Annotated in this window: 192 protein-coding genes, 1 tRNA gene and 2 pseudogenes (2 of these 195 running past the window's edge); 94 read left to right on the plus strand and 101 right to left on the minus strand. The window is 60.5% G+C overall.

Features of this window, described 5'->3' with window-relative positions:
- Positions 1–955 carry the 5' portion of a hypothetical protein gene (locus HNQ65_RS11060; protein ID WP_221306127.1) on the minus strand. 386 nt of this gene lie to the left of the window's left edge, so the window shows 955 of its 1,341 coding nt (coding positions 1–955); the start codon lies at positions 953–955; its stop codon lies off the left edge, out of view.
- Between the two features lie 151 nt (positions 956–1,106).
- Between HNQ65_RS11060 and HNQ65_RS11065 the strand changes: the two genes are divergently transcribed.
- The 4 genes from HNQ65_RS11065 to HNQ65_RS11080 all read left to right on the plus strand — a co-directional run bounded on the left by HNQ65_RS11065 (position 1,107) and on the right by HNQ65_RS11080 (position 5,670).
- Positions 1,107–1,889, plus strand: coding sequence for an NIPSNAP family protein (locus tag HNQ65_RS11065; protein ID WP_184339588.1), 783 nt, complete (start codon positions 1,107–1,109; stop codon positions 1,887–1,889).
- Positions 1,890–1,930: 41 nt separating this feature from the next.
- The gene (locus HNQ65_RS11070) at positions 1,931–3,277 is read left to right on the plus strand and encodes an SBBP repeat-containing protein (RefSeq protein WP_184339589.1); all 1,347 of its coding nucleotides are present in this window, start codon (positions 1,931–1,933) and stop codon (positions 3,275–3,277) included.
- Between the two features lie 164 nt (positions 3,278–3,441).
- A complete protein-coding gene (locus HNQ65_RS11075; RefSeq protein WP_246438126.1) occupies positions 3,442–3,951 on the plus strand; it encodes a 3D domain-containing protein in 510 nt (169 codons plus the stop codon).
- 147 nt (positions 3,952–4,098) lie between these two features.
- The gene (locus HNQ65_RS11080; RefSeq protein WP_184339590.1) at positions 4,099–5,670 is read left to right on the plus strand and encodes a long-chain-fatty-acid--CoA ligase; all 1,572 of its coding nucleotides are present in this window, start codon (positions 4,099–4,101) and stop codon (positions 5,668–5,670) included.
- A 175-nt stretch (positions 5,671–5,845) separates the two neighbouring features.
- Here HNQ65_RS11080 and HNQ65_RS11085 read toward each other — a convergent pair whose 3' ends face one another.
- The 3 genes from HNQ65_RS11085 to HNQ65_RS11095 form a co-directional block, all read right to left on the minus strand.
- Positions 5,846–6,634 (minus strand): ThuA domain-containing protein, encoded by a 789-nt coding sequence (locus HNQ65_RS11085; protein WP_184339591.1) that lies wholly within the window; start codon positions 6,632–6,634, stop codon positions 5,846–5,848.
- A 355-nt stretch (positions 6,635–6,989) separates the two neighbouring features.
- Positions 6,990–7,619: a hypothetical protein gene (locus HNQ65_RS11090; RefSeq protein ID WP_184339592.1), complete on the minus strand. Its 630-nt coding sequence runs from the start codon at positions 7,617–7,619 to the stop codon at positions 6,990–6,992.
- A gap of 48 nt (positions 7,620–7,667) precedes the next feature.
- Complete coding sequence (locus tag HNQ65_RS11095; protein ID WP_184339593.1) at positions 7,668–9,308, minus strand: fumarate hydratase; 1,641 nt, start codon at positions 9,306–9,308, stop codon at positions 7,668–7,670.
- A gap of 104 nt (positions 9,309–9,412) precedes the next feature.
- Between HNQ65_RS11095 and HNQ65_RS11100 the strand changes: the two genes are divergently transcribed.
- Together HNQ65_RS11100 and HNQ65_RS11105 are read left to right on the plus strand one after the other, a co-directional pair.
- On the plus strand, positions 9,413–9,640 hold the full coding sequence (locus HNQ65_RS11100; protein WP_184339594.1) for an addiction module protein: 228 nt from the start codon (positions 9,413–9,415) through the stop codon (positions 9,638–9,640).
- Positions 9,630–9,941: a type II toxin-antitoxin system RelE/ParE family toxin gene (locus tag HNQ65_RS11105; protein WP_184339595.1), complete on the plus strand. Its 312-nt coding sequence runs from the start codon at positions 9,630–9,632 to the stop codon at positions 9,939–9,941. The genes HNQ65_RS11100 and HNQ65_RS11105 overlap by 11 nt, the downstream gene beginning before the upstream one ends.
- On the opposite strand, the gene HNQ65_RS11110 is transcribed toward HNQ65_RS11105, so the two are convergent.
- Positions 9,927–10,328 (minus strand): molybdenum cofactor biosynthesis protein MoaE, encoded by a 402-nt coding sequence (locus HNQ65_RS11110; protein ID WP_184339596.1) that lies wholly within the window; start codon positions 10,326–10,328, stop codon positions 9,927–9,929. The two genes, HNQ65_RS11105 and HNQ65_RS11110, sit on opposite strands and share 15 nt — an antisense overlap.
- A 207-nt stretch (positions 10,329–10,535) precedes the next feature.
- On the opposite strand from HNQ65_RS11110, the gene HNQ65_RS11115 reads away from it, so the two are divergent.
- The gene (locus HNQ65_RS11115) at positions 10,536–15,446 is read left to right on the plus strand and encodes a PVC-type heme-binding CxxCH protein (protein ID WP_184339597.1); all 4,911 of its coding nucleotides are present in this window, start codon (positions 10,536–10,538) and stop codon (positions 15,444–15,446) included.
- A gap of 40 nt (positions 15,447–15,486) precedes the next feature.
- Complete coding sequence (locus HNQ65_RS11120) at positions 15,487–15,870, plus strand: hypothetical protein (RefSeq protein WP_184339598.1); 384 nt, start codon at positions 15,487–15,489, stop codon at positions 15,868–15,870.
- 112 nt (positions 15,871–15,982) lie between these two features.
- Here the strand turns inward: HNQ65_RS11120 and HNQ65_RS11125 are convergent, their stop codons facing one another.
- The gene (locus HNQ65_RS11125) at positions 15,983–19,036 is read right to left on the minus strand and encodes a DUF7133 domain-containing protein (protein WP_184339599.1); all 3,054 of its coding nucleotides are present in this window, start codon (positions 19,034–19,036) and stop codon (positions 15,983–15,985) included.
- 186 nt (positions 19,037–19,222) lie between these two features.
- Between HNQ65_RS11125 and HNQ65_RS11130 the strand changes: the two genes are divergently transcribed.
- Genes HNQ65_RS11130 through HNQ65_RS11140 form a run of 3 tightly spaced genes read left to right on the plus strand, consistent with a single transcriptional unit; the run spans position 19,223 to position 22,681 of the window.
- Complete coding sequence (locus tag HNQ65_RS11130; protein ID WP_184339600.1) at positions 19,223–20,518, plus strand: protein kinase domain-containing protein; 1,296 nt, start codon at positions 19,223–19,225, stop codon at positions 20,516–20,518.
- A complete protein-coding gene (locus HNQ65_RS11135) occupies positions 20,481–22,043 on the plus strand; it encodes an AAA family ATPase (protein WP_221306128.1) in 1,563 nt (520 codons plus the stop codon). Before HNQ65_RS11130 ends, HNQ65_RS11135 begins: the two co-directional genes overlap by 38 nt.
- Positions 22,040–22,681: a hypothetical protein gene (locus HNQ65_RS11140; protein WP_184339601.1), complete on the plus strand. Its 642-nt coding sequence runs from the start codon at positions 22,040–22,042 to the stop codon at positions 22,679–22,681. The genes HNQ65_RS11135 and HNQ65_RS11140 overlap by 4 nt, the downstream gene beginning before the upstream one ends.
- Before the next feature lie 8 nt (positions 22,682–22,689).
- Here HNQ65_RS11140 and HNQ65_RS11145 read toward each other — a convergent pair whose 3' ends face one another.
- Positions 22,690–23,721: a Gfo/Idh/MocA family protein gene (locus HNQ65_RS11145; RefSeq protein ID WP_184339602.1), complete on the minus strand. Its 1,032-nt coding sequence runs from the start codon at positions 23,719–23,721 to the stop codon at positions 22,690–22,692.
- A gap of 46 nt (positions 23,722–23,767) precedes the next feature.
- On the opposite strand from HNQ65_RS11145, the gene HNQ65_RS11150 reads away from it, so the two are divergent.
- Together HNQ65_RS11150 and mobA are read left to right on the plus strand one after the other, a co-directional pair.
- Positions 23,768–24,226 carry an MOSC domain-containing protein gene (locus tag HNQ65_RS11150; protein ID WP_184339603.1) on the plus strand — a complete coding sequence of 153 codons (459 nt, stop codon included), beginning with the start codon at positions 23,768–23,770 and terminating at the stop codon, positions 24,224–24,226.
- Positions 24,223–24,816: a molybdenum cofactor guanylyltransferase gene (mobA, locus tag HNQ65_RS11155; protein ID WP_184339604.1), complete on the plus strand. Its 594-nt coding sequence runs from the start codon at positions 24,223–24,225 to the stop codon at positions 24,814–24,816. The genes HNQ65_RS11150 and mobA overlap by 4 nt, the downstream gene beginning before the upstream one ends.
- Positions 24,817–24,824: 8 nt before the next feature.
- Here the strand turns inward: mobA and HNQ65_RS11160 are convergent, their stop codons facing one another.
- From HNQ65_RS11160 to HNQ65_RS11175, 4 genes are all read right to left on the minus strand, one after another.
- Positions 24,825–25,550, minus strand: a complete 726-nt coding sequence (locus HNQ65_RS11160) for a 16S rRNA (uracil(1498)-N(3))-methyltransferase (protein ID WP_184339605.1) — start codon at positions 25,548–25,550, stop codon at positions 24,825–24,827.
- A gap of 1 nt (position 25,551) precedes the next feature.
- Positions 25,552–26,841 (minus strand): aminopeptidase P family protein, encoded by a 1,290-nt coding sequence (locus tag HNQ65_RS11165; RefSeq protein WP_184339606.1) that lies wholly within the window; start codon positions 26,839–26,841, stop codon positions 25,552–25,554.
- Positions 26,842–26,910: 69 nt separating this feature from the next.
- On the minus strand, positions 26,911–27,996 hold the full coding sequence (locus tag HNQ65_RS11170; protein ID WP_184339607.1) for a S1C family serine protease: 1,086 nt from the start codon (positions 27,994–27,996) through the stop codon (positions 26,911–26,913).
- 28 nt (positions 27,997–28,024) lie between these two features.
- Positions 28,025–29,026, minus strand: a complete 1,002-nt coding sequence (locus HNQ65_RS11175) for a S1C family serine protease (protein ID WP_184339608.1) — start codon at positions 29,024–29,026, stop codon at positions 28,025–28,027.
- 99 nt (positions 29,027–29,125) lie between these two features.
- On the opposite strand from HNQ65_RS11175, the gene lpdA reads away from it, so the two are divergent.
- Positions 29,126–30,532 (plus strand): dihydrolipoyl dehydrogenase, encoded by a 1,407-nt coding sequence (lpdA, locus tag HNQ65_RS11180; protein ID WP_246438148.1) that lies wholly within the window; start codon positions 29,126–29,128, stop codon positions 30,530–30,532.
- Between the two features lie 140 nt (positions 30,533–30,672).
- On the plus strand, positions 30,673–31,644 hold the full coding sequence (locus HNQ65_RS11185; RefSeq protein WP_184339609.1) for an amidohydrolase family protein: 972 nt from the start codon (positions 30,673–30,675) through the stop codon (positions 31,642–31,644).
- A 371-nt stretch (positions 31,645–32,015) separates the two neighbouring features.
- Here the strand turns inward: HNQ65_RS11185 and HNQ65_RS11190 are convergent, their stop codons facing one another.
- Genes HNQ65_RS11190 through HNQ65_RS11205 form a run of 4 tightly spaced genes read right to left on the minus strand, consistent with a single transcriptional unit; the run spans position 32,016 to position 37,670 of the window.
- Positions 32,016–33,152: an ABC transporter permease gene (locus HNQ65_RS11190; RefSeq protein WP_184339610.1), complete on the minus strand. Its 1,137-nt coding sequence runs from the start codon at positions 33,150–33,152 to the stop codon at positions 32,016–32,018.
- Entirely contained in the window at positions 33,149–34,075 is a 927-nt protein-coding gene (locus HNQ65_RS11195; protein WP_184339611.1) for an ATP-binding cassette domain-containing protein, read from the minus strand. Before HNQ65_RS11195 ends, HNQ65_RS11190 begins: the two co-directional genes overlap by 4 nt.
- 4 nt (positions 34,076–34,079) lie before the next feature.
- Positions 34,080–35,039, minus strand: a complete 960-nt coding sequence (locus tag HNQ65_RS11200; RefSeq protein ID WP_184339612.1) for an HlyD family secretion protein — start codon at positions 35,037–35,039, stop codon at positions 34,080–34,082.
- Positions 35,040–35,099: 60 nt separating this feature from the next.
- Positions 35,100–37,670 (minus strand): DUF7133 domain-containing protein, encoded by a 2,571-nt coding sequence (locus HNQ65_RS11205; RefSeq protein WP_184339613.1) that lies wholly within the window; start codon positions 37,668–37,670, stop codon positions 35,100–35,102.
- Between the two features lie 93 nt (positions 37,671–37,763).
- Between HNQ65_RS11205 and HNQ65_RS11210 the strand changes: the two genes are divergently transcribed.
- The gene (locus HNQ65_RS11210) at positions 37,764–38,504 is read left to right on the plus strand and encodes a helix-turn-helix transcriptional regulator (RefSeq protein WP_221306129.1); all 741 of its coding nucleotides are present in this window, start codon (positions 37,764–37,766) and stop codon (positions 38,502–38,504) included.
- A 14-nt stretch (positions 38,505–38,518) separates the two neighbouring features.
- On the opposite strand, the gene HNQ65_RS11215 is transcribed toward HNQ65_RS11210, so the two are convergent.
- The 4 genes from HNQ65_RS11215 to HNQ65_RS11230 all read right to left on the minus strand — a co-directional run bounded on the left by HNQ65_RS11215 (position 38,519) and on the right by HNQ65_RS11230 (position 45,125).
- Positions 38,519–40,807: a hybrid sensor histidine kinase/response regulator gene (locus tag HNQ65_RS11215; RefSeq protein ID WP_184339614.1), complete on the minus strand. Its 2,289-nt coding sequence runs from the start codon at positions 40,805–40,807 to the stop codon at positions 38,519–38,521.
- A gap of 10 nt (positions 40,808–40,817) precedes the next feature.
- Positions 40,818–41,258, minus strand: a complete 441-nt coding sequence (locus HNQ65_RS11220; protein ID WP_184339615.1) for a response regulator — start codon at positions 41,256–41,258, stop codon at positions 40,818–40,820.
- Positions 41,255–44,254: a PAS domain S-box protein gene (locus tag HNQ65_RS11225; protein WP_343076559.1), complete on the minus strand. Its 3,000-nt coding sequence runs from the start codon at positions 44,252–44,254 to the stop codon at positions 41,255–41,257. The genes HNQ65_RS11220 and HNQ65_RS11225 overlap by 4 nt, the downstream gene beginning before the upstream one ends.
- Positions 44,255–44,522: 268 nt before the next feature.
- Complete coding sequence (locus HNQ65_RS11230) at positions 44,523–45,125, minus strand: GNAT family N-acetyltransferase (RefSeq protein WP_184339617.1); 603 nt, start codon at positions 45,123–45,125, stop codon at positions 44,523–44,525.
- A 138-nt stretch (positions 45,126–45,263) separates the two neighbouring features.
- On the opposite strand from HNQ65_RS11230, the gene recD2 reads away from it, so the two are divergent.
- The 3 genes from recD2 to HNQ65_RS11245 all read left to right on the plus strand — a co-directional run bounded on the left by recD2 (position 45,264) and on the right by HNQ65_RS11245 (position 49,634).
- A complete protein-coding gene (gene recD2 / locus HNQ65_RS11235) occupies positions 45,264–47,426 on the plus strand; it encodes an SF1B family DNA helicase RecD2 (protein WP_184339618.1) in 2,163 nt (720 codons plus the stop codon).
- Positions 47,427–47,592: 166 nt separating this feature from the next.
- Complete coding sequence (locus tag HNQ65_RS11240; RefSeq protein WP_184339619.1) at positions 47,593–48,954, plus strand: Gfo/Idh/MocA family protein; 1,362 nt, start codon at positions 47,593–47,595, stop codon at positions 48,952–48,954.
- Positions 48,955–49,139: 185 nt separating this feature from the next.
- Entirely contained in the window at positions 49,140–49,634 is a 495-nt protein-coding gene (locus HNQ65_RS11245) for a YqgE/AlgH family protein (RefSeq protein WP_184339620.1), read from the plus strand.
- A 2-nt stretch (positions 49,635–49,636) separates the two neighbouring features.
- Here HNQ65_RS11245 and HNQ65_RS11250 read toward each other — a convergent pair whose 3' ends face one another.
- From HNQ65_RS11250 to HNQ65_RS11260, 3 genes are read right to left on the minus strand one after another with little or no spacing between them, the layout of a single operon-like run.
- The gene (locus tag HNQ65_RS11250) at positions 49,637–52,828 is read right to left on the minus strand and encodes a hypothetical protein (protein WP_184339621.1); all 3,192 of its coding nucleotides are present in this window, start codon (positions 52,826–52,828) and stop codon (positions 49,637–49,639) included.
- Positions 52,825–53,400 (minus strand): hypothetical protein, encoded by a 576-nt coding sequence (locus HNQ65_RS11255; RefSeq protein ID WP_184339622.1) that lies wholly within the window; start codon positions 53,398–53,400, stop codon positions 52,825–52,827. Before HNQ65_RS11255 ends, HNQ65_RS11250 begins: the two co-directional genes overlap by 4 nt.
- A gap of 48 nt (positions 53,401–53,448) precedes the next feature.
- On the minus strand, positions 53,449–53,769 hold the full coding sequence (locus HNQ65_RS11260; protein WP_184339623.1) for an FmdB family zinc ribbon protein: 321 nt from the start codon (positions 53,767–53,769) through the stop codon (positions 53,449–53,451).
- Positions 53,770–53,930: 161 nt separating this feature from the next.
- Here HNQ65_RS11260 and HNQ65_RS11265 point away from each other — a divergent pair, with 161 nt between their 5' ends.
- On the plus strand, positions 53,931–54,791 hold the full coding sequence (locus HNQ65_RS11265) for an AraC family transcriptional regulator (protein WP_221306130.1): 861 nt from the start codon (positions 53,931–53,933) through the stop codon (positions 54,789–54,791).
- Positions 54,792–54,797: 6 nt separating this feature from the next.
- Here the strand turns inward: HNQ65_RS11265 and HNQ65_RS11270 are convergent, their stop codons facing one another.
- Positions 54,798–55,202 (minus strand): hypothetical protein, encoded by a 405-nt coding sequence (locus HNQ65_RS11270; protein WP_184339625.1) that lies wholly within the window; start codon positions 55,200–55,202, stop codon positions 54,798–54,800.
- 63 nt (positions 55,203–55,265) lie between these two features.
- On the opposite strand from HNQ65_RS11270, the gene rlmN reads away from it, so the two are divergent.
- Positions 55,266–56,393, plus strand: a complete 1,128-nt coding sequence (gene rlmN, locus HNQ65_RS11275; RefSeq protein ID WP_184339626.1) for a 23S rRNA (adenine(2503)-C(2))-methyltransferase RlmN — start codon at positions 55,266–55,268, stop codon at positions 56,391–56,393.
- A gap of 9 nt (positions 56,394–56,402) precedes the next feature.
- Here the strand turns inward: rlmN and HNQ65_RS11280 are convergent, their stop codons facing one another.
- Complete coding sequence (locus tag HNQ65_RS11280) at positions 56,403–57,002, minus strand: cyclic nucleotide-binding domain-containing protein (RefSeq protein ID WP_184339627.1); 600 nt, start codon at positions 57,000–57,002, stop codon at positions 56,403–56,405.
- Between the two features lie 53 nt (positions 57,003–57,055).
- The gene (locus HNQ65_RS11285) at positions 57,056–57,985 is read right to left on the minus strand and encodes a leucine-rich repeat domain-containing protein (RefSeq protein ID WP_184339628.1); all 930 of its coding nucleotides are present in this window, start codon (positions 57,983–57,985) and stop codon (positions 57,056–57,058) included.
- Between the two features lie 83 nt (positions 57,986–58,068).
- Between HNQ65_RS11285 and HNQ65_RS11290 the strand changes: the two genes are divergently transcribed.
- From HNQ65_RS11290 to HNQ65_RS11310, 5 genes are read left to right on the plus strand one after another with little or no spacing between them, the layout of a single operon-like run.
- Positions 58,069–59,430: a sulfatase gene (locus HNQ65_RS11290; RefSeq protein ID WP_184339629.1), complete on the plus strand. Its 1,362-nt coding sequence runs from the start codon at positions 58,069–58,071 to the stop codon at positions 59,428–59,430.
- A gap of 37 nt (positions 59,431–59,467) precedes the next feature.
- Positions 59,468–61,714 (plus strand): exo-beta-N-acetylmuramidase NamZ domain-containing protein, encoded by a 2,247-nt coding sequence (locus tag HNQ65_RS11295; protein ID WP_184339630.1) that lies wholly within the window; start codon positions 59,468–59,470, stop codon positions 61,712–61,714.
- 50 nt (positions 61,715–61,764) lie between these two features.
- A complete protein-coding gene (locus HNQ65_RS11300) occupies positions 61,765–62,715 on the plus strand; it encodes a substrate-binding domain-containing protein (protein WP_221306132.1) in 951 nt (316 codons plus the stop codon).
- Positions 62,716–62,723: 8 nt separating this feature from the next.
- Positions 62,724–63,266: a hypothetical protein gene (locus HNQ65_RS11305; RefSeq protein WP_184339632.1), complete on the plus strand. Its 543-nt coding sequence runs from the start codon at positions 62,724–62,726 to the stop codon at positions 63,264–63,266.
- A gap of 10 nt (positions 63,267–63,276) precedes the next feature.
- Entirely contained in the window at positions 63,277–64,125 is an 849-nt protein-coding gene (locus HNQ65_RS11310) for a hypothetical protein (protein ID WP_184339633.1), read from the plus strand.
- Positions 64,126–64,204: 79 nt separating this feature from the next.
- Here the strand turns inward: HNQ65_RS11310 and HNQ65_RS11315 are convergent, their stop codons facing one another.
- Complete coding sequence (locus tag HNQ65_RS11315) at positions 64,205–64,825, minus strand: prepilin-type N-terminal cleavage/methylation domain-containing protein (RefSeq protein WP_184339634.1); 621 nt, start codon at positions 64,823–64,825, stop codon at positions 64,205–64,207.
- Positions 64,826–64,857: 32 nt separating this feature from the next.
- Positions 64,858–65,037, minus strand: a complete 180-nt coding sequence (locus tag HNQ65_RS11320; protein WP_184339635.1) for a type II secretion system protein — start codon at positions 65,035–65,037, stop codon at positions 64,858–64,860.
- Between the two features lie 53 nt (positions 65,038–65,090).
- On the opposite strand from HNQ65_RS11320, the gene HNQ65_RS11325 reads away from it, so the two are divergent.
- Positions 65,091–65,600, plus strand: coding sequence for a hypothetical protein (locus tag HNQ65_RS11325; protein ID WP_221306133.1), 510 nt, complete (start codon positions 65,091–65,093; stop codon positions 65,598–65,600).
- A 6-nt stretch (positions 65,601–65,606) separates the two neighbouring features.
- Here the strand turns inward: HNQ65_RS11325 and HNQ65_RS11330 are convergent, their stop codons facing one another.
- From HNQ65_RS11330 to HNQ65_RS11350, 5 genes are all read right to left on the minus strand, one after another.
- The gene (locus HNQ65_RS11330) at positions 65,607–66,632 is read right to left on the minus strand and encodes a DUF5685 family protein (protein WP_184339637.1); all 1,026 of its coding nucleotides are present in this window, start codon (positions 66,630–66,632) and stop codon (positions 65,607–65,609) included.
- Between the two features lie 73 nt (positions 66,633–66,705).
- A complete protein-coding gene (locus tag HNQ65_RS11335) occupies positions 66,706–67,311 on the minus strand; it encodes a fatty acid desaturase CarF family protein (RefSeq protein ID WP_184339638.1) in 606 nt (201 codons plus the stop codon).
- A 118-nt stretch (positions 67,312–67,429) separates the two neighbouring features.
- On the minus strand, positions 67,430–68,170 hold the full coding sequence (locus HNQ65_RS11340) for a putative polyvalent protein kinase domain-containing protein (protein WP_184339639.1): 741 nt from the start codon (positions 68,168–68,170) through the stop codon (positions 67,430–67,432).
- A gap of 108 nt (positions 68,171–68,278) precedes the next feature.
- A complete protein-coding gene (locus tag HNQ65_RS11345) occupies positions 68,279–71,794 on the minus strand; it encodes a pyruvate carboxylase (protein ID WP_184339640.1) in 3,516 nt (1,171 codons plus the stop codon).
- A 102-nt stretch (positions 71,795–71,896) separates the two neighbouring features.
- Positions 71,897–74,545 (minus strand): beta strand repeat-containing protein, encoded by a 2,649-nt coding sequence (locus HNQ65_RS11350; RefSeq protein ID WP_184339641.1) that lies wholly within the window; start codon positions 74,543–74,545, stop codon positions 71,897–71,899.
- A gap of 243 nt (positions 74,546–74,788) precedes the next feature.
- Between HNQ65_RS11350 and HNQ65_RS11355 the strand changes: the two genes are divergently transcribed.
- The 11 genes from HNQ65_RS11355 to hpf all read left to right on the plus strand — a co-directional run bounded on the left by HNQ65_RS11355 (position 74,789) and on the right by hpf (position 89,239).
- Positions 74,789–78,184, plus strand: a complete 3,396-nt coding sequence (locus HNQ65_RS11355; RefSeq protein ID WP_184339642.1) for a transglutaminase family protein — start codon at positions 74,789–74,791, stop codon at positions 78,182–78,184.
- Positions 78,185–78,253: 69 nt separating this feature from the next.
- A complete protein-coding gene (locus HNQ65_RS11360) occupies positions 78,254–80,845 on the plus strand; it encodes a circularly permuted type 2 ATP-grasp protein (protein WP_184339643.1) in 2,592 nt (863 codons plus the stop codon).
- Entirely contained in the window at positions 80,845–81,723 is an 879-nt protein-coding gene (locus HNQ65_RS11365; protein ID WP_184339644.1) for a transglutaminase family protein, read from the plus strand. Before HNQ65_RS11360 ends, HNQ65_RS11365 begins: the two co-directional genes overlap by 1 nt.
- A 75-nt stretch (positions 81,724–81,798) precedes the next feature.
- On the plus strand, positions 81,799–83,277 hold the full coding sequence (locus HNQ65_RS11370) for a circularly permuted type 2 ATP-grasp protein (protein WP_184339645.1): 1,479 nt from the start codon (positions 81,799–81,801) through the stop codon (positions 83,275–83,277).
- Between the two features lie 9 nt (positions 83,278–83,286).
- The gene (locus tag HNQ65_RS11375; protein WP_184339646.1) at positions 83,287–84,348 is read left to right on the plus strand and encodes an alpha-E domain-containing protein; all 1,062 of its coding nucleotides are present in this window, start codon (positions 83,287–83,289) and stop codon (positions 84,346–84,348) included.
- A 36-nt stretch (positions 84,349–84,384) separates the two neighbouring features.
- Entirely contained in the window at positions 84,385–85,236 is an 852-nt protein-coding gene (locus HNQ65_RS11380) for a transglutaminase family protein (protein ID WP_184339647.1), read from the plus strand.
- Between the two features lie 130 nt (positions 85,237–85,366).
- The gene (gene kdsA, locus HNQ65_RS11385; protein WP_184339648.1) at positions 85,367–86,203 is read left to right on the plus strand and encodes a 3-deoxy-8-phosphooctulonate synthase; all 837 of its coding nucleotides are present in this window, start codon (positions 85,367–85,369) and stop codon (positions 86,201–86,203) included.
- Positions 86,178–86,729: a hypothetical protein gene (locus HNQ65_RS11390; protein ID WP_184339649.1), complete on the plus strand. Its 552-nt coding sequence runs from the start codon at positions 86,178–86,180 to the stop codon at positions 86,727–86,729. Before kdsA ends, HNQ65_RS11390 begins: the two co-directional genes overlap by 26 nt.
- 1 nt (position 86,730) lies before the next feature.
- Positions 86,731–87,762: an LptA/OstA family protein gene (locus tag HNQ65_RS11395; protein WP_184339650.1), complete on the plus strand. Its 1,032-nt coding sequence runs from the start codon at positions 86,731–86,733 to the stop codon at positions 87,760–87,762.
- 2 nt (positions 87,763–87,764) lie between these two features.
- Positions 87,765–88,601, plus strand: coding sequence for an LPS export ABC transporter ATP-binding protein (lptB, locus tag HNQ65_RS11400; protein WP_184339651.1), 837 nt, complete (start codon positions 87,765–87,767; stop codon positions 88,599–88,601).
- Positions 88,602–88,633: 32 nt separating this feature from the next.
- Positions 88,634–89,239: a ribosome hibernation-promoting factor, HPF/YfiA family gene (gene hpf, locus HNQ65_RS11405; protein ID WP_184339652.1), complete on the plus strand. Its 606-nt coding sequence runs from the start codon at positions 88,634–88,636 to the stop codon at positions 89,237–89,239.
- 51 nt (positions 89,240–89,290) lie between these two features.
- On the opposite strand, the gene HNQ65_RS11410 is transcribed toward hpf, so the two are convergent.
- Together HNQ65_RS11410 and pyrF are read right to left on the minus strand one after the other, a co-directional pair.
- Positions 89,291–91,099: a lysophospholipid acyltransferase family protein gene (locus tag HNQ65_RS11410; RefSeq protein ID WP_184339653.1), complete on the minus strand. Its 1,809-nt coding sequence runs from the start codon at positions 91,097–91,099 to the stop codon at positions 89,291–89,293.
- A gap of 109 nt (positions 91,100–91,208) precedes the next feature.
- On the minus strand, positions 91,209–91,961 hold the full coding sequence (gene pyrF / locus HNQ65_RS11415) for an orotidine-5'-phosphate decarboxylase (protein WP_184339654.1): 753 nt from the start codon (positions 91,959–91,961) through the stop codon (positions 91,209–91,211).
- 85 nt (positions 91,962–92,046) lie between these two features.
- On the opposite strand from pyrF, the gene HNQ65_RS11420 reads away from it, so the two are divergent.
- From HNQ65_RS11420 to HNQ65_RS11435, 4 genes are all read left to right on the plus strand, one after another.
- Positions 92,047–92,808 (plus strand): hypothetical protein, encoded by a 762-nt coding sequence (locus tag HNQ65_RS11420; RefSeq protein WP_184339655.1) that lies wholly within the window; start codon positions 92,047–92,049, stop codon positions 92,806–92,808.
- A 351-nt stretch (positions 92,809–93,159) separates the two neighbouring features.
- Positions 93,160–93,681 carry a 5-(carboxyamino)imidazole ribonucleotide mutase gene (gene purE, locus HNQ65_RS11425; protein ID WP_184339656.1) on the plus strand — a complete coding sequence of 174 codons (522 nt, stop codon included), beginning with the start codon at positions 93,160–93,162 and terminating at the stop codon, positions 93,679–93,681.
- The gene (locus HNQ65_RS11430) at positions 93,678–94,820 is read left to right on the plus strand and encodes a 5-(carboxyamino)imidazole ribonucleotide synthase (protein ID WP_184339657.1); all 1,143 of its coding nucleotides are present in this window, start codon (positions 93,678–93,680) and stop codon (positions 94,818–94,820) included. Before purE ends, HNQ65_RS11430 begins: the two co-directional genes overlap by 4 nt.
- A 245-nt stretch (positions 94,821–95,065) precedes the next feature.
- Complete coding sequence (locus HNQ65_RS11435) at positions 95,066–95,635, plus strand: REP-associated tyrosine transposase (RefSeq protein ID WP_184339658.1); 570 nt, start codon at positions 95,066–95,068, stop codon at positions 95,633–95,635.
- A gap of 242 nt (positions 95,636–95,877) precedes the next feature.
- On the opposite strand, the gene HNQ65_RS11440 is transcribed toward HNQ65_RS11435, so the two are convergent.
- From HNQ65_RS11440 to HNQ65_RS11450, 3 genes are all read right to left on the minus strand, one after another.
- Positions 95,878–96,474, minus strand: a complete 597-nt coding sequence (locus HNQ65_RS11440; RefSeq protein ID WP_184339659.1) for an acyl carrier protein phosphodiesterase — start codon at positions 96,472–96,474, stop codon at positions 95,878–95,880.
- 228 nt (positions 96,475–96,702) lie between these two features.
- Complete coding sequence (locus tag HNQ65_RS11445; protein WP_184339660.1) at positions 96,703–97,194, minus strand: hypothetical protein; 492 nt, start codon at positions 97,192–97,194, stop codon at positions 96,703–96,705.
- 11 nt (positions 97,195–97,205) lie between these two features.
- Positions 97,206–98,384, minus strand: a complete 1,179-nt coding sequence (locus HNQ65_RS11450) for a Gfo/Idh/MocA family protein (protein ID WP_184339661.1) — start codon at positions 98,382–98,384, stop codon at positions 97,206–97,208.
- Between the two features lie 249 nt (positions 98,385–98,633).
- On the opposite strand from HNQ65_RS11450, the gene HNQ65_RS11455 reads away from it, so the two are divergent.
- Positions 98,634–101,249, plus strand: coding sequence for a serine/threonine-protein kinase (locus HNQ65_RS11455; RefSeq protein ID WP_184339662.1), 2,616 nt, complete (start codon positions 98,634–98,636; stop codon positions 101,247–101,249).
- 237 nt (positions 101,250–101,486) lie between these two features.
- On the opposite strand, the pseudogene HNQ65_RS26960 reads toward HNQ65_RS11455, so the two are convergent.
- The 4 genes and pseudogenes from HNQ65_RS26960 to HNQ65_RS11475 all read right to left on the minus strand — a co-directional run.
- Positions 101,487–101,795: pseudogene (locus HNQ65_RS26960) on the minus strand (HNH endonuclease); the annotation flags it as partial.
- A 268-nt stretch (positions 101,796–102,063) separates the two neighbouring features.
- Positions 102,064–102,288: a hypothetical protein gene (locus HNQ65_RS11465; RefSeq protein ID WP_184339663.1), complete on the minus strand. Its 225-nt coding sequence runs from the start codon at positions 102,286–102,288 to the stop codon at positions 102,064–102,066.
- A 1,304-nt stretch (positions 102,289–103,592) separates the two neighbouring features.
- Positions 103,593–110,189: an esterase/lipase family protein gene (locus tag HNQ65_RS11470; protein WP_184339664.1), complete on the minus strand. Its 6,597-nt coding sequence runs from the start codon at positions 110,187–110,189 to the stop codon at positions 103,593–103,595.
- 288 nt (positions 110,190–110,477) lie between these two features.
- Positions 110,478–112,040 carry a glycerol-3-phosphate dehydrogenase/oxidase gene (locus tag HNQ65_RS11475; RefSeq protein WP_184339665.1) on the minus strand — a complete coding sequence of 521 codons (1,563 nt, stop codon included), beginning with the start codon at positions 112,038–112,040 and terminating at the stop codon, positions 110,478–110,480.
- A gap of 553 nt (positions 112,041–112,593) precedes the next feature.
- Here HNQ65_RS11475 and HNQ65_RS11480 point away from each other — a divergent pair.
- The 9 genes and pseudogenes from HNQ65_RS11480 to HNQ65_RS11520 form a co-directional block, all read left to right on the plus strand.
- A pseudogene (locus HNQ65_RS11480) lies at positions 112,594–112,977 on the plus strand (FKBP-type peptidyl-prolyl cis-trans isomerase); the annotation flags it as partial.
- Positions 112,978–113,516: 539 nt separating this feature from the next.
- Positions 113,517–114,971: a sulfatase-like hydrolase/transferase gene (locus HNQ65_RS11485; RefSeq protein WP_221306134.1), complete on the plus strand. Its 1,455-nt coding sequence runs from the start codon at positions 113,517–113,519 to the stop codon at positions 114,969–114,971.
- A 133-nt stretch (positions 114,972–115,104) separates the two neighbouring features.
- A complete protein-coding gene (locus HNQ65_RS11490) occupies positions 115,105–116,220 on the plus strand; it encodes a fatty acid desaturase (protein WP_221306135.1) in 1,116 nt (371 codons plus the stop codon).
- Positions 116,221–116,229: 9 nt separating this feature from the next.
- A complete protein-coding gene (gene uvrB / locus HNQ65_RS11495) occupies positions 116,230–118,407 on the plus strand; it encodes an excinuclease ABC subunit UvrB (RefSeq protein WP_184339668.1) in 2,178 nt (725 codons plus the stop codon).
- Positions 118,408–118,473: 66 nt separating this feature from the next.
- Positions 118,474–118,836, plus strand: a complete 363-nt coding sequence (locus HNQ65_RS11500; RefSeq protein ID WP_184339669.1) for a GntR family transcriptional regulator — start codon at positions 118,474–118,476, stop codon at positions 118,834–118,836.
- Positions 118,833–119,735 carry an ABC transporter ATP-binding protein gene (locus HNQ65_RS11505; RefSeq protein WP_184339670.1) on the plus strand — a complete coding sequence of 301 codons (903 nt, stop codon included), beginning with the start codon at positions 118,833–118,835 and terminating at the stop codon, positions 119,733–119,735. Before HNQ65_RS11500 ends, HNQ65_RS11505 begins: the two co-directional genes overlap by 4 nt.
- Before the next feature lie 3 nt (positions 119,736–119,738).
- A complete protein-coding gene (locus HNQ65_RS11510) occupies positions 119,739–122,378 on the plus strand; it encodes a hypothetical protein (protein WP_184339671.1) in 2,640 nt (879 codons plus the stop codon).
- The gene (locus HNQ65_RS11515; RefSeq protein WP_184339672.1) at positions 122,375–123,967 is read left to right on the plus strand and encodes a hypothetical protein; all 1,593 of its coding nucleotides are present in this window, start codon (positions 122,375–122,377) and stop codon (positions 123,965–123,967) included. The genes HNQ65_RS11510 and HNQ65_RS11515 overlap by 4 nt, the downstream gene beginning before the upstream one ends.
- A 141-nt stretch (positions 123,968–124,108) precedes the next feature.
- Complete coding sequence (locus tag HNQ65_RS11520; protein ID WP_184339673.1) at positions 124,109–125,116, plus strand: Gfo/Idh/MocA family protein; 1,008 nt, start codon at positions 124,109–124,111, stop codon at positions 125,114–125,116.
- A 321-nt stretch (positions 125,117–125,437) separates the two neighbouring features.
- Here HNQ65_RS11520 and HNQ65_RS11525 read toward each other — a convergent pair whose 3' ends face one another.
- From HNQ65_RS11525 to HNQ65_RS11565, 9 genes are all read right to left on the minus strand, one after another.
- A complete protein-coding gene (locus HNQ65_RS11525) occupies positions 125,438–126,235 on the minus strand; it encodes an ABC transporter permease (RefSeq protein ID WP_184339674.1) in 798 nt (265 codons plus the stop codon).
- Positions 126,232–127,017: an ABC transporter ATP-binding protein gene (locus HNQ65_RS11530; RefSeq protein ID WP_184339675.1), complete on the minus strand. Its 786-nt coding sequence runs from the start codon at positions 127,015–127,017 to the stop codon at positions 126,232–126,234. Before HNQ65_RS11530 ends, HNQ65_RS11525 begins: the two co-directional genes overlap by 4 nt.
- 117 nt (positions 127,018–127,134) lie before the next feature.
- Positions 127,135–127,893, minus strand: a complete 759-nt coding sequence (locus tag HNQ65_RS11535; RefSeq protein ID WP_184339676.1) for an inositol monophosphatase family protein — start codon at positions 127,891–127,893, stop codon at positions 127,135–127,137.
- Between the two features lie 25 nt (positions 127,894–127,918).
- Positions 127,919–128,551 carry a phosphopantothenoylcysteine decarboxylase domain-containing protein gene (locus tag HNQ65_RS11540; RefSeq protein WP_184339677.1) on the minus strand — a complete coding sequence of 211 codons (633 nt, stop codon included), beginning with the start codon at positions 128,549–128,551 and terminating at the stop codon, positions 127,919–127,921.
- A 230-nt stretch (positions 128,552–128,781) separates the two neighbouring features.
- Complete coding sequence (locus HNQ65_RS11545) at positions 128,782–129,471, minus strand: SDR family oxidoreductase (RefSeq protein ID WP_184339678.1); 690 nt, start codon at positions 129,469–129,471, stop codon at positions 128,782–128,784.
- 12 nt (positions 129,472–129,483) lie between these two features.
- Positions 129,484–129,702 carry a hypothetical protein gene (locus HNQ65_RS11550; protein WP_184339679.1) on the minus strand — a complete coding sequence of 73 codons (219 nt, stop codon included), beginning with the start codon at positions 129,700–129,702 and terminating at the stop codon, positions 129,484–129,486.
- A gap of 14 nt (positions 129,703–129,716) precedes the next feature.
- Positions 129,717–130,343 carry a hypothetical protein gene (locus HNQ65_RS11555; RefSeq protein ID WP_184339680.1) on the minus strand — a complete coding sequence of 209 codons (627 nt, stop codon included), beginning with the start codon at positions 130,341–130,343 and terminating at the stop codon, positions 129,717–129,719.
- A gap of 8 nt (positions 130,344–130,351) precedes the next feature.
- A complete protein-coding gene (locus HNQ65_RS11560; protein ID WP_184339681.1) occupies positions 130,352–131,296 on the minus strand; it encodes a hypothetical protein in 945 nt (314 codons plus the stop codon).
- A gap of 53 nt (positions 131,297–131,349) precedes the next feature.
- Positions 131,350–132,960 (minus strand): peptide chain release factor 3, encoded by a 1,611-nt coding sequence (locus HNQ65_RS11565; protein WP_184339682.1) that lies wholly within the window; start codon positions 132,958–132,960, stop codon positions 131,350–131,352.
- A 173-nt stretch (positions 132,961–133,133) separates the two neighbouring features.
- Here HNQ65_RS11565 and HNQ65_RS11570 point away from each other — a divergent pair, with 173 nt between their 5' ends.
- A complete protein-coding gene (locus HNQ65_RS11570; RefSeq protein ID WP_184339683.1) occupies positions 133,134–134,576 on the plus strand; it encodes a glycoside hydrolase family protein in 1,443 nt (480 codons plus the stop codon).
- A gap of 39 nt (positions 134,577–134,615) precedes the next feature.
- Here HNQ65_RS11570 and HNQ65_RS11575 read toward each other — a convergent pair whose 3' ends face one another.
- The 6 genes from HNQ65_RS11575 to HNQ65_RS11600 form a co-directional block, all read right to left on the minus strand.
- Positions 134,616–135,731, minus strand: a complete 1,116-nt coding sequence (locus HNQ65_RS11575) for a glutathionylspermidine synthase family protein (protein WP_184339684.1) — start codon at positions 135,729–135,731, stop codon at positions 134,616–134,618.
- Between the two features lie 12 nt (positions 135,732–135,743).
- The gene (locus tag HNQ65_RS11580; protein WP_184339685.1) at positions 135,744–136,307 is read right to left on the minus strand and encodes a hypothetical protein; all 564 of its coding nucleotides are present in this window, start codon (positions 136,305–136,307) and stop codon (positions 135,744–135,746) included.
- Positions 136,308–136,321: 14 nt separating this feature from the next.
- Positions 136,322–136,564 (minus strand): DUF350 domain-containing protein, encoded by a 243-nt coding sequence (locus HNQ65_RS11585; RefSeq protein WP_184339686.1) that lies wholly within the window; start codon positions 136,562–136,564, stop codon positions 136,322–136,324.
- An 87-nt stretch (positions 136,565–136,651) separates the two neighbouring features.
- Positions 136,652–137,515: a tRNA pseudouridine(38-40) synthase TruA gene (gene truA / locus HNQ65_RS11590; protein WP_184339687.1), complete on the minus strand. Its 864-nt coding sequence runs from the start codon at positions 137,513–137,515 to the stop codon at positions 136,652–136,654.
- Positions 137,490–137,981, minus strand: a complete 492-nt coding sequence (ruvX, locus tag HNQ65_RS11595; protein ID WP_184339688.1) for a Holliday junction resolvase RuvX — start codon at positions 137,979–137,981, stop codon at positions 137,490–137,492. The genes truA and ruvX overlap by 26 nt, the downstream gene beginning before the upstream one ends.
- Before the next feature lie 30 nt (positions 137,982–138,011).
- The gene (locus HNQ65_RS11600; protein ID WP_184339689.1) at positions 138,012–139,094 is read right to left on the minus strand and encodes a mannose-1-phosphate guanylyltransferase; all 1,083 of its coding nucleotides are present in this window, start codon (positions 139,092–139,094) and stop codon (positions 138,012–138,014) included.
- Positions 139,095–139,189: 95 nt separating this feature from the next.
- Between HNQ65_RS11600 and HNQ65_RS11605 the strand changes: the two genes are divergently transcribed.
- The gene (locus tag HNQ65_RS11605) at positions 139,190–139,513 is read left to right on the plus strand and encodes a hypothetical protein (RefSeq protein WP_184339690.1); all 324 of its coding nucleotides are present in this window, start codon (positions 139,190–139,192) and stop codon (positions 139,511–139,513) included.
- A gap of 92 nt (positions 139,514–139,605) precedes the next feature.
- Here the strand turns inward: HNQ65_RS11605 and HNQ65_RS11610 are convergent, their stop codons facing one another.
- Entirely contained in the window at positions 139,606–139,902 is a 297-nt protein-coding gene (locus tag HNQ65_RS11610; RefSeq protein WP_184339691.1) for a GIY-YIG nuclease family protein, read from the minus strand.
- A gap of 124 nt (positions 139,903–140,026) precedes the next feature.
- Positions 140,027–140,116, minus strand: a tRNA-Ser gene (locus HNQ65_RS11615).
- A gap of 111 nt (positions 140,117–140,227) precedes the next feature.
- On the opposite strand from HNQ65_RS11615, the gene HNQ65_RS11620 reads away from it, so the two are divergent.
- Entirely contained in the window at positions 140,228–140,446 is a 219-nt protein-coding gene (locus tag HNQ65_RS11620; RefSeq protein ID WP_184339692.1) for a hypothetical protein, read from the plus strand.
- 276 nt (positions 140,447–140,722) lie between these two features.
- Here HNQ65_RS11620 and HNQ65_RS11625 read toward each other — a convergent pair whose 3' ends face one another.
- Genes HNQ65_RS11625 through HNQ65_RS11635 form a run of 3 tightly spaced genes read right to left on the minus strand, consistent with a single transcriptional unit; the run spans position 140,723 to position 142,856 of the window.
- Positions 140,723–141,337, minus strand: coding sequence for a DNA-3-methyladenine glycosylase (locus tag HNQ65_RS11625; protein WP_184339693.1), 615 nt, complete (start codon positions 141,335–141,337; stop codon positions 140,723–140,725).
- A gap of 7 nt (positions 141,338–141,344) precedes the next feature.
- Complete coding sequence (locus HNQ65_RS11630) at positions 141,345–142,088, minus strand: VanW family protein (RefSeq protein ID WP_184339694.1); 744 nt, start codon at positions 142,086–142,088, stop codon at positions 141,345–141,347.
- A gap of 12 nt (positions 142,089–142,100) precedes the next feature.
- Complete coding sequence (locus tag HNQ65_RS11635; protein WP_184339695.1) at positions 142,101–142,856, minus strand: Nif3-like dinuclear metal center hexameric protein; 756 nt, start codon at positions 142,854–142,856, stop codon at positions 142,101–142,103.
- 39 nt (positions 142,857–142,895) lie between these two features.
- Here HNQ65_RS11635 and HNQ65_RS11640 point away from each other — a divergent pair, with 39 nt between their 5' ends.
- Together HNQ65_RS11640 and gluQRS are read left to right on the plus strand one after the other, a co-directional pair.
- Positions 142,896–143,654, plus strand: a complete 759-nt coding sequence (locus HNQ65_RS11640) for a hypothetical protein (protein ID WP_184339696.1) — start codon at positions 142,896–142,898, stop codon at positions 143,652–143,654.
- A 2-nt stretch (positions 143,655–143,656) separates the two neighbouring features.
- Complete coding sequence (gene gluQRS, locus HNQ65_RS11645) at positions 143,657–144,502, plus strand: tRNA glutamyl-Q(34) synthetase GluQRS (RefSeq protein ID WP_184339697.1); 846 nt, start codon at positions 143,657–143,659, stop codon at positions 144,500–144,502.
- Here gluQRS and HNQ65_RS11650 read toward each other — a convergent pair whose 3' ends face one another.
- The gene (locus tag HNQ65_RS11650) at positions 144,503–145,228 is read right to left on the minus strand and encodes a hypothetical protein (protein ID WP_184339698.1); all 726 of its coding nucleotides are present in this window, start codon (positions 145,226–145,228) and stop codon (positions 144,503–144,505) included.
- 107 nt (positions 145,229–145,335) lie between these two features.
- Here HNQ65_RS11650 and hemL point away from each other — a divergent pair, with 107 nt between their 5' ends.
- The 4 genes from hemL (at position 145,336) to HNQ65_RS11670 (ending at position 148,663) form a co-directional block, all read left to right on the plus strand.
- Positions 145,336–146,622, plus strand: a complete 1,287-nt coding sequence (gene hemL / locus HNQ65_RS11655; RefSeq protein WP_184339699.1) for a glutamate-1-semialdehyde 2,1-aminomutase — start codon at positions 145,336–145,338, stop codon at positions 146,620–146,622.
- 152 nt (positions 146,623–146,774) lie between these two features.
- Positions 146,775–147,122 (plus strand): cupin domain-containing protein, encoded by a 348-nt coding sequence (locus HNQ65_RS11660; protein ID WP_184339700.1) that lies wholly within the window; start codon positions 146,775–146,777, stop codon positions 147,120–147,122.
- Between the two features lie 9 nt (positions 147,123–147,131).
- Entirely contained in the window at positions 147,132–147,452 is a 321-nt protein-coding gene (locus HNQ65_RS11665) for a putative signal transducing protein (RefSeq protein ID WP_184339701.1), read from the plus strand.
- 5 nt (positions 147,453–147,457) lie between these two features.
- Complete coding sequence (locus HNQ65_RS11670) at positions 147,458–148,663, plus strand: redoxin family protein (RefSeq protein WP_246438150.1); 1,206 nt, start codon at positions 147,458–147,460, stop codon at positions 148,661–148,663.
- Positions 148,664–148,711: 48 nt separating this feature from the next.
- Here HNQ65_RS11670 and HNQ65_RS11675 read toward each other — a convergent pair whose 3' ends face one another.
- Together HNQ65_RS11675 and HNQ65_RS11680 are read right to left on the minus strand one after the other, a co-directional pair.
- A complete protein-coding gene (locus HNQ65_RS11675) occupies positions 148,712–149,734 on the minus strand; it encodes a murein hydrolase activator EnvC family protein (RefSeq protein ID WP_184339702.1) in 1,023 nt (340 codons plus the stop codon).
- Entirely contained in the window at positions 149,731–150,405 is a 675-nt protein-coding gene (locus tag HNQ65_RS11680; protein ID WP_184339703.1) for a hypothetical protein, read from the minus strand. The genes HNQ65_RS11675 and HNQ65_RS11680 overlap by 4 nt, the downstream gene beginning before the upstream one ends.
- 139 nt (positions 150,406–150,544) lie before the next feature.
- Between HNQ65_RS11680 and pyrR the strand changes: the two genes are divergently transcribed.
- A complete protein-coding gene (pyrR, locus tag HNQ65_RS11685) occupies positions 150,545–151,093 on the plus strand; it encodes a bifunctional pyr operon transcriptional regulator/uracil phosphoribosyltransferase PyrR (protein ID WP_184339704.1) in 549 nt (182 codons plus the stop codon).
- A complete protein-coding gene (locus HNQ65_RS11690; RefSeq protein ID WP_184339705.1) occupies positions 151,090–152,016 on the plus strand; it encodes an aspartate carbamoyltransferase catalytic subunit in 927 nt (308 codons plus the stop codon). Before pyrR ends, HNQ65_RS11690 begins: the two co-directional genes overlap by 4 nt.
- Positions 152,017–152,477: 461 nt before the next feature.
- Here the strand turns inward: HNQ65_RS11690 and HNQ65_RS11695 are convergent, their stop codons facing one another.
- Complete coding sequence (locus HNQ65_RS11695; RefSeq protein ID WP_184339706.1) at positions 152,478–153,500, minus strand: NAD-dependent epimerase/dehydratase family protein; 1,023 nt, start codon at positions 153,498–153,500, stop codon at positions 152,478–152,480.
- 134 nt (positions 153,501–153,634) lie between these two features.
- Between HNQ65_RS11695 and HNQ65_RS11700 the strand changes: the two genes are divergently transcribed.
- From HNQ65_RS11700 to HNQ65_RS11730, 7 genes are all read left to right on the plus strand, one after another.
- The gene (locus tag HNQ65_RS11700) at positions 153,635–154,411 is read left to right on the plus strand and encodes a TerC family protein (protein ID WP_184339707.1); all 777 of its coding nucleotides are present in this window, start codon (positions 153,635–153,637) and stop codon (positions 154,409–154,411) included.
- 646 nt (positions 154,412–155,057) lie between these two features.
- Positions 155,058–155,495, plus strand: a complete 438-nt coding sequence (locus tag HNQ65_RS11705; RefSeq protein ID WP_184339708.1) for an Hsp20/alpha crystallin family protein — start codon at positions 155,058–155,060, stop codon at positions 155,493–155,495.
- A gap of 53 nt (positions 155,496–155,548) precedes the next feature.
- Complete coding sequence (locus HNQ65_RS11710; protein WP_184339709.1) at positions 155,549–155,929, plus strand: Hsp20/alpha crystallin family protein; 381 nt, start codon at positions 155,549–155,551, stop codon at positions 155,927–155,929.
- A gap of 115 nt (positions 155,930–156,044) precedes the next feature.
- A complete protein-coding gene (locus HNQ65_RS11715; protein WP_184339710.1) occupies positions 156,045–157,424 on the plus strand; it encodes an APC family permease in 1,380 nt (459 codons plus the stop codon).
- A 34-nt stretch (positions 157,425–157,458) separates the two neighbouring features.
- A complete protein-coding gene (locus HNQ65_RS11720; RefSeq protein ID WP_184339711.1) occupies positions 157,459–158,502 on the plus strand; it encodes a 3-deoxy-7-phosphoheptulonate synthase in 1,044 nt (347 codons plus the stop codon).
- Positions 158,503–158,562: 60 nt separating this feature from the next.
- On the plus strand, positions 158,563–159,447 hold the full coding sequence (locus HNQ65_RS11725; RefSeq protein WP_184339712.1) for an alpha/beta fold hydrolase: 885 nt from the start codon (positions 158,563–158,565) through the stop codon (positions 159,445–159,447).
- Between the two features lie 65 nt (positions 159,448–159,512).
- On the plus strand, positions 159,513–159,821 hold the full coding sequence (locus HNQ65_RS11730) for a putative quorum-sensing-regulated virulence factor (RefSeq protein ID WP_184339713.1): 309 nt from the start codon (positions 159,513–159,515) through the stop codon (positions 159,819–159,821).
- Positions 159,822–160,002: 181 nt separating this feature from the next.
- Here the strand turns inward: HNQ65_RS11730 and HNQ65_RS11735 are convergent, their stop codons facing one another.
- The 9 genes from HNQ65_RS11735 to priA form a co-directional block, all read right to left on the minus strand.
- Positions 160,003–160,437, minus strand: coding sequence for a DUF420 domain-containing protein (locus HNQ65_RS11735; RefSeq protein WP_184339714.1), 435 nt, complete (start codon positions 160,435–160,437; stop codon positions 160,003–160,005).
- Between the two features lie 8 nt (positions 160,438–160,445).
- A complete protein-coding gene (locus HNQ65_RS11740) occupies positions 160,446–161,159 on the minus strand; it encodes an SCO family protein (protein WP_184339715.1) in 714 nt (237 codons plus the stop codon).
- A 9-nt stretch (positions 161,160–161,168) separates the two neighbouring features.
- The gene (cyoE, locus tag HNQ65_RS11745) at positions 161,169–162,071 is read right to left on the minus strand and encodes a heme o synthase (RefSeq protein WP_184339716.1); all 903 of its coding nucleotides are present in this window, start codon (positions 162,069–162,071) and stop codon (positions 161,169–161,171) included.
- 5 nt (positions 162,072–162,076) lie between these two features.
- Positions 162,077–163,234 (minus strand): molecular chaperone DnaJ, encoded by a 1,158-nt coding sequence (gene dnaJ / locus HNQ65_RS11750; RefSeq protein WP_184339717.1) that lies wholly within the window; start codon positions 163,232–163,234, stop codon positions 162,077–162,079.
- A 17-nt stretch (positions 163,235–163,251) separates the two neighbouring features.
- Entirely contained in the window at positions 163,252–163,818 is a 567-nt protein-coding gene (gene grpE, locus HNQ65_RS11755; RefSeq protein WP_184339718.1) for a nucleotide exchange factor GrpE, read from the minus strand.
- Between the two features lie 32 nt (positions 163,819–163,850).
- Entirely contained in the window at positions 163,851–165,299 is a 1,449-nt protein-coding gene (locus HNQ65_RS11760) for a GAF domain-containing SpoIIE family protein phosphatase (RefSeq protein WP_184339719.1), read from the minus strand.
- 37 nt (positions 165,300–165,336) lie between these two features.
- Positions 165,337–165,873: an STAS domain-containing protein gene (locus tag HNQ65_RS11765; RefSeq protein ID WP_184339720.1), complete on the minus strand. Its 537-nt coding sequence runs from the start codon at positions 165,871–165,873 to the stop codon at positions 165,337–165,339.
- Between the two features lie 11 nt (positions 165,874–165,884).
- Positions 165,885–166,328 carry a hypothetical protein gene (locus HNQ65_RS11770; protein WP_184339721.1) on the minus strand — a complete coding sequence of 148 codons (444 nt, stop codon included), beginning with the start codon at positions 166,326–166,328 and terminating at the stop codon, positions 165,885–165,887.
- Positions 166,329–166,454: 126 nt separating this feature from the next.
- Entirely contained in the window at positions 166,455–168,791 is a 2,337-nt protein-coding gene (gene priA / locus HNQ65_RS11775; RefSeq protein ID WP_246438151.1) for a replication restart helicase PriA, read from the minus strand.
- Positions 168,792–168,864: 73 nt separating this feature from the next.
- Between priA and cdaA the strand changes: the two genes are divergently transcribed.
- The 6 genes from cdaA to HNQ65_RS11805 all read left to right on the plus strand — a co-directional run bounded on the left by cdaA (position 168,865) and on the right by HNQ65_RS11805 (position 173,507).
- The gene (cdaA, locus tag HNQ65_RS11780; protein WP_184339723.1) at positions 168,865–169,707 is read left to right on the plus strand and encodes a diadenylate cyclase CdaA; all 843 of its coding nucleotides are present in this window, start codon (positions 168,865–168,867) and stop codon (positions 169,705–169,707) included.
- Positions 169,685–169,990, plus strand: a complete 306-nt coding sequence (locus tag HNQ65_RS11785) for a hypothetical protein (protein ID WP_184339724.1) — start codon at positions 169,685–169,687, stop codon at positions 169,988–169,990. Before cdaA ends, HNQ65_RS11785 begins: the two co-directional genes overlap by 23 nt.
- Before the next feature lie 34 nt (positions 169,991–170,024).
- A complete protein-coding gene (gene glmM, locus HNQ65_RS11790; RefSeq protein WP_184339725.1) occupies positions 170,025–171,386 on the plus strand; it encodes a phosphoglucosamine mutase in 1,362 nt (453 codons plus the stop codon).
- A gap of 11 nt (positions 171,387–171,397) precedes the next feature.
- Positions 171,398–171,568, plus strand: coding sequence for a hypothetical protein (locus tag HNQ65_RS11795; RefSeq protein ID WP_184339726.1), 171 nt, complete (start codon positions 171,398–171,400; stop codon positions 171,566–171,568).
- Positions 171,565–172,194 carry a dethiobiotin synthase gene (bioD, locus tag HNQ65_RS11800; protein WP_184339727.1) on the plus strand — a complete coding sequence of 210 codons (630 nt, stop codon included), beginning with the start codon at positions 171,565–171,567 and terminating at the stop codon, positions 172,192–172,194. Before HNQ65_RS11795 ends, bioD begins: the two co-directional genes overlap by 4 nt.
- Before the next feature lie 62 nt (positions 172,195–172,256).
- A complete protein-coding gene (locus HNQ65_RS11805) occupies positions 172,257–173,507 on the plus strand; it encodes a hypothetical protein (RefSeq protein ID WP_184339728.1) in 1,251 nt (416 codons plus the stop codon).
- 26 nt (positions 173,508–173,533) lie between these two features.
- Here the strand turns inward: HNQ65_RS11805 and HNQ65_RS11810 are convergent, their stop codons facing one another.
- A complete protein-coding gene (locus HNQ65_RS11810; RefSeq protein WP_184339729.1) occupies positions 173,534–174,133 on the minus strand; it encodes a phosphatase PAP2 family protein in 600 nt (199 codons plus the stop codon).
- Positions 174,130–175,665, minus strand: a complete 1,536-nt coding sequence (locus HNQ65_RS11815) for an ArnT family glycosyltransferase (protein ID WP_184339730.1) — start codon at positions 175,663–175,665, stop codon at positions 174,130–174,132. Before HNQ65_RS11815 ends, HNQ65_RS11810 begins: the two co-directional genes overlap by 4 nt.
- 122 nt (positions 175,666–175,787) lie before the next feature.
- Here HNQ65_RS11815 and HNQ65_RS11820 point away from each other — a divergent pair, with 122 nt between their 5' ends.
- Entirely contained in the window at positions 175,788–177,011 is a 1,224-nt protein-coding gene (locus tag HNQ65_RS11820; RefSeq protein WP_184339731.1) for a bifunctional folylpolyglutamate synthase/dihydrofolate synthase, read from the plus strand.
- 22 nt (positions 177,012–177,033) lie between these two features.
- Here the strand turns inward: HNQ65_RS11820 and HNQ65_RS11825 are convergent, their stop codons facing one another.
- Entirely contained in the window at positions 177,034–177,855 is an 822-nt protein-coding gene (locus HNQ65_RS11825) for an NYN domain-containing protein (protein WP_184339732.1), read from the minus strand.
- Positions 177,856–178,010: 155 nt separating this feature from the next.
- On the opposite strand from HNQ65_RS11825, the gene HNQ65_RS11830 reads away from it, so the two are divergent.
- Positions 178,011–179,186, plus strand: coding sequence for a M48 family metalloprotease (locus HNQ65_RS11830; RefSeq protein ID WP_221306137.1), 1,176 nt, complete (start codon positions 178,011–178,013; stop codon positions 179,184–179,186).
- Here the strand turns inward: HNQ65_RS11830 and HNQ65_RS11835 are convergent.
- From HNQ65_RS11835 to HNQ65_RS11850, 4 genes are read right to left on the minus strand one after another with little or no spacing between them, the layout of a single operon-like run.
- Positions 179,177–180,373 carry a Wadjet anti-phage system protein JetD domain-containing protein gene (locus HNQ65_RS11835; protein ID WP_184339734.1) on the minus strand — a complete coding sequence of 399 codons (1,197 nt, stop codon included), beginning with the start codon at positions 180,371–180,373 and terminating at the stop codon, positions 179,177–179,179. The genes HNQ65_RS11830 and HNQ65_RS11835 overlap by 10 nt on opposite strands.
- A complete protein-coding gene (locus HNQ65_RS11840; protein ID WP_184339735.1) occupies positions 180,370–183,708 on the minus strand; it encodes an SbcC/MukB-like Walker B domain-containing protein in 3,339 nt (1,112 codons plus the stop codon). The genes HNQ65_RS11835 and HNQ65_RS11840 overlap by 4 nt, the downstream gene beginning before the upstream one ends.
- On the minus strand, positions 183,705–184,367 hold the full coding sequence (locus tag HNQ65_RS11845) for a DUF4194 domain-containing protein (RefSeq protein ID WP_184339736.1): 663 nt from the start codon (positions 184,365–184,367) through the stop codon (positions 183,705–183,707). The genes HNQ65_RS11840 and HNQ65_RS11845 overlap by 4 nt, the downstream gene beginning before the upstream one ends.
- A gap of 38 nt (positions 184,368–184,405) precedes the next feature.
- Positions 184,406–185,884 (minus strand): Wadjet anti-phage system protein JetA family protein, encoded by a 1,479-nt coding sequence (locus tag HNQ65_RS11850; RefSeq protein WP_184339737.1) that lies wholly within the window; start codon positions 185,882–185,884, stop codon positions 184,406–184,408.
- 165 nt (positions 185,885–186,049) lie between these two features.
- Here HNQ65_RS11850 and HNQ65_RS11855 point away from each other — a divergent pair, with 165 nt between their 5' ends.
- The 3 genes from HNQ65_RS11855 to HNQ65_RS11865 all read left to right on the plus strand — a co-directional run bounded on the left by HNQ65_RS11855 (position 186,050) and on the right by HNQ65_RS11865 (position 192,495).
- Positions 186,050–191,155 carry a DUF1549 domain-containing protein gene (locus HNQ65_RS11855; protein WP_184339738.1) on the plus strand — a complete coding sequence of 1,702 codons (5,106 nt, stop codon included), beginning with the start codon at positions 186,050–186,052 and terminating at the stop codon, positions 191,153–191,155.
- Between the two features lie 17 nt (positions 191,156–191,172).
- A complete protein-coding gene (locus tag HNQ65_RS11860; RefSeq protein WP_184339739.1) occupies positions 191,173–191,697 on the plus strand; it encodes a hypothetical protein in 525 nt (174 codons plus the stop codon).
- 129 nt (positions 191,698–191,826) lie between these two features.
- Positions 191,827–192,495 (plus strand): alpha/beta fold hydrolase, encoded by a 669-nt coding sequence (locus HNQ65_RS11865; RefSeq protein WP_184339740.1) that lies wholly within the window; start codon positions 191,827–191,829, stop codon positions 192,493–192,495.
- 45 nt (positions 192,496–192,540) lie between these two features.
- Here the strand turns inward: HNQ65_RS11865 and HNQ65_RS11870 are convergent, their stop codons facing one another.
- From HNQ65_RS11870 to HNQ65_RS11880, 3 genes are read right to left on the minus strand one after another with little or no spacing between them, the layout of a single operon-like run.
- Positions 192,541–194,295: a putative manganese-dependent inorganic diphosphatase gene (locus HNQ65_RS11870; RefSeq protein WP_184339741.1), complete on the minus strand. Its 1,755-nt coding sequence runs from the start codon at positions 194,293–194,295 to the stop codon at positions 192,541–192,543.
- A 30-nt stretch (positions 194,296–194,325) separates the two neighbouring features.
- A complete protein-coding gene (gene leuD, locus HNQ65_RS11875) occupies positions 194,326–194,922 on the minus strand; it encodes a 3-isopropylmalate dehydratase small subunit (RefSeq protein WP_184339742.1) in 597 nt (198 codons plus the stop codon).
- A gap of 47 nt (positions 194,923–194,969) precedes the next feature.
- Positions 194,970–196,889: an O-antigen ligase family protein gene (locus HNQ65_RS11880; protein WP_184339743.1), complete on the minus strand. Its 1,920-nt coding sequence runs from the start codon at positions 196,887–196,889 to the stop codon at positions 194,970–194,972.
- Between the two features lie 181 nt (positions 196,890–197,070).
- Between HNQ65_RS11880 and HNQ65_RS11885 the strand changes: the two genes are divergently transcribed.
- Entirely contained in the window at positions 197,071–197,772 is a 702-nt protein-coding gene (locus HNQ65_RS11885) for a hypothetical protein (protein WP_184339744.1), read from the plus strand.
- Positions 197,773–197,778: 6 nt separating this feature from the next.
- On the opposite strand, the gene murC is transcribed toward HNQ65_RS11885, so the two are convergent.
- The 6 genes from murC to HNQ65_RS11915 all read right to left on the minus strand — a co-directional run bounded on the left by murC (position 197,779) and on the right by HNQ65_RS11915 (position 204,054).
- Positions 197,779–200,085 carry a UDP-N-acetylmuramate--L-alanine ligase gene (gene murC, locus HNQ65_RS11890; RefSeq protein ID WP_184339745.1) on the minus strand — a complete coding sequence of 769 codons (2,307 nt, stop codon included), beginning with the start codon at positions 200,083–200,085 and terminating at the stop codon, positions 197,779–197,781.
- Between the two features lie 92 nt (positions 200,086–200,177).
- Positions 200,178–200,492, minus strand: coding sequence for a type II toxin-antitoxin system RelE/ParE family toxin (locus HNQ65_RS11895; protein ID WP_184339746.1), 315 nt, complete (start codon positions 200,490–200,492; stop codon positions 200,178–200,180).
- Positions 200,482–200,751, minus strand: coding sequence for a type II toxin-antitoxin system ParD family antitoxin (locus HNQ65_RS11900; RefSeq protein ID WP_184339747.1), 270 nt, complete (start codon positions 200,749–200,751; stop codon positions 200,482–200,484). The genes HNQ65_RS11895 and HNQ65_RS11900 overlap by 11 nt, the downstream gene beginning before the upstream one ends.
- A 62-nt stretch (positions 200,752–200,813) precedes the next feature.
- Entirely contained in the window at positions 200,814–201,194 is a 381-nt protein-coding gene (locus HNQ65_RS11905; protein WP_184339748.1) for a hypothetical protein, read from the minus strand.
- Between the two features lie 7 nt (positions 201,195–201,201).
- The gene (locus HNQ65_RS11910; protein ID WP_184339749.1) at positions 201,202–202,623 is read right to left on the minus strand and encodes a pectate lyase; all 1,422 of its coding nucleotides are present in this window, start codon (positions 202,621–202,623) and stop codon (positions 201,202–201,204) included.
- A 27-nt stretch (positions 202,624–202,650) separates the two neighbouring features.
- Positions 202,651–204,054, minus strand: coding sequence for a DUF2851 family protein (locus HNQ65_RS11915; protein WP_184339750.1), 1,404 nt, complete (start codon positions 204,052–204,054; stop codon positions 202,651–202,653).
- A 340-nt stretch (positions 204,055–204,394) separates the two neighbouring features.
- Between HNQ65_RS11915 and HNQ65_RS11920 the strand changes: the two genes are divergently transcribed.
- Positions 204,395–204,691, plus strand: coding sequence for a hypothetical protein (locus tag HNQ65_RS11920; RefSeq protein ID WP_184339751.1), 297 nt, complete (start codon positions 204,395–204,397; stop codon positions 204,689–204,691).
- A gap of 51 nt (positions 204,692–204,742) precedes the next feature.
- Here the strand turns inward: HNQ65_RS11920 and HNQ65_RS11925 are convergent, their stop codons facing one another.
- The 4 genes from HNQ65_RS11925 to HNQ65_RS11940 form a co-directional block, all read right to left on the minus strand.
- On the minus strand, positions 204,743–205,765 hold the full coding sequence (locus HNQ65_RS11925; RefSeq protein ID WP_184339752.1) for a non-reducing end alpha-L-arabinofuranosidase family hydrolase: 1,023 nt from the start codon (positions 205,763–205,765) through the stop codon (positions 204,743–204,745).
- On the minus strand, positions 205,762–206,424 hold the full coding sequence (locus tag HNQ65_RS11930; RefSeq protein WP_184339753.1) for an HAD family hydrolase: 663 nt from the start codon (positions 206,422–206,424) through the stop codon (positions 205,762–205,764). The genes HNQ65_RS11925 and HNQ65_RS11930 overlap by 4 nt, the downstream gene beginning before the upstream one ends.
- A gap of 236 nt (positions 206,425–206,660) precedes the next feature.
- The gene (locus HNQ65_RS11935) at positions 206,661–208,688 is read right to left on the minus strand and encodes an FAD-dependent oxidoreductase (protein ID WP_184339754.1); all 2,028 of its coding nucleotides are present in this window, start codon (positions 208,686–208,688) and stop codon (positions 206,661–206,663) included.
- 55 nt (positions 208,689–208,743) lie between these two features.
- A complete protein-coding gene (locus tag HNQ65_RS11940; RefSeq protein ID WP_184339755.1) occupies positions 208,744–209,754 on the minus strand; it encodes a potassium channel family protein in 1,011 nt (336 codons plus the stop codon).
- Positions 209,755–209,880: 126 nt separating this feature from the next.
- Between HNQ65_RS11940 and HNQ65_RS11945 the strand changes: the two genes are divergently transcribed.
- Both HNQ65_RS11945 and HNQ65_RS11950 read left to right on the plus strand, forming a co-directional pair.
- Positions 209,881–210,804: a ThuA domain-containing protein gene (locus tag HNQ65_RS11945; protein ID WP_184339756.1), complete on the plus strand. Its 924-nt coding sequence runs from the start codon at positions 209,881–209,883 to the stop codon at positions 210,802–210,804.
- Between the two features lie 17 nt (positions 210,805–210,821).
- Complete coding sequence (locus HNQ65_RS11950) at positions 210,822–212,036, plus strand: exo-alpha-sialidase (protein ID WP_184339757.1); 1,215 nt, start codon at positions 210,822–210,824, stop codon at positions 212,034–212,036.
- 75 nt (positions 212,037–212,111) lie between these two features.
- Here the strand turns inward: HNQ65_RS11950 and HNQ65_RS11955 are convergent, their stop codons facing one another.
- Positions 212,112–212,492 carry a CBS domain-containing protein gene (locus HNQ65_RS11955; RefSeq protein WP_221306138.1) on the minus strand — a complete coding sequence of 127 codons (381 nt, stop codon included), beginning with the start codon at positions 212,490–212,492 and terminating at the stop codon, positions 212,112–212,114.
- 151 nt (positions 212,493–212,643) lie between these two features.
- Between HNQ65_RS11955 and HNQ65_RS11960 the strand changes: the two genes are divergently transcribed.
- From HNQ65_RS11960 to HNQ65_RS11995, 8 genes are all read left to right on the plus strand, one after another.
- Entirely contained in the window at positions 212,644–213,987 is a 1,344-nt protein-coding gene (locus HNQ65_RS11960; protein ID WP_184339758.1) for a Gfo/Idh/MocA family protein, read from the plus strand.
- Between the two features lie 156 nt (positions 213,988–214,143).
- Positions 214,144–215,553, plus strand: coding sequence for a hypothetical protein (locus HNQ65_RS11965; RefSeq protein ID WP_221306139.1), 1,410 nt, complete (start codon positions 214,144–214,146; stop codon positions 215,551–215,553).
- A 17-nt stretch (positions 215,554–215,570) separates the two neighbouring features.
- Complete coding sequence (locus tag HNQ65_RS11970; protein WP_184339760.1) at positions 215,571–216,326, plus strand: ThuA domain-containing protein; 756 nt, start codon at positions 215,571–215,573, stop codon at positions 216,324–216,326.
- 6 nt (positions 216,327–216,332) lie between these two features.
- Positions 216,333–217,817, plus strand: a complete 1,485-nt coding sequence (locus HNQ65_RS11975; protein ID WP_246438152.1) for a hypothetical protein — start codon at positions 216,333–216,335, stop codon at positions 217,815–217,817.
- Positions 217,818–217,825: 8 nt separating this feature from the next.
- Positions 217,826–218,584, plus strand: coding sequence for a LamG domain-containing protein (locus HNQ65_RS11980; RefSeq protein WP_184339761.1), 759 nt, complete (start codon positions 217,826–217,828; stop codon positions 218,582–218,584).
- Between the two features lie 37 nt (positions 218,585–218,621).
- Positions 218,622–219,395 (plus strand): ThuA domain-containing protein, encoded by a 774-nt coding sequence (locus HNQ65_RS11985; protein ID WP_184339762.1) that lies wholly within the window; start codon positions 218,622–218,624, stop codon positions 219,393–219,395.
- Between the two features lie 88 nt (positions 219,396–219,483).
- Entirely contained in the window at positions 219,484–220,290 is an 807-nt protein-coding gene (locus HNQ65_RS11990) for an SDR family oxidoreductase (protein ID WP_184339763.1), read from the plus strand.
- A gap of 6 nt (positions 220,291–220,296) precedes the next feature.
- Positions 220,297–221,151 (plus strand): fumarylacetoacetate hydrolase family protein, encoded by an 855-nt coding sequence (locus HNQ65_RS11995; RefSeq protein WP_184339764.1) that lies wholly within the window; start codon positions 220,297–220,299, stop codon positions 221,149–221,151.
- A gap of 118 nt (positions 221,152–221,269) precedes the next feature.
- Here the strand turns inward: HNQ65_RS11995 and HNQ65_RS12000 are convergent, their stop codons facing one another.
- The 5 genes from HNQ65_RS12000 to HNQ65_RS12020 all read right to left on the minus strand — a co-directional run bounded on the left by HNQ65_RS12000 (position 221,270) and on the right by HNQ65_RS12020 (position 229,630).
- Positions 221,270–222,514: an SGNH/GDSL hydrolase family protein gene (locus tag HNQ65_RS12000; protein WP_184339765.1), complete on the minus strand. Its 1,245-nt coding sequence runs from the start codon at positions 222,512–222,514 to the stop codon at positions 221,270–221,272.
- 126 nt (positions 222,515–222,640) lie between these two features.
- Entirely contained in the window at positions 222,641–226,549 is a 3,909-nt protein-coding gene (locus HNQ65_RS12005) for a LamG-like jellyroll fold domain-containing protein (RefSeq protein ID WP_184339766.1), read from the minus strand.
- 11 nt (positions 226,550–226,560) lie between these two features.
- Complete coding sequence (locus HNQ65_RS12010; protein ID WP_184339767.1) at positions 226,561–227,541, minus strand: DUF6807 domain-containing protein; 981 nt, start codon at positions 227,539–227,541, stop codon at positions 226,561–226,563.
- Between the two features lie 22 nt (positions 227,542–227,563).
- Positions 227,564–228,841 carry a metal-dependent hydrolase family protein gene (locus HNQ65_RS12015; RefSeq protein ID WP_184339768.1) on the minus strand — a complete coding sequence of 426 codons (1,278 nt, stop codon included), beginning with the start codon at positions 228,839–228,841 and terminating at the stop codon, positions 227,564–227,566.
- A 12-nt stretch (positions 228,842–228,853) separates the two neighbouring features.
- Positions 228,854–229,630, minus strand: coding sequence for a helix-turn-helix domain-containing protein (locus HNQ65_RS12020; protein ID WP_184339769.1), 777 nt, complete (start codon positions 229,628–229,630; stop codon positions 228,854–228,856).
- Positions 229,631–229,879: 249 nt separating this feature from the next.
- On the opposite strand from HNQ65_RS12020, the gene HNQ65_RS12025 reads away from it, so the two are divergent.
- The gene (locus HNQ65_RS12025; RefSeq protein WP_184339770.1) at positions 229,880–230,248 is read left to right on the plus strand and encodes an RNA recognition motif domain-containing protein; all 369 of its coding nucleotides are present in this window, start codon (positions 229,880–229,882) and stop codon (positions 230,246–230,248) included.
- Positions 230,249–230,255: 7 nt separating this feature from the next.
- Here the strand turns inward: HNQ65_RS12025 and HNQ65_RS12030 are convergent, their stop codons facing one another.
- Positions 230,256–230,686: the 3' end of a tetratricopeptide repeat protein gene (locus HNQ65_RS12030; RefSeq protein ID WP_184339771.1), read on the minus strand. Its footprint extends 2,080 nt past the window's final position; the window shows 431 of its 2,511 coding nt (coding positions 2,081–2,511); its start codon lies off the right edge, out of view; the stop codon is at positions 230,256–230,258.

Here is a 230,686-nt window from a genome sequence, read left to right on the forward strand (position 1 = left end):
GTCCACTCACGGGCACCTCCTCCACCACCTTGCCATCACGCCGGATGACCAGCGCCTTTACCCCCAGGCCGTCACGATCCATCACGTTGATTTTCACCGGCTTCCCCTTCTGATACGGAACCCAGTCCCCGAGATCGAGCAGCAGCGTGCGGTTGATCTCCGGGCGTGTGGCATCCAGTTTGTAATTCGGGAACTGCAGCGACTCAGCGCGATTCCCGCCTCGCCACGCATCCAGATCGGTCACGCGGAAAAGCAGCTTGTTTCGGTGCTTCAGATGAGCCTCAAAAGCCTCCGGACTGCGATCCGTCGTCTTCGTCGTCATGGGGCGACTCTCCTCCACCCGTACCGAAGTCACGCGGCCCTGGGCATCCTTCGTCACCGCCGTCACCAGCTCCACATGCGACCCATCTCTCTCGGTGGTATGCGGTGTGTAAATCACATCGCCCACCTGCGCGGCCTGCGCCGTCTGCGGTTGCACCCGTTCCACGCCCTTGCTCACACCCGGCCCATGTCGGCGGCTCACCTCGGGGATCGCACATTGCAGCGCATAGCTGGTGAAGGACGAGCACACCGTCCCATAAAAGCTCGCCGCATTCGCCGTCTTGCCCGCCAGACTTTGAGTATAAAGAACACTCAGCGGGTTTTCGACCGCCGCCAGAAACGTCCGCAGATTGATGTCAAAGCCGATGTAGCGCCCATCCGCCTTCACACTGGAGTAGGGCACTCCCGTGTATTCCTTTCCCTTCTCAAAAAACCCGCCGTTCCGCTCCGGCATCGTCCCCGCCACCGGCGTCCATCTCACCTGCGAAAGAAGATGCGCATGCTCCGCCGCCGATGCCTGCCAGGAAGCTGCCGGGGCTGTCGCGGAAGGTTTCGACACGTCTTCGGCCCGCGCGGCGCAGAGAACGAGTGAAGCTGCGGCAAAAAGGCAAAGCTGAAACGGTGGCGCAAACATAAGGCGGAGCGGATGGCGATCTAGAAAACAGCGACCAAGCTTCAAACTATCGCACTCCCGTATGGAAAGACGATTTCAGAAGTCATCTCTGCGGTCTTCTAATCTCTTGCGTTGCTAAATCAGTGCTTCTCCAAGCGTTCCTCTCACCCTCATGACCCGCCTCACCTTCCTCGCCCTCGCTCTCTTCAGTCTCGTCGCCCCGCTCCTCCACGCCGCAGACTCTCCGGTGTATGAACTCCGCATCTACACCTGCAACGAAGGCAAGCTTGATGCCCTCCTCGCCCGCTTCCGCGACCACACCTGCAAGCTCTTCGAAAAGCATGGCATGAAAAACATCGGCTACTGGGTGCCGGTGGATGAGGAAAACGGCTCCAAGACCACCCTCATCTACGTGTTGGAGCACAAAAGCCGTGATGCCGCCAAGGAGAGCTTCAAAGCCTTTGGCGCAGACCCCGAATGGCAGGCGGCACGGAAGGCCAGCGAGGAAGGCGGCAAGATCCTGGCCAAGGCACCGGAGTCCATCTTCATGACCCCCACGGACTACTCCCCGCCGGTGGCCATCACCAAAGCCGGCAAGCCGCGTGTCTTTGAAATGCGCACCTACACCTGCAACGACGGCAAGCTCGACGCGCTCAATGCCCGCTTCCGCGACCATACCTGCAAGCTCTTCGAGAAGCACGGCATGACCAACCTCGCCTACTGGACGCCCACCGATGCCGACAAGGGCGCTGGCAAAAAGCTCATCTACATCCTGGCCCACGACAGCAAGGAGGCCGGCCTGGCTTCCTTCACCGCCTTCCGCGCCGACCCCGATTGGGTCAAGGCCAAGGCCGCCAGCGAAGCCGCCAACGGCGGCTCCCTGACCATCATGCCGCAGTCCGAAGGCGTGAAGAGCGTCTATATGAAGGCCACGGATTTCTCGCCGATTCAGTAAGTGCGTAATAGCTGCGCCCGTGCGCCCGTATGCTGCGGGCCATGATCTCGCTCCGCACGCTCTGCCTCGCCCTCTTTGCCACCTCCCTCCATGCCGCCACGCCCACCTTTGAATGGGTGGCCGGCGGCGGCGGGGCCAAGAGCGACAAGACCCGCGCCGTCACCTTTGACCGCGAGGGCAATGTCTTCATGGCCGGCGAGACCACGGACGACGGCACCTTCGGCGACCAGAAACGCACCGGCCTGGGCAGCACGGATTTCTTTCTGACCAAGCTGTCAAAGGACGGCAAGTTCCTCTGGGTCCGCAGCCTCGGCGGCAGCCTGGTGGACCGCGGCTACGGCGTCGCCTGTGATGCCGCCGGGAACGCCTACGTCACCGGCCACTATCAGAGCACCGACGCCCAGGCCAATGGCCAGACCCTGCCCAATGCCGGCGACTACGATGTCTTCATTGCCAAATACGACACAAAAGGAGCGCTTATTTGGATCAAAACCGCCGGCGGAAAAGGCTACGATTACGGCCACGGCATCGTCGTCGATTCCAAGGGAGACATCGTCGTGACCGGCTCAGTGGCCGGGGAGTCGAAGTTTGGAGACACTATCGTCAATGCTGGGAGCACCACCCGCCCCATCTTCTGCGCCAAGTATGACGCCGCAGGAAATCTGAAGTGGGTGAAGACCACAGGCGGCAAGTTTTCCGGCAGCGGTCATGGCCTGGGCGTCGATGGCACAGACTCTCTATATATAGGAGGCAGCGGCGGCGGCGAGGGAGCCATGGATGGCGTGACGCTGCAATCAAAGGCACAGGCTGGCATCGTACTGAAGCTCACCCCCGAGGGCACAGCCGTCTGGGCCGCCTTCCTGCCGGGAGTACCGAGTGCAGGCTTCCACGAGATCGCCGTGGACACCGCAGGCCGCACCTGGTGCGCAGGCATGTTTAAAGGCGTGCTCAACGGCGGCCCCGTACACTCCACCGGAGACAAGGACAACGACGGTGTGCTCGCCCACTTCAGCCCTGAGGGCAAACTCCTCTGGAGCCACGTCCTGCAAGGCCCTGCAACTGACTACTGCCTCGGCGTAGCCACGGACAACACCGGCCGCTGCTTCGTCACGGGCGAGTTTTCAGAGACCGCCACCTTTGTCGGGCAGACACTCAAGACCCAGGGCGCCACAGACATTTTTACCGCTGCTTTTGACGAAAAAGGCGGCCTCGAATGGCTCCTGCCGACCGGCGGAGCCAAGGGGGACAACGCCTACTGCATGGCCTGGCACCCCTCCGGAAGGCTGATTTTTTCGGGTGCCTGTGTCGCACCTGCGACATTCGGCAGCCAGACTATGACCTCTCCCGGCGGAGCGGAGGCTTACGGGGCGGTTTTGCTTTTAAAGTGACACAGTGGCGCTAAAATAGCCCCTGAAAGAGTCCAAACGGTCGTTTTCGGCCCCAGCGGGCTACAAATCCCCGCGTTGACAGGGGTGTCGAACTCGACACCCTGCGCGCCCCCCAACCCGGACCCCCATTCGGAAGGGCGCGCCCCAACAACCAACCCCACTGATTGAATCCAACCATCCTTCTGTGCTTTGCTGCCATGTGCGTTTCCGCTGCTGCGGAAGAAGTAGTTAAAAGCTCCTCCTCAACCACAACCCCAGCTGGCACTCCAGGCCAGGTCATCGCAGGCGTCAAAACCACCGCCTACACCCACGACGAAGGCGACCACATCGAATACGGCGCGCGCACTGCCGCCGGCACCCCGCTCAGGCATGGGCAGATCCGCAGCGCCGCTGCAGACTGGTCCATCTACCCGGTGGGCACGGTGTTTCAGATCAAGGGAGACCCCTCCCTCTACGTCGTGGATGACTACGGTTCCGCCCTCGTGGGCACCCGCACCATCGACCTCTACAAGCCCACCCAGGGCATGATGCACAGCTGGGGCACCCGCCACGTGACCATCCACGTGCTCAAGTGGGGTTCCTTCTCACGCAGCCTCGCCATTCTGAAGCCTCGTGCCTACAAAGCCTGGCACGTGCGCGAGATGGTGGCCCGCATCCAGAGCCGCCCGGCATAACCCAATCCCCCAAAACCTGAATCCAGGTTGAGCCACGCAGGCCGTCTGTCGGTCGCGTGGCTTTTTGTTGCTCACAGGCCGCAGGTGCGAGCCTCTTTTCTCTCGCCTTTCTCAGCAGCCTTCGGCTAGGGTTTACGTTTTCTCCCCATGGAAACCCCGCTCTCGCCCCTCGACTTCGCCCGCCGTGCCCGCCGCCTGTATGCCGACCGCGAGGCTGTGGTAGATGGAGACCGCCGCTTCACCTACCGCGAGTTCTTTGAGCGCTGCGACCGCTGGTCGGGGGCGCTGCAGAAACTGGGAGTAAAGCCCGGCGAACGTGTGGCTACCATCGCGCCGAACACGCATGCGCATCTGGAGGCATTTTACGCCATCCCGCAGATCGGAGCCGTCATTGTGCCGATCAATTTCCGCCTCACCGCCGCCGACTTTGCCTACATTCTGAATCACAGTGGTGCTCGCGTCGTCTGCGTGCATGTGGATTACCTCGATGCGGTGGATTCCATTCGTGCCCAGGTGCCTGGGGTAGAGCACTTTGTGGCGCTATCAGGGGAAAAGGCGGGCTGGACGAGCTATGAGGCGCTGCTGGCGGCCTCCGCGCCCGAATTCACCGCCGCCGAGATCAGCGAGACGGACATGATCGCGCTGAACTACACCAGCGGCACCACGGCGAATCCGAAAGGCGTGATGGTGAGCCACCGGAACACCGCCTTCAACATCATGGGCCATCTCATGCACACGCACCTCACCAGCGCGGACCGCTACCTGTGGGTGCTGCCCATGTTTCATGCCAATGGCTGGACCTTCGTCTGGACCGTCACCGCCGTGGGCGGGCGGCATGTGTGCATTCCCAAGGCGGACCCGAGGCTCATCTTTGAGGCGATACGGAAGGAGGGCTGCACCCTGCTGTGCGCGGCCCCCACCGTGCTCATCGGCATGGCCAATGCGCCGGAGGAAGTGCGCCGGGATGTGCCGCGTGGTGTCCGCGTCATCACCGCTGGCGCACCGCCCGCCGCTGCTACCATCGAGCGCATGGAGGGGGAGCTGGGCTGGGAGATCACCCACGTCTATGGCCTCACGGAAGTCTCCCCCATCGTGACCATCAGCGAATCCCGCTCGGAGCATGCGCAGCTCAGCGCACGCGAGCGCGCCATCATCAAAGCCCGGCAGGGGGTGGAATACCTGGCCAACGCCGAAGTCCGCGTGGTGGATGACGAGGGCCACGAAGTCGCCAAAGACGGCGCCTCCATGGGTGAGATCATCATCCGTGGCAATGCCGTGATGAAAGGCTACTACAATGATCCCGCCGCCACCGCGAAGGCCATCCGCAACGGCTGGTTTTACAGCGGAGACGCCGCCGTGGTGCATCCGGACGGCTACATCGAAATCCGCGACCGCTGGAAGGACATCATCATCAGCGGCGGCGAAAACATCTCCTCCGTGGAGGTGGAGGGCGTACTGCTGCGCCATCCTGCCATCCAGGAATCCGCCGTGGTAGGCCTGCCGCATGAGAAGTGGGGAGAGACCCCGCAGGCCTTCATCGTCCTGCGGCCCGGTGCGACTGCCACTGCTGAGGAATTGCGCCTTTTCTGCCGCGAGCACCTAGCGCATTTCAAGGTGCCGCATGGTTTCGAGTTCATTGCCGAGCTGCCGAAGACCGCGACTGGGAAGATCCAGAAGTATGTGCTGCGTGGCGGGCGGGCGAATATCGTGGTGCAGTAGCGGCGAAGTCGCCGCTGTGGAGCGCGGAATTTATTCCGCAGCAGGTCGCCTTTGCGTAGCGGGTTTTTGCGTGCGCTGAAGCTCGCAGACACCGTGATCTTCGGCGAGAAGAAGGTCAGGTAGTGGATGAGAGCTTTGTGAGCTGCGGAGTGCAGCGGAATAAATTCCGCGCTCCTCACTGCCCCGCCAGCTTCCCGTCCTCCACATGCACCGTGCCGCCGCGCACCTCGATCTTCTCGCGTGCCTGTTCGACGGGCACATGGCGTGGGGTGTTGGCGGCTTCGCCTTGTGGGCGGGCCCAGCGGATGCCGTTGGTAATGACGCGCTGGATCTCGGGATGGTGGTAGATGGGGTACACCTCGTGCCCGGGGCTGAAGTAAAAGATGCGTCCGCTGCCACGCGTCCACGTCGCGCCGCTGCGCATCACTTCGCCGCCTTGGAACCAGGAGACGAAAATCAGCTCGTCTGGTGTCGGAATGCCAAAGGGCTCGCCATACATCTCTGACTGCTCGATCTCGATGCAGTCGCCGATGCCTGCCGCGATGGGGTGGCCGGGGTTGATCTTCCACACACGCTCCCTCTCGCCCGCCTCGCGCCAGCACAGCGCGCAGCTGGTGCCCATGAGGCGCTTGAAGACCTTGGAGAAATGCCCCGAATGCAGCACGATCAGCCCCATACCTGCGAGCACCCGCTGCTGTACGCGTGTCACCAGTTCATCGCTCACTTGGTCATGGGCAGCGTGGCCCCACCAGAGCAGAACGTCGGTTTGATCCAGCACCACCGGAGGCAGGCCCTGCTCCGGCTCGTCCAGCGTGGCGGTGTGAACGACGAGGTCGCCGTGCTTGGACAGCGCCTCCGCCAGCGCCCCGTGGATGCCCTGCGGATAGATGGCGGCCACGGCGGGATTCTGACGCTCGTGGACAAACTCGTTCCAGATGGTGACGCGGATGGGGGGATTGTGCATGGGTGATGGGAACGCGGCTTGGGAAGAATTCAAACTCACTTTTTCGGACAACCAAACCATACGCACTCAAACCAACGTCGTCCTCGGAAAGGAAGCGAGAAGGTGTCGCTGCATTATGAGGCGCATGTCGTGGGAGGATGCGCACACTTCTCGCGCCCCTGCCGGGGCGCATCCTGCAGGTATGCGGAATGATGGGCGTAGATCCGGTGGTTCCCGGTCGCTGCGCTCCCTTCGCCACCGGCTAATTTCCTGCGAGCCTCCGGCTCAAAATCGTTTGATCAAAGCCAGTGAACAGTCTTTCAAGCAGATCGATGCGGATCACAGAAGGGTTATTAAGAGCCCATTATCATCCACTTTACATTAGTAACCCCGCGAGGACTACAAGACCGCAGATGTTTTCTAATATATTTGGATCTTTAAGCTCGTTACACTTTGCTATAAATTCACGGTAAGAATCTCTTTTGTCGATTAGCACCGCTGTATTCTTGAGATCAAAGGCCATATCACCCGGCAACCGCCATTCACGCTCATGCATCCAATCGACCATGTTTTTAGTATTTGAGAGGTCGAAGGATACTATTCTCCAATGTTCGTTTTGATCGGTGATGTACTTTTTGGCTTCTGACGGTTTGTCATAAATCACAGGCCGCCCTCCTTTAGCATGTACAAGGTATTTCGAGAAGATTAGACCGCACCCCGAATATCGGTTCCGCCCCTCATAATGCTTGTTTTCGAATGCAATATTTTCAGCGATTGAGCTTAATGGGGCATCTTGAAAACACACTGCAGAGCGGTTTCCAGTGATGAAACCTTTTCGAGGATTGCTGCCGATGAGCTTTCCTTCTTTGAGTATCTTGATCAAGACATCAACGGCAGAATGCTCTTTTCCTTCTATAGTAGCGCTGCGGGTAAGATGAACCAAAGACGAAGACAGATCTGAGCGCTGGGTGACACGCTCTTTCCACTGGTCGTAGCTATAGGACATAATGTTTGATCGGACTTGGAAGCATCATGAACAACACAGCAACCTCACTCAATGCTTCACCGAGCAGCCCGGGCCGACGGTTTGGAAGAAGTCGTTGCCTTTGTCATCGATGAGGATGAACGCAGGGAAGTCTTCGACTTCGATCTTCCAGATGGCTTCCATGCCGAGTTCGGGGAACTCGACGACTTCGACCTTCTTGATGTTTTCCTTGGCGAGGATGGCGGCGGGGCCGCCGATGCTGCCGAGGTAGAAGCCGCCGTGTTTTTTACAGGCATCCGTCACCTGCTGGCCGCGGTTGCCTTTGGCGATCATGACCATGCTGCCGCCGTGGCTCTGGAAGAGGTCCACGTAGCTGTCCATGCGGCCGGCGGTGGTGGGACCGAAGCTGCCGCTGGGCATGCCTGCGGGTGTCTTGGCGGGGCCGGCGTAGTACACGGGGTGGTTCTTGAAGTAGTCGGGCAGCGGCTTGCCGGCATCGATCATCTCCTTGAGCTTCGCATGCGCGATGTCGCGGGCCACGATAATGGGGCCGTTGATGAGGAGGCGGGTGGTGGTGGGATACTTGCTCAGTTCCGCACGGATCTCGGCCATCGGGCGATTGGTGTCGATGCGCACAGCGTTGGTGTCCTTGCGGTGGCGCAGCTCCTCGGGGATGTACTGGAGCGGGTTGGTTTCGAGCTTCTCGATGAAAACGCCATCCTTGGTGATCTTGCCCTTGGCCTGACGGTCGGCGGAGCAGGAGACGCCGATGCCAATGGGCAGGGAAGCGCCGTGGCGCGGCAGGCGGACCACGCGCACATCCAGCGCGAAGTATTTGCCACCAAACTGCGCGCCGATGCCGCACTCGCGTGCAGCCTGCAGCATCTGGGCCTCCAGCTCCACATCGCGGAAGGCGCGGCCGTGTTCGTTGCCGGTGGTGGGGAGGTTGTCGTAGTACTTGGTGGAGGCCAGCTTGACGTGCTTCATCGTCGATTCCGCGGAGGTGCCGCCGATGACGAAGGTGAGGTGGTAGGGCGGGCAGGCGGCGGTGCCGAGGCTCGTCATCTTGTCGCTGAGGAACTTCACGATGCTCTTCGGATTGAGCACGGCGCGGGTTTCCTGATACAGGAAAGCCTTGTTGGCCGAGCCACCGCCTTTGGCGATGAAGAGGAATTTGTACGCATCGCCGTCCGTGGCGTAGAGGTCGAGCTGCGCGGGCAGGTTGGTGCCGGTGTTCTTTTCGTCGAACATGTTCAGCGCCGCATTCTGGGAGTAGCGCAGGTTGTTCTCCGTGTAGGCGAGGTAGACGCCCTTGGAGAGCGCGGCCTCATCGCCACCGCCGGTCCAGACCTGCTGGCCTTTCTTGCCCATGATGATGGCGGTGCCGGTGTCCTGGCAGAAGGGCAGCAGCCCTGCGGAGGCCACGTCGGCGTTTTTGAGCATCGTCAGGGCGACCATGCGGTCGTTTTCGCTCGCCTCGGGGTCGTCAAGGATGGCAGCCACCTGTTTGAGATGCTTGGGGCGCAGGAAGAAATTGATGTCGTGGAAGGCTTGGTTGGCCAGTAGGGTGAGCGCCTCTGGATTCACCACGAGCACCTCCTTCTCGCCAAATTTCTGCACGGAGACGTGCTCCTTGGTCAGCAGACGGTATTCGGTGTCATCGGTGCCGAGTTCGAGGAGTTCCTGGTAGTGAAAGGGGGGCGTGGGCATGGGGAGGGGGCGGGCAGTTTGCAGGGAAAAGTCAGTCCGGGCAACGAGGGAAAGGGGGCATTTTGCAGGTTGTCGGACCGCAGATGGAGGATTAAATTAGAGTTATGATTCTGGAAACTTTGCCCGCAGTCAGGCTGCTCAGTCCCCGTGACAAGCGGCAGCTGGCGGAAGAGCTTTTGGACTCGGCCGATGCCGAGGATGGGGAAGTCGTGGTCGATGCCGCCATCATGGAGCTGCTGGACCGACGTCTTGCTGCTCATGCGGCCAATCCGCAGGCTGTTTCGACTTGGGAAGAAGTGCAATCTCGAGTCTTCTCAGGCCGTGGCGCATGACATTGTCTGGACGGCGGGAGCGGAGGCTGATTTGCTTCGACTTTATGAACAGGTGGGTGACCACGATCTCGCCATCAAGGTGCTGAGGGAGCCACTGAAGCGGGTCTTGAGCCTACTCGCTGAGCATCCCGTGCTGGGTGCGAAAGTGCATGGGACGCAGCGAATTCGCAGGTTGCTGACCGGGCCTGGAAAACGATTCGGTATTTTCTACGTCGTAGAAGCCCGTCGCATTATGATACATGTGCTGATCGACATGAGGCAAGACCCTGAACTGCTTCGGCTGCGGCTAACCGATCTGTGATTCATCCGCAAAAACGGGCTTCTTCCAGATCGGCACGCTGGTTTTGATCTCCTTGAGGTACCAGCGGCAGAGGTCAAAGGACTCGGCGCTGTGCTTGGTGGCCACGCGGATGACGATGCTGGGCTGCTCTGCGGCCACGAAGCCGAGGCGATGTTGGATGAAAACGCGGTGTGGGCCGTGCTCGCTCTGGCCGCGGTCGATCAGCTCCTGCAGCATCTTTTCCGCCATCGGAAGGTAGGCGCTGTAGTCGATGCCCGTGATGGCCCGTCCGTCCTCCATGCCGCGCACAACGCCGAGAAACTGCGTCTCTGCTCCCTCGCCCGGCTGGAACTCGGCGGGTGTGTTGGGGATGGGATCGTTGCTGAGGATGAAACTGGCAGGAGGCATGAAGTGAGGGGCAAAGAACTACCACAGAGTTCCTGATTTTGAACGCGAATAAACACGAATGGCGGTGGCCTGTGCTGCATTCGTGCGCATTCAGGTGGGCAATTTGGGGCTGAATCTGCCTGGCGAGATTTTCACAAATAATGGCCGATTTATCATAAAACTTGTCCGCTGGGTTCGGTCTCTGTTAGCGTTTGTTTCACTCCAACCATGAAACGTCTGCTCTTCCTCCTCCTCGCCGCCCAGCTCCATGCGGAGACCCAGATCACCTGGAAGCGCCAGCAATTGCATGGCGACTTTTATTCCGAGGGCGCGGCGATCGGTGACATCAATGGCGATGGCAAGGCGGACGTGGTGGCCGGGCCGTTTTGGTGGGAGGGGCCGGCGTTTGAGAAAAAGCACGCCTACTACGAGCCGAAGATTTTCAGCATCAATGGCTACTCGGACAACTTCTTTGCCTACGTGCATGATTTCAATGCGGACCAGAAGAATGACATCCTCATCCTCGGCTTTCCCGGCAAAGAGGCGCGGCTGTACCTGAACCCCGGCACGCACGATGACAAGCCCTGGCCCATGCACATCGTGGCGGATGTGGTGGACAATGAATCGCCGGTTTTCACCGACATCACGGGCGATGGCAAACCGGAGATCGTGTGCAGCACGGGCGGCAAATTCGGCTGGTTCGCGTCAAACTGGGAAAAGCCGACGGAGAAGTGGCCCTTTGTGGCGGTGACAGAGGATGTGAAGGTGGCCAAGTTTACCCATGGGCTCGGAGTGGGTGATGTGAATGGCGATGGCAAGATGGACCTGCTGGAGGCGCGGCGGTGGTGGGAGAACAAACCCGGCAGTGCGACTTGGGAGCAGCACAACTTCGCCGCCGGCGTGGGCGGCGGGGCGCAGATGTTTGCATATGACTTTGATGGCAACGGCACCAGCGACGTCTTCACCAGCCTGTCGGCGCATCGCTATGGGGTGGCGGTGTTCTTGCAGAACAAGCCCGCTCCGAACCAGCCCAACTGGCAGCGCATCATGCTGGCCAGCGAGCAGCCGCAGGACAACGACTACGGCATCGTCTTCTCCCAGCCGCATGCGGCGTATCTGGCGGATATGGATGGCGATGGGATCAAGGACATCGTCACTGGCAAGCGCTACTGGGCGCACAATGGGCACGACCCCGATGAAAGCGGGCATCGTGTCATTTACTGGTATCAAACGAAGCGCGATGGGAAGGGCGGCGTGGATTTTGTGCCACACCTTGTGGATGCCGAGAGTGGCGTGGGTGTGGATGTTCAGGTGGGCGATGTGAATGGCGACAAGCTGCCAGACATCGTGGTGGCCAATAAAGCGGGCGTTTTCATCCTCATGCAGGAGCGCAAAGAGACGACGGCGGACGTTACGCCGAAGAAGATGTACGGGGCGGGGCTGATGGCGCAGAAGGATTATGCGCATGGCACACGCGTCAGCGGGGAGCGCCTGCGTCCCGCAGGCAGTCTTTCGCGTCCCGCGGAAGACCGTCCCAAGGCGGACGCAAACACACCAGTAGGCGCAGGGGATAGAACGGCATCCGGCGGGACGCCAGATGCAGCACGCGAGACGCGTGCGCTCCCTCACGCGCTTGATCTCATGCAGCTTCCTGGCGGGTTTAAGGCGGAGCTGATTGCCGCAGAGCCGGATCTTGTGCAGCCCATCGCCTTCACGTTTGATGAGCGCGGCCGCATTTGGGTGGTGGAGGGAAACAGCTATCCGAAACCACGTGAAGTGGGTGCAGGGCAGGACCGCATCAAGATTCTTGAAGACAAAGATGGAGACGGTGTCTTTGAGACGAAGAAGATTTTCTGCGAAGGGCTGAATCTTGTGAGCGGGATCGAGCTGGGCTTTGGCGGGGTGTGGGTGGGGGCTGCCCCGTATTTCATATTCATCCCGCGCGATGGCGACAAGCCGCTACCGCTGGGTAGTAACCGGGCTATTCCTGGCGCGCCAGATGGGGGCAAGAATGCCCCCGCTACGCAGGTCCCAGGCCTTAACTTCACCGCCTACGCCCTGCTGGATGGCTGGGGCAGCCAGGATACGCACGAGACGCTTAACAGTTTCATCTGGGGCCCCGACGGCTGGCTTTACGGCTGCCATGGTGTCTTCACCCACAGCAAGGTCGGCAAGCCAGGCGCGCCCGATGCTGAGCGCAAGCCCATCAACGCCGGTATCTGGCGTTACCACCCGACGCGGCACGCGTTTGAAATCTTTGCCGAAGGCACAAGCAATCCGTGGGGGCTGGACTACGACCAGTACGGCGAGTTCTTCGTGACCGCCTGCGTCATCCCGCATCTCTACCACATCGTGCCAGGCGGGCGCTACCAGCGCCAGGCGGGTCAGCACTTCAATCCCTACACGTATGAAGACATCAAGACCATCGCCGACCATGCGCACTACGCGGGCAGTGCGCGCCCTGATGTGACCTTCGACAAAAACACCGGCGCCGGCATCATGAATGACGACACCAATGCGCTCGGTGGCGGGCATGCGCATTGCGGTCTGGCCATCTATCAGAGCAGCCTCTTCCCACCGACGTATCGCAATCAGCTCATCTTTGGCAATCTGCACGGGCATCGGCTGGTTACCAACTACACTGACCCGCACGCGAGCAGCTATATCGGTAAGCACGGCAGCGACTTCATGCGCGCGAATGACATGCACTTCATTCCCGTGACGCAGAAGGTGGGGCCGGATGGTGCGCTGTATGTGAGCGACTGGAGCGACCAGCAGATCTGCCACCGAGGAAGCAACGCGGTGGAAAACTGGGACCGTAGCAACGGGCGTATTTATCGCATCAGCTACGACGGCTGGAAGCCGTGGAGGGGGGATCTGGCGAAGGAGAGTGATGAAGAGCTGGCGAAGCTGGCGGTCCAGACGGAAAACGAGTGGGAGTCGCGCATGGCGAGGAGGGTGCTGATGGAGCAGCGGAAGAAGAACAATGCAATCGAGCCAGTAAGTAAACTTGCGATGGATCTACTGAAAGATGCAAAAAAACCAGTCGCATCATTGCGGGGACTTTGGTTGTTAGCCGCAGGATACGTCCCATCTCAGACACCAATCCAGTTCCGAACCCTTGATCTCTATTTCCATTCAGATGAGCGAGTCAGAATGTGGGCTTGGAGGCTGCTGTCCAACGAGGAGTGGATGTTTAATGAAACTCTCGGTTATCTTATTGAAAACGGTCGTAACGCACCGAAAGAGCGCAGCAAGCTTTATGGGCGGGAAAATGTCCCTTCCTTGTCAGATGCGCTAATGAAGGAGACATCAGTGCTTGTCCGACGTGGTGCCGCATCCTGTCTGCAACGGATTTCTTATTTGCCGGATCGAGCCCCCCTCGCCAGTTCTCTGCTATCCCACGGCGAAGACAAGGACGATCCCATGATCCCGCTGCTGATCTGGTATGGCATCGAGCCGATGGTTGGTGCTGATCCGAAGGTGGGGCTGGAGCTGGCGGCGGTGTCGAAGTTGCCGAAGGTGACGGAGTTTATTTATCGTCGTTTGTCGTCGGATGATGCGGGGCGGGCTTCGGTGCTCTCTGAGCTCACGAAAGAGCCGGATGCGGCGAAGCGCGAGGCGACGCTGGGAATGATCCTGAGTAGTGCGCGGGGTGCGGGCAAGCTGAGCATGCCAGCGGACTGGCCGGCGACTGCGGCGAAGCTCAAGACGGGTGCTTCCGGGGCCGTGGAAAAGATGGTCGCCGAACTGAGCGCGTTGTTTGGTGATGCGGGGGCGCTGGAAAGCTTCCGCGGACAGCTCGGGTCTGCTACGCTGGACACGCCTGCACGTGAGAAGGCGCTGGCTGTGCTGCTGCAGTCTCAGGACACAGCGACGGCGAAGCTCCTGCAGCATATCGTTTCTGACCAAGGCACTCCCGCCTCGCTCAGGCGCAAGGGCATCCAGGCGCTGGCCTCGCTCAAAGATGCGGGCACGCCGAAGGTGCTGGGGGCGCTGCTGCCGAAGCTCTCTGCGAATGAGCTGCCGGATGCGGTCAACACGCTGGCTTCGACGAAAGAGGGCTCCAAAGAGCTGCTCAAAGCCGTGGAGGCCAAGACAGTGCCTGCTACGGCACTTTCTCCCTTCCTTGTGCGCCAGCTCACCGCTTTTGACGACAAGGAGATCAACGGCCTCATCAAATCCGCCTGGGGCGATGTGAATGCGCCGAAGGCGAACTTGGGCGAGCGGACGAAGAAGTACCGCGAGATGCTCACGCCTGCGGCTGTTGCGAAGGGCGATCTGGAGAAAGGCAAGATGCTCTTCACCATGACCTGCGGCCAGTGCCACAAGCTCTTTGGCCAGGGGCAGAACGTGGGCCCGGACATCACGGGCAGCAATCGCGCGGATTTGAACTACCTGCTCGAAAACGTGCTGGATCCGAATGCGGTGATCGGCAAGGCCTACCAGCTCAACCTCTTCACCATGAAGGACGGGCGTGTGATGAGCGGTGTCATCAAGGAGGAAACGCCAGCCACCGTGCGCATCGCCATGATGGGTGGCGTGGAATTTACGCTGCCGCAGCCGGACATCGCCAAGCGTGAGGTGTCGAAGCTGAGCACGATGCCGGAAGGATTGTTCGATGCTCTGAAGCCGGAGCAGGTGATTGATCTGGTGAAGTATCTGCAGAGCGGGGCTTCCGGACCGGCCAAAGGCGCGACGACAATCCCCGGAGCGATTGAGGGTGAGGGGCTGAAGGTACTGAACAAAACCGGCGGCAATGCGAAACCGCAGGGGATGGGCGGCTTTGGCAGCGAGTGGAGCGGGGCTTCGCAGCTCTGGTGGACCGGTGGCAAGCCGGGGCAGAAGCTGACGCTGGCGCTGCCGGTGCCGGAGAAGGGAAAATACAATCTCAAAGCGGCGCTGACGATGGCACGCGACTACGGCATCATCGATGTCTCACTTGATGACAAACCCGTGGCCAGCGCCTGGGACGGCTACAACGGCCCCAAGGTCATTCACAGTGACGAGCTCGACTGGGGCACGCATGAACTCAGCGCGGGCGAGCATCAGCTTTCCATCACGATCACCGGCAAGCACGCCGATGCGGTGCCGGGCTACATGGTGGGGCTGGATTATGTGAGGCTGGAGAAGAAGTGAACGCTCGACATCGCGGAGTGCGGATTTACGGTTCCGCTTCATGGACGCAATTGGCGACATTTTCTCTACCTTGGCTGAAGCAGTGGTGGAACTGGTGATCCGGCTTTTGCAGCTGCTGTTCTATGTGGTGGAGAATGTCGTTTATGGTGTGCTCTGGCTTTTCCGGTGTTCGAAGTTCGCCGGGCCTAGGCGCAAGAGAAAGCTGCCCGAAGAGACACGATATCTGATTCGGAGCTGCTTGCACTCGACGCTGGCTTTGGGGCTGCTGTCACTGGGTATCTATTTTGTGTGGCCGAAAAAGCCTGTGCGGCCAGAGCCATCTGATCCTTCACCACCGTCAACGAAAGTCGAGAAGGTGGGGAAGGCGATCGAAAAAGCCCAATGGATCAAAGAAGCGCTGCTGCCGCCGAAGACTCAGCCATGAAAGACCTCCAATCCACCCGCGCCATGTGGCTCAAAGGCTGGTTGTTTTTGTTCATCGGCCTCATATCGCCGTCAGCCGGTGTTTAAAGGTTGCTCCGCTATGACATTATTCTCTACTTCTTCATCAGATAGGCAAAGAAGTCCTTCAGGTCCGCGTCACTCATGCCGGTGGTGAGGCCTTCGGGCATGAGGGAGATGGGGGAGGCTTCGAGCTTCTCGATGTCGGCCTGCTTGAAGGCGGTCTTGTTGCCGGCCATGTCCTTGAGGACGATGCCGCTGGCGTCCTGCGCGTCCATGAGTCCGGTGAGGATCTGGCCTCCTTTCGTTTTCACGATGTAGGCGCCGAAGCCTTCGCGGATTTCCATGCTGGGCATGAAGAGGTTGTCCAGCCAGAAGTCGGCGTTGGTGCGGTCGTAGCCGGTGAGGTCGGGTCCGATCTTGCCGCCTTCGCCAAAGAGGGTGTGACAGATGGCGCAGCGGCCCATGAACTGGATCTTGCCCTTGGCTGGATCTCCCAGGCCGGTCTTGACCACCGCCTTGATGCGCTCGGATTCCTTCTTCTTCTCCGGTGTGGGGCCGGTGGCCAGCAGGCCCTTCCAGTGCTTGTCGATGGCGGCGTCGATCTCGGGATCTTTGTGCAGGCTGAGCTGGCGCACGATGTCCACGGTGAACTGCTTGGCAGGAATCTTCCACTCATTCACAAAGCTGACGAGAATCTGCGCCCACTCCTTGCGGCCCGCCATCACACGCAGGGCGTCCTCGCGCAGCGCCTTGTCTCCGGCGATCTGGCCTTCCCAGCCCAGCAGCAGCGCCTCGGGGATGCGCTTGTCATCAAACTTGGCTGCTGCCTGCAGGATGCCGCGCTTGAGGCCCGGCGGGTTCGTGGCTTTCAGGATGTTCACCATCGGCATTACCGCCTCCTGCTTGCCGAGCTCTGCCAGCGTTTTGGCGATGGCGATGCGGGCCGTGTTGCTGGCCTTCTTGTCTTCGAGAAGTTTCAACGCGCTCTTCAGTGCATCTGCATTGCCGCTGCGAAGCGCCAGGGTGAGATCGCCACCGCTCTGCTTGGCTATGTAATCATTGAGCGCCTTCGTCAGCGCCTCGGGCAGCTTCGGCATCTCCGCCCCTTCAAAGGCGGAGGCGATGCCGGCGATGAACTTGCCGCGCAGCGCTTCATCATTCGTCATGGCCAGCAGGTCCGCGCAGGACTGCAGGTTTTCCTCGCCGCCGGCCAGGGCGTAGCGTTTAGCGAGCTTCTCGGCGAGGTGGTCGCGGAAGAGGGTGGTCTTGAGGAAGGCGGTGTCGCTCTTGAGGAAAGCGAAGACGGCGGCGCGTTCTTTTTCCGCTTTCGATTCAAGCGCCCACCACGCGAGGAGGGGCAGGTGGCCGCTGATGTCTTCCGCATCGCCGGCCCAGAGGAGGGGCAGGGCGGTAGATGCTTTCAATTTTTTCGCGGATGCCAGAATCTGGGCGCGGACTTCAATGTTCGTCTCGCTTTTTGCACGTGGAATCAGGCTTCCTTCGACCCATGAAGACCGGCGTTCACCGATTAGTTTGACGATCCATCTCCGCACATAAGCATCTTGATGTTCAAGCAAATTGTAAATGATGGGATCACCCTGGAAGGGTTCTCCTGTCTTATGTTGTGAGATCAAATCAATTGACCAAAGTGCCTCGAGTGCATGAGGGTTGTTATGTTCGGTGAGCATTTTCATCAGCTGCGGGTACAACTGATCTAACTCTCGCCACCCAATCTCCAATACCGCCTGCTTCCGGAACCACTCGTTCGGATGGCTCAAATAGCCGAGCAGTTCATCCGGTGTCGCCTTGCTCAGATCAAAGGGCTTCAGCTTTGGCACTCCGGCGGCAGGGCGTACGCGGTAGATACGGCCGCTCGTTTTGTGCCAGTCGTCGATGGGGCTCACGTGGCTGAGGCGGGTGTCATACCAGTCGGCCATGTAGAAGCCGCCATCGGGGCCCACGCCGGCCCACACGGGGCGGAACCAGCGGTCAGGGGTGCTGAGCAGGTTTTCCTCGTCCTTGGTGCGGAAGGTGGAGCCTTCCGGGATTCGCTCGCTCACATACACGAGGTTTTGCAACGCGTTCGGGGCGATGATCTTGCCCTCATAGGCGCTGCCCAGCAGCCCGCCCTCATACACGGTGAAGGCCTGCGGGAAGCGTTTATTATCACCTTGATGGTTCATGTGCTCAAACCAGCCGAAGGCATACGGATTGGTCAGAGGGCCGTGCTTGCCCCAGCCTTTGATGCCGTAGCTGCCCTGCTCGTAGTGCATGCCGCGGCTGGCTCCGTTGGTGCCGGAGAAGAGGCGACCCTTGCTGTCGATGTCCAGGCTGAAGGTGTTGCCGCCGCCCTCGGCGTAGATTTCAAAAGTCTTCTTGATGGGGTGGTAGCGCCAGATGCACTGCCCCTCCCATTTCACATTCTTGGTGTTGGCGCTGCTGACATTGCCGGTGGTGGTGCTGCCGTTGGCACCGTAGAGCCAGCCGTCCATGCCCCACTGCAGGTTTGTGGCCACGCTGTGGGTGTCCTCCAGGCCAAAGCCGCTCAGCTCCACCTCGGGCGTGTCAGAGTCAGGCTTGGCGTCAAAGTCAGCATCCGCATAACTGAGCAGGTAGGGTGGGTTCAGCACCCAGATGCGGCCCATGCCATGCAGCGCCGCGCTGGCGATGTTGAGGCCAGTGATGACGTCCTCATGCTTGTCAAAGAAGCCGTCGCCGTCTGTATCTTCAAAGACGGTGATCTTGTCCGCGCCCTTTTCGCCACGAGGCGGGGGGAGGGGGACTTTGTCAAACTTGGCGCGCAGGTGCTGGTCGTAGCTGATGATCTTGAGCCCGGCGGGAAACTGGTACTGGCGGTACTGTACCACCCACATGCGGCCTTTGGAGTCCCAGCTGGCATACAGCGGCTGCTCCACCACCGGCTCGGCGGCCATGAGATCGATCGCCACGTCGCTGCGCGTTTTGAATTTCTTCAGTGCCTCTTCCGGGGGCGTGGGCGGGGTGTCGTCGCGCATCACCCCGCGTCCAGCGCGGGTCTCCATGATCTTCTTCACCGCCTCATTGCCAGCCACGGCGTCCGGTTTGACGTTGGGGTCGGCGGCGAGCGCGGAACTGCCTAGCAGGAGGAGGAAAAGACGCGTGTTCATGGGCGGGGTGGATTAACAAACGGAGCGGCGGCGCATTCTTGCCACCTTATCACCGGTTCCGGTATTTTCGTGTGTCGTAGCGGTAGCCGGGGGCGGCCGCCCGCCATTTTGGGGAACAAAACCTAAATATATTCCAATGTTTATGGTTGTTGCTCCCGTAAAGAGGTGTGCCACAGTACTTCACTGATGCGTCTTACCAGCAGTTCCAGCACCGCCGCGCCTCTCGTGACGCGCTCCGCGCCGCCCACGTCGCAGGAGCTTACCGTCATGATGCCGTTTGGACGGTATTCCGTGCAGGCGCAGGTGGGCATCGGCGGCATGGGCACCGTGTACCGGGGCACCCAGCTCAGCCTGGGCAGGCCGGTGGCCATCAAGGTGCTGCGTGTGAGCGACGGCTACGACTTCGCCTTTGAAGACCGCTTCCGCAGGGAGGCACGGGCCATGGCCACGCTGAACCACCCGAATATCGTGGCCATTTACGACTACGGCCACATCGGCACCGAGTTCCTCTTCTTCGTCATGGAGTACGTCGATGGCACGGACCTCGGTGACATCATGCGCACCGGCCGCATGACGCGCGAGCTGGCGCTGCAACTGCTGCCGCAGATCTGCGCGGGGCTGGAGTACGCGCATTCCAAGGGCATCGTTCACCGCGACATCAAGCCCGCCAACATCATGCTTACCCGCCAAGGCGAGGTGAAGATCACCGACTTTGGCCTGGCGAAGGATGTGATGCGCGCCCCTTCCATGGTGACGGAGACGCACATGGTCATGGGCACGCCGGAGTACGCTGCGCCGGAGCAGTTCAATGCGCACCGGCACGTGGACCACCGGGCTGACATCTACGCCCTGGGTGTGCTGATGTACCAGATGCTGACTGGGGCGCTGCCGCGTGGCTCCTGGCAGCCGCCCTCCAGCCTGCTGCCCGGGCTGGACCCCCGGCTGGACGCCGTTGTCATCCGGGCGCTGATGACCGACCCCGGGCACCGCTTTCAAAATGTAGGCGACATGCGCCGTGCCATCGAGGCCGCCATGGTGCCAGCCGCTCAGGCTCCCAGCAGGCCCATGCCCGTGGCCCAGCCCAGCGCCGGGCGCATCCTCCTTCTGGAGGACGATCTCATGGTGCGCGATCTGATGCGGCGTGCGCTGGAAAAGGCGGGTTACGAAGTGGTCGAAACGGGAGACGGCAAGGACACACTGCGACTCTACCAAGAGGCCATGCACCAGGGGCAGCCCTACGATCTGGCCATCCTCGACCTCACCATTCCCGATGGCATGTGCGGGCGTGAGACGATGCTCTACCTCCGCCGCATGGACCCGCAGATCCTCGCCATCGTCTCCTCCGGCTACCGGGACGATCCCGTGATGAAAGACTGCGGTGCCTACGGTTTTGCCGCCGCCCTGCCCAAGCCCTACCAGGTGGAGGGCCTGCTGCAGATCGTGAATGGTGTGCTGGCTGTGGGACGAAGGAGGACGCTATAAGCACATTGCCAGCAAGGGCTTCCTGTCTTTAAATAAACGGATGCTGACCCGGCTTAGAATCAAAGGCTTCAAAAATCTCTCAGATGTGGAGGTGTTTTTTGGCCCCTTCACGTGCATTGCGGGTGCAAATGCGGTGGGGAAATCGAACCTTTTTGATGCCATTCGCTTTCTTTCCCTGCTAGCGGATATGAAGCTGGACGAAGCGGCACGTTCTATCCGGGCCGAAGACGATCGTAACGGAGACGTTCGCTCACTTTTCACTAATGACGGGTACGCCGTTGCCAAAGAGATCGAATTCGATCTGGACATGATTGTTCCTCGTGAAGCAGTGGATGAACTTGGACAGACTGGAGAAGCCTCCACTACCTGCCTCAATTACAAGCTGAGGATTGGTTACCGTGAAACTGCAGACGATCGCAGACAGCTTGGCGAACTTGAGCTGTTGTTTGAGGAATTAAACTACATCACACACACTGATGCAAGAAAACGACTGCGTTTTCATCCTTCCAGGGCTTGGCTTGAATCGGTCATAGTTGGCCGTAAAACCAGCAAGCTCATTTCCACGCTGTCTGAAAGTGGAAAAACATTCGTGGTGCTGCATCAGGACGGTGCCGCGCGCACAGGGCTTAATAAACGTGGTGTTGGCTACAAGCGTGTTGCACGGCAGCTTCCACGTACTGTGCTTTCTGCGGGTGATGCGGACAGCCCGACGGTTCTCTGCGCGCGTGTCGAATTGCGCAGCTGGGAATTGCTGCAGCTAGAGCCTTCTGCGATGCGAGAGAGTGACAGCATCAATCAATCAACTGGTGTGGATGCCAGCGGTGCTCACATGGCGGCGACGCTTTATGAATTGGGTCGCATACCACTCATTCCAGGAACCCCGGCTGATCCTGAAGCTGTTTATCAACGGGTAAGCAACCGTCTTTCAGAACTTCTGGGTGATGTTCGTGGTGTTGGGGTTGATGTGGATGAGAAGCGCGAACTTCTTTCCCTCTACTTGGTTGATCGCATGGGGGTCCGGACTCCGGCTCGTTCCCTGTCTGATGGCACCCTGAGTTTTATCGCATTGGTCATCAAACAAATGGAAAGCCGTGGCAACAGGCTGCTTTGCATGGAAGAACCTGAGAATGGTATTCATCCACGCAGGATACCAGCGATCCTGGATCTGCTTCAGGATATTGCAGTGGATGTCTCGTCAGCGGTGGATGATGCCAATCCGCTTCGGCAGATAATAGTTAATACTCATTCTCCATCAGTGGTTCAGCAGGTGCCAGATGAGTCGGTCCTTTTTGCCGAGACCGTTCCGTCATGGACTCCCGGTAGAAAGACTTTTGAGAGGCTCGTTTTTCGTATCTTGCCTGATACTTGGCGCTCCAAGGGTAACGATGACGAGATGATTGTAAAAAAAGCATCTCTGCTCGCATATTTGCGGGTGCCCGGCAAAAGGCGTGAATCAGAAGACGAGGAGCACAAGGAGCGTCGTGTCATTGACAGCGCGTATGTGCAGACAGTCCTTGAACTATGAACGACGAGCAAAGGATGACGCGACGCTTTACACTGCTTGCAGACGGACCTGGAGACGAGGCTTTAATGCCTGTATTGCACTGGCTTTGGAAGGAACATCGTCCTGACGAGTTGTGCATAGGACACTTCGCCGATCTGGAGTACAGCAACCTCAAAAGCCGTGCACTCGAAGACAGGCTTGTGCCAGCACTGGATATATATCCTTGTGATTTGCTGTTTGTGCATCGTGATGCCGAAAGGGAGGGGGCTGAAAAACGAATGAGAGAAATTCAGGCTGCGATGGCTGCTAAGTTGGCGGCAGGCAGCAGTCCTCCTGTCGTCTGCGTGGTGCCTGTGCGCATGAGCGAGGCATGGATGCTTTTCGATGAAAGAGCCATACGCAAAGCTGCTGCGAATCCCAACGGAACGATGCGCTTGCATCTGCCTCCCATATCCAAGGTGGAGCAAATGCCTGATCCAAAAGCCAAGCTTCGCGAATTGCTACAAGAAGCGTGTGGTCTTCCCACTCAGCGTCTTCGTGGGTTTAATGCCTCTCGCGCTGCAAGGCTGGTAACTGAGTTTATCGAGGATTTTTCACCACTTCGTGAGCTTACTGCTTTTGCGCGCATGGAAGCAGAGTTCAAACGAGTGAAGCTTTAACCCTCCTCTCACACCACCCTCACTGCGGCCTGGGATTCCATGGCCTGCCATACGGCGTGCACCACGCGCATGTAGTTCATGCCTTCGCCAAAGTCGGGGCGGGGACGCGGGGCTTTGGCGTCGCGCACGGCGGCGATGAAATCGCGCTCCACCGTCCAGGTGCGTTGTCGTTCCGTGGGAACTGACACGGATTCCAGTTTGCCGCCGCGTTTGCCCAGCTGCAGGTCGTCTGTGTTGAAGTCATAGCACAGCGTGCCCTCGGAGCCGAAGATCCACAGCTTGTCCGTGGGTGCGTGCGCGGCCACGCCGCTGAAAAGCATCGTGGCCTCGATGCCGCTGCGGAATTTTGCCATCACATGCACAAAGTCCGGGATGTCCACCTCCACGCCTGAGCGCTCGGGGATCACCACATTGCCGCGTGCCTCCACCTCCACGATGTGGCCCAGCCACTGCTGCAGCACCTCGGTGTAGATGCCCAGCGTGAGGATCTGGATGCCGCTCAGCTCTGACTGCTGGCGCCAGTGGACGGGCTTTGAGGCATCCAGCCAGGCGTCATTAAAGCTGTGCAGCAGCACCTGGTGCGGTTTGCCGATGGCGCCGTCTTCCAGCAGCTTTTTCACCAGCTCCCCGCCCTTCATGCCGTGGGGTGCGGGGCAGATGGCGGTGACCAGCTCGGGGTAGCGCATGGATGCCTCCCACATCTGGTTGGCTTCCGGCAGTGAGGCAGCCATGCGCGCCTGGGTAAAGACGTGCTTGCCATGCTGGAGTGCGTAGCACGTCATCTCCGCATGCATGTAGGGATGCGTGCCGATCCACACTACGTCCACATCGCGTGAGGAGGCCACCTCCTCCCAGCGCTCCACCGCCTGCGCTTCGGGGGCAAACTCCCGGCAGAAGGCCTCTGCGCTGGCCAGGCTCCGGTTGGTCACCTGCACGATTTGCACGCCGGGGATGGCGCGCAGGCCGGGCATGTGGCGGGATTTGACGATGCCACCGGCGCCGATGATGCCGATGCGGACGGGTTGCTCTGTTGCACTCATGGTCGTATGAAGTGTGGCACCTTTGGAGCCAACATCCAAGCCCCGCATGCAAATCCTGCACATCTTCATCTCCCCCGAGCACATTTATGTGGGCCACCACGGCCTGCCCCCGGGCACCACACCCATGACCGAGGTGCCCGAGGTGGAATGCGTGACCGGCAAGGGGTTGCGCGGCGACCGCTATTTCGGCTGGAAGGAGGATTTCAAAGGGCAGGTGACCTTCTTTGAGCACGAGCAGTACGAGCGCTTGTGCGAGCAGTTCAGCGTCATGGGCGTGCCGCCTTCCGCCTTCCGCCGCAATATCATTACCAAGGGCATCGACCTCAACACGCTCATCGGCACCGAGTTTGAGGTGCAGGGGGTGCGTTTTCTCGGTACACAGGAGGCCGCGCCCTGCCACTGGATGAACCAGGCCTTTGCTGAAGGCGCCGAGGCCGCGCTCAAGGGCCACGGCGGCCTGCGCGCCAAAATCCTCAGCGACGGCACCCTGCGCCCTACTTCATGACACCTCCACCCCTCCCCTTTGCCGCAGCCCTGCTGGCCGGCGGCCGCTCCACCCGCATGAAGCAGGACAAGGCCCTGCTGCACTGGCATGGGCAGGACCTGTGGCAGGCGCAGCTGCACAAGCTGCAGTCCATCGGTGCCGAGCGCGTGCTGCTCTCCTGCCGCAGCGAGCAGCCCCTTTACGTGAGTCCCAGCGAGGGTGTGGAGGTGGTGCACGATCCCGAGGATGTGGATGAAGGCCCGCTGGGAGCCATCACCCGATGCCTGGAGCTGGTGCAGATGCCGCTGCTCGTGCTGGCGGTGGACATGCCCTGGATGACCGCTGCTTTTTTGCGCGAGCACCTTGTGCCGCATGCGGAGCCGGTGACAGGCTGCTTCTTCCGCGGCCCGCATGGAGATGAAACTCTCTCTGGTCTCTACGTGCCCGCCATGCTGCCGCTGATGCAGAAGGCGCTGTGCGAAAAGCACCTCGCCCTGCAGCCGATCATCGAAGCCGCTGTACACTCAGGACTGGCCGTGACTCACCCGCTGGAAGAGGCACAGATGCCCTTCTTCCACAATGTGAACACGCCGCATGATCTGAAGCATTGAGGATGGAATTACCTCAGCTCGTGTCCCAGAATCGCCAGCGTGGCGATGCCTGCCGTCTCGGCGCGCAGTACTAGCGGCCCGAGTGTCACCGGCACAAAGCCAGCCGAGAGAGCCTGCGTTTCCTCCTCGGGCGTGAAGTCTCCTTCAGGCCCGATCAGCACGGCCACGCTGTTTGGCTTGGCCACAGACAGCGCCTGCTTGAGCGTGCGCGTGTGCTCGCTCAGCGCCGGGATGAGCTTGCATTCGGCCTCAAACTTCAGCGTCTTGGAAAAATGCACCGGTGCATGCAGCTCCGGCACAAAGGGTGTGTGGCACTGCTTGGCACTCTCGATCATATGCCGACGCCACTTGGCCAGCTTTTTCTCCGTCTGCGCTGCATCCAGATGAATCACGGTGCGCTCGGTGATGACGGGTTGGATGCTCGCAGCCCCTAGCTCCACCGCCTTCTCCAGCAGCCACTCAAAGGGCTCCGCCTTGATCAGCGCGGGCAGCAGATGGATCGAGGTGGCAAAGGGAGGCACCGCGCTCTCGCTGAGAATGCGCGCCTGCACCTCGGCTTTGGAGACGTGCGTGATCTCGCACACGGCCACGCGGCCTGCGCCGTCAAAGATCTCGATGCTGTCGCCGGGTTGCTTGCGCATCACCCGGCCGCAGTGCTGCGCCTCATCACCGGTCAGGGTGAGATGAGGCACGGTCCATTCGGAGGCAGGAAGATGAAAGCGCGGCAGGGACATGTCAGCGCTTCATGAGGGCTTCGATCTCATCCGCCTCGATGGGGATGTGCGCCATGAGGTCGATGTTTTCCTTCTCGCCGATGAAGATGTTGTTCTCCAGGCGCACACCCAGCTTCTCCTCGCGGATGTAGATGCCGGGCTCCACGGTGAAGACCATGCCGGGCTGCACGGGTTTCCACATGTGGCCCACGTCATGCACGTCGATACCCAGCGGGTGGGAGGTCCCGTGCGGGAAGTATTTTTTATATGCGGGCTTTTCGGGATCCTGCTTGGCCACGTCTTCTTTCGTGATGAGGCCCAGCCCCAGAAGCTCCTGCTCCATGAGCTTGCCCACCTGCTCCTGATAGTCGCGGATGATGATGCCCGGGCGCAGGATCTTGCAGCACTCCTTGAAGACGCGCAGCACTGCGTCATACACCTGGCGCTGGCGCGGGGTGAACTTGCCGTTCACCGGGATCGTGCGCGTCAGGTCTGCGTTGTAGTTGCCGTAGTTGGCGGCCACATCCAGCAGCAGCATCTCGCCGTCCTGGCACTGGCAGTGGTTGGTGATGTAGTGCAGCACGCAGGCATTGGCCCCGGTGGCGATGATAGGCGTGTATGCAAAGCCGCGGGCACGCTGACGGATAAACTCGTGGCAAAGCTCCGCCTCGATCTCAAACTCATGCACGCCGGGCTTCACAAACTTCAGCAGGCGGTCGAAGCCATCTCCCGTGATGCGGATGGCCTCGTTCAGCGCGGTGATTTCATGCGGGCTCTTGATGACGCGCAGCTCGTGCATCAGCTGCGCCAGGCGGTGATAGCGGTGCAGCGGGTACTCATGCTGGCAGCGCCGCGTGAAGCGCATCTCCCGCGTCTCCGTGGGGATGGTGGCGCGCGCGTGCTCGTTGGAGTTGAGGAAGACGTGGTCCGCCTGGCACATGACGGAGCGGAACTGTGTTTCAAAATCCTCCAGCCAGTGCACGCGCTTGATGCCGCTGCGCTCCATGGCCTGCGCCTTCGTCAGCTTTTCGCCCTCCCACACAGCGATGTGTTCGTTCGTTTCCCGCACAAAGAGCATCTCGCGCTGCTTTGGGTCTGCGGCATCGGGAAACAGCACGAGGATGGTCTCCTCCTGGTCAATGCCGCTCAGGTAGAACTGATCGCTGTTCTGGATGAAGCTCAGTGAGCCGTCCGCATTCGTCGGCAGCACGTCATTGGCATGCACAATCACCACCGACTGCGGCGGCAGCTTGGCGTAGAGGTGCTCACGGTTCGAGACAAACAGTTCGGCGGGCAGTGGTTGGTAGCGCATAGGAAGGTAGGGCAAGCGTCCTGCTTGCGGCAGCGCCGAAATTGCACGCGGCTTCGCAATTGCACCACCTTATTTCGCCAGCACTGCCTTCGGCGGGTGGCGATCGGCGTGGATCCATTGCTGGGTCTCAGGCCAGAAGACTTCCACGGGCAGGGCAAAGGTGGTCACGCGGTCCACGCGGGCGATGTTGATGCCCACGATCTTGCCCTCCAGCGTGGCGACCGGGCCGCCCATGTCTGTGGGCAGCAGGGGGATGTCGTGCTGCAGGACTTCGGGGAAGTTGTCGTTGCGCAGGGAGACGCCGCCGTTGGCAAAGTCCTCGCCGTTCCAGTTGTCCAGCACCTTGGTGCGGCTGGCCAGGCGCACGCGGCAGGTTTCCTCCTGCTTCTCGCGCTGAATGCGCAGCTCCAGGGTTTCGCCCGGCTGTCGCTGTTTGATGATGTCATGCACGCGCTGGAAATCAGACGCGTTTTCTCCTGCGATGCTCAGCAGCACATCCCCCTCCTTCAGGCCGGCGGCTTCGGCGGGGCTGTCGCTGGCCACGCCGACGATGCGTACTCCCTTGCCGGCTTTGGCGGGCTTTTCCTCCATGCGGATGCCCATGGCGGCGCCTTCGCCACGAATGCGGCGGGTCCGGGCGCTGACGATGCCCAGGCGTGTCTCCGTGCCGGCATGGGCCACACTGCACAGCCATTGCCCCAGCGGCAGGGTGCGCGCGGCAGCCTCGAGTGATGCCGGATGCAGGCCGGTGATGCCCACCGCCTGGGCCAGCACCAGGTCCAGGCGGGGCTCGCGGTGCACCTCACGGAGGTCGGCTTTGCGCCCGTCGCTGAACTTGATGCGCGTTTTCTCTAGATCCGGCACCTCGCTGGCCTTCATGAGGACATACCCGTCATTTCCGACAATGGTGGCGGTGCCAATCGTGCGGCCCAGCAGGCTCTCCACACGGGCGGCGCATCCGACCGTGTGAGGCTTGAGATTTTCAATGGCTGCCAGGGTGTGTTTGCCGTTTGTGCGGTCTTCAGGTGGCAGCGTGGGGCGGGAGGGGTCGGCATGCAGCAGCGGGTTGAGCAGGAGAAGAAAGAATGCCGGAAGCTCCAGCGCACAAATCAGGGCCGGTCGCTTGCTGGCAGAGCTGGTGTTCCCCTTCGTCATTCAAATGTGCTCGTTCGTCATGGCTTGCCTACTGCCCTTCATCCTGGGGCTTTTGCGCCAGCTTTACGGAGATTTCATGCTCCTTGCCCTGGGTGCGCAGCTTGAGCTTCAGCTGATCACCCGCAGCCCGGGCGCGTACGGTGGCGCTGAATTGCTGCTGGTCCGTCATGGGGTCGCCATTCACACTCAAAATTACATCTCCAGTGCGGATGCCAGCTTTCAGGGCGGGCGAGCCCTCGATCACATCTGCCACGGCCACCTCCAGGTCATCGCTCATCACGGTGGCCACTCCCAGGTAACCTCCGGCGCCGACGCCCCAGGTCTTGATCACCTGGGACTTCTGCATCGCATCCCAGGAGCGCAGAAAGGGAGCCATGGAGACGTGTACGTTCTGGTCCCGGCCTTCCCAGATCTGGCTGTGGATGCCGATGACCTCGCCGTTGAAATTGAAAAGCGGTCCGCCCGAGTCGCCACCCATCAGCACGCAGTCGCTGTGCAGGCCGTTGGCGGTCTGCTTGATGATTTTGCCCACGCGCAGAACGGGGCCTCGCGCCTTGTCAAAGCCGCCGGGATGCCCCAGCGCAAAGCACCACTCACCGGGCTGCGCCTTGGTCACCTCGCGGCTCAGATTCACAAAGGGCCAGGGCTTGCCCCGGTCTTTCAGACGGGCCAGCGCGGCGTCGGTCGTCTTGTCCAGGCCCAGAGATTTGGCTGTGGTCACGCTGCCGTCTTCCAGCACCACTTTCAGGTCCCGGCCGGGCTTGTCGGGCACATGGGCGGCAGTCAGCACCAGACCGTCGGCGGAAATGATGACCCCACTGGCCGTGCCGTTCCCCGCCTGGATGGCCACCACTGCCTGACGTACGCGGGGCAGGAGCTGCTGCACCTCCTGCTGGATGTGCTGGAGGGTGGCGATGTCCGTCAGCGTGGCAGGGGGCGCATCTGCGGCCGCCAGCGTGGAGGCAAAAAGGCCCGCCGCTACGATCATCGTAGCGGCTTTGCAGGCCGGGAAGGTGCCAAGAGGGAACATTGCGCGTCGCGGATTTTACGTTCTCCCGCCCGGCAGGTCAAACTGCGATCATATAGGGGGAATCTGCGGTTGAATACGGTGCCGGGCTGCGCTTCTCTCATGCGTCATACCCCCACACATACTGTTTACATGAACTACGACCTCATCGTCATCGGCGGCGGGCCTGCGGGCTACGTCGGAGCCATCCGTGCAGCACAGCTTGGCAAGAAAGTGGCCTGCGTCGAAAACGACCGCGCCGGGGGCACCTGCCTGAACTGGGGCTGCATTCCCACCAAGGCCCTGCTGAAAAACGCCGAACTCTACCACACCCTGACCCACCGCGCCGAGGAGTTTGGCCTCAAGATCGGCAGCGTGGAGTATGACTGGTCCAAGGTGATCGGCCGCAGCCGCGGCGTGAGCGACAAGCTCAACAAGGGCATCGAATTCCTCTTCAAAAAGAACAAGGTGGACTACCTGCGCGGTACCGCCAGCATCCCTGCCGCCGGCAAGGTGGAAGTGACCGCTGCCGACGGCAGCAAGGAGACCCACGACGCGGCGAACATCCTCATCGCCACCGGCGCCAAGAGCCGCCCGATGCCCGGATTCCCCTTCAATGGCAAGACCGTGATCGGCAGCAAGGAGGCCCTCACGCTCGCCACGCAGCCCAAGAGCGTCATCGTCATCGGCGCAGGCGCCATCGGCATTGAGTTTGCCTACTTCTTCAACGCCTACGGCACCAAGGTGACCGTGGTGGAAATGCTGCCTGACATCCTTCCCGTGGAAGACACCGAAGTCAGCAAGACCCTGGAAAAGAGCCTGACCAAAGCTGGCATCCGCATCCTGACCAACACCAAGGTCACCGGCACCTCCGAAGACGGCAAGGGTGTGAAGATCAGCGTGGAAGGCGCGGCCAATGAGACCCTCGAGGCAGACGTCTGCCTCGTCGCCATCGGCGTGGCCCCGGTGCTGCCCGGCGGCATCGAGCTCAAGCTCACCGAGCGCGGCTGGCTCCAGACGGACGACCGCTACCAGACCTCGGTCAAAGGCATCTACGGTGCCGGCGACATCATCGGGCCACCCTGGCTCGCCCACGTGGCCAGCTACGAGGCTGTGCAGGCCGTGGAAGGAATCTTCACCAAGCACAAGCCCAAGAAAGTCGGCGTCTTCCCCGGCTGCACCTACTGCCATCCGCAGGTGGCCAGCATCGGCCTCACCGAGCGCGCGGCCAAGGAGAAGGGCCTCAAGTTTAAGGTGGGCAAGTTCCCGTATGTGGCCAGCGGCAAGGCCCTCGCCGCCGCCGAGCCCGAAGGCTTCGTCAAGATCCTCTATGGCGAACCGCACGGCGAGATCATCGGCGCGCACATGATCGGCAGCGAAAGCACCGAAATGATCGCCGAGATCGGCCTCGCCATGAACCTGGAAGCCACCTGGGACGAAATCGAAGCCACCATCCACGCCCATCCGACCCTGTCGGAAATGGTCAAGGAGGCAACGGAAGTCGCCAAGGGGCATCCGATTCACGTGTGATCGGATGACGATCTGATGAGTTCGTTTTCAAACGGGCGGCCGCAAATGGCCGCCCGTTTTTATGCTCTCGGTTCGGTGAAGGCACGACTTCCTGACAAGCACGTCATTTGAATCCCGTATACGTATCTCCGTCCTCCACCATGAACCGTCGCCAGTTCCTCCACGCCGCCTCTGTGTCTGCCGCTTCCCTCGCGGTCTCATCTTGCACCACCACGACCAAGCGTGCGGACAAGCTGATCATCGACACGCATCAGCACCTCTGGGGCGGAGACTTCGTGAACCCTCCGTGGGTCAAGACTGCGCCGGAAGTGCTGCAGCACACCTTCCTCACGCCGGAGTATCAGGAGGCCACTCACGGCCTCAATATAAAGGCCATCTACATGGAGGTGGATGTGGCTCCGAAAGACCACGTCAAAGAAGCCGACGCCATCGTCGCGCAAATCCGCGCGCGCAACACCCCCACCGTCGCCGCCACCATCGGCGGGCGTCCGGCTTCCGCCGACTTCGAAAGCTACGTACAGCGCTATGCTGGCACTGGCATTGTTAAAGGTCTGCGTCAGGTGCTGCACGGCCCCAGCACACCTGCAGGCTACTGCCTGCGCCCGGAGTTTGTGCGCGGTGTGCAGACGCTCGGCAAACACGGCCTCAACTTTGAACTCACCATGCGCCCGACGGAACTGCACGATGCCGTGAAGCTCATCCAGCAGTGTCCCGAAACGCACTTCGTTCTCGACCACTGCGGCAATGGCGATCCCAAGGCCTTCAATCCCAAGCTCGGTCCCGACCTGCCGCGTACCTGCACGGCTGATGGCTGGAAGCGTGGCATCGATGCCGTAGCCGCATGTCCTGGCGTGATGTGCAAGATCAGCGGTATTGTCGCCTTCGTCCCGCCCGGCCATTGGCGTGCCGAAGACCTCGCCCCTGTGGTGAATCATTGCCTTGATGCTTTTGGCCCTGACCGCGTTTTCTTCGGTGGGGACTGGCCGGTGTGCCTGCTTGGCAGTCGCGTACGCGGCTGGGTGGAGGCCCTGGATCAGATCGTGGCAGAACGCCCCTTCAGCCACCAGCGCAAGCTGTGGTCGGGCAATGCGAGCAAGTTTTACCGTTTGTAGATGCCGTTTTATCTGACCGAATTGCGTGATCAAAGTCATTTCTAGTGGCTCCCGGAGGGAGCAGAGAAATTAGCCGGTGGTGAAGCGAGGCTTGCCGAGCGAGAACCACCGGATTGGGTCATCAAATGGGTCAAGTGCCAAGGGCGCATGCCGGAGGTATGCGAGAATCGTGCGCAAACTTATTGCGTGCGCTGGGTGAATGAAAGCTTCTCGCATACCTTCGGCATGCATCGTTGAGGCGTTGAGAGATGTTCCTAATCCGGTGGTTTTCGCTGCACCGCTTCGCGGTTTCGCTTCACCACCGGCTAATCTCTCTGGTCCCTTCAGGACTTCATGCAGCAGAGCGGTTTATGTGACGTGTGATTTTCTTCTCAATCCAGCGTCTGCCTGTACCTCAGCACGCCCACGATCAGCGCCACGATCGCAAACAGCCCGATTTGCCAGAGCTGCAGCGAGATGTCCGCAAAGGTGTTCCCCTTCAGCAGCACTCCACGCACGATGCGCAGGAAGTGCGTGAGCGGCAGCACCTCGCCGATTGCCTGTGCCCACTGCGGCATGCCGCGGAAAGGGAACATGAAGCCGGAGAGCAGCAGCGAAGGCAGGAAGAAAAAGAACGAGCCCTGCACCGCCTGAAGCTGATTGGTGGCCAGTGTGGAGAAGGTGATGCCCACCGCGAGATTGGCCGCGATGAAAACAAACGCGGCCACAAACAGCAGCCCGATGTTCCCCACAAACGGCACATGAAACAGAAAGTGCGCCGCTAGCAGGATCAGCACCACCTGGATGTAGCCCACAAACAGGTAGGGGATGATCTTGCCCAGCAGCACCTCAAACGGGCGCGTCGGCATTGATAGCAGGTTTTCCATTGTGCCGCGCTCCCGCTCTCGTGTGATCGCCAGCGCGGTGATCATGACCATCGTCATCGTCAGCACCACGCCCATGAGGCCGGGCACGATGTTGTACTGCGTGATGGCCTCGGGGTTGTACAGCGCGTGGATGCGCAGATCGATGGGCGCATCGCTTTGCGCCAGGTAGGACAGCGGCCCCTTGAAGTCATTCATCAGCGCCGTGGTCAGCAGCGGGCGCAGGATGTTGATGGCGTTGCTCGTGGCCGCTGGGTCCGTGGCATCCGCTTCGATGAGCACCGTCGGCTTGTCGCCGCGCATCAGGTCGCGTGAGAAATCCTGCGGGATGGTGATGACAAACTGCACCTCGCCATGCTCCAGCACCTCGCGCGCCTCGTCCTCGCTCTGCACCTGCCGCACAAACTCGTAGTAGCCGCTGTTGCGGATGGCGCTGAGCAGCGTGCGTGCCTGCGGGCCGTGGTCATTCACCAGCACCGCGGCGGGCAGGTGCTTGGGGTCGGAATTGATGGCGTAGCCAAACAGCGTGAGCTGCAGCAGCGGAATGCCCACCATCATGCCAAACGTCACGCGGTCCCGCCGCATCTGGATGAACTCCTTGATGATGATGGCCAGGAAGCGGGTGATGGAAAAGTAGCGCTTCATGCGGCAGCGAAGTTGTCCTTCGATTGATCCATCAGGTGGATGAACACGTCCTCAAGGCCGGAGCGGATCAGTGTCCATTCATGATCTTTGCGGAAAGGCGCAATCGCCTGGTCCAGCGCCGACGCATCTCCACCGCTGACATGCAGCGAAGTGCCAAAGGCCACCGCCTGATGCACGCCCGGCTTTCCACGGAGCGCCCAGGCAAGCTTCAGCAGATCGCCGCCCTTGACCTGCCATGTCGTCAGGTGCGCGCTATCAATCACCTGCTGCACCGTGCCATGGGTGAGCAGATCGCCATACGCGATGTAGGCCAGCCGATGGCAGCGCTCGGCCTCGTCCATGTAGTGCGTGGTGATGAGAAACGTCAGCCCCTCAGCGGCTAGCTGGTGGATTTGCTCCCAGAAATCGCGCCGCGCCTTCGGGTCCACCCCGGCGGTGGGCTCGTCCAGCAGCAGCAGCTTGGGCTCATGGATGAGACAAGCCGCCAGTGCCAGCCTCTGCTTCCAGCCACCGGACAACTGACCCGCCAGCTGGCGGTCGCGTCCGGCCAGACCCAGGCGCTCGATGGAGGCGGCCACCGCCTCTTTGCGGTTCTTCACGCCATACATGCGCGCCACAAAGTCCAGATTCTCGCGAATGCTCAGGTCCTCGTAAAAGCTGAAGCGCTGCGTCATGTAGCCCACCTGCTTTTTGATTTCCTCGCTCTGCTTGATCACATCAAAGCCCAGGCACGAGCCGCTGCCGCCATCGGCCTTCAGCAGGCCGCACAGCATGCGGATAAAGGTGGTCTTGCCACTGCCATTGGGTCCTAGAAAGCCGTAGATCTCGCCGGTGCGCACCTGCAGGTCGATCTGGTTCACGACCGTGCGCGTGCCGAATCTCTTCGTCATGCCCTTCACGTCGATGGCCAGATTTTCGCTCATCATTTTAGGGGGCGAATTCCACATCCACCGGCTGTCCTGGATGCAGCGTGGCCGCTACGGCATCGTCAAAGCGCAGCTCGATCATGAAGACCAGCTTGCTGCGGTTTTCCTGGCTGTAGATCACCGGTGGTGTGTACTCGGCCTGTGGGGCGATGAAGCTCACCTTTGCATTCAGCGCTTCTGCCGCGCCATCCAGATGCACCTTCACCGCATCGCCCACCTTCAGCTTTGCCAGCCTTGTCTGCGGCACAAAGGTGCGCACCTTGATGTTGGCCGGCGGCAGCAGGGACACCACGGGCCGGCTTGCCGCCACCATCTCTCCCTCGCGATACAGCGTATCATTCACCACGCCGGCCTGCGGGGCGCTCTGCTGCTTTTGGGAGAGATCCCACGCCGCCTTGGCCAGCGTAGCCTCGCGTGCCTTCACCTCCGCTTCCAGTGCAGCGACAGCATCGCTTCGCATGCCCAGATTAGCGGTCTTCAAATCCGCCTCCAACTGCTCCACGCGTTTGTGGTTTTGAATGTTCGCGCTGCGGGCCTGGTCCGTGCTGTCCACCGCCACCGCGCCCGACTTCGTCAGCTCCATCTGTCGCGCAAACTCGATCTCCGCCAGAGCCGAGGCCTCGCGCGCCTGCTTCAGCTGTGCCTCCAGAGATGCGATCTCGGTTGGCCGCTTGCCTTTCTTCGCATCTTCCAGCGTGTTCTTCGCCTGCTGCAGTCGTTGCGCCGCTTCATCACGCACCGCCGTCTCCGCGACATCCTCCAGCGCAAACAGCACATCCCCCAGCTTCACCTGCGCACCACGCTGAACGTTCAGCTTCGTCAGCTTGCCACCGAGTGGCGCAGACACATACACAAACTCACCTTCCACATAACCTTGCAGCACATTCGACGGTGGCTTCTCACAGCCACACAGCCCGAGGATAAAGACCAGGACGCCGAGGGAGAGAAACAGCTGCTTCATGGAAAAAGTGGAACGGGACAGCAGTTATCCCGTTCCGGCTAGGATGCAAGGAGCGGCCGGTTAAGGCTTCTTCACCACCCCCAACACCTCCAGCTCATGAATGGACCAGTAGGTGCCTTTCGCTTCGCCGGTCTGTGAGATGCGGATCGCCTTGGCTTTGGTCGGATTGGGGAAGAGGTATTCCACGGAACCTGCTTCGCCTTTGGCCTGGAGGACGGGCTTCTCCCATTCGGTGCCGTTCAGCGTGAGTTCGATCTTGTACTGGCGCGGGTAGTCGTTGTGAGATTTGCCGGTGTCGAGTACCAGGCCGGAGATGTCGGTGGCTTCGGGCAGCTCGATCTGGAGCCACATGTCTGGGCTCTGCGGCTTGTGGGTGTCCCAGCGGGAGGTGATGTCTCCATCAATGGCTTTGCCAGCTTCCTTTTCGCCATGGCTGGCGGTGAGCTTCCAGGCACTGCGGTTCTTCAGCGGCTGCGGATACAGAGCCTGCAGCTCCTCGATGGTCCAGGCCGTGGTGCGCTTGGAGAGTTCCTTGCGCAGCTTTTCCACTTCCTTCTTCTGCACCAGCTTGCCGTTGTTGCCAAAGGCCTTGCGGATGTAGCTCGTCACGTCGGCGATCCACTGGTCGTTGTTGCTGGACATCGGTACCATCTGCGCCTCGTAGGTCTTGCCGTTGATGGGTCCGGTGAGGCCGTTCATCATCACGCGCACGATGGCGTCTCCCTGCACCGCCGTCTTGGAGCCGGCAAGCGGCGGGGCCAGTGTGGCGCCTTCACGGCCTGCAATCGGCATGCCCGCGCCGTCAAAGCCATGGCAGGCAAAGCACAGCGAGCGGTAGATCTCCTGGCCGCGCTCCAGCTGCTTCTTCTCATCCTTGCTGAAGCTGCCGCTGATTTTCGGCGCTTCTACGAGAAGCTGCGCACCGATCTCCTTCACGCCGAGGCTCGGCGATGTCATGAGCAGCGTCTGCGCTTCGAGCTTCCAGCTGGGCCAGTTCAAAAGTCGGCTGGTGTAGAGCGTCTGCAGCACCACGGTCGGATCTTTGTCGGTGCGCATCGCCTTGATGTCCGCGATCAGTGCGGTGTCACCTTTCTTCAGCAGTGTCTCCGCCACGCGGATGCCGCTGGCGCGGAGCTGAGGGTGCTTATCCTTCATCGCCGTGCGGACGATTTCTGGTGTGATGGCGTCCAGCCCTTCCAGCGTCCACAGCGCATGCAGGCGGGCCAGGTGGTTCTCATGCTTCGAGGCCATCTCAATGAGCGCAGGCACCACGGACTTGTCGTTCTTCACCACCAGCATGCGCTGCGCGGTGTCGCGCCAGAAGCCGTTGGGGTGCATGAGATGCGCCACCAGCTGCGCGGGCGTTTCACCGATCATCTTCGGCTGCGGGCCGGGTTTGAAATCTTTGAACACCAGACGCCACACGCGGCCGTGGCCGATGACGTGCTGCATGCCGGTGGGCTCGATGGCTCCGCGCAGGAAGCTGCCCGGCTTGACCCAGTTGCCCTCCTGAATGATGCCACGATAGGCATCCACGATGTAGAGACAGCCATCCGGTCCGGTGGTCATGTTCAGCGGGCGGAAGTTCGGGTCGCTGCTGCGGATGAACTCGCTCATCTGCTCCTCATACGGATTCGTCACCGTGGTGATGCCGTCTTTCATCTCCACAATCGAGCGGCGGATCAGGCGGCCTACCGGCTCAGGCAGGAAGGCATTGCCATAAAGCTCCTTTGGCAGGCGGTCGCCACGATAGATCGTCTGTCCGGCGCAGCCAGTGAAGTGGTTCAGGCGCAGGTCGTCTGGTGCATGGAAGCGTCCGGGGCCGCCCTGGAAATCTCCGAGCGCCACGATGGGCCACACGGTGTCAAACTTCTCGCTCTTCTGCTGCGGCACGTTGATGGCGGCATAGAGAATCGGCGCCTGGTAGTTCCACAGGCCCTTTTCACCACCGGCATTGCTCCACCACATCTTGCCGTAGTCATCCTGCGCCAGGCCCCACTGGCCGCCATTGGGGGCGGTGTTTTCCTTCAGCGGAGCATCCGCGCCGTTCCAGCGCAGGCGGTAGCCGTTGTAGGTGGTGTAGATCCAGTTGTCCAGACCCCACACCAGGCCGCTGGGCTGATGCTCCATGTTGCCGCCGCGTGGCCCGCCCACATACCAGAGTGCTTTTTCATCCGCCACGCCGTCGCCATTCGCATCGCGGTGCAGCGTGAGGTCGTTTGTGTCCGTGATCCCCACCAGCACGCGGTCATCCAGCGGCAGCACCATGCGGGGCAGCAGCACGTTGTCCAGATAGACGCTGTGCTTGTCAAACACGCCGTCGCCTTTCGTGGATTCATGCAGGGAGATGCGGCTCTTTGGCGTCAACTCGTCCGTGCCGTCGATGTCCTGCATGTACGTGCGCATTTCCACCACGTACATCTTGCCGTTGCCATCAAAGGCGATGGCCGTCGGCTCCTTGATCAGCGGATCGCTGAGCACCAGCTCAAGAGAATAGCCATTTGGCAGTTCGATCGTTTTCAGCTCCTCCTCAGGGCTCAGCGCCTTGATGGGAAAAGTGTAGGTCGGCTTGGTCTGCGCAAACGCGGCGGCGCTGGCGAAGAGGAGGCTGGTGAGAAGACGGAGGTGCATTAGCGGACGGAGGTTGAAATATCGCCAACAACATACTCCTCAGGCTCTTCTTTCGTTTGGTGACAGCCTGCCAATCTTTGTTAAAATCCGGACATGCCGCTGCCGCGCCTCCAAGCCGAGTTCTTCGCCCGGATCGCCGACCCCCAGGGCGTCCGCGCCATCTTTGAGCACATGCCCGGCGTCTTCTTTTTTATGAAGGACGACCAGGGGCGCCACATCGCCGCCAACAGCGCCACCTTTGAGCGCTTCGGCATCAAAAGTGAGCGAGAACTGGTTGGTGCGATGGATGAGAAATTTTTCCCGTCCGAGGTCGCCAAGGCCTACCGCGAAGACGATCAAAGAGTGATCCGCAGCGGCAAGCCGCTCATCAACCGCCTCGAAGTTTGGTACGATGAACAGCGCAACCTCAGCTGGTTTCTCTGCACCAAGCTTCCTGTGCTCGACAAACGTGGCAAGGTCATCGGCGTCATGGGCATCACCCGGCGCGATGAAGACCGAATGCGCCATCATGATGTGCGTGAGGTCACCGTCGCGCTCCAGTATGCGGACCAGCACTGCCATGAAGCCATGACGACAGGAGATCTGGCTCGTGCGGTGGGCGTGTCAGAGCGCCATCTGCACCGCAAGCTCCGCGCCGCTCTCGGCCTCAGTCCTTACGAGCTCTTGCTGCGCACGCGCATTCAGTCTGCCGCTGAGGACCTTGCTAAATCCTCCACTCCCATCATCCAGATCGCGCTGGATCATGGTTTCTGTGATCAGAGCGCCTTCACCCAGCAGTTCCGCAAACGCACTGGCATGACTCCCAAGGAGTTTCGCCGCAGGCATCAGGGTTGATGCTGCGGTCTGTATCACGCCGCTTGCGCACTCAGCACTTGGTTCAGCGCATGGAGTATTTCCGGCGTGGTGAAGGGCTTGGACAGCACCTGGTTGATGCCCAGCCTTTGCAAATGCTCAATAGAACCTTCTTTGGCGACACCACTGCAGGCGATGATTTTGACCTCGGGGTTGATCCGGCGCAGCAACTGCACGGTGGTTTCTCCGCTCATCACCGGCATCATCAGGTCCGTGATCACTGCCGCCACCTCGTCCCTGTGCTCCAGGTATAGAGCCAGCGCCTGGGCCCCATCCGCTGCCACCAGCACCCGGTAGCCAAAGACCTCCAGTGTCTGCTGCGTGATGGTGCGCACAGCCTGCTCGTCATCCACCACCAGGATCAGCTCTCCCTTCCCATGCGGCGCAGGCTCCAGGCTCTCAGCCGCTTTGCCGCCTGCAGGTACAAGCTCCAGCGGCAGGTAGATGGCAAAGGTGGTGCCCATCCCCTGCACGCTGCGCACCTCCAGCATCCCACCATGGCTCTTGATGATCGAGAGCACCGTGGAAAGTCCCAGACCCGTGCCTTTGCCGATTTCCTTGGTCGTATAGAAGGGGTCAAAAATCTTCTCCACCACTTCCGGTGGCATGCCCGTGCCGGTGTCCGCCACTTCGATCAGCACATACGGTCCGGACTTCTTCCCGCCATGCTTTGCCACCAGGGCTTCGTCCGCCATGATCTCCGTCGTGGCGATGCTCAGCCGCCCGCCGGACGGCATGGCGTCACGCGCATTCACGCAGAGGTTCAGCAGCACCTGATGAATCTGTGTCTGGTTTCCCAGAACCGGGCGCGATATTTCCGCCACCTCGGCGACGCTCTGAATGTTCTTGGGGAAAGTTTCGCGGATCAGGTGCCCGATGTCGTGAATGATCTGGCGCAGGTCGATCTGCGTGTGCTGGCTTTCTGAGCCGCGCGCAAAGGAGAGAATCTGTCGCACCATGTCCGCACCGCGCCGCGCGCTCGCGTCGATGGTCGAGAGCATGCACTGCGAGCGCTCGTCCTGGCAGGCCATTTTCAGGAGGTCGATCGACATCAGGATGGGGGAGAGCACGTTGTTCAGGTCATGGGCGATGCCGCTGGCCAGTGTGCCGATGTTTTCCAGCCGCTGCGCACGGAGAAACTGCTGCTCCAGGCGCTTCTTTTCGGTGATGTCCGTGTTGATGGAGAAAATGCCGATAGGCCTGCCATCGTCGTCGCGCACCAGTGTCCAGTGGGACTCCACCAGAACAGTCTTTCCATCTTTGGTCAGATGCTGCAGTTCGCCTGCCCATTCGCCGTGCACCATCACGTTCTGCATGGCGGCCTGCAGCTGCGCCGGGCTGCGATACAGCAGGTCCATGACCAGGCGGCCCACAGCCTCCTTTGCTGTCCATCCATAGAGGCGTGTGGCACCTTCGTTCCAGTAGATCACCCGGTTCTGCAGGTCGCGCACCAGAATGGCGTCCTTGGCCTTGTCCAGCAGAGAGGCCTGCTGGCGCAGCCGGTCATGGGTCAGTTTGCTTTCCGTGATGTCCTGTGCCACCCCAACTATGCGCAGAGCCACCCCCGTTGCGTCACGCACCGGAAAGGCACGGGCCCTTATCCATCGCATGGTGCCGTCAGGGCGTATGATACGGTAAATCTCATCATACTTTCCGGCTGTTTGTTTGGAGGTCTGGGCCAGTCGCACCCGTTCACGGTCATCTTGATGAATGGAGTCCATCCATGAGAGCGGGGCCGTGTACAGGCTTTCGCGTGAGCGTCCCCAGATCACCTCGTAAGCGGAGCTGACATAGAGCACGCTGCCCAGTCGTGCATCGGCGCTCCAGAAAACTTCCTGAATGTTCTCTGCCATCTCCCGGAAGCGCTCCTCGCTCTGGCGCAGCCGCTCCTGCATGCGCGTCTGCTCCTGCCGCAGGCGGGACTGCTCCAGTGTATGTTTGATGGATGATCCCAGGCGCGTTAGACGGTCCTTCAGCAGATAGTCGGCGGCTCCGCGGCGCATGCATTCCACGGCCTGCTCTTCTCCCACAGTCCCGGAGACAATGATGAAGGGAATGTCTCTCCCGCTTTGCAACAGCAGTTCCAGCGCCTGTGGAGCGTCGAAAGTTGGCATGTTGTAGTCGGAGAGAATGATCTCAGGGTTGGTGGAAAGTGCCGCTAAAAAATTTTGTGCATCATCCGCACAGGCCCACTCAAGCTGAAAATCACGACGCAGCTCGCGGATCAAAAGTTCGACATCCGCGAGGTTGTCTTCCAGAATCAGGACTCGAAGTTTAGGATTCATCGGAGGTTGTTTAAAAGAGGGCAAGGTTTAGCTGCAGCCAGTATTTCGCGGCACTCTGCACGGTTCGGGAAAAATGGTCGGGGTCCATGGACTTCACGAGATAGCTGTTCACTCCCAGTGCATAGCACCGCGCCACATCCACATGCTCCAGGGAGGAAGTCAGCACCACCACAGGGAAGTGCCGGGTGTGTTCATCCTGCTTGAGGCGTTGCAGCACCTCCAGGCCGCTGACTTTGGGCAGCTTGAGATCCAGCAGCACCAGCCTGAGCCGTGGAGGGCTGCGCTTGGAGGAGTCTGCAGGAAACAAAAAATCCAGAGCCTCGGCTCCGTCTCGCGCGATGTGCTGCCGGCTTCCCAGCCCCGCTTTTCTCATGGCTCGGCAGATCAGCTCTGCATCCTCCAAGCTGTCCTCCACGAGGAGCACATCGGCGTTTGTTTCTTCTGTGTTCATGCCGATACATCTCCTTCCAGCGTAAAGTGGAAGGTGGCCCCCTGGTCCACCGCAGCTTCCGCCCATACCCGGCCGCCATGTCTGGCGATGACTCGCTGCACGATGGCCAGCCCCACGCCCGTCCCCTCATAGTCCTCGGCACGGTGCAGACGCTGAAACACGCCAAACAGCTTGTGGGCATAGCGCATGTCAAAACCGCTGCCGTTGTCCCGCACAAAAAAAGTATCGTGCCCGTTCTTCTGCTCACAGCCCACGCTGATGACTGCCTTGTCCTTCCGGCGGCTGTACTTGAGGGCGTTGGACAGCAGGTTGATCCACACCTGGCGCAGCAGCACCGGATCGCCGCCGCATTCAGGCAGCTGCCCCATATCAAACTCCACCACCCGTCCTGCGCGCTCAGAGGCCAGGTCTTCCCAGGTCGCTGCCACCAGCTGGTGCATGTTGATTTTCTGTTTGTTCAGGGGCATTCGGCTCAGTCGTGAGAACGAAAGAAGATCATCGATCAGGCAGCCCATTTTTTGCGCATTGCTGCGTATGATTTGGAGCTGACGCTGGCATTCCTCCGGCAGCTGCGGCCCAAAGTCCTCCATCACCGCATTGGCAAACCCATTCACCGCCCGCAGTGGCGCGCGAAGGTCGTGGGACACCGAGTAGGAAAAGGATTCCAGCTCCCTGTTGGCCGCTTCCAGCTGCTTGTTGGCCGCCTGCACGTTCAGTGCACTTTGATACATCTCCGCCTCCATCTGCTGCATACGTACCTCCAGTCCTGCATCGGCTGGTGCAGGGGCCCGGCTGCGTTTCACAAACTCCGTCACGTCTTCCGCCCTGTGGATGATGTATTTGATGTTGCCGTCTGCATCGAGAAGCGGCGAATTGACCGGCGTCCAGTGTCGCTCCTGAAATATCCCGTCAGCATCCCTCACGTCATAGCGCTGGATCGGCATCGTGTCGGCCTTGCGTTCGTGCAGCACACGTTGCAAAGAGGCCCGAAGATTGGACGAGCCGTCGGCATTGGGATCGCCGGGATTGTCGGGAAAAACCTCCAGCATGGTCCGGCCAATAATGTCCTTTCGCGTTGTCAGGGTGGACTTCAGGTAGGCGTCACTGACGGCCACGATCTTCAAGTCGGGATCCATCACCAGGTAGAGGCCCGGCAGCGACTCAAACAGGCTCTGCAGCTCGGCTCTCTTGTTAGATAGTTCTGCATTCGCGGTTTTCAGCTGCTGGGTGCGCTCCATCACGCGGGCCTCCAGCTCGGCATTTAGCTCATGCATCCGGCGCTCCACCTTTTTACGCTCGCTGATGTCCAGAGAGAGAATGAAGACACCTTCTGGCACAGACTGCAGGAAAAGCTGGAATTCCGCCACATATCCGTCCGGATAGGAAAACAAATTTTCCATCTGTTCGGCATTCGGCTGCTCCAAGCAGCGCTGCACAGAGGCAAAGACCGCTGTATTTTCGATCCCTGGAAAGCACTCCATCATCGTCCGTCCTAGCAGCTCCTCGACGGGCTTTCGCGCCTGTTTGCAGGCCTCGGTGTTCAGATAGAGGTAGCGGAAATCGCGCCCGATGATCTGGCAGCCTTCCAGCATCTGGTCCAGCGTCTGGCGGTAGCGGGCCTCTGTCTGCGCACGCTTTTCATGTTCCAGAATGCGGTCCAGCACCGCCGCTGCATGCCCGGCTACGGCGGCGAAGTACTCGCGCTCTGCCTCGGTCAGGACCCGGACTCCTTCATCACCAAAGGTGCCGCTGCCCAGAGTGCCCAGTCTTCGTCCGGCCAGGATCACAGGCATGTTGAAGATCGAGCGGTTGCCGTTCTTTTCCACCAAGGCTTTGTTGGTCCTCGCATCAGTTCGGGCGTCTTCCACCACCACGAGCTGCTGTGCTGTGGCTATCTCCTCCAGCATGCGGTCACCTCCAACGGTCAGCTCTTCGTCTTCATGCACCACTTGGCTTTCGGCCTGGTTTTTCACAGCCTTCGCCAGTCGCAGATGCTGCCGGTCTTCAGAGAAAAGATAGAACCACACGGCATTCAGCCCCAGGATCACCTGCAGCTCCCTCAGCACGGCTTTCAAAATGTCGGCAATGCCCCCTGCCTGTTCCAGGCTCTGGGCTAAATTCAGTCGGGATCGGGCATGCGCCTCCTGTGTGCGTAGCATCTGCTCGGTCTTCAGGCGAGCGCTGATATCGCGGATGATCACCGTGTAGTGCCGGCGCCCTCCCACCTCGGCATGGGAGATCGAGGCCTCGATGGGAAACTCCACATCATCCGCCCTCAGCGCGTGCAGTGTGCCTAAGGAGCCCATTGCGCGTGCTGTGGCCCCTTTCTTCCCAAATTTCTCCACATGATGTGCGTGCGCGTGGCGGTGCTTCTGCGGAATGAACCGGTCTAAAGGACTGCCGATGGCCTCCGCAGCTGAGCAGCGGAACATGTTTTCCGCCGCTTTGTTAAAGATCAGGATGTTTTGGTCCTCATCGACGCTGATGATTGCATCCATGGCGGAGGTGATGATCGCTTTCAGGCGGTCCTTGTTCTCCCGAATGGTCTTTTTAGAGAGCTGTAGGTCGGCAGTCCTCTCCATCACCTTTTTGCTCAGATCGCGTCGTGCTTCCTGCAGGCTCTCATGCAACCAAGACACGGCTGCTCCCACGGAGAAAAAAATGCCGTAGCGGGCCAGTTTATGAAAGGTGCCCATCGTGGCAGTATCTGGCGGAGCAAAGAAATACCAGGCCAGCAAGGTTGACAAAGCTGTGCCCGCCAGTCCTCCCCACAGCCCCCTAATCCAGGCGCTGCAGAATACCGCTGGGTAGAACAATAGAAACTGCAAGGGGCTGAGCCACGGCCAAAGCCAGCTCTGCAAAACGGCTGCTACCGCTGGAGGCAGCAGTGCCACGAGCACATTTCTCCAAGAGGTGGAAAAATCAGGGGGAGGATTCTGGCTTGGCTCCCCGGTCGCGTTTTGCTCCCTCGTTTTTTTCGGTGTATTAATAGTCACGACTTTTAAGATTTAAAAGCGGAGGGCGGGTAAAATAATAAAAGCGCGTCGGCTAATAATAACCATATCACTAAATGGGCTTTCAAATAAATAAGTATTTATGACTCGAGGAGCAAGTCCTTGTCTCAGAGGGTTCTATGCCTGAAAGCCTGCGGTATTCCTGCCGGGTTTTTATGCGCTGTTTCTCATCCGGATGGGTGGGGGGCCTATGGGTGGGGAGCCTATGGTTTGCAGCCTCGCCCACGAGAAAGTGTCATTCCCTACGCTTTCAGGCCGCTTTAGATGCAGCGCGTAGACCTGCCATTGTGCGCCGCAGGCTGCCAGCCGCAGAAGTGTCCGGCAGCAGGCTTTCATCCAGCCTTAGCGTCAGCTCCCATCCGCCATGGGGCTGCCTCTCATGTGCCGCTCCCAGACTGGCCCACCACGTCAGCATCACATGGTTTTCATCCAGCACGTAGGCCACAAACTGGCGTATCCCGGATTCCAGCGCTTCCACCCACAGCACCGCCAGCAGAATCGTTCCCACTCCCTGGCCCTGAAATTCATCCGCCACTGTAAACGAGACCTCGGCACTGTCTTCAGACCCGTCTGAGCGCCAGTAGGAGCCACCGCCTACGCCGGGGATCTCGTCATTGTTCTCGATCACGATCACCCACGTCCGGTGCTGGCCGTCGTCATCGGCACACAGCCGCTCGATGAATTTTGGATTGGCCCCCTGCACCCGCGTCCAAAACCTGAAGTACATGGATTCAGGCGATAGCCGCCTGAAGGCATCCGTGATCCTCTCGCGGTCGTCCGGCGTTAGAGGGCGCAGGATCACCGGGAGCTCGTCACGCAGCAGCAGGCGGTAGCGGGAAAGCAGGGAGGACATGGAAACGGAACACAATAGACGCTCATCGGTTACGTGATCAAACGTCTGCTGGTGACACATGAATAGCGGCGCATTTTCACAGCATCGCGGCCAGCAATCGTATTTGTGAGCAGCCGTATCTGTGGCTAGCCTGCCGCCATGCCGCCACCACGCTCCACCACCAAATCCGAAGTCCTGCGGGGGCTGGTGGATCGTGTGGTGTTTCACAATGAGGACAACGGCTACTGCATCCTCAAAGTGGTGCCCGAAGGCCGTCGCGATGTGGTCGGCCTTGTGGGCAAGGCACCACGTGTGGTAGCGGGCGAAGAATTCGAGGCCCGCGGCGTGTGGGAGCCCAACCGCGACTTCGGCCCCCAGTTCAAGGCGGACGCACTCAAGCTCCGGCGGCCGGATTCCCTGGCAGGGATCGAGCGCTACCTCGGCAGCGGATTGATCGAGGGCATCGGGCCCAAGTATGCCAAACGCATGGTTGAAAAGTTCGGCCCCAAGATCTTCGACATCATCGAAAACGAATCGAAGAAGCTCGAAGAGGTGGAGGGCGTGGGCACCAAGCGGCGCGCGGAGATCCGCGAGTCCTGGATGAAGCAGAAGTCCATTCACGGCATCATGCTCTTCCTGCATCAGCACGGCATCAGCTCCTCGCGCGCTCTGCGCATCTATCGGACCTACGGCGAGGATGCTCAGGCCGTGCTGAAGGAGAACCCCTACCGGCTGGCGCAGGACATTCGCGGCATCGGCTTTAAAACGGCGGACGACATCGCCTATCAGCTCGGCGTCGCTGAGGATGCGCCTGAGCGCATCAAGGCGGGCATCCTGCACGTGCTGGAGACAGCCGCTGGAAACGGCCACTGCTGCTTTCCCGAATCAGAAGTCGTCATCAAAGCCGCCGAGCTGCTCGGTGTGGAGGCTCTCATCGCTCCACAGGTCGAGGCGCTCATCTCCAGCGATCACATCGAGCGTCATGGAGCCTTCCTATACCTGCCCCACCTGCGCGCAGCGGAGCAGAGCATCGCGGCCAGCGTGAAAAAACTCACCGCTTCTCCTGCGGCCTATCCGTCCCTGGATGAAGACGCCGCTCTCGGCTGGGTCATGAAAAAGACCGGCAAGGAACTGGCCGAGAGCCAGCAGCGCGCCGTGCGCGAGGCCTTGCACCAGCGCCTGCTCATCATCACTGGCGGCCCCGGCGTGGGAAAGACCACCATCCTGCGCAGCATCCTCCTCATCCTGCAGAGCAAGCAGGTCAAGCTCGTGCTCGCCGCCCCCACGGGTCGCGCTGCCAAGCGCCTCGCGGAAAGCACCGGCATGGAGGCCAAAACCCTGCACCGCCTGCTGGAGTATCAGGGGGACGGCCGCTGGGGCCGTCATCGTGGCAAGCCACTCGCAGGCGATCTCTTCGTGGTCGATGAGGCCTCCATGATTGATGCGCCGCTCATGGCCCAGTTTCTCGCCGCGCTGCCAGACGGGGCGCACCTGCTCATCGTGGGAGATGCCGACCAGCTCCCCTCCGTGGGCCCCGGCATGGTGCTGCACGATCTCATCGCCAGCGAAAAGGTGCCCTGCGTCAAGCTCACCGAGATCTTCCGCCAGGCCGCCAGCAGCCGCATCATCACCAGTGCGCATGCCATCAATCGTGGCCAGATGCCTGACCTGAAGTCCTCACGCACCAGCGACTTCTTTTTCCTCCAGCACTCCGAGCCAGAAGAGATCAAACATACGCTGGTCGAGCTGGCTCACACGCGCCTCGCTGCCAAGTACGGCCTGGACCCCATCCGCGACATCCAGGTGCTCACGCCGATGAATCGCAATCTCCTCGGCACCATCTCCCTCAATCAATCTCTCCAGCTAGCGCTCAATCCCCCCAACGAGCTCAAATTTGAGATCGAGCGCTTCGGCATCACTTTCCGCGTGGGGGACAAGGTTATCCAGACGCACAACAACTACGACAAGGAAGTCTTCAACGGAGACATCGGCCACATCGTCACCATCGATTCCGATCCCGTGAAGGTGCACGTTCGCTACGATGCCGACCGCATCGTGGCTTACGAACCCGGAGAGCTCGATGAGCTGCAGCTCGCCTACGCTTTGAGCATCCACAAAAGCCAGGGCAGCGAGTTTCCCTGCGTCATCATCCCCGTCAGCACGCAGCATTATGTCCTGCTGGAGCGCAGCCTCATTTATACAGCCATCACCCGGGCAAAAAAACTGTGCGTCCTCGTCGGCGACGAACGCGCCCTCTCCCTGGCCGTGAGCCGCCAGGAAAGCCGCAAGCGCTGGACGGGGCTGCGGGGAATGATTGGATGAATGAGAAGTTCGCGCCTGGTAATGCTCAGATGAATGCCTGAGTGTCTTTGTTCCAGATTCTTTTCCAACGCCTCATGGTACTAAACTGCCGTTCTTTGCCTTTCGAGACAAAGAATTCGGCGTGGCAGCGTACGTTGGGAGACATTTCAACCCGCCGTCGCTCACCATGCCCACGTCCCGCCGTTCTTTCCTGAAAAACTCCACGCTTGCCTCCGCCGCAGCCGCTTTCCCGGCCTTGGTGCGCGGGCAGAATCTCAACAGCAAGCTGCAGGTGGCCTGCGTCGGGGTGAACGGCATGGGTTACAGCGACCTCCACAACGTGGGCTCTCACGCGGCCGTGAAGTTCGTCGGCTTCTGCGACGTGGACGCCAACCGCTTTGACAAGGCGGACAAGGAGTTTCCCGGCGTGAAGCATTTCTCCGACTACCGCGAGATGTTCAGCACCCTCGGAGACGGCTTTGACGCGGTCACTGTCGGCATTCCCGACCACATGCATGCTCCTGTGGCCGTGGCCGCCATGCAGCGTGGCAAGCATGTTTACTGCCAGAAGCCCCTGGCCCACACGGTATGGGAAGCACGCCAGATGCGCCTCTGGGCGGAGAAAAAGAACCTTGTCACCCAGATGGGGAATCAGATCCACTCCTCCATCGAGTACCGCATGGGCACGCGCCTGATCAAGGAAGGGGCCATCGGCAAAATCAAAGAGGTCTATTCCTGGGTGGGCGTCACCGGCAATGAGCGCACGCGCATGTTCCAGCCGCCGCCCTCCGCTCCCGTCCCCGCCAATCTGAACTGGGATCTCTGGATCGGTGCCGCGCCCATGCGCGAGTACGCCCCGGCCTACCATCCCTTCATCTGGCGCGACTGGCAGGACTTCGGCGGCGGCGGCCTCGGAGACTTCGGCTGCCACATCATGGACCCCGTCTTCACCGCGCTGGATCTCACCGCGCCGATCAGCGTTCATGCCAAAAACAGCGGCATCAACAACCAGATCTGGCCCACGCATGAGACCATCAACTACGTCTTCCCCGGCACCCAGTACACCGCCGGCAAGACCATGAAGCTCACCTGGATGGATGGTGGCCTCAAGCCCAGCCACAAGCTGGCGCAGATGCCCGGAGACATCGACCTCCCCGGCAGCGGCTCCATCTTCATCGGCGAAGGCGGCACCATGGTGCTGGCCCACGTGGCCGGTCCGCGCCTCTACCCGCTCGACAAGTTCACCGGCTTCAAATACCCGAAAGAGGAAGGCCGCAGCCACTGGCACACCTGGGTGGACGCCTGCCTCTCCGGACAGAAGACCAGTGACGGTTTCCACTACGCCGGGCCTCTGGCCGAAACCGTGCAGCTTGGCAACGTGGCCACACGCCTTGCTATTCCGAAGATCGACCCGATCACGGGCCGCATGGAAGAGGCCAACAGGGTGCTCGAATGGGATGCCGCAAATCTCAAGTTCACCAACGCTCCGGAGGCCGACAAGCTCCTCACCAAGACCTACCGTCCTGGCTTCGAAGTGCCTGCCGCATAAGCAAAGCACCGCCGCATCTTCTTGAACCACAGGCGCGCTGGACCTCACAATCCAGCGCGCATTTTTTTCGGTGCTTAATTCGAGCGTCTGGCGTAAATATTGCGTCAGACATCCATATGAATTCGGCAGATAAGAACGAATCATCGTCTTCCCTCAGTGGAAGCCTCCTGCTCGCCTCACCGGCCATGCGCGACTCGAATTTCGCCCGCTCCGTGGTCTTCATGGCGGCACACAACGCCAAGGACGGTGCCTTTGGCTACATTCTCAACCGTCCGCTGGACCAGTGTGTTTCTGATCTGCTGCCAGACCAGGATCTCGGCGCGCTGGGAGATGTGCCCGTCTTCCTCGGTGGGCCCGTTTCCACAGACAAGCTCGCTTTCGCCGCCCTGCACTGGAACAAGCGCCGCCGCACGCTGCGCTGCCAGACCCACCTCTCCGTGCCGGACGCCCTGCACGCTCTCAGCCTCGGACATGATGTGCGCGGCTTCGTCGGCTACTCCGGCTGGAGCGGCGGCCAGCTCGAAAGCGAGCTGGAGGTGCGCTCATGGATCACCACCACCGCTCGTCCGCTGGTGCTCACCGTCGAAAAGCCCACCCAGATGTGGTCCGCCATCCTCAAGGATATGGGCCCCGTCTATCAGGTGATGGCCGGCATGCCTGAAGATGTGAGCCTGAACTGAGCCTACTTCGAGAACTCCTTGTCGATCGCGTCCAGGTACTTCGAGATTGGATCTTTGCGTTCAGGGAGTTCTTTCTTGATGGTCTCGGGCAGTCCCAGGTACCCGTCAAACTTGCCGGAGAGGCGGCCGCTTTCGCTGGCCTCAAACCAGTCCACGTAGTCGCGCACTGCAACGGACTTCTGGTAGGCTACGAGGGCAAACTCGTGCAGCGTGGCCAGGCGCTTGTCCATGTCCTTGGTTTTACCTGCTTCAATGTCCATCACGGCCGCCAGGTAGGCGCGCACCACGGGGCGGAAGAGCACGCTCACACGCATCTCCAATGCACGCAGGGAGGCGATGTTATAGGACAAGATCTTGGTCTTGTCCGGATGGTTGAGGATGTGCTTGTACTCCTCGATTGGCAGGGTCACCTGTACCAGGGCTGGATCAGTGGTGGCTGGTGCAGCGGTTCCAGATGCAGCAGCGGTTTGTGCCTGCTGGGTGGTCGCTGGCCTGGCCTGCGGGTTGTTGGTTCGCGGCTTGTCTTCGGCTTTGGCAGCAGACTTGGAGGCTGGTTTGGCGTTCGGGTTGGTCGTGTGGGGCTTGCTGCTCTTCTTGGCCGCAGGCTTGTCTTCAGAATCAGCCTTTTTAGGAGAGGATTGGGTCTTTTTCTCCCCGGCATTTTCTTCCTTGGGCTCCTCTTTCTTCTCCTCGTCTGGATTCGTTTTGCGTTTACGGAAGTCAAAGAGCGGCTCCACTGTCTGGCGCGGACCTGCGGGCGCAAAAAGCTGCCAGGCGTCTGCCAGCAGCGGTGAAATCAGGCGTGCGACATCGACCTCGTCTGGCTCGGCGTAGGAGGTCTGCTTCTCTTTGGCAGGTTTCTCAGCCGGCTTTTCCTCAGGGGTCTTCTTATCGCCACGGAACCAGTTCATCGGATTGAGCTTGGTCGGCTTCTTCTCTTCTTCCTTCTTGGCTTCCTCTTGGGGCTCCACGTCTTTCTTGGCGGTTGTCTTGGGCTTCTCGATGGCCGCAGCTTTTTCCTTTTCCGCAGGGGAGAGCTTTTTGTCTTTCACGGGCGTTGCTTCGGCAGCCTTCGCCTTGCCCTCTTTGCTGGCGGTATCTCCAGCATCTTTTTTCTCTTCACTGCTGCCAAAGAGCCTGCCCATCAGCCCGGGCTTCTTGTCTTCATCGGCCTTCTTGTCCTTGCTGGTGGCGGCGGTGTCACTGGCCTTTTCGATGGGCTTCGATTTGTCCTTGGCACCGGCTTCTGTAGGAGTCTTCTTCTCCTCGCTGGCAGAGCTGCTGAAAAGCCTGTCCATGAGCCCTGTCCTGGCTCCTTCTTCGGCTTTCTTCTCCTTCTCGGTCACTGTGGTGGCAGCCTTCTCCACGGGTTTGGGTTTCGCATCCTTGGCGGCAGCTTCTGGAGCATCCTTTTTGTCCTCGCTGCCAGAGCTGCCAAACAGACGACCCATAAAGCCGGGTTTCGCATCCTCCTCAGCTTTCTTTTCCTTATCGGCTGCGGTGGCCGTAGTCTTGTCTGCGGGCTTGGTGTCCTGAGGTGCGGCATCTTTTTTCTCCTCGCCAGAGGACCCGCCAAACAGACGGCCCATAAAGCCAGGCTTTGCTTCTTCCTCGGCTTTCTTTTCCTTCTCAGCAGCAGACTTGGCTTTGCTGTCTTTGGCAGGTTCTTCCGCAGAATTTTTTTCTTCGCTGCCAGCCCCAAAGAGGCGGCTCATAAAGCCCGGTTTGTTTTCCTCTTCGGCGGTCTTGTCCTTGTCAGGCTTCTCTGCAGCTTCCTTGCTGTCAGCATCTCCCAGGAAAAGAAGGCGGCGGATCAGGCTGCGTTTCGGCTTCTCGGCGGTCTCTGCTGTTTCCTCCTTGGCTTCTTCTTTCGTTTTGGGCTTGGCGGTTTCAGCCGCAGAGGGGGCTGGCGGCGGCGCACTGGCGGAGGCCACCTGAAGCGGTGCCGGCAGGATGAAGGGGTGCTGCTGGATGTTCTTTGGCACGGCATTGGGTGCCGCCTCGTAGTGGATAAAAATGGCTTCCTCGATGGCCTTGACGCTTTCTGCAGGGCTGAGAGGCTCGCCAAAACCGGGCTTGGCCAGCGCAGCCAGCTGCAGCGACCACCATTTGTTCAGGCTGGAGGATGACACCGCCAGATTCGGAAATGCCGTGCCAATCAGCTCACGCTCGGTGCGCTGATCCACAGCCAGGGCGTTGAGAAATTTGTTCAGCCGCTGCGGTCCTTCCGGCTGCTCCACCAGCGCCAGCACGAGTGCGCAGCAGGAGGTTTCGTAGATCGTGCGCGAGAGGCCGTCCATGTCCACGGGAGAGGCTTCAATGATCTCCTCGATGCTGTAGATTTTACCGCTGCGGTAGAGAGCGGAAAACATCGCGCTCGGATTGGCGCTGGAGCGGTAGTCCATCGCCAGCAGCACGCCCGTCATCACCCAGTCCGGAAGCAGCATGCGCCCCTGCGGAGCCTCGATCCTCTGGTGGTTGCGCAGAATGCGCTCTGCCAGCAGTGCACGCACCACTTCCTTGCGAAGGTCCGCCGCATTCAGCCCTGGCTTTTCATTGATCGTCACCTGGATGTGAAAGCCGCCGAAATTCAGCTCGGAGATGGTGGTGGCCACCGGCGGGCCTTTCGCCTTGGCTGCTTCCTCTCCCGTGTTCAGCAGCACCACGATGGGCAGCACCCACGGATCTTTGTCATTCAGGGCCTTGCGCACCTCCTGGGCGATCTCATCGCACCGCGAGGACATGCCGCTGCGCGTCTCAAAGACCTTCCCGTGCACAATGAACTGCCGGCTGCTGCTTGTAGAGCTGGTCACCGGGATTTTGTCTGACGGAGTCAGGACACGCGGCGCCTCCACCACACTGGGCTTCTGAGTCACCGCTTCCAGCGCCTGCATCTTGCTGGCAGAGCTGGAGGAAGGCACCGGCGCTGCGGGCACGGGCGGCAGCGTGGGCGCGGCCGGAGGGCTGCTGGGCGCGGGGGCCTGATCTGCAGGTTTAGCAGGGGCATTGCTCTTCAGCTGGCCTGGCAGCGGCGGCGGCACCAAGGTCTTGGGTGCCTCGATGGCGGCTGCGGCCTCCTTTTGCGCCTGTGTCAGCGGCGGTACGGGCGGCGCAGGGGCCTGTCCGGCAGCGGTCAGAGCGGTACAGATGAACGAGAGCACGCCCGTCCGGGCGGATGTCAGGCGGCGTTTCATGCAGAGGGGAAACGGGGATCGAGCACGAGCTTGTCTTTGGCGATGGTGATCTTGGTCATCTGAAACAGCGCGCGGATTTCAGGATCCAGCGCATCCGTCACCACTTTCAGGGAAGGATACAGTGGCCGCATCATGCCGCGTGGCAGCCGCAGGTGGCCGTAGGCCCCGCGCAGCACCTCCACATGGAAATGGTCTTCTTCGCGCTCCACGGCCAGGTCCACACTGGCCGTGCGGGTCTGTCCCTGGATCTTCCAGATCAAAATCAGCCGTGCGTATCCCGCTTCCAGATCAACCCGTACGCCTTCAAACGCGATCCATCCTCCAGCTGCTCCATTGATTTTACCGGAGAGCGTTTGGGCCAGGTGGCGGTTGAGTTCTGCCTCGCTGATTTCGATGACGGCCGCCCGCTTGATCGCTGTCTGCCTTAGGTTGTCCAGCAGGTCTTCCGTCTTGCCATTTTTGGCAGGTGCAGCGGCCTTTGGCAGATCCGCAGGCCGTTGCGCCACCCAGGCAGCACCAGCCAGCAGGCTGATGCCGACCAGCCGCAGGATCATGAAAAGATGGCGAATCACAGCGGCTGCAGGGTGGGGGAGGGATGAGTGAGGGGCTCAGAGGCAGGCTCAGGCCGCCGTGCTGCTCTTGGCAGGTGCGGGACTGCTGGCGGCTGGCGCAGGGCTGGATGACGCCGTGGAACTCGAAGAACTCGAACTCGACGCGCTTTCAGAATCCTTCTTCGCCGCAGCCTTGTACGAGTCACTGCGGTAGTCCGTGATGTAGAAGCCGTTGCCTTTGAAGATGAAGCCTGATCCCAGGCCGATCTTGCGTTTCACCGGACCCGGGCAGCCCTCTTTCGGGCAGTCCGTCAGGTGCGGGTCTTTCATGGATTGTCTGGCCTCAAACTGATGGCCACACGTCTGGCATTCGTAGTCGTAGGTGGGCATGGTGTTTTTTTTGAAAAGGCTGCGCGGGGATTGAGAGGTTGCGCAGCGGGGGTGGAGTATGCCGCTTTGCCTCATGGGCTGCAAAAGGATTTTCCCCTCCACTTGACCCTATTTGCAATCAAAGCTCGACATCGACGTGGTGGTCGATGTATTATCCGGCCATGGCTTCGCCGTTTCAGGAAACCACATTCTTGAGGAATCTTTATGCCACTCCCGCCGACTGGCAGCGCGATTTGTTTTATTCAGTAGTGCGCGCAGGCCATCTGAAGGCAGGCTATGAGCACCGCATCGAGCGCGAGACCTACCCCGGCCACGAGCTCATTCTCTGTCTCAAAGGTCGCGGCTGGGTCCAGATCGCGGGCAAGCGCCACGAAGTCGGCCCCGGCGCGCTCCTGTGGGTCAACTGCCACCATCCTCACCTCTACGGTGCTGCAAAAAAGGATCCCTGGGAGCTCTACTGGATGCGTGTGGAAGGCCGTCCGCTGGACCGCATTGCCGAGCTCCTGCAGGTGCGCTCCCAGCCCGTGCTGGAGGGCATCAATGAGCAGCTCGTTGCCAGTGAATTTGAGTGCGCCTTTGAGCAAATGAGCGGCACCCGCCCCAGCGATGCCGCCCAGGCCAGCGCCGCCGTGGCCTCCATCATCGGCCAGGCCTTCCACGTCCGCCTTTCGGAGCCGGGCCAGGTGCAGCCCGAGCTGCCCTCCGCCGTCTCCAAGGCCCTCGAGCGCATGCGCCTCTACTTCCATCTCCCCATGCGTGTGGTGGAGCTGGCCCAGCTCAGCGGCATGAGCGAGAGCCACTTCAGCCGCCAGTTCAAAGCCGCCATCGGCACCAGCCCCATCGACTGGCTGCGTCGGGAGCGCATCAATCAGGCCAAGCGCCGCCTCATCGAATCCGACGACCCCGTCAAGGAGATCGCCCGTCAGGTGGGCTACCACGACCAGTTCTTCTTCTCCAAGGACTTCAAGAAGATGACCAAGCTCACTCCCACGCAGTTCCGCGAGCAGGAAAAGCAGTCATAATAGCCCTCAGCTCGGCAGCGACTTGTGCTGCTTCACCCGCTCCTCCAGCCACGCATGCGTGCGGCGGAAAATAAAGTCCAGCAGCAGCGCCAGCACCGCGCCTGCAAACGCCCCGCCGATCCCGCCATACACGGCGATCATCCAGCTCTCATCCACCTTCTCCAGCACCGCACGGCCCACCCAGGCAGTCACGGCTCCGGCAGGGATGCCCGCCAGAATGCCACACTGCAGCAGTAGCGCCCGCACGGCGGTGGCAGGCCGCTTGGTCAGGAAGCCCAGCGCCACAGAGCTGGAAATCACCCCCAGCATCGTCAGCCCCGCGGCGATGGCACAGGCAAAAAGGCCTGCTCCGATCCCGATGCCGATGAGAACAACCATGACAAGCAGCATGATGAGGCCGGGAAAGATCATGACATCAGCATCAAACTCAAATCTCGAATTTCAAATCCCCATTTCATCGCCACTGTCAGCACCATGAGCACCACACACGAACCCCAGGGCCTCCTCGGCATGAAGCCGGAGGAGATCGCCGCCGTGTTTGCGGAGCTGGGGCAGCCCGCTTTTCGTGCCAAGCAGCTTGTCGAATGGGTCTTTGCCAAACGCGCCGCCAGCTTGGAGGAGATGACCAATCTGCCCAAGGCCACCCGCGAGGCCCTGGCCACCCGCTTCGTCACGCGCACCATGAGCATCGCCAAGGTTACCGGCTCTCGCGATACGACTCGTAAATTCCTCCTCAAACTCCGCGACGGCCGCTATGTCGAGACCGTGCTCATCCCGGCCAATCCTGCCCTCTACGGCGGTGCCTCCGACCGCCGTACCCTCTGCGTCTCCAGCCAGGTGGGCTGCGCCTACGACTGCAAATTCTGCGCCAGCGGCCTCGCCGGCTTCACCCGTAATCTCACTGCGGCCGAGATCGTCGAGCAGATCGTGCAGGTGGAGGCCTACGCTGGAGAGCGTGTGGACAACCTTGTCTTCATGGGCATGGGAGAGCCCCTGGCCAATTTCTCCAACGTCACCAAGGCCATCGAGATCCTGAATGCAGAGTGGGGCATCGGCATCGGTGCGCGGCACATGACCGTCAGCACCAGCGGACTGGCCCCGCAGATCAAAAAGCTGGCGGATTTCCCGCTGCAGATCCGCCTGGCCATCTCCCTGCATGGCGCCACCGACGAGGTGCGCGACCAGATCATGCCGGTGAACCGCAAGCACAACCTCGCCGAACTCTTCGAGGCGCTCGACTACTGGAACCAGAAGCGGAAGCAGTTCCTTACCTTTGAGTTCATTCTCATCGCCAATGTGAATGACAGTCTGCCGCAGGCCCAGGCCCTGGCCAAACGCGCCCGCAGCGCCAATGCCAAGGTAAACCTCATCCCTTACAACACCGTCGATGGCCTCGACTGGGTGCGCCCAAGCGAGGCCAGTCAGGATGCCTTTCTCGCTGTGCTTACGAATGCGGGTGTCACCGCCACGCTGCGCCGGGAAAAAGGCCACGACATCGCTGCAGCCTGCGGTCAGCTCCGTCTCAAGCAGGAGACAGAGCTTGGCATCATCGAATCGCCCATCCCCGCCAAGCGCATCACCATCGGCGGCGGCGCTGGCTGAGATCTGGTCTTATCGTACTTTGCTTCGTGTAGGTTTCCGCACCGCTGCGGCAGGGGCGCGTTTCACGGGGCGCTTGAGCTTGGGCACCACGGGCTTGGAGACAGGGGCTGCCTGCGCTTCCTTCAGCTCACGCAGCTCTTTTTCCACCTGCGCCAGACGGCGGGAGGTGGCTTCCAGCTTGCGCACCACGAGGCGGGCCACAAACTCATAGAGGGCCGCGTGGAAATCCGGATCCTGCTCGCGCGGATGGATGTCCTGCAAAAACTTCTGGTCCACCGCCAGGCATACCGCCTTTGAAGAGGCGAGCACGGAGGCGAGACGCTTGTCATGGTTCACGAGCGCCAGCTCGCCAAAAACTTCCCCGATGCGGGTGATGGAGGCCACCTTCTTGGTGCCGACCCGCACCTCCAGCTCACCGCTGAGCAGGACGTAGATGCGGGAGTCGATGCTGCCTTCTTGGATGATGCAATCTCCTGGCTCGCACTGCAGCAGGCTGCTGGAATTGAGCACATCATCGAGCTGGTCATCGCTGAAACTGGCGAGAGCCGGAACCGCACGCAGAGGCGACGGGTTGTGCTTCTCGTCATGGATGTAAGCAAACTCTTTCATGGAACTACGGGATTGTGTCAGGAGGAAGGCGGCGTGGACAAGATAAATTTTGGTCAATTTCCGCCACTTTTCACAGCGGCATCATAGGCGGGCCAGAAGCTCGCAGGGGGCATCAGGTCCTTGCCACCATCGTCAAAACGCGTGCCGATCTCCTGCAGCGGCAGCTCTTTCGCCACATCAATGCCTGCCTTGATGCTCGCAGGGCTGAAAACCAGCCTTGTCAGCTTCATGCCCTTTAGCGGTGTCAGATCTGTCACAGGCGTTTCGCCAATGTGCAGGCGCTGCAGCGCCGTGCCGCTCAGCGGGGAGAGGTCCTTCACCTTCGTGCGGTGCAGCGTTACGCTTACCAGCGGCACCGTTTTTAGGGCACGGATGTCTTCCACTGGGCAGTCTGTCAGCCACAGCATCTGGATCGGGCAGTGCGCGATCCCCGAAATGTCTCCGATCGGGCAGCCCACCGCGTTCAGCTCCACCAGCGGCATTTTTTCCAGCGCCGCCAGGTTCTCCACGGGCGTGCGGCTCAGGTAGAGCTTCTCCAGCGGCATGCCACGCAGGGCGGAGAGATCTTTGACCTTCGTGTCCTCCAGGTACAGCTCCACCAGCTTTTTGCCCTGCAGCGGCCTCAGGTCGGTGATCGGTGTCTCGCTCAGATCCAGCGCCAGCGGCTCGATATGCTCCAGAAACTTCACATTCTCGATCTTCGCCCCGCGCAAGCTCAGCGCGATCACGTTGCCATTCTCGATGTTAAACTGCCCGTCCCCCAGGTACCCCGGGTTGTGGTACTTGATCTCCGTGTGCATCATCTCCTGCGTCCAATAGACCTTCTTTGGCTCCTCTTTGGCAGGCGCTGGGGCAGGAGCAGCAGGGGCCGCTGCCTTGTTTTCCGCTGCAGGCTTGGCCGCCTCCGCAGGCGCATTTTTCTTGGGCTCATCACCACACTGAGTCAGGAGCAGAGGCAGTACAAGGAGCAGGCTGGGCTTCATGGCACCGGCATGCCGGATTTCCCCGCTCCTTGCAAGCCGGAAGTGAAACAACAACGGCAAACGGACGTTTTCGCACCATCATCATGCGCCCGCTTCTTCTCCTTGCCTCACTGTTTCTCGTATCGTCCGCCTTCGCTGCCAAACCCAACGTCCTGCTCATCATCGCCGACGATCTGGGCTACAACGATGTCGGCTTTCAGGGTTCCAAGGAGATCACCACGCCCAATCTCGACAAGCTGGCCGCACGCAGCCTCGTCTGCACCAATGGCTATGTCTCCCACCCTTTCTGCAGCCCCACGCGCGCAGGCATCATGACCGGGCGCTACCAGCACCGCTTTGGCCATGAAAACAATCCCGCCTGGGTGCCGCAGGATACCGTGGCAGGCCTTCCGCTCACGGAGACCACCTTTCCGCAGCTCATGCGCCAGGCCGGCTACGTCACGGGTGCCGTGGGCAAGTGGCACCTCGGCGCGCATCCGCAGTTCCACCCGAATGAGCGCGGTTTTGATGAATACTTCGGCGCTCTCGGCGGCGGGCATCAGTACTTTCCCGGAGACAAAGGCGGCGTGGAGTACACCATCCCTCTCAATCGCAACGGCAAGGACGAAGCGCAGACCAAGTACCTCACTGAGCAGTTTGGCGATGAGGCTTCGTCATTCGTGGAGCGCCACGCTGGCAAGGACAAGCCCTGGATGCTCTATCTCGCCTTCAATGCCCCGCACACACCTCTCCAGGCTCCGCAGAAGTGGCTGGATAGGTACTCCCAGCTTGCCGACAAAAGCCGCCAGACCTACGCCGCCATGGTCTCGGCCATGGACGAAGCCATCGGTGCCGTGCTCGCCAAACTGGAAGCCACCAAGCAGGACGAGAACACACTCATCTATTTTGTCAGCGACAACGGAGGTCCTAATCTCCAGGCGAAAAGCGGCACCAACTTCACCAGCAACGCTCCCCTGCGTGGGGCCAAGGGCATGGTCTATGAAGGCGGCATGCGTGTGCCCTTCCTCGTCAGCTGGCCCGCAAGGATCAAGCCCGGCAAATACGAGCAGCCCGTCATCGCACTCGACTTCCTGCCCACCTCTCTGGCCGCTGCAGACTCCGCAGAGCTGACGCCGAAAAATCTGGATGGCGTGAATCTGCTGCCCTTCCTCAGTGGCGAAAAACCCGCCGCTCCTCATGACCTCCTCTTCTGGCGCACTGGCGGCCCCGGAGGCAACAACGCCGTGCGTCGTGGCAGCATGAAGCTCGTGCGTCTCGGCAAGGCGGAGCCTGAACTCTACGATCTCGCTGCAGACATCGGCGAGTCCAAAAACCTCGCCGCTGATAAGCCCGAAGTGGTCAAGGAACTCGTCTCCGCCATCGCCGATTGGGAAAAAGGCACCATCGCCCCCATCTTCGAAAGCCCCAAGCAGGGCAAACCTGCCGCGAAGAAGAAAAAGAAATAGCCTGATTCGCAGCGTTTCTGGCAGCATGAGGTTCATCATGCTGCGCCCGTTCCTTTTCCTTCTCTTCGTCTCCGTCGCCATGGCGGACGACTTTGATTCGCTGCGCGCCGTGGTGTCCAAAGCTGTCACCAAACAAAACCCTGCCGGTGCTGTGCTGTGGTTGGAGAGCGGAGATCAAAAGCTCACTCTCGTCGAAGGCCAGCGGGCACTCCTGCCGGCCAAAGAGGCCATGACTGAAGACACGGTCTTTGATGCGGCTTCTTTGACCAAGGTCGTTGCCACCCTGCCCAGCGTTTTGATCCTCATGCAGCAGGGAAAGATCGATCTGGAGGCCGAGGCACGGCGCTACATCCCCGAGATGCGTGCTTGCATCACACTGCGGCACCTGCTTACCCACACCTCCGGCTTCAAGCCGGGCATCCCCAAGGAGCCCGAATGGTCGGGCTACGCGGCGGGCATCGAGCGCGCCATCGCCACCGAGCCCGATGGCCCGCCCGGCCGCTTCTTTCGCTACTCGGACATCAATTTCATTCTGCTTGGCGAGATCGTCCAGCGCGTCAGCGGCATGAAGTTAAACGAGTTCGCCGCGCAGTACGTCTTCGAGCCCCTGCACATGGACTCCACCCGCTTCCTCCCGCCTGATGAGTGGAAGCCACGCATCGCCCCCACGGAGAAAGACGAGAGCGGCACCATGCTGCGTGGCGTGGTGCATGATCCCACCTCTCGCAAAATGGGCGGCGTCGCCGGGCACGCCGGCCTCTTCACCACCGCAGGCGATCTGGCCAAATATGCGCGCATGCTCCTCCAGGGCGGAGCCGGTGTGCTGAAACCGGAAACGGTCAAGCTCATGACCGCACCGCAGACTCCAGCCACCGTCTTTGAGCGCCGCGGCCTCGGCTGGGACATCGACTCCGCATTTAGCAGGCCACGCGGCAAGATTTTCCCCCTCGGTTCCTACGGCCACACCGGCTTCACCGGCACCAGCCTGTGGATCGATCCCGCCTCGCAGTCCTTCGTCATCTTCATGAGCTCCCGCCTGCATCCGCATGGCAAAGGCAGCGTGCGTGACTTGTATGAAGACATTGGCACCACCGCAGCTCAGTGCCTCAAGCTCGCTCCCGCAGCGGGCTCGCTCTGGCCTCGGGCAGAAAAGGAAGTGCCCACCGTGCTCAATGGCATCGACGTGCTTGCCCGCCGAAAATTTGCCGATCTCAAAGGACTTCGCATCGGCCTCATCACCAATCAGACCGGCATCGACGCCCGTCGGCAAAGCACCATCGATCTCCTCGCCAAGGCCCCCGACGTGAAGCTGAAAAAACTTTTCAGCCCCGAGCACGGCATCCGTGGCGAGCTGGACCAGGAAAAGATCAGCAACTCCACCGACAAAAAGACCGGCCTGCCCATCATCAGCCTCTACGGCACCCAGCGCGCACCCACCCAGGAGCAGCTCGCCGACGTGGACGCCCTCGTCTTCGACATCCAGGACATCGGCTGCCGCTTCTACACCTACATCGGCACCATGCGGCTCTGCATGGAGTCCGCCGCCAAGGCCAAAAAAGCCTTCTATGTGCTCGATCGCGTCAACCCCATCGGCGGCCTCCAGGTGGAAGGCCCCGCCGTCATCGATGCCGAAAAACCCACCTCCACCCACGCCATCCCCCTTCGTCACGGCATGACCGCCGGCGAACTCGCCGCCATGATGAACGCCGAGCGCGCCATGCAGTGCGATCTGAAAATCATCCCCGTCGAGGGCTGGCAGCGCTCTCTGCTCTTTGATCAGACAGGTCTCCCCTGGATCAATCCCTCGCCCAACATGCGCTCGCTCAATGCCGCGCTGCTGTATCCTGGTATCGGCCTGCTGGAGTTCAGCATCACCGTCGGTCGCGGCACAGACACCCCCTTTGAAGTCTTTGGCGCACCTTATGTGGATGACCTGCGCCTGTCCTATGAGCTGAACAAACTCGGTCTCCCTGGTGTGCAGTTCACCCCCGTCTGCTTCACCCCCACCGCCAGTATCTTCAAAGGCCAGCCCTGCGGCGGCGTGCGCATGACCATCACCGACCGCGAGGCGCTCCGCCCCGTGGAGCTCGGCGTGGCCGTGGCTTGCACCCTGCAGCGCCTGTATCCCAAAGCCTTCGACCTTCCCAAAGTGGACACCCTCATGAACCGCGCCACCAGCGTCAAAAAAATTGCTGCCGGAGATTCCTGGCGTCAGGTCTTGGCAGACTGGGCGGAGGGTACGCAGGCCTTTGAGCAGCGCCGCAGCGCATTTCTCCGCTACTGATGGACTCCGGGCTTGCCTCCAGACCGCCAGCCTGTGCTAGCATGTACACGATGAATCTACGCCGCTGTCTCCTCGCCTGCACTCTCCTGATCGCCGCCTGCGGCAAAGAAGGCAGCGGGCGCGCTGAATCGCGCGGCACCATCGCCGTCTCGCTCCTCTCTCTGCAAAATCCCTTCTTCAAAGTCATCGGCGACAACGTCGCCGCCGAGGCTGCAAAGCATGGTTACGACACCCTCGTGGTCAGTGCCGACCACGACGTCGCGCGCCAGAGCAATCAGATCAAAGACTTCGTCGTCAAAGACGTGGCCGCCATCGTGCTCAGCCCCGCCGACTCCAAGGCCATCGTTCCCGTCATCCAGGAGGCCAACAAGGCCGGCATCCCCGTCTTCACCGTGGACGTGCCCTGCAACGAGCCCGGCGTCAAAATCACCACCCAGGTGGCCACGGACAACTACGGCGGCGGCAGGATGGCGGGCGAGGCCATGATCGAGGCTCTGCAAGGGAAGGGGGGCAAGATCGGCGTGCTCGACCTCAAGGCGGTCGAATCTTGCATTCTTCGCGTGAAGGGATTCCGCGAAGTCATCGACGCCCACAACGCCACCGCCGTGAGCAAGATCGAGATCGTCAGCCAGCTCGACTGCGGCGGCGCCAATGACAAAGGCTACAAGGTCACCGAAGACATGCTCCAGGCCCAGCCGGATCTCGTGGGCATCTTTGCCATCAATGACCCCGGTGCTCTCGGCGCGCGCGGAGCCCTCGAAAAAGCCGGAAAGGCAGATCGTGTGGTGATCATCGGCTTCGACGGCCAGCCCGAAGGCAAGCAGGCCATCAAAGACGGCAAAATCTACGCCGACCCCATCCAGTTCCCCGACAAGATGGGCCAGGAAGTCGTGCGCGCCTACATGCGCTATTCCAGAGGCGAAGACCTGCCGCCTGCGCTCCTCATTCCCACAAGCCTATACCGCAAAGCCGATGGCGCGGCAGATGCTTCACTCCACTGATCTTCACCATGTCCCTTCACACACCATTCACCCTCATCGCTCTGCTGCTCCTCAGCTCAGCCACGCTCCGCGCTGACGAGCCCAAACCTGATTCCGAATTCACCACCACCGATCCCAAGAAGGTCAAAATCCTCGAAGACTCCTCGCGCGAGAAAGATACCGAGATCGACCACTTCCGGCACCTCTGCCCAGGCCTCGGTGGCTATCAGATCATCCATGAAGGCGGCGACCTCCGCAGCTGGATCAATCTCATCTACGACGGCGGAAAGACCGACCTCATGAACGACACCCTTAGCGCCTGCCCAGGTCAGTTTCCAGCCAAGGCCAATAATGTGGTGCAGTGGCGCGGCTTCCGCAAAGGCGGCTCCTTCATGCCTTACGCCGTCATCTACCGCATGATGTCCAGCGCCGATGACGCCAAACAGACTCGCTTGGAGACGCTCGTCATCATCAAGCTCGATGGTCGGAAGTCTCGCGTTGTTGGCCATGTGGATTCCAAGGAAGGAAATGAAAAAGCCGAGATCTTGGCCGACAAGCTCTGCATGCCTTGAGCACTCACGCATGAAACCACCGGCCCCACTCCGTCTTCTGCTGCTTTCAGCGTTCGTCGTCTTCGCCTGCTCACTCCGCGCAGCTGAAGAAGGCCCGCCCCATGTCCGCATCCTTTTCTTCGGCAACAGCTACACCGCCTTCAACCGCATGCCCGGCATGGTGGGGGAGCTCATGTCTTCCTCCGGAATGCTGTCTCCACACATCGGCAGCAGTGTGCATGGCAACTACACCTTGGAACAGCACGCCCACAATGAAGAAGGCCTGGCACTATTGAAAAAAGGGGCCGACGACGGCAAACCTTGGGACGTCGTCGTGGTGCAGGAGCAGAGCATCATCTCCGCCGCCGCCGCTGTGGAGGCAGATTCCAGAAGCCTGATGGAAAGCGGCTTTTCCAAGCTCGTCAAACTGGCCCGCGAAGCCAACCCCAGTGTCCTGATCGTGGATTTCCAAGTCTGGCCACGGCATGAAAAGCTCTGGAAGGAGCAGAGCAAAGAGGCCCGTCTCACAGGTGCCAGTCAAGCCGAGGCCCGTGTCAATATTCATCTCGCCAATGTGCGTGTCATGAAAGCAGCTCTGGAAAAAAATCCAGGCGCTCAGATTCTCATCAGCCCGGTGGGAGACTTCTGGTGGCTTGTGCACGATCAATATCCCGCACTTTCGCTTTACGCCGAAGACGGCACCCACGCCGACATGCTTGGCACCCTGCTCGGGGCCTACGTCATCGCAGGCAGCATCGGTGGTCGTGAAGTCATCGAGCACGCCACCTGGATGCCCCCAGACTGCCCCTCCATGCAGGTGCTCCGCCTCAAGAAAGTCGTCCTCGACCATCCCGAACTCTTCAAGAACGCAGGAAAGTAGGCGGCAGCTCTTTTCTTTGCCGGGAGCGCCGGTTTTTAACCGGCTCCGGTGAACGCTGCAGCGCCACAAAAACTCTGTCTCATTTCGGCCGCCACGACGTGATGTCATCGCTCGTGCGCGGCTGCTGATCTTTGCCGTTGCTATAAACAGCGATCTTCAGCGGCAGATGCGCCGGCTGGTTGGCCGAGATCCTGGGATCGCTGTTGCTGATGTCGGGATTCTTCACCTGGTTGTCACCGTTCGTATCCAGCAGGATGTGGTAGGGCTGGCCGTACAGGTCCGCCAGCTTGAAGGGGCGTGCCGCACCCACCAGCCCATGGCGGCCATTGTTCGCTGGCGGAAAGGTGGCGTATTGGACGCGCTTGGGGTTCATGTCCATCGTCCCGCTCGAAGAAGGTGGAATTCCCATGAGCGTGTCCACCAGGGCATTGTTTCCATCCGTGAGCAGTTCGGGCGCGTCTTCCCCATTGGCGCCACTGACGTTGGAGTCGGTGGGATAGCGCCCATAGTCAGTCTGGAAGTGGTCAATGCCGTTCCTCAGATCCATGATGGCCGCTCGCACTTTCACACGATTGGCTTGTTCGGTGATTTGGGTGACTCCCACCGCCGTCAGGCTGGCGAGAACCGCGATGATGGTGATCGTGATGAGCAGTTCGATCAGGGTGAACGCTCTCGAAGCATGCTTACGGTGCGTTTTCATGATCCGATATTACCGGAACTGCCACCGGCGGGTCAATGCTGCTTTTTCTCCGCATCATGCACACGCACAGGACTCTCTCTGAGCTGGCTCTGCCGGTGGCACCTGCTGATGAGAGTCATGGCCACGCTCGCCAGAATCGCGAGGATGGTCAGCGCCACCAGATACTCCGGATTGGAAAAGGCCCGCGAACACCGCACTTGTTGCGTATTCATGCCTCTAAAATACTCGGAATGAAGGGGCCAGGTCAATCCTGCTCTTTTCACCCTTGATCCCCCGCCTGAATCAGCGCAGGGCTGCCTGCTCCGTGAACAAAGAAACCGTCCTCGCTCAAATCGTCTCCGTCCTCAGCACCGAGCTCGCCACCCTCACCCGTGCCGCGCAGGGCTCCTTTGCCGCAGCCACAGACCCCGACAGCAAGGCGGAAAACAAATACGACACCCGTACCCTCGAGGCCTCTTACGTCGCCCGCGGTCAGGCCCAGCGCGTGGCCGAGCTTCAAGAGGCCGTGCGTGCCTTCGGCGCATTGTCAGGAAACACCCTCGAGTCAGGTGCCGCCATCACACTCGGAGCCCTCGTCACCTTGGAAACTTTCGGCGAACAAACACACTACTTCCTCGGTCCCTTCGCAGGCGGTACGGAGGTTGTGCATGCAGGCCAGGAAGTCGTCGTCATCACCCCCGCATCCGCCTTGGGTCAAAAACTCATCGCCAGGCGGGCAGGGGACACCATCGCCATGCGCCCCGGCCTTTCTGCAAAGGTGACCGCAGTGGCTTGATCACGCCTAGCAGTCACACCCGCAGCATCCACATCCGTCGCCGTCGCAGGGATTGCAGTCGATCATGGAACTCCCGCCTCTGGTCCATCCGGGGCGGCAGCAGTCACAGCAGTCACTGCAATCGCCGCAGTGGCACCCATCGCATTTGTCCCAGCACGAGCGTTTCCGCCGGGTGCCTTCAATGGGTGACTGCACATGCTTCGTGCCTTTCTTCGTGTCTCCCGCCACCTGCACCACCCGCGCTTCCGCACCAGCGATCAGCACCGTCTGCAGCAGGTCGCGATGTCGCCGCAGCGGCAGGGCATCAAACGCACACCGCAGGCTGGCCAGTGCCTGCTCAAGCTTAGGCAGTAACGCCGCCCGCCGCCCCACGAGATCAGGAAAGGCATGCAGCGGATTGAACTGTCCACGCTTCTTGTCCCGCGCCCAATCCTCCCAGGCATCCTGCGCGTAGATGAGAAAACCCAGGCTCTCACCGAGTTGATGCAGCAGCGGTTTCGCACCCGGTGCACCCGACACCTGCGCCAGGTGCCCCACGATCTCACCATACGCCGCACACGTCGGCCTGGCGCATTCATGGAGGCTGGCCGATGAATGCTCAATGTCAGCCTGTCCGGCCATCCAGCCGCGAACGTCTTGCACCGGAAAACGCATCGCATGCAGCAGACCCAGCGCGTCGCCGATGGGCCTGTCGAGCGCTCTCGATCCCACACGCGCCGCATGGCGTCGCCACCCCCGCTCATCCTGCGCATCGTCATCCAGCTTCGCGCTCAGGCCGCAGACAGTCACAGCGGCGGTGTATTGCAGCACCGGGCTGTCCGCCACGAGATCACGCGGCGTGGCAAATGCATTGCAACACGTCGTCCGGCACAGCACCGGCGGTGCTTCCGCCAGGGCGGAACCCAGCAGCGTCAGAAAAGCACTGTCCCGGTTCACCAGCCAGCGCGCCCACGCGCCATAGTGACGGTGCAGACTGGTGCCCAGACCGCAGAAGTGTGCGCGGTACAGAGAGGCTGCCTTCTGGCAGCACATGGCAGGACCTGGGAGATGGCCGAACATTCACAAACATGGCGCAAGCACCTGCTGCCACGAGCAAAAAATTCGATCACCCCGCCCGCCGCATCTCCACGATCCACGCCGGCGCTGCTCCCTGGCCGGGCACTGACGTGTCCGGCTGCCGCTTCAGCCCCACCGTGTGCTTCAGAAGCCACTCCAGACCTTCCCAGAAGCGCACCGCATCCAGCACCGGATTCAGCACATTCGTTACCGGGCAGTAATGCACATCCTTCGGGTTGGTGTGATGCACCGCATGATGCTGCGGCGTCTGAAGTATGCGCACATCCTGCAGCCATGAAATCACCCGCCCGTTCTCCTTCCGCGTGCGGTGCGCCCACTTGTGCACCTCGTTCGCATTCCCGCCCACCAGCGCAAACAGCCACACATGCCACGTCAGGCAGCCCAGCCACGCCGCCGCGATGATGAGCATCCCCATCGTCATCACCAGCTCCTTGTTGCTCTCCCACCACGTGTTGTGCGTCATGTGCCGTGGCAGGTGATGATGCACAATGTTCGGCCTGCCCAGCCACCGCCCCAGCCACGGCGTGTCCTCCCGCACATACGCGTCCTCAAACCAATGAACCAGCCCCGCCGCAAAATCCGCCGCCAGCACCACACCTGCTGCTTGTAGAGAGAGTAAGATAAGGTCTTTCATGACCCCGCACCTCTGTCTCAGCCTTCGCAAATCAGGATATTGATAGTCTTGAAGCTGCGATTGAGGGGATCAATGGAACGGCCACAGACGCCATCAAGTCATGAACGGTCCTGGTTGTTTAATACAACAGGTCGAGTTTTATCAGCGTGTTGATCCTGGCTTCGGTGTTGTCGAAATAGAAGTGAGCATCGATCGGGTTCAGCCATCCGGTGCTGTCCTGGATGACATTGTTGGGATGCAGATCAAAGACATCCACTTCTCCAACCAATGGGTCATCAAAGGTGAAATTTCCTCCAAGTGATCTTGGGTATGGGTCGCGCAGATTGTGACGAAGAAGGCCTGCTTTGAGTTCTGGCCACTCGGGGTGGATTCCGTTGATATAAGGCTGTGTAATGACCGTGTGGAAACGACTGCCCTCCGTAAAAACCCCTTCAAGCTGGATGTCATCGGCAAAGAAATGATTGGAGAGCAGCAGGTCGGTCAGATAGTCGAATAAAGACTCCGTGGCCAGCATGTGCGCATCGGCAACTTTCATGACACGGCCTGTCTCGGGAATATAAGCCACCCGATGCTCTTTTCCGCCTTTCATGGGAAAGGCACCAAGTCTTGCTCGGACGTCTGCTGAATCGAGTTGAAGGCCTGTGCTCTCAATAAAAACGCTCAAGGTACGGATTTCATCGTCAATTGATTGATCCGCACTTTCTCCATGGTCACCACGCCTTGCGTCTGCAAGGCTCTTCGCCGCGCTTCGGAGAAGCTCTTGCGAACCACGGAAAGATCCGAGGCTGTTTCCTGAGTCGGCTTTTGGGTGGGTGTACTTTTCTTGTTCAATATCCCACTTTGCCTCATTAGCATGCACCTGTCAAAAAGCCGCAGCCCACCGGGGCCCTTTGCAGTCGGCTTTGTCCGACAAAAAAGGGGCATGCAAGCCCCGCAGGGCTTGCATGCCTAAGATCATCTCGGCCCGCTACTTCACCAGCCTCACCATCAGATCCTTGCTCTCCACGCTTTCGCTGATCTTGACGCAGATCTCGCTGACGGTGCCCGCGATCGGTGACGCCACGGCGGCAAACATCTTCATGGCCTCCAGCGTCAGAAGAGTCTCCCCTTCCTTAACCTTCTGACCCACGCTCACCGCAATGCTCGCCACCATGCCTGGCATCGGCGCGCCGACTTGAGTCGGGTCTGCCGGGTCCGCCTTGGTCTTGGTCACGGCGTTCTTCGCCAGTGCCTTGTTCGTCACCGTCGTGTGGCGCGGGTAGCCATTGAGTTCAAAGATCGCCGTCTGCTGGCCGTTCTGATCGGCCTCAGTCATGTTGAGCAGGCGCACAAACAGCGTCTTGCCCTCTTCCAGGTTGATGTGGATCTCCTCCTTGTCCTGCAGGCCGTAGTAGTAGGCCGGTGTGGGCAGTGCGGAGACATCGCCGTAGGTCTTGCGGAAATCCGCAAACTTCAGGAACACATCCGGATACATGAGGTAGCTCCACACATCATCATCGGTGGGGTCCTTCTTCAGCTTGCCCTTCAGCTCGGCGCGCACTTCGGTCAGGTTCACCTTCGCCGCATGGGTGCCGGGGCGGCCCTTGATGCGCTTGCCGTCCTTGCCCACGATGGCGTCGGCCAGCTTGTTCCACTTCTTGCGTGAATCCGCCGCCTTGGCGGGCTCCATGCCGTAGAAGGGCTCTCCCAGCCAGCCTTCAAACATGCTGGTCACGTCCTTGCTCCACTTCGTGCCGGTCAGGTTGAAGACATCGCTCGGTTTCACACCGCGCGCTACGCACTCGATCGCCAGGTCGCCCACCACCTTGCTGGACGGTGTCACCTTCACGATGTCACCGCAGAGCTGGTTCACTTCCGCATAGGCGTGCGCGATCTCCGGCCAGCGTGGCCCCAGGCCCATGCCGATGGCCTGCTCCTTGAGGTTCGTGTACTGGCCGCCGGGCATCTCGTGCAGGTACACTTCCGCCGTGCCATACGGCTCCGCAGTATCAAAGGGCTTGTAGTAGGCGCGCACCGCTGCCCAGTAGTCGCTGAATTCCTGCAGGGCCTCGCTGTCCAGTCCAGTGTCACGCGGCGTGTTCTGCATTGCCGCCACGATGGAGTTCAGGTTCGGCTGCGAAGTGCCGCCGGAGAGCGATGAGATCGCCGCATCCACCACATCCACACCCGCCGTGGCGGCTTCCAGAATGCTGGAGGCATTCAGGCCGCTGGTGTCATGCGTGTGGAAATGGATCGGCAGGCCCACCTCATCCTTCAGCGCTTTGACAAGTTTCTTTGCGGCAAAGGGGCGCACCAGGCCCGCCATGTCCTTGATGCAGAGCATGTGCGCTCCCATCTTTTCCAGCTCCTTGGCCAGGCGCACGTAGTACTTCAGGTCATACTTGTCGCGCTTCGGGTCCAGGATGTCGCCGGTGTAGCACAGCGTGCCTTCGCAGATGGAGTTCGTCTCCTCGCGCACCGCATCCATCGCCGCCTTCAGGTTTGGCAGGTAGTTCAGCGAGTCAAAGATGCGGAAGATGTCCATCCCGTTCTCTGCAGAGTGCTTGATGAAGCCCTTCACCACGTTGTCCGGGTAGTTCGTATAGCCCACCGCGTTCGAGCCGCGGAACAGCATCTGCAGCAGAATGTTCGGCACCTTGGCGCGGATCGAGCGCAGGCGCTCCCACGGATCTTCACGCAGGAAGCGCATCGTCACGTCAAAGGTCGCACCGCCCCACATCTCCAGGGAGAAAAGGTTCGGCGTGCGGCGTGCCACGCTGTCCGCCACGGCCAGCATGTCATAAGTGCGCATGCGTGTCGCCAGCAGGGACTGGTGCGCGTCGCGCATCGTCGTGTCCGTCAGCAGCAGCTTCTTCTGCTTCGCCACCCAGTTCAGGCAGAATTTCTCCGGGCCCATCTCCGTCAGCAGCTGCTTGGTGCCCTTGGCAGGCTCCACGCGGTGGTCATACTTCGGAATCGGCGGCGCCGTGAAGGCCTTGGAAATCTTGTGCCCCTTCGCAAACGGATTCCCGTTCACGATCGTGTCTGCCAGATAGCTCAGCATCTTCGAGGCACGGTCCTTGCGCGCCACAAACTTCAGCAGGTCCGGGTTGTTGTCGATGAAGCGCGTCGTCGCCTGCCCGGACATGAAGTCCGGGTGGTGCACCACGTTCATGAGGAAGGGGATGTTCGTCTTCACCCCGCGGATGCGGAATTCGCGCAGGCCACGGTCCATGCGGTCCAGCGCCTGCTTGTACGTGCGGGCAAAGACCGTCATCTTCACCAGCATCGAGTCATAGTAGGGTGTGATCACCGCATTCGTCGCCCCCAGCGCACCGTCCAGGCGGATGCCAAAGCCACCCGCGCTGCGGTAGGTCAGGATCTTGCCAAAGTCCGGCGTGAAGCCGTTCTCCGGATCTTCCGTGGTGATACGGCACTGGATGGCAAAGCCGCTCTTCTCGATCTTATCCTGCGCCGGCAGCGCCAGCGGTTCATCGTGCATCTTGTGCCCCTGCGCGATCAGGATCTGGCTGCGCACGATGTCGATGCCCGTGATCTCCTCCGTCACCGTGTGTTCCACCTGGATGCGTGGATTCATTTCAATGAAGTACCACTCGCCCGACTCGTGATCCACCAGGAACTCCACCGTGCCCGCATGCGTGTAGTTCACCTCCTGCGCCAGCTTCACCGCCGCATCGCACAGGCCGTCGATGATCTCCTGCTTGATGCCGTAGCTTGGTGCCTGCTCGATCACCTTCTGGTGGCGGCGCTGCACGGAGCAGTCGCGCTCATGCAGGTGCAGCACGTTGCCGTGCTTGTCCGCCAGGATCTGCACCTCGATGTGCTTGGCCTTGCCCACAAATTTTTCCAGGAACACCGCCCCGTTGCCAAAGGCGCGTTCGGCTTCCGTCTGCGCCTCGTCCAGCAGCTTCTCCAGGTCCTTCGCCTCGCGCACCACGCGCATGCCGCGCCCACCGCCGCCAAAGGCCGCCTTGATGATCAGCGGAAAGCCGATCTTCTTCGCCGTCGCCAGCGCCTCCTTGCGGTCGCTCACCGGCTCATCCGTGCCTTCCAGGATCGGCACCCGGAGCTTGCGCGCCACATTGCGGGCCGCCGTCTTGTCTCCCATCATCTCCAGGATTTTCGAGTCCGGGCCGATGAAGATGATCCCGGCATCCGCGCAGGCCTTGGCAAACTGCGGGTTCTCAGACAGGAAGCCGTAGCCCGGATGGATGGCGTCTACGCCTTTCTCCTTGGCCAGCGTCACGATGCCCTCGATGTCCAGATAGGCTCCCAGGGGTCCCTTGTCCTTGTTCAGCTCATAGGCCTCGTCCGCCTTGAAGCGGTGCGGGCAGAAGCGGTCCTCCTGCGCATAGATCCCCACCGTTTTCAGCCCCAGCTCGGTGGCCGCCCGCATCACGCGGATGGCGATTTCAGAGCGGTTCGCCACCATCAGTTTCTTGATGGGGCGGATCGTGGAGGCGGCTGGTGCTTTCTTGGACATGGTGGGGTTGGTTGGAATGCGCGCGCACAGTCCCGCGAAATCCTTTGGTGGCAAGGAGGAGGTGCGCTCTTGTGCAGACGTTTATACGACGTCCCAGCCTGCTTACGCGCGCCGCCGCCGCAGCATGAGGCCTCCCAGGGCCAGCAAGAGCAGGCTGGCGCGGCCAGGTTCGGGGACGACGGCGATGTTCCCAGAGGTGGTGAACTGGCTCACATCCCAGATCAGACCGCTGGCGCTGATGTCCGGCAGGTCAAACTGGCTGCCGTTGTCGCCGCTCCCATCGCGGTAGTTGGTGCCCACGGAGAAATTGCTGAAATCCGTGGTCAGCAGGGCCGACCAGTCCAGTAAGTTGAAAACATCCCCCGCATGCGGGGTGTAGCCGCTGGCCAGCACGACGATGTTCCCGGCCACGGTCAGCGTGCCACTGCTGCCGTTGAAGACCAGCCTGTCATGCCCGCCCACGCCTGTCACGGAATTCAGCCAGGTGTTGTAGCCCGCGCTGCCCACCGCATTACCCCCAAAGTTTCCATCGCTGGCGGTGGCTGTGGTCAGGTCGAGAGAGATCTTGGAGCCGGCCGCCAGATTATACGAGGCCGTGGAGACAGGGGTGAAGGTCAGCGTGCCATGGCTGGCAGCCGTCGTGCCATCACCTGCGTAAAGGGTGGCGCTGGCGCTCAGTGTGAAGCTGCTGCCCCGTACCACCCCGGTGCCGGAGAGGCTGGCGTTGGCGGCCACAGTCACCGCGCCTGTTCCCGTCTGTCCCACACCTGCCTTGCCCACCTGCAGCGTGCCTGCGTTTACGCTGGTGGCGCTCGTGTAGGTGTTCGCCCCGCTGAAAACCCACGTGCCTGTCCCCGTTTTGTTGACGGCAAGCGTGTTTGACAGCACGCCCTGGACTTCCCCGGAGCCGGAGCCCGTCATCGTGAAGGTGTGGTTGGTGCTGTCCGTGGACGCGGCGTTCACATTACCCTGGATCAGAAGGCTCCCGGCCGCCGCATCCAGCGTCAGTGTAGCACCCACCGTGGCGCGCACAGAGCCTGCCCAGGTGTTGTTTCCAGACACGTTTTCCACGTAAGGCGTGATCACCGACTCTCCAGTGACGGTGATGCTGTTTCCCAGCTGCAAATGGCCGGTCGTGGAGGAAATCAGGACACCATTGCCCGTGGAGCCCAGCGCACCATTGCTCAGCACCAGCAGATTGCCCGCACTGACAGTGACCAGCCCGGAAAACGTTCCGGTGCCGCTTAGCGCCAGGGTGCCAGCCCCTGCTTTGGTGATTCCAGTGGCAGTGCTGCCATCCGCGATGCCTCCGCTCAGCGTCAGGGTGCCTGCCGTGACGGTGATGGTGCGCGTGGTCCCTGCTGCCGTGCCCAGACTGACAGCACCCGTGCCGAGATCCAGCGAGTTGGTGAGCGTGGCGGTAAAGTCTCCGTTGATCACAATGGCGTTGCTGTTCGCGATCGCCACCGCCGCTCCGCTGCTGTTGCCCAGCGTGCCTCCATTGATGGTGAAGGTGCTTGCGGTGGCACCCAGGGCGGTGCTGCTGTTTACGTTGAGCCCGCCTTGATTGAGCGTCAGGCCGCCAGTGAAGGTGTTGGTGCCGCTCAGGCTCTGCGCAAACGAGCCCGTTTTGATCACCGAAAGCGCTCCGCCGCCAGTGCCATCCGCCAGGCTGCCGGCAAACACGGCGTCCGCAGTAGAGTTGATAGTCAGAGTGGCGGCGGTGGCATTTTGATTGCGCACGGTGCCAGCCCCTGCTCCCGCTGTGGAGGCCAGCCCGCTGAGGGTGATGGAGTTGCCGTTGAGCGAGAGGCTTTTCACCAGGGTGCTGCTGGCAAAGGTCACCTTGTTGGGCGTGGTGGAGTTCAGCGCCCCTGCGCCGTCGATGCGTACGTTCGTCACATCGACCGACAGCCCGCCGGTGAAGGTGTTGTTTCCTGCCAGCGCGATTGTTCCCGTGCTGGTCCCCTGGGTGCCAAGGCTCAGCGTGCTGCCGGCGGTGGACTCACCGATATTCGAGCTGATAACTGAGGCGACGGCGCTGGTGTTTTGCGTAATCAGCGTACTGCCTGCCAGTGTGATCGCCCCGGAGAGCGTGAGGTTGTTCACATCCAGGCGGATGGCCCCGCGCCCTCCGGCACCCGAGCCGCTCAGGGTAAAGGGCACCTGCCAGTTGCCGCTGGCACCCAGCACCAGCGTGGTGTTCGTGCCCACGTTCACACTCGTCAGCGTGGCGGAAGGCAGCGAGTTCACACTATTCACCTGCACAAACAGCCCGTTGGTGTCTGCCGACGTGAGCGAAAAGGTGCCGGAGAGCGTGGAGGCGCTGCCAATGGTCACGAGCGCAAAGGCGCCAGTGGCTTTTTGCAGGGTGATGTTGCTGCCGCTGAGCGTCGAATTGATCGTCAGGCGCGAGTTGAGCGAGCTGGACCCGTCCTGAACCGTGATCGCGGAACCGGAGGCGAGTGAGATCGTGCCCCCCGTCAGGGTGTAAGCCGAAGTAACTGCCCTGAAAATCAATCCATTGGCATTCACCGTGCCAGAAACGATGATCGTGCCGCCTGCTCCGCCTGCACCTATCGCTGCCGTATTTCCCGCTGAGTTCGACCAAGTCTGGTTCTGCTGCGGCGTTGTTTCATCAAACCAGTTGCTGGCACCATCCGTCCAGTTTCCAGAGCCATCTTGGGCACCGTCTGTACCTTTGTTCAAATCCCACACAAAGGTGGCTCCTCGGGCTTGAAAAACGGACATCGCTCCGAAAAGGAGAGCGGCCAGTGTCAGATGGAGGTTTTTGAACAAGAACATTCGAAAGGAAAGGGGGGAGAGACAATGGCAGGCCCTGACCGTTGGAAAAGTACTAGAACATAAGCGCCTCCTTTATTCTGCTTGGAGGCAGGGAATGATGTTTTCCCCGTGCCTGGACCAAGATTGGCCGTGAACTTGCTAATTGATGTCTGGCAGGCACTGAGTTCCCCCGTCTGCACCAGCCCCCGCATGTCCATCCACGTCGCCCTCCACCATCGCACCAGCTACCGGTACGAACGCCCCGTCGAGCTGGGGCCCCAGATCATCAGGCTGCGTCCTGCCCCGCACTCCCGGACGCGCATTCTGAGCTATTCGCTCAAAGTCACGCCCAAAAAACATTTCCTAAACTGGCAGCAGGACCCCCAGTCCAACTACCTCGCACGCCTCGTCTTCCCGGAAAAAACCGACGAATTCACCGTCGAGGTGGACGTCGTCGCCGAAATGACGGTGTTCAACCCCTTCGACTTCTTCCTGGAGCCCGAGTGCGAGCACTTTCCTTTTAAATACGACGCCGTCCTCGACCACGAACTGGCCCCCTTCGTCAAGGCCGCTGATTTCACCCCCAAGTTTGGAGAATACTTCAAGCGCCTTGAGACCGACCTGCTGGAGATGAAACCCTGGCCGCCACGCACCATCGACGTGCTGGTCTTCATCAATCAGCGCTTATGGAAGGACATCGGCTACACCGTCCGCATGGAGCCCGGCGTCCAGACCCCTGAGGAGACGCTCACCAAGCTCACCGGCTCCTGCCGCGACACCTCCTGGCTCATGGTCCAGGTCCTGCGCCGCCTGGGCTTTGCCGCGCGCTTTGTCAGCGGTTACCTCATCCAGCTCAAGCCAGATGTGAAATCCCTCGACGGCCCCAGCGGTACCGAGGTCGATTTCACCGACCTCCACGCCTGGTGCGAGGTCTATCTCCCTGGCGCTGGCTGGGTCGGCCTCGACCCTACCTCCGGCCTCTTTGCAGGGGAGGGGCACATCCCTCTCGCGGCCACACCAGACCCCCAGAGCGCCGCCCCCATCTCCGGCTTGGTGGAGCCCGCCGAGACCAAGTTTGAGTTCGAAATGAAGGTGGACCGCGTCTTCGAGTCCCCCCGTGTCACCAAGCCCTACACCGATGAGCAGTGGGCGGAGATCGAGGCTCTCGGTCACGCTCTCGACAAGGAGTTGGAAGCATCTGACGTCCGCCTCACCATGGGTGGCGAGCCCACCTTCGTCTCCATCGACGATGCCGAAGGCGCCGAGTGGAACACCGCTGCCGTGGGTCCTATGAAGGCCCGCCTTTCGGATGAGCTCATCAAGCGCCTCAAGGCGCGCTTCGCCCCCGGTGCCTTCCTCCACTACGGCCAGGGCAAATGGTATCCCGGCGAATCCCTTCCCCGCTGGTGCTACGCCAGCTACTGGCGCAAGGACGGCGAGCCCCTCTGGGGCCACCCGCAACTCTTTGCAGACATGCAGAAGGACTACGGCGTGAATGAGACCCACTCCGCACGCTTCATCCATGCTTTGGCGGAGCGCCTCGGCTGCGGCGGCAAATGGATCATGCCCGCCTACGAAGACGCCTTCTACTACCTGTGGCGGGAGCGTCGTCTGCCCTCCAACGTGGACCCGCACAAATCCAACCTCAAAGACGAGGAGGAGCGCTCGCGGCTGGCCAAAGTCTTCGAGCAGGGGCTCGATAAGATCATCGGCCACGTCCTGCCACTCAAGCCTGCCTACAATGGCTGGGAAACCGGCCCCTGGTTCCTGCGTACCGAGCGCTGCTACCTCATCCCCGGAGACTCCGCCATGGGCCTCCGCCTTCCGCTGGATTCCCAGCCTTGGGTCAAAACCACCGACTACCCCTACCACCATGAGCAGGACCCCATGGAGGATCGCGATCCGCTCCCAGACCGTCAGCACTTCGTGCGCGGCATCGGTGGTGTCCCCGCCTCCTTCTGGAAACGGCTGGCCCTTTCTCAAAAAGGCCCCAAAGGCCTCGGAGATCTCACGGAAGAAGAGCGCAAAGCCCTCGATGAGGAGCTTCAGCAGCGCATCGACCCCGCCTTTCAGCCCCCTACCGTCGGCCAGTCTGCCGACTGGGTCGTTCGCACCGCCCTCTGCGTGGAGCCGCGCGATGGCAAGCTCCACGTCTTCATGCCCCCCACCAAGACGCTGGAGGAGTACCTCTCCGCCCTCGGTGCTGTGGAGGATGTGGCGCTCGCTTTGGATCAACCCATCGTTCTGGAAGGCTACCCGCCGCCCTACGATCCACGCGTGAACGTCCTCAAGGTCACACCCGACCCCGGCGTCATCGAGGTGAACGTCCATCCCGCCAAGAACTGGGACGAGATGGTCAATATCACCGAAACCCTCTACGAAGAGGCCCGCCAGACCCGTCTCGGCACCGAGAAATTCATGGTAGATGGACGTCACACCGGCACCGGTGGGGGCAATCACATTGTCATGGGCGCCGAATACCCCAAGGACAGCCCCTTCCTCCGTCGCCCGGACCTCCTGCGCAGCCTCGTCACCTACTGGCAGAATCACCCCGCGCTCTCCTACATGTTCAGCGGTCTCTTCATCGGCCCCATGAGCCAGAGCCCGCGTATCGACGAAGCCCGCAACGACTCCCTCTACGAGCTCGAGGTCGCCTTCAAAGCCGCCTCCGAATCCGGCCATGTGCCCCCTTGGCTGGTGGACCGCCTCTATCGTAATCTCCTCATCGACTCCTCTGGCAACACTCACCGCGCCGAGTTCTGCATCGACAAGCTCTACTCCCCGGACAGCAGCACCGGCCGCCTCGGCCTGCTGGAGATGCGTGGCTTTGAGATGCCACCGCACTCACGCATGAGCCTCGCTCAGGCCCTCATGCTCCGCACCCTCATCGCCCGTTTCTGGAAGGAGCCGTACGAGGCACCCCTCGTGCGCTGGGGCACCGACATCCATGACCGCTGGATGCTCCCTCACTTCGCCTGGAGCGACATCGAGGACGTCTGCCACGACACCCGCCAGGCCGGCTACGAGCTCAAGCCCGAATGGTTTGCTCCACACTTCGAGTTCCGCTACCCGCTCAGTGGCGACTGGTCCTCACGCAATGTGCACATCGAGATCCGCCAGGCGCTCGAGCCCTGGCACGTGCTCGGAGAAGACGCCGGCATGGGCGGCGCGGTCCGTTACGTGGACTCCTCCTTGGAGCGCATCCAGATCAAGGCTCAGGGCTTGGTCGAGGGCCGCTACGCCATCACCTGCAATGGCCGCACTGTCCCGCTGCACCCCACCGGCACCAATGGCGAGTACGTCGCCGGAGTGCGCTACCGCGCCTGGCAGCCGCCAAACTGCCTCCAGCCTACCGTTGGCGTGCACTCACCGCTCACGATTGATCTCGTGGACCAGTGGAATCAGCGCTCCCTCGGCGGCTGCACCTACCACGTCGCCCATCCCGGCGGCCTCAGCTACGAGGTCTTTCCCGTCAATGCCTACGAGGCCGAAAGCCGCCGCTACGCCCGCTTTTTCCGCCACGGCCACACGCCTGGGAAGATCAAAGTGGCCCCCGCCACGCCCAATCCGGAGTTCCCCTTCACCCTGGACCTGAGGCACGCATGAAAGTAAAGAATCGGGATGCACAAAGCATGAACGATTCTTACAGTCGCTACCCGCACCGTTGCACACGCATTGATCTTCCAATCCCAAAGCTCCACTTCCGCCGCACCTCCTGCCACACCCCGGGCTGCTCCTCCGCAGCTCGACGGCACGGCGGTTGAGGGGCATTACGATGAACTCCGCGAGGCTGGTGGCAAAGTGCGCTCCCACTACGAGCCCGTCATCGCCGACCTTCAGAAGCGGGACGTCGCCGGGGTCAAGCGCCTCGCAGACACCGCCCGCCGCCTGCTGGCGGAGCGCGGCGTCACCTTCAACATCTACGACGCCAAGGGCCTCGATACCCCCTGGCAGATGGACCCGGTGCCCTTCGTCATCTCCGCCCGTGAGTGGGAGGCCATCGAAAAGGCGCTCATCCAGCGTGCCACGCTGCTCAATGCCATTTTGACAGACAGCTACGGCCCTCAGCAGCTCATCAAGGACGGCAGCATGCCGGCGGCCATGGTGCTCGCCCAGCCCAGCTACATCCGCGCCTGCCACGGCATCAAGGTGCCCAATAACAAGCCTCTCCAGGTTTACGGCGCCGACATCGTTCGTGCCCTGGATGGCCAGTGGTGGGTCATCTCCGACCGCACTCAGATTCCCACCGGCTCCGGTTACGCGCTGGAAAACCGCCTCATCACCTCCCGTCTGCTGCCCGATGTCTTCCGCGACGCACGCGTCCGCCGTCTCGCCGGTTTCTTCCGCCAGATGCAGCAGTCCCTCGCCGCCCTGGCTCCGCGTCCGGTCGAGGAGCCCCGTGTCGTCCTGCTCACGCCCGGCCCCTACAACGAGACCTACTTCGAGCAGGCCTACCTGGCCCGCTATCTCGGTTACACGCTCGTCGAAGGCGAAGACCTCACCGTGCGCGATGACCGCGTCTATCAGAAGACGCTCAACGGCCTCGAACCCGTCGACGTCATCCTGCGCCGTGTGGACGACGATTTCTGCGATCCCCTGGAACTTCGCAACGACTCCATGCTTGGTGTCCCAGGCCTCGTGCGCGCTGTGCGTGCGGGGAATGTGGCCCTGGCCAATTCCCTCGGCTCCGGCCTTGTCGAAGCTCCGGCCATGATGGCCTTTCTCCCCAGTCTCAGCCGCAAGCTCCTCGGAGAAGAGCTCCTCATGCCCTCCGTCGCCACTTGGTGGTGCGGCCAGGAGAATCCAAAAGCCGAGGTGGAGAAAAACATCGACCATCTCGTCATCAAAAACGCCTTCAAAGTCCGCGGACGCGAGATCAACTTTGGCGAACACTTGACCGTCACTGAGCGCACTGCCCTCATCGAACGCATGCGCTTTGCCCCGGACCGCTGGGCCGCGCAGGAAAAGATCTCTTTCTCCACCGCCCCCGTCTGGGAGGACGGCCACCTCGTCCACAAACCCGTCAGCGTGCGCGTTTATCTCGTCGCGACCCAGGACGGCTACATGGTCATGCCCGGCGGCCTCACCCGCGTGGCTGCCAAGATGGACTCCTCCCTGGTCTCCATGCAGAAAGGCGGCACCACCAAGGACACTTGGGTGCTCAGCGACGGTCCGGTGGACAATGTCACCCTCCTTTCCAATACCAGCACACCCGTCGAGCTCCGCCGCACCGGGCATAATCTCGGCAGCCGTGTGGCCAATCATCTCTACTGGCTTGGACGCTATGCCGAGCGCGCAGAGTCCAGCGCCCGCCTGCTGCGCTCCACCCTTCTGCGCTGCTCGCCGGAGAGTGGCATGAGCGAGACCCCGCTGCTGCTGCCGCTGCTTGAAGCGCTCAAAAATCTTACCGTCCTCGATGACGTCAATGATGTCGCCGCACTCGCCTCCCAGCAGGAGCAGCTGGAGGCCCGTCTGCTGGAGGCCATCTTCGACCCCGATCACCCCTCCAGCGTCCGCTCCTGCGTGGCCCACATCCAGCGCATCGGCGTTCTGCTTCGTGATCGCATCTCCGTCGATACCTGGCGCGTCATCAGCCAGCTTGGAGACGCCTTGGACACTTATGAGAACACCCCCAGCGTCACGCCCATGTCGGACGCTCTCAATGTGCTCACCCGCATCATTCTGGAGCTGGCCTCCTTCCACGGCCTTGCCAAGGAGAACATGACGCGCGCCCAGGGCTGGATGTTCCTCGACATGGGCCATCGCCTTGAGCGCACTGTTTACATCTGCGAGCTGCTTCGCTCCGGACTGCGTAGCGCTGATGCGGAAAACCCCAGCCTCCTGGAGGCCATTCTTGAGGTCGGAGACAGCACCATCACTTACCGCAATCGCTACAGCCTCCTCCCTCAGCTCGCTGCCGTCTATGACCTCCTCATGCTCGATGAGCTCAACCCCCGCGGTCTCCGCTTCCAGTTCGAGCGCATTCGTCAGCAGTTTGAGCACCTCCCCCACGAGCAGAAATCCGCGCTTCTCACCCCGGCCATGCGCATCTTCCTGGAGCACAACACCCGCCTCCAGCTCTGCGATCCTACGGAACTCGCCCGCGTCGAGCACGGCACCTGGGCGCAGTCCCAGGTCGCAAAGCTTCTCACCCAGCTCATTGAGGCCATGCCCCAGCTCAATGACGCGTTGACCGCTTCTTACTTCGCACACTCCACCATCAGCAGCAGCGAGGTCGCTCCTCCGGCTGAACCTGCGTCCACGTGATGAAATACCGCATCACCCATCGCACCACATACAGCTACAGCTCCCAGGTGGCGGTGTCCCACCATGCCGCTCGCCTGCGTCCGCGAGATACCGAGACGCAGCGCTGCATGGAGTTCAGCCTCAGCTTTGATCCCGATCCCGATCTCCGCACTGAGCACATCGACTCCTTTGGCAATCAGGTCGCCTGCTTCTCCGTGCAGAAACTTCACAATCACTTTGAGGTCACCTCCCGCAGCTTCGTCTCGCTCACGCCCGTGCTGCAGCCCGACCCTCTGCAGACACCGCCTTGGGAGGAGGTGGCTGGTTTGTTCCGTGATCCCGTTTCCGCAGACCTGCTCGACCCCTGCCAGTATGTTTACGTCAGCCCGCTGCTCGTGCCGGAGATGCAGTTGCGGGACTTCGCACTGCCCAGCTTCACCAAAGGCCGGCCCCTCCTCGCAGCCACTGCGGATCTCTTCCGCCGCATCTACAAGGAGTTTGTTTTCGACTCCAAGGCCACCACCATCAGCACACCGCTCAAAGAGGTGCTGGAGAAGAAGCGCGGCGTCTGCCAGGACTTCGCCCATCTAGCCATCGCCAGCCTGCGCGCCATTGGGCTGCCGGCGCGTTATGTCAGCGGCTATCTTCGCACCCACCCCCCGGCCGGCAAGCCTCGTCTCCAGGGCGTCGATGCCTCCCATGCCTGGGCCTCCTGCTTCGTGCCAGGTTTCGGTTGGGTGGACTTTGATCCCACCAACAACTGCTTCACCTCCCTCGATCACGTCACCGTCGCCATCGGCCGCGACTTCTCAGACGTCAGCCCCGTGCGTGGCATCATCACCGGTGGCGGCAGGCACACCGTCGGCGTCGGCGTCGATGTCGAGCCCGTCGGCGACTGATCAAACTCGGGCCACACCTCCTATTTTTAAAGCGTTTGAAACTCTGGCACAGGGGCTGCTAAATAATAAGATCCCATGTCGTCACTGTTTAACGACTACCAACCAGAGAGCTTCTTCGACGAGGTGTTTTCCCAGACAAGGAAGGCGCGCACGCACTACGGAGCCATGCTTGATAGTGTAGGTTCACTCACTCCCTCCGAATATTCTGCGCGTCAAAAAGCCGTGGATGCCGCCTTCCTCCGTCAGGGCGTCACATTCACCGTCTATGGCGATGACCAGGGTACCGAACGCATCTTCCCCTTCGACCTCATGCCGCGTATCATTCCGCAGCGTGAATGGGAGACCGTGGAGGCCGGACTGATCCAGCGCATCACCGCGCTGAATCTCTTCCTCAACGATGTCTATCACGGTCAGAAGATCATCAATGACAAGGCCGTCCCCGCTGAGCTCGTGCTCTCCGCCTCTCATTACCGGCCGGAGTTCCGTGGCATCAAGGTGCCCCACGGCATCTACATCCACATCTGCGGCACCGACCTCGTCCGCGATGGCAAGGGGGACTACTACGTCCTTGAGGACAACGGCCGCTGCCCCTCCGGCGCCTCCTACATGCTGGAGAATCGCAACGCCATGAAGCGCGCCTTCCCCGGCCTGCTTCAGTCGCTCCCTGTGCGTCCTGTGGACGCCTACGGCTCCATGCTGCGGGAGACCCTCGCGCACCTCGCCCCCAGCAGCGTGCTCGATCCCGTCATCGTCGTGCTCACCCCGGGCATCTACAACAGCGCCTACTTCGAGCACTGCTACCTCGCCAAGCAGATGGGCGTGCCCATCGTCGAAGGCCGTGATCTCATCATCCGCAATGACCGCGTCTTCATGCGCACGACCAAGGGCCTGGAGCAGGTCCACGTCATCTACCGCCGAATCGACGACGATTTCCTCGACCCCCAGGTCTTCCGCAAAGACTCCCTCCTCGGCGTCCCCGGCATCATTAATGCCTACCGCAAAGGCAATGTCGCCCTCGCCAACTCCATCGGCACCGGCGTAGCCGATGACAAGGCCGTCTATGCGCTCGTGCCGAAGATGATCAAATACTACCTCGATCAGGACCCCATCCTGCCGAATGTGCCCACCCATCTCGGCGTCGAGCCCAAGGAGTGCGAGTACATCCTCGACAATCTCGACAAGCTCGTGGTCAAGGCCGTCAATGAATCCGGTGGCTACGGCATGCTTATGGGCCCGCACGCCTCCAAAAAGGAGCTCGCCGAGTTCGGCGAGCGCATCAAGAAGAACCCGCGCAACTACATCGCGCAGCCCGTTCTTCAGCTCTCCCGCCATCCCGTCTTTGTGGACGACCACTTCGAAGGCCGCCACATCGACCTCCGCCCCTACGTGCTCTGCGGCGACCGCGTGCGCGTCGTCCCCGGCGGTCTTACCCGCGTCGCGCTCAAAAAAGGCTCTCTCGTCGTGAACTCCTCCCAGGGTGGCGGCAGCAAGGATACCTGGGTCCTCTGGGACGATCCCCTGGACAAGCCTGCCGAAACCTCTCACGCCGCCTGATCACACGCCATGCTTAGCCGAGTCGCAGACAGCATTTACTGGATGGCACGCTATGTCGAGCGTGCCGAAAACCTCTCCCGCCTCCTGCTCTCCACTCAGGATCTCCTGCTGGATGCCGGAGCCGAGGGCGTGGATGAAGCGCAGTTCTGGCAGCCCCTCCTCGCCACCACCGGAGACGAGGAAGCCTACTTCGGATTGCACAAGAAGATCAAGGGCAAGGACGTCACCGACTTCCTCGCCCTTCGTGCGGACAATCCCAACTCCATGCTTAACAGCATCCGCGCCGCGCGTGAAAACGCCCGCACCGTGCGCGATCAGATCTCCGACGAGATCTGGGAGTCGTTGAACTCCCTGCGCCTCTTCGTCGAATCCGCCGAGGGCAAGGCCATGCACCGCACCCAGAGCGCCGCCTTCTACGAGCGCGTTCTCCGTGGCTCCTATGAGTTTCAGGGCGTCGCAGACTCCACCACCCCGCGTGGCGAAATTTGGTATTTCCTCCGCGTCGGCACATGTCTGGAGCGTGCGGATAAAGTCTCCCGTCTTCTCGACACCTGCTCCGGCCTCTCGCTCGAGCTTCCTCCCTCTCCCAAGGCTCGCCCCCTGCGCTGGGCCGCTCTCTTGCGCTCCTGCTCCGCCTGGCATGCCTTCCAGACCAAGTGCAGCAGGCAGGATCCGGCCAAAATCATCGAATACCTCCTGCTCGACGAGACCTTTCCCCGCTCCATTGCCTACTGCGTCGCGGAGGCAGAGGTCGCTCTCCAGGCACTGTGTGCCGGTGCCGGCATCCAGGGCATGCCCCCGCTGCTGCGGCATGTGGGGCGTCTGCGTGCCGACCTGGCTTACACCACCGTCGAGGAGGTCCTCGCCTTTGGCCTGCACGAATACATCGACAATCTGCAGACACGCCTCAACCAGATCGGCGAGGCCGTCTTCCAGACCTTCGTCCTCCACGCCGAGCTCGCCATGCCGGCCGAGGAGCCTGTGCAGGAGGTCGTCATCAGCGTCCCTGGCGCTTATCACGCCCATGTTGACGAAGATGCCCAGATTCAGCAGCAGCAACAGCAGCAGTAGTTCCGACGTATTTGCGTCTCCTGCCGTTCCACCGCCATGCGATTTCGAGTCTTCCACCGCACGCGCTACGTTTACCGTGCTGCGGTCCGCGATAGCTACAACGAGGTCAGGCTCCGGCCTGTCACCGATGACAAGTCGCGTCTCGAATTCTTCCTCCTCAACGTCAAGCCCCCCGCCCGCCTCCAGCACTTCCGGGACAACTGGCTTAACTATGTCCATTACTTCGACATTTCAGAGCCGCACTCGGACCTGACCATCGAGTCACAGTCCACCATCAACACCACCAATCCCTACAAGGACGGCAAGCCCCTCGGCGTCACCTTCGAGATGCTCAAGGACGAGATGGATGAAATGGTCCTCCCCTTCCTTGGAGACAGCCACTACATCGCCATCACCGCTGAGGTCTGGCGTCTCGGCATCGACATCCGCAACGAGAGCAACGACGTCTTTGAGACCGCCGAGGCCGTCATGAATTACATCTACCGGGAGTGGAAGTACTCCCCCAGCACCACCACCTCATCCACTCACATGGCCGAGGTTCTCCACAGCAGGCAGGGCGTCTGCCAGGACTTCGCCCACCTCATGATCGGCATCTGCCGCGCCCTCGGTATCCCCGCCCGCTACATCAGCGGCTACCTCTACAACGGCCCCGACTCCCACCTGCGCGGTGCCCAGGCCTCCCACGCTTGGTGCGAGGTCCATCTCCCCGGCAAAGGCTGGTTCGGCCTCGACCCCACCAACGCCACCCTCGCCGACGAGCGGCACATCAAGATTGCCACCGGCCGCGACTACCACGATGCCGCCCCCATCTCCGGTTACTTCGACGGCCCTCCCGGTGCCACCACCGCCCTCCAGGTCGAGCTCGAAGTCCGTCGTCTCGACGGCTGATCATCCGCTGAATCTTCCGTTGTCTTTCACCCCCTGCCCGCTACAATTCTTTCAGCGGGCCGCGCAACCGGGTTGGAAACTTCAAAACCGATTCTGAAGCAAGGCTTCCAGAATCAATTTTTTAAGTTATATGGGGTTGTTCTCTCTTCCGGTGGTGAAAATAGGATCGGTGTCCATGGATGGCACGGAGCCGGTGTTCATACTTGGCCCCTGCGTTATCGAGAGCGAGGACTTCATCTGGGGTGTCGCCGAAAAACTCGGCGCCATGGCGCAGCAGCACGGCTGGCGCTGGGTCTTCAAAGCCTCCTACGACAAGGCCAATCGCAGCGCCATCTCCTCTTACCGCGGCCTCGGTTGCGAGGCCGGGTGCAAGCTCCTCGCCCAGATCGGTGCCAAGCTCGGCGTCCCCGTCACCACCGACGTCCACACTGTTGAGGAGGCAAAGCAGGCCGCCGAGCATATCGACCTCCTCCAGATCCCCGCCTTCCTCTGCCGCCAGACCGACCTCATCGTTGCCGCAGGCGAAACCGGCCGCACCGTGAACGTCAAAAAAGGCCAGTTCATGGCCCCCTGGGATGTCAAAAACATCGCCGACAAGCTCGTCGCCTCCGGTTGTCAGAATTTCATGTTCACCGAGCGCGGCACCACTTTCGGCTACAACAACCTCGTGGCCGATATGCGCTCCCTCTACTGGATGCGGGAGCTCGGCTACCGCGCCGTCATGGACGCCACCCACAGCGTCCAGCGTCCCGGCGGTCTTGGCACCGCCACGGGCGGCGATGGCAAGCTCGCCCCCGTCCTCGCACGTGCCGCCGTGGCCACCGGCTGCGATGGCGTCTTCATGGAGACCCATCCGGACCCCGCCAAAGCCTTCTCAGACGGCCCCAATCAAATCCCCCTTTCGCAGATCGCGGAAGTGGTCGAAACCTTGCGCAAGATTCATGGCCTCGTTCGCGACATCTCTTGAGCGGCTCTACCCTCGCAGGATCGCGCTTTCCGTCACCATGGGCGTGGTGGCGGGTCTCGTCATGTTTGCCGCCGGTCAGCAGACCGCACCCACCGACCCCGGCATGGGGGCCTTCCTCCACATGGTCCCCCTCGGCACCGTCAACAAAGGTGCCGTCATCCCCTCCTTTGACTCCACCGGCCGCCGCACCTCCCTCATCACTGCAGACGTGCTTCGCCGTGTGGACGACGAGCGTATCTACGCTGAAAACCTCGTGGTGCAGATGTTCAACGCAGACCCCAAAAACGACGTCCGCATCGACCTCCGCACCGCCTTCTACCAGATGGCCGGCGAGGGCGGCATCCTCCGCAGCACTGAGCGCAGCCGCGTCACCCGTGCAGACTTCCAGATCGAGGGCGACAGCCTCATCTTCGACACCGCAAAAAATCAGGGCCGGATGACAGGAAACATCCATATGGTCATCTTTGACAGCGGCACCGACAGCAGCGAGGTACCACCCCCCGCCGATCGTCCCTCCTCCAAGTAATATGAAGACGCCCACCCTCCTGTTCATTGCCCTTCTGGCGGGCAGCGCCGGTGCGCTGGCCCAGGCCCCGGAGGATGCGCGCCCGCTTTTCGATTTCCGCAAAAAGAAGGTCGATGACGACACCGCCGCCAAGGCCCTCAATGCTGCCAAGGAAGCCGTCAAGCAGGTGCCTGACTCCGTCAAAGACAAGGCCAAGGAGCTCCTCCTCTCACCCGATGGCGTCGAGATGCGTCAGAAGGCCCTCCAGGCCGCCCAGGGTATGATTCAGGGCGGCAGCAGCAACAGCGCGGCCCCCACCCCCGTAGCGGCACCCGCCGCATCTACCCCGGCTCCGGCTGGCTCCACACCGCCTGCTGCCGACGCAGCACCCGCTCCGGCCTCTCCCAGCATTCCTGTCGTGGAGGCTCCGCCTCCTCCTCCTTCCGGTCCGCGTCCCAAGCCCCTCCAGCCGCTGAACCTCGACGAGGTGCCCAAGGCCACGAAAGGCCAGATCGACATCACCGCCCAGAAAAGCGCCTTCTTCGACGCCAATAACAACTACGGTATCTACACCGGAGACGTGAAGGCCCGCCACCCGCAGATGTACATCGAGTGCGAGGAGCTCGAGCTCTTCATGGCCAAGCAGGAGGGCGGAGTCCTCGGTGCCCCCAAGCCCAAAAAACCCGCGCCCGCCGCCAGTGATGCGGACATCGTGGCTCCCTCCAAAAAGAAAGCCGAAAACACCGCCCCTCCCATCGACAAGGCCGACGCCCGCGGCCCCATGGTCACCGTGGAAAAAGTCGCCGAAGATGGCGAGCTCCAGATCGGCCATTGCAAGCACCTCATCTACGACGGCAAAACCGGCAACACCACCCTGCTCGAATGGCCCCAGGTCCAGGCTGGCAACCGCCTCCACAAGGCCACCGAGGCTGGCTGCATCATGGTCATCGACAAAGCTGGCAAGCTCACCACCACCGGCGGTCACGAGACCATCGTTCTTCAGGGCGATGAGGCCACCCCCCGTAGAAGTGTCCAGTCCCTCCCTCCGCAGTGATCATGGCGACGCGAAAGAAAAAGCCGAAGAACAATGACGACGGCGGGAATGCACTGCCACTCCCTCTGGTCGATGGTCGTCCCAACGGCGGGGTAGGGGGCGTCAATCCAGACGAAAACACCCTCCTGCACACCGAAGGGCTCAAAAAAGTCTATGATGGTCGCGCCGTGGTCAATGGCGTCGATATTGAGGTCAAAAAGGGCGAGATCGTCGGCCTCCTCGGCCCCAACGGCGCCGGCAAGACCACCACCTTCTACATGATCGTAGGCCTCGTGCAGCCCAATGGCGGCAAGGTCATCTTTGACGGCAAGACCGTTACCAACGAGCCCATGTACATGCGCTCCCGCTTCGGCATGGGCTACCTCCCGCAGGAGGAGTCCATCTTCCGTCGCCTCACCGTCCGTGAAAACATCATGGGCGTCATGGAGACCCAGCCCTATTCCAAATCAGAGCGTGAGGACCAGACCCAGTCCCTCATGGAGAAATTCGGCATCGACCACGTCGCCGACAATCTCGCCATCACCCTCAGCGGTGGTGAAAAGCGCCGCCTCACCATCGCCCGCTCCCTCGTCACCTCGCCCAAGCTCCTCATGCTCGATGAGCCCTTCAGCGGCGTGGACCCTATCGCCGTCAGCGAGATCCAGGAGATCATCCGCATGCTCCGCAGCGCCGGCCTCGCCATCCTCATCACCGACCACAACGTGCGCGAAACCCTCAACATCGTGGACCGCGCCTACCTCATCTTCGAGGGCCGCGTGCGCCGCCACGGCAGCAAAGATTTCCTCGTCAATGATGACGAAGCCCGCCGCCTCTATCTCGGCGAGGGCTTCACCATGTAACATTTCAACCAACCCCAACAAAGGAGCACACCATGCAAAAACACAACGTCAACCTCCCCATCATCGTGACCGCCCGTCATATGGAAGTCACCGATGCGATCCGTGATTACGCTCACAAAAAGGTCGAAGGTCTCCACTTGGATTACCCCCGCATCATCGAGGCCAAAGTCGTCCTCGACGTTCAGAGCCATCATCGCCACATCGCGGAAATCATCCTCTTCTGCGCCGACCACATCGTCATCGAAGTGAAGTCCGTCACCGAGGACATCTACGCCTCCATCGACGAGAGCATCAGCAAGATCGCTCGTCGTATGCGCAAGTACAAGACCCGCCTGCTCAAGAGCCATCGCCCCCGCAAGGAGACTTCCATCCGCCACCTCGAGGAGCACGTCTTCCATCAGGAAGTGCTGCACACCGAGCAGGAGCACATCGAGCCCGCCTACGTTCACAAGGAAAAGCACAAGGTCCGCCCTCTCTACGTGGACGAAGCCATCATCGACCTCGAAATCAGCGAGCGTCCCTTCGTCATGTTCCACAACCAGCAGACCCATCGTCTCGCCATCGTCTTCCGTCGCAAAGACGGCGACTACGGCCTCATCGAGCCCGAGCTGGAAGTCGCCGCCAACGGTGCCGCCTAGTAATTCGCGGAGTCACTCTCTCATCATTCTCACCCACGGAGCGGCCTGGTTTCAGGCCGCTTCTTTTTTGACCTGAGCCAGATATTTGCGGCAGTTCTCCTCGCCCATGTACTTGCCCAGCAGCTTCTCGTCGATGTCGGTAAAGTCCACCATGATCAGCCCGTCCACCACCGACGAGAAATCCTTGTCCACGTTGAAGCTCAGCAGTGTCGCGTTCAGCTTCAGGTAGTGCTTCAGCAGGATCGGGATGCCCTTGCCGTCCGTCTCCAGGCTGGAGATCAGCGCCGAGCAGTCGTCTACATTCTGCAGATCTGCGCTGATGAATTCACGCATCATCCGCCGGTTGCGCATGTAGCGGAAAGGATTGCGCGCCTTCACAAAGCTCGACAGGTGCGGGTGCATCCGGTTGTCCTGCAGGAATTCCACAATCATCTTCCGCGAAAGGCTGCTGTAGTCCTTGCTGATGCTTACCGGGCCAAACAGCTTCTTGTAGTGCGGATTGCGCGCGATCCAGTGCGCGATTCCCTTCCACAGCAGCGGCAGGGAGGCCAGGTTGCGCTGGTAGGCCTTGATGATGAAGCTCCGCCCCATCTCCACCGCATGCTCCAGGTTCGCCAGAAACGGCTTCTCAAAGCGGAACAGCGTGCTCGTGTAGAGTCCCTTGGATCCATACTCGCGCAGGATCACATCCGCACGCCCCAGTCGGTATGCACCAGCCACCTGCTCCTTCTCCTCATCCCAGAGGATCAGGTGCTCGTAGTAGCGGTCATACTTGTCCAGATCGATCTCATTGCCCGTGCCCTCTCCCACTTCACGGAAGGTCACCTCGCGCAGCCGCCCGATCTCCGGCAGCAGCACCGGGATCTCATGCGAGTGCGCTTGATACACAGACAGATTCCCCTGGCCCACCAGACGTCCGCCCCGCGCTCGGATGCGGTCGATCTCTTCCACCATGTGGGCTTGCTGCGTTTCAGTCGGAGGCTTGATGCTCAGGTTTTCGCCAGTCACCGTCAGCTTGGCCGTCTGCTCCTTGCCACGTTGATGTAACACAAACGTGTGGATGCGCAGGTAGCGTGTCAGGGACTCATCATCCTCAAATTTCTTCAGGCGTGAATACGGGATCGGCTGTCCCACCCGCATCGGCACCGGCGTGTTCGCACGGTTGCAAAATTCGCGCAGCAGCAGGCCCGTCCGCAGGCGTGGATGGATCATCCCCGCGGCATGGAAAAGCGCGCTGTTTGAGCCCGGGAAATACACCGGCAGCACCGTCGCCTGCGTGCGTCGCACCAGGGAGCCTACATGGTTGCTCCACACCGGTTCGTCCAGGCCACGTCCCGGCTTGTACGAGGCCACTTCGCCGGCGGGGAAAATGATCAGCGCTCCTCCAGCGCGCAGCAGACGCAGTGCTTCCTTCATCGGTGCCAGGTTGCGCTTCGCCGCGCCTTCACCGCCAAAGGGGTCCACCGGGATCACATGATCCTTCAGCTCCTTCATGGCCAGCAGCAGGGAGTTCGTCATCACCTTCAGGTCAGGCCGGAACTGTCCCGCCCATCGCGCCAGCATCACCGGGTCGATCACCCCAAACGGATGATTCGCCACGATGACCAGCGGCCCCTGCTTCGGAAACACAAACTCAGATGGCAGGTCCACATCCTCCTGCAGCTTCAGCGAGTGCGCCACGGAATCAAACCACGCAAACACGTTTGGATACTGCGGGTGCATCTTGTACAGCCGCGCAGACTCATTGTAGCACGCCTCAAAGCCGCGCAGACCCAGCGCCGATTCCACGGCGGGGCCGATCAGACGGTAGATCCGTCGCTGCATCGGGGTCTTGAGGTGCTCGCTGAGATTGAAAACCATGGGAGCGGTCTGGGATTTTAAAGGGGGTATGTCACCATCCATCCTCCCGATTACGCTTCAAGCAAGCGCCATAAGCGTATCGTTTTTGTCATTATCAAAATTGAAAGGGTCAGCTCAGCACACCCTGAATCTGTCGCATCCAGTGCTCCGCCCGGGCGCCAAAGCTCAGCTCATCCTTCTGGTAGAGCACACCTCGGGACACATTCACCAGCAGCGGAGCCTTGCGCCCGCTGCCTTTCAGCGCCGCCAGGTCACCCCCCTGCGCTCCCAGGCCCGGGATCAGCAGCGGCACGTCCGGAATGTGGTCCAGCACGTCCGGCGCGGCATTCGTCAGCCCCACCACCAGTCCGGCCTGCGGGTGCCCGGCCGTCATCCCGGCCACGATCTCATACACCTGGCGGTCGCCAGTTTGTTGCAGTTCAATGTCCTGTGCCCCGGGGTTTGAGGTCACTCCCAGCAGGTACAGCCCCTTGTCCGTGTATTTCAGGAAAGGCTCCAGCGTGTCCCGCCCCATGTAGGCGTTCAGCGTCACCGCATCCACATTCATTACCTCAAAGCATGCCTTCGCGTAGTACCCCTGCGTCTCGCCGATGTCTCCGCGCTTCACGTCCAGCACCACCGGGATATCCTTCGGGATCTCCTGCAAAATCTCCTCCAGCATCTTCATCCCCCGCCAGCCCAAAGCCTCAAAGTACGCCGAGTTCGGCTTGAACGCCGCCGCATACGGCGCCGTCTGCTCGATCACGTCCAGAATCCACCGCTTCGTACTCTCCTCCGCATTCTCCGCCCTCACATCCAGCCCCACACACAGGTTGGATCCAGTTTTGGCAATGCGTTGGTTCAGTTTGTCGAGAAAGCTCATGCTCCTTTTCCATCGCACGGCTTCGCTTCTTCGCAAGCCTCCGCATTTCATTGACCATTATGCGGAAAACCTTTAGAAAAATCCTATGACATTCAAAGCCCTTCTCGCCGCCCTGGGTTTCAATCTCCTCGCCGCCTCCTTTGCCTTCTCCCTCTGGGCGGAGTGGGGGCCCTATTCCTGGGTGGCCTCCGCGCAGCTGGCGCTCATCGGCAGTTACTTTGGCAAGGCCACCTTCATCCTCACTTTCATTCTCCATCTCATCCCGGCCATGATCCTTCTCATCATGGCCAGGGGCCGGGCGGCGCTTGTGCTCGCTCTGGGCCTCCCCGGGCTCTTCCTTCTTGCCCATCTGGCCGCCACGATTTACTTCGTCAGCACCGGCGGCACTCAGGCAGATGCCTCCAGCTTCGACGCCGCCGTTCGCAGCGCTGCCTTCGTCCCCCACAACATCAGCCTCCAGCGCTCCCAGCTCCCAGGATTGGATCTGGACAAAACCTCCGGCATCCGCTCCGGCGCGTCCGACCTCGGCGCAGACCTTTACATCCCGTTCATCACCACCGTCTCGCAGCCCTCAGAAACCAGCGTCGTCCTCCTGTCCAAATCCGACAATCTCAAAAAGCTCGCTCAGGGAGAGCCCCTCACCGGCGTCATCCAGAAAGCCCCGCTGCCATACCTGGTGCGCAAGACCTGGCCTCAAAACCCCTCCCTCTTTGCCGTCATCATCGAAGATCGCGCCTCCGTCCGTGGCAACTGGATCGGTGCCGCTGTCGTCTATGTCGTCCTGCTCATTTGGGGAGCCTCCCACTTCTTCAAACGCCGCCGCCTCCTGCGCACACCGCAGCCTTGAAGGAGCCGCTCATCAAATCCCCAGGCGCATCCAGAGAGTCACCGTGAACCGCCACCAGTCAGCATCCCGCCCAGCGCCATTCATGAAAATTCACGGACATTCGTGATCATTCGCGTTCAAGGCCCCGCCGTCGCTGGATGAGCATTCCTTCATTCAGCCCTCTCCGAGGAAACAGTTTGGGAAATGGGAGAGAGATTGATTTTCAGAGTTCATTGCTGCGGCCTTCTAATCGCTGCGTTGTTAAAAATGAGTGTCCCCTGATTTTTCCACCCTCTTTCTGAGCCCCCAAATCCCGTCCAGAAAAAATTTGTGCCGCCCGCACTGCCCGCCATTCTGCCCCATCTTTACCCGATGAGCACCCCCGCCGCCACCCAGCCCCTCGTGGGCATCATTATGGGATCCAGTTCTGACTGGCCCACCCTCCAGAACGCCGCCCATGTGCTCGATGGCTTCGGCGTGCCCTACGAAAAGAAAGTCGTCAGCGCCCATCGCACCCCCCAGCTTCTCTACGACTACGCCACCACCGCCTCCGAGCGTGGTCTCAAGTGCATCATCGCCGGAGCTGGCGGCGCTGCCCACCTCCCCGGCATGACCGCCAGCATGACCACCATCCCCGTGCTCGGCGTCCCTGTCCTCAGCCGCGCTCTCAGCGGCATGGACAGCCTCTACTCCATCGTCCAGATGCCCGGAGGCATCCCCGTCGCCACCTTCGCCATCGGCGATGCCGGTGCCACCAATGCCGCCCTCTTCGCCGTCTCCATGCTGGCCAATGAAAACCCCGAACTCGCCGAAAAGCTGAAGACCTTCCGTGAGCGCCAGACCCAGAAAGTGCTCCAGAGCCAGCAGGAGCTCGAAGCCAAACCCAAGGCATGAAGTTTCCCCCTCCCTCGACCATCGGCGTCCTCGGCGGCGGCCAGCTCGGCCGCATGCTCGCCCTGGAGGCCCGCCGCGCCGGACACCGCGTTGCCATCTTCACCGACGAGCCCCACGGCTGCCCCGCAGGCCAGTACTCCGACGTCGAAATCAACGCCCCCTACTCCGACACCGACGCCCTCTCCCGCTTCCTTCAGCAGGTCGATGTCGTCACCGCCGAGTTCGAAAACATCCCCGCCTCCTGTCTCGCCGCCGTCGAGGCCGTGAAGCCTCTCCGCCCCGGAGCCAAGGCCCTCATCACCACCCAGCACCGCGAGCGCGAAAAAAACTTCCTCCGTGACCAGGGCATCGCCTGCGCCCCCTTCCGTGTCATCGACGACCTCGCCGGACTTGAGGCCGCCGTCGCCGAGCTCGGCCGCCCCTGCGTCATCAAAACCGCCGCCTTCGGTTACGACGGCAAAGGCCAGTGCAAAGTCACCGCCGAAACCGACCTCGCCCAGGCCTGGAGCAGCTTCACCGGCCAGCGCGCCGTCGTCGAGCAGTGGGTCTCCTTCGTCTGCGAAGTCTCCGTCGTCGGTGCCCGCAGCATCTCAGGCCAGATGGCCACCCATGGCTGCGTCGAGAACCAGCACACCCACCACATCCTCGACGTCACCATCTCTCCCGCCCGCGTCGATCCCCAGATCACCGAGCAGGCTCTCGCATTGTGGAAAGCCGTCGCCGAAGGCCTCGACTACGTCGGCACCATGGCCGTCGAAATGTTCGTCACCACCGACGGCAAAGTCATTGTCAACGAAATCGCCCCACGTCCGCACAACAGCGGCCACTACACCATCGACGCCTGCCGCACCAATCAGTTCCAGCAGCAGCAGCGCGCCGTCTGCGGCCTCCCCCTCGGAGACGCCTCCCAGCACACCCCGGCGGTCATGGTCAATCTCCTCGGCGATGTCTGGCCCGCCCCGCTGACTCACCCCGACTGGTCCCCAGTTCTCAATCACCCCGGTGCCAAGCTCCACCTCTACGGCAAACGCGAAGCCCGCCCCCGCCGCAAAATGGGCCACTTCACTGTATTAGGAGATACAATTGACGCGGCGCTGCGGGATGCGCTTGAGATTCGGAAAGCGCTGGGGATTGGCTAACCGCCTGCGCGAGCGCGAAGCGTCTTGGAGTGCGGTGGCAAAGATGCAAGGCGCAAGCCTGCATCGGCGACACCGCTTTCGTCGGCCGGGCGGAGATCCTCCGGCCTCTGTGCATCCTGCAACCGTCTCGAAAGCGGTGTGGCACTCACCTTTCGGACAGCCTGCGGTTGTCTATCACCGCTTCGCTCGGGTTCCAAGACGCTGCCGCGCTTGCTTCACCCCATGCCATTCCGTAGCATTCACCTATGCACCCCGATGCCGACCCCAAGCTCGCATGGCCCCATGCGCCGCTTCATCGGCTCGGCACCCACGGCATCTACTTCGTCACCGCCGCCACCTATCTAAAGGAGCACCACTTCCGCAGCCCTGACCGCCTCACCGTCCTCCATCGCGGCCTTCTCAAAGTCTGCGCCGACTCTGGCTGGCGCCTCGAAGCCTGGGCCGTCTTCTCCAATCACTATCACTTCGTAGCTGAATCACCACCCACGGCAGAAAACCTGCCTGATCTGCTGGGTTCACTCCACGAGAAAACCGCCAAATGGGTCAACAAGCTCGACAACACACCCGGCAGAAAAGTCTGGCACAACTACCGCGAAACCCTGCTCACCTTTGAGCGCTCCTATATCGCACGGCTGAACTATACCCATCAAAACGCCGTGAAGCATGGCCTCGTCTCCAAAGCCTCAGACTACCCCTGGTGCTCCGCCGCCTGGTTTGAGCGCCACACCAGCAAGCCCATGATAGAGTCCATCTACCGCTTTAAAACCCAGCGTATCCAAGTCCCCGACGGCTACGAAGTCCACACAGACTGGTGAATGCGCGGCAGCGTCTTGGAACCGGAGCGTAGCGGAGATAGACAGCCGCAGGCTGCCCGAAGGGTGAGCGAAGCGAATCAATGCGGTGGCAGAGTTGCACGGCGCAAGCCTGCATCGCCGACACCGCTTTCGTCAGCCGGACGTGGGTGCTCTGGTCTTTGCGCATCCTACACCGTCTCGAAAGCGGTGTGGCGCTACGCTTCCCACCGCACTCCAAGACGCTGCCGCGCTCGCGAGAGCCATCAAGGCTGCGTCCCATTGACAGTCTCACGCGTCGCCATCTCCGCCTTCACCTCCGGAAAGAACCCCTCAAAGTCCACTCGAAACTCCTCATACCGCGCCTCCAGCACCTCTACCGCTGCTGCCAGCTCAAACGGAAACCGCAGCCTCCTCGACATCCTTCTCAACGTCGTCTCAATCCCTGCCAGAGTCGCATAAGACCCCAGCCAGTCCGCCCGCCGCATGTGCTCCAGCACCTCCCATGCCTGCTCAGGCACACTCGTCCGCACCGTCTCCACCGACGCATAAAACTCACCCACAAATTCCCCCAGCGGCTCCGCACTGTGCGCACTCCATCCTGCTGCCAGAAAGTGATCATAAAACACATCTGTGAGCACCGCCCCGTAGCGCCGGAACGGCTTCTCAAACCGCCGCACACTCCGCCTCACCAGCGGATGCGCATCCGTAAACGCATCAATCGCCCGATGCCTCGCAATCCCCCTCTGAAACCCCTCCGGCAGCCCGGTCAATTCCCACGGTCCCACCCAGTCCGGCAGCAAATTCCCCACCCGAAACTCCACCTCCGGCTCCGACAAGTAAAGATGGGCCAGCCAGTTCATCCAACCACACTGCCCAGCTCCCTCCAAAAATCGAGCTCCTTTCAAAAGCCCCATGCTTCCCGCAAGCGCGACAGCGTCATGGAGTGCAGTGGGATGCGCAGCACCACACCTCTTTTCACTGTACGAGCGCCAAGAGATTGAAGTACGACAGACACTCTTGTTTGTCGGTCAGCGCTGACTCAGCCCCCTGACTCACGCATACATTCCATCACCCTCAGCAGGGTCTTCTTAATGGGTGAGAGGCAGATTGGGGAAAAAGCCCTGCGGCAGGCCGTAACCGTCCTGTTTTTCCATGTTCGCACGGCCTTGGTGGCTGAACGGATGTGCAGAAAAAATGACCGCCACACAATTGTTGTCGTTGTTATGGCTTGCGACGACTTCGACATACCCCTGCGACGTTTCCAAAACAGTGCTCAGCCTCGAATAGTAGAGAACATCATCTGCCCAGGAGTAAGTGACAGTGTTGGCCGATTTGGAGTACAAAGCCTTCGCCACAGTATCATAGTATTCACGCAGCGTTTCGGCTGAGCACCCCTCTGCCCCAGTGGTCACAGCAGAGTAAATTTTCTCACTGCTGATCGGTTTTTCTGGATTGGTCAGACGAATGACCAAAGATGCTCTCGTCATCTCGACCCAGGCGGTGAAAGAAGGGCAGACGCAGGCCATAACGAATACAGCCATGAGGATGGCAGCAGTAGTGATAAGAGCATTTTGTTTCATGAATGCTGCCCCTACACCCTCACCCACGCACCTTTCTCGGTGCTCTCCAGCATGGCCTCGCAGAGCTTGATTTCGTGGTGGCCGTCTTCGGCGGTGGCAAACAGCACTGGCGTCTGCTTTCCGCTCGCGATGTGTTCGTACACGGCACGGTAGTGCATTTTGTGCGCATCGCTGAAGCCCTCGGCATGGCCTGGCGGATAGTCGGTGTAGTTGGCGACGTCTTCGAGGAAGCCGGGCGTGCCGCGTTGGAGGATCTGGTTTGGTTCATCGCGGCGGCCGAGCGTGATCTCATTCGGCTGCTGCAGGTCCCAGCGCACGCTGCCCTTGGTGCCGTAGATGCCGAAGCTCAGGCTGCATTTCCAGCCGGCGGCCACCTGCGAGATGCTCGCATTTGCATGCACCCCGTCTGCAAAGCCGTGCTTCGCTTTGCCAAATTTGAGCAGCACGCTGCCGAAATCTTCCGTGTCCACCTTGTAGTCCACCATCTTCTTCGGATCTACTTTGGCGAAGGTCTTCACCTCGCCCTTCGGGCGTTTGCGGGTTTTGTAGAAGGTTTCGACATGTGCAAACACACTCTGCGCCTTCGCGCCAAGGACAAAACTTACCGCATCGATCCAGTGCGTGCCTACATCTCCCACGGCGCGCAGTTTTCCGCCTTCGCTGGCCAGGATGCGCCAGTTGTAGTCCGTTTCATGCAGCAGCCAGTCCTGGAAAAAGTGGCCTTGAACGTGAATGATTTTTCCCAAGTCGCCGCGAGCCACCATGGCGCGCATCTGGAGGATGGCGGGGAAAAAGCGGCACATGTAGTTCACGGCAAAGACCGGCCCCTTCTTCCCGCCCTTGCGCACGGCATCCACTACAAGCTGGGTGTCCTTGGTGGTCATGCCCAGCGGCTTTTCGCAGATCACGTGCTTGCCCATCTCCAGCGCCTGCAGGCACTGCTCCACATGCACCTTGTTGGGAGAGGTAATATGCACCACGTCGATGTTCGGGCTGGCATACATCGCCTCGTGGTCATAGTCGCCGTAGATCTCCGGGATGCCCCACTGGTTCCCCACCTGCCGCGCGCTCTTCGTCGAGCCGCAGATCCCGTTCACGGTCACGCCCAGTCGTTTAAGTGCCTCAATATGAACAGGCCCGATAAAGCCGGTGCCGATGATGCCTGCGCGGAGATGGTGTAGGGGAGTCATGTGGGGGTGCAGTGAAGCGTGTGCAGACCAACGGTCAATCCAGCAAACTTCCTGCCACCTCATTTGGCAGACGCCGAGAGCGCTCTCCAAGGCCTCCGCACCCTGCATCGAGATTCGGAGCCATTCGCCATTATGCCTGCGTTTGATAAGCTCATTCTTTAGACATCGGCTTTTTCTTCCACGCCTTGCCATGCCGTTGCATCATTTGATGGATCATTCATTGTTCTTAGGGATATTTGGCTTTCGTTCATGTCCGACGCCTCCCATGCCTTTTCAGACACCGCCGCCGCAGCGCTGCTGGACGACGGCATTGCGCCGCTGGAGGCGGGAGATGAGAAGGTGGGAGATGAGCTCGGGCCCTACCGCCTTTTGGAAAAGCTAGGCGAAGGGGGCTTTGGCATCGTGTGGCGGGCGGAGCAGTCGCATCCTGTCAAACGGGAGGTCGCCATCAAGCTGCTCAAGCGCGGCATGGACTCGCGCCAGGTGCTCGCGCGCTTTGAGCAGGAGCGCCGCATGCTCGCGGCCATGGAGCACCCCTGCATCACGACGATTCTGGATGCAGGCATGTCTCCGGACGGCCGCCCCTACTTTGTCATGGAGCTGCTGCGCGGCAGGCCCATCACTGCTTTCTGCGAGGAGCATCATCTTGCGCTCAAAGACCGAATTCGGTTGTTTCGGGAGGTCTGCAGCGGTGTGCAGCATGCGCATCAGAAAGGCGTCATCCACCGGGATCTGAAGCCGTCCAACATCCTTGTCACAGAGGTCGATGGCCGCCCCATGCCCAAGATCATCGACTTCGGCATCGCCAAGGCCCTCGCCTCCGGAGACATCCAGGGCATGACGTTCGCCACGCAGGCAAACTTCGTCCTCGGCACGCCGCAGTACATGTCCCCGGAGCAGATCGAGGACGTCGGCAGCGTGGACACGCGGAGCGACATCTACGCGCTCGGCACCGTGCTGTATGAGATGCTCACCGGCAGCCCGCCCTTTGCCGCCATCACCCAGCAGTGCCAGACGCGGCAGGACTTCTGGCGCATCGTCCGCGAAAAGCAGCCGCCGCGCCCCTCCACCAGCCTCGTCACCGGGGCCGCCACCCGCACCGTCGCAGCCCCCGCCCCTGGCACCACCGTGGAAAGGCGCATGGATGTCTCCCAGCTCCCCGCCGACCTCGACTGGATCGCCCTGCGTGCTTTGGAAAAGGAACCCCAGCGCCGCTATCAAAGCGCCGCTGAGTTCGCGGCTGATCTGCAGTGCTTCCTTGATGGCGCGCCCGTCTCCGCGCATCCGCCCAGCAGGCGCTACATCGCCTCCCGCTGGATCCGCCGCCACAGGGTCGCTTTTGCAGCAGCGTGCGTCAGCGTGCTCGCTCTTGTCACTGGCGCAGGCGTCGCCATCTGGCAGGCACGGCTGGCCCGCGCCGCGCAGGCCAGCGCCGAGTCCGCCTCCCTGCGCAGCAGCGAGACCGCCGCCTTCCTCAGCTCCCTCCTCACCGAGGTGGCCGCCGAGGTCCGCAACGGCCGCAACCCCGAGGCCCTGCGGCTCGCCCTCATTACCAGCCAGAAAAACATCGAGGACATGCGCCAGTCCCCCGATCTGCAGATCGAGCTCATGGGCAAGGTGGCCCGCCTCTTCGATCTCATCGGCGACCGCCGCCTCTCGGTCGGCGCGCTGCAGCGCCATGCCGAGCTGATCGCCGCCCGCCTTGGCGCGGACCACCCCACCGCCCGCGAGGCCGCCTACCAGCACCTCCTCATGATGGTCGATCACGGCTCCCGCATCGAGGCGGTGAACCTCCTCAAGCAGCAGCGCGCCCACATCGAGGCCCACGAGGGAAAGGGCACGCCTGCCTGGTTTCGCATCCAGTCCCTTCTCGTGCGCGATTGGGTCAAGCTGCGCCGCGGCAGCGAAGCCTCCGCCGAGGCCGCCACGGCTGCCGCCGAGGCCCGCAGGCAGCAGCTCCCCGGCCCAGAGCTGCACGCGGTCCTCATGTCCTATGCCGGCGCGCTCGAGTCCGCCAAAAAATACGCTCTCGCCCTTCAGCAGATCGATGAGTGCAAGACCCTCGCCCGCCAGCGGGGAGACTTCGAGGAGTACCGCTGGGAGTTCGACGTCCGCACCGTCGAGATCCTCGTCAGCAGCGGCGACTACGCCCGTGCCATCGAGGTGCAGAGCGGTGCGATTGAGCGCATGCGCCAGCAGCTGCCCTCCGACCAGGTCGCCCACCAGATTCTGTGGCTCGCCGAGATCGAAAACCGCGCCCGCATGCACCAGCAGGCGATCGCCCATGCCGAGGAGATCCTCACTCGCATCCGGGCCCATAACCAGGCCATCGCCAACGACGAGGCCCGCGCCGATACCCAGCGCGAGGAAATGCTGAAGGCCTTCGAGATTCAGACGACGGCCTGGCGCGGTTTGAAGCAGCCCGCCAATGCCATCGCCTCGGCGGAGGAGGGCCTGCGCATCGCCCAGCAGGGGGGCAATGAAAACACGCAGTGCCACGCCATGCAGTCTCTTGCAGCTGCGCACGAGTTTGCCGGCCACCTGGAGGATGCCTGGCAGCTCCACCGCCAGATCTACGAGAAGCACGCTGCGCACAATGCCAGCTACAAGAACCGGCTGGATGACCTCCGCGCCATGGCCCAGATCCGCCAGCGCCAGGGCCGCCTCAGCGATGCCCTCGCCCACGCCCGGGATGCCTGGCAGCAGACGCTCGCCGAACCCTCCTCAAAGCTGGAGCCCGACTACCTCGAATACATGGCCGACTTCGCCCTCAAAATCTGGAAAGCCGTGAAGGCCAAGGAGCCCATGGCCGCCGAGCCGGAAGAGCTGGGGGCCTGGGAGGCGGCGGCGAAGGTGAAAGGGTAAGCGGCTTGGGGGTGTCTGAGGTCAAGGATTGGCATGCTGCTGATGATGCGAGAAAAGGCGGGGTTTTGTGTCGGATTCGGCAATCCTGCATGTTGGTTGCGGTTGGAAGAGCCGGAGAGTTTAAAGTTTAAGGTTTAAAGTTAAAAGTTGCCGGAGAGGGAGCTGGGGGAGTTGGCGGTGGTTTGCGGTTGTTGGCGATGGTTTGCAGTGGTTCACCCAATCCATGGAGGGCGGGAGTTAGACTGGCGGGGGGAAGAGATTGAAGAGGGCTTCGGCGGTGCGGATGCGGAGGCGGCGGGGGTGGTTGAGATCGAGGGCGCTGATGGTGGCGCGGCCTGTGGGGGTGAGGCCAACGAGGCTGGTGTCCTGCCAGGCGAAGTGGTCTGACCAGAGCTGCTGACGCGGATGGTAAAGCGGTGCTGAAAGGCCGGTCTCGGGGTCGGTGGCGTGGGAGCGATCCGATTTGTGGAGATTGCAACTGGGGCAGGAGAGGGCCAGATTTTCAGGGGTGGTGCCGCCGCCGCAGGTGCGCGGAAGGATGTGCTCGAGATGAAACGTGGCTCCCTAACAGCCTGTTGAAAAACTCCATCTGGAGTCTTTGAGGCGGCGGAGCATGACTGGCTGCGTTGAGCGGCTTGCCGTTATCTCCTTCGATAGCGACTGCGCCACTCGCCTTGCCATTCATGCTCCGGCGCTCTCAAATCTTCTCAGCCTAGTTTTTCAACCGGCTGCTAAAGGGACTGGCTCATCCGGCAGTACTCGCAGCGACTGCCAGCGCGTGTGCTGACGAGTTCTGCCAGTGAAGCGGGAAGGCTCATGCGGGCCGGTGGCCGAGGAGCTGGAGGGCTTCGGCGCGGAGGAGAGAGATTTCCTCGCTCCACGCGGCGAGGGCGGCGAGCTCCTGCTTTTGCGAGGGCTGGAGGAGGCCGTCGTTGTTGAGGTCCATGAGCTGCTGAAGATGGCGGTCCGTCTCTGGCGGCAGCTTGAGCTCACCGATGGAGCGGATCCAGGTCTCGGGCGCTGGAATGGTGGCAGGCATGAGGGAAAGTCGAAGATGCGTTTGTGGTTGTCAATGGCCATCGAGCCAGGGCGATGGGGTGAGAAAGGCGGAGGGTTTAAAGTTTAAGGTTTAAAGTTAAAAGTTGTCGGAGAGGGAGTGGGGCTGGTGAGGTGGTGCCGAGGCTGGGATGGACTTCGCTTTCCAGAGTGATTGACCACGGATGACACGGAATGCACGGATGCCAGAGGGTGGGGGCTGGGATCATTCGATTCCCGGAATTTTTTAACCACTCATCGGACACTGACTGACACTGATGCCGGAGGCTGGAGATTCAGAGATTTGGGATTTTGGATCGATTATTAGTGTCGGATTAGTGTTCGATTCGTGGTTTAAATCTGGGCGTGGCAACGAGGGCGTCTGATGACCAGAACCGGAATTTTGAACCACTGATTTAACACCGCGAGAGATTAGAAGACCGCAGAGATGGATTCTGAAAAACCTCTGCCGTGCTTTGATTTGTTCAGCGTATTGCTAATGCCCGAGGACGGAAGGGTGGGATGCCTGGGAGCATTCGATTCCCGGAATTTTTTAACCACTGACCGGACACTAATAAAACACTAATGTCAGAGGCCAGAGTCGGAGGGTTGAAGGATGTGGGGCTTGGGTGGCCGGTGGGGGGCGGAGATTTATGATTTACGATTTATGATTTATGATTTCGGAGGGGGGGAAGGAGCGGGTAGAGGGGCGATGGGGGGTGATCCAGGAGACGTGAGTTGTGGTTGTTAACGGTTCTCTGTTCTCGGTTCGCAGTTCTCTGTTTTTGGACTGGCCAACGGGGGCGATGGAACGTTCGGTTTTGCCGCAAAGGGGCGGAGATGCAGAGGGGGCGGAGATTTATGATTTACGATTTATGATTTATGATTTCGGAGGGGAAGGAGCGGGGAGAGGGGGCGATGGGGTGTTTGGTTTTTGCCGCAGAAGGGAAGAAGCGGAGGGGGAGAAAGGGGGAGAGTTTGGCTTCGCCTGTCTCGCAAAGCTCGGCTCAAGTTGCCGGAGAAGCAGCGGAGGATGAGGCGGGGGTGGAGATTTATGATTTACGATTTATGATTTCGGAGGGGACGGGGAAGGAGCGTGGTGTGGGCGGGGGCGGGCACGCTGAAGGGGCGGCCGTGGGGAAGATCCTGGCCTGGCTTTTGCGCGGCTGGATCGGGTCAGTGGGTGATTCTTGTGATGTGCCGATCAACACTCTGCGTTGAGATGGCTGAATCATGGCTGGCTTCTTATCCTTGTTTTCTGACGCTTCAGCGGTTCGGTATTGGCTACTTGAAGTGGAAAAGGTTGGCTCAAGCCGAAGCTCTGTGAGTCGGGTCCGAACCAGCTAAAGCACGAAGTTCGGCGAGCATTGGCCACAATGCACCCTGAAGTGTATGTGGCAGGGCCAGAACGTTAAATGATAGCTGCCTCCAAGTATCCACAGCTATTAAAGGCCAATTACGCACGATCCAAACCACATTTTCAGCAAAACAAGCAGCGTTTTTGGTCTCATCTATAGTACGAAAACTAATGGTTAAAGCAGCTTCTATCGCGTGTTCGGAAAAATGCTCATCCTTCAAGCTTTGTGCTTCGTCCAGATAACTCTTGAGAAGTTTATTCCAGAAATCTTCATCAAGAGGTTTGAACCAATTGCTTTGTTTAAAAATGAAGCAAGCAATGCCCCAAAGCCTTATTGGGTCGGTTACCTTTAATGCATTAAATGAAATATTTTGGATAACGCCGCTTAAATCCTCATGCAATGAAGGCGGCGCGACTTGTAGACCGCATACACCAGAAATCATGACTAATTTAGATGCAATATCATCGACCGAGACATCTGTGCATAATGCTCGAAGCTGCGAAAGAAGCATGGACTGGTCAATAAAGCTAGTTTGCTCGACTTTTAGCCAGCCCTCATAAAAAGTTGCATCGAGCGGATTTAAAAAAGAACCCAGTCTATTCCCCCACTCGCTGCGCAATTGCATCACAGAATGTTTAGGAAGCGGTGAATCAGGCTCCTGAAATAAAACCCCTACATAAAGCTTTCGCATATCATTGGCAAGCCATTCCGGAAGATCATTGATTGGCACTACTTTTGGCAATACATGAGCAAGCATCCACCTAGCATTAAACACCGCAGGTTTTGCCACGTCGGTTGAAACCACATTAAACACTTCAAAGTATTGCTGCGGCTGGGATTCGAAATCTTTGATTTGGCTCAATAAGCTAGCCGATTCAGGAGGTCTAGAAAGATGGATGTGAAAAAGTCCCGCGTGAAGCCATGAGCAAAGAAGAAGATTCATCTCCGTATCAAGGTCCTGCCTAGCTGCGTTCAATACTCGCCACGACCACGATAAAATTGATTGGAAAAAATTCCATATGTCTTTGGCATTAGACCCAGTTAGCCCACGCAGCAATGTTAAACCATTTGTTTGATCGGGACTATCGGGGTGAAGGAGTAAGCAGCCCAAGTGCAATCGATGTAGTGGACTAGAATAAGGGTCCTCAAACATTGAAAGCAATGTATGTAATTCCTCTTGCGGCAAGGCGAACAAGGCTTTTCTCCATAAATCTGGAAGCTTAATGGGCAGAGAACCATATCTAGAAAAAGCCTCCACAAAGCCCAATTCACTAATAAATATTTCCGATTGCTGAGTCAAGGCGATATGTAAGTCATTGCTGTCTACAAGAGATCGCCCTATGCCGACATGCTGAAGCAGAGGTATTGTGCCTTGAGGCCGAGCAGCATCCAATAAATCGCCAAGATAAACGTTACCATCAGGCCAACGCTGTAATATCTGTTTAAACTGATGATTGACGGACGAATTTTCCCACTCCACAAACTGTTCAACACGGACAGATGGAGAAGCAGTTGCGGCAATTGTTTTTATAGAATTTTTAATGCTCGTCTGAGTGAATCCCAAAATAACCCCGGTTTGCTCCAGATATTTTTTTCGCACCGAAGCATCAGGTGATAGCAGCATTAAAATTTTATCTGATAAGCTCCAGGTCTCACAAGTTTCAGATTCAAAAGAGATAACGGGGCGAGAGGACGTGGTTTTAAGACGCGTTAGTTTAAAATCAATCTTGTTGTCCTGAACCGATGTCAGCATAGATACTTTACCAGACATGGATTTCTCGATGGCTTCCCAGGCTTCATTGCGATTAAAGAGATAACTCCCAAATCGTTGAACATTAATCAGTTCTAGTTGCTTTAATTCATCTGCATTAAACGGCAAATATGCCGCTCCTTTTGGGAGAAGACCAGATACAACGCTTTTTGCGAGAAAAGCAATATATTGCTTTTCCTTTGAGCTGGTACACTTTTTTGTCATATCTTTTATCATATGCCTAACAGACTTAAAAAAGTGCCTATATACACTTTGATGAAGCTTGAGTGCCGCTATTAGCCAAGAAGCAAAGTCGCCAATTAAAGCAGGCATCTCCAGCAACCGCATCTTTGATGATATCCGCAGACAAAAAATGCAAAATAAATCCTGAAGCCATCGGTCGAAGCCCGCTATTTGAGCATGAGGATTTATGACACGAGCAGAAAGACTTCCGACATCAGTTACGAGTGCTTGGCAAATCCAAAGAGCTTTTGCGTATCTAATTTTGGTATCGCTTTCGCAAATCCAAAGATCAGCCATAACCTCAACCGCTACATTGTGCACATGAATTGAGAATGTTATTTCGGTGCGACCTTGGTCAATATTGGGTGCAATTTGCATTGCCCTAGCGTCGAGCAAGCATGCCGCATAGTATCTGCGGATCACCTCCAATTCGGAAGATTCTTTTAAAGTCTTTGAGTGTAAATTTGTCGATTTTCTTAGCTGCCAAAGAAGTTCCTCTGCAATTAGTGGAATATACTTTGCGTTCCCTAAACGCACGCGGTGCAGGCAACCATAGAATATAGCAGCGGAGATTTTTTCTTCTTTATGCAACCAATATAACACATCGAGAAAACCTACAATTGGTGCCTTCTCAATATCCGAAAATCCATTTAACCATCTGTCTTCAATTACAAAAATAGTTCCTTCTTCACGGCTTGCTGCAGTTAAATCCACCATACAGCGAAATAGAGCAGAGTTATCTTCATCAGAAGGCAAAGATGAAGCAATTCCAATTCTAAAACGCTTTTCTTCCTGCTGTTTTACATGCATTTGAAGCTGATCAACACTTGCAATTATCTCGTCGCGGTACTTAGCATGACGTAATTTAGTCCGTTCTGTTTGTTGCTCTTGGTAAGTTATCAATACCTTGCATCGAGAGGACAAATCGTGGAGAAGATCGACATCAATCAAGCACCCCGCGATTGCGGGATCGAGAATTATTACGGAATCGTTCGTTAGTCGAATAGTTGGTGCATGGCTTAGGAATGTTGAGTTGTTTAAGATTCTTTTATTAGCTTCTATTTCCTCCACCCAGCCAGCTTCGATCATTCCTTGCACGAGGCCACGGGGACCTGAGAGATGTTTCTGAAAATCCGATGGCACATCTAGAAGACGATTAGGCTCAGTTTCCCAATCGAGTGGCCAAAAGTCGATTAGCACACCGTTCAATTCTACAGCCGCTGAAAAAGCTCTGCGCCAGTTTACAGTCATTCCAACGGCCCACTCCAAACCGTCTATTTCGGTTTGTGTCTGCGAAGTCACTCCGATCTTTGCGGCATCGACAAGTTTGATTAACTCCTTGGAATTCTCCTCCCTTGAGGGTTGATGATTTTTGAGTCTTGCTAATTCTTGCAATAAAAGTCCGGGGACGTTGGGGGAAAGTGTTATTTCCGCGGTGGTTTTTTCTAAGATTGGTAAAACGCCAAGGCGATGCGCCAAAAGCAACGAAGTTATGTCCAAGAAAAGTTTCCATTCTCCCTTTGGTGGATCGGCGAAGGTATGCCTTCTACCATGACGAATGCGGGCACTCCAGAGCTGGGTCGGCGGTGCAAAAAAGCCATCTACTGCTGGAGGACACGCATCATGAATAATAGCAGAGATGGGACGGTTAACAGAGTTCACATATGCATGAACAGGTATATGTCCAAATCGATATTTTTCTTCGGCTTCCGCATTCGCGCGCTGGTTCTCGCGCATGATTTTAACCATTTCATCAAATGAGTATGCTACTAAATGACCGCCTGGGGCAACAGCGGTTTTCATGACTGTTGGATCTAGCTTGGCTTCCATGCCAAGTTTGCTTGCAACTAGAAATGTTTGAGCTGCATTGCTTGGATTTAAACTATCTGGTATCGTAGCTACGGACTCTAGAATAGATTTTGCTTGTTCAGGATTTAAGGGTGCCACTTGATCAGCTATGTACAGCCTATGTTCGGCCGGCGTATTTGGGTCAGCTTGAGCTAGATTGGCAACATTAAACATCTGCTCCCGGTCTCCTGCTTTTCTTGCAAATTCAAACCACGAGAAGCGATCTTCTTTGTCATGGGTTTGTTGTGCAATTAAACCAGCATTCTGTAGTGCTTGAGAAAACCGACCAGTTTTGTACAAGGAGTCGCATTTTATTCTTAACAGATCCAGGTCCGCAGTTAAATCTGGAACCAAGTGATGATTTTTATCGATAAGATCGAGACACGATTGCCATTTTTTTGCAATGACATGCGCATGAAGAACGAGCATCAAACACATCCTCGAAGGAAATGCTTCAAGAAGATCTTTTGTATGAACAATTACGAATTCTGGTTTTTTTACATTAACATGCATTTCACAAGCGCTATAAAGATCGGTAAGCTTGTGTGTCTTTTCCCAAAGGAGAATATAAGCGCGTAGACATTCTTCTGCATCACGACCTTTTAAGGCATCATGCTTTCTAGCTAACGCCGTCAATTGACCACGCTCATTTTCGTCGTCCAATCCATTTATGAGTGTAGAAAGTATATCAGTTTGTCCAAGTGAGGCAGCTAATTGCGAGCGATAGTACCGCCAAACTCGTTTGGCCTCGGATGTAATGTAACTGTCTGCGTAGTGATCCAATATATTGGCAGCTTCAAGTTCGTTTTGGGCATCTAAGAGAAGCTGCACAAAAACCTCAACGGCCTCTATTTTTCCTTGGTTCAGCTCTGAACTCAGAGCCTCCTCACAAGCTTTTCTATCAAAAGGAAGATTAGCCACTAAGGCCCAATGAATAGCCGCTGAAGAAGTTGGGACCGCCAGAAAAATCTGTTCAAATATCTTGGAGGCATTTTCTCTCGCTTGTGAATTATTAACATGTGACGTTCGCGCCAAATTACACCAAGCGGCCAAGCACCACGTAAGATATTTTATTTGTTTGAACGAGCCTTTATCAGAGCGCTGTGCCAGGTCTTGGAATATACCGGCAGCTTCCTCAAACAACTTTTTTGCTTCGCTGTTTGTTTTGATGCATTCGGGTTCCATTGGAATCGGAAAGCCTAATTCTAACCATCCCGTTGCATGAGGTGATAAAGCGTCAAAATATTTGATAATAGCTTTGGCTTCCAGATTGCCGAGAGAGTCCGGGCGATTTTTAATTGCCAAATTGTTCGAAGTCTTGGCTGCTTCAATATTTTTAAGGCCGAGATAGGCCCAAGTGAGAATACTTTGCAGTGCTGGATTAATGGGAAACGGCGCGGCAGGATCTGATATAGCTTTAATAGCTTCTGTATGACGATTACAGTTGATTAAGAGCATCATTTTCCAGCGCCATTCCTCTTCACTCAGGGGAACAGGATATGATTCAAGCATCTCTTTCTCCGAGCCTTCCAAGATTGCGAGCAAGGCTTCGCTAGTGACAAATCGCTGGTCTGCACATTGTAATTTTGCGTCGGCCAGAATCTGCCTTGCATCATCGGTGTTTTGCTGGCGGTTACCTGTAACCTCAATGAGCAAACGATAAGTTTTTGCTTTGGTGGCTGTGGGGAGGGGCTCCCATGTGCCCCTCCTAGCCATGATGGACCGAAGCTCAGTCTCTGCTGCCGCCAGATGACCGCAGGAAATTTTGTGTTGGACGTCCCGTAGGCTCTGCTCTCTTTCTATAACTAGGTCGGACGAAAAAGAATCAAATGTTGAGAGCTTTAGTAGGGGAGTGGATGGAATAACTTGATCAAGCGAATCATGTGAAAGAGGTGCGATCTCGGATTTGGGAATCGCACTGATGATTTCATTTATAAATCGTAATGTGCCTTCATATACAATTGAGCCTAGGCTCGGTTTAACCAACGTCAGATGGTCTGCATCTACATCGTGGATGTTGCCTATGTTAGGGTTGGCTGATGTTCGGGGAACAACCAACAAACGAGGGAATAAGCGTCCGAAAAAAGTTTGTCTATATAGCGCATGTGCTTCTGCATAGCTCTCGATGGCGATTGGATTTTCGCGATACCAACTGATGAAACGGTCATGCACAAGATCTAGCTCGTCCGTATTTCCGCGCATTTGTTTAACATGCTTCTGAGTAACTCCCAAATAGTCTGCCACGCTCGCAAGTGCAGATCCCCGGTGTGGAGTTCCGCAAAAAATTATGCCACGAATGCTTTTGACTAACTGCTTGTGGTAATTGTCTCCAGCCCAGGCGCTAGCAACGATCAGGGATTTTATCAGGAGCCCCCCCATGCTGTGGGTGATGAAGATGCTTGGACGAGTGCCTATGCCTTTCAGACTTAGCTGCTGGACAAGATTCAATGCTCGTTTTTCAATGATCATCCCCGGTCTGCCTAGCTCCGTGAAGCCTGCTGAGTACCCGACGCTCCATACCCCGCACTGCGGCATCGCCTTAGCCAATTCCTCGGGCCAAAAGAAGTGATCTCTTGCTCCAGGTTTTCCGGTTCTCCATGTCGAATGAGATTTGCCTCCCAAGCCATGCACAAAAATTATATCCGCAACTCGATCCCCGCGGTCTGTATTTGCAATCTGATGTACCCCATCGGAATCAAGTTTCATCCTAGAAAGAAGATCAAATGTCTATTCAGTGCAAGACCTTCTATGAGAGGTGAACAATCCCGACGAAAAATGGCGGATTTGAGAGCCGTGCGAACCCGCCGGAAGAATCGATTCGAGGGTCGGCGTAGAACTCTCGACACAGTAGGGCTCGCTATCGCGACTTAATTTTCAATAGGCTTAGAAAATGTTTATGGTACTCGTAATGCAGGGATTTGGACATGATTCGTAGTACGGTGCTGGGGCATCGCTGGAGCGCCGCACAGAGGACTTTGCGGCCTACTTCGGAGCTTACCCCTCCAGGATATACCCGCAGGCGAGTTTCTGGAAGCGGTCCACTTCGTGCCAGGTTTTTTCGGCGTCCCAGCCGAGTTCGGTGGCCATGAGGGCGCCGATGCGGGGGGCGGCGGACATGCTTGATTGGGCATCGAGGAGGAGGCTGCGGCTGCGGCGGGCGAGGACGTCGCCGACGGTGCGGGCCATTTCGTGGCGGGCGTGGAAGACGACCTCGGCGCAGGTGAGGTCGAGGCGGGGGTGGACTTTGCCGGCCCATTCGGGCTGCTGGGCGGCGAGGGCCTGGATCTGGGCGGCGTCGCTGCCGTAAACGGCGAGGGGATCGTGGGGATCGAGGACGGTGGCGGAGCCGTGGATCATGAGGTCGTGGGTGGTGCAGTGCTGCATGGCGAGGCCGCCGACCATCTCGGCCTGGTCGACGACATCTTCGGCCATGCGGCGGTAGGTGGTCCACTTGCCGCCGGTGATGGTGATGAGGCCGGAGTCGGCGATGAGGATGGTGTGATCGCGGGAGAGGGCGGAGGTGGTCTCGGCGTTTTTCATGGCGACGAGGGGGCGGAGGCCGGCGTAGATGCTGAGGACATCGGCGGGGGTGGGATCGCGCGTGAGGTAGCGGGCGGCGTGGGTCATGAGGAACTCGATTTCGTCGGGGAGGGCGCGGGGCTCGAGCGAGGCGTGGTGGACGGGGGTGTCGGTGGTGCCGATGATGACGCGGCCGTGCCAGGGGACGGCGAAGAGGACGCGGCCGTCGTCGGTCTTGGGGATCATGATGGCGGAGTCGCCGGGGAGGAACTCGCGAGGGAGGACGAGGTGGACGCCCTGGCTGGGGGCGACGATGGAGTCGGCCTTGGCGTCGTCCATGCGGCGGATGTCGTCGACGAAGACGCCGGTGGCATTGATGACACAGCGGGCGCGGATCTCGTACTGCGTGCCTGCTTCGACGCATTCGGCCTGGATGCCGATGACGTGGCCGTTTTCCTTGATGAGGCCGCAGCAGCGGGTGTGATTGAGGACGATGGCGCCGTGATTGACGGCGGTGCGGGCGAGGTGGATGGCGAGGCGGGCGTCATCGAACTGGCCGTCGTGGTAAACGACGCCGCCCTCCAGGCCGTGGGTCTCGAGGGTGGGGAGGAGGGAGATCATTTCCTCGCGTGAGAGGTAGCGGGAGGGCTGGAGGCCGAGCTGCCCGGCGAGGGTGTCGTAGACCTTCATGCCGATGCCGTAGAAGGGGCCCTCCCACCAGTGGTAGCTGGGGATGACGAAGGGGAGGCTGTGGACGAGGTGGGGGGCATTGCGGACGAGGAGGCCGCGCTCGCGGAGGGCCTCGAGGACGAGGGAGACATTGCCCTGCTTGAGGTAGCGGACGCCGCCGTGGACGAGCTTGGTGGAGCGGGAGGAGGTGCCTTTGGCGAAGTCTGACTGCTCGATGAGGACGACGGAGTGGCCGCGGGAGGCGGCATCGACGGCGGCCCCGAGGCCGGTGGCGCCGCCGCCGATGATCGCGATGTCGAAGGGGCCGGTGTGGGCGGCGAGCTGCGAGAAGAGGTGTTCGCGGTTCATGGGAGCATTCTAAGAGGGCGAGGGGTGGAGGGGAAGCGTAGAGTGAGGCGGGGATGCTGGGCCGGAGAGGGGGAGGGGGGGAATGACGAATGAGTAAATCCGAATGACGAAATAATGACGAAACGCGAAGGGGGGCGTGGTGTGGCCGCAAAGAGGCGCAAAGAGGCGCAAAGAGGGCGCAAAGAGGGGAGGGGAAAGACGGAGAGGGAGGGGGGAGACAATCGGACAATGAGACAATCAGATGGGGAGATGGGGAGATGGGAGGGAATGGCCGAAAGGGGGGCGTGGTGTTTGCGGAGATGAGAGTGCGGGCAGGAGTGCCCGCATCACTTGCGGTGGGTGTGGCGGATGGATTGGCCGCAAAGAGGCGCAAAAAGGGCGCAAAAAGGGGAGGGGAAAGACGGAGGGGGCGGAAGGGGATGGTGGGAAGCCGGAACAACCGGGACGGTTGTGCTACGGGTGCATTCGGTGTTCGACAATTGGGGGCTGGATGCTAGCGTCGGGGTTCCCTGATTAACCAACCCCTTATCCACTGAATCTCATGTCCGACATCGCTCTCGCCAAAGGTGAAAAATTTCTCGAAGACAACGCCAAGAAGGAAGGCGTGGTGGTGACCGCGAGCGGTCTGCAGTACAAGGTGATCACCCCCGGCACGGGCAAGAGCCCGAAGGCGACGGACACGGTGGAAGTGCACTACGAGGGCACGCTGATCGACGGCAAGGTGTTTGACAGCAGCTACCGCCGCAAGGAGTCGATCGAGTTTCCGCTGAATCGCGTGATCGCGGGCTGGACGGAGGGTGTGCAGCTGATGCAGGAGGGGGCGAAGTACCGCTTCTTCATTCCGTCGAAGCTTGCGTATGGCCCGCGTGGTGCGGGTCGGGATATCGGGCCGAATGAGGCGCTGATTTTCGATGTGGAGCTGATCAAGGTGAAGTGAGTTTGGTCTGGTTGCAGTAGTCTGCTTTCTCTTGCTGGGCGGTGTGTCTATCACGCCGCCCAGTTTTTTGTACAGGGGGCTTATGCGGTGCGAGGGTGGCAGGGACGTTTGGTTTTGCCGCAGAGGGGCGGAGAGGCAGAGGGGGCGGAGGTTTTGACTGGGGGGAGTTGGGGGCTGGTAAAAGATGGATGGTAAAAGATTTTGAGGTGCAGAGGGGGCGGAGGTTTTGACTGGGGGAGTTGGGGGCTGGTCAAAGATGGATGGTAAAAGATTTTGAGGTGCAGAGGGGGTAGAGGTTTTGACTGGGGGAGTTGGGGGGCTGGTAAAAGATGGGGGTCAAAGATTTTGGGGATCAGAGGGGGTAGAGGTTTTGACTGGGGGAGTTGGGGGCTGGTCAAAGATGGATGGTCAAAGATTCTGAGGTGCAGAGGGGGTAGAGGTTTTGACTGGGGGAGTTGGGGGGCTGGTCAAAGATGGGGGGCAAAGATTTTGGGGATCAGAGGGCTGCTAGGATGGGAGCGGGGCGTCGTTATGGGGGGATGTGGATTCGATTTGCTGCTTGGTTGTTGCTGCTGGTGAGCGCGGGGTTTGCCGCGCAGCCGAACATTGTGCTGATCGTGAGCGATGATCAGGGGTATCCGGATCTGGGGTGCATCGGGTCGAAGCCGCTCATTACTCCGAATCTGGACAAGCTGGCGGCGGAGGGGGTGAGGGGAACGAGCTTTTATGTGACGTGGCCTGCGTGTACGCCGTCGCGGGGGAGCATCCTGACGGGGAGGTATCCGCAGCGGAACGGGCTGTATGACATGGTGCGGAATGATTTGGTGAACTTTGGTCACCGGTATGATGCGGAGGAGTATGCCGTTTCGCCGGAGATGACGCTGGGGCTGGATGTGCGGGAGCTGACGCTGGGCGACCTGCTGCGCAAGGCGGGGTATGCGACGGGTTGCGTGGGGAAGTGGGACATGGGCCAGGCGCGGCGCTACCTGCCGCTGCAGCGCGGATTCGACTTCTTTTACGGGCATGGGAACAACGGGATCGACTACTACACGCATGAGCGGTACGGGGTGCCGTCGCTGTTCCGGGGGAACGAGCGGACGGAGGAGGACCGGGGGACGTATGTGACGGACGTTTTCCGCCGGGAGGCGCTGCGCTTTGTGAACGAGCAGGCGGGAAAGCGGCCGTTTTTTCTCTACCTGCCTTTCAATGCGCCGCATGGGGCGTCGAGCTTTGGAGAGGGGACGAAGGAGGGGGAGAAGAAGCTGAGCGAGGGGGTGCAGGCGCCGGAGAAGTATGTGGCGATGTATCGGGGCAAGGTGAAGGACGAGCGGCTGGCGCGCTACTGCGGGGCGGTGACGTGCATGGACGAGGCAATCGGCGCGGTGATGGAGGCGGTGGAGAAGGCGGGGCAGACGGAGAACACGCTCGTGGTGTTTTTGTCTGACAACGGGGGGAGCGGGAACGGGGGGAATGCGCCGCTGCGGGGGCAGAAGAGCACAATGTGGGAGGGCGGGCTGCGGGTGCCCTTCATCGTGCGCTGGCCGGGCAAGGTGCCTGCGGGGCGGGTGACGGATGAGTTTCTCACGTCGCTGGAACTGGTGCCGACGCTGCTGCGCGCTGCGAACTACGATGGGCTTGAGGAGACGGTGGGCAAGGATGGGAGGCCCTCCTTCGCGCTGCGCGCTACGAAGGGCGAGACTGCAAGCAGTCTCGATGGCTACGACCTGCTGCCGGTGCTGAAGGGCGAGGCGAAATCGCCGCGGGAGGAGATGTTTTGGCAGCGTCGCGGAGACAAGGCGGCGCGGGTGGGGAACTGGAAATGGGTGGAGTCGGAGAAGGGAGGCGGGCTGTATGACCTGAGCACCGACCTGGGGGAGAAAAAGGACCTGAGCGCGGAAAAGCCGGAGGTGCTGCGGAGGCTGAAAGAGCGGTTTGCGGCCTGGCGGGCGGAGATGGACGCGACCGAGCCGAGGGGGCCGTTCCGTGACTACTGAGGGTCACGTCATTGATAATGAGTCATTTAAAATGAGAAGTGATCTCAACAGGGCAAAGGATGAGAACAATTTCACAAATTGAGTATGGGACTAATGCAAAAAAGGTGCTAAATAATGGGCTCGTTTAAATACCATGACCAGTGCTCCAGAGATGACCGCCGACAAGCCTCAGATGAAGATTTCCGAATGGAAAAAAATTGTCGCCCCCTTCCAAGTTCCCTCCGTTCCACGAGCCGTATGGCAGCTTGTGAACACGTTTGTCCCGATGGTGCTGCTGTGGTGGGCGATGTATGAGAGCCTGGCGGTTTCCTACTGGCTGACGCTGGCGCTGGCGGCGGTGACGGGTCTGCTGGTGGTGCGTGTTTTCATCTTTTTCCATGACTGCGGCCATGGGTCGTTTTTCAAGTCGAACCGGGCGAACAGCATCGTGGGTTTCATCTGCGGGATGGTGACTTTCACGCCGTATGCGCACTGGAGCTGGCAGCACGCGGTGCATCACCAGACCTCCGGCGACCTGAGCCGCCGTGGCGACGGGGACATCTGGACGATGACGGTGAAGGAGTACCAGGAAGCCAGCCCGACGCGCCGGATGTTTTACCGCATCATCCGCAATCCGTTCACGCTTTTCATTGTGGGGCCGCTGGTGCTCTTCCTGCTGTATCAACGCATCCCGTCTCCGCGTGCGAAGGCCAAGGACCGCGCCTCGGTGATGTACATGAACGTGGCGGTGGTGCTGATGGTGGTGGCGATGAGCTGGCTGTTTGGCTTTAAGAACTACGTGATGATGCAGCTGCCGGTGACGATGTTTGCCGGAATGGCGGGCATCTGGATGTTTTACGTGCAGCACCAGTATGAAGACGTGTACTGGGAGCACGGGAAGGAATGGGACTACACGACCGCGGCGCTGGAGGGCAGCTCCTTCTACAAGCTGCCGAAGATCCTGCAGTGGTTCACCGGCAACATCGGCTACCACCACGTGCACCACCTGAGCAGCCGCGTGCCGAACTACTACCTGGAGCGCTGCCACAACTCGCACCCGATGTTTCACTCAGTGAAGCCCCTGACGATCCTGGAGAGCCTGAAGTGCATCAACCTGCGTCTGTGGGATGAGAGCGACCGCCGCCTGATCTCCTTCAAAGAATACCGCCAGCGCTACGCCCAGAAGACTCCCGTGGCTGCGGCTGCGGCGGAAGAGGTGGACCCGGCTGACCTGCCGGCACCGAGCGAGGCTGGCCCGGGCCTGTCCTAGGCTGACGCCATGTCTGGTTTCCGGCTCAACACGGAGTACCAGCCCCAGGGCGACCAGGGGCAGGCGATCGCGAAGCTGACGAAGTCTCTGCGTGCCGGGAACCGGCACCAGACGCTGATGGGCGTGACGGGATCTGGCAAGACCTTCACGATGGCGAATGTCATCGCGGAGGTGGGCAAGCCGGCGCTGATTTTCTCGCACAACAAGACGCTGGCGGCGCAGCTGTATTCGGAATTTAAGAACTTCTTTCCGCACAATGCGGTGGAGTACTTCGTCAGCTACTTCGACTACTACCAGCCGGAGGCCTACATCGCGCGGACGGACACGTACATTGAGAAGGACAGCGCGGTGAATGACGAGATCGAGCGCCTGCGGCTTTCCAGCATGGGCGCGCTGATCACGCGGCAGGACACGATCATCGTGGCCAGTGTGTCGTGCATCTACGGCCTGGGCTCGCCGGAGGATTACGAGGGGATGATGCTGCCGCTGAACGTGGGCATGCAGATGAGCCGGGAGACGCTGCTGACGAAGCTGGTGGACATGCTGTATGAGCGCAATGACGTGCAGCTGCAGCGCGGGAAATTCCGCGCACGCGGAGATGTGGTGGAGGTGGTGCCGGCTTACCTGGAAGACGAGGCCATCCGCATCGAGTTCTTTGGCGACGAGATCGACCGCATCAGCGCGGTGAGCGTGCTGACGGGAACGGTGACGCTGAAGATGCCGAACTACACCATCTTTCCGGCGAAGCAGTTTGTGACGCCGGGCGAGAAGCTGCGGAAGGCCATCGTGAAGATCCGCGAGGAGATGGAGGAGCGGGTGGCGTGGTTTGAGAAAGAAGGCAAGCTGCTGGAGGCGCAGCGGCTTAAGATGCGCACGCAGTATGACATCGAGATGATGCAGGAGATGGGCTTCTGCCAGGGCATCGAAAACTACAGCCGCCACCTGACGGGGCGCGAGCCGGGGGCGACACCGGGCACGCTGCTGGATTTCTTCAAGGAGCCGCCGCTGATGTTTATCGACGAAAGCCACGTGACGATTCCGCAGATCGGCGGGATGTTTGAAGGCGACAAATCGCGCAAAACGGTGCTGGTGGAGCACGGATTCCGGCTTCCTAGCGCGCTGGACAACCGGCCGCTGCGCTTTGAGGAGTTCATGGGAAAAGTGGGGCAGCTCGTGTACGTGAGCGCCACGCCTGCGCGCTTTGAGATCGAGAACAGCGTGGTGGGGAATGAAAGCTACATCGCCAAGGCGGCGGAGCCGGTGCCGATGACGCGAATGGTGAAGATCAGCGGCAGCTCGGAGCCGGTGGAGAAATTTGATGTGACCAGCAAGGGCCGCTCGCTGGTGGTGGAGCAGATCATCCGCCCGACAGGGCTGCTGGACCCAATCATCACCGTGAAGCCGCTGGAAGGGCAGATCGACGAAACCATCGAGCTATGCCGGCAGCGTGTGGAACGGCGTGAGCGTGTGCTGGTGACGACGCTGACGAAGCGCACGGCGGAGGATTTGACGGACTATCTGCGCAATCTGAACTTCAAAGTGCGCTACCTGCACAGCGACATCGACGCGATCGAGCGTGTGGAGATTTTACGAAGCCTGCGCGCTGGGGACTGCGACGTGCTGGTGGGCATCAACCTTCTGCGAGAGGGGCTCGATTTGCCGGAGGTGAGCTTGGTGTGCATTTTGGATGCGGACAAAGAAGGCTTCCTGCGCAGCGAGTCGTCGTTGATCCAGACGGCGGGACGTGCCGCACGCCATGTGAACGGCGAGGTGGTGCTGTTTGCGGATTTGCAGACGAAGAGCATTCAGGCGCTGCTGAGCATCAGCGGGCATCGCAGACGCCTGCAGATCGAGTACAACGAAAAGCATGGCATCACGCCGCAAACGGTGCAGCGCGCGGTGCAGGAGAGCCTGCAAATCCTGGGCAAGGCACGCGAGGTGGAGGAGAGCGTGGTGCGTGAAGGCGGCGGGGATTTTGCGATTACTGAGACGATCCGTGAACTGGAGCAGGAGATGGCCGCCGCAGCGACCAAGCTGGAGTACGAACGCGCGGCGCTGCTGCGAGATCAGATCCGCGAACTGAAGAAGCGAGCGGGGCTGAATGCGGATGATTCGGGGGCGCTGCCGGCGCAGAGGAAGAACGTGGTGTATGCGAAGCCGAAGCGTGGGGGCAAGAAGGGGAGGTAGGAAGAGGCAGAGATTTTTTGGTTGCAGTGTAACAGTTGTATTGTTACACTAAGAACACCTGAGAATATGCTGCCGTTTTCGATCCAGCTTCAAGATGGGAGTCCGGTCTCTGACCAGATTCTTGGGGCTGTGCGCAAGGCGCTCCTAACAGGGCAGATGCGGGCCGGCGATGCGTTTCCGAGTGTGCGGACGCTGAGCCAGGAGCTGAGGATCAGCCCGACGACGGCGCACAAGGTGGTGCTGCAACTGAAGGACGCGGGCTGGCTCAATTCGAGGCCGGGCATCGGCATGGTGGTGACGGTGCCTGACCAGCCGGATGTGGCGGAGCGGCTGGCGCAGATCACACCGGAATGCCGGTTGCTGCTGAAAGAGGCAGCAGAGCTCAATCTCACGCTGGAACAAGTCATCCAACACCTCAAAAGCCTATGATCACGATCCACGATCTGCATAAACGCTTCCGCAAGACGGAGGCTGTGGCCGGTTTGAGCCTGGAGGTGCCAGAGGGACAGGTGACGGCTTTCCTGGGGCCGAACGGTGCGGGAAAGAGCACGACGATCAAGTGCCTGCTCAATCTGCACCAGCCGGACCGTGGAACGATCACGGTGCTGGGCGGGGATTCGCGGAAGCTGGGACCGGCGCAGTTCACGCAGATTGGCTATGTGTCTGAAAACATGGAGCTGCCGCTCTGGATGACGGTGAAGCAGTTTCTGGATTACTGCCGTCCGCTGTATCCGAACTGGGATGCGGCGTTTGAGAAGCAGCTCATGGGGCAGTTTGACCTGCCTACGGGGACGAAGCTGAAGGATCTCTCCCGCGGCATGCGGATGAAGGCCGCGCTGCTGAGCAGCCTGGCGTATCGTCCGAAGCTGGTGGTGATGGATGAACCCTTCAGCGGGCTGGATCCGCTGGTGCGCGATGAGTTTATCCGGGGGCTGCTGGAGCTGACGGGGCAGGAAGGATGGACGGTGTTTGTGTCGTCGCATGACATCGAAGAAGTGCAGCGGCTGGCGGACCGGGTGGCGATCATCAACCGTGGGAAGCTGGCGCTGGCTGAGACGAGCGACAGCCTGCAGGCGAGGTTTCGTGCGGTGGAGGTGGTGCTACCAGATGATGGTAGAGCGCCGGTGAATCTGCCGGAGGACTGGCTGCATGCGGAGCAGGCGGGGCGGACGCTGCGGTTTACGGCGAGCCGGTTTGGGAATGAGGAAGGGCTGGCGGCAGCGCTGCGGGAGGCGATGCCGGGGGCGGCACATCATGAGGTGCGGGCGATGAGCCTGCGTGAGATCTTTGTGGCGCTGGCGAGAGCTTATCGACTGGAGGGGAAATGAGACATGAACCTGACACTTCATCAGTTTCGCAAAGAATTTCGCTGGCTTTGGCCGCGGTGGGTGCTGCTGCTGACAGTGCTGGTGCTGGACCTGGCGGTGAACCTGGAATGGGTGGTGCCGATGAGGCCGGTGGAACATGGAAGCGAAGGAGCCTGGCTGGTGTCTTATGAGATCCTGATGCGGGTGCTGCTGTGGATGGTGGTGTGGTGGTTCATGCTGAGCGTGCCGCCGGAGGAGAGCGGGAACGACGGGCGTGGCTATGCGCTGACGAGGCCGCTTTCGCGCGTGAGCTACCGGGGGGCGCGGCTGATGGTCTGGGTGGTGCTGGTGATGCTGCCGCTGATGGTGGAGAGCGTGCTCTATTTATGGCTGAGCGGGCGGCCGTTTGAAGAGATGATGCTGGGAGTGGCTGAACGGGCCTGGGCGGCGGGAGCGATGACGCTGTGGGTGCTGCCACTGCCGTTTTTGCTGCATGGCTGGGAGCGGCACGCGGTGATTGTGCTGGTGGTCGTGTCGATGGAGTCCTGGATGTATTCCCTGATGCGCGTGCTTTTTAGAGAGCTGCACTGGCTGTACGAGCCACCGCAGCTGACGATGGAATACGGGCGAACGGTGCAGGCGGCCTGGCTGGTGGGCCTGCTGATGCCGGTGGTGGTGATGTGGCACAAGCGGAGGCCGCTGGGGATGCTGGCGCGTGTGAGTGTGGTGATGCTATTAGTGATGCTGGAGCTTGGGGTGGCAGCGTCTTCGCTTTTTAGAAGCGCCTACGAGAAACCCAATGAACAAGAGCAGATTCGGAAGCTGGCGGCGGGGCGGGAGGTGGTGATTCCAAAGCGTGACCGGCATTTTGGCCAGGGAGATGCAAAGCCGGGCGGGAAGTATCTCTCCTTTGAAGCGAATGCACGCTTGAAGAGCATGCCGGAGGAGTATGTGCCGCACTGGAGGGCAACATCCATTGTGATGACGCAGAACGGACAGGTGCTGCCGACGCCTGCGGAGCCTGAGAACAGATGGATGCGGCTGCCTTTTTATGCCGCAGGCTACCTGTGCCACAACTACCCGATGGCAGGTGCGTTTCCCGGGAGCAAGCCGGAAGGCCTGCTCACCATGGGAATGAACCCTGCTGTGACCAATACGCTGCTACGACTGCCACAGCCCATGCATCTGGACGAGGCAGTGAATGCGAATTTATCTCTAAAGGCGGAGTGGATGCGGGTACAACGGCTGGGAGAAGTGCCGCTGCAAGCCGGGGCCAAGTACAGAGGGGCTCACTTCGAAATCGAGCTGCTGAAGGTGATGCCCCATGACAACGGGCGTGGAGAGCGGACTGAGGGGTGTGTGACGGTGGTGTATCGCCTGTCAGCGCGGAGCTTTGAGTGGCAGAACGACCTGCTGCCGCTGTTTCCCCATGCGTGCCTGTTTTCACCTGAGAACCGCTATCTGTGGCAGTTTACCGTCAGCTCCGGTGCTGAGCAGATGCGTGGTGCGGGTCTGGGCTGGTGCCACATGATCCAGCAGCAGACGTTTCAGCAGGTGCTGGAAACGGGCACGGGGGTGACGGAGGCGAATCTGGCTGAGCAGCGGCTGGTGGTGCTGAAGCCTGAGTATCTGGGAAGCTCGGAGCATGAGATGGAGATGAAGGATCTCAAAATCGACGATTACCTGGTGAAGGGCGGAGGCTGGCCGAGAACCGAGCCTTCGACTGAGCCGGGCAATCCACGGGTGGCTTTTCTGAAGCAGGTGCGCAGCCTGCCACGCCCTGCCGATGATGCCGCCAGCGCAGAGGTGGCGCGCTATGTGGCGGCGGTGTATGAGGCGTCTCATGTGTATGAAGAGCGCTGGCATCGCGGCAATGATGGAGAACTGAAATGGCCGGGGAATGACCGGGAGGTGTGGCAGGTGCTGGCCCCGTTTTTTGTGAGGCATGCGGACGTGTTCCGGGCAGCGCTGGTGCATGACAACGCAGATCTGACCCAGGGTGTGCTGAATGAAGCGGTGCTGCAGGCCGGGATACCGGGGGTGAGACGGTCGGAAAAAACGGGGATGGCGATGTATGAGCGTGAGGTGCCGGTGACGGGCAAGCCGGGGCAGGTGCGAAAGCGAGTGATGGAGACGCTGTGGCTGGTCAACTGGCGTCCTGACGACCTGGATGTGTATATGGCTGCGATCCGGCAGCGCTCGGATGAGCCGCTGTGGCCGCTGATGGATGACAAGCCGCGGAGCACGGAGGAGGTGCTGGCGGGGTATGCAAAGGATTTTGACTGCGGGGATCTGCGCTGGCTGATGAGGCAGCCAGATCTGAAAATCCGCGAGAAGGCGGAACGGCTGACCCGGGAGGCGTATGCCCAACTGCCCAAGGTGGCACGGCTGGAACGCGGCTATGAGCGCCCGCTGCATGCCGCAGTAGCGCTGGGGATGCCGGAGGCGCTGGACTGGCTGCTGCGAGCGGTGGCGATGCGTGAGGATGACCAGGCTTTAGGAGCAATGATGCAGCACCATGCGATGTTTGCGTCTCTGAACCAGGGGCGGCCCAACCTGAAGACGCTGCAGCAATTTGTGCAGGATGCCAGGAGCCACAGAGCGAAGGACTACCACTACGATGCGGAGAAGATGATCTGGGAACTGCTGCCTGAACGACCATGAAACTGATGCACCCAACTTCCTTTGTTTTTCGAGTGTGGCATCAGATGGTGCAGGAATGGCGTGCGCAGTGGCTGCTGGTGCTGGCATGGCTGGCGGTGGTGGTGACTGACTGCTGGCAGTCGATGCAGGATGAAAGACCGGAGATAGCGATGCCGGGATTTCTGCCGGGGCTGCTGGCGCTGACCGTGATCGTCAGGAGCGTGCGTGCAGACGGGCCGGGAAACACGGAAGCGGGCGCCCATGTGCGGCCGCTGGGACGCGGGGCAGTGTGGATGGCGAAGGTGGTGTTTTTCAAAGTGACGCTGCTGCTGCCGTGGCTGACGAGCGACTGGGTGCAGTGCCACGGACATGGCTACGGAGCGGCCGAGTGGCTGGCGGAGAGCGCCGGGACCGCGCTGCCTGCGCTTTATGTGGGGGGGTGCGCGGCGCTGATCGCGAGCTGGAGCGGCCCCGTGTGGAGAAACATGCTGGGGGGCCTGGTGTGCATCGTGCTGCTGGAGATAGCGACGTGGATGTGGGGGACGGTATGGCGGGGTGCGGAGAATGTGTGTGTGCTGGCGGTGGGGCGCTTCATTTTGATCCTGACGCTCGTCTGCGCCTGGTGGCAGGTGACGCTGAGACGGAGAGCTTGTATGACGCTGACGGCGGGCTGCGTGGCAGCGCTGCTGACGACCGGAATGGGAAACTGGAACTGGTGTGCCCGGCCCGAGATGCGGTATGAAGATGCGAAGCTGGCGCTGCATATTGGTAAACGGCCAGATAGCGGGGCGCAGGAGCTGTGGAAAGGGGTGCATGTGACGGGCCTGCCTGCGGATCATGTGGCTTCTGTGGCGGCCTTTGCTCCAGTGGGAGAGGGGTGGCCGCCGGAGACGGCCTTTTCAGGCTACACACAGGTGTCAGGTGGAGAGACAGCAAAGGTGCAGATGCGTCAACGCTGGATGGTGATGGCGCACACGCAGGCGCTGGTGCCGCACTACCCAAGCGGAGAGCTGTGGAGAGGCCATGCGGATGATGTGCGCGTGGAGGAGCTGCAAAAGATCGTGAGCGGCGCGGCGCCCGGGCCGTGGCGGCTGCGGCTGGCGGTGCAGAGAATGAAGCGTGTAACAACCATGCCGCTGCGTGTGGCGATGAGTCAGGAGCAGCGGATTGTGCTGGAGGCCGGACGCAGGCTGGATTTTCAGATGAGCGAGCGTGATCACGACAGCGAGATGCAATTCAGGTCGATGCTGCGACGGAGAATCCCCCTGCTGGCAGCTGCGGGTCAGCAGGAGGCGCTGCGAGTGGCGGGCAGGGTTCCAGAAGAGAATTTTCTGCTGCTGCTGCATTCTCCTGGGATCCGCGAGGTGAACACTGCCTGCGAAGGAGAGCTCCGTGACTCTTCAGGCGGCGGGCAGTACCATCGGGTGAACAAACGGGAGGGGCACTTTCATTTTACGCATCCACGCGCGCAGATGGACATCGCGGGGCTGAAATTTGATGAATGGGTGGACGGGACGATGCTGGATGTGTGGTGGACGGAGGAACGCGGGGTGGTGGATCTGGAGGTGAGCGGGGAGGAGCTGCTGCGGGTGGTGAAGGGTGGTGAATGAGGAGCCGTGGTGAGGTGAGGCAAAGTGAGATGTGGAAACTGAAAACTGGGAACTGAAAAACTGAGCCTTGCAAGCTGGCCTGAGGCAGCGGGCGTGAATCTCGGCGTGAAGAATGCGGTTTCAGCGTCGTTTCACCATTCTATGATGAAACGACGCGCCTTTATTCTCGCCTGTGGTTCGACTGCTTTTGCCGCTGGTGGTGGTGGGAGACTGAAGATTGGGCAGATCGGGACGGAGCATGCGCATGCGTCGGGGAAGATGGCTGCGATGAGGTCGCTGACGGATCTTTGGGAGGTGGTGGGCGTGGCGGGCGCGAAGGGCTACGAGGGCGTGCCGTCTTTGACAGATGAGAAGCTGCTGGGAATGCCGGATTTGAACGCGGTGGCGGTGGAGACGCGGATTGAAGATTCCTGCGCGACGGCGCTGCGTTGTATCGAGGCAGGGAAGCATGTGCATCTGGACAAGCCAGGGGCGCTGAAGCATGAGGAATTCAAGACGATGAGGCTGGAGGCGGAGAAGCGCGGGCTGACGGTGCAGATGGGCTACATGCTGCGCTACAATCCGGCGTTTGTGCTGCTTTTCCAGGCGGTGCGTGAAGGGTGGCTGGGAGAGATTACCGAGATCGACGCGGCGATGGGGAAGTTGGGAGATGCGAAACAGCGTGGGATTTTGGGGGCGCTGCCGGGCGGCGGGCTGTTTGAGCTGGGCTGCCATGTGATCGATGCGGTGATGACGATCCTGGGCAAGCCGCAGGCGGTGACTGCTTTTTCAACGCCGACGCGGGATGATGGCGTGAAGGACAACCAGATGGCGGTGCTGCAGTATGGGAAGGCGACGGCGGTGGTGCGGGTGAATCATGTGGATCCGTTTGGCGGGCCGCGCCGGAGGTTTAACGTGACGGGGACGGAGGGGACGTTTGAGATCGTGCCGATGGAGAGCGGGAGGGTGAATCTGTCGCTGACGAAGGCGCGAGGGAGCTACAAGAAGGGGATGCAGTCGTTTCAACTGGAGGTGCCGAAGGACCGGTATGCGGGGGAGTTTACGGATCTGGCGGCGGTGGTGAGAGGCGAGAAGAAGCTGGCGTGGGATGCGGCGCATGACATCAGCGTGCATGAGACGGTGATGAGGGCGGCGGGGGTGTGGCAATAGTGAGGGTGTTTCTTTCCGCGAAGAAAGTAATCTTTGCAGGCAAGAGTGCCTGCATCACTTTGCTATAGTGCGTGGCTGCGCCAAATGCTGCTCTCGAGTGTCTCGTGGCGGTCGCGTGCTCAATGGGCTGGTAGATAGATCAATGGCTCCCGCTTTTGGAGGTTTGGTGGTGTTCGTGCACAGTGATGCACGGCGAAAGCGGTAGCTGCGTTCGTGCCTCACTTCGCGACCGCAGTCCAAAGGGAGAGCGTTCCTGGCTGGTGCGGTGGCGGTGGGGCTTTGCGGGGCCGCTGGTTGCGGGCAGGAGTGCCCGCATCACTTTTACTGGGTGGCGAACTTGGTGAGGAGACCGCGTTTGCGGGTGAGGTTGAGGACCCAGACGAAAAGCCAGCCGGCGAGGCCGAGGTAGACGAGATTCAGACCTGCGGAGAGCCAGAGGTAGTTCCAGTTCATGGTGCCGGATTTCATGACCGAACGCATGCCTTCAAAAATGTAGGTGGGTGGGAAGCACCAGGCGATGGGCTGCGACCAGGCGGGCATGTTTTCGACCGGGTAGAAAACGGCGACAACAGGCTGGAAGAAGAAGGGGATGGCCCAGGCAAGAGATTCGACGGCCAGGCCCCAGCGAAGGATGAGGGCGGTGGAGATCATGCCGAGCGCCCAGCCAAAGAGCATGAGGTTTGCAAAAAACGGGGCAAGCCACCAGCTCAACTGAAAGACATTGAAGGCGTAACCGAGCCACGAAATGAGGCTGAGCACGACGACCGTGATGAGGATGCGCATCACGCCGACGATAAAGGTGGCGCTGATGTACTCCAAAGAGCGGACGGGAGCGACGAAGACATTCAGGAGATTTCGTGTCCAGACGTCTTCAAGGAAGGAGATGGCGACGCCCTGCTGGGCGCGGAACATGATGTCCCAGAGGATCATGCCGCCCAGGAAAAAGAGGACATAGCTGCCGAACTCGGGGTTGGTGTTCTTCTGGATGAAGACGGTGACGTTTCCCCAGACGACGAGATCGACCACGGGCCAGAAGGCCAGCTCGACGAGGCGCATGGGACTGCGGGTGTAGAGGAAGAGGTAGCGCATCACGAGGGCGCTGATGATGCGGAGATTCATAGGGCTTCTTCTTTTTTGGGTTCGTCGAGGATTTCGCCGTCGCGGGCGATTTTGATGAAGACATCCTCCAGGTTGTTGCTGCTGGACCTGGACATGATTTCGGTGGGGGTGCCTTCGCAGACGATCTTTCCTTTGTGGAGGAAGATGACGCGGTCACAGACCTCCTCGATGTCGCGCATGTTGTGGGAGGTGTAGAGGATGGCGATGTGGCGCTCGCGCTGGACCTTGCGGATGACTTTGCGGACCTTGTCGGCGATGTCGGGGTCGAGGCTGGCGGTGGGCTCGTCGAGCATCAGAAGCTCGGGGTCGTTGAGGAAGGCTTTGACGAGATTGACGCGGGTGGATTCGCCGGCGGAGAGCTGGCCGGTGACGCGTTTGCCGAGGTGGGAGATTTCGAGGAGCTCCATGAGCTCTGCGATTTTCTTCTTCGGGTTGGGCACGCCGTAGATGCGGGCAAAGACGCTGAGGTTTTGCCAGACAAGGAGGTTGCCGGGGAGGGCGGTGTAGGCGGAGGAGAAATTGGAACGCTGGAGGATCTGAATGCGGTGAGACTGCAGGGGCAGGCCGAAGGCATTGAGCTCGCCAGAGGTCGGCAGGGTGAGGCCGAGCAGGCAGTTCATGGCCGTGGTCTTGCCAGCGCCGTTGGCACCGAGGAGACCGAGGACCTCGCCGCGATGGAGCTGGAAGCTGAAGCGGTCGAGCGCCTTGACGCCGTCGAACTCACGGGTGAGTTCGCGGGCTTCGAGGATGACTTCGCGGGAGTCGGTGGCTGGGGCGGACATGCGCGGTTGGGGAAAGACGGAATGATTTACACCGCAGAGATTGGAAAAACGCAGAGATCTGAGTTTTGAGTATTTTTCTCTGCGGTTTTTTCCACTGCGGTATGGCTCAGTGGGTTCTTAAAGGTACTTCTCAATGGGGAGCTTGCCGTTGGAGGCGCAGATGAACATGGTGCCGGGCTTGGTGGTGCTGGGCTTGAGCATGACTTTGCCGCCGCCCATTTCGACCATGAGCTGTCCGGCAGCGATGTCCCAGAGGCTGATCTGTTCTTCGACGTAGGCATCGAGGCGGCCGGTGGCGATGTAGGCCATGGCGAGGGCGGCGCTGCCGAGCATGCGGGTTTTGCGGACTTCGTAGGCGATGCGCTTGTAGCGCTCGAAGCCGAGATCGAGGGCCTCCTTGCTCTTGGAGAAGCCGACGGTGACGACGGCTTCGGCCATCTGGGCGCGGGGGCTGACTGCGATGGTTTTGCCATTGAGCTGAGGCTTTTCTCCGCGCACGACGGTCCAGGTTTCTTTCTGGGTGGGGTCGAAGATGACGCCGATGAGGAGCTCTTTGGATTCGCGTTTGCGGGCGGCGATGGAGACGCAGAAGTGGGGGATGCCGAAGAAGTAGTTCACGGTGCCGTCGATGGGATCGACGATCCACTCGACATCGCCGTTGCCGCCGGTTTCGCCGCCTTCCTCGCCGAGGATGGCGTGGTCGGGGAAGCGGGCGAGAATCATGTCGGTGATGAGCTGCTGGGAGCGGACATCGAGCTCGAGCTTGATATCGTGGCGCTGCATTTCGTTGACGGTGAGTTCGGAGCCGAAGTTTTCCAGGATGAGTTTGCCGGCGGCGTGTGCGGCTTCGGTGGCGGTGGCGAGGAGTTCTTTCACTGGGCTAGTTGCTGGATGCTTGATGCTAGATTCTGGATGAAATGATGTGGATCAATTCATGCGCGAGGGCGGTTTTTGACTGCCGGGGGAGGGCGGTCGTCTGGCCGTCAGGGAAGCAGAGGGTGACTGCGTTTTCTGTGCTGTCAAACCCGATACCTGATTGGGATACGTCGTTGGCGATGATGAGGTCGCAGCCTTTGCGCTGGAGCTTGTCCTGGGCGTGGGCGACGAGATTTTCAGTTTCAGCGGCGAAGCCGACGAGGAAGCCTTGGAAGCCGAACTGGGAGCGGACCGAGCCGAGGATGTCTTCGGTGCGTTCGAGCTGGAGAGTCAGGGTGTCGGCGGTCTTTTTGATTTTTTGCGAGGCGGTCTGGGCGGGGCGGTAGTCGGCGACGGCGGCGCTAAAGATGGCGGTGTGGCAGCCGAGGAGGTGGCTGCGGACGGCGTCGTACATTTCGCGGGCGGTTTCGATGCGGATGAGCTGGACGCCGGAAGGAGGGGGAATGGTGACGGGGCCGGAGATGAGGATGACCTCATGGCCAGTGGCGAGGGCGGCCTCGGCGAGGGCGTAGCCCATGCGGCCGGAGGAGCGGTTTGAGAGGAAGCGCACGGGGTCGATGGGCTCGCGGGTGGGGCCGGCGGTGATGAGGAGGCGCATGGGGAGAAGGGAGGGCTGATTTTACACCGCAGAGATTGGAAAAACGCAGAGGTTTGATGGGAGATTCAGACCGGAATGGCTAAAGCCGTGACTGCAATACGTGCACTGGGATTGTCGAGAGGAGATGTGTGGGATGGATGTTTCTACCAAGCTGATGATGAGGTGTCTTGGGCCTCCAGACTCCGGGAGGAGGAGTAGGAGTAAGAGGAGGAGGAAGATTGAGAGGGCGGTTAGCCACCAGGCACTGTGAGCGGCTTGCCGTTGTCTTTGGGGCCGAGCTTGATGAAGTAAGGGACGGCGCGGCGGGCCCAGTCTTCGGCATCGGGGAAACCGCCTGCACTGGAGCCGAAGGTGCTGCGGAGCATGTCGGTGTCGATGATGCCTGGGTTCATGGGAATGACGGCGACCTTGCCGCCGGTGTCCTGGGCGGTGGCCATGGAGAGGCCTTCGATGGCGTACTTGGTGGCGCAGTAGGGGGCGACGTCGGAAGCGGTGCAGCGGCCCCAGCCGGAGGAGAAATTGACGATGACGCCGCTGCCGCGCTTGAGCATGGCGGGGAGGAGGTGGCGCATCATGGCGGCGGGGCCTTTGATGTTGATGTCGATGATGCGGCTGAAGTCCTCGGCGCTGGTTTCCCAGAGGGGGGCGTTGGGGTTGATGATGGCGGCGTTGTTGAGGACGAGGTCGGGTGCGCCGGAGTGCTTGAGGATGGCGGCGCAGAAGGCGGCGATGTCGGATTCGTGGGAGACATCGCAGGTCTGAAAGAGGTGGGGTGCGGGGAAGGTGCGTGCGAGGTCGGCGATTTGGGCGGCGTTGCGGCCGCAGCCGATGACGTTCCATCCGGCTTTGACGAAGAGGGGGACCATGGCGCGGCCGAGTCCGCGGGTGCAGCCGGTGATGACGACGGTTTTGGGGTTCATGCGAACCCACCGTTACTTCTCGTCGGCGGAAGGATCAAAGGGCTTGTTGAAGGGCGGGCCGCGTTCGCCGTCGTAGGTTTCGCGGAGGTATTCGTCGCCTTCGCTTTTTGCGCGACGGATGTTTTTCGGAGCAACGAGATTCCCAATCCGGCGGCGCTCGGCGCGGCCGGCCTGCCACTGCTCCCAGGTCCAGGTACGCTCTGGGCTGGATTTGAGTTTGGAGGGGGTCATACAGAGAGATTAGCTCAGGGCTTGGATTTTTCTAGTTCTGCTTCGACCTCTGCGCGCACGGCATTGAACTCAGCGGTGCAATTGAATTTTGAACAAGCAGCCACTCGTTCTGCTTCCTGCCAGTCGATAGGGATGCGCCCCGATACAACGGCCGACATCAGTTTTTTAGCACATCCGTCGTCTTTCTCGTCATAGCGATTGCAATATTTCCTGGCAGCGTAAACGCGCTCGACCAATGCATCCTCCACAGGGATCAATCTCACTTCTCCGTGGGGTGTGTAGAAACGGGAAAATTCTTTGTCTGCACGATAGTCAATCTCTCCCAGCAGATCGATCCAAAGGCCTTCGACGGTCCAGCTCTTGTTGGCACCGTGACATTTAATGCCGGGGATCTGGCGCATGATTTCACCGCGCTCATCGATGCTGGGCTGCGGCCAGCCGGTCCAGCAGATGTCGGTGTCTCCGGACATGTAAGCACCATCAGTGTAGAATTCGATGGCGGAACCGCCGACGACCACGGGTTCGAAGCCACGCTCGCGGAAGAGTTCGGAGACGAGCCCGGCGAGGAGGAGGGACTTGGAGTTTAAGTCGGTCTCCTGTCGCACGAGGCTGAGTGCGTCGGCGATTTCGGCTGTGGTCATGGCTTCGGCTATTGTCGTTCTTTGAATCCCATCATGACTGCGATGTCGAAATCGTCAGGAGTCGGGATGTGTTTTGGGCGGCATATCAGGGGTTCCCACCAGTAGTTGACGTCGGCAGACATGGAGTGAAGCCACAGATCACGCACGCCGGGTATTGGGCGTTCGGGGGCAAAGCGAAGGCGGTTCTGAGTTCCCCAGGTCACCTTTAGGTTGGCAATTTCCCAGGCGATTGCTCCCACGGAGATGCGGTCATCGGAGAATTTCAACGTTGTGCCGCCAGCATTCACGATTCGGGAGGTTTGATCCAAACGCAAAAAGCGAACGGGTTTGCCATCGGTGCCATCAAAGGCCGTGATTTGGGATGCGCATTTTTTACGCCCCATATCGACGAGGCGTCCCAGGGTTGGACACTCAACGTAGCGGATGACTCTAACCGGATATTTTTTTGGCTTGGTCTCGGGCGCATTTGCTTGTGCTTCCTCCATCATTCCCATGCCCCACTTTTGGAATCTTTTTTCTCGGCGGCGGTCGGCAGCGATCTGTTTTTTTGACCATTGCGCCCGTTCGCATTTATCACTGCAACACCCTGGCATCGTGGCATCCGGGGAATGCAAGGAGCGGTCGCATTCAGGAAAGGTGCAACGCCAGAACTTGAGGATGCTTTTGCGGCCGTCCGCAATTTGCTTCATTTCATCAAGGGTAACCTTGAGATACAGGTCAGTGTCAAAATCATATCCTCCGCGGTACGTGAACTCGTAGCTGCCCGGGGTCTCAGAAGACTTTTTGCCGAAAACGCCATCGCCTTCGTATGGATAGGCACAGTGTTTAGGGGCCTGTGGTTTGCCTTTGAGAACCTTGGGAAGGATGCAGGCGAAAAACTTCCTCAGATAATCGGGCGCGTGAATGAGATATTCAGCCCGATGTTTGAGCAGCACCTTTTGATTCAGCTTCATGACGCATGTACATGAAGTGAACAAGCAAGATCAAGTGACCTCTCTGTAAGAGATCAAATTTTCGCCTTCTCCACTTCGTCCCATGGGATCTCGGAGAGTTCGGCGTTGGGGTTGCGGCGTTCGAAGTAGTTGATGGCCCACTGGTCGCTGAAGAAGACGACCCAGCGTTCTTCGCTGTCCTGGGCGGTGGCGACACCGCTGGGGATGTCGAAGTCTTCGATGGCGCCGCCGTCTTTGGTGCGGACCCAGCGGAGGACGGTGTAGGGGGCGTTTTCGAGGCGGCTCTGGGCGTTGTATTCGCTCTCCAGGCGGAACTGCACGACTTCAAACTGGAGGGGGCCGACGGCACCGAGGAGCGGCACGCGCTGTCCGGCGTGGGGCTGGATGAACTGCTGAACGACGCCTTCGCTGAGGAGCTGCTCGAGGCCGTCGCGGAAGCGCTTGTAGTGCGCGGTGCTGGGGTTGTGCAGGTAGGCGAAGACTTCGGGGGCGAAGCGGGGGATTTCGTCGAACTTGAGCTTGGGGTCGGTGGCGAGGGTGTCGCCGATGCCGAAGCCGTGATTGCCGACGATGCCGACGACGTCGCCCGCGTAGGCTTCATTTACGGTTTCGCGATCCTGGGCGAAGAGCTTTTGGGAGTTGGCGAGACGGACGAGTTTGCCGGTGCGGGTGTGGGTGACCTGCATGTCGCGCTCGAACTTGCCGCTGACGATGCGCACGAAGCTCATGCGGTCACGGTGGCGGGGGTCCATGTTGGCCTGGATCTTGAAGACGAAGCCGGAGAAGCCTTCGGCGGTGGGCTCGATGACGCGGCCATCGGCGGCCATGCGAGCTTCGGGCGGCGGGGCGAGTTCGAGGAAGCCGTCGAGGAGCATTTGCACACCGAAGTTGTTGCTGGCGCTGCCGAAGAAGACGGGGGTGAGCTCGCCGCGGTCGATCTTGGTGCGGTCGTAAGCGTGGCCTGCACCGTCGAGCATTTCGAGCTCCATCTTGGCCTGCTCCAGAGCTTCTGGGACGGTGTGCTGGGCGACGAAGTCGTCATCGAGGCCGCCGACTTTTTCGGGGGCGCGGTAGGCACCGTGCACGGTGCGCTCAAAGAGATGGACGTCCTTTTTGCGGCGATCATAGACGCCACGGAACTGCTGGCCGAGGCCGAGCGGCCAGTTGATGGCGCAGGCACCGATGCCGAGAACGGTTTCGAGTTCGTCGAGAAGGGTCAGGGGCTCGCGCGCGGGGCGGTCGAGCTTGTTCATGAAGGTGAAGATGGGGACGCCACGGCGGCGGCAGACTTCGAAGAGCTTGCGGGTCTGGGCCTCGATGCCTTTACCGGCATCGACGACCATGATGGCGGCATCCACGGCGGTGAGGACGCGGTAGGTGTCTTCGGAGAAGTCCTTGTGACCGGGGGTGTCGAGCAGGTTTACGACGCTGTCCTTGTACTCGAACTGGAGGACGGTGGAGCTGACGGAGATGCCGCGCTGCTTTTCCAGCTCCATCCAGTCGGAGGTGGTGGCGCGCTGATTTTTGCGCGCAGTGACGGAGCCCGCGAGCGCGACCGCGCCGCCGTAGAGCAGGAGCTTTTCGGTGAGGGTCGTTTTACCGGCGTCCGGGTGCGAGATGATCGCGAAAGAGCGACGGCGGGCGATTTGGGCTTCGTGGGGCATGGGGCAGCAAGGGGGGAGTGTCCATGCCGCAAGGAGGGGTGGGTTTCAAATGACGAATGACGAAATCCGAATGACGAATCCCGAAGGCTTGGCCGAAGATTCCGCAGATTATTACCGTTCCTGTCCGCCGCGTCGATGTTTCTTAGGCGGGCGGAGAACTGCATTTTTGCCCCATGAATTTCCACTCAATCATTCGCTGCCAGTCAGGGCTGCCTCGTGTCCTTTTTTCAATCCTGGGAGTGATGGTTTGGGGTGAGGGAGCAGCAGGTGCGGAAGATGCGGTGGCCATCGGGTCACGACGTGAGCTGTTTGTGGACCGCCTGCTGGTGGGAGAGCTGAAAAACACGGCGCTGAAGCTGCATGAGCCCCAGCTGATGCCGCCGGTGACACAGCCACGGCCGAATGGCCATTACGCCACGGTGCTGCGAGCGCCGGACAAGTTTCAATTTTACTACCGGGGTGACAAAGACCCCAAGGTGACGTGGAAGAACCAAGGCATCGAAGCTTATCACGATGGTGAAGTGACTCTGTATGCCGAGAGTGCGGATGGCATTCACTGGACGCTGCCGAAGCTGGGCCTGCATGAGCATCCTGCCTTTCCTGAGGGCAACATCGTTCTGATGAACGAGTTCATGGTGAACCATAACTTCACGCCGTTTATCGACACCCGGCCTGGTGTGCCTGCCGCTGAGAAATACAAGGCGCTGGGTGGTCTGGCCTATCAGCCGCAGCAGCAGGCGGTGCGTGAGAAGCGTGGCCCCGGAGGCCTGAAAGCGTATGTCTCACCCGATGGCATCCACTGGAAAAAGCTGCGCGACGAGCCTGTGATTCCGGAGGAATGGGGCAAGTACTTTGACTCGCAGAACTACGCCTTTTGGAGCGAGGCCGAGCAATGTTATGTCTGCTATTTCCGCCGCTTTATTGGTGGATTGCGTGGCATCGCCCGAACCACCTCGAAGGATTTTATTCACTGGACGCCGTATGTTGAAATGAAGGCCAATCTGCCGGGAGAGCATCTCTACACCGCGTGCACGCAGCCCTATTTCAGGGCACCCCACCTTTACCTGGCGCTGCCCACCCGTTTCATGGAGAAGCGGGGTGCGGCCACGGATGTTCTTTTTATGAGCACGCGGGGCGGGGAGGTGTATGACCGCCTTTTCACACAGAGCCTGATCCGCCCCGGACTGAGCAAGGAGGGCTGGGCCAACCGGGCGAACTACGCGGCGATCGGCATTCATCAGACGGGTGACACGGAGCTGTCCTTGTTTCTCACCAATGGCAGGCGTTATACCCTGCGGCTGGATGGGTTTGTCTCGGTGAATGCGCCGCTGGAAGGTGGCGAGTTCATCACCCGGCCGCTGACATTTGATGGCAACGAACTGACGATCAACTACGCGACGAGCGCTGCAGGACAGATGCAGGTGGAGATTCAGGATGCGCAAGGCAGGCCGGTGCCTGGCTTCGCTTTGGAAGAGTGTGATCCCATCTACGGAGACCACATCTCCCGCGTGGTGACGTGGAAGAAGGAGAGCGATGTGTCCAAGCTGAAGGGCACGGTGATCAAGCTGAGGTTTGTGATGTCTGACGCCGACCTCTTTGCTTTGAAGTTTGAGTGAGCTCCGTCGAGTCGCAGGTGATGGAAGCGATGTGTTCGATCAGAACCAGTGGGGGATGAAGCGGCTGAAGTTGGAGGTGATGAGGGAGGTGTCTTCGCGGATGCCGATGCCGGCGGGTTCGCCACCGATGATCCAGGAGCCGATGACGGGGTGGTTTCCTGAGAAGGTGACTTCAGGGTGCAGCGCCTGATAGACCTTGGGCTGGCGGCTCCAGGGGCCGTCGGTGGTTTCGAGGAGGTCGCCGTTTTGGACGATGCGCACGTTGGTGCCTTCACGGCTGAAGTAGGGCTTTTCGACGTGGCTGGGCATGCCGTCTGGAGTGAAGGAGGCGCGGAGGAGATTGGGGTGGCCCTCAAACATCTCCCAGAGGAGGACGAGGAAGGCTTTGTTGCTCCAGAGCATTTTCCAGACGGGCTCGATGAAGCGCTGGCAGCGGCCGGGGAGATGGCAGGAGAAATCCTCCAGCCACATCCACTCCCAGGGGTAGAGCTTGAAGAGCAGATCCATGGGACGGTCCTGCTGGTCCACGAAGCTCTGGATGCCTGCATTCCAGCCGAGGTCTTCGACGGCGAGATCGAGGGTGGTCTTGCCTGACTGGCGGCAGGTGTCGATGAGGTAGAGCAGGGTGCGCCAGTCCTCCTCGGAGTCGCGCTGGGCGCAGAAGTGAATCTGCTGCTGCGGCCAGGATGGCCAGGCGGCGAGGAGTTTTTCGTGGATGGAATTGAACTGATCTGCGTGAGGCCGTGTCTGCTGGAGCCACTGCCACTGGACGACTGAGGCCTCGAGAAGGCTGGTGGGGGTGTCGGCATTGTACTCGAGCATTTTGGGCTGGCCGGAGCCGTCCCACATGAGGTCAAAGCGGCCGTAGAGGGAGAGGTCGTCGCGCTCCCAGGACTGGATGATCTCCTGCCAGGCCTGGGGGGAGATGGCGAGGCGGTCGCGCCAGTTGTCACGGATGGCGCGCTCGGCAGCGGCGATGCTCATGCGCTGGAGTTCGGCGGTGGCCTGCTCCAGCTGGTCGATCTCGCGGCTGGAGAATCGGTAGTGGGCGGATTCGTCCCAGTAGGGGTGGTCTTCGCTGGTGTGAAAGGAGAGGCCAAGGGCCTCCACCTGGGCCTGCCAGTCGGGGCGGGGGGATTCGGTGATGCGTTGCACGGAAGGGAAGAATTACGAGCCGGAGAACCAGCCGGAGAAGGAGCCGGTTTTGCCAAAGCCACCACGGCTGGTGAAGGCTGAGCGTGTCGCGCTGGCATGGTTGTGAAGCACGCCGCTGTGAGTGGGTGCGCCAGCGGGCTGGGTGGTGTAGTCATTCAGGCCTGTGGCCGAAGTGCTGGGGTGGCCCGAGCCAAACGATGAGTATGGACCTGTGCGAAAGTAGGTGGAGGAGGAGGGATAGACACGCGTGCTGTGATAGCGCGACCACCTGCCGCAGCGGTAGTAGCCCCAGCTGGGATCGTAGTGATCGTAGGGATAGGGGAACCAGCCATTGCAGGGCTGGTGGTAGTAGCCGAGCTGGGGGTCGTAGGCATTGTGAGGCGGGCTCTGGCGAGAGACATCATCCCCGGCCACAAAGGCGGGAAGGCTGGCGCGCATTTCGGGACTGAGGGCCTCAGGTGGCAGCACCTGGGTGCTGTGGACATCGACAGGCTGATGTGAGGGCGTACGGCGGCAGCCGGTGACGCTCAGGCTGACACCGGCGAGGGTCAGCATGATGACTTTGCTTCGTTTCATCGAAAGGGGGTGAATTAACTCGTCATGGCGGCCGCGAGGATGAGCGACACACCGATGATGACGCTGCCTGCGAGGATGGCGGCGGCGACGTTTTTGCGTTCAAAGATCTCGGCATGGAGATCTCCGGGGGTGAGCTTGTCGAAGAGCTTGTAACCAGCCACAGCCATGAGCAGGCCTGCGGCACCGAAGACGACAAAGAGCTCCAGGCCATGGGCGATGGAGTATTCGGCGAGGAAGGGATGAGGGATCAGAGACATGGGCGAGGCGATTGGTTCATGGGTGGCTGCCGGGATGATCCGGCGGGTTTGAGCCTATGAAATAGCCGCAGGCCTGTGGAAGATAAATTACAACGCGTCTGCGTTTTTATCCGTGCATGCGTCTGAGGGATAATGTACGCGCACGAGATAGAGGCCGGCGGCGGGGGCGGTTTGGTTGCTCTGTTTGCCGGTGGGGTCTTTGAGGAGGCTTTCGAACCATTCCTTGGGCTCGCGACCACGGGCCATGTGGATGAGGCTGCCGACGATGAGGCGGACCATTTTATAGAGGAAGCCGTCGCCTTCGACTTCGAGGGTGATGAGGTCTCCCTCCTCGCGCAGCTCGGCGCGGTGGATGGTACGGGTGCTTTTCTCCGGAAGGGTGCGGCGTACGGTCTCGGGCATGTCTCCGCGATTGGCGGAGAGGCGGATGAAGTTGTGAGTGCCTACCAGCTTCTGGCAGCACCAGCGGAGGGCCTCCATGTCGAAGGGGCCGTAGACATGCCAGGCGCGGTCGGCCTCGAAAGGGGAGAACATGCGTGGGCGCCAGATGCGGTAGCGGTAGATTTTTCCGCTGGCATCAAAGCGGGCGTGGAAATTGGGATCTGCCTCCGCCACTTCGAGCACGCGGATGGTGAGGGGCAGGCAGGCATTGAGGGCATGGACCCAGGAGTCTGTGCTCATGCGGACGGTCTCGGGCACGTCGCAGTGGGCCACTTGGGCGAGAGCGTGCACGCCAGCGTCGGTGCGGCCGCTGCCCTGGACATGGGTGATGACGCCAGTGGCTTTGCGGATGGCCTCATTGATTTCATCCTGAATGCCGCCACCGCCTTCCTGGCTCTGCCAGCCTTTCCAAGGCGCGCCGTTGTAGGCGATGGTGAGGCGGAGACGCTTCCAGCCGGGGGGCGGGCCGTGGCGCAGACCGGCCTTACTTTCGGCGTCGCTTCGGCTCATGGGTCCACTCCAGTTCGTAGGCGTCGTCCGGCAGCAGGAAGCCTGCGGGGCCGCGCTGCTGGTTCAGGTATTCCTGCAGAATGACGACGGCGGCGAGCTGATCGACGATCTCGTTGCGCTCTTTTTTGCCGGTGATGCCAGAGCGGGACATGGAGGCCTCCGCCTCGACGGAGGAGAGGCGCTCATCGACGAACTCGATGGGAACGCTGTGCTGCAGCTCCTTGCCGAGGCTGGTGGCGAATTTTTCCACGCGTTCGGCGGCGCTGCCTTTTTCCCCACTCATGCGGAAGGGCATGCCAATGACGATTTTGCCGATGTGCTTATCCTTGACGATGCGGGCGATGGTTCGCTCGGGCTCGTGAGTGGCATCGATGGTCTTAAACGGGCTGGCGACAATCTCGGTCTCGTCGCTGAGGGCGAGACCGATTCGTACGGTGCCGTGGTCGATGGCAAGGATGCGCGGCATGGGACTGGATGCTGGAGCCTGATGCTTGGATCAGCGCAGCTCGTGAGGCAGGCCGTCCACGATCTTTTTGATGTTTTCGGCCTTGCTGCGGGTGGCGACGAGGAGTCCGTCTTTGGAGGCGACGACGATGAGATCCTGCACGCCGATGAGGGCGACGTGCTGGTTGGTCTGGGTGAAGACGATGTTGTTGAGGGTGTCGAGCTCGGAGAGGGCGCAGTTGTGCTGGTTGCCATGCTCGTCGGTCTTGAGGTAGCGGCCGACGCTGGTCCAGTTGCCGACGTCGTCCCAGTCGAAGGTGGACTCGATATTGAGAACGCGAGAAGCGTGCTCCATGAGCGCGTAGTCGATGGAGAGCTTGGGCAGCTTGCCGAACTGCTTTTCCACGGTGGCATTGAAGTCCTTGGAGCCGCGAAGCTCAGAGACGAAGTCTGCCAGCACGGGGCAGTGGCGGCTGAGCTCGCTGAAAATGGCGGGGATGGTCCAGATGAACATGCCGGCGTTCCAGAGGAAATTGCCCTGGCTGATGAAGTGCTCGGCCAGATCGGGGTTGGGCTTTTCACGGAAGCGGGCGACTTCCCAGACGGGCAGGTCATTCAGCCCGCCGATGCTGGCGCGGCGGCCGCGCTCGACATAGCCGTAGCTGGGGCAGGGCCAGGTGGGGGTGATGCCCACGGTGACGAGGCTGCCGCTGTTTTCGGCGGCGAGGGCGGCATTGGAGAGCACGCGCTGGAACTCAGCGTGATTCTGGATGAGATGGTCTGCCGGGAGCACGATCATGGTGGCGGTGGGATCGCGGGAGACAACCCAGCCGACGGCGAGAGCGATGGCGGGTGCGGTGTCGCGCTTTTCAGGCTCGGCGACGATGTTTTCCGCCGGGAGGTCCTTGATGAGTGCGCGCACGGAGGCCTCCTGCTGCTTGTTGGTCAGGATGAGGATGTTTTCCTTGGGCACGAATCCTTCGAGGCGGTCGATGGTGAGCTCGAGCAGGGTCTTTTCGCCAAAGAGCTTGAGGAGCTGTTTGGGCTGGGCATCGCGGCTGATGGGCCAGAAGCGCTGGCCGCTTCCGCCGGCCAGGATGAGGGCATAACGTTTTTTGGATTCGGCTTGGGACATGGGCTGTGGGTTTGAGATCAGTCTTCCATTAGCCGGAAAGCAGGATACGGGCAAATTCCTCTTTGGTGATTCTCTCAGTGAGGTTATGTTGAAGCATGCAAGAAACTCCCTCAGCCCCTGGATATGAAACATATGCGTCACTGATCGCCCCTGCGGCCGCCGGCTGCGCACTGGGCATCCTGTTTGGCCGGGGTATGCGCCGTGGGTCGTCCAATGTGATCGCCCTAACCCTGCTGGCCGCCAGCGCCGCCATCGCGGCCCCGGTGATCACCGAGGTGGTGCAGCGCACGGCGAACCGCCCGGGCAGCGAGCGCGGCAGCCGCCGCCGGCTGGAAGGCATCCGCAATCACGGCATGCCGGATGGGGATGTGGGCGAATTCTTTGCGGACACGCCGGAGCCGTTTGTGGCGAAGCGGTAAGCAAAGCGGTCGTTTTTCTTTGCCGACGGGATGCGTCAAAGTGTGCCGTCAGGCTTGGGGCCCGTTTTTTGCTCTTCGAGCTTCCTCCTCCGCTAAAGCTGCGGAGGACGAAACGGAGGGCGTTTTTTACCACCGGGGGCGGCAAAATGGCGAAGTCGTTTGTTGGCAAATGCGATTCCTGAGCCGGTCTTGAGGTAGCGTTCGAAGTCTTGGGCTTGGTTTCGATCAGAGAAGGCCAGATAGGTTTCGAGAATCCAGGGCTTGTATTGCCTGGTATGGGGGGATTTGCCGGAATTGTGTTCTTTAAGGCGCTGGCGGAGATCTTCGGTGAAGCCTGTGTAAATCTGCGAGGGATGAGATTCACTGCGCAGGAGATACACGTAGAACATGGTTTTCAACCTGGGCTTTGGGGACAGATGAAGGCAAGTCCTTGTAAACTTGGAGGAAGGGGGCGGCCCGTCCTTCGCTCTGCGAGCTACGGAGGGCATTTTTTGCCGCTTAGACGGCAAAAAATGGCGGAGAGGGAGGGATTCGAACCCTCGGTTGCCTTACGACAACGTCTGATTTCGAGTCAGGTGCCTTCAACCACTCAGCCACCTCTCCGGATCATTTCGAGACCGGAGGGTACCGCTTCTGCGGATGAATGCAAGGCTTACAATGCCGTCTCAGAATTGCAGTTGTGTTCGCCAGAGGGTGATGATCTTTAGAAGCGTCATGCAAATTCTCTCTGTTCTCATCGGCCTGGTGTGCGCGGTCCTGCTTGTCCCCGGGCTCATTCCTCTGTTTGGCTGGCTGCAGTGGGCCGTGCTGGCGGGGTGTGTGCTGGGCATTATCTTTGGCTCGTTCTGCCAGCGGAAGATCGGTCTGACGATCAACATCACGGTGGCGCTGGTGGCGGCCTTGAGGCTGTTTCTGGGTGGTGGGGTGGTTTAAACAACGGGTCTGTCGCAGGATGGATGTGGGTGGGCGTTTGATGCATCTCCTGCGCTCCTTCAGAGCGCGGCCTAGAGAGAGAATGACGCGCATTCAAAACCCAGGGCTTGCGCCCTGGGCTGACTCCTGCGGGCCTTTGGCCCACGATACGAGATTGGAAGCAGGTGGATGGATCGCATGGTCAGCTGACTCCTGCGAGAATCATGGCCCACGACACGGGGGCCGGGCGGGCCTGCCAGCCCATGGATGCGCTCGTTCTCTCCAGACCCTGTGCCATTATTTTTGGGCATTCGTGACAGGCAGCTTTACCTTGCCGTGTTTCACGCTGACGTGGGGGCTGTGGGATGAGAGGAAGCGCCAGGGGTAATCCACTGCCTGGCTGATGCCGACGCGGATGTCGGTCACGATTTCGTGGGTGGAGGTGGCTGGCTGCACGAGACCGCAGCCTGAGGGGCGGCCTTTGCCGGTCATGGGCAGGCCGTGATGGGTTCCGTCGATGGCGAGGGCCTGGGCGAGCTTGCCGGGGCCGGAGCAGAGCTCGTGCAGTTTTTCGCGGTGGCGGCGCTGCTGCATTTGGGGGATGCCACGGGTGGGAGCGAGAGCACGGATGAGGATGAGGCCGTCCCGGGAACCGCCTTTGACGAGGAGGTTGAAGAGCCAGTACATGCCGTAGTTGAAATAAACGTAGGCGGCGCCGGGCGGATGGGTTTTGACGAACTCGCGTGCGCTGGGACGGGTGGCGGTGTGGCAGGCGGGATCTCCCTCCACGGTGTAGGCCTCGGTTTCGACGATGGTGCCAGCACAGCCGCGCCAGACGAGCTCGACGCCGATGAGGTCGCGTGAGACGGTGAGGACGTCGCGCTGGAAGAAGGATGTGCCGAGATAGGGCATGCCGGGATCACTTGCTGCGGAAGCAGGAGCCGACGCCGCAGGTGGCGCATGAGTTCAGGGGCGTGGCAGGGGAAGGGGTGGCTGGCGCGATGGGGCCAGGGGGCAGCTTTTCGGAGCAACGAATGCGCACCCGAAGCTGAGTGTCTGTCACCGCGACCTCCATACGCCAGGGCAGGCGAGCACGCACACGGAGGTCGACGTAGTTCCAGAAGACCGTGGCATCCCGTCCGATGCGAGCGAGGGAGCCGACGGAGGAATTGGTGTGGGCGTGGCGTTCGACGATCTCCAGCCCGGCCTCGAGTGAGGCATTGTAAATGGCACCGGAGAGCTGACAGAGGCCGCCACCAATCTGCGGGATGAGGCAGCCTTCGCGAAGTTCGCGACCTTCAGCGTAGCCTTTGCGGCGGGTGATACGGCCGAGATGCATCCAGAAGCTCCACACCTCACCTGCTGGGACCTCAACACCGTTGAGCATGGACGAGGCCACGCGCAGGTTTTGGACTTTGCCCTCCTGAAGTTCTTTTTCGCGAGCGGAAGTGTACTCTCCGCGCCGGAGATCCGACTGCCACTGCGCTACGACGGGCAGCCCCGCCAGCGCGTGGGTCTTTGCGTGCGTTCGTATGCCGTCGTGTTGATTTTTGATGCCACGCCTTAGCTGGTGTGCTTTTGCCTTGGCCAGGAAGAGCAGCGCGGACCAGCGCGTGGGCTCAGGATGGGCATGCAGAGGCGGATGGGCGGCTGCGGCATTCATGTGCACAGCTTCTCACAAACCGGTCGGATGATCCACAAATTCCCAGGGGATGCCGAATTTGGATTCGATGTGGGCGGAGAGGGCTTTAACGCCGAAGGTCTCGGTGGCGTAGTGGCCGCCGTAGATGAGATTGATGCCGATCTCCTCGGCGAGGGTGTAGCTCCAGTGGGGGCCTTCGCCGGTGATGAAGGTGTCGATGCCGGCCTTGGCGACGGTGGCGACTTCGGAGCCTGCGCCGCCGGTCATGATGCCGATTTTGCGGCAGGTGGCGGGGCCGCCGGGGCAGAGGTGGACGCGGGCACCGGTGGCGGTGGCGAGGCGCTGCACGAGCTCATCGCGGCTGATTTCGGTCTCGATCTTGGCGCCGTTTTCGGTGCCCTTGGTTTTCATGAAGGTGCCGCAGGGTTCGAAGCCTAGGGCACGGGCGAGGACGGCGTCGTTGCCGAGGGTGGGGTGGAAGTCGAGCGGGAGGTGGCAGCTATAGACGGCGAGGCCGGCATCGAGGGCGGTCTGGATTTTTTGGAAGACGGGGCCGGTCCAGGTTTGGAGGCCGGTCCAGAACATGCCGTGGTGGACGACGAGGAGGTCGGCACCTGCTGCGACGGCTTTCTTGATGACGGGCAAGGTGGCATCCACCGCAGCGACGATCTTGGTGACCTTGCCGGAGCGGTTTTCGAGCTGGAGGCCGTTGAGGGCGTTGGAATAGTCGGGGATCTCCGCGATGCGTAGTTCGGTGTCGAGATGGGAGACGAGGTCGGGGAGATTCATGCTGGACAGTTGGTGAGGCGGTTCGATAGCATGCGCATCATGTGCTGCTTCACCGGAAAAGTCGAGGAGGTCAAAAACACACGCATCTTTGCCAGGCTGGGCGAGCACGGAGACCAGGCGCTGATCTATCAAATGTCAGTGAGCGTGCCGCGAGATCTGGCGATGGTGCTGCCGGTGCCGGTCAAAAAAGGCACGGGGGAGAAAGAGGTGAAGTTTTATGACTTCTCGAAATATGATCGGGTGTTTGAGGATCTGTGGGAGATGTTTCCTGTTTCAAACTTAACCTACGGGGATCCGTTTGCGGCAGCTCCGGCTGCGGCGAAAAGGTCTCTTCAGGTCATCTCAGTGGGTTCTTACGATGCGAGCTTCGTGCCGACTGCGGCGGATTTCAGCCGGCTGGACGAACGCTTTCGCCTACCTGAGGGAACTTGGGAGAAGCTGCCGGGGTATCAAGAGTTTGGCTTTGCGGTGTTCAAGCTGAAACAGGGCAAGGCGCAGGTGCATCCGATGGCGCTTTCATTTCCGACGGCGCTGGCGAGGACTGTTTTTTTCCCGACGATGCACATTCACGACGGGAAGATCCATGCGAAAGAGACCTTTGATCACACGCTGTATGTGCAGGGTGCAGGGCTGGATGTGATGGGCGCAGGCTGGCAGGAGTCACCTGGGCTGGCTGTGACGAAGGTGAAATGCGGCTACACACATGGGATGATCCGGCCGGAGATGCACGTGTACCGGAACCAGATTCGTGGGAAAAATGACAACGGCGACATTCTGGTGAAGCCGAAGAAGGCGTAAGCATGTCTGAAGCCACACGATTCGCCCCAAGCCCTACCGGATGGCTGCATCTGGGGCATGCGTATGCGGCTTTGTTTGCCTATGAGCAGGCGGCTGGGGGGCGGTTTTTGATCCGGCTGGAGGACATTGATGGGACGCGGGCGCGGCCGGAGTATGAGGGGGCGATTTTTGAGGACCTGGCCTGGCTGGGGCTGGAGTGGGAGCAGCCGGTGAGGCGGCAGTCGGAGCACTTTGATGATTATCGTGCCGCTTTGAAGAAGCTGGAGGCAATGGGGGTGATGTATCCGTGCTTTTGCACGAGGCGGGAGATTCAGGAGGAGATCGCGCGGGCAGGGAATGCGCCGCAGGGGCCGGACGGGCCGCTGTACCCGGGGACGTGCCGCGGACGCAGCGCGGAAGAACGTGAGCAGCGGATGGCGGCAGGGGAGCAGTATGCGCTGCGGCTGGATGTGGCCAAGGCTGGGGGGCTTGTGAACGGAGAGCTGCTCTGGACGGATCGCACCCGAGGGTGCTTTGTGGCGAAGCCAGCCGTGTTTGGGGATGTGGTACTGGCACGGAAGGACACGCCGGCGAGCTATCACCTGGCGGTGGTGGTGGATGATGCGCTGCAGGGGATCACGCTGGTGACGCGAGGGGAGGACCTGCTGGAGGCGACACATCTGCACCGGCTGCTGCAGGCGCTGCTGGGGCTGCCGGTGCCTGAGTGGCGGCACCATGGGCTGATCACGGATGAGAACGGGAAGCGCTTGGCGAAGCGCGATGATGCGAGATCGCTACGGAGCCTGCGTGAGGCGGGGTGGACTGCGGAGAGAGTGAAAGAGGAGATCCGGCGCAAGATGGCACCGTGATCAGAATCCGGTCACAGGGGGAGGTACAGTCATGACGCCGCCACCGCGGAGGGGGTTGCCTTTGACCTCGGCGATCTCGGAGACAATGTTGTCTTTGAAGCTGAGGCTGAGGGTGCCGACCTCCACCCGGATGTAGACGACGGTTTGCACGATCTGGCCGAAGGAATTGACCCCTGTGGAGGTCTGGGGCACCTGCTCGTAGATGCTGTATTCCAGGCGCTCCTCCTTGCCTGCGGCGGTGATCTTGCTGGATTTGCGGGAGGGCTTGCCCATGGAGGCCTGGACCTCCTGGCTGGTCATGCCAAGGGCGACCTGCTTGTGCTGGATGAGCTCGTCCACCTGACGGGTGCGCTCATAGAGCTTTTTGAGATTGGCGTAGAGATTGGGGTCGGAGGATTGAACGTCTGTGAGGCGGACCCAGCCTGCGACATCGCCATGGCGGGCGCGGCCACGCACACGGTAGGCGGTGTCTGACATGGCCAGCAGCGTGACGGGTGTGCCAGGGGCGAAGGAGCCGAGGGCACCCTGGAATTTGCTGGTGGGATAGACCGGGGCCTCGATCTGGACCTTGAGAACGATGGGCTTGGGGGTGAGGCCTTCCAGAGCGAAGGTATTGGGCTCGACCGTCTGAAGAGAAGAGCGGTTGCGCGGCGAGGAGGTGACGGACTGTGCCGGAGCGGTCTGAGAGATGCACAGGGCAAGGAGGGCCAAACAGAACGCTTTCATGGCTGGGTGGGCGGGGATTGATCTGAGAATAACCGACTCTGACGGGTCGGGGCAACCTTTTGTTCGACGCAGAAAATATCCCGCGTAATCCTAAGCCCCCACTGACCATGCCAAACGGACCCCTTTCCACCAAGCTTTTTGACCTCGCCAAGCAGTACATCCCCGGAGGAGTGAACTCTCCGGTGCGTGCCTTCCGCAATGTCGGCGGAGATCCGTTTTTCGTGAAGCGCGCCAAGGGCTGCCGCATCTACGATGTGGATGACCGCTGCATGATCGACTACGTGGGGACGTGGGGCCCAGCGATCCTAGGTCATGCGCCGATCCCGGTGATCGAGGCGATCCACACGGCGGCGAAGGAAGGTGTGAGCTTTGGCATCCCGAACTTGTATGAGGTGGAGATGGCGCGGACGATCTGTGAATGGGTGCCGAGCATCCAGAAGGTGCGCATGGTGAGCAGCGGCACGGAGGCGACGATGTCGGCGATCCGTCTGGCGCGCGGGTTTACCGGACGTGAGCGGCTGGTGAAGTTTGACGGCTGCTACCATGGGCACTCTGACAGCCTGCTGGTGGCGGCGGGCAGTGGAGCGCTGACGCATGGAAATCCGGACAGCGCCGGGGTGCCGAAGAGCTTTGCGGAGCTGACAAGCGTGCTGCCTTTCAATGATGAGGCGGCGCTGGAGGAGCTGTTTGAGAAACAGGGGCACGAGATCGCGTGTGTGATCGTGGAGCCGTATCCGGCGAATGCGGGGCTGATCCTGCCGAAGCCAGGATTTCTGCAGAAGCTGCGGGACATCACGGCCAAGCATGGGGCGCTGCTGATCTTTGACGAAGTGATGACGGGCTTCCGCCTGGCGAAAGGCGGGGTGCAGGAGCTGGAGAAGATCACGCCGGACCTGACGTGCCTGGGCAAGGTGATCGGCGGCGGTCTGCCAGTGGGTGCCTTTGGCGGGCGTGCTGATGTGATGGACAAGCTGGCTCCTCTGGGGCCGGTGTATCAGGCGGGCACGCTGAGCGGGAACCCCGTGGCGCTGGCCGCCGGGCTGGCACAACTGCGCGAGCTGGAGAAGAAGAACGGCTATGCGCTGCTGGAGAATCTGGGGCAGATCATGGAGGATGCGGTGCTGGAGGTGCTGAAGAAGAAGGGGCTAAACTACCGGTGGTACCGCCGGGGCAGCATGTTCTGCCTGTTCTTCACGGAGAAGGAAGTGCACAGCCTGCAGGATGCGAAGACGAGCGACCTGGCTGCCTTCAGGAAGTTCTTCCACCACTGCCTGGACAACGGGGTGTACTTTGCGCCGAGCCAGTTTGAGACGGGATTCATCAGCATGGCGCACAGCCGGGATGACCTGGAGCAGACGGCAGAAGTGGCGGCTGCGGCACTGGCGGCGCTGTAAAAAGGGGGCTCACACAAAACGCGACAGGGGCGCTATAGCCTGTGCTTCAAGTTTCTGTGGGAAGAGTGACGGGCAGTCCATGGCAAAACGATTCATGCGTGCAAGGGAGGGCGGCATTTGCCAAAGAGCATCGTCGCCAGTAGCCTCTGCGCATGTCCGAACCCCGTTTTGCCGTTGCCCAGCTGGATGAAATCACGCCGACGCCTTGTCCATGCGGGCAGGCGCGGAGGGCGTTCAAGGAAGACTGGAACACGCTGGCGACGGTGCACCTGACGGACATCCACGCGGACTCGAAGGCGCACTACCACAAGAAGATGACGGAGATCTACATCGTGCTGGAGGGCGAGGGGCATCTGGAGGTGGACGGGCAGATCGTGCCGCTGAAGCCGATGACGACAGTCATGATCCGGCCAGGGTGTGTGCACCGTGCGGTGGGCAAATTGAAAATCATCAATGTGCCGATGCCGCCGTTTGATCCGGCGGATGAGTTTGAAGTGTGACTCTTGATTATGCGCGACCTCATCACCAGTCTGGACTCCACGCGGCTCGGCTTCTTCAAGTCGATCCTGGATGAGGCGGGCATCGCCTGCTTCATCCGCAACGAGACGACGGCGCAGCTGACGAACATCTTCATCGGCCCGCTGCAGCCGACGCTGTGCCTGGTGGACGATGATGACTTTGCCGAGGCCAGCGCACTGCTGCTGCCGCATCAGGCACCGGAGGAGGCCATTTTCAGCACGGACGACGACTGGAGCTGCCCGGCGTGCAAAGAATCGAATCCTGTCTCGTTTGAGGTGTGTTGGAAATGCCAGACGGCCAAACCTGAATGACTCCGATGATGAAAAAGCGCGCTCTCACCACATTGCTGGCAGCCCTGTTTCCGGTGCTGGCCAGTGCTGAAACACCGAAGGCCAAGAAGACGGCGATGCCGGAGGGGTTTCATGAGCTGAAGATCGGAGATGCGGCGCCGGATTTTGACCTGGTGGGCATTGATGAAGAGAAGCACACGCTGAAGGAGTATGCGGACGCGGAGCTGCTCATGGTGGCGTTTCTGAGCAACCACTGTCCGACTTCGCAGGCCGTGGAGGGACGGATCAAAAAGCTGATCAAGGATTTCAAGGGCAAGGGGCTGAAGGTGGTGGCGATCAATCCGAATGATCCTGCGGCCCTACGGCCAGATGAGCTGGGCTACTCGAAATACAACGACAGCTTTCCCGAGATGAAGCTGCACGCGAAGGAGCAGAATTTCACCTTCCCCTATCTCTACGACGGGGACACGCAGAAGACGGCGCTGGCGTACGGATGCATGGCCACGCCGCATGTGTTCCTCTTCGACCAGGAGCGGAAGCTGCGGTACCAGGGGCGGCTGGACGATTCGCGCTATGCTGATGAAAGCACGGTGACCGCGCCGGATGCGCGCAATGCGATCGAGGCGCTGGTGGCGGGCAAGCCGGTGCCGGTGGAGGTGACGAAGCCGCACGGGTGCTCGACGAAGTGGATCGACAAACGGAAGCAGCTCGCGGCTGACAACGAAAAGTGGGAGAAGGGCGAGGTGGAGGTGGAGCTGATCGACGCCAAAGGGATCGAGGCGCTGCGGAAGAACGACACGAAGAAGGTGCGGATGTTCAACGTGTGGGCGACGTGGTGCGGGCCGTGTGTGGCGGAGTTTCCGCAACTGGTGGCCACCGCAAGGAAGTTTGGCCTGCGCGACTTTGAATTTATCAGCATCAGCATGGATGACCCCAAGGAGATGGGCGAGGTGAAGGCGTTTCTGGAAAAGCATAATGCCATCGTGCCGGACAAGCTGAAGGCATCGCTCAAGGCCGAGGGACGCAAAGGGAATGCCTATGTTTTCAGCGAGGCAAGCCAGGATGCGCTGATCAAGGCGCTGGACCCTGAATGGCCGGGGCCGATTCCGCACACGCTGGTGGTGGCTCCGGGAGGAGAGGTGATCTACCGCCATAACGGCCCCATCGACGGAGACGAACTGAGGGAGAAAATCCTGGAGCACATGGGCCGGTTTTACGTGCCCGAGAAGTAGCGCCGTTGTTGTGATGGCAAGCTGTGCAAGCGGGACGCCTGCAATCCTTTAAAACCAGCCGCAGACGAGCTTTATGAAGCGGAGGCCTTCGGCGGTGAGCTTGCCGGTGGAGCCGCTCCCGGTGACGCAGCCGCGGGTGTTGAGATAGTGAGGAAGGCCGGAGTCCTGGACCCAGGTGACGACCGGGACTGAAACGGTGGTGGCTGAGGATTTGACCTTGAGAGGCAGACCCCAGCGGCTGAAAGTGACCTCCCAGCTGGCGGGCCGGCCTGACTGGCGGGGGCCATCGAGCAGCCAGGGGTAGTTTTTGAGGATCACCATCTCGGCATCTCCTGGTACGACGACGCGGTAGGCGGGCTCTGTGGACTGCACTGCAGCGGCGGCCGTGAGCGAGGGATTTTTCTGCTGAGCGAGGTAGAAGGACTGGAGATCCAGGCCGATGAGGTTGAGGCCGTTGTACAAGCCGTTGTGATTGGGCGTGGCAAAGTTGGCGGCATGCCAGGCCTCGAAGCGACTGGAGAGGAAGAGATTGAGCTCCACGTGGACGTGGGCGCGGCGCTGGTCGATGCCGCTGCCAGTGTAGCCCAGGATGCCCAAGGGGGTGCCAGCCCTGACCTGCTGACCCGCGCTGACGCTGGCGGATGCGAGGTGCGCGTAGAGGGAGTAGTATGAGCTGCCGCCCCAATCGTGCCGCACGACGATGTAGCGGCCGTAGTTGCTATGCGCAGGGGACGCCGCCACGTGAACCACCACGCCATCGCCGATGGCGCCAACGGCGTCCTGAGGGTTGCCTTTGGCGTCGCGCTGCAGGGGCTTGATGTCGAGCCCCTCGTGAAAGCGTGCGTAGGCGATGCGGCTGCCGATGCGGCGGGGATCGCGGACAAAGCCGAACTGCCCGCCCTCCCAAGGAGTGGTTTTGGAGCCCTCAAACGTGCGATCGACGAACTGAAAGAAGTCCGCAGGCGCGTCAAAGAGGGCGTGATTGGCGGTAGGCAGCTGGAGCTGCTGCGCAGGGAGTGCCCCTGTGAGCAGGGTGACCAGCAGGCATGAAAGTGTGAGACGCGGCATCATTCAGTGCCAGGGATTTTGAAGCCTTCCAGCGGGATCATGCCCTCGGGCTTGGGCGGAACTGGACGGGGCTTGCCGAGCGCCTTGTCACGTTCGGCGGCTTTTTCCGCAGCCTCGATAGCCTTGGCATCGCGGCGGGAGTTCAGCTTTTCCTTGGAGGTGGAGGGCAGCATGTCGTCCATCCACCGCGAGGTGGATTTTGGGGTCATGTATTTGAGACGAGGATAGAACTTGTCCATCTCATCAATCGTCTTTTTGGTCAGCCCTTTCCAGATGGTGAACTTGCCATCGAGGATGGGTTGGTCGAGCTCGATCATGTCAACCGGGATGCCGTTGACCATCGTCAGCATGGCCATGCCATGATAGTTGCGGGAGGCGAGCTCGAGGGAATTGCGGCCTTTGGTGTCGAGCTGAAGCAGGACACCGTAGCCTTCGTTGATATCTTCTGCCGGAAAGGGCTCGAAGCCTGAGATGCTGCGCTGGCTGAACTCGGGGACCTTTCTGAAAGTCATCGTCTGTCCGCCAATGGGAAGACGCATCAGCTCGCTGGGATGCTCGATCTGGTCTGTCTGGACGTGGGAGGTGATGAGGAGCTTGTTTTCACGAAGCACATCGCAGCTGGTAAGCAGTGCGGAGCAGGCCAGCAGGAGGGTGGTGAAGGAAAGTCTTTGCATTGGGGTATCAAATCAAAGTCGTGGCTGCTTTGCAACTCTGGAGGATGGCAGGGAAATAAAACTTCTCTGCGTGTGCCAGCATCCCCTGATTTGACAAGCACGCGAATCGCCGGAGTGTCGGCGCACCCTTTTTTCCACCATGGCAGGCAATGAACGCACGCTCCTCACCCAGGCCCAGATGGCCGATGGCGTGAAGGCATTGGCGCAGAGCATCCGTGCGGCAAATCCGGAGGCGGAGAGCATCGCGCTGGTGGGGGTTTTTACGCGTGGGGTGCCGCTGGCGAAACGCATCGCGGCGGAGATTGAAAAGCTCGGTCTTAAGGTGTTTGTGGGAACGATCGACATCACGCAGTACCGGGATGACCTGAACACCTTTCAAATGGTGCCAAAGCTGGAAGGATCTGACATCGCCTTTGACATTGACGACCTGAACGTGGTGCTGTGCGATGAAGTGATCTACACCGGACGCAGCGTGCGTGCGGCGCTGGATGAGCTGCTGAACTTTGGCCGCCCCAAGCGTGTGCAGCTGGCGGTGCTGGTGGACCGCTGCGGGCGTGAATTTCCTGTGCAGCCGGATTTCTCCGCACTGAAAGTGACCCTGGCCCCCGGAGAGCGTGTGGCCGTGCGATTTGAAGAAGTGGACGGCCAGGACGCCTGCACCGTGCAAACCCAAGCCCCAGCAAGATGACCCCGCGCAAAGACCTCCTCGACATCGCCTCGCTCACGGATGAGGAAATCTCCTTCGTGCTCGACAACGCCGGGCCGTTCAAGGATCTCTTTAAACGCAGTGTGAAGAAGGTGCCGACGCTGAAGGGGCAGACGGTGCTGACGCTGTTTTACGAGCCCTCCACGCGCACGCGATCGAGCTTTGAGGTGGCGGCGAGCCGGCTTTCTGCGGACGTGACGCACTTTGACATCGAGTCGAGCAGCGTGGTGAAGGGGGAGTCGGTGCTGGACACGGTGGAGACGCTGGAGGCCATGCGGGTGGACTACATCGTGGTGCGCCACAAGCAGTCAGGAACGCCGAATCTCATCGCGAAAAACACGCGTGCGAGTGTGATCAATGCTGGCGATGGCTGGCATGCGCACCCGACGCAGGCGCTGCTGGATGCCTTTACGCTGCGGGAGATCCACAAGGATCTGCGCGGCTGCCGTGCGCTGATCGTGGGAGACATCCAGCACTCGCGCGTGGCGCGCAGCACCAGCCTGATTTTCCGCCGACTGGGCATGCAGGTGGCGTATCTGGCGCCGGGATCGATGATGCCGCGCGAGGTGCCGCAGGAGATTCCGCAATTTGGGAACTGGACGGACGCCTTCGACTGGAAGCCGGATGTGATCTATCTGCTGCGTGTGCAGGGTGAGCGAATCGACGAGCCCTTTGTGCCTAGCTCTGCGGAGTATCACCGGAACTATGGTCTAACTAACGAGCGCGTGGAGGTGCTGCGCGAGCGTGGGCTGTATCTGATGCACCCCGGACCTGTGAACCGCGGCGTGGAGATCACGGATGCGGGGATGAATTATGAGAAGTGCCTGATCAACCAGCAGGTGGAGAATGGGATCGCGGTGAGGATGAGCGTGCTGTACTGGCTGAGGCCGGGGGCGGCGGAGTAGAGTTTTGACAGCAGGCAAAACTGCTGTCAGCGGTCACATAACCCATCCTCCTATGGGTTCACTGTCCCATAAGCCTGACCCATAGAATATTAAGACCCGGATGCCGCCTGAACCACGAAGTGAACCGATGATATAACAAGAGTCTGCAACCAAGACTCCCGGCAACAAGGGGACACACCAATTAATGGTCGCTACTGGTCCGCTAGGCTGAAGATCCGATGGATAGGGGGCCAGCCCTATGTGTGCTCGATCAACATCTGTTTCAGCCTTAGCTTTACGACTTTCGTCATAAAGTGATTGTGCCTGCTTTTCTAAAGCAAGAGAATGGAGACGAACGCCACCAATCCACGTGATGACATAGAGCATGGCGATAAAGAGCCAGATTTTTCGCGCAGTACTCACGCGTTCAACTATTGGACGTGAAACATGCCTGTCGAGTATTCTTCTCTATTGTTGCACTCTCAAAACTTCCCATCCCGTGATTCGAAGTGGGTGGGTTTGCCGAGGGATTCGCCGCCGGTGGAGATCCAGTGGGCGACCCAGTCGGTGAGTTCTTCGTCGCGGACGAAGGGGACGCCGAGATCGACGAAGCTGCGGTAGGGATTGCTGAGGAGGGCGTCGGGGGCTTCCTGGCCGGTGATGTGGACGGGCTTGTGGAAGATTTCGCCGAAGCGGGTGGCGACTTCGCGGACGCTGAGTGTGGCGGTGCCGGTGAGGTTGACGTGCCAGGCGGGGCTCTGGGCCTTGGCGAGGCTGAGGAGGGAGAGGGCGTTGGCATCGCCCTGCCAGATGGTGTTGAAGTAGCCCATGGTGACGTCAACGGGGTCGCCATTCCAGACCTGGCGGGCGATATCGACCATGACGCCGTAGCGGAGGTCGCAGGCGTAGTTGAGACGGATGAGGGAGACAGGGGTGCCGCGTGTCTGGCTGAAGTATTCGAAGATGCGCTCGCGGCCGAGGCAGCTCATGGCGTATTCGCCTTTGGGATTGAGGGCGTCCTCCTCGTGGCTGCCGCCGCGCTCGACGGGGACGAGGCCATAGACGTTGCCGGTGGAGAATGCGGCGATGCGGCTGCGGTGGTAGCGCTCGCAGACGAGGCCGGGGAGCCAGGCATTCATGGCCCAGGTGAAGGCTTCCTGGCCGGTGGAGCCGAACTTCATGCCGGCCATGTACACGACGTTGGGCGCATGCGGAAGGTAGGCCACGGCATTGGCGGCGAGGAGATCGGTGGAGATGACCTCGATCCCATGCTGGAGGAAGGCGGCCTCTGAACCCGGGGTGCTGAAGCGGGAGACGGCGATGATGCGCCGCTTGGTGCCGGCCTCGTCGCTGGCGCGTTTGGCCATGCGAGCGAGGGAGGGCCCCATCTTGCCTGCGGCACCGAGGATGACGATGTCTCCCGGGAGACGGGTCATCATCTCGATCACTGCGGGAGTGGGGCGGCTGAGGCGTTCTTCGAGTTCCGTGAGGTTCGTCGGGGACATAGGCGGATGTATGAACGGGTTTTGCGATTCGAAAAATGCTTTGATTCAAAGGAGTGCGGAGAGGCCGTTGCAATTTGAGCAAAATTTTCTCCGGCGATTGCCTAGGCGACATTTCCCGCTAGCATCGGCGCACGATGATTGCCAACGCCACTGCTGCCGTAACCGCCAACCTCAATGTTCTCGATTTTTCCTGGGTTACCAGCGCGGAGGCGTGGATCGCGGTGCTGACGCTTTGCGTGCTGGAGATTGTGCTGGGGATCGACAACATTGTGTTCATCTCGATCCTGGTGGACAAACTGCCGGAGGCGGATCGTGCGCGCGGGCGGTTCATGGGGCTGGGGCTGGCGATGCTGACGCGCATCCTGCTACTGCTCTCGATCACGTGGGTGATGTCGCTGACCGCGCCGCTATTCACGCTGCTGGGCCACTCGATCACGGGCAAGGACCTGGTGCTGATCTTTGGCGGGCTGTTCCTGATCTACAAGAGCACCCACGAGATCCATGAAAAACTGGAAGGCGACCCCGAGGGCGAGGTGCGCAACAGCGTGGGCAAAGGAGCGGCTTTTGGTGCCGTGATGGTGCAGATCGCGCTGCTGGACATCGTGTTCTCGTTGGACTCAGTGATCACGGCGGTGGGCATGGTGAAGCACATCTCGATCATGGTCACGGCGGTGCTGATCTCTGTGGGGTTCATGATGTTTTTTGCGAAGGCGGTGGGCGATTTTGTGGCGCGTCATCCCACGGTGAAGATGCTGGCGCTGAGCTTCCTGATTTTGATCGGGACGGCGCTGATCGGTGAGGGCTTCCATTTTGAGATTCCGAAGGGGTACATCTACTTTGCGATGGGCTTCTCGATGGCGGTGGAGATGCTGAATCTGAAGGCGAAGAAGAAGGGTGTGGCGAAGGCGTAGGGCGGAGCGGTCGTGGTGCAGCGAAGCTTCTCGCGGGTGCAGCGGCGCGGGTCGAGGACGCTGCTGGTGGTCGCTTTGCGTGGAGGAGTGCTGGGTTTGCTATCCGGATTGTGCACGCAAACCCAGGGTCGCCTCGCTTAGGCTCGGCTGACCCTGGGCTCAATTACGCAACCCCTTTGGGGTTGGTGTGATGAAGGGGTGCTTGCGGTAAAAAGAGAACGGACCTGTTTACGAAAGATCGTGGTTTCATGTCGTTCACACGTCACAGTGTCTGATGATCGCTGAAGGACGGATGGGCTGATGACACACTCATTGTAGCACCTGGAGCTGAGAAGTGACCCACGCCAATGGAGGCGAATTTTCACGAAGGGAACGCTGGCGGAATCGGGTTGGCGAGGGTGTGGTGCACGTCATTCAGGGGAGGCTTTTTGAAAGTCGGAGTGAATTGGCAAAAATGTCTCACTGGTGTGACAAGAGGTGCCATTTTTGTGGCACAATCGGTGGCATGGGGTGGTGGGTGAAAATTTATCAAGGCATTGATGATCAATGGGTTGATGTGAGGTAAGCGCGGCTGGCATGGCTGATGCAATGATATTGGGCGGAACATCACTCCAACCCAAAAACTCAACCCAAACCATCCCAAGCCATGAAACTCATCCGCACCAATCCCTTCAGCCTCAACCGCGTCTCCGATTTTGACGAATGGTTCCGCCATCCGTTTGCGGGCATGCCTTCCCTGAGCACGCTTTTCAACAACCTCGGCGAGGTCTTCCCCGGCGTGGCCAATGACAAGCTGGCCGTGGATGTGCATGAAGACAAAGACAACTACCTGGCCAGCTTTGAAGTGCCGGGCGTGAAAAAAGAAGACGTGAAGATCGAGCTGAACAACGGCCTGCTGAGCGTGGCCGTGGAGAAGCGTGAGAAGGACGGCGACAAAGAAAGCTCCTACAGCCTGACCCGCTCGGTGTCGGTGCCTGAAGGTGTGAACGCCGAAGCCATCTCTGCGAAGCTCGAAGACGGCATCCTGACGGTGACGCTGCCCAAGCAGGAACGCAGCAAGCCGCGCACGATCACTCTGAACTAACCTGCCCCATCCTACGCAAACCCAATTCCATCCCCCTTATCTTTAAAACTACCATGAACACTACCTGCTCTCCCAGCTCCTGCGCTCCTGCCACCTCCGGCGTGACTGAATCTCTGCGCAAGCCCCTCTATAACGTCAATGGCAACGCCGAAGCGTATGAAGTGCGCGTCGAAATGCCGGGCGTGCCGAAGGGCGGCGTGAAGATTGATCTCGAAGACAGCATCCTGACCATCCGCGGCGAACGCAACGCCACCGTGCCGGAAGGCATGAAGACGCTGCACCGCGAGCTCTCTCCGCTGAGCTACCTCCTCCGCCTGCGCCTCAACACCCCGGTGGATGAGGAACAGATGACGGCCAAGCTCGAAGACGGCGTGCTGACGCTGCGCCTGCCGCTGAAAGAAGTGGCGAAGCCGCGCCAGATCCCCGTGCTGTAATCTCTGAGCTGCCAGCGCCCAAAAAGCCCCCTGCCGCCCGCCTCGCCGAAATGTGTGATGCGGGCGGCCTCTTTTTGTCTTCCAGCGCGGCACGATCTCGGCTACTAGCGTGGCCATGGCCGACTCTTCCTCCTCCCAGCCGTCATTGCAGCAGACCCTCGGTCCCTGGCAGATCATGTTTTACGGTCTGGGGTCCATGCTCGGAGCGGGGATCTACGCACTGATTGGCAAGGCGGCGGCGGGGCTGGGGAATGCCATGTGGCTGGCCTTCATCATGGCGATGGTGGGTGCGCTGCTGACCGGCCTGACGTATGCATGTGTGGGCGGACGATATGCCAAGGCGGGCGGGGCGGCGTATGTGACCCAGCGCGGGCTGGGCAAGCCGCTGCTGAGCTACATCATCGGAATCGCGGTGATGATGAGCGGACTCACGAGCATGGCCACCGGAGCGCAGGCGATCATTGGACAGATCAAGGAGCTGATGGGCTGGCAGCTGGCGGACATGACGGTGAAGCTGTGCGCCATCGGGGTGGTGGGCCTGGTGGGCTGTGTGATCTACCGCGGTCTGAAGGAGAGCATGTGGCTGAACATTCTGTGCACCGTGATCGAAGCCAGCGGGCTGATTTTCATCATCATCATCGGCGTGCGCTACTGGGGCGGGGTGAACTATCTGGAATCTCCGGGGGACACGGCGGCAGGTGGCGCGGGCTCAGGCATCACGATGGCGCTTATCATGCAAGGTGCGGTGCTGACGTTTTATTCGTTCATCGGGTTTGAGGATATTTTGAATGTGAGCGAGGAGGTGAAAAACCCGGGGCGCAATGTGCCTCTGGGGCTGATCGGCGCGATGGTGCTGGCCACGATGATCTATCTGGCGGTGGCGATCACGGCGGTGTCCGTGGTGCCTTGGCAGCAGCTGGCGAAGAGTGATGCGCCGCTGATGGAAGTGGCCCGGCGTGCTGCACCGTGGTTTACGGGAATCAAGCCGGTGTATGCCTTCATCACGATCTTTGCGATCGGGAATACGGCGCTGCTGAACTACCTGATGGGATCGCGGCTGCTGTATGGGATGAGCCGCCAGGGGCTGCTGCCTGCGGTGCTGGGCAAACTGCATCCGACACGGCACTCGCCGCATGTGGCGGTGTTTGTGCTGTTTGGCATCGTGTCGGTGCTGATTTTGAGCGGTGGTGTGAAGCAGCTGGCGGAGTCCACGGTGCTGCTGCTGCTGATTGTTTTCACGGTGGTGAACATCTCGCTGATCATTCTGAAGCGCCGACCTGATGAGCCGAAGGGAGGCTTTGAGCCTCCGGCGTTTGTGCCGGTGCTGGGCGCGCTGGTGTGTGCCTCGCTGATTGTGGTGCGGGTGCAGAGTGGGATCACCAGCACGGATGCGGCACAGCGCACAGCGCCACTGATTGCGGGGGCTGTTATTCTGATCAGCGTGGTGCTATACTTCATTTTGAAGCCCAAGAATCCGGTGGCGCAGGAAGATTGAAGGCAAGCGGTTTTGGCCTTATGGAACACCTCCCATGAGCCAGACCGCCAATCTCCACATCGCCTCCAACATTCCGCTGCCCGCTCCGCGCGGGATGATGAGCGAGATCGCGCCGACGGAAGCGCAGACTGCCTTTGTGGCGCGTTCGCGGCAGGAGATCCGGGACATCCTGTGTGGACAGGACGAGAGGTTCCTTGTCATTCTGGGGCCGTGCTCGATTCATGATCCTGAGGCCGGAATGGAGTACGCGCGCAAGCTGGCGGCGCTGGCTGGAGAGCTGAAGGACAGGCTGTGCATCGTAATGCGCGTGTATTTTGAAAAACCGCGTACCACGGTGGGGTGGAAGGGGCTGATCATGGATCCGCATCTGGACGGGAGCTGCGACATTCCTGCGGGGCTGCGGCTGGCTCGGAAGATCCTGCGTGATGTGCTGGATCTGGGACTGCCGACGGCGACGGAGCTGCTGGACCCCATCACGCCGCAGTACATTGCGGATCTGATCAGCTGGAGCGCGATCGGTGCGCGGACGACGGAGTCGCAGACGCACCGGCAGATGGCGTCGGGTTTGTCCATGCCACTGGGTTTCAAGAACGGGACGTTTGGGCACATCGCGCCCGCGATCAATGCGATCAAGGCGGCGATGCAGCCGCAGACCTTTCTGGGCGTGAGCGAAGATGGCGTGGCCTCTGCGGTGACGACGAGCGGCAATCCGGACTGCCACATCATCCTGCGCGGCGGTGAAGATGGCCCGAACTACGGAGCGGACAATGTGATGGAAACGATCGACGGGCTGGAAGCGGCGAAGCTGAAGCCTGCGATCATGATCGATGCGAGCCATGGCAACTGCGCGAAGGACCACCGGCGGATGCCGGGTGTGTTTCGTGAGATCGTGCGCCAGCGCGCGGCAGGGCAGAAGGCGATCATCGGCGCGATGCTGGAGAGCAATCTGGTGGGCGGGAACCAGAAGTTTCCGCAGCCGGTGGACAAGCTGGTGCGCGGGCAGTCGATCACGGATGCATGCATTGACTGGGAGACGACGGAGGCGCTGCTGAGAGAGGCACGTGAGGCTTTGAAATGACCAAGGACGAATGAAGGATGTGCGTCTTTATTCGAAGGCACATTGAGGTAAGGTCTGGTCATGGACGCTCCTCCCCTTTTGCTCTCTTCAGGCAGGAAGCTTGGCTATGCCGAGTACGGTGATCCTGCGGGGGTGCCGATGTTTTACTTTCATGGCTGGCCGGGGTCGCGGCTGCAGGGGGAGATGCTGGATGAGGTGGGCAAGAAGTTTGGCCTGCGTGTGGTGTCGCCGGATCGCCCTGGCATTGGGCTGTCGGATTTTCAGCCGGGGCGCAGGCTGCTGGACTGGCCTGGGGATATGCGCGAGCTGGCGGCGCATCTGGGGTGGGACAACTTTCATGTGCTGGGTGTGTCGGGTGGCGGGCCGTATGTGCTGGCCTGTGCGCATGCGATGCCGGAGCGGCTGCTGAGCGCGGGCGTGGTCTGCGGCGCGCCACCACTGAGGGAAGTGGGGACGAAGGATCTGCTGTGGGCCTACCGGCTGGCGCTTTGGGCGCAGGACCGGGTGCCGTGGTTTCTGGGGGCCGGGCTGGCTGTGGCGGCGCAGTTTATGCGGCTGCCAGCGGCATCACCTTTTGTAGCAGCGCAGGTATGCAAGATGTGCGAGCGCGACCAGCAGGCCTTTGCGCGACCGGATCTCTACCGCATCCTGACCACGAGCGGGCGTGTGGGGGTCTCCTCGCCGGTGCATGCAGTGAGGCTGGATGGAAACATCTATTCGAGCGACTGGGGGATCGAGCTTGGCAGCGTACGCTTTCCCATGCGTTACTGGCATGGCGGGCGTGACAGCAACATCCCGGTGTCGATGGTGGAGCGGTTTGTGAGGAAGATTCCGAACGCCACGCTGAAGGTGTGGGAGGAGGACGGGCACTACTCGCTGCCGTTTCTGTGCACGGAGGAGATTGTAGAAGAGCTGGTGAGCGGGCGTGTTGAGGCTGTGAAATAGCCCTAGTCTCTTTTTGCGGCTGCAGAAGGTACTCGCGGGCAGGATTGCCCGCACTACTTTGTGGCATGGACGACCTGGAAGCACGGATGCGCGCCGATTTTGAGGAGATCGGACGGACATTCATGCCGTTTGGCAAATACGGGCCGCAGCATTTTCCGCCCAACGGGGTGCCGATCTATGACATCCCGGCGGAGTATCTGGGGTGGTTTGCGAACAAGGCGGGGTTTCCGAAAGGGCGCCTGGGGTTGCTGCTGAAGATGGTGCACCAGATGAAGGCGGATGGGTCCGACATCGTCTTTGACGTGTTTCGGAAGAAACGCGGGCGCACGGACCTCAAGCCGGTGAAGCAGAAGACGTGGAAGTTTGAGGAGTGAAGGGGGCCGCTTCAACAATCAGATGCTCATTAATCGTCAATTGCGCATGCTCCAGGCCAGTGAAAGCCGCTGACGCACGGAGGATTGAAGATTGCCGAACAATCGATTTTTGATTTCCGAGGTGCAGACTTCCCGCGCAGATGTGATGATCTGATCAGATCACTTTATTGTGCGGGCGATGTCACGCACGGATGGGTGGGCCGTACCAGACGTAGCACATCAGGTAAACGATGATGCCGGTGACGGAGACGTAGAGCCAGACGGGGACGGTCCATTTAGCCATGCGCTTGTGCTTGTCGAAGCGGCTCTTCAGGCCGGGAAGGACGGTCATGATGATGAGCGGCAGGCTGAGGATGGCCAGAGGGATGTGGGTGAAGAGGACAGTGAAGTAAATGGGGCGGGAGAGGCCGGTGCCGGCAAACTTCACGTGGCCTGCATGGAAGTGATAGTAGAGGTAGCAGCCGAGGAAGGCGGTGGAGAACAGCAGGGCGATGACCATGCTGACGATGTGCGGCTTTTTGTGGCCGAGTTTGATCATCGTCAGGCCGAGGATGATGTGCAGCAGGGCGCAGCCGTTGAAGATGGTATAGAGCTTGGGGAGTTCGGTGACGTCCATGAGTCAGATCAGTTGGCGAGGGGCTTGTAGGGGTTCTTTTTCTGCTCGTTGAGCAGGTAGCGCAGGTCCTTGCGCAGCTTTTCGTCCCAGAACTTGGCGAACTCGGGGTCGGCATTCAGGATGTCTGCGAGACTGCGCACGTGACCGAGGTGGTCGATGAGGGCCACGCGCAGGTCATGGATGTATTTGTCGTCCGGGGAAAGGCGGTCGGCTTCGGGCATGTCCTGCACAGGGCGGAAATGGACCTGACTGGTCATGAACTTGCGCACGGCATCTTTCTCGCCGTTGACGAACCACCAGTTGGCGTCGTCCTTGATGTCGAGACCGCGGGCGAATTTCTGCATCATCTCGGGGGTGTCGTCTGCATCAAGGGTGACGCTGACGAACTGTACGCCGGGTTCGTTGGCGAATTCCGACTGCAGCTTTTTGAGTTTGGCGATGACGGCCGCGCAGCCGCGAGGGCAGCGGGTGAAGACCCAGGAGATGATGAGGACCTTGCCCTTCAGATCGGCGAGATGGACCTTCTTGCCGCTGCGCTCGGTCAGCTCCAGATCCTTCTCCAGGCGGCCGAGGATGGCGGGCCGGTTTGCATCATTGTCGATGCGGGAGCGGTAGATGAGGTAGTTGTAGAAGACGACGATGCCGAGCGTGGCGATGATGATGGGCACCCAGATGGTCCAGGGGCTGAGCTTGGCAGGAGCGGGCGCGGGAGAGTCGTTCATGGCAGGAGGTTAAGCCCGTTTCCAGGCGAGGATGGATACGGTCAAAATGGCCGGGAGGTACATCAGCGTGCAGAAGAAAAGCTTGCGAGCCGTAGGCCGCTCGGGCTGGCGATTGAAGCGCACGGCCAGTAGGCAGAGCCAGCCGCTGAGCAGCAGAGCAGGAGGAAGGAACCACCAAGGATAGGCCACGCCCGCATAGACAGGGTAGAACATGAGCAGCACGGTGCTGACGGCGTAGGCCAGAGCGTGCTGGGAGGTGCGCTCGCCCATTTCATCGTCGTTGGCCAGCATGACGAAGCCACCTTTGCGGTATTCATCTCGATACATCCAGTTGATGGCCAGGAAGTGAGGGAGCTGCCAGAGGAAGAGCAGGAGGAAGAGGTAGATGGCGCCGGGCTCGATCATGAGCTCCCAGCGGAAATGAGGGAGGGAGCCCGCAGGCAAGGGGCCAGCAGCGCCCGCCCAGCCGATGAGCGGCGGCAGTGCGCCGGAGACCGCGCCCACGAGAGTGTTGGTGGCGCTCTGACGCTTGAGCGGGGTGTAGATGAAGAGGTAAACAGCCAGCGTCATGGCGGTGAGCGCTGCAGCCTCCATGTTCACCCGGATGGTGAGATGAATGAGCGCCCAAGCGCTGAGCAGCCAGCCGATGCCAAAGGCCGCCGAGGGGCTGACGCGACCGGAAGGCAGGGGGCGGTCGGCCGTGCGCTGCATGCGGGAGTCGGGCTCGATCTCCATGAGCTGATTGAACACCGCCGCACCGAAGGCCGCCAGCGTGCTGCCCACGATGGTGTGGAAGAGCAGCCAGAAATCGAAGCCTTTCGGTGCACGGAGCCAGAACCCCACCAGCGTGGTGACGATGACGAGCGCGCTCAGGCGGAACTTCGTCAGGGTCAGGAGGTCGCGGGTGGTCATGGCAGTTAGCGGAAGAACTTCTTGGCCTTCTCAAAGAAGCTTTCTTCCATGGGGGAGGTCTGCTCGCCGAGGGATTTGGCAAAATCTTCGAGTTTTTCGCGCTGTTCGGCATTGAGCTTGGTGGGCACGGCGATCTGCACGTGGACGTAGAGGTCGCCGTGGCGGTCTTCGCCGAGGATTTTCATGCCCTTGCTGCGGAGGCGGAAGGTGGTGCCGTTCTGGGTGCCGGAGGGCACTTTGACGGAGGCCTTGCCCTCCATGGTGGGGACAGTGATCTCACCGCCGAGGGCAGCGACGCCGAAGGAAAGCGGGATGTCGCAGTGGAGGTCATTGCCTTCACGCTCGAAGATCTCATGCGGCTTGATCTGGATGGCGATGTAGAGGTCGCCAGCAGGGCCGTTTTTGACGCCGAGGTCGCCGTTGCCCGTGGAGCGGAGACGGGAGCCGTCTTCGATGCCAGCAGGAACTTTGACGCGGACCTTGGTGCGCTCTTTGGAGCGGCCGGTACCGTGGCAGTTGCGGCAGGGGTCGCTGATGACTTCGCCGCTGCCGCTGCAGTCCGGGCAGGTCTGCTGGATCTGGAAGAAGCCGCGGGAGCTGATGACCTGGCCGACACCGCCGCAGGTGCGGCAGGTCTTTTTGCCGCCACCGCCGCTGGCGGAGCCGGAACCGGAGCAGGTTTTGCAAGAGGCGCTGCGCTCGTACTCGATCTCGCGCTCCATGCCGTGAGCTGCTTCCTCAAGGGTAATCTCCATGCCGTAGCGGAGGTCGCTGCCACGCTGGGGGCCGTCGCGACGACGGCCACCGCCGCCGCCACCACCGCCGAAGAACTGCTCAAAGATGCCGCCACCGCCGCCGCTGAAGACCTCGCGGAAGATGTCGAAGGGATCGTGGAAGCCACCGCCCCCACCGGCACCCGGGCCGCCCATGCCACCGGCAAAGGCGGCGTGGCCGTAGCGGTCATAGGCTGCGCGTTTCTGCTCGTCGCTGAGCACGTCGTAGGCCTCTCCCACTTCCTTGAACTTGGCCTCGGCGGTCTTGTCGTCGGGGTTTTTGTCGGGGTGGTACTTCACCGCGAGCTTGCGGTAGGCTTTTTTCAGCTCATCAGCCGGGACGTCGCGGGAGACGCCAAGGACTTCGTAGTAATCGCGTTTGTCGGCCATAGCAGGAGGGAAGGAGGTTACGCCTGAGCAGGGCCACTGGAAACGATGACGCTGGCTGCGCGGAGGAGGCGGTCCTTGAGCTTGTAGCCGCGGCGGGTGACACGGATGATGGTGCCTTCAGCGGCCTGGGCACTGGCCTCCTGGGCCACGGCCTCGTGGAGATTGGGATCGAATGCCTTGCCGAGGGATTCGATTTCCTGGACCCCGCTGTCGCGCAGGAAGTCCTGAAGCTGGCGGTTGACCATGTTCATGCCCATGAAGATCATGGATTTTTCGGATTCTGCGCGGGCAGCCTCCAGACCCATGTCGAAATTGTCGAGGATGGGGAAGAGGGCGCGGAGGAGTTCGCCATTGGCGTAGGCGCGGGTTTCCTGGGCCTCGCGGGCGGAGCGTTTGCGGAAGTTATCCAGCTCTGCCTGGCTGCGGTAGGCCATGTCCTTCCAGCGCTCGACCTCCTGGGTGAGTGCTGTGATGGGATCCTGAGGAGCGGCCTGTTCCGCTTCCTGCGCAGGGGCGGCAGCTTCGGCGGCGGGGATTTCTTCAGCAGGGAATTGCTGGGTCGTGTCGGGACTCGGCTCGGTCATAGGGGATTTCGCGGTTTTTTGGGGGGCCGCGACTATGCCGTCTTCTGGATGGCAATCAAGGTGATGTCGTCATGGGAGCGGCGGCCTTTGAGGAAATGCTCCAGATCCATGATGATGCCGCCGATGACCGCCTTGGGGCCGTGGGGGGCGTGTTTGGCCAGCTCCTCTTCGACTCGTTCTTCGCCAAACTCGACGCCTTTGGGGTCCATGGCCTCGTTGACGCCGTCGGTGTAAAGCAGGAGACAGTCTCCTGGCTCCATGTCGAAGCTGGCGTCCTTGGTCACACGTTCAAAGACGGCCCCTTTGTCGATGCCGACGCCGAGGCCGGGCGGGTGGATGGACTCCACCTTGCCGGTGGCCTTGCGCCAGAGCAGGGCGGCATTGTGGCCGGCGCGGGACAGAGTGAGCGTGGAACCGTTCTGCTCCATGACCACGTAGGACATGGTGATGAACATGTCCTCACGGATGTCCGGGGCGATCTGGCGGTTGACGGCTGCGAGGACGCTGCTGGGGGAGGTTGAGCCCTGGGATTTGGCGCGCATGAGCGTGCGGCACATCACAGTGATCATGGCTGCGCCCAAGCCTTTGCCCGAGACATCGGCGATCACGGCGCCGAAACGGCCGTCCGGCAGCTGCAGGTAGTCAAAGTAGTCGCCACTGAGGGTGCGTGCAGGAATGTTCCGCCCGGCGATGATGAAGCCCGGCACCTGGGGATCTGCGTCTGGAAGGAGGACCTTCTGAATCTGGCTGGCGTTTTGCAGCTCCTGCTGATCCATGCGGTTTTTGGAGGCCTCCTGATGAGACATGGCATTGGCCAGCGCGAAGGCGGACTGCTCGATGAGGGAATTGAAGACTTCGAAGTCGTTGGCGTTGTAGCTGCGGCCATCCTTTGGGGATGTGACGGCGAGAATGCCGAGCCTGCGCATGCCAAAACTCAGCGGGCCGATCATGGCGGTGACACCCTTCTGTGAGGTCACCAGATGCTCGCCGAGGCGCATCTCGGCGCCGAGGTCTGAAAGAAGCTCGGTTTTTTGCTGAACGAAGACGCTGCCAAGCAGCCCGCTTTTCACCGGCTCTGCGTGCATGCGCAGGGTGCTGAGCAGGGTGGCGGGGTTTTCCTTCATCAGCAGGCGCACGCGTTCGGGCAAGGAAATGAGAGGGGCGCAGAAGTCGGAGTAGTGGCGGGGGACGAGCTGCTGGGAGGCTTCATCGAAGAGGTAGAGCGCGCCGCCAGTGCTCTGGGTCACGCGGATGGCTCCCTCGACAATGAGGCGGTACATGGATGCCTGTTGGTCGTCCCGCCAGATGGCTTCGCCGAGATCGTGCAGATAGTGGAACATGCGGCGCTCTTCGGCGACGATGGCCTCCTCCTCGGCGCGCAGCTCCGCGATGGCATGCTTTTGCTGCCGGGCAATCTGCGCCAGCATCACCAGTCCCGCCGTCATCAGCAGCACGATCAGGACAAGTAAAGCGATGGTCATGGTGTCATCAGGCGGCCCGGCTCATTCCGGGGTGCGCCTAGGCGGATGCGGCAGATGTGCCGGCTTCCAGCTCCTTTTCCAAAAACTCGATCACGTCATGGAAGCGGCTTTCATTGGCATCGCTCACCTCGGCCAAGGCCTGATGGGCTGACAGCACGTGCTGGGTCTGGACCTCCTTGCATTCGGCGTTGGATTCATTGCACTGCTGGAGTGCGGTGGAAACTTTTTTACGCTCCGTTTCCCAGAGGGTGCCTTCGCGGTCCAGGTCGAGAATGTGGTCCAAGCCAAGGCTTGTGAGGAGTTGGAGATTGCGCTGGTTGGCATTGACGACGCTGAGGGAGCCGCCGCCTGTTTCGCGCAGATTGAGGGCTGCGCCGGTAAGCATGCCGAGGAAAGTGGAGTCCATCATGGGACAGCGTTCCAGATCGACGACAAGATTTCTCATTCCCTGGGCGACCACGCGCTGGAGAGCTTTTTTAGCCTGCAGGCTGTTCTGGAAGGTGCCCCTTCCGTCCACTCTCATCCAAAATACGCGTCCGATGGTGCCAACAAGTATGTGAGTGGGAGGAGTCATGCGTGGGGGGGTTAGTTCCAGAGCGCGGATTGCTGGCTGACCAGCTCTTCCTTGCCTCGCAGGACGCTGACGCGCCATGCGATTACGCGGCCACTGTTCTGATATTCTGGGCCGATTACCTGGAATTTGGAAACGTTGCTACGCCGAATATCTTCGACGACCTGCTCCTGCACACGCTTGCTTAGGCCTGACTTCGCCTGCTGATACTCGAAACGCACGGTCACGGGGCCGGTGCGGTCATCCGCCTTCCAGAAGAAGGCGTAATAGTGGCCGAAACGGTCCACGATTTCTTTCTTGGTCACAGCACCATAAGTGAAATGCTGGCGCTCGAAGAGGATCGTCTGGTTGGTCGTCTGCGGCGTAAAGAAAGGCATCAGGTGGTAGTATTTCACCTTGGTGATCTTTCCTCCAGGGCCTTCAACGGTGCTGGAACATGCAGAAAGCGCAAAAGCCAAGATGGCAAGGCATCCAAGTCGGAGGCAGAAGGCGCGTTTCTCTGGTGTCATGAGGGATAGGAATATTAATTCTGGACGCTTGATGTCAACGTTCCCCTTCGATTCTTCATTGCGCCAGCACAGAATTCATAAAAGTGACACGGGATCGACATCCCAGGTGACAATGACATCAGCCGGCAGGGACGTGGACTGCAGGACTTGCTGAATGTGGCGGCAGAGGGGGCGGATTTTGGGCGTACGTAACAGAAGCTGAAAGCGATACTGGCCATGCGCCTTGGCCATGGCACAAGGGGCGGGGTCTCCCATCAGCACCTCTTCAGAGAGGCCTTCGAGCAATCTGCGATGAAGGGTTTTCAGGGCAAATTCGGCCATGGCCTGGTGTTTTCCCCGACTGGCGAGGATGACGACGTGTGTATAGGGGGGGTAGTGAAAAGCCCGCCTCTGCTCCAATTCCTGCTGGGCAAACCCTGCGAAATCATTGTGCCTGGAGAATTGTACGGCCGGACTGTGGGGGGCGTACGTCTGCACGACGACCTCTCCTTTGACCTCTCCGCGCCCGGCTCTTCCCGCCACCTGCACCAGCAGCTGGAGTGTGCGCTCGGCTGCGCGAAAGTCCGGCAGATTGAGCGCCAGATCGGCATTCAAAACGCCCACGAGCGTGACGTTGGGGAAATCGAGCCCCTTGGCGATCATCTGAGTGCCGATGAGGAGATCGAGCTTTTGAGCGCGGAAGTCGCGCAGCAGATCGCGGAGCTGGTTTTTGCGCTGGATGGTGTCTGTGTCCACACGTGCGATGCGTGCCTGTGGGAAGACCTCGCGCACGGCGGTCTCGACGCGCTCGGTGCCGAAGCCGGAAAATTTCAGGCCGGGCTCCTGGCAGGAGGGGCACTTGGAAGGAGGCAGCCGCCGTGAGCCGCAGACGTGGCATACGAGGCGGTTTTCGTGCTTGTGCAGCGTCATGGGGATGCTGCAGTCCTGGCACTGCACCGTCTCCCCGCAGGTGATGCAGGAGAGGGAGGTATTGAAGCCGCGACGGTTGAGGAAAAGGATGGTCTGCTCCCGCTTCTCCAGGCGTGCGGTGATGGCGGCGCGCAGTTTTTCGGAGAGGATGCCGGCGTTGACGATGCTGACGCCGGTGCCTTTGCGGCGCTCCATGCGCATGTCCACGATACGGATCAGGGGCAGGGTACGGCCATCGGTGCGTTGCAGCATCTCCAGCAGTTCGTATTTGCCGCTGCCTGCGTTTTCGAAGGATTCGAGGCTGGGCGTGGCGCTGCCGAGAAGGACCACGCATTTCTCAATGCCGCCACGGACTACGGCCACGTCCCGGGCATGGTAGCGCGGTGTCTCATCCTGCTTGAAGGAGGGCTCGTGCTCTTCATCCACGATGATGATGCCCAGACGCTCAAGCGGGGCGAAGATGGCGCTGCGTGCCCCGATCACGATGTCGGCCCGGTCTTCATGGATCTTGAACCACTCGTCGTGGCGCTCCCCATCGCTCAGGTGGCTGTGCAGAACGGCGATACGGTCGCTGCGGTCAGAAAAGCGCGCCTTGAAGCGCTCGATGGTCTGAGGGGTGAGGGCGATCTCCGGCACCAGAACGAGGGCCGTGCCGCCGCGCTCCAGCACACGGGCGATGGCCTGCAGGTATACCTCTGTTTTGCCACTGCCGGTGATGCCGTGGAGGAGGATGGGTTTTGAAGGCTGGGCTGAATCAATGGCGGCCGAGATGCGGTCATAAGCCACCTGCTGCTCGGCGGTGAGTGTGAGTGGCTGGCTGGGGAGGAAGACTTCTTCCTGAAAGGGATCGCGCTCCACGCGCACCTCGCTGCGGGTGATCCAGCCCGCCTTGATGAGGGGCTTGAGGATCGTGGCAGCGCGTGGGACATCCCTGCGGATCTGGCTGAGGGTGGCCTCTCCCTGGCAACTGCGCAGGATCTCAAGGACACGCGCCTGCATGGGGGCCTTGTTCATGAGCTTTTCGAGCTCGGCAGGGGAGGGGTCGCGCAGGAGCTTGAGATGGCTGTCCATCACAAAGCTGCCGGGCTTGTCGCGCACGGCCTGGGGCAGCATGGTGCGGAGCACGGTGTGGACGGAAACGAGGTAGTAGTCCGCGATCCAGCGCGCGAGGCGGAGCAGAGCGGGGGTAAACATGGGCCGCCGGGCCACGATGGAGGAGATCTCCTTGAGCCGGCCACGGTGGGAGGACTCATTCAGCAGCTCAAGCACCACGGCGACCATCTGGCGGTTTTGCAGCGGCACCATGACCCGGGAGCCTACGACCACGCCTTCTGCGAGAGAAGCGGGGATGGTGTAGTCCAGCTCCATGGCGGCGGCGCCCTCAAGCTGCACGCGGGCAATGCGAGTGGTGTCTGGCTGAGGGGTGGCCGGTACAACCGCAGGCAGGCCAAACAGATCGCTCTGTCCGGGGGCTGGGGCGTTGGTCGGCTGTGGGATGGGCATGTGCTGCATCCTAGCCTTCGTGAATCGCAGGCCAAATACGATTCTTCTTTTGAGAAACAAACCTGCCCGTGCGATGGTTTCCACTCAGCAGCACGGAACGAACGGCATGTGGCACTTTCTGACAGAGCACTGGCGCGACGGCGTGGAGATTCTCATCCTCGCCGCGCTGGCGTATCATGGCTATTTGTTCTTCCGCGCTACTCGCGGTGCGCGCATCCTCACCGGGCTGCTGGTGCTGCTGCTGAGCCTGGCGCTGATCTCCCTGCTGCTGGAGCTCTCTGTGATCAGCAGCCTGCTGCAGCGGTTTTCGGTTTTCCTGGCGATCGCGCTGGTGATCATCTTCCAGCCGGAGCTGCGCCGTGTGCTGGCTGAGCTGGGGAGCAGCCGTATTTTTTCCTTCAACCGCCCGGACCCCGAGGCGCTGGATGTGCTGATGGAGGCCATGCAGCAGCTCTCTTCCCGCCGGTGCGGGGCGTTGTTTGCGCTGAAGCGCGGGATTGATCTGAAGCCCTATGTCGAGTCCGGCGTGGAGCTGGATTCGGTCATTTCACCCGAGCTGATCACGACGATCTTTCATCCCAAGACGGCGCTGCATGACGGAGGTGCGATTATTGACCAAGGGCGTATCTCGGCTGCAGGCTGTGTTTTCCCGGTGAGCCAGCGTGAGATCCAGGACCGCGCCATCGGGCTGCGGCATCGTGCAGGCATGGGCATCTCCGAGGAGACGGATGCCATCGCGCTGGTGGTTTCTGAGGAGACGGGGGCTCTTTCTCTCTGCTTCCAAGGAAAGCTGGAGCACGATCTGGAACCGGATGAGCTGCGCCGGCGGATCAATGAAATTCTCTCGGATGGCGGCGCTGGCGCCCATCCAGAATCAGCCACGGAGGGCAGTCATGAACTGGGGGCACCAACTTAAAGAACTCATCACCCGCAACTGGCGGGAAAAGATCATCTCCCTGGTGCTGGCGTTTTTGTTCTGGTTTATGATCAAAGCGCAGGATGCCCGGCAGGCACTGCCGTATACGATGCCGGCGCCACGGATTCCGCAGCCCACCTCCATCGCGCCGCCGCAGCTCACACCAGTGATCCCTCCTCCTACGCAGGCTCCGCCACAGCTGGAGGCTACGCTGCCGCCGGCCAGCGCCGCCGCGCCTGCTGCCAAGACCGGGGAAGCCATCAAGGGTGCCGCCGGGCTTTGACACTCAGGGAGTCCTGAGCTAGAAGCGCCGTCCTATGTCTGAAAAGCGTCAGTTCTTCGGCACCGACGGCGTACGTGCCGTGGCCAATCGTCATCCAATGACCCCCGAGTTTGTCATGCGCCTCGCGCAGGCTGCAGCCGTCGTGCTGGGAGGCAAAGGCGAGGGCGGCGAACGTCCGAAAGCCGTGGTGGGCCGTGATACGCGTGCCTCTGGAGAGATGCTGGAGTCAGCGATCGCCGCCGGGCTGAACTCCGCCGGAGTGGACGTGATTTTGGCCGGCCAGCTGCCGACTCCGGCGGTGGCGATGCTGAGCGAGCAGCTCGGAGCCAATTTTGGCATCATCGTTTCTGCCTCCCACAATCCTTTTACGGATAACGGCGTGAAATTCGTCCACGGAAATGGGCGCAAGCTGAACGACAAGACAGAGTCTGCGATTGAGCGTCTGGTGCTGGGCACGGAAGACACGCCACGTCCTGAGGGGCGTGGGATCGGTCGAATTACAAAGCTGGCGGATGGTGTGGACCGCTATGTGGCGCATGCAGTTTCCTCGATGGGCGGTGTGCGCCTGGACGGGATGCGCGTGGCGCTGGACAACGCGCATGGCGCCTCCTCCTTTACCAGCGCGCTGGCGCTGGAGCAGCTGGGTGCAGATGTGCAGGTCTTCCATTCCGAGCCGGACGGTTTCAACATCAATGAGGAGTGCGGCTGCACGCATTCTGAAGAGATCGAGCGCATCGTGCGCCAGTGCCAGGCGGAGGCGGGGATCGCGCATGATGGTGATGCCGACCGCGGGGCGCTGTGCGACGAGCTGGCCATCGCGCTGGATGGCGATGAGCTCATGGCCATCGCCGCCGAGTCCATGCTGCGCAAAGGCACTCTGAAGCATAACACGCTGGCCGTGACGGTGATGAGCAACTACGGGCTGGATGATCTCGTGTCCCGCCTTGGCGGTCGCGTGATCCGCACCGGAGTAGGCGACCGGTACGTGCTGGAAGAAATGCATGCACGTGGGTTGAACTTTGGCGGCGAGCAGAGCGGGCACATCATCTTTGGTGACTGGGCCACCACCGGCGACGGACTGATCTCCGGCCTGCAGGTGCTGCGAATCATGAAGGAAACCGGCGAGCCGCTGAGCGAGCTGCGCAAGTGCCTGAAAAAATTCCCGCAGTGCGCGCGCAACCTGCGCGTGCGTGCCAAGCCGCCGGTGGACCAGCTGGTGGAAGCACAGAAGATCATCAAGGAAACGGAGAAGAAACTCGGTGACTATGGCCGCGTGCTGCTGCGCTACTCCGGCACGGAGTCACTGATCCGCCTGCTGGTGGAAGGACGAGACGTGGAATATCTCGAAGCGCAGGCAGACAAAATCGCGTCCGCAGTGCTGGCGCAGATCGGGTAAACCTTTCAGCGATGAAGAGCCATTTTCATCCGGCATTAGCCCTTGGCGCTTGCATCATCATCGGGTGCGGCGTTGTCACCATGGGTTTTGCCAGGGAGTCAGGCCAGATTGTTGCATTTTTGGCTATCGCCTTTGGCGGGTGGCTGCTCAAGCAGGTCATGGAGAGTGCAAACAAGGAATGAGCGTGAGCCATTATTTCATTACCGGAACTGATACGGACGCAGGCAAGACCTATGTCACCTGCCTGCTGCTGGAGGCGCTGAAGCGTGAAGGCAAGCGGGTGACGGGATTCAAGCCGTTTGTCTGTGGCCAGCGTGATGACGCCATTCATCTGGCCAATGCCGGCAGCGGTGGGCTGACGGTGGACGAGGTGAATCCGGTGTGGTTCAAGGTGCCTGCGGCTCCGTATGCGGCGGCACTGATGGAGAACCGGAGGTTTGAGCTGAACGACGTCATCGAGCGGTTTCAGGAGATCGCGCAACGGCACGAGCATGTGCTGGTGGAGGGTGCGGGAGGCTGGGAGGTGCCGCTGAATGAGTTTTCGACGATGGCGGACTTTGCGCAGCGGCTGGCGCTGCCGGTGATCGTGGTGGTGAACAACAAACTGGGCTGCCTGAACCACACGATCTTAACTGTGCGCAACATCCAGGCCCGGGGCATGACCTGCGCCGGGGTGATCCTGAACTATGTGCAGGAGGAACGCGACGCGGCGAGCATCAGCAACCGGATGGTGCTGGAGCATTTTCTTGATGTGCCGGTGCTGGCGGAAGTGATGCACGGAGAGACGGAGATCGAGTGGCCGCTGTAGGTGTCAGCGGTGAGATTGAAACACAGTTGAGCAGGCGTCCTCTGTGCATAGCTTCCTTCTACATGAAAGCGACCATTGTCGTCCTCTTTTTGTCCGCGCTCAACATGACCGCCAAGTCTCAGGACAAGGCCGCGCTGAACGAGGCAATCTCGGTGTTTAACGAAATTGACGCCCACTTCAAAGATTGGACGCATTACTCCTATGGCGCTGATAATCTCGAAGGAGGGAGATCATACCAGAATCAGGTTTGGAAACACGATAGTGATGCAGGTTTTGTGAAAGTGGAGATGCTCAACGTCAACGAGCACGGCGAGACCAAGGTACAGTACTATTTGAAGGGCGACCGCTTGTTCTTCACGCTGGACCGCTCGGAAACGACGCTGACGATGCCCAATGCGCCGACGGATGTCGTGGAGAAGCGCTGCTACTTTGCAAACAATCAGCTCATTCGGCAGTTGGAAAAAACGGCGCAGTTTCCCGAAGGCGCGCCCATGGACACCAAGGGCTTCAAAAACCGCGAACTGTCCTTGAATGCTGACAAGACTGCCGCTGAAACCTACATGGCCCAGCACGCGCTGGCCGCCTCTGTCATCGAGCGCGCTCGAAAAATCCAGGAAGAGCAGCAGCAGCAGCCAGCGGATGCGCCTGCGGCCTTATCAGCCGCCAGCATGGCGGGTGAAGGCTGGCGGCTGATCGCAGGATCAGTGTCGCGCGATGGCAACTATGCCCTCGCCTGGGGCCTCAAAGGAAAAAAGGAGATCACCGGCGAAGCTGAAGAAGACGGTGCCTTATCAGCCGACCCCGGTGACCCGGATCTTGTAAATTACGTCGTCGATCTTCACACCAAGGCGATCGTGGGTACTCTTCAAGGCAGGCACTTTGGTGACAGACAGCGCTATAACCACATAACCAATGAGACCGAATGGTCGAGTGACTCCATGTATGTCGCCCAGGTGTGCAGTTTCAAGTGGCACACGAGCAGCGCCTTCGTCTATGATCTGCAGAGCGGTAATGCGGTGTCTCGTGGAACTGATCTGATTGCTCCGGCCGCTTCTGCAGCCCTCAAGAAACTGCAAGGCAGCCCCCAGCTAAAAAAGTTCAAGCCTGATGAATTCGCCATCAAATTGAACGAAGTGCGCATCATGCAGCGTGCGTCTGCTTACGTGCTGATGGTGAATGTGCTGGGCGAAGTGCCCAAGAAAGTTGATGATGACGCCTTTTTTAAGTGCACAATCTCCTTCAGTCTGACCTCGGGCGAGAACAACGCTTTGCTAGGGCTCAAATGGTTGAGCACGGAACTGCTCGCGGATTGAGGGCGAGTTTTGTCCCGACCTTCGATTCAAGCTGCCCGAATAGTTTGTCTTGCGACGAACACAACGAGAATGCCGACCAAAATTCCCAGAGCCATGGAGGGCGGGATGTCGCTGGGCCAGTGGGCACCGCAGTAGATACGAGAGTACGCCACGGCTGCCGCCAGCAGGTATGTGATGATGCCTGCGCGGCGATAAAAGGAGGCGATGACCGTGGCCACGGCGAAGAGATTGACGGTGTGGCTGGAGGGGAAGGACTTGCCACGGGTGGCACCGTTGGGCTCGCTGGGTTTGACCACGGGAGGCTGGAAGAGGCGCATGAAGGCGGGGGAGCCGTGGCCGAGATCCCGGATGATGACATCGGACCGGGCATCGCGAGGGCGAACGCGGCCGATGGTTTTTTTGAGCGTGTTGGAGATCACGCCATCGCCCAGGCCGATGGCGATGCCTGCGCACAGCAGCATGGTGCGTGCGCGCCTGCCGCCACGCCATGCCGTGAGCAACGCGGCCACGATGATGAGCGGCAGCCAGGCCTCGATGGCGGAGAGAGCGGGCATGAGCCAGTCGAGCGCCGGATGAGACCAGGCGGAGTTGATCTGATGGAGCAGGCTGAGATCCCAGGAACTCATTGCGGGCGAACGGGTTTCCAAGCTCTCAGATTGTGCCCGAGATAGACGGTGAACTCCATCACCCGCCTGCCCAGCGGAATGCGGATGCTGCCGCGCTTTTCCAGCTTTTCAAAGGCCTCGGTGAATTCGGTGCTTTGCAGCAAAGCCGGATTGGGGCCGGGCTCCAGAATGAGGGCGTCTGAACCGATGCGCTCCTCGGGCCCCGGCCAGATCTCGTACTGAGACTGCACGGTGCCGCTGGGCTCCCAGCGGTAAACGCGTGGGTGGGAAGGCATGTAGAAAGCCATCTCTGCGGCATTGTAGCGATGGCTGAGCGCCATGACGAAGGTGTTCTTTTTGTCAGGCACCTGATCGAGAAACTTCTGCGCCTCGATGCCTGCTTCATTCCAGCCGCGCAGGCTGGCGAGCTTGTCGATTCCCTTCAGGTCTGTGCTGAAAATGATGACGAGGGCGAGATGCACGATGAGTACGAGCGTGCCGCCCACGCGCAGAGACCAGCGCTCCCAGCCGGGATGGGCCTTGAATGGAGAAACGCCGCGCAGCCAGACCGCTGCGAGGATGAAGGCGGGGACGAAGAAGACAGCGGGCCAGTTGGGATTGATGCGCTGACGCAGGGCCAGCAGGGCAAAGCAGGCCAGCCCGGGGACGGCGGCCAGCGCGATGTAGGTGAGCTGGCGGGAGAGATCCTTGCGCAGCTTTACCACCGCGATCATGGCCGCCACCATGGCTGCGAATGTGACCGGGGTGTAGATGAGTGCCTGCAGGCCCACGTTTTCCAGGGTGCGGCTGAGCCAGCCGAGGAAGTCCAGCTTGGCAGCGTCAAAGTGGTGTTTGGTATGCTCAAGGGTGATCCAGCCGTGGCTTTGATTCCAGCGCAGCACGGGGATGATGGAGGACATGCCAAGGAGGATGGCGAGCCACATGCGGGGATTGCGCAGCAGGGCGCGGTCTTCGCGGGAGACGATGCCGAAGAAGATCATGAGGGCCGGGAAGACCAGCATCATCTGCTTGCTCAGGGTGCCCAGACCGATGACCAGGGTGAGTGCGAGCCAGCGGATGTTGCAGGAGGGTTTTTGTGCGGCGAGCCAGAAGAGAAGCAGGCCCAGCGTCCAGCAGAGGAGCAGGGGGGCATCGATGGTGAGCAGCAGGTTCAGGCCGGCATTGGCGATGGTGAGCAACACCAGGACAGCGGTGAGGAAGGCCGTGCGTGCGTCTGTGAGCAGCAGCGCCATGCGGTGGATGATGACCAGCGTGACCGTGCCAAGCAGCAGCGCTGAGAAGCGGATGCCCCATTCCTCATTGCCGGTGAGCCAGCCGATGACGCCCATCATCCAGCCGATCATGGGCGGCTTGCTGTAATAACACCAATCCGGCCTGCGGCCCCAGTCCCAATAGTAGGCCTCGTCCCCGGCGAGGTCGGCTCCATTGACAAAAAGCAGCATGACGCCGACACGCGCGACGAATACGGCGGCCAGCAGCCACCAGAAGCGTTGGGTCCATGTCGGGGAGTCAGATGCGGGAGTCTCAGCCATGCAGGTGCACGATAGCGACGACTGCGTGAGGAGAAAAGGGAATCCAGCGGGGAGAGCTTGTTTCTTGACGATGAGTGAAGAGCTTGCGCCCTGCGGCTGCGCTGGCACCATGACTGCTCGAAATGACGGACCCCACGGCGCAATCTGAAATCGACTGGCTCTACAGCACGCAGCTCTTTGGCATCAAACTGGGGCTGGAAAACGTGCAGCGGCTGCTGCGGGAACTGGGATTGCCCAAGGCGGGGCAGAAATTCATCCATGTGGCGGGGACGAACGGGAAGGGCTCCACCTGCGCCTTCATGCATTCGATTTTAAAGGCGGCAGGGATCAACGCAGGTCTTTTCACCTCGCCGCATTTGATCCATTTTGGGGAGCGGATTCGTGATGCGGAGCGGATGATTACGCCGACAGAAATTGCGGCAGGGGTGAACCGGCTGCGTGAACAAGTGGCAGGCTGGGATCCGCATCCCACCTTCTTTGAGCTGACGCTGGCGCTGGCGCTGGAGTGGTTTGCGCAGCAGGACTGCCCGTGGGTGGTGCTGGAGACGGGGCTGGGCGGGCGGCTGGATGCGACGAATGCCATCACGCCCGAGGTTAGTGTAATCACACCGATCGGCTGGGATCACATGGACATGCTGGGGGACACGCTGGGCAAGATCGCGGCGGAGAAGGCGGGGATCATCAAGCCGGGAGTGCCGGTGGTGACTATGGTGCAGGAACCGGAGGCGATGGAGGTGATCAAGCGCACGGCTGCCGAGCGTAGGGCGGCTTTGACGGTGATCGACGAGCCGTGGGCAGGGGAGACGGGGCTGGCGGGGCCGCACCAGCGGTGGAATGCAGCAATGGCTGTGGCAGCGCTGCGTGCTGAGGGGTTTGATTTGGATGAGGCGGTGATCGCGCGAGGTTTGCGCAAGGTGCAGTGGCCTGCGCGGTTTCAGAAGGTCGGCGGCTGCATCATTGATGGTGCGCACAATCATGATTCAGCCCGTGTGCTGGTGCAGACGTGGCAGGAACAGTTTCCGGAGGAGCGGGCCGAGATCATCTTTGGCGCGGTGGCCGGCAAAGACACGGCTGCGGTGATGAGGGAGCTGGCGCCGATTGCTGGGAGCTGGCGTTTCACAGGCTTTGAGTCGCCGCGTGCGCTGCCGCCGGAGAAGCTGGGTGAAATCTGGGACGGGCTGAGGATGGGTGAACATCCTGTGACAAAGCACGCGGGCATTGCCGATGCTTTGCGTGGAATGAAGCCGGGTGCGCGAGTGCTGATTGCGGGCTCGCTTTATCTGGCGGGCGAGGCGCTGGCGCTGTTGGAGGACAAGGCGGCTGCGTTTGAGAAGAGTGCGCAGTGAGGAGAGGCAGACTGGGGTGGCGCTATTCCTCTGCGGCCACGGCTTTGATCTTGTAGCCGTTTTCGTTTTTCTCGAGCTTCATGAGGCCGCGCTCGGCCACGGCCTCCAGCAGGGCGCTGAAGGTGCTGAAGCCGTAGAAGCGCTCGTCAAACTGGGGCTGGAGGCGGCGGATGGCCTGCTTGACGGGGCCCGCCCAGACGGTGTCGCTGCCACTGCGGCCCAGCATGGCCTCCACGGTCTCCACCACGATCTGGATGGCCTTTTCGGGGTCGCCACCGGCTTTCTTTTCCGGAGAGTGATGCTGTGGTTTGGCAGAGGAGGATGCCTGCTTGGCACGAGCGAGGCGTTTGCGGGTCTTTTCCTCCTCGCGCACGAGGTCGTCGTAAAAGATGAACTCGTCGCAGTTGTCGATGAAGAGGCTGCTGGTGCTCTGTTTTACGCCGACACCGATGACGGTCTTGTTGTTCTCGCGCAGCTTGCTGACGAGAGGGGAGAAATCGGAGTCGCCGCTGACGATGGCGAAGGTGTCCACGTGGGGCTTGGTGTAGCAGAGATCGAGGGCGTCCACGACCATGCGGATGTCTGCGGAGTTTTTGCCGCTTTGGCGGACATGGGGGATCTCGATGAGCTCGAAGGAGGCCTCGTGCATGGCGGCCTTGAAGCTCTTGTAGCGGTCCCAGTCGCAGTAGGCCTTCTTGACGACGGTGCTGCCTTTGAGCAGGAGGCGGTCGAGGACCTTGCTCATGTCAAACTTGTCATACTGCGCATCCTTCACGCCGATGGCCAAGTTTTCAAAGTCGCAGAAAACGGCGATGGTGTGCGTGCGGTCGGGATGAGCTGCCATGATGAGGAATGGTCCGTCCATGCAGGCGGATGGTCAACCAGTGTCTTGTCAACGGTCGCAGCATGTTGCGCAAAGGATTGACACTGGCTGTGCTTTTCCGCTTCGATGCGCGGATGGATTCGAAATGGCAGATTTTTCTTTGTACAGCGGCAGGCATGGCGCTGCTGACCACGGTGGTGCTGCATCTGGCGCTGATACCCTGGCGGCGGAGTGCGGGCTGCCACTGGACGGAGCGTGCGCGGCTGCTCTGGCCTGCGCGGCGGGTGTCTGTGGCGCTCGTGTTTGCCAGCAGTCTGTCGGGCGGCTTTTTGGGAGGGGTGGACTGCGTCAGCGGGCTGGTGAACTCCTACTCCGTGGTGGGACTTGTGTGCGGCTTTCTGGCGGGCACGTTTTTTTTCACGCGCGCGATCGAGCCGCGCTACCGCTTCCTCACCTGGCTGAATGAGACGTTCTGGACGGCGCTGGTGCAGTTTGGCATCTACGGCATCCTGCTCGGGCTGATGTGGTCGATGCCGAACGTTGTCGGACCTGCTGAATGGCTGCGCTTTGCCGTGGGGCTGGTGGGGGTGCTGGTCATCGCCACCGGCGTGTGGCTGCCGCTGCTGAAGCTCTTTCCGCACAAGCGGAAGCCGGAGGAGGATCGGCTGGAGGCCATTGTGAAGGAAGTCGCCGCACAGACGGGGCTGACACCGCGGTGGACTTTTTTCAGCAAGTCGCCCAAGGCCTTTGCTGGTGCGCTGGTGCATCTGCGCAGTCTGGTGCTGACCTCCCGCCTGATGGAGATCCTGAATGACGAGGAGCTGCGTGCTGTGCTGCACCATGAGGTGGCGCATCTGCGAGAGGGGTTTGGGGTGAAGCTCTCGCGCCTGCTGCCCATCGTGGGCATTTCCGCCCTGGCTTTCATGAATCCTGTGGAGCATGTCTATGGCCTGAATGGCATTGTGCTGCTGTTTCTCTGCCCCGTGCTGTGTGCACGTCTTGCACGAGCGATCGCGCGGCGGATGGAGCATCGTGCGGATGATGCCGCCATCCAGGGGGCTGATCCGGTGCAGTATGCGCGTGCGCTGGAAAAGCTTTACGAAGCCAACCAGATGCCCGCCGTGATGCGAAGCAACAGCATGGTGCACCCGCATCTCTATGACCGCATGCTCGCCGCAGGGGTGACGCCTGACTATGCGCGTCCTGAGCGTCCGGGGATCATGGCCTGGCCGGGATGGGTGGTGCTGCTGGCTCCCGTGGCCCTGATGGTCCTGATGCTGACCCAGATACTGACGAAAGCTCCGCACTCATCGAAAGCCCGAGCGGAGCCCAGGCTCGAAAATCATCGGTAAAACGGCCACGCCGTGAGGTTTGGCGTTCCCAGAGACTCCTGCTCGAAGTCGCCTTTGGTGCCGGAGGTTTGCATGGCCTGCAGCTCCGCGTGACAGTCTGCCATGTGTGGATCTTCGAGGAGGCGGCCGAGAATCTGGTGGTCGCGCTGGGTCAGTGGTGTGGCATGGGCGGAAGGCCGCCAGTGCATGTGAATGGACTGCACGGGAACATGGGCGATCTCGCGCAGTCTGCGCAGGATGTCCCAGCCGCTGGGGTCGGTATCGCCGAAATGATAGCGCGGGAGATCTGGCGGAAGTTTTTCCATGAGGAGCCTGACCGCCTGGGTAGGGAAGGAGGTGGCGACGATGAGGGTGGTGCGTTGGGCGTCCGCACGCGCGAGCTGAGGGAAGGTGGTTTTGCGGTTTTCGACTGTGAGGAGGCGCTGGGCGGTGGTGGTGATGTGACTGGCGCCCTCAAGCTCTGCGACAGACAGGGTGGACTCGTAGCGGAGATCGAGCGGCTTGGAGTGATCTGCGAAATGCAGAACCAGCGGGCCGCAGTAGTGCAGGGTGCTGTGGCTCGTCTGGATGCCGATGGCCTCCAGAGGCGTCTCGCGGTCAAAGAGAGCTTCCAGGGCGCGTTCGATAAAGCTCTGCTGGGATTCGAGATGCTTGGAGCTATGACCGAGCTGGGAGCTGGCATCACGGATGAGGGTGCCTGCGGGCCATTCGCGGCTGGTGATTTGAAACAGAAGTGACAGCAGCTCATCCACACGTGCTGGCTCCAGCCAGCGGAATGGTTCGAGCACCCGTGGAATAGTGAAGGCGGCTTCCAACCGCTCGCACAGGGCAGCCCACATCTCTGGCATGAGAGGGTGTGTTTTCGCTGACCATGCTCGCACGACATCCAAAGCCTGCTGTCGTGCCGCAGCACCAGGCTGTGTGCCAAACTGCTCATGCAACCATGCTTCCGAATCCAACGGGACGATGATCTTGTCGATGTAGCGCGGGTTGCGTTTACGGGGGACAAGGCGCAGGTGGGGCGTGCGCTGTGCCTCGCGCAGGGCGGCTTGCTGATCTTCGGCGGAGGTGATGCCGGCGTCTTCGAGGAGCTGGTCCCAGTCGCGGCGGAAGGGCTGCAAGGCGTCTGTCACGCGCCGCTTGCGGGCGGCCATCCAGTCCTTGTGCAGCTGGTCCAGCCATTTCATTCCATCAGTTCTGCAAGACGTGAACCTTCAACGCGGACGACCCAGTTTTCGATGTTTTGGATCTGCTCGCTGGCTTCATCGTAAGTGCGCTCCACGCGGCATTGCACGACGGTGTCGGCGTGCTGGAACATGGTGGGCAGGCGGTCTTCGGGGAAGGCCATGATGAGCTGGAGGCCGAAGTTGCGAGCGAGCGCGAGGCAGTCGTCGATGCGGTCGCCGCTGAGCTTGCTGAAGGCTTCGTCCATGACGACGAGGCCGAGATTCTGCGGATCATCGCGGCGGCCGAGATCATATACACGGCGGAAGGCGGCGAGGGTGGCCACAAAGAAGGGGGCCTGGTTTTCGCCACCGCTTTGCTTCTTGGCGCTCTTGTTCAGGCTGATGGCGGCGGCATCTCCACGACCGGCGGGCTTGGCCTCGATGTCCCAGTGGTGGTAGTAGCGGTAGTCCAGGGCACGCTGGTGGCGCTTGTCCTCGGGATTGTCGGCGGCGTCAATGGCGGCCATCAGCTCGTTCTTGGCGCGCTCGATGTCCTCACGTCCAGCGGCGTTGAAGAGCTCCATCTCGGAACCGCTGGGCAGGCCTTTTTCCACGAGCGTCCAGATGGCGGTGTGGGCCTTGTCGGCACGGCTGGTGAGCTGGTAGCGCCAGCCGCCGATCTCGTGGTCCATGGCACGGTTCAGCTCACGCTTGGTGCGGTCGGCTTCGCTGAGCTTTTCGCGCAGGACGTCGAGCACCTGGTGCTGCAGGCGGTCTTCCCACTCGCGCTTGGCTTCGAGGGCGGCGGTTTTGAAACGCTCCAGCTCGTGAGTTTCCAAATCTTCGCGGCGCTTGTCGTAGGCGTCGTTGTCCTCGGCCTCGGCATCAAGTGCGTCGCTCAGGTCGGCATGGGCGGCCACGAGTTCGCGGCGCTGTTCATCGCGCTGACGGCGTGCCTCATGGGCGTGTGTTTCGAGCTGCACGGAGAGTGCGGCGGCCATTTCGATGGACTTGCGCCAGGAGGTGGATTTCTGGCGCTGGGCATTGATGCGTGCGGCGATGTCGTCGTCTGAAATGCCGCGCACCAGCGTGCGCGAAGCCTGGCGGGCGATGCGGGCCTGCTCCTCCTGGAAGATGTCTTCGTTGATGGATTCTTCGAGGCGTGCCTTGGCCAGCTCGAACGCGGTGATGGCGGACTTGAGGCTGCCGATGCGCTCGTGAATACCCTCCAGCGAAGCGTTTTCCACGCGGAGGTTTTCCATGGCCTTCACGTTGTCCGGCGTGGCCAGGAGATCCCAGGTCGCCTGAAGTTCACCGAGTTCTTTGCGCAGCTTGGGAAGAAGGGGAACTTCGTCTGCGCCGTCCGGCACGGTGAAGCGGTCCAGGTGCCACTCTGCGCCGCGATTGAGGAAGGCGCGGAGGTCATCACGATCACGACGCACCTCCTCGATGACGGCATCCGTTTCGCGCAGTTCGTTTTCACGGATGTCGCGCAGGCGGCGCAGGCCTTCTTCACCGAGTGTGAGTTCTTTTTCAGGTGTGAGCTTGAGGCGGCGTGGCGGGTCTTTGAGCCAGCCGTCGAGAGACAAAGCGCGCTCATGTTTGTCGAGCTGTGCGGCCTTGTTTACGGCCACGATGCCACCGAGAAGCTGATCGAGCACTTTGCCCGCGAGTTCATGCTGCGTCTCCAGCATCTCGCGCAGTGAGCCTTTCTCCACCTTGGCGCTGATCTTGGCGGCTTCGTCGGGGTGGATCAGCGGCTCGTTTGCCACGGGTGCCTGCTGAGCCTGATCCCAGGCAGCGCGGAAGTCTTCGGGAATGACGGCGCGGCGATTGTGGCCCAGCACCGTTTCCAGCAGCGGCCACCATTTCTCTGCGGCGGGTTTGACCTCCACCACACGACCGAGCACCACGGCCTTTTGTCCGCGTGCGAGCAGGGCATTCAGCAGAGGCGAGGGTGCGGACTGCCCCTCGCGGAGCTGCGTCAGGTCCTTGTGCAGCGCGCTTTTGCGAATCTCATGTTCGGCCAGACGGGCCTCAACAGGGCGTAGCTGCTCCATCGCTTCATCCCGCAGGCGGATGTAGGCGTGGGAGGAATCGCGTGCGGCGGCAAGGGCTTTGCTTTCATCCTTGCTCTGCATGCCGGAGATTGCGGCGGAGGCACCGGAGATGTCCTGAAGACCGAGGCGGGAGGCGTGCAGCGTCCAGTCCTGCCAGTGGCGCTGGTGGGTGCGGATCTGCTCGTGCAGAGTGGCAGCGGCGGTTTCCAGGCGGCTGATCTCTTTGGTCAGGTCGCGGCGGCGGCGGTCGTTTTCCTCCATTCGCGCCGCTTTGTCGCCGAGGGCGGCGCGTGCGGCCTCCACGGAGCGGCGCAGGCGGTCGCGCTCTTCCAGGGTGTTTTCGTGAACCTTGCGATTGTCCTCGTACTCGGCCTGTTTTTCCTCCAGTTCAGCACGGCTGCGCTGGAGGTTTTCCAGGGCCTCCTCATGCTTCAAGGCGTCGCTGAGGTGGCTGTAGAGAGCGGATTCGCGCTTGGAGCTGACCCAGTCCTGATGGTGTTTGGAGATGCCTTTGAGGCGCTCGAGCTGGTCGTACATTTTCTCCAGACGCTCCTGGGCACGGCGGTGGGCATCCACGCTGGCTTTGACGGCTTTCACATCCGGCATGCCGGGTTCGAGAAGGAACTCGCGCACGAATTTTTCGAAATTACTCTCCGGCTCAAAGGCCATGGCGCGGGGCAGGGTCTTGCCCATCTGCTCCGGGTCAAAGCCCAGGTGGCTGCGCAGCGCCATTTCCTCCAGATAGGCTTTCTGGCGGTCCCATACGTCGCCGTCCAGCTCGCGCTTCACCCGGGTGCGGAACTCGTCTTCAGGCAGAAATTTCAGCGCCTGGGGTCCGGCTTCGCTGTCCAGGAAATCCTGCCATGCCAGCCTGCGTCCGGCGCGGAACCAGATGGTGGAGGGTTTTGCTGTGGGGCTTTCGTATTCGATGCGTGCGCCGTAGGTTTCGCGGCGCGGCTCTTCCTCGCCAGGCTGCAGCGGCCAGGTAAACTCCAGGCCAGCCAGCGTCACGCTGCTGGGGCGCAGGTAGCGCTCATTACCATCGCGGCCGGTGGTGTTGGTGTCGCAGAGGCAGTAGCCGCGCAGGCTGCGTCCGCTGCCTGCACCTGCGGCGGCTTTGTTGAACTTGCTCTGCTGCTCCCCCAACATGACGAACTGGATGAGGTCCAGCAGCGCGCTTTTGCCGCTGCCATTGGCACCGGTGATCAGGGAAAGGCCGGAGACATCGATGATCTGGCGGTAGCCGTACCAGTTCACCGCGAGGATGCGGCTGAGAGTGATGCGCGACTGGCTCATGCAGCGGGCACCTCCTCAGCAACAGTGGTGGCGCCATCTTTTGGCGGCTGAAATGTTTCGGCGCGGGCCTGCCATGCGGCGATGTCGTCAAAAGGAATCACCCGCGCGAGGCTGGGCAGGATCTCGATCTGCATCTCCCCGGCTTGCGTCATGCCTTCGGGTTTGAGCGTGCGCACGAGGCGGTGCCTGCGCAGACGCACGAGGCAGGACTCGATCTGGGATTTTTCCGGGGTGGCGACCTTGTCGAAATACACCTTCAGCGCGGCCCAGAGCTGATCCACCGTCACAATGACGGCCTCCTGGCTTCCGGTGCTGATTTCGTCATCGTACAAGCGCCAGAGCGCGAGAAGCACCAGTGTCTCGTCCTTGTCGAAACGGCCCAGCAGCAGGCAGGATTCGGTGCGAGGTCTGGCCTGCAGCAGCGAATGGTCTTCATCGACAATCAGTTCCAGCGCCAGAGGGGAGAGGTAATCCTCGATGTGCGTGCGGTAATGGTCGCGGGCAAGGAGGTACAGCTCGCGACCGCTGCCCTCGTCTCCCAGCAACACGCCACGCCCCAGCAGCTCCGCCAGCACCTCGCGCAACGCGGCGCGGTCAGCATCTGGCACATCGCTCCAGAAGAAGCGTGGCCAGAGAGGATCTGAGGTGGATGTGGACATGCGGGGGGGGCGGATGATGGAGGAGCTTAAACGTTTGCTCAACCTTCTCTTGTGATGGCAAACCGCTCTACGCGGTGCCCGGCATGCGTGTCGTGTTCCAAGATATGCGGCTCCAGGCCGTTGCGGCGGCGGAGACCGTCCACGCTCCAGCGGACGCGTTTGCCAGCCAGGGCGGGGGCGTGCTCGTAGGCCACCACAGCGAGGAGGTCGAGAAGGTCGTCCGTGGTTTCGAGGTGGATTTCTTCGGTGCTGGTGCTGCTCTTTTTGGTGGGAAGTAGCTTGGCGACGAGGCGCGCGGCACGCTGGGGCGTGAGGGCGAGGCGCTGGCGCTCCTTCCAGGCGGCGAGGACATCGTCTGCGCTTTGTTTGGAGGTGCTGCTTTGGCCGAAGGTGAGATCGACGGGAGCTTTGGTGCGGCGTGGTTTGTAGAGGGACTCGGTGCCGAAGAAGAAGCGTGTCTCGATGCAGCGCGGGGTGAAGTCCGCAGGCTGGCCGCCGAGCTCTGAGAAACGGCCCCCGGCCTGAGCGGAGTTGATGGCGTCGCAGTAGGCCTTGATGATCTCCGGGCGGCGGCCGCGCAGCTCGGTCTGGTAGCGGTAGCGCTGCTGGCTGAGGCGGTTGAAGGCGGCCATGCGCAGATCGATGGCTTCAGCGCGGCGCTTGAGGCCACCGAGATCGCGGTCCAGCCGTGTCAGCAGAGACAAGGCAAGGTCGTAGGACTCGCTGCTCTCGTAGCCGTAGTGCTCGCGCAGGCCTTCGGCGAGGCGTTCGCGCATGAGCGGGTCATCGTGACGCTCGGCGATGGTGCTGCGGGCTTTCTCAATGCGCATGAGCAGGCCGCCGCGGCGGAGGGCATCGTAGCAGACCATGTGCTGGCCCTGGCCGAACTCCTCATAAAGCAGGCTCAGGGTATCTGCGGCGGTGGCCGTCTGCCTTTGGCGCTGCTCAAAGCTGGTGACGATTTTTTCCACGGCATGCAGCTGCTCGATGGCGCGCTGTAGACGCTGGGAGAGATCGGTGATGGTGGAGCGGAGCTGGTCTGGCTGCTGCAGAGTGGGATCGAGCACGCCACGCTCCTCCAGCGTCTGGCACAGGCCGCGCAGGGTATCGGCAAAGGTCTTCAGCTCCGCCACGCGGTCTTCAGCGAGATCACGCAGCATGCGCAGCAGAGGGCGCAGGCCGGGGGTGATGACAGCCCAGCGCTCGTGCAGGCCCAGGGTCTGATCCTCCAGCCAACCGGCGGCAATGAGGCGATTGAAAAACTGGCTGGCGCGCTGGCGGGCGTCGCGCATTGCAGCGCCCTCATCCTCAGCCAGGAGGGAGAGAGGGTGGCGGGCGATGACTTCGCGGATGATTTCGTTGGTTTCGCGCTGGGAGAGCCTGCCCGCCTCACCTGCTTCCTCGATCAGTCGATCGGCGCAGTCCACGTAAACCGGCGCAGAGGGGCGGGCGAGGGGGCGGAAAAAATCCGCCGAGACGCTGCGGCTGAGTCGGGTGCTGAGAGATTCGGCAATCATCTGCGGCCCACCATGCGGAGACTTCACCGTGTGGCAACTGCCCGTCCTACTCCGCTCTAGGCATGGACGATCCCGCCGTGCGACTTGGCATCCGTAAGAGGTGGAATTGGACCAGCGTTGTCCCGGACTGCCCCAATTTTGTCAAAAAACGCCCTTCACCAACCCATGAAGACACGTCTCCTCATCCCTGCGCTCTTCCTTTCCGCCGCCGTGCATGCTGCGCCGCCGAAGAAGGAGGAGGGCATCGACCCGAACAAGCCGGTCTCCTTTTACAAGCATATCCGCCCCATCTTTCAGGCTCAGTGCAATGGCTGCCACCAGCCCGCTAAGAAGAAGGGCGACTACATCATGACGGAGTTTGCCGCCCTGATCAAAGGAGGCGAGGAAGGGCATGCAGTCATCCCGGGCAAGCCCGCTGAATCCAACCTGCTGAAGCTCATCAAGCCGGACGAAAAGGGCAAGGTGGAAATGCCCCAGAAGGCGGACCCGCTGCATGAGACGCAGATTGCGCTGATCGAGCGCTGGATCGTGGAAGGTGCGAAGGATGACACGCCTGCCTCTGCCAAGGCGGAATACGACATGGCACACCCTCCGGTGTATGTGAAGGCACCGGCCATCACCTCCATCGAGTATTCACCCGATGGCAGCATGATTGCGGTGGCGGGTTACCATGAAGTGCTGGTGCACAAGGCGGACGGCAGCGGCATCGTGGCCCGTCTGGTGGGTCTGGCGGAGCGCATTCAGAAGCTGGCCTGGTCTCCGGACGGCAAAAAAATCGCCGTGACCGGCGGCAGCCCGGCGCGCATGGGCGAAATCCAGATCTGGGACGTGGCGGGGAAGAAACTGGAGCTGTCCAAGTCGCTCACGTTTGACACGCTGTATGGCGCAAGCTGGTCGCCGGATGGCAAATACCTCGCCTTTGGCTGCGGCGACAATGCAGTGCGTGCGATTGAAGCCGCCACCGGCAAGGAAACCCTTTTCATGGGCGGCCACAGCGACTGGGTGCTGGACACCGTATGGGGCGTGGATGGCAAGCATGTGGCCTCCTGCGGCCGGGACATGAGCGTGAAGCTGACCGAGGTGGCCACGCAGCGCTTTGTCGATAACATCACCTCCATCACCCCCGGCGCGCTGAAGGGCGGCGTGCAGGCGCTGGCTCGACATCCGCAGCGCAATGAGGTGCTCATCGGCGGCACGGACGGCGTGCCTGCAATCTACCGCATGGAGCGCATCACCAAGCGTGTGATTGGAGACAATGCGAACCTGATCCGCAAATTCCCCGCGATGCAGGGCCGCATTTTTGGCGTGGATTTTGCGCCAGACGGCAAACGCATTGCCGTGGGTTCCTCGAATGAGGGCGTGGGCGCTGTAAATATCTACTCCAGCGACTACGACAGCACGATGCCGGAAGGCGTGAAGAAGATCGTGGAAACCGTGAACGGCAAAGGACCAGAGCTGGACGAGTGGATCGTCAAAGATGTGAAGCAGCTGAGCAGCACCCCGGTGCCCTGTGGCATTTTCAGTGTGACCTTCAGCCCGGATGGCAAGACGGTTGCGGTGGCAGGCCAGGATGGCCAGATCCGCGTGATCGACGCTGCCACGGGAGCCATCGCCAAGGAGTTTGTCTCCGTGCCGCTGGTGAAGGAAAAGGTGCTTGCTGCCACGGATGTGATTGCAGACGACAGCGTGCGCGCGGTGCTGGAAAAAGACACCAAAGTGGAAACCTTGCACACAGGCCCGACGGTGGCCTCCATCGAGGTCGAGCCGATGACGATCAAGATCGGCAAGCCCACCGAGTACGCGCAGCTTCTTGTCACCGCACGCATGAGCGACGGCACCCGCGCGGATGTGACACGCATGGCCAAAATCACGGCGGAGAACACCGATGTGGTGGATGTGAATACGCGCGGCATGGTGCGCCCGGACAAGGACGGCGCCACGAATGTGAAAATCTCATTTCAGGGCAAGACCGCAAACATCCCGGTGAACGTGGCCGGCATGAACGTGGCACTGAAACCCGACTACGTGCGCGATGTGATGCCCATCATGTCAAAGCTTGGCTGCAACCAGGGCACCTGCCACGGCGCCAAGGAAGGCAAGGCGGGCTTCAAGCTCTCCCTCCGTGGGTATGATCCCGTGTATGACGTGCTGGCCTTCACCGACGATATCTCCAGCCGACGTGCGAACGTGGCCTCGCCTGAGCACTCGCTCATGCTGCTGAAAGCCAGCGGTGCCGTGCCGCATGAGGGTGGCCAGCTCACCGTGCCGGGAGAGCTTTACTATGAGTCCCTGAAGGCCTGGATCGGCCAGGGGGCAAAGCTGGATCTGAAGACGCCGCGCGTCACCAGCATCGAGCTGTCTCCGAAGAACCCCGTCATCGAGCGCATCGGTGGCCGCCAGCAGCTTCGCGTCATCGCACACTATGCGGATGGGTATGTCAAAGACGTGACCGCTGAGGCCTTCCTGGAAAGCGGCAATGGCGATGTGATTGAAGCGGACAAGAAAGGCCTCATGACCAGCCTCCGTCGTGGCGAGGCTCCCATCCTCGCCCGCTTTGAAGGCGCGTATGCCGCCACCACAATCACCGTGATGGGCGACCGCACTGGCTTCGCCTGGAAGGAGCCGGAAAAGTGGAACAAGATCGACGAGCTGGTGGCGCAGAAATGGCAGCGCATGAAGATCGAGCCCAGCGGCCTCTGCAGCGATGAGGACTTCGTGCGCCGCATCCATCTGGACCTGACTGGCCTGCCGCCAAAGCCTGAAGAAGTGGCCGCCTTCCTGGCCGACAAGCGCGACACCCGCACCAAGCGCAGCGAGGTGATCGACAAGCTCATCGGCAACCCCGACTTCGTGGAGCACTGGGCCAACAAGTGGGCCGACATGCTGCAGGTGAACTCCAAATTCCTTGGCAGTGAAGGAGCGATGGGCCTGCGCACGTGGATCAAGCAGCAGGTGGCGGACAACACACCGTATGACCGCTTTGCCTATCGCATCATCACCGCCACGGGCTCGAACAAGGACAATCCCGCCGCCGCTTACTTCAAGACCGTTCGCACGGCTGAGGAAATCAGCGAGAACACCACGCACCTCTTCCTGGCCACGCGCTTCAACTGCAACAAGTGCCACGACCATCCCTTCGAGCGCTGGACGATGGACCAGTATTATGAAACCGCGTCGTACTTTGCCCAGATCGACCTCAAAGGCGACCCCGCCGCGAAGGGCCAGACTATCGGTGGCACTGCTGTGGAAGGCGCAAAGCCGCTCTATGAAATCGTGAGCGACAAGAAGGACGGCGAGGTGATGCACCTGCGCACCAACAAGCCCGTGGCTCCGCGCGTGCCGTATGAGAACGAATTGGTGAGCAAGACCGCCAGCACCCGCCGCGAGCAGTTTGCCACCTGGATGACCAGCCCGCAGAACGACTACTTTGCCATGAGCTACGCCAACCGCATCTGGGGCTACCTCACCGGCACCGGCGTCATCGAGCCGCTGGACGACATCCGCGCCGGCAATCCGCCAAGCAATCCTGAGTTGCTGCAGTACCTGACTAACGAGTTCATCCAGAGCGGCTTCAACGTGCGCCACCTGATGAAGATCATCGCCAACAGCCGCACCTACAATCTGAGCCTGGCCACCAACAAATGGAACGAGGACGACAAGACCAACTACAGCCACGCCAAGGCCCGCCGCCTGCCCGCCGAGGTGCTGTTTGATTCCGTCTTTGCCGTGACCGGCAGCATGCCCAACATCCCCGGCGTCCCCAAAGGCACCCGCGCCGCCGCGCTGGCAGACGGCCAGATCAAGCTGCAGGACGGCTTCCTGGCCAACTTTGGCAAACCAGCCCGCGAATCCGTGTGCGAGTGCGAACGCAGCAACGAGGTGAACCTCGGCCCCGTGATGGCGCTCATGAGCGGCCCGACGGTGGGAGACGCCATCAGCGATCCGAACAACGCCATCGCCAAGCTGACGAATGAGATCAAGGACGACCGCCAGCTGGTGGACGCCATCTTCATGCGTGTGCTCAACAGCCACGCCAGCGACAAGGAGATCAACGCCGCCCTGGCCTCCATGCAGGAGATTGACCCAGAGAACAAGCAACTGGCCGCTGCTCTGCAGGCCAAGGAGGCCGAGCAGAAACCGATCATCGAGAAAGCCGAGCAGGAACGTCTGGCTGCCATTGATGCCGCCAAGAAGGAGCTGGAAGCCTACAAGGCCAAAATCGCGCCGGAAGTGGCCAAAAAAGAAGCCGCCCGGAAAGCCGCAATCACCGCTGCCGAAGCCAAGGTGAAAACCGCCAAGGACACGGCACCTGCCAACCAGCCCGCCTGGGAAAACTATCTGGACCTCACCACGGAGTGGCAGCCCTTTGACAGCATCAAAGTGCAGCGTGCCGGCGGTGTGGAGAAGCTGGAGGTGCAGCCCGATGGCAGCCTCTTCGCCACCGCCATGCCCGCAGGCCGTGAGAGCACCGGCAACTACCTGCTCATTGGCAAAACCACGCTCACCAACATCACTGCCATCAAGCTGGAAATGCTGCCCGATGACCGCCTGCCCAACAACGGCCCCGGCCTCGCACCCGATGGCAACTTTGTCATTGGAGAGATCACTGTGCGCACCGATCCCATCGACGCCAAGCGCAGCAAGCGCGGCGGCGAAGAGCAGTTGCTGAAGAACCCGAAGGCCGACTTTGAGCAGACCAACTTTGTCGTCACAGAGGCGCTCAAGAAGGGCAATCGTGACCGCGGCTGGGCCGTGAGCCCGCAGGGAGGCTTCCGCCATGAGGCCACCTTTGAGTTTGCCAAGCCCGTGGCGCACGATGGTGGATCGCAGTTCAGCGTGCAGATCACCTCCAACTTCCAGAACGGGAAGTACAATCCCGGTCGCTTCCGTCTGTGGGTGACCACCAGCCCAATCGTTCGCTTCGGCGCGCCTGCCGCTGTCATCGCTGCGCTCAAGACTCCCGCCGCTGCACGCAAGCCTGAGCAGAAGGAGCTGCTCGCCCAGCACTTCCTCAACCAGTTCAAGGACTACCAGTCTCAGCAGAAGGTGCTGGCCAACGCCCGCAAGCCGCTGCCGGTGGACCCCCAGCTCGTGACGCTTGAAACCCTCTTTGCAGACAGCCAGAAGCCCATCATGCTGGATCCGAAGCTCGTGCAGCTCCGCCGCGATGCCGCCCTGAGCCAGACCCAGCTTGGCAACAAGCGGCTGACTGCGGCGCAGGACCTAGCCTGGGCGCTGATCAATTCACCGGCGTTTTTGTTTAATCATTGAGCCATCATCGATTAACATTGGAAATCGCAGGAGAGATCATCGGTGGCATTCTGTCACCGATGCTTGTGGCCCTGTTGGTCAGAGGTGTTCGCAGGAATGCGCAGCAAACAAACTTGCTGCGCAAAAAGGTGGAATGCTCTTTCAGGCTGAAAAGCTTTGCCCTGCTCGCGGCCCTATTTCTCGCAGCCATAGCCGTGTTGTCATGCTTTGCAGAAAAGACAGAAGATCAATGGTCCGGACTCCTTGCAGGCGGCTTTGCAGCACTTGGGGGCGCTGCATTCTGTGTAGATTGTTTCTGCAGGCGTCTGGTGTACGACGAGCATCAGATCCTCTGCTTCAGCGCATGGGGTTCTGATCAGCATGCGCTCTGGGAGGAAGTCAGGGAGGTTTCTTATTCACCTCTTTGCCAGTGGTTCGTCATACATGCTGGGAAGAGAAAAATTCGAATCTATGAGTTCATGGATGGTGCGAGAGAGTTTGTGGAACGGGTTGAATCACAAGGCATTAATATTCCTGTGATCGTCTCGACGAAGATTCGATGAGGATCTTTGTTCACCTTCAGAGTCCTGCCTCAAAGGTGACGCAAGTGACGAGGCTTGGTCTCGGAAAAGTGTGAACTTACTGGGTTGACCGCAGTTAGGGGGAGGAATAACAGATTTCTCTTGCCGAGCATGTCCGAATTTACTTGCCCTACCTCCACCGTCGTTCTTATCCACGGCCTTGGGCGTTCCCCTCGCAGCATGTGGCTGGTGGGGCTGTGGTTGAAGTTTTGCGGGTATCGGGTGAAAAGCATTGGTTATCCATCACACCGCAGTTCGATTGCGGATGCGGTGCAGAATCACATCAATCCGGCACTGGCGCGGCTTGAGATTGAGGAGGGTGCGAAAGTGCATTTCGTCACGCACTCGTTGGGCGGGATTGTTTTCCGTGCGTGGGCGGCGCAGCGTGATTCGTCTTTTCCGCTGGGGCGTGCGGTGCTGCTGGCACCGCCGAATCAGGGCAGCCAGATCATTGATGAGCTGCGCCAGTGGGGCTGGGTGCGCTGGCTGCTGGGCCCGGTGTCTGCAGAGCTGGGGACGGATGCGAACAGCACGCCGAACATGCTGGGGCCGCTGCCGCCGGAGACGGGCGTCATCATGGGCAACAAGGATACGCTGCCGATCTTCCGCCGGTTCCTCGGTGATGAGTCGGATGGTGTGGTGACGATCGCCAGCTCGCATGGAGAAGGCGAGGCAGAGCATGTGCTGCTGCCGACGAATCATGCCACTATCATCCTGCAGCCGGCGGTTTTCCGGGCGGTGCACCGGTTTTTGAAGACGGGGAGTTTTGCGGAAGCCTAGCTCGATCAGCGCGATTGCTTGTTGCGCTGCAACAAGCTGCTTTGATCACGGCGCGGCCAGCTTGGTCACCACGTGGCTCATGTACGGGAAGAGCTGCTTTTTACGGCTCACCACGCCTGCCATGTCATAGACGTGCTCCTTGGCCTGCGGGTAGTCGATGGCGTCGATGACGCGCTGGTCTCCGGCCACGAGCAGGACGCTGTGGTGGCGGGTGATGTCGGTGACCATGAGGCAGGCGAAGTGGAGATTGTGCTTGGATAGCAGGGCCTGCAGCGCGCCCTGCAGGTCGGCTTCACGCTTCCAGAATTCGTCGAGACCAAGCTCCTCAATCTGGGAGATGCTGATGTGCCAGCCGTTTTCCTCGAAGACCTTGCGGTCGCTTTCCAGCGCGCGATCAGGGGTGTTTTCCCGCAGCATGGAGCCTGCGGCGAAGAAGTCTTTGACGAACTGGGCGCTGTCGATGCCAGCGATGGCGCTGAGCCATTCGAGGATCTCCTTGTCCGTGTTGGTCGTCGTCGGGCTGGTGAGGTGGAGTGTGTCGGAAATGATGCCAGCGCAGAGGCAGATGGCGGTGGACTTGTCCGGTGCGGCATGACGCATGCGATACATGATGCCCACGATGGTGCAGCTGCTGCCCACAGGCTCATTGATGAAGCGAATGGGCTCCTTGGTACGCAGGTTTCCGCTGAGGCGGTGGTGGTCGATGACCTCGATGATCTCCGCCTCGTCGGCACCTGCCACGGCCTGGGCGAATTCATTGTGGTCCACCAGCACGAGCTTCATGCGAGGGAGGTCGATGAGGTCGGACTTGGAGAAGACGCCGAGGAGGCGCTGGGTTTCCTCGTCCACCACTGGGAAGAGCGGCTGGCTGGAATGCTGTGCCGCAGGCACGATCTCGCGCAGCGGGGTGCGGGAGCCGAAGGAGAGGAACTCATGTGTCAGCGCCTCGCCGATGGGGCGGGAGAAGCGCAGCAGCTGGGAGGTGCTGGCGGTGTCGTAAGGCGAGTAGATGACGGCCACGCCTTTTTCGGCCGCCCGCTTGAGGATGCTGGCCTCGGCCTTGAACTTGCCAGTGATGATGAGGCAGCGCGCGTTCATCTCGATGGCCAGCTCGTGGATCTCAGGGCGGTCGCCTGTGACCATGACGAGAAGGTTGGAGGGGAACTGCTGGGCGCGCTTGCGGGTGGTCTCCAGACTGGAGGCGGCCACCACGAGGACGAAGTCCTGAATTTTTTCCAGCTCGTGCGCGGCGGCACCGAGGATGCCGTCCAGAGCGTTCACGATGTTGAGCAGGCTGCTGCGCACTTCGCGGTTGGCAGCATCCGTCTTGTCATTGGTCTGTGCCGGGAGAAAGAGCTGACCCAGCTCCTGTATGGCGGGCATGCCCAGCAGTCTTCCTTCTTCATCCACGATGGGAATGCTGCGGAAGTTGTGGATCATCATCATCCGGTACACCGAGAGGAAGGTCTGGTGCGGGCTGGCGGTGAAGACATCGCGCCGGCAGATGCTGGCGGCGGTGGGCCGCACATCCAGCAGCAGGGTGGGTCCGGGCACGCCAGCGGTCTGCAGCACCCAGTTGGTGCGCACGCTCAGCTCTCCGCAGCAGGCCGCCTCGGCCTTCATGCCGCGTACATCGCGCAAAAACGCGGCGTAGCCGATGGCTGAACAGATCGCATCCGTGTCCGGGTTGCGGTGCCCGATCACATGGATCGTGTCCGGTGAGGCGGACTGGCGCAACGAGGAGGGGATGCGGATCATCGGCGTCGAGTGGCTCGACGCGGCGGGTTCAGTGACGGCCATGCGGGTAGGGGGAGGGGAAGCCGGAATCACTCACGCAAAACCCAGCGCGGTGAGGCGGGCATGCACGGCGTCCTTGTTTTCCAGAAGCTCGGCGATGGGGTCCCACTTGCCAGTGGTCAGCGCCTCGTGGGCGGTGGCTGGCAGGGTGATGGAAAACTCCTGATCTTCAAAGAAGACCTTGCCGGCGGCGACGTCGATGGTGACTTCGAGCTGCGGATTGCGCTCGATCTCATTGGCCAGGACCTTGATGTCCGCAGCGCTGGCGCACACGCAGGGGATGCCCAGGGTGGTGCAATTGCCAAAGAAGATTTCAGCGAAGCTTTCGGCGATGACGGCGCGGATGCCGAAGCGGTAGAGAGCCTGGGGGGCGTGCTCGCGGGAGCTGCCGCAGCCGAAGTTGGTGCCGGAGAGGAGGATGTTGGCGCCTTTGAAGCGGGGATCGTCGAGCGGGTGGCCGGTGGGCTTGCCGTCCTTGTCGAAACGCACGTCGTAGAAGGCGAATTCGCCGAGGCCGTCAAACGTCACGCATTTCATGAAGCGTGCCGGGATGATGCGGTCGGTGTCGATGTCAGAACCGGGGACGTAAACGCCACGACCGGCGACTTGGGTGATTTTTGCGAGTGCCATGAGGGGCGCGACAGTAGCGGAATTCGGCGCGAGGGCAAATGCACTTCTTAACGTCCTTGCTGCTGCAGACGGCGGGCGGCGCGCTCTTTCTCGGCCTCCAGGGCGGTCTGGCGCAGGAGTTCGCGGTAGTTGTCCCGCCAGTTGATGGTGCCTTCAGGGTTCAGCACCCGGGCCTGTCCGGCCCAGAGGTAGGCGGATTCAGCCTGGCCGAACTGCCTGAGGCGGTGGTAGTGCATGCCCAGGGCCAGACGGGGCTCCTCGTAGAGCGGGGCGAGGGCCAGAGCCCGCTGGACGGACTGGAGCGCGGCATCGTGCTTGCCAGCAGCATCCTGGGCATCTGCCAGCGCCAGGTGATAGAGGTAGTTGTAGGGGTTCAGAGCCGTGGCCCGGGTCAGCTCCTTGAGGGAGGCGTCTACAGTGCGCAGGTAGGTGTCTTTCATCATGTCCTGCCGGATGGAGTCCATGAGGGCGATGCCATGCTGGTAGGCCAGCACGGCATTGCGGGGGTCCATGGTGGTGGCATGCTCAAAGTTCCGCAGGGCTTTGGTGGTTTCTCCCCGGCTGTTCTGGAGGCGGGCGCAGGCTGCGTAGGCGTCCGCTGTACCAAAGGCCACTGCGCCTCCCACCAGGGCTGCGGCGGCCACCAGCAGGGCCACTTTCATGAGAACCCGCAGGCCCCAGATGCGGCGGGGGCGGAAGGTCTCGCTCTCGATGCCCGGATTGGCCAGCAGACCGAGAAGGATGGCTCCGATCACCGCCGTGATGGGGATATGGGCGTGGAATTCAAAGGCTGCATGCACCAAGGTGGCTACCAGCGCTGAGATGCCACCGATGGCGAGCGCCAGCGCATTGCTGCCGAGCATGCCGGTGGTGGGAAACCTCTCCGCGGCAAACCAGCGCAGGAAGCGCAGGCCATTGAGCAGGTGCACCAGCACCGCCAGCACCACGAGGGCGAGCCCGATCCAGCCGTAGTCCGCCATCATCTGCAGGTATTCACTGTGGGCGAAGAGAGAGTCGCCGGTAAGCGCGGAGGACTCCGGGTCGCGGTGGGTGATGCCGCCTTCGTAAAACATGCGCGCGCCCACGCCCGTCCAGGGGGCGTCGGCATGCTGTGCCAGCGCCGCACGCCAGATGTGCGTACGTACGTCCGTACCCACCGGAGTGATCATCTGACGCATGAAGATCGAGTCCTCGTTCGCCTTGTAGAGAGCACTTCCTGCACCGCCGCCCACCAGCAGGAGTGCCAGCACCAGCCATTTGAAAAGCGGACGCCGGGTGCGCCAGACGATCCACAGGCTGAGCACCACAAACACCACTCCTCCTGCGGCCAGTCCCAGCAGGACCGCCCGGCTGACCGTGAGCATGACGCCCGCCAGCATGGCTAGAATGCCAAACCCCAGCAGCAGACGTGAAGCGATGTGGATGCGCGCAAAGAGCATGACCCCGGCGGAGAGGAAGGCTGCAAACGAAAGGAAGGCTGCGAGGTGGTTGGGATTGTTGAAAAAGCCGCCGATGCGCCCGGGCTGGAAGGAGCGCGAGAAGCCAGGCACCAGATGAAAGTCCCAGCGACCTCTGAAGTTCAGCCATCCTGCGGCGAGATTTCCGGCCACCAGCACCAGCAGCACACAGACGATGCCCAGGCGCCATTTGGACTGGCTCACGGCGGTGACGGTCAGCATGTAGGCGACAAAGCAGGCCAGCAGCACCGCCCCGTCTTCGCGCGCATAGATCTCCACCGGAGAAGTCCAGGCCCGCCAGCCCACGTAACCCGCCAGCGCCAGCATCGTGAGCAGGCACCAGTCACTGGGCTGAAAGCGCACCCGCAGCCTCCACTGCAGCACGGCCACGACGCCCGCCATCCCAAGCAGCAGACAGCCCGGCCAGAAGAAGAGCAGCCGTGTCTCCGTGCCGAGCAGTCCGGTCACGAAAAGACCAAGGAGGAAGAAAATGAGAGCGAGTTTCTGCATGCCAAAAGACCGCTCAAAGGCGGAAAACGCTGAAACTGAACACCGATTCTGCGGTCTTGGACACTGAAAAAAGTGTCTGAGTTGTCAGGGGCTTGTCACAGGGGCAGTAGAGCACGAATGAAAGGCGCGCAAAAATCCATCCGTGGCTTGCGCAATACCGGTTCACGCCTCTCGTCCCTGCATGCCTCCAACCGCCAGCCTGTTGATGGAAACAAAAGACGTCACTCTGGACGCCGAAGCGGTCTTTACGCGCGTGTTTCGCATGGATTTTACTCAGCCAGGTTTTGCTGTGATGGTGCTGCCAGCCGAGACGAGTTCGCATGAATTGAGGCAGCACATGGCCATCCTCAAAGCGCGTCTTTCCAAACTGCACGCCGCTCGATGGGGTGAGGGGCTCGAGTATCTATCGTTGGGACGGTTTGATCAGCAAAACACCACGCGTCTCCATCTGGATGGCGCGCCTGAGAGATCGTTTTTGATGCTTGGCTACGAGCCCACGCAAGTGCGCAGCGAGTTTCACATCGCGGATTTCACCCGCTGTGCCCATGATCTCGGGATCAGCCCCTCTGAGTTTTTGCGACTGCACAACCCGATGTTCAGCTCTGGTGCGGAACTGCTACGTCAGTATCTCGTCTCCCTATCAGACTGGCGGGAGGACAGGCCCCGAATTGTTGTCATCAACAACAGCATGGCAGCACAAGGCACGTTCGGGGCTACTCATGGCGTGCTGCATGGGGCAACAATTCTGTCTCCTGACTCTCAGGCATCCAGAGTCATCAATTCGACCATGATGGCACCTGCACGCTTTGCCACCTGCGATCCGGCGATGCACGTGCAGCAGTTTCTCGCCACGGATGAGATTTCCGGGCAGATACTCAGCTAGGGAGGATCACAGAGGCAGCGGCTGGTCCTCGCCGATGACCTTCACTTCCATCTCCAGGGTCACGCCGCGCTCCTGGAGGGCGGTTTCCTTGATCTGGGCCACGAGGTCGAGCACTTCGCGGGCGGTGGAGCCGCCTTGATTGACGATGAAGTTGGCGTGGATGTCGCTGACGATGGCCTTGCCGACGCTGCGGCCTTTGAGGGCGAGGTCGTCGATCAGTTTTCCTGCACCGCAGAGCTCGGGATTTTTGAAGGTGCAGCCGGCGCTGGCGCCCACGGGCTGGGAGGTGCGGCGCTTGTGGTGGGAGGCGGCGAGCTTGGCGTCGATTTCTTCGCGAGGGGCAGGAGTGCCCTTCAGTACGGCGGAGACGACATAACGCTCCTCAAACTCGGGCACGCTGCGGTAGTGGTGGGTGATTTCTGCGAGCGGCTTTTCCTTGATGGCGCCATCGGTGTCGATGAAGCGGACGCTGACGATCTGGTCGAAGGTTTCGCTGCCCATCGCCCCGGCGTTCATGCGGATGGCGCCGCCGAGATTTCCAGGAATGCCCTCCATCCATTCAAAGCCGCCGATACCTGCATTCCGCGCGGCGCTGGCGATCTTCTTGAGCCGTGCTCCGGCACCAGCAGTGATGAGGTCGCCGCTGGCGGTCACGTTTTCAAAGTCGCCCTTGTTATGGATGACTGCGCCGCGGATCCCGCCGTCTTTGACGAGGAGATTGGAACCGCGGCCGATGACGCGGATGGGGATGGAGGCGGAGCGCAGGTAGCGCACGACTTCGGCGAAGGATGCCTCATTGCGCGGCTCGATCCAGTACTGCGCGGGGCCGCCGATGAGCCAGGTGGTGTGGCGGTTCATCGGCTCGTAGAGGCGTGCGACACCGCCGCCGTTGGCTTCGAGGATGGCGCAGAGTTTTTCCAGCACGGGCAGGTCTCGGGCGATGCAGCGGCCGACTTCGTGCACATTGCCCGCGCCGAGGGTGATGAGGAGATCGCCGGGGCGGAGGGAGTTGCCCACTTTATCTCGTGCGATGGGCATGGTGGGCGTGCTGCCGGTCTTGGTGTGGTCGTTTTGCAGACGAACCTCTTCGAGGATGGTTTCGCCGCTGACGCCGGGGAGGGGCTTTTCACTGGCCGGATAGACGTCAGTGATAAAGAGCTCGTCCACATCACCGAAGCTGGCGCCGAACTCTTTTTTCAGAAGCTGAGTGCGGCTGTAGCGGTGCGGCTGGAAGAGGCAGACGATGCGCTTGGCATTGAGCCCCTTGGCCGTGGCCAGCGTGGCGGCGATTTCGCTGGGGTGGTGGCCGTAGTCGTCCACCACGGTGAAGCGCTCGCCGCTATGGCGGATTTCAAAACGGCGTTTGGCCCCGCGGAAGGAGCGCAGCGCGTGCTGGATGGCCTCAAAGGAGACACCACAGCGGGTGGCCAGTGCGATGGCTGCGAGCGCATTGGAGACGTTGTGCTTGCCAGGAATGCCGAGCGTGGCCGTGCCGAGCAGTTGGTCTTTCTGATAGACCGCAAACTCGGAGTGGTCCGGCTTCATCGAGAGAATATTGGCCGAGAAATCATGCTCGCGGCTCCAGCCGTAGCTGACGCCCTGTGGGCCGGCGCAGACCTCACGAGCCACGGGGTCTTCGGCGCAGTGCACCCAGAGACCGCGTGTCTGGCTGAGCACCTGACGGAAGACCGCCTTGATGGCTTCGATGCCGTCGTAAAAATCGAGATGCTCGGGCTCGATATTGAGCACGATGGCGTGCTCAGGGTGGAAATTGACCAGGGTGCCGTCGCTTTCATCGCCCTCGGCCACAAAGAGCTCGCCTTCGGTGTCCCAGTGCGCATTGGAGCCGAGGATGGGGATCTCCGCGCCGACGTAGTGGCTCGGCTTCAGACCGCCCTGGCGCAGCACATGGGCGGTGAGGGCGGAAGTGGTGGTCTTGCCATGGGTGCCGCAGACGACGACGCCTTGCTTGTTGGCCATCACGGCAGCCAGCGCCTCCGCACGGCGGATAAGCGGGATGCCCTGTTTGTAGGCGGCCTCATAGGCCACATTGCCCGGCTTGATGGCGCTGGAGTAGATGACCATGTCGCAGTCTTCCACCTCCTTTTCCGTGTGGCCGTGGAAGAACTGAAGGCCGAGTTTTTGCAGGCGCTCCGTTTCCAGGGTGGTGGCCTTGTCCGAGCCACTGACCTTGTGACCGAGGCCAAGCAGCAGCAGCGCCAGCCCGCTCATGCCCGAGCCCGCGACCCCGATGAGGTCGATGCGCATGGGGTGACGGCTTTCTTTGAGGAGGCTGAGGACGGCGTGGGTCATGATGGAGTGAGCGCGAAAGCTAGCTGTGATTGGCGAGCGGGCAAGAGATGCGGTTAATCCAACTTGATGAGATCAAGCAAAGCAGTGCCGGCTCATTCACGACCTGCGTCTTCCCGCAGCCGGGCCGGGAGGTCCATTTTCTCATGCAGCACACTGATCACTCCGAGCCGCCTCTTGGTGAGCTCGCGGAAGAAAACATAGTGATGGCGGTGGCGGAAAAAATAAACGCCCTTCAATGCCTCATCCAGGACCGGCCTCCAGCGATGTCGCTGAGCCGAGACGGTTTCGATTTCGGAAACGAGCTCGCGGACATAAGCGTCCGCCTGCTGTTCACCCCATTTTTTCTCTGTGTAATCCCATACTTCCAAGATGCGCTCCCGGGCCGCCGGATAGATTTTAGCGGGCATTGGCTTTTTTGCGTTTCCTAGCCTCTGCGATCAGATCCTCGGCATCCAGTGCCACAAACTCAGACTCGGCAGCTTCGGCACCTGCACGCAATTCATCCTTCAACCAGGCCCATTTGCGCTTCTCCTCCTGCTCATAATCACGACGAACGAGATCGCGAATGTACTCACTGGTCGAAGAGTACAGACCTGACTTGAGAACACGCTGCTGGATAAAGCTCTGAAGCTCTCCCGCAAATCTAACATTGACGCCAGCTGCCATGCGCAATGATTCTCGATGTCCTCAAGATTGTCAAATTTGTGGGACAAATTGTCGAAGTGAAATCAATGACGCAAAGCTTGAATGAGATTTTCTGTTATGAAGTAACCTTGGTCATCCTTGCGCACGACGCTTCGAATCGAGTATGACGGGCAGTCCATGCTGGATTCGGGCATTGGGTGCAGATGGGTCTCCACAGCCAGAAGGTTCGGAAAGGGACTTGCCTTGCAAAAAACGGTCGCTTGAACCGCAGTTGTCTTTCCCTTCTGCTCAAGGTCAGGGCCGGAGATCATCTGACCGCCATTCGAATAAACCACATGCACGGACAACCGGATGCCTTCTGCAGCCTTCTGCTCGATAAAAGGGGTGAGGATTTCTGTGACAATGAAAAGACGCAACGCCTTGTCCGGCATGAATCCGGGTGGTGAATCGAGAGGATGCTTCACAGAATATCTACTCACCGCTCTTCTTCCTTGCCTCCACGTAATTCGTCATGGCGTTCATGTTTTTAACGAATTCGCCGGCGTCGATCTGGTCATTTTTGAGCCAGCGGCCTTCGCTGTCGAGGGATTCGGCGGCTTTGCGGGCCTTGGAAGCAGCACCTTTGGCGCGGCTTAGCCATTCTTTGGGTGTCTGTGGTCCGGCCTGGTCGTGCTGCAGTTCTTCGCGGCTTTTGGCGAGCTTCTTTTTAAAGTCGTCGATATTGTCCTGCACCATGTCAGTGAAGGAGTAGTGCGTGGGGATGTTGCTGCTGTCGTAGGTCAGCTCGTAGGTGTCTTTGACAAAGAAGAGGGGCTTGTTGGTCTGGAGCTCGTAGAAGCGGGCATGAGTGCCGTCGGGGAGTTTGGAGCGGTCGAACCAAGCCAGAGCGGGTTGGATGGGTTTGAGGTATTTGTCATCGCCCGTGAGCACCCAGAGCTGATGTAGCACCTCCATGGCGCCGAGGCTTTCGTAGCCGGTGACGGATGGGGGCTCAAATTTCCGGGCCCAAACCGGATGCATGTCGAAGTCGTACTGCTGCGCCCAGACCGGCTGAGGTTCGGGCATTTGAGCCAGGAGGAAGAACTCGCCGAGTTTTTTCAGGGAGGCGAGGTAGCGCTCGTCCTTCTCCAGCTCGTAGGCGCGGAACAGCACCTTGGCCACCTGCTGCAGGTTGTCGTCGTTCAGCGTGTAGAAGCCGCTGTATTTCACTGCTGGAAAGGTGCGGCTCCAGGTTTCGGGATAGCTTGCTTTGAGCACTGGCGCCTTTGGATCGGCCGGGCCGGAGAACTGCTGGGGCCAGGCACCGATGGGGGCCTGGGCGGCAAGCAGGGCATCGAAGGCAAATTTGAGGCAGTGTTTCAGCTCCACGTCGTCCTTGCAGGCGGGTTCGTGCGCCATCTCCAGCAGGAAGAGCATGGCGGACTGCGTCTTGTTATCATCGAGCGTGGTGGAGTTGCGGCGCTTGCCGGGCTCCTTGTCGCCGGCGTCGAGATCGCTGCGCAGGTAATATTTTTTGATCTTCTCAGGATCGAAATCGAAGTCGCTGTCCCAGCCGCCAGAGGCCAGCTGGCACTTGATCAGAGACTTGGCTGCGTCTTTGGCGGCGGTCAGGAAGACTTCGTCTCCAGTGGCTTGGTAGGCTTTCAGGATGGCCAACCCCATGGTGGTGGTGCCGTGCGGCTGGATGGAAATGATGGTGGGAGATTTGGCATGCTCCACCTCGCCGATCTTGCCCTCCTTGTCCCAGGATGAGGCGTAACCACCTTCACGGGCCAAATGCGTATGCACGTAGGTGACAGCCTTTTTCATGGCTGCGGTGATGACAGCGGGATCGGGCTGATCCGCTGAAAAAGCGAACGGCGTAGCAAGGGCAAGAAAGAGGAGCGTGCGCATGGCTGGGAGGCCATGCAAACGTCGGCTTCAGCTCCAGTCCTTCAGTCTTTCCGGGAAGGGGCATCCGGCGCAGGCGGAGTCATCCTCCAGACAGAAGTCCTCGTAAATCTGCAGAAGGCCCTGCTGATGGTGCAGCTTTTGGGTAAAGTCGCTGCCACGGGTGCCCTCCTCGCCAAAAAGGCGGTGCACAGCCAGGCGCACCTTCTGATTGTCCAGCAGCGCGGGGAGTTCGAGGTACTCGGCCCAGAGGCGCGTGCGCTCAGGGACGAGCAGCGGGTAGGCCACATTGGCCAGCATCTCCTGAACTCGGGTCTCCCCGATCAGCGCCACTGGTTTGGCCGCTTCCTCAGAAAGCAGTGTGTAGTGGGTGGTCCAGAATTCATGCTTCAGCCCCAGCAAGGACTCCCGCCAGGCAGCCTGACTCCAGCGTGTGGCATCGGCCAGCGGGGTGATGATGGCTGACCAGGAACGCAGCAGCGCGGCCAGTGCGCCGAGGCGGCGCTGTGGGTGGTTGCCGGGGCGGATGGCGTTGAGCTTCCAGCGCAGGAGCTGGCGGCCATCCAGCCAGCGCTCTGCGCCGCTGCGGAGCTTCCACCACTCGCTCCAGAGCTGGCGCAGGTAGGAGCGTGTGGCGGGCTCGGTGTCGTCACTGCGCACGCTTTCCAGAAAGCCGGAGACGCCAAAGAGCCAGGCCTCCCGCTGCACAGCATCGAGCTGGAGGATCTTCTTCAAAGGCAGCCGCTGCGAGAGGATGGCAAAAGGCTGCTGATTGTTGCGGTAGCCGAGTGCCTGCGCCAGGGCCTGATAGACCGCCTGCTCCCGCCCCTGAGCAGCTACGCTGCGGTGCAGGCGCTTCGATTTGATCTCCAGCCGGTGCTGTGCGGCGGCCTCGATGATGGACTGCACACGCGCCGGTTCCATTTCACGCAGAGGCAGGGCGCAGCGGCCCAGCCGCGCCGGAGCCTGATGGCGTCTGGGCTTGAGCCCCTCTGGCAGCATGGTGGCGCTGAGCAGCAGCTGCGGCACCTCCTGGTGGGCGCTGGTGCGGGTATAGAAGCGCTCCTCTGGCGCGTGGAGAAAGAGGTGCAGCACCACGCGGTTGAAGTTCTCGTTGGCGCCGTGGGCGTGCCGCTCCCAGTCACGGGCATCGGGGTCAAGCTCGATGTCTCCGCGCGTGGTTTGACCATCGATGGCGATGGCACAGCCGGTGAAGTCGGGTCCTGCGCCGGAATTCCACACGCCGAAATCTGCGATGCGCAAAGGCCGCCCGTCGGTGGTGGTGAACTCACTGCCGAAGGCTCCGGAGAACCACAGGCTCTGCAGCTCCATTTCGGTCATCGGCTCGGCAAAACCGGGTAAAGTCTCAGCTACGCCGGTGAACACGGATTCGCGGAAACGGGCGTAGCGGTCGGCGAGCGGGAGCGGCGTCATGAGGGGTTTCCTATCAAGGATGGTCCCGCACGGAATGCCACCGGATTTGTGCAAGCGCGTGTCTCTGTGAGCAAGATGAAGGTGAATCCACATGTGTCCTGAGCGTCTATGCGGACATGCGGCCAGGCTTGTCTTTCGAACTTCAGCCGCCGTCTCATAGGGGCGCCGCCTATCGCTCCGTAGCTTCCTCGGCGTCGTCCTTCTGGAATGTGCAAAGTCGCTGTAACATGAGAATATTGGCTTTCGTCATAAAGAAACCGCAGGAACGTCTCATCGCGTTAACTCAAGAGGAGTCGTCTTCTGAGGCATTCAACCGCCATACCCAACCCAAACCTAAGTCATGAAAACGACACTCATGGTTGCCGCATTACTGGCCTCAATGTCCATGGCCCAAGCTGGACCACCTATCACTCCGGCCAAGATCAAGAAGCCGCTGCACCTCAGCCAGGTGAAGAGCATCTTCCGACAGCCCGAGCCTGCCGTGCCTGCTGCACCTGTGACAACTGTTCAAAAAGACGGCGCAACTACTGCGGCAGGCGCTGTGAGCACCACCGAACCCGCCCCACAGCCGGTGAGCAAAAAGGTGCATCTCAACACGTTTCTCAATCATCCGTCATCGGCTCCAGGTCCGAAATAAGGGGCTTCGTGGCTGGCAGTCCGTCTCTACAAGAACGGCGGACTGCTATTGCTAGTGGCTGGTTTGAAGATCCAGAATCCCAATCCGCCACGGGATGCTGCCATATTTTTTCGCCTTGTAGCCTTCGGCATCGACTCCCTGGAAAACGAAGCGGAGGTGGGCGGGATCGACTTCGAGGGTTTCGTCGTTGCTGCTGCGGATGAGTTCGCCGTGGCTGATGCTGGTGGTCCAGGGTTCTTTTTGAGTGACGTTGGCGGTGGAGGCGAAGGGGTGGTCGCGGGTGGCGGCAAGAGGTTTCCAGGGGCCTTCGAGTTTGTCTGCCAGCCAGGCTTTGTAGTAGCGGTGCCCGGGCCCCAGAGCCTCGATGATGGTGAGGTATTGGTCGTGGTCTTTGAGCTTGTAGGTATGCGAGGCTTCGAAGAGTTCTTCCTTGGTATCTTTGAGCAGCAGTTCGGGTTTGGACCAGCCGAGAGGAAAGCTGGCCTTGGAGGTTTCGCGCCGCCAGAAATGGCCGTCGTCGCTGGTGTAGAAGAGATGGGCCTTGGTGGCGTCGCAGATGACCCAGAAGTCGATCCATTTAATTTTGTCTCCCCCTTCGGGCAGCGCATCGATCATGGGCTTCGGCTTGGTCCAGGATGCCGGATCGTCCAAGGTAGCTGTGGTGGAAAAATACGGTGCCATCTTTGGTCCACGGCGCTCGTCGACGAGCTGGTAAATGAGATACCACTTCTGATGCGGCGTGTAGAAGAACACCTGCGGAGCGCAGTGGTATTGATCATGAAAGTCGAGCGTGTGGCGTGTGGCTTTGCCTGCGTCTTTCCAGTCGGTGAAGCTGAGGTATTGCATGTCCACCTTGCCCGACGCACGCCGATGCGTGGCAAAGAGGTGCCATTTTCCCTCATGAAACACCATCGACGGGTCTTTGAGCGCCACGTCGGGGTCAGTTTCATCAGTCGCAGGACCAATAAGAGCGGGCGTGCTTAGCCAATGGAATTCTCCCGTGCTTAACCAAGACGGATCAGTCGCGTGAAGCGCGCTGACAAGACAAAGGGCGATCAGGGAGTGAAGCTTCATGACATGAGTGCCTTGAGCGAGACATCAGCGAGTGAGTCAACGCGCTTCCACGCGCCGGTGAAATCAAGATGTCGTGTCATCGGCCCCGGGGCGACGATGCAGCGGATGCCGGCGGCCATGGCGGCGCGGAGGCCATTGAGGGAGTCTTCAAAGATGACGGCTTCTTCAGGCGCGACGCCGAGCTTTTCGGCGGCATGCAGGAAGAGACTGGGATCGGGCTTCACCTTGCCGGTGTCGTCCACGGTGGAGATGTGGTGAAAGTGGTCGTGCAGTCCCAGCTGGTCCATCCAGGAGTCGATCCATACACGCGGGCTGCTGCTGGCGATGGCGATGCGCAGGCCGAGTGCATCCGCCTCCTGCAGACGGTCCGCCACCCCGGGCAGCAGGTGCAGATGTTTGCGCAGCTCGCCCTCGCGGATCTTGCGCTCAATTTCGATGGCAGCCCAGTCGAAGTCTCTGCCGGTGAGCTGTTCGAGGTCACGTTTGGGATCGTAGGCACCGGTCAGGAAGTCGGTGCCTACGGCCTGGGCATAACGCTCCACGGGAAGCTCATGGCCATGCTGGCTGAAGATCTCTCTCCAGGTGTGGTAACCGGTGCTTTCAGTGTCAACGATGAGGCCGTCGAAGTCAAAGATGACGGCGCGGATGGGTGGGGGCATGGGCGACTATGGAGCGCCGACGATTCGTCGGCAAAAAAAGATTCTCATTGGCCGACGATTCGTCGGCACTCCATACCCCGCGAAGCTCAGCGTGAGGAAAGCAACGCCAGAATTCTTGCGAAGATGGCTGAAGTCATGGCGTGAAGAGCCGCTGAGCGACAGGCCGCAGATGTGGACAATCCACGGGACGCTGAATGCGTTTGGGTTTTGCGGGATTCTGGCGTGGCGAGGAGAGATCAAGAACCATTCGGCTGCTTCAGCAGATCAAACAACGTGACCATGCCCAGCAGGCGCTTTTGTTCGTCCACCACCACGGCCTTGCTGACGCCGCTGCGCATGAGGGTGCCGACGAGGACGGGAACGGGGGTGTCTGCGGTAACGCAAAAAGGCTTGGTCAGCGGCAGGTCCTGCAGTTTGTCCACACAAGTGAGGCCGTGATTTTTGAGCCATTCGTAGGCCACGGAACGGCGCAGCAGGCCGACCACGCAGCCCTCCGCCAGCACAGGGTAGGTGCTGTGCGGGTGAGCCTGAAACTCCGCTACGGCGTCCTGCACAGTCACTTTTGCATCGAGAGCGGCGATGCTGCGCGTCATCACATCGGCAGCACAGGCATTGCGTGTGGCCTCGGGGATCATCTCCACTGTGTTCTGGATCTCTTCCGGAAGATGGTACTGCTGAGCCGTGCCACGGAAGAGGCTGCCAAGGGAGCCGATGCTGTTGGCGAGTGTCTTGAAAGTTTCGCCATCGATGGCGACGAGTTCGCTGGATTCCTTGGCCGTGGCATCAAAGCGCCAGATGCCATCGCCCAGCAGGGCGCGCTCGCCAAAGTGCTCGCCCGGGCCGGCGGATTTGACGAGCTGGCCTTGCGCATCGGTGATCTCGACGCAGCCTTTTTTAACTGCGTAGAGGGATTGTGCGGGCTCGCCCGAGTGAAAAAGGGAATCTCCAGGTTCCAGGTGCATCTCTCCCAGAGGTGAGGTGAAACTGGGGGTGAGGAGATTGATGTCGCGTGGGAAGAACATCTCAAAGGTCCACTCCGCCATGACGCGCAGCTTGCGGTCAAAGCCCGGCAGCTTCATGAGATAAATGGTGCGCCACATGAACCAGGCGATGATGCCCGAGAAGCGCATGCCCATGATCTGGGCCACGGCCTTGCGGTGGCCGATGGTGGCCAGCTCTCCGAGGCCGGTAAAGCGAAAGGGCTTCAAGGCGCGGCCTGTAAAACTGGCGGCGATGTTTCGCGCCACCAGAGCGCCCTGACGCATGGCAAACTGGGCGGTCTCGGGGCAGTTGCCACCGTCGGCCTTGGGGAAGACGGCGCAGTCGCCAGCCGACCATACGTTGGCGAGGCCTCTGACCTGCCCCGTGGCTTCCACGACGACCTTGCCCTTTTCGACGGGCAGTGCGCCCTTGGCCCCCAGCGCTGCAATTTGCGGATGAGGTGCATTCCCCACGGTGCAGACCACGAGCGTGGCCGGCAGCCGGGTGCCATCGCCCAGCTGCACGGTGCTGGAGGTGACTGCGCGCACGCGGCTTTTGAAGGCGATCTTGACTCCCATCTCTGCGAGACATTTGCCGGTGTAGGTCCCCAGGCTGTCACTCAGCATGCCCAGCAGTCGCTCACCGCTGTGGATCAGGGTCACGTTGGGTTCATCGGGCTCGATATTTTCGTAAAACCGGCGTGCGCCCACGATCAAGTCCTGGATCTGTCCTGCGGTCTCCACCCCGGAGTAACCACCGCCGACGATGACGAAGGAGAGCAGCTCCTTGCGCAGCTTGGGGCTGGTAATGAGGTTGGCCTCCTCCATTCGGCTGATGATGGCGGCGCGCAGTTTCATGGCATCACCCACGGTGCGCATGAGGTAGGCGTGCTCCGCCATGCCCGGGATGCGGCTGAGATCCACGCCCGCGCCTGGGGCCAGCATGAGGTGTTCGAACCCCACCGTGACCTGCGGGGTGAAGGAGCCGCCGTTCATGGTGATGATGCGGTTTTCCAGATCGATGTGTGTCACCTCGCCCTTCAGCACCTCCGCGCCGCGACAGATCATGCGGATGGGATTGACCACATGCTGTGGGGAGAGGGAGCCGCCTGCGACTTCCGGCAGCATGGGCTGGAAGACCATGTGGTTCTCGCTGGCGATCAGCCCCACGGTCATGTCCGCCATGTCTTCGGTCAGCCGCAGCAGCTCGCGCGCACAATAGACTCCGGCAAATCCTCCGCCAATGATGGCCACTTTGAAAATACGGTCGGGCTGCTTGGGCATAGGCAGCAGCGCAGGCGCAGGGGGCGAGCCAGCTTGAGCGGAAATTTGCGCCTGCTCAGCGCCGCAGCACGCGTTTCATCATCACCAGCGCATCTCCAGGCATCAGCATCGCGCTGGGGCTGGGGTTCAGGTCGGTCGCTCCTTCCTTGCGCAAAATGGCCACGATGAGCATGCGGCCGCTGAGGCCGTTCTCGATCTCGTTCACGCGTTTGTGCACCCAGGGGGAGTCTGCGCGGATCTCGATCTCCTCCATGTCCAGGCCCAGTTCCGTGAGGTGGTGGTCAAAGTCGATGCTGGCCTTGGTCTTGCCGCCGATGAGGTCGCGCGTGTTGGGGTGCAGGATCAGGTGGGCGATGCGGTCGGCTCCGATGTGGGCGGGCAGCACCACGCGGTTGGCGCCAGCTTGCAGCAGCTTGCGCTCAGTGGATGGTACCTCGCCGCGCGCGATGATCTGGATGGCGGGGTTCATGTTTCGCGCACTCAGGGTGATGAAGACATTCGCAGCATCATTGGGCAGCACGGTGGCCAGCACGCGGGCGCGGTTGATGCCAGCGGCCTTCAGCACGGACTCGTCGGTGGCTTCTCCCTGAAGGGTGAGGAAGCCCGCGTCACGGACTTCGGCCACCCGATCAGTCGCCTGATCGACAATAACAAAAGGAATGCCGCCTGCCTGCAACTGCGAGGCGATCATTCGCCCAATGCGGCCGTAGCCGCAGATGATGGCGTGGTTGCTGAGTTTATCGATTTCGTTTTCCATGCGTTTGCCTCCCAAAGCCCTCTGAATCTGCGCCTCTGTCAGCCACTGCACCAGAGTACCAGTGACGAAGATGATGCCCGTGCAGCCGAAGAGAATGAGGATGATCGTCCAGGCTCGCAGCCAGGGGTCGGTGATGGGCACCACTTCCCCATAGCCCACGCTGAAGGCGGTGATGACCACCATATAGAATGAGTCCCCCCAGGACCACCCGGCGGCCCGGTAGCCCAGGGTGAAGACCGCCAGCACCAGGCCCACGTAGGCAAAGGCGTAGAGGAGGTTGGTCTGCGGGCGGCTCTTGGCGATGGGCATGCGGCTGGGTAAAGGAAAGTCGAAGCGAAAGCCGTGCCATAACCTGTGTTCGTATAAAGATAGGCGCTGCTCGATGAAATGCTGCGTGCGTTCGGGGCGTTTGCTTGCCACGTTCCAGCCCCACCTATGAAGCATCTGCTCACAGCCTTTCTGGCTTTTTCTCTCATCGGCTCCGCCTTCTCCGCGGACAAGAAATCCATCGTCATGATCGCAGGCAAGCCCTCGCATGGCCCAGGACAGCACGAGCACAATGCAGGCATCCAGCTTCTGAAAAAGTGTCTGGAACAGGGCGCGGCGGACCAGGTGGACATCAAATTTCATCTCAATGGCGAGTGGCCCTCTCAGGAAGAGCTTTCCAAGGCGGACAGCGTCGTGATCTACTCCGATGGCGGCGGCGGGCATCCCGCCCTGCAGGGAGACCGTCTGGCGCAGCTGGACAAGGAGATGAAGCGCGGCTGCGGTTTCCTGACGCTGCACTACGCGGTGGAGCCCACCATCGAGAAAGGCGGCAAGGAGTTCATCGACTGGATGGGCGGCTGCTTTGAGATCAACTGGAGCGTGAACCCGCACTGGGACGCCAATTTCAAGGAATTGCCAGCCCACCCGATTAGCTCTGGCGTGAAGCCCTTTGGCACGAATGACGAGTGGTACTTCTACATGCGCTTCCGCCCCAACATGCAGGGTGTGACCCCCATCCTCAGCGATGTGGCTCCTGAATCCACCATGAGCCGCCCGGATGGCGCTCATAGTGGCAATCCCACCGTGCGTGAGTCCGTGAAGAACAAGGAAAAGCAGCACGTGGCCTGGGCCTGCGAGCGTGCGGACGGCGGCCGCGGTTTTGGCTTCACCGGTGGTCATTACCACCGGGGCTGGGCGAATGACGACCAGCGCAAGCTGGTGCTGAACGCGATCCTGTGGACCGCGAAGGCCAAGATCCCTGCGGATGGCGTGGCCTCCAATGTGACCGAGGAAGACATGAAGGCCAATCTGGACCTCAAGCCAGGACAAGGTCTGCCAGAGAAACCGAAACCTGCACCTAAGGTAAAGTAACCAAGCTCTCTGCCATCATGAACCGTCGTCGATTTATCCAACAAAGCACGGCGGGCATGCTGGCCGTAAACCTTGCCGCCGGGCAGTCAGCGGCGCCGCTGATTGCCTCGCTGGAAAAAATCACCCTCAAACGCGGCCTCGATGGCAGCGGACCTTCGTGGTTTCATCCGCGGCCTTGTGTGGTGCCTGGCAAGGACGGTCCTGTCATCGTCATGATGATGCAGGAGATTCGTGGCTCGGATTATTTCATGCCGGTGCACTGGATGGAATCCCGTGACCTCGGGCGCACGTGGTCGGACCCGCAGCCGGTGCCGCCGCTGGGCCGTGTGCCGAAGAATGATGGTCGTGGTGATGAGGGCGTGTGTGATGTGGTGCCACAGTATCATGCGAAAAGCGGCACGGTGTTGGCGATGGGGCACAATGTCTTTTATCGCGGACCGAAGTTTGACCGCAACCAGCCATCACGCTGGCCGGTGTATGCGGTTTACAAAGACGGCCGCTGGTCCGAACGCAAACGCCTGGTGTGGGATGATCCGCGCGGGTCCAACATCTACACCAACAACTGCGGCCAGCGCGAGGTGCTGGAGGACGGCAGCATTGCCTTTGTGATGTCGTTCGGTGCCCAGCAGAACGGGCGCTCGGCCGCCGGAGTGCGCTGCTCGTTTGATGGAGAGACGCTGGCCATCCAGAAAGTGGGCCGCGAGATCAAACACTCAGCAGGGCGTGGTTTGCTGGAGCCTTCATTGGTGCGCTATCGCGGGAAGTTTTACGTGACGCTGCGCGCCGAGGACAACCGAGGCTATGTGGCCGCGAGTGATGACGGGCTCAACTTTGAGGAAAAGCAGCCTTGGTGCTGGGATGATGGCTCGCCGCTGGAGATGAGCACCACTCAGCAGCACTGGCTGCCGCACAGCGAGGCGCTGCATCTGGTTTACACGCGCAAGGATGCCAGCAATGTAAATGTAATGCGCTGGCGTGCACCGCTCTTCATGGCGCAGGTGGATATGAAGACCTTGCGCCTCATTCGCGAGACGGAGCGTGTGGTGCTGCCACTGGAAGGCGATGGCGTGAAAGCGCCGGATGAAGTCCCTCTGATGGGGAATTTCCAGACCACCAACATCTCACCAGATGAATCGTGGGTCACTGATGGCGGCATGCTGCCGAAGCATGGCTTTAAAGGAGATCTGCTGCTGGGCAGGATCCGCTGGAGCCGGCCGAATACGCTGGTGTGAGCATGGCTAAGCCGAGTAGCCGCCGGAGATGTAGGCGTTCAGTTGCTCGATGGTCATGCGCTGGGTGGCGATGATCTACTTCACAAGGTCGCCGATGGAAACAATGCCAAGCAGTTCATCTCCATCCAGGACCGGAAGGTGTCTGACGCGATGCTCCGTGATGATCTCCATGCATTCCGAAACGGTTTGAGCAGGCCCCACGGTCACCGGATCACGCGTCATGATTTCTCCCACCGGGGTTTCTTTGGAGGATTTGCCATGAAGCGCCACCTTGCTCATGTAATCTCGTTCTGAAATGATGCCGACCAGCCGGTTGCCTTCCACCACCGGCAGGGCGCCGATGTTTTTCTCAGACATCATCTGGATGGCCTGATAGACGGTGGCTTTTGGCGAGATGGTCCAGATGTCCCGGCCTTTGTGCTCCAGCAGTGTCTTCGCAGCGGTTGGAATTTCCACGGCGGTTGGATGTGGTGGATTCTTATTTTCTAAAATCGGCTTTGGTTAAGCAAGCCTTCGTTTTTTCACGTCCGTCTGGCCGGGGGAAATGCGGTAATTCGCATCACCTTGGTGCTTGAGAACGATCTGCCGCGCCGTTTCATGCAGTGCCATGAGCACCCAACCCACGCCCCTCTCCCGCCGTCGTTTCGTCGGTGCCGCCGGTCTCGTCGCCGGCAGCATGATCACCCGCCCGCTGTTCGGTCAGAACGCCCCCAGCAACAAGCTCAACGTCGCCCTGATCGGCGTGTGGGGGCGTGGCCTGGCGCATTACGACTCCATTGCGGAGGAAAACGTGGTGGCGCTGTGCGACATCAACGAAGCACGCTTTCCCGATGCGCTAAAGCGTTTCCCGAATGCCACGACGTACATCGACTGGCGCAAGTGCCTGGATCATAAAGGCCTTGATGCTGTGGTCGTTTGCACGCCGGACCATACGCATGCGTTCATTGCCAACTGGGCGCTGAAGCGGAACCTGCACTGCTACTGCGAAAAGCCGCTGGCCATCACCGTGGATGAAGCACGCACCGTGCGCGCCACATGGGAGACAAAGAAGGGCAAGCTGGCCACCCAGGTGGGCATGCAGCGGCATGCCAATCCGAATTTCAACCGCGTCCGCGAACTCATTCGCGACGGCGCCATCGGCGAGCTGAAGGCCGCCTACGCCTGGGGCAACCGCCAGATTCCCAGGCCGGGTTATTTCCCCGAGGAAGGCCAGCCGCCGAAGGGATTCCACTACGACCTGTGGCTAGGCCCCTCGCCGTTCCATCCGTACAACCCAGCCTACTTCTCCGGTGGAGCAGGCGCGAACTGCCTTTCCTGGAACATGTTCTGGGATTTCGGTGCAGGTCAGATCGGCGACATGGGCAGCCACACCATGGACCTGCTGTGGAATGCCGTGGACGGCGGACTGCCAACCTCTGCCGAAGCGAAGGGAGATGCCTACAACTCCGACGTGACGCCGGTGAAATGCGAATCCCACTTTGAGCTGCCCGCCAACGACTGGCGTGGACCCATCACCGTGGCCTGGTATCAGGGCGGCGCGATGCCGAGCTCGCCGAAGAAGCACATTGATCTCACGCAGATTGGTCATGGCGCGATGTTCAAAGGCACCAAGGGCTTCCTCATCGCCGACTTCGACTCCCGCCTCATCCTGCCCTATGGCAATGATGCGGACATGAGCTACTACAAGCCGCGCAAGAAAGAGGATATGCTGCCTGACATCGGCCACTTCCAGAAGCAGTGGTTCGACGCCTGCCGTGACCCCAGCAAGCCCACCGCCTGCAACTTCGGCTACAGCGCCGACATGATCGAGATGATGCTCCTCGGTCTCGTGGCCTACCGTACCGGCAAGAAGATCCAGTATGACGGCAAGACCGGCAAAAGCCCCGACACACCCGAAGCGAACGCCTTCATGAAGAAGGAATACCGACCCGGCTGGAATATCGACGGCTGAATCGAGCATGAACACATTACCACCCATCAGCACTGTTCCTTTGATGCTGGTGGGTGGCATCTGCCAGTATTGGTATGAATGAAACGCATGCTGGTACTCCCGGATATGCACTGAGGTTCGCCGATGGAGTCGGCCTCCTGATGGCGTATGGGAGGCATGCGATTTCTCACCCTTCCATTCTGCATCCTTCTCTCGGTGGCACATGCGGCTGATCCGTCGCACGTTTTCAAAGCCGGTGCGGCCACCAGCAACATCACACCAGAGCTGGGCACCTCCATGAACGGCGGTTTTCAGGACCGGCAGGCGGTGTTTGTACATGATGAACTGCACGCCCGCTGTCTGGCGCTGGATGACGGCAAGACGAAGCTGGTGCTGGTGGTGGCGGACAGCTGTGTCATTGGACGCGGCATTTTTGATGAGGCGAAGAAGATGGTGAACGAGGCCACCGGGCTGCCGATGGAGAACATGCTCATGTCCGTCACGCATTCGCACTCCTGCGGCACGGCGCAGGCGGTGGGCCAGAGCGAGCCGAATCCGATGTATCAGCGTTTTCTGGCACGTCGCATCGCCGATGGTATTCGCTGCGCCCTGAACAATCTTGCCCCCGCCAAAATCGCGTGGGGGAAGGTGGATGTGCCGCAGCATGTCTTTAACCGCCGCTGGAAAATGAAGCCCGGCGGCATTCCCCCCGCGCCTCATGGAGTGACCACGGATCAGGTGAAGACGAATCCCGGAGTCAACAACCCGAACCTCCTGGAACCAGCCGGACCGACGGATCCTGAGGTGTGCTTCATCAGTGTGCAATCCATGGAGGGCAAACCCATCGCGCTGTATGCCAACTACTCGCTGCATTATGTCGGCGGCACAGGGCCGGGCCATCTTTCGGCGGACTACTACGGTGTCTTTTGCAGCCGGATCGGCGAGCTGATCGGCGCGGGGAATCAAGACCACGCCTTTGTGGGCATCATGTCCAACGGCACCAGCGGCGACATCAACAACATCGACTGCCGCGGTGGTCAGGCGAAGCAGCCGCTGTATGGGCAGATCAATCTCGTCGCGAAGGATGTGGCGCAGGCTGTCGCCGGTGCGTGCAAGGCGCTGAAGTATCAGGACTGGGTGCCGCTCGGAGTGGCGCAGAAGGAGGTCACGCTGGGCCTGCGCATCCCCACCCAGGAGGAGGTGGAAAAAGCACGCGTGGTGACGAAGCAGTCCAAGCTCTTTCCGCGCATGGAGACAATGGAGCAGGTGTATGCGCGGGAAACGGTGCTGCTGGCGGACTTCCCCAAGGAAGTCTCCGCGCCTCTGCAGGTGCTCAAGATCGGCGACCTGCGTGTTTCAGCCATTCCTGCGGAGGTCTTTGTGGAGATCGGGCTGGGTTTGAAGAGCCGGCATGCGCAGACTTTCACCGTGTCCCTGGCCAATGCGTACCATGGCTATCTTCCCACGCCGGAGCAGCACAAGCTTGGCGGCTATGAAACCTGGCGCGCCAGATCCGCCTGCCTCGAAGCCGATGCCTCAACAAAGATCGTCGCCGGTCTTGAGGAGCTGTTTGCAAAACTTCAGTAATATCTATTCACGCGACTATGAAATTCATTCTGCTCTGCTTCGCGCTGCTTACCTGTGCCGCATCTGCTGCCAACATCGTCATCATGACGGTGGAAGATCCCAACAACTACGAGGCTCCGCGCACGATGCGTGAATTTGCGGAGAAGGAGCTGCGGCCGCTCGGGCATCAAGTCACAATCATTGAAGGGGACAAGCCGCAGCCGCATCACTTTGCTGGACTTGTCGAAGCGCTGAAAGAGGCGGATCTGCTGGTGCTCTTCTCGCGCCGTCGTTTCCCACCGAAGGAGCAGATGGCGGCCATTCGGGCGCATCTGGCTGCTGGCAAGCCCTTGCTCGGCATACGAACGGCGAATCATGCCTTCATACCCAAGCCCAAGGAAGTCGTGGACCCTGGTCTGGAGCCATGGCCTGACTTTACTCATGAAGTGCTGGGTGGTGAAAATGCGGGCTATGAAACCAAGGGGCTGCCCTACAGCGTCAGAGTGCTTGATGGAGTCAAGACGCCTCTTCTTGAAGGGGTGAATGTGGCGAACATCCAGGGCTATCAGTCACTCTATAAAGTGCTGCCGCTGGCCGCTGACGCCACGCCGATTCTCATTGGCACTGCACAGGCTGGAGCCACCACGCCGCCTCAGCCGGTGGCATGGACGCGCAGCTATGGCAGCGGAAAAGCGCGCATCTTTTACACCAGCCTCGGTGCCCCGGAGGACATGCGCAGCGCCGATCTGCAGCGCCTGCTGCGCAATGCCGTGGAGTGGACTTTGAAAAAATAGCGCGTCATGAAATTCGTCTGCCTCCTCCTGCTCGCATGCGTCGTCACCGCCAGGGCTGAAATGCTCGCAGGGGTGGCCAAGGTCGACATCACTGACCGCACCGTTCCGGTGACTGATCCGTGCTTTGCCAAGGCGCTGGTGCTCAAGAACGACGACACCACGGCGGTGGTGATCACGCTGGATGCGGTGGCGGTGGGAGGCATCGGGCGCATTGGCAATGGCTTCATGGCGACGGTGCGCAGCGGACTGCGGGAGCTGGGCATCGCGCCGGAGAATGTGGTGGTGAATGCGAGCCACTGTCACGGCATCGTACGCGGAGATCTGGAGCCGCTGGTCATCCAGGCGGTGAAAGAAGCGGTGCGGAATCTGGTGCCGGTGAAAGCGGGCAGCGGCGAGGGCTCGGAGACGCGCATCAGTGAAAACCGGCGGCTCAAAATGAAGGATGGCAGCATGGTGGACATGCGGCGCGCCTATTCGATGCCGCCCGATGAAGACGTCGCCAGTGTGGGGCCCATCGACCCACAGGTGGCCGTGTTGCGGCTGGACCGCATGGACGGCACGTCGCTGGCCGTGCTCTACCAGTTTGCCTGCCATCCGATCATGAACCCGCCCAGCAAGGGCTGCTCGGCGGACTATCCAGGCTTTGCCTCCAAGGTGATTGAGGACGCCCTTGGAGGCGGAGCGATGGCCTTCTTCATCCAGGGATGTGGTGGCGACATCAATCCGGTGCGCTACAAGGAGGTCTCCCGACCAGCCGATGCCGAACCGCTCGGCACCATGCTGGGTGCCACGGTGCTGGCCTCAGTGCGGAAGATTGAAACCCAGGCCGGTGCGCCTCTCAAGGTGAACAATGAGACCATCGCCCTGCCGCGTGCTGCGGACTACACCGCACGCATTGCCAACATCGAGGCGGAGCAGAAAAAGCTCGTGGCCGCGCTCAAGCCCACCAACATCAACTTCAAGACCTTCCTGCCCCTGCTGCTGCAGCACAAGCTCTGGCCGGAAACGCCGTCGCATTATTCGCAGAGCTACCTGCATGACCAGTCATTGGATCGGAAAGCCATCCCCCAGCTTGACGCCGACAACCGCACGCTGGTGGAGAGCTACCTGGCCAACATCGAAATCATGGAGCGGCTCACACGTTTGAACGCCAACCTCGCGCTGCTGAAAATGCACCTGAAGCAGACCGAGGCTGCCGCCAGCCCAACGTTGGATGCCGAGGTCTGCGGGCTGCGGGTAGGCGACTTCAAGCTGGTGACCTTCCCCGGAGAGGTCACAGTGCAGGTGGGACTGAACATCAAGAAAGCGGCGAATGACGCCCGCGCTTTTGTTTCCGGCTACACCAATGGCTACATCTGGTACACACCCACTGTGGAGCAGCGCCTGAACAGCGGCTATGCGCAGGAAGACTGTGACACGCTGGTCGCGCCCGAGTGGCAGAAGATTTTTGAGACGAAGGCGCTGGAAGTTTTGCGCAATCTCAGCCGATAAGCTTTTTCATGAAATCATCACTCCTGCTTCTGTTTGCCGCATTTGCCTGCTCCAACTTGGCCGCAGACGATTTGCCAAAGACGCTCATGACCACGCGTGGCAAGCTGCTGGTCAGCGAGGACTTTACGCCGCCGCTCGCGCCTGTGGTTGGCAAGCCGGTGGGATTTGCCAGCGGGTTCACCGGCTGGCGCTACAATGCAGGACCTGCAGGTGGGAAATCCGGCTATTGGAAACTGACCGACGGAGTTTTCACCGGGGTGGAAAGCCCGGGGGCCAATCATCCGGCGACAGCCTCGTTTGGCTTTCAGTTCACCGACGCCATCATTCAATGTGAGGTGAGGCTGAACGACGTGCCCGATGAAGGCCGCAAATACCGCTCTTTGTTTGTGAAGGCGACGGATGCCAAGGACTACGTGATCGCGCTGAGCGTGGGACCGGGAGGCCTATTTCTGACGCCATATGATGCGGAGCGCATCAACCCCACGACCAAGCAGCGGGAAAAAGGAACGGCGGGCCGCGCGCTGACGCCCGTCAAACTCAACGAATGGCACACTGTGGTGCTGGAGATCAAAGGCACGGAAGTGGTGGGTACGATCGACGGCAAAAGTACCACGCTGAGCAATCCGCTGATTGGCACGGCGAAACACAGCATCATGCTCGGGGCCGGCACGGAGGCGAGCTTTCGCCATCTGCGCATGTGGGAGGCGCTGCCCAACGCAGACTGGGCCTCAGCCAAGGCGGCACTGCAGGCAACGGTGAAACCTTGAGCTGTCAGTCACTGCGAACCGTCATTTCATTAACCTCATGAACTTGTCTTCCCTCCTCCGTCTCCTGCTCATCATGGCTGCCACTTGCGTATGGCAGCTCCAAGCCGCCGAACCAGCCCACATCGTCATGATGATCGGCGAGGACGAATATCACACCTGGGAAACCCTGCCGGAGTTTGCCGCCCAAGAATTGAAAGCCGCGCCTTATCGCGTCACCATCATTCAGGCGGACAAGGCGGATAAGAACCAGTTCCCAGGCTTCGTGGAGGCCGTGCATGATGCCGATCTCCTTTTCATCAGCGTGCGCCGCCGGACTCCGCCGGTGGAGGTGATCAAAGCCGTGCGCGCTCATCTCGATGCCGGCAAGCCGCTGGTGGGCATCCGCACGGCCAGCCATTGCTTCGCGCTGCGTCCCAAGGAGCCGGAACCCAAGGCCGGCCTGGGCATCTGGCAGGACTTTGATCCGCAGGTGCTGGGCGGCAACTACACCGGCCACTACGGCAAAGATCCCGCCGCTATCACAGTGATTCCGGGTGCGGAGTCACATCCCATCCTGCGTGGAGTTGTGGTCTCTGAACTCATCGGTCATGGCGGTCTGTATAAAAACACACCACTGCAATCCGGCACGACAGCGCTTTTGAAGGGAACGCTGCCAGGGACCGAGACCGAGCCTGTCGCGTGGACTCATCTGTATGGAGAAAAGAAGGCCCGCGTCTTCTACACCTCGATGGGGCATTGGGATGACTTCAAGCTGCCAGCCTTCCGGCGCTTTTTGCTCAATGGCATCGCCTGGGCGCTGGAGAAACCCTGACATTTTTTCTTCGGCGTGTCGGCTGTGCAGCCTTGAGCATCGCCGCACGCTCGCCATAGGAAGCGGCTCACCAAACCACCCGACAAACATGCGACTTCAAGACCAGGTCATCCTCATCACCGGCAGCTGCACGGGCATTGGCGAATTCATGGCGCGGCGCTTCGTTGCCGAAGGCGCCCGAGTCGTCCTGCACGGACTGGAAACCGAACGCGGCGAGGCTTTGAGGCAGGAGCTTGGCACCGACAAAGCAGCCTTCTGCCAGGGCAACCTCGCCGACCCGGAGGTCCCGGCCAAACTGGCCGCTGATGCCATCGCCGCCTTCGGCAAAATCGACGCTCTGGTGAACAACGCGGCCATGACCAACCGTGCGCGCATCGCCGAGACGGACGCGGCCATGTTTGACCGCATCATCGCCGTGAACGCCCGTGCACCCATGCTCCTCATCCGTGCGCTGCTGCCCGAGCTGAAAAAAAACCAAGGCGTGGTGCTGAACATCGGCTCCGTGCTGGCCCACTGCGGTCAGGCCAATCTGCTGGCCTACTCCATGTCCAAGGGCGCGCTCATGACGATGACCCGCAACCTGGCCGATGCGCTCGGCACCGACCGCGTGCGTGTGAACCAGCTCAATGTCGGCTGGACCCTCACGGAGAACGAATACAAGGTGAAGCTCGGCGATGGTCTCGGTGAAGGCTGGCCCGAGCGTCTGCCAGCCTACGCAGTTCCCATGGGCCGTTTGCTGAGGCCTGAAGACATCGCCGCCGCCGCTGTATACTGGGTCAGCCGCGAGAGCTTTCCTGTCACCGGCACCGTGGCCGAGCTGGAGCAGTACCCGCTCATCGGCCGCTACACCAATCACGAGGGCGATCCTCTCAAACAACAAGATCACACCAACTAAACCACCATGAAACTGATCCGCTTTGGAAACCCTGGAGAAGAAAAACCCGGCCTGTTGCTGGAAGATGGCCGCCGCATCGACGCAAGCGCCTTTGGCAGTGACTACGATGAGAAATTCTTTGGAGGAGACGGCCTTGAGCGTCTGGCCGCCTGGGCCAAGGCCAACGCCGCCACGGCTCCCACGGTGTCTGCTGAAACCCGCCTCGGCCCCTGTGTCGCCCGCCCCAGCAAGATCATCTGCATCGGCCTGAACTACGTGGACCATGCCAAGGAAAGCGGCATGCCCATCCCGGCGGAGCCTATCGTTTTCTTCAAGGCCACCAGCGCCATCGTGGGTCCGAATGACAACGTGGTCATCCCGCGCAACTCCAAGAAGACCGACTGGGAAGTCGAGCTCGCTTTCGTCATCGGCAAAAAGGCCAGCTACGTTTCCGAAGCGGACGCCATGAGCCATGTGGCCGGCTACTGCGTGCACAATGACTACAGCGAGCGAGAGTGGCAGTTGGAGCGCGGCGGCCAGTGGGTGAAGGGCAAAAGCTGCGACACCTTTGCGCCCATCGGGCCCTTCCTCGCCACCAGCGATGAGATCCCTGATCCGCAGAACCTCAAGCTCTGGCTCAAGCTGAACGGCAAGACCATCCAAAACAGCAGCACCGCGCAGATGATCTTCGGCGTGCAGAAGCTGGTGAGCTATCTGAGCCAGTTCATGAGCCTGCTGCCCGGAGACATCATCACCACCGGCACACCTCCCGGAGTCGGCCTTGGCTTCAAACCCGAGCCGGTTTTCATGAAGCCCGGCGATGTCATCGAGCTCGGCGTCGAAGGCCTCGGCGTCCAGGGCCAGACGGCTGTCGCCGCATAAAGCAGTCGAGCTTTAGCTCGTCCGGAAAACTCAATAGCCTTTTGAATTGGGGTCCGCACAGTCTTCTGTGCGGACCCTTTTTTGACTGCTCCTGCAAGGCTGGCATCGGAGATGTGGCTTATGGCCCCGTGTTTACCGGGCTGCACTTCAGCCGCACAAAACCTTTGCCGCTCAGATTCGCGTTGACCGTGATCGTGCCGTCGCCGTTGTTCGTCGTTTGCGCCGCAGGGATGTCAGTCCAGTTCACCAGGTCCGTGGAGGATTGCGCCTGGATGCTGCCCCATTCGGTGAAGACCATGCGAGGCTGGTAGGTCAATGTCAGCGCGCCATTCTGCAGCACCGGCCTTGGCATGCTGGAGGTGCCTGTGACATTCTCCAGTGCGAACTCGACGCCGTTGGGTATGCCGTTGCCATTCGAATCGGCCGTGAAGCTGCCACTCTGCCCCACTGAGGCGAGCCATTCGGTGAAGGGGATGTTGGGATCCAGCCCTAGCAGGGTGGAGATGATGTAGCTGTCGCTCACCGGTGTGATTGCCGTGGCTGGATACTGGGCATTGAAGGCATCCACGACCATCTGCGCGATCTTGGTATGCGCGCAGGTGTTGGGGTGAAATCCGTCTCCGGAGAATGCATAACGCGTCCGCGCATCGGCATCCGCCACACGGTAAAATTCGATGGCCTGGATGCGGAAGGGCTGCGAGATGAGCGACTTGGTGAACGCATACACGCCGGGCACAAATCCGATGCCGATGGACTGTGCATAGGCTGCCAGACTGGCGTTCAGGGCATCCATTGCGGCGGTGACGCGGGCCGTTTTTACCGGATCGGTGGGGTAGCCCTGCTGAATTTTGGGCGTGCAGCCCACATGCGGCACGCTGACCAGCACGATGGGAATGGATGGATTCACTCCACGCACAAAGCTGATGATCCACTGCAGATTTCCATAGGTCGTGGTAGTCACGGAGGCGTCCGCCGTGCCGTTGTAGAGATTGGCGTAGTAGCTGTCAGCATCATTGCCGCCCGCGAAGATGACCACTCTCTCCACGGTGCCACGCAGCTGGTTTTTCAGCGTGTTGGTCCACCAAAAGTTGTAGATGCTGCTGAGCTGGTTGCGGATGTCCGTTGTGGTCGCTCCCGGGAAGGCCCAGTTATAAGCGTGCCCTGTGAGCCTGGGATCAGCATAGGCTCCCCACGTTCCAGTATCAAACCAGTCGGTGCGGTTCTGATGCAGGAGTTCGATCCAGTTCCGCGCCTGCCAGGAGGCAGGGTTGTTGGGATACAGCGCCGGAAACTCCTCTTCGTACTCCTTTGTCAGGCTGTCCCCGATCACCAGGCACTGCTCCGCCCTGAGCGAGAAGCTCATGAGCAGGAGCATGAATGTGAAGACACAGCGGCGCATCTCCGATTTTGACGCAGGAACCAGGAGAAAAGTTCACCGGCAGATCAAAGTTTGTGCTGTGGCATCTCAGACAAGTCGGAGGCTCTATATTCACTCAACTTTCAGCACGCCGTTCATGACCATCCAGTGGCCGGGGAAGGTGCAGAGGTAGGGGTAGTCGCCCTTCTCTCTTGGAGCAGTGATGTGGATGGTGAAGCTCGACTGCGGATTCGTCATGTCGGTGTAAGCCAGCACGTCGTCGGAATCGGGCACGTAGTGCTTGGCCAGACCTTGCGGGTCGGTGATCATAAGGTTGGCCAGATTGCCGATCTTTTGCAGCGTGCCCGGTTTGGCGAGCATCCAGTTGTGCGGAACCACATCAGGGTTTTTGAAGACGATAGTGAGCTTCTCACCTGCCTTGGCGCTGAGCGTTTTTTGCACGTATTGCAGACCGAGAGCAGCCTCGATGACGATTTCACGTCCGCCTTCACCCTTGGCCCACGGATTGGGCTTGGAAGACTTCGGCGCCTCCATGCCGATCTGTGCAGCGTGATTGGTCTTCGCGATCTTGGTGTAGCCAACGAAATCGGTAAAGGGTTCTGCCAGAGCATGGGCTGTGAGGAAAACATCATGGCCAGTGCTCAGGTGCAGATGGATCTGGCTGGCGGTGACGATCTGCGGGATTTCGAGGAAGAGAGTTTTACCACCATCGAGCTTCTGCACGCTGTGCACTTCCAGCGGATCATGGCCAGGTGTATCAGCATATTTCACGGAGTATTCAGGAGAGCCATACTGAGGGCCATAGCGGTAGTTCCAGCATTGCGCAAAGCAGGTGGAGGCGTCGGCATCTTTCACGGGCTGGTTGAAGCGGAGCAGCACTCCATTGTCGCGGGCTTCGAATCCGATGGGCACCGGCTTCTCGCCGCCAGTGAAGCGCACGCGTTGGAAACAGCCGTCCTTCGGGGTGTAGCTGCCCCAGCCCTGCATGCCGTTCACGTAGAGGTGGCCGTCCTTCGGATTGAAGCGCGCGCACTGCGGGCCGGAGTCGAAGTTGCCGCTGATCTTCACCGCTGCCGCCTGCCAGCGGCCTTTCACATTCTGCCGCATGACGAGCCACGCGCCGCCACCGCCGGAGGAGAGATGAACGAAATTGCCATCGCCTTTGAGTGCAGCCCATTTGTCGCTGGAGATGAAGGCCTGGCTGCTGGCGCTGTTGTCCTCGCCACGAGGGAGATACATGAGCACGGGCTCGGGAGGCTGGCCGTTCTTGGGGCCGCCTGCGCCAAAGTGGGCACCCAGATTGTGGTCCAGTTCGATCTGGAAGATGGAGGAAGCCGGTGTCCAGTCGCCTTCTTGACCGCTGCTGGTGACAAAGCGTCCATCCGGCGAGATGCCGAGGCCATCCGGATTCCGGAAGCCGGTGCCGAGGACTTCGAGTTTGTCACGGCCCGTGATGCGGCAGACACCTTGATTGCCGGAGGCGAAATACCAGCGGCCTTCTTTGTCGGTTTCGAGACCGACGATGAAGTCGTGGCCGCCGGGAGATGTCTGCATCGCATTCGTCACACACTCGTAGAAGTCGGCCTCGTCATCGCCGTTAAGGTCATGCAGACAGGTGATCTGATCACGGCCGAGGACATAGAGCTTGTCCTTCACGATCTTCATGCCCAGCGGCTGATTGAGACCAGTGGCAAAGCGCTTCCAGCGGATCTTGGACAGCTTCTCATCGATGCCTTTCACCAGCCAGACCTCGCCCGTCATGGTGGCGATGGCGGCAGTGCCATTGCTGAAGAAGTCATGTGCGGTGATGAAGAACAGCGCGCCATACGGATTATCAAAGGGCAGTTCGATGGTGTCGGTGGCGAAGGGCTGCTGCGTGCCTAGCTTGCCTTTGGTTTCCATCCACTTTGGCCATTGGGATAAGAACTCTTTAGCGAGTTGAACCTGCTCGCCATGAACATTCCAAAATGAATCACCCACTTTGAAGATGACGGCCTTGCCCTGACGATAGAAACCTTCGTACTGGCCTTGGAGCTTGATCGATGGCTTCGACGCCACCTTGCCATCCATCGCAGCGCCGCCCATGAAGCCGTGACGGTGATCGGTGAGCTTGATGAAGCCACCTGTCCAGGTGAGCGGGAATGAAAGTTTCTCACTGTCGAAGACATACGAGGTATCACCTTCGCGAACGCACACGGCCTTGGGGATCGTCAGACCCGCGCCTTTGAAGACGCAGCTAAAGACGCTGCCGTGATCACTTTCTGCGAAGCGGCCATCCTTCCAGGTCACCTGGTCGTTTTGATTCCCCCAGTGGCCCTGCTGGCCGCCATCGAGTCCGGGGAATTGTGGCAGCAATGCCGGAAGCGGCTTCTGCTTCATGAATTGCAGCGCCTGCTTGCCGTAGAAGTCGAAGACACGCTCACGGTTCACAAACTCCTCCCAGTGCACATTATCTTCAGGATGGAGTGGCTTGCGGTCCGGCTTGAAGGCTGCGGGCGGCGGAGCCTTCGGCGGCAGGATGGCGTCCAGATGATCGAAGTCCCAGAGACCGATGGTGTTGTCCATGCGCAAGCGTGGGCCGTTGCTCTTGCGCGGCTTCATCACACCGCGTGCGATGCGCACGTCGTCCAAAACCCCATCACAGCCGATGGAGCCTTCCACGAGGCTGCCGAAAGCAATGCCACCAGCTTTGGGTGTGCCCTTGAGGGGCTGCACTGGCTTCTCGAGCACCTGCTTGCCGTCCACCCAGAGAGCCACGCTCTTGTCATCGATGCTGGCCAGCAGGTCGTGCCACTTGCCGTCACAGATGTTCACCTGCGAATCATAATCGCCGCCACGTCCGGGCATGTAGAGCGCGAAGGTGCCGCGTTTGGCATGCGTGTAGATCTCCCAATGAGTGGCGGAGGATTTGGTGTCCGAGGCGACGAGGATGTTGAAATGATCCTTGCTGTTCAGTTTGGCGCGGCATTCAATCGTAATCGGCAGCGTGCGGAAGGGTTCGTTGTCCTGCTCAAAATAGCTGCCTTTCAGAGCCTCGCCGAATTCCTGATTGAGGGACGGCACGCCCTCACCGGTGATGGGGGGCTTGGCAATGAAGCTGACAGTGGCTGGCTTGTCCTTCCAGGTACGATACTTTGGCTTCGGTCCAGGTACATTGTCATCCAGCTGCGGCACCAGCCACGCAAGGCCGTCGAGATTGTCCAGCAGGCGGCCTTCAGCGTCTTCATTCGTGTGATTGAGAATGCCGATGGGGCCGTTGTAACCGCTCGCACGCACGATGCGCAGCACCTTCACGTCTTCCGTGCCGACACCGAGTGGAAGAATCTTGCGGCCCTTGGCCTCGCCGTCGATGTCCATGCCGTTGAGATTGAAGCAGAGCAGGTGCGGCAGCATGCGTGGCAGCACTTTGGCTAGGCGGTCCAGATGGCCGTGGCCGTGGTGAAGGTTGTACACCATGCCGATGTTCTTGATGCCTTTGGCCTTCAGCGCCTCCACGATGGCGATGGCGTTTTCCGGCTCTCCATACCATCCACCGTGATTGTAAAGCGCCACCTGGCAGCCCAACGGTGCGGCGGCCTCGCAGATCGGCTGCAGACGTGCGACTTCCTTTTCCACGCGGGCTTTTTGATCTGCCTCATCCTTTACCTGAATCGCACCGCCGTTTCCATTCACCCAAAGCTGTGGGTGCACGCCATGGCGTTTGAAGAGCTCCAGCGTTTGCCGCGCTTCATCATTCAGCGTGGTTGGAAACCACCAGCCCATCAGCTCGATGTGGTGTTTCTTGAGCGCAATCAGCTCGTCGTCCCACTGCGGGATGTGCTCTTTGCGGTAATCATAGACGAACTTCTTCACGCCCATCTTTTCCAGCATGGCCGCACGCTCCTCCGGGCCGCGTTTGCCTGCATCGAACGGCACAATGCACCACGCAGCGAGGTTGGTTTTGTCAAAGAGAGCTTCGGCTGCCTGAGATGCGCCGAGCGCAGAAACAAAGAGTGTGAAGGTGAGAAGGCGGAAGAGCATGGTGGAAAGGTTTACTTGGTTTTGGAATAGGCGGCCCACTGAGCCTCGATCCATTCGGCATCAGGGACACCATCGAAGACGAGGATGCGATACTTGGAGACGTAAGGTTTGCCGGGCTCGATGGACCAGTCGCCATCCTGCGAGGGGGCGATGCAGAGCTGCGGGTTTTTCGGATTGAGGCGCAGCGGCTGCGGAAAGCGAAAGTTGGAGGGATGAATCAATATCGCCATGCCGGCAGGCATGCCATCCACCTGGCCGCCGATGTGGACCCACTTGCCCTTGGTCGAGTCTCCTTTGAGGCGGTCATGCCCTTCACTGGTGAGCATCGTCACGGCATCGAGCGGATTCCACGCCTGATTTCCACGCACGCCGAGGCCGCCGTAGTGGTACTTGGGCAGCCTCAGCGGTTTGTCAGTGGCACAGGTCTGAGTGCTCGTGAGGTCGATGATGTTCGTCAGCTTCCCATCCAGCTCCTTCTGCGCCACCGCCACCTGCCACATCTCGCTCAGCACTTTCTGATCAGGGGCGTGACTGTGATCCAGAAACAGATGCCGACTGATGAAGCCACCGCCATCCACACCACCCCAGCTCTTGTCCAGCTTATCGAAGCGTACTTCCGCCAGGATCTGATCTCCGCTCTTGTCCTTGCCCTCGCCTTTGCCCTGATTCCAGAAGTCGGGGTGCGATTCGCCAAACTCCGTCTTCGTCCACGCCATCCAGATGCCGCGATGCCAGCGGTGGTCTTCCGGGTGGTTGCCAGTCACCAGCTTGCCGCTGGGCGAATAGACCGGGTGCAGATGTGCTCCGTGTTTGAAAACAGCGGCCACTCCCTCAGGCACCTCGCCAGCCTCCATTTGATAATCGCAGATGATTTTTCCCCCGGCGCTGAAATGCAGTACGGAGCCGCTCTTCTCCACCTGAATATCTGCGGCGGAGGAGCGGAGTGCTGGCAGGGTGGCCAAGACAGCAGTGAGGAGAAGGGTTGGCTTCATGACGATGGAACGGCCCGCTGTATCACAAACTCGCAGGCTTTACGAGAGTTCCCGCTTTCACCACGCCGCCCTGCATCACGGCCATGAGGTTGTCGCGGTTTTCGAGAAGAGAGATGTCCTTGAGCACATCCCCCGCCACCACGAGCACGTCCGCCAGCTTGCCTTTTTCGAGTGTGCCGATCTCCTTCTCACGGCCCATCATCTTTGCGCCGCCAAGCGTGGCGCACTTGATCGTGTCCAGCGGTGAGAAGCCCACGTAATCGACGAAGAAGGTCAGCTCCTGCGCGTAGGTGCCGTGCGGGGTCCAGGCAAAGCCGTAGTCGCCACCGAGCCCCAGGGTCCCACCAGCCTTTAGCACTTTGCGGCAGCTTTCAGCACCAGCTTCAAGAGTCTCCTGGTGGCCGTCCAGCACGCGCTGGGACAGGCCAAATTCCTTGCCGCGCTGCACGCTGAAAAGCTCAAACCCCAGCCCGGGGCACATCGGCACGTTGCGCTTCAGCAGCAGATCCAGGCACTCGTCATCCATGAAGGTGCCGTGCTCGATGGCATCATAACCAGCTTTCAGCGCGTTGCGGATGCCCTCGGTGGCGCGGCAGTGGCCGGTGACCTTGAGACCGTGATTATGCGCCGTGGCCACCACGGCATGCATCTCTTCAAAGGTCATGCACAGGGTGTGATGATCGTTGATGTCGGGAGAGGCGGCATCTCCGGTGGGGTAGGTCTTCACCCACTCGATGCCGTCTTTGACCAGTTTGCGCACGGCAGTGCGGGCCTGCTCGGGACCATTCACGATGAAGACGATGCCCTCCATGCCGATGCGGCGGTAGTCGGGGTTCCAGTCCATCAGCCCGCCTGCGCCGCAGATCTCGCGGCCGCTGGCGCTGAGGCGCGGGCCGGGGATCATGTCTTCCTCGATCGCCTTCTTCATCCAGACATCGATGTTGTGCAGGCAGCCCCCGCTGCGCGCGGCCGTGTAGCCGCACTCCAGCGCGGTCTTGGCATTCACGCCAGACTGCAGGGTCACGTATTCCACGGGGTACTTGATGTCGAGGTCCTGCAGCTCGGACACATTGAAGTAGGTCAGGTGAATATGCGCCTCGATGAGCCCCGGCATGATGGTGCCGCCCTTGGCATCGATCACGCGTGCGTCAGTAGCAGCAGGCGGTGCGTCAGCGGCAGGGCCTGCGTAGGTAATGATGCCGTCGGTGATGATCAGCGCGGCATTGGGGACAGCGGGCCTGCCCGTGCCATCGACGAGCTGGCCGTTTTTGACGATGGTGGTGCCTGGTTGGAGCTTCATGGTGCCAGGATGCTATCGCTTTGCCCGGCGCCGGGATAGAACAGGAGCGGCAGGGCTTGGAACATTCGCGGCGGCGTATTTTTCGCGGTAGGCGCCAGGTGTGAGGCTGGTGACGCGGCGAAATTCGCGCGTGAGATGGCTCTGGTCTGCGAAGCCGCAGCGCAGGCCGATGGCGGAGATGGACTCTCTCGTGTCCACCAGCAGGCGGCAGGCGGTCTGGATGCGCAGGCGGCGCAGATACTGCTGCGGCGGCAGGCCATACTCGCGGAGAAAGCTGCGTTCAAACGCCCGCGCCGACATGCCCACGGCGTGCGCCATTTCCGCATTGGTCACGGATTCACCCAGCCGGCGTGTCATCAGTGAAATGACGACACCGAGGCGGATGTCCCCACGCTGGTCGATCTGCGCGGCATCCAGCATGCGCGTGATGCCAGCCGTGCCCACGACGCGGCCCCGCGCATTGCACACCGGCTTTTTGGTCGTGAAGCACCACGCCGCCGTGTGGTCAAACCGGCCCACCAGCTCAAGCCGGCCCTGCACCGTCTGCCCCGCCAGCACGGCTTCATCACCTGCCCGGAAATGCGCCGCCAGGTGCGGTGGCGAGAGATCGTCGTCTGTCCGGCCCAGCACCTCCTCCAACCGCTGCATGCCATAGTTCAGCAGAAAGGTGCGGTTCACCCAGAGGTAGCGGCGCCTCGCGTCCTTGATCCAGGCCTGCACGTCCGGCAGCGCGTCAAAAAGATCGCGCAGGGCATCGGCGGCGGATGTGGCGGCGGCATCGGCTTTCACAGTCGGGAGACTATCTGGAACGCTATCTGCTCGCATGTGGAATCATGCAGGCAGGAAAAAACGTGAAAACTCATCAGGCCATTCCAGCAGGTCCAGAGGGGGCTCACGCATGGATTGACACCCCCACCCGTCGAGCCTACTCTCCGGTCCGTGTGCGTCCCTCGACGGACGCAGACACGGAAAATCGGGTTCACGCCATGACCTGTTCTCTGAAATGTGCGCCATGGCACAGTTTTCATATCTGAACCGATGAACCTCTACGTGAGCAATCTTCCTTACACGATGACGGATGAAGAACTCCAGGGCGAGTTCGCCGCCTTTGGCAATGTCTCCAGCGCCCGTGTTGTCAGAGACCGCGACACGGGCCGCTCACGCGGATTTGCCTTCGTGGAGATGCCGGTGGAATCCGAGGCGCTCACAGCCATCAATGCCCTGAACGCCAAGGAGATCGGCGGGCGTGCCCTGCGTGTGGTGGAGGCCCGGCCAAAAGAGGAGCGTCCGCAGCGCCCCTTCGGTGGTGGTGGGGGCGGCGGCGGACATCGCAACCAAGGCGGTGGAGGAGGTGCGGGCGGCAGGCGCGATTCACGCTCAGACTGGGACCGCAACAAACGCTCCTAGATCACCCTTACTGCTTCGGCTGGTACTTCGGATATCGCTGCTTCAGCTGCTCCATCATGAGCTTAGCCTTGGCTGCATCTCCTGCTTTTTCCAGCACCTGAGCTGCCTTGTAGAGGGCGGCTGGAGTGACGTCAGGATCTTCAAAGACCTGGCTCGGCACGGCATACTTGGCGGCAGCGTCTTTCCATTTCACCGCTGCCGCATCCTTCTGGCCTTCAGCGGCCAGCTTGTCGCCCTGGGCGGCATAGATGTCACCTTCCAGCAGGAGCAGCTCGGCCTGTAGCTTGCCGTCTTTCACCACCTGCAGGGCCTCCTGGGCGGCTTTGTCGGCATCGTCAAAGAGCCCCTTGCCCAGCTGGGCGCGTCCTTTGGTCAGCAGGGCACGAGAGCGTGTGGCGCTGTCCGGATTCGAGAGGAGGAAGTTGTCCGTGGCCTGGA

This window comes from Prosthecobacter vanneervenii (genome assembly GCF_014203095.1).
In the GTDB taxonomy this organism is placed as follows: Bacteria; Verrucomicrobiota; Verrucomicrobiia; order Verrucomicrobiales; family Verrucomicrobiaceae; genus Prosthecobacter; species Prosthecobacter vanneervenii.

Bases quoted from the DNA above. Each gene is read 5' to 3' on its own strand.
- pyrR (WP_184339704.1), top strand. From the start codon at position 150,545: ATGGCAGGCAATGAACGCACGCTCCTCACCCAGGCCCAGATGGCCGAT.
- HNQ65_RS11300 (WP_221306132.1), top strand. From the start codon at position 61,765: ATGAATCTACGCCGCTGTCTCCTCGCCTGCACTCTCCTGATCGCCGCC.
- HNQ65_RS12015 (WP_184339768.1), bottom strand. From the start codon at position 228,841: ATGAAGCTCCAACCAGGCACCACCATCGTCAAAAACGGCCAGCTCGTC.
- HNQ65_RS11135 (WP_221306128.1), top strand. From the start codon at position 20,481: ATGGTGTGCTGGCTGTGGGACGAAGGAGGACGCTATAAGCACATTGCC.
- HNQ65_RS11245 (WP_184339620.1), top strand. From the start codon at position 49,140: ATGCGCGACTCGAATTTCGCCCGCTCCGTGGTCTTCATGGCGGCACAC.
- HNQ65_RS11230 (WP_184339617.1), bottom strand. From the start codon at position 45,125: ATGTCCTCCCTGCTTTCCCGCTACCGCCTGCTGCTGCGTGACGAGCTC.
- HNQ65_RS11090 (WP_184339592.1), bottom strand. From the start codon at position 7,619: ATGTCCTATAGCTACGACCAGTGGAAAGAGCGTGTCACCCAGCGCTCA.
- HNQ65_RS11205 (WP_184339613.1), bottom strand. From the start codon at position 37,670: ATGCACCTCCGTCTTCTCACCAGCCTCCTCTTCGCCAGCGCCGCCGCG.
- HNQ65_RS11160 (WP_184339605.1), bottom strand. From the start codon at position 25,550: ATGTCCCTGCCGCGCTTTCATCTTCCTGCCTCCGAATGGACCGTGCCT.
- HNQ65_RS11640 (WP_184339696.1), top strand. From the start codon at position 142,896: ATGTGCTGCTTCACCGGAAAAGTCGAGGAGGTCAAAAACACACGCATC.
- HNQ65_RS11985 (WP_184339762.1), top strand. From the start codon at position 218,622: ATGAACTTGTCTTCCCTCCTCCGTCTCCTGCTCATCATGGCTGCCACT.
- HNQ65_RS11165 (WP_184339606.1), bottom strand. From the start codon at position 26,841: ATGCGCTACCAACCACTGCCCGCCGAACTGTTTGTCTCGAACCGTGAG.
- HNQ65_RS11910 (WP_184339749.1), bottom strand. From the start codon at position 202,623: ATGCGCACGCTCCTCTTTCTTGCCCTTGCTACGCCGTTCGCTTTTTCA.
- HNQ65_RS11390 (WP_184339649.1), top strand. From the start codon at position 86,178: ATGGCCTCGTTCGCGACATCTCTTGAGCGGCTCTACCCTCGCAGGATC.
- HNQ65_RS11950 (WP_184339757.1), top strand. From the start codon at position 210,822: ATGAACCGTCGTCGATTTATCCAACAAAGCACGGCGGGCATGCTGGCC.
- HNQ65_RS11200 (WP_184339612.1), bottom strand. From the start codon at position 35,039: ATGAAGCAGCTGTTTCTCTCCCTCGGCGTCCTGGTCTTTATCCTCGGG.
- HNQ65_RS11350 (WP_184339641.1), bottom strand. From the start codon at position 74,545: ATGTCCGTTTTTCAAGCCCGAGGAGCCACCTTTGTGTGGGATTTGAAC.
- HNQ65_RS11915 (WP_184339750.1), bottom strand. From the start codon at position 204,054: ATGACGCCGCTCCCGCTCGCCGACCGCTACGCCCGTTTCCGCGAATCC.
- HNQ65_RS11170 (WP_184339607.1), bottom strand. From the start codon at position 27,996: ATGACGAAGGGGAACACCAGCTCTGCCAGCAAGCGACCGGCCCTGATT.
- HNQ65_RS11080 (WP_184339590.1), top strand. From the start codon at position 4,099: ATGGAAACCCCGCTCTCGCCCCTCGACTTCGCCCGCCGTGCCCGCCGC.
- HNQ65_RS11705 (WP_184339708.1), top strand. From the start codon at position 155,058: ATGAAACTCATCCGCACCAATCCCTTCAGCCTCAACCGCGTCTCCGAT.
- HNQ65_RS11995 (WP_184339764.1), top strand. From the start codon at position 220,297: ATGAAACTGATCCGCTTTGGAAACCCTGGAGAAGAAAAACCCGGCCTG.
- ruvX (WP_184339688.1), bottom strand. From the start codon at position 137,981: ATGCCGCGCATCCTTGCCATCGACCACGGCACCGTACGAATCGGTCTC.
- HNQ65_RS11280 (WP_184339627.1), bottom strand. From the start codon at position 57,002: ATGAAAGAGTTTGCTTACATCCATGACGAGAAGCACAACCCGTCGCCT.
- HNQ65_RS11355 (WP_184339642.1), top strand. From the start codon at position 74,789: ATGTCCATCCACGTCGCCCTCCACCATCGCACCAGCTACCGGTACGAA.
- HNQ65_RS11445 (WP_184339660.1), bottom strand. From the start codon at position 97,194: ATGAAACAAAATGCTCTTATCACTACTGCTGCCATCCTCATGGCTGTA.
- uvrB (WP_184339668.1), top strand. From the start codon at position 116,230: ATGTCTGGTTTCCGGCTCAACACGGAGTACCAGCCCCAGGGCGACCAG.
- HNQ65_RS11765 (WP_184339720.1), bottom strand. From the start codon at position 165,873: ATGACTCCTCCCACTCACATACTTGTTGGCACCATCGGACGCGTATTT.
- grpE (WP_184339718.1), bottom strand. From the start codon at position 163,818: ATGACCGAGCCGAGTCCCGACACGACCCAGCAATTCCCTGCTGAAGAA.
- HNQ65_RS11305 (WP_184339632.1), top strand. From the start codon at position 62,724: ATGTCCCTTCACACACCATTCACCCTCATCGCTCTGCTGCTCCTCAGC.
- bioD (WP_184339727.1), top strand. From the start codon at position 171,565: ATGAGCGTGAGCCATTATTTCATTACCGGAACTGATACGGACGCAGGC.
- HNQ65_RS11420 (WP_184339655.1), top strand. From the start codon at position 92,047: ATGACATTCAAAGCCCTTCTCGCCGCCCTGGGTTTCAATCTCCTCGCC.
- HNQ65_RS11740 (WP_184339715.1), bottom strand. From the start codon at position 161,159: ATGAACGACTCTCCCGCGCCCGCTCCTGCCAAGCTCAGCCCCTGGACC.
- leuD (WP_184339742.1), bottom strand. From the start codon at position 194,922: ATGGCACTCGCAAAAATCACCCAAGTCGCCGGTCGTGGCGTTTACGTC.
- HNQ65_RS11895 (WP_184339746.1), bottom strand. From the start codon at position 200,492: ATGCCCGCTAAAATCTATCCGGCGGCCCGGGAGCGCATCTTGGAAGTA.
- HNQ65_RS11285 (WP_184339628.1), bottom strand. From the start codon at position 57,985: ATGAAGCCCAGCCTGCTCCTTGTACTGCCTCTGCTCCTGACTCAGTGT.
- HNQ65_RS11345 (WP_184339640.1), bottom strand. From the start codon at position 71,794: ATGTCCAAGAAAGCACCAGCCGCCTCCACGATCCGCCCCATCAAGAAA.
- HNQ65_RS11935 (WP_184339754.1), bottom strand. From the start codon at position 208,688: ATGCCCAAGCAGCCCGACCGTATTTTCAAAGTGGCCATCATTGGCGGA.
- HNQ65_RS12005 (WP_184339766.1), bottom strand. From the start codon at position 226,549: ATGCTCTTCCGCCTTCTCACCTTCACACTCTTTGTTTCTGCGCTCGGC.
- HNQ65_RS11930 (WP_184339753.1), bottom strand. From the start codon at position 206,424: ATGCCCCCACCCATCCGCGCCGTCATCTTTGACTTCGACGGCCTCATC.
- HNQ65_RS11310 (WP_184339633.1), top strand. From the start codon at position 63,277: ATGAAACCACCGGCCCCACTCCGTCTTCTGCTGCTTTCAGCGTTCGTC.
- HNQ65_RS11600 (WP_184339689.1), bottom strand. From the start codon at position 139,094: ATGTCCCAAGCCGAATCCAAAAAACGTTATGCCCTCATCCTGGCCGGC.
- HNQ65_RS12025 (WP_184339770.1), top strand. From the start codon at position 229,880: ATGAACCTCTACGTGAGCAATCTTCCTTACACGATGACGGATGAAGAA.
- HNQ65_RS11795 (WP_184339726.1), top strand. From the start codon at position 171,398: ATGAAGAGCCATTTTCATCCGGCATTAGCCCTTGGCGCTTGCATCATC.
- HNQ65_RS11610 (WP_184339691.1), bottom strand. From the start codon at position 139,902: ATGTTCTACGTGTATCTCCTGCGCAGTGAATCTCATCCCTCGCAGATT.
- HNQ65_RS11270 (WP_184339625.1), bottom strand. From the start codon at position 55,202: ATGATCTTTCCCGGCCTCATCATGCTGCTTGTCATGGTTGTTCTCATC.
- HNQ65_RS11825 (WP_184339732.1), bottom strand. From the start codon at position 177,855: ATGGCAGCTCATCCCGACCGCACGCACACCATCGCCGTTTTCTGCGAC.
- HNQ65_RS11550 (WP_184339679.1), bottom strand. From the start codon at position 129,702: ATGACCCCCTCCAAACTCAAATCCAGCCCAGAGCGTACCTGGACCTGG.
- HNQ65_RS11720 (WP_184339711.1), top strand. From the start codon at position 157,459: ATGAGCCAGACCGCCAATCTCCACATCGCCTCCAACATTCCGCTGCCC.
- HNQ65_RS11885 (WP_184339744.1), top strand. From the start codon at position 197,071: ATGCCTCCAACCGCCAGCCTGTTGATGGAAACAAAAGACGTCACTCTG.
- HNQ65_RS11710 (WP_184339709.1), top strand. From the start codon at position 155,549: ATGAACACTACCTGCTCTCCCAGCTCCTGCGCTCCTGCCACCTCCGGC.
- HNQ65_RS11470 (WP_184339664.1), bottom strand. From the start codon at position 110,189: ATGAAACTTGATTCCGATGGGGTACATCAGATTGCAAATACAGACCGC.
- HNQ65_RS11560 (WP_184339681.1), bottom strand. From the start codon at position 131,296: ATGAAGCTGAATCAAAAGGTGCTGCTCAAACATCGGGCTGAATATCTC.
- lptB (WP_184339651.1), top strand. From the start codon at position 87,765: ATGGCGACGCGAAAGAAAAAGCCGAAGAACAATGACGACGGCGGGAAT.
- HNQ65_RS11730 (WP_184339713.1), top strand. From the start codon at position 159,513: ATGGACGACCTGGAAGCACGGATGCGCGCCGATTTTGAGGAGATCGGA.
- HNQ65_RS11465 (WP_184339663.1), bottom strand. From the start codon at position 102,288: ATGCCTGCCACCATTCCAGCGCCCGAGACCTGGATCCGCTCCATCGGT.
- HNQ65_RS11095 (WP_184339593.1), bottom strand. From the start codon at position 9,308: ATGCCCACGCCCCCCTTTCACTACCAGGAACTCCTCGAACTCGGCACC.
- HNQ65_RS11175 (WP_184339608.1), bottom strand. From the start codon at position 29,026: ATGTTCCCTCTTGGCACCTTCCCGGCCTGCAAAGCCGCTACGATGATC.
- cdaA (WP_184339723.1), top strand. From the start codon at position 168,865: ATGGTTTCCACTCAGCAGCACGGAACGAACGGCATGTGGCACTTTCTG.
- HNQ65_RS11115 (WP_184339597.1), top strand. From the start codon at position 10,536: ATGAAACGTCTGCTCTTCCTCCTCCTCGCCGCCCAGCTCCATGCGGAG.
- HNQ65_RS11450 (WP_184339661.1), bottom strand. From the start codon at position 98,384: ATGACTCCCCTACACCATCTCCGCGCAGGCATCATCGGCACCGGCTTT.
- HNQ65_RS11260 (WP_184339623.1), bottom strand. From the start codon at position 53,769: ATGCCCACCTACGACTACGAATGCCAGACGTGTGGCCATCAGTTTGAG.
- HNQ65_RS11145 (WP_184339602.1), bottom strand. From the start codon at position 23,721: ATGAGTGCAACAGAGCAACCCGTCCGCATCGGCATCATCGGCGCCGGT.
- HNQ65_RS11515 (WP_184339672.1), top strand. From the start codon at position 122,375: ATGAAACTGATGCACCCAACTTCCTTTGTTTTTCGAGTGTGGCATCAG.
- HNQ65_RS11365 (WP_184339644.1), top strand. From the start codon at position 80,845: ATGAAATACCGCATCACCCATCGCACCACATACAGCTACAGCTCCCAG.
- cyoE (WP_184339716.1), bottom strand. From the start codon at position 162,071: ATGACCACCCGCGACCTCCTGACCCTGACGAAGTTCCGCCTGAGCGCG.
- gluQRS (WP_184339697.1), top strand. From the start codon at position 143,657: ATGTCTGAAGCCACACGATTCGCCCCAAGCCCTACCGGATGGCTGCAT.
- HNQ65_RS11945 (WP_184339756.1), top strand. From the start codon at position 209,881: ATGAAGCATCTGCTCACAGCCTTTCTGGCTTTTTCTCTCATCGGCTCC.
- HNQ65_RS11530 (WP_184339675.1), bottom strand. From the start codon at position 127,017: ATGTCCGCCCCAGCCACCGACTCCCGCGAAGTCATCCTCGAAGCCCGC.
- HNQ65_RS11440 (WP_184339659.1), bottom strand. From the start codon at position 96,474: ATGAACTGGCTGGCCCATCTTTACTTGTCGGAGCCGGAGGTGGAGTTT.
- murC (WP_184339745.1), bottom strand. From the start codon at position 200,085: ATGACCCACGCCGTCCTCAGCCTCCTCAAAGAAAGCCGTCACCCCATG.
- HNQ65_RS11870 (WP_184339741.1), bottom strand. From the start codon at position 194,295: ATGGCCGTCACTGAACCCGCCGCGTCGAGCCACTCGACGCCGATGATC.
- HNQ65_RS11620 (WP_184339692.1), top strand. From the start codon at position 140,228: ATGCAAATTCTCTCTGTTCTCATCGGCCTGGTGTGCGCGGTCCTGCTT.
- HNQ65_RS11580 (WP_184339685.1), bottom strand. From the start codon at position 136,307: ATGAAACGAAGCAAAGTCATCATGCTGACCCTCGCCGGTGTCAGCCTG.
- HNQ65_RS11110 (WP_184339596.1), bottom strand. From the start codon at position 10,328: ATGCCTCCTGCCAGTTTCATCCTCAGCAACGATCCCATCCCCAACACA.
- HNQ65_RS11700 (WP_184339707.1), top strand. From the start codon at position 153,635: ATGATTGCCAACGCCACTGCTGCCGTAACCGCCAACCTCAATGTTCTC.
- HNQ65_RS11315 (WP_184339634.1), bottom strand. From the start codon at position 64,825: ATGAAAACGCACCGTAAGCATGCTTCGAGAGCGTTCACCCTGATCGAA.
- HNQ65_RS11670 (WP_246438150.1), top strand. From the start codon at position 147,458: ATGATGAAAAAGCGCGCTCTCACCACATTGCTGGCAGCCCTGTTTCCG.
- HNQ65_RS11120 (WP_184339598.1), top strand. From the start codon at position 15,487: ATGGACGCAATTGGCGACATTTTCTCTACCTTGGCTGAAGCAGTGGTG.
- HNQ65_RS11195 (WP_184339611.1), bottom strand. From the start codon at position 34,075: ATGAGCGAAAATCTGGCCATCGACGTGAAGGGCATGACGAAGAGATTC.
- HNQ65_RS11990 (WP_184339763.1), top strand. From the start codon at position 219,484: ATGCGACTTCAAGACCAGGTCATCCTCATCACCGGCAGCTGCACGGGC.
- HNQ65_RS11555 (WP_184339680.1), bottom strand. From the start codon at position 130,343: ATGACCACAGCCGAAATCGCCGACGCACTCAGCCTCGTGCGACAGGAG.
- HNQ65_RS12000 (WP_184339765.1), bottom strand. From the start codon at position 222,514: ATGAGCTTCTCGCTCAGGGCGGAGCAGTGCCTGGTGATCGGGGACAGC.
- HNQ65_RS11625 (WP_184339693.1), bottom strand. From the start codon at position 141,337: ATGCCCTATCTCGGCACATCCTTCTTCCAGCGCGACGTCCTCACCGTC.
- HNQ65_RS11820 (WP_184339731.1), top strand. From the start codon at position 175,788: ATGACGGACCCCACGGCGCAATCTGAAATCGACTGGCTCTACAGCACG.
- HNQ65_RS11920 (WP_184339751.1), top strand. From the start codon at position 204,395: ATGAAAACGACACTCATGGTTGCCGCATTACTGGCCTCAATGTCCATG.
- HNQ65_RS11240 (WP_184339619.1), top strand. From the start codon at position 47,593: ATGCCCACGTCCCGCCGTTCTTTCCTGAAAAACTCCACGCTTGCCTCC.
- HNQ65_RS11455 (WP_184339662.1), top strand. From the start codon at position 98,634: ATGTCCGACGCCTCCCATGCCTTTTCAGACACCGCCGCCGCAGCGCTG.
- HNQ65_RS11140 (WP_184339601.1), top strand. From the start codon at position 22,040: ATGAACGACGAGCAAAGGATGACGCGACGCTTTACACTGCTTGCAGAC.
- HNQ65_RS11630 (WP_184339694.1), bottom strand. From the start codon at position 142,088: ATGAATGCCGCAGCCGCCCATCCGCCTCTGCATGCCCATCCTGAGCCC.
- HNQ65_RS11635 (WP_184339695.1), bottom strand. From the start codon at position 142,856: ATGAATCTCCCCGACCTCGTCTCCCATCTCGACACCGAACTACGCATC.
- HNQ65_RS11695 (WP_184339706.1), bottom strand. From the start codon at position 153,500: ATGTCCCCGACGAACCTCACGGAACTCGAAGAACGCCTCAGCCGCCCC.
- HNQ65_RS11940 (WP_184339755.1), bottom strand. From the start codon at position 209,754: ATGCCCATCGCCAAGAGCCGCCCGCAGACCAACCTCCTCTACGCCTTT.
- HNQ65_RS11525 (WP_184339674.1), bottom strand. From the start codon at position 126,235: ATGAATCTCCGCATCATCAGCGCCCTCGTGATGCGCTACCTCTTCCTC.
- HNQ65_RS11150 (WP_184339603.1), top strand. From the start codon at position 23,768: ATGCAAATCCTGCACATCTTCATCTCCCCCGAGCACATTTATGTGGGC.
- HNQ65_RS11690 (WP_184339705.1), top strand. From the start codon at position 151,090: ATGACCCCGCGCAAAGACCTCCTCGACATCGCCTCGCTCACGGATGAG.
- recD2 (WP_184339618.1), top strand. From the start codon at position 45,264: ATGCCGCCACCACGCTCCACCACCAAATCCGAAGTCCTGCGGGGGCTG.
- HNQ65_RS11370 (WP_184339645.1), top strand. From the start codon at position 81,799: ATGTCGTCACTGTTTAACGACTACCAACCAGAGAGCTTCTTCGACGAG.
- HNQ65_RS11320 (WP_184339635.1), bottom strand. From the start codon at position 65,037: ATGAATACGCAACAAGTGCGGTGTTCGCGGGCCTTTTCCAATCCGGAG.
- HNQ65_RS11815 (WP_184339730.1), bottom strand. From the start codon at position 175,665: ATGGCTGAGACTCCCGCATCTGACTCCCCGACATGGACCCAACGCTTC.
- HNQ65_RS11485 (WP_221306134.1), top strand. From the start codon at position 113,517: ATGTGGATTCGATTTGCTGCTTGGTTGTTGCTGCTGGTGAGCGCGGGG.
- HNQ65_RS11545 (WP_184339678.1), bottom strand. From the start codon at position 129,471: ATGAACCCCAAAACCGTCGTCATCACCGGCTGCACCCGCGGACTCGGC.
- HNQ65_RS11760 (WP_184339719.1), bottom strand. From the start codon at position 165,299: ATGACCATCGCTTTACTTGTCCTGATCGTGCTGCTGATGACGGCGGGA.
- HNQ65_RS11925 (WP_184339752.1), bottom strand. From the start codon at position 205,765: ATGAAGCTTCACTCCCTGATCGCCCTTTGTCTTGTCAGCGCGCTTCAC.
- HNQ65_RS11855 (WP_184339738.1), top strand. From the start codon at position 186,050: ATGAAGACACGTCTCCTCATCCCTGCGCTCTTCCTTTCCGCCGCCGTG.
- glmM (WP_184339725.1), top strand. From the start codon at position 170,025: ATGTCTGAAAAGCGTCAGTTCTTCGGCACCGACGGCGTACGTGCCGTG.
- HNQ65_RS11250 (WP_184339621.1), bottom strand. From the start codon at position 52,828: ATGAAACGCCGCCTGACATCCGCCCGGACGGGCGTGCTCTCGTTCATC.
- HNQ65_RS11540 (WP_184339677.1), bottom strand. From the start codon at position 128,551: ATGCGCCTCCTCATCACCGCCGGCCCCACCCGCGAGCCCATCGACCCC.
- HNQ65_RS11835 (WP_184339734.1), bottom strand. From the start codon at position 180,373: ATGAAATGGCTGGACCAGCTGCACAAGGACTGGATGGCCGCCCGCAAG.
- HNQ65_RS11680 (WP_184339703.1), bottom strand. From the start codon at position 150,405: ATGCAAAGACTTTCCTTCACCACCCTCCTGCTGGCCTGCTCCGCACTG.
- HNQ65_RS11970 (WP_184339760.1), top strand. From the start codon at position 215,571: ATGAAATTCATTCTGCTCTGCTTCGCGCTGCTTACCTGTGCCGCATCT.
- HNQ65_RS11085 (WP_184339591.1), bottom strand. From the start codon at position 6,634: ATGCACAATCCCCCCATCCGCGTCACCATCTGGAACGAGTTTGTCCAC.
- kdsA (WP_184339648.1), top strand. From the start codon at position 85,367: ATGGGGTTGTTCTCTCTTCCGGTGGTGAAAATAGGATCGGTGTCCATG.
- HNQ65_RS11475 (WP_184339665.1), bottom strand. From the start codon at position 112,040: ATGAACCGCGAACACCTCTTCTCGCAGCTCGCCGCCCACACCGGCCCC.
- hemL (WP_184339699.1), top strand. From the start codon at position 145,336: ATGCCAAACGGACCCCTTTCCACCAAGCTTTTTGACCTCGCCAAGCAG.
- pyrF (WP_184339654.1), bottom strand. From the start codon at position 91,961: ATGAGCTTTCTCGACAAACTGAACCAACGCATTGCCAAAACTGGATCC.
- HNQ65_RS11215 (WP_184339614.1), bottom strand. From the start codon at position 40,807: ATGAATCCTAAACTTCGAGTCCTGATTCTGGAAGACAACCTCGCGGAT.
- HNQ65_RS11100 (WP_184339594.1), top strand. From the start codon at position 9,413: ATGATTCTGGAAACTTTGCCCGCAGTCAGGCTGCTCAGTCCCCGTGAC.
- HNQ65_RS11975 (WP_246438152.1), top strand. From the start codon at position 216,333: ATGAAATTCGTCTGCCTCCTCCTGCTCGCATGCGTCGTCACCGCCAGG.
- HNQ65_RS11735 (WP_184339714.1), bottom strand. From the start codon at position 160,437: ATGGACGTCACCGAACTCCCCAAGCTCTATACCATCTTCAACGGCTGC.
- HNQ65_RS11660 (WP_184339700.1), top strand. From the start codon at position 146,775: ATGTCCGAACCCCGTTTTGCCGTTGCCCAGCTGGATGAAATCACGCCG.
- HNQ65_RS11435 (WP_184339658.1), top strand. From the start codon at position 95,066: ATGCACCCCGATGCCGACCCCAAGCTCGCATGGCCCCATGCGCCGCTT.
- HNQ65_RS11570 (WP_184339683.1), top strand. From the start codon at position 133,134: ATGAATTTCCACTCAATCATTCGCTGCCAGTCAGGGCTGCCTCGTGTC.
- HNQ65_RS11585 (WP_184339686.1), bottom strand. From the start codon at position 136,564: ATGTCTCTGATCCCTCATCCCTTCCTCGCCGAATACTCCATCGCCCAT.
- HNQ65_RS11840 (WP_184339735.1), bottom strand. From the start codon at position 183,708: ATGAGCCAGTCGCGCATCACTCTCAGCCGCATCCTCGCGGTGAACTGG.
- HNQ65_RS11295 (WP_184339630.1), top strand. From the start codon at position 59,468: ATGCTGCGCCCGTTCCTTTTCCTTCTCTTCGTCTCCGTCGCCATGGCG.
- HNQ65_RS11510 (WP_184339671.1), top strand. From the start codon at position 119,739: ATGAACCTGACACTTCATCAGTTTCGCAAAGAATTTCGCTGGCTTTGG.
- HNQ65_RS11265 (WP_221306130.1), top strand. From the start codon at position 53,931: ATGGCTTCGCCGTTTCAGGAAACCACATTCTTGAGGAATCTTTATGCC.
- HNQ65_RS11290 (WP_184339629.1), top strand. From the start codon at position 58,069: ATGCGCCCGCTTCTTCTCCTTGCCTCACTGTTTCTCGTATCGTCCGCC.
- HNQ65_RS11375 (WP_184339646.1), top strand. From the start codon at position 83,287: ATGCTTAGCCGAGTCGCAGACAGCATTTACTGGATGGCACGCTATGTC.
- purE (WP_184339656.1), top strand. From the start codon at position 93,160: ATGAGCACCCCCGCCGCCACCCAGCCCCTCGTGGGCATCATTATGGGA.
- HNQ65_RS11330 (WP_184339637.1), bottom strand. From the start codon at position 66,632: ATGTGCTGCCAGAAGGCAGCCTCTCTGTACCGCGCACACTTCTGCGGT.
- HNQ65_RS11880 (WP_184339743.1), bottom strand. From the start codon at position 196,889: ATGCAGAAACTCGCTCTCATTTTCTTCCTCCTTGGTCTTTTCGTGACC.
- HNQ65_RS11430 (WP_184339657.1), top strand. From the start codon at position 93,678: ATGAAGTTTCCCCCTCCCTCGACCATCGGCGTCCTCGGCGGCGGCCAG.
- HNQ65_RS11130 (WP_184339600.1), top strand. From the start codon at position 19,223: ATGCGTCTTACCAGCAGTTCCAGCACCGCCGCGCCTCTCGTGACGCGC.
- HNQ65_RS11665 (WP_184339701.1), top strand. From the start codon at position 147,132: ATGCGCGACCTCATCACCAGTCTGGACTCCACGCGGCTCGGCTTCTTC.
- HNQ65_RS12010 (WP_184339767.1), bottom strand. From the start codon at position 227,541: ATGAAGCCAACCCTTCTCCTCACTGCTGTCTTGGCCACCCTGCCAGCA.
- HNQ65_RS11520 (WP_184339673.1), top strand. From the start codon at position 124,109: ATGATGAAACGACGCGCCTTTATTCTCGCCTGTGGTTCGACTGCTTTT.
- HNQ65_RS11965 (WP_221306139.1), top strand. From the start codon at position 214,144: ATGCGATTTCTCACCCTTCCATTCTGCATCCTTCTCTCGGTGGCACAT.
- HNQ65_RS11065 (WP_184339588.1), top strand. From the start codon at position 1,107: ATGACCCGCCTCACCTTCCTCGCCCTCGCTCTCTTCAGTCTCGTCGCC.
- HNQ65_RS11725 (WP_184339712.1), top strand. From the start codon at position 158,563: ATGGACGCTCCTCCCCTTTTGCTCTCTTCAGGCAGGAAGCTTGGCTAT.
- HNQ65_RS11125 (WP_184339599.1), bottom strand. From the start codon at position 19,036: ATGAACACGCGTCTTTTCCTCCTCCTGCTAGGCAGTTCCGCGCTCGCC.
- lpdA (WP_246438148.1), top strand. From the start codon at position 29,126: ATGCGTCATACCCCCACACATACTGTTTACATGAACTACGACCTCATC.
- HNQ65_RS11070 (WP_184339589.1), top strand. From the start codon at position 1,931: ATGATCTCGCTCCGCACGCTCTGCCTCGCCCTCTTTGCCACCTCCCTC.
- mobA (WP_184339604.1), top strand. From the start codon at position 24,223: ATGACACCTCCACCCCTCCCCTTTGCCGCAGCCCTGCTGGCCGGCGGC.
- HNQ65_RS11865 (WP_184339740.1), top strand. From the start codon at position 191,827: ATGTCCGAATTTACTTGCCCTACCTCCACCGTCGTTCTTATCCACGGC.
- HNQ65_RS11335 (WP_184339638.1), bottom strand. From the start codon at position 67,311: ATGAAAGACCTTATCTTACTCTCTCTACAAGCAGCAGGTGTGGTGCTG.
- HNQ65_RS11185 (WP_184339609.1), top strand. From the start codon at position 30,673: ATGAACCGTCGCCAGTTCCTCCACGCCGCCTCTGTGTCTGCCGCTTCC.
- HNQ65_RS11980 (WP_184339761.1), top strand. From the start codon at position 217,826: ATGAAATCATCACTCCTGCTTCTGTTTGCCGCATTTGCCTGCTCCAAC.
- HNQ65_RS11830 (WP_221306137.1), top strand. From the start codon at position 178,011: ATGGCGCTGCTGACCACGGTGGTGCTGCATCTGGCGCTGATACCCTGG.
- HNQ65_RS11810 (WP_184339729.1), bottom strand. From the start codon at position 174,133: ATGAGTTCCTGGGATCTCAGCCTGCTCCATCAGATCAACTCCGCCTGG.
- HNQ65_RS11715 (WP_184339710.1), top strand. From the start codon at position 156,045: ATGGCCGACTCTTCCTCCTCCCAGCCGTCATTGCAGCAGACCCTCGGT.
- HNQ65_RS11850 (WP_184339737.1), bottom strand. From the start codon at position 185,884: ATGATTGCCGAATCTCTCAGCACCCGACTCAGCCGCAGCGTCTCGGCG.
- HNQ65_RS11505 (WP_184339670.1), top strand. From the start codon at position 118,833: ATGATCACGATCCACGATCTGCATAAACGCTTCCGCAAGACGGAGGCT.
- HNQ65_RS11490 (WP_221306135.1), top strand. From the start codon at position 115,105: ATGACCAGTGCTCCAGAGATGACCGCCGACAAGCCTCAGATGAAGATT.
- HNQ65_RS11210 (WP_221306129.1), top strand. From the start codon at position 37,764: ATGCCGCTGCCGCGCCTCCAAGCCGAGTTCTTCGCCCGGATCGCCGAC.
- HNQ65_RS11380 (WP_184339647.1), top strand. From the start codon at position 84,385: ATGCGATTTCGAGTCTTCCACCGCACGCGCTACGTTTACCGTGCTGCG.
- HNQ65_RS11675 (WP_184339702.1), bottom strand. From the start codon at position 149,734: ATGATGCCGCGTCTCACACTTTCATGCCTGCTGGTCACCCTGCTCACA.
- HNQ65_RS11565 (WP_184339682.1), bottom strand. From the start codon at position 132,960: ATGCCCCACGAAGCCCAAATCGCCCGCCGTCGCTCTTTCGCGATCATC.
- HNQ65_RS11190 (WP_184339610.1), bottom strand. From the start codon at position 33,152: ATGAAGCGCTACTTTTCCATCACCCGCTTCCTGGCCATCATCATCAAG.
- HNQ65_RS11395 (WP_184339650.1), top strand. From the start codon at position 86,731: ATGAAGACGCCCACCCTCCTGTTCATTGCCCTTCTGGCGGGCAGCGCC.
- HNQ65_RS11500 (WP_184339669.1), top strand. From the start codon at position 118,474: ATGCTGCCGTTTTCGATCCAGCTTCAAGATGGGAGTCCGGTCTCTGAC.
- truA (WP_184339687.1), bottom strand. From the start codon at position 137,515: ATGAGCCGAAGCGACGCCGAAAGTAAGGCCGGTCTGCGCCACGGCCCG.
- HNQ65_RS11220 (WP_184339615.1), bottom strand. From the start codon at position 41,258: ATGAACACAGAAGAAACAAACGCCGATGTGCTCCTCGTGGAGGACAGC.
- HNQ65_RS11900 (WP_184339747.1), bottom strand. From the start codon at position 200,751: ATGGCAGCTGGCGTCAATGTTAGATTTGCGGGAGAGCTTCAGAGCTTT.
- dnaJ (WP_184339717.1), bottom strand. From the start codon at position 163,234: ATGGCCGACAAACGCGATTACTACGAAGTCCTTGGCGTCTCCCGCGAC.
- HNQ65_RS11960 (WP_184339758.1), top strand. From the start codon at position 212,644: ATGAGCACCCAACCCACGCCCCTCTCCCGCCGTCGTTTCGTCGGTGCC.
- HNQ65_RS11605 (WP_184339690.1), top strand. From the start codon at position 139,190: ATGCAAGAAACTCCCTCAGCCCCTGGATATGAAACATATGCGTCACTG.
- rlmN (WP_184339626.1), top strand. From the start codon at position 55,266: ATGAGCACCACACACGAACCCCAGGGCCTCCTCGGCATGAAGCCGGAG.
- HNQ65_RS11410 (WP_184339653.1), bottom strand. From the start codon at position 91,099: ATGGTTTTCAATCTCAGCGAGCACCTCAAGACCCCGATGCAGCGACGG.
- hpf (WP_184339652.1), top strand. From the start codon at position 88,634: ATGCAAAAACACAACGTCAACCTCCCCATCATCGTGACCGCCCGTCAT.
- priA (WP_246438151.1), bottom strand. From the start codon at position 168,791: ATGCCCATCCCACAGCCGACCAACGCCCCAGCCCCCGGACAGAGCGAT.
- HNQ65_RS11785 (WP_184339724.1), top strand. From the start codon at position 169,685: ATGAACTGGGGGCACCAACTTAAAGAACTCATCACCCGCAACTGGCGG.
- HNQ65_RS11845 (WP_184339736.1), bottom strand. From the start codon at position 184,367: ATGTCCACATCCACCTCAGATCCTCTCTGGCCACGCTTCTTCTGGAGC.
- HNQ65_RS11805 (WP_184339728.1), top strand. From the start codon at position 172,257: ATGAAAGCGACCATTGTCGTCCTCTTTTTGTCCGCGCTCAACATGACC.
- HNQ65_RS11650 (WP_184339698.1), bottom strand. From the start codon at position 145,228: ATGAAAGCGTTCTGTTTGGCCCTCCTTGCCCTGTGCATCTCTCAGACC.